At 33.5% G+C, this 230,686-nt stretch carries 222 protein-coding genes, 24 pseudogenes, 5 riboswitches and 2 other annotated features (2 of these 253 running past the window's edge); of the genes and pseudogenes, 181 read left to right on the top strand and 65 right to left on the bottom strand.

Annotated features, from left to right (window positions below):
- On the top strand, positions 1–145 hold the 3' end of the coding sequence (locus tag ACXKY9_RS16200) for a lactonase family protein (RefSeq protein ID WP_000782217.1). It extends 923 nt beyond the left edge of the window; the window shows 145 of its 1,068 coding nt (coding positions 924–1,068); the start codon falls outside the window, past its left edge; it ends in the stop codon at positions 143–145.
- Between the two features lie 66 nt (positions 146–211).
- On the opposite strand, the gene ACXKY9_RS16195 is transcribed toward ACXKY9_RS16200, so the two are convergent.
- Positions 212–388 (bottom strand): DUF1272 domain-containing protein, encoded by a 177-nt coding sequence (locus ACXKY9_RS16195; protein WP_001162798.1) that lies wholly within the window; start codon positions 386–388, stop codon positions 212–214.
- Positions 389–583: 195 nt separating this feature from the next.
- Here ACXKY9_RS16195 and ACXKY9_RS16190 point away from each other — a divergent pair, with 195 nt between their 5' ends.
- Both ACXKY9_RS16190 and ACXKY9_RS16185 read left to right on the top strand, forming a co-directional pair.
- On the top strand, positions 584–1,405 hold the full coding sequence (locus ACXKY9_RS16190) for a pentapeptide repeat-containing protein (protein WP_000181426.1): 822 nt from the start codon (positions 584–586) through the stop codon (positions 1,403–1,405).
- 19 nt (positions 1,406–1,424) lie between these two features.
- Positions 1,425–1,961, top strand: a complete 537-nt coding sequence (locus tag ACXKY9_RS16185; protein ID WP_000350931.1) for a hypothetical protein — start codon at positions 1,425–1,427, stop codon at positions 1,959–1,961.
- Between the two features lie 17 nt (positions 1,962–1,978).
- Here ACXKY9_RS16185 and ACXKY9_RS16180 read toward each other — a convergent pair whose 3' ends face one another.
- Complete coding sequence (locus ACXKY9_RS16180) at positions 1,979–2,863, bottom strand: DMT family transporter (protein ID WP_000814736.1); 885 nt, start codon at positions 2,861–2,863, stop codon at positions 1,979–1,981.
- Positions 2,864–3,067: 204 nt separating this feature from the next.
- Between ACXKY9_RS16180 and ACXKY9_RS16175 the strand changes: the two genes are divergently transcribed.
- Positions 3,068–3,418 (top strand): SH3 domain-containing protein, encoded by a 351-nt coding sequence (locus ACXKY9_RS16175; RefSeq protein WP_000875282.1) that lies wholly within the window; start codon positions 3,068–3,070, stop codon positions 3,416–3,418.
- A gap of 61 nt (positions 3,419–3,479) precedes the next feature.
- Positions 3,480–4,280: a glycosyltransferase family 2 protein gene (locus ACXKY9_RS16170; protein WP_071686365.1), complete on the top strand. Its 801-nt coding sequence runs from the start codon at positions 3,480–3,482 to the stop codon at positions 4,278–4,280.
- Here ACXKY9_RS16170 and ACXKY9_RS16165 read toward each other — a convergent pair.
- The 5 genes from ACXKY9_RS16165 to ACXKY9_RS16145 form a co-directional block, all read right to left on the bottom strand.
- A complete protein-coding gene (locus ACXKY9_RS16165) occupies positions 4,249–5,172 on the bottom strand; it encodes an NAD-dependent epimerase/dehydratase family protein (protein ID WP_000758372.1) in 924 nt (307 codons plus the stop codon). The genes ACXKY9_RS16170 and ACXKY9_RS16165 overlap by 32 nt on opposite strands.
- Positions 5,169–6,392 (bottom strand): class I SAM-dependent methyltransferase, encoded by a 1,224-nt coding sequence (locus tag ACXKY9_RS16160; protein WP_000435771.1) that lies wholly within the window; start codon positions 6,390–6,392, stop codon positions 5,169–5,171. The genes ACXKY9_RS16165 and ACXKY9_RS16160 overlap by 4 nt, the downstream gene beginning before the upstream one ends.
- A 42-nt stretch (positions 6,393–6,434) precedes the next feature.
- Positions 6,435–7,460, bottom strand: coding sequence for a CDP-glucose 4,6-dehydratase (rfbG, locus tag ACXKY9_RS16155; protein ID WP_000168665.1), 1,026 nt, complete (start codon positions 7,458–7,460; stop codon positions 6,435–6,437).
- Between the two features lies 1 nt (position 7,461).
- The gene (gene rfbF / locus ACXKY9_RS16150) at positions 7,462–8,229 is read right to left on the bottom strand and encodes a glucose-1-phosphate cytidylyltransferase (protein ID WP_000648806.1); all 768 of its coding nucleotides are present in this window, start codon (positions 8,227–8,229) and stop codon (positions 7,462–7,464) included.
- 115 nt (positions 8,230–8,344) lie between these two features.
- On the bottom strand, positions 8,345–9,118 hold the full coding sequence (locus tag ACXKY9_RS16145) for a glycosyltransferase family 2 protein (RefSeq protein WP_000750973.1): 774 nt from the start codon (positions 9,116–9,118) through the stop codon (positions 8,345–8,347).
- Positions 9,119–9,379: 261 nt separating this feature from the next.
- On the opposite strand from ACXKY9_RS16145, the gene ACXKY9_RS16140 reads away from it, so the two are divergent.
- The 4 genes from ACXKY9_RS16140 (at position 9,380) to ACXKY9_RS16125 (ending at position 12,448) form a co-directional block, all read left to right on the top strand.
- Positions 9,380–9,787, top strand: coding sequence for a MerR family transcriptional regulator (locus tag ACXKY9_RS16140; protein WP_000285634.1), 408 nt, complete (start codon positions 9,380–9,382; stop codon positions 9,785–9,787).
- Between the two features lie 119 nt (positions 9,788–9,906).
- A complete protein-coding gene (locus ACXKY9_RS16135; RefSeq protein WP_000402256.1) occupies positions 9,907–11,235 on the top strand; it encodes a hemolysin family protein in 1,329 nt (442 codons plus the stop codon).
- 52 nt (positions 11,236–11,287) lie between these two features.
- Positions 11,288–11,701, top strand: coding sequence for an ATP synthase subunit I (locus ACXKY9_RS16130; protein WP_000613876.1), 414 nt, complete (start codon positions 11,288–11,290; stop codon positions 11,699–11,701).
- Between the two features lie 198 nt (positions 11,702–11,899).
- The gene (locus ACXKY9_RS16125) at positions 11,900–12,448 is read left to right on the top strand and encodes a DUF2179 domain-containing protein (RefSeq protein ID WP_000938438.1); all 549 of its coding nucleotides are present in this window, start codon (positions 11,900–11,902) and stop codon (positions 12,446–12,448) included.
- A gap of 121 nt (positions 12,449–12,569) precedes the next feature.
- Here the strand turns inward: ACXKY9_RS16125 and ACXKY9_RS16120 are convergent, their stop codons facing one another.
- Together ACXKY9_RS16120 and ACXKY9_RS16115 are read right to left on the bottom strand one after the other, a co-directional pair.
- Complete coding sequence (locus ACXKY9_RS16120; RefSeq protein WP_000747679.1) at positions 12,570–12,809, bottom strand: DUF3923 family protein; 240 nt, start codon at positions 12,807–12,809, stop codon at positions 12,570–12,572.
- A gap of 76 nt (positions 12,810–12,885) precedes the next feature.
- On the bottom strand, positions 12,886–13,281 hold the full coding sequence (locus ACXKY9_RS16115) for a hypothetical protein (RefSeq protein WP_002024430.1): 396 nt from the start codon (positions 13,279–13,281) through the stop codon (positions 12,886–12,888).
- A 278-nt stretch (positions 13,282–13,559) separates the two neighbouring features.
- Here ACXKY9_RS16115 and ACXKY9_RS16110 point away from each other — a divergent pair, with 278 nt between their 5' ends.
- Positions 13,560–14,474, top strand: coding sequence for a tetratricopeptide repeat protein (locus tag ACXKY9_RS16110; RefSeq protein ID WP_001024464.1), 915 nt, complete (start codon positions 13,560–13,562; stop codon positions 14,472–14,474).
- A 40-nt stretch (positions 14,475–14,514) separates the two neighbouring features.
- Here the strand turns inward: ACXKY9_RS16110 and ACXKY9_RS16105 are convergent, their stop codons facing one another.
- Positions 14,515–15,708: an MDR family MFS transporter gene (locus tag ACXKY9_RS16105; RefSeq protein ID WP_000834855.1), complete on the bottom strand. Its 1,194-nt coding sequence runs from the start codon at positions 15,706–15,708 to the stop codon at positions 14,515–14,517.
- 112 nt (positions 15,709–15,820) lie between these two features.
- On the opposite strand from ACXKY9_RS16105, the gene ACXKY9_RS16100 reads away from it, so the two are divergent.
- The 3 genes and pseudogenes from ACXKY9_RS16100 to ACXKY9_RS16090 form a co-directional block, all read left to right on the top strand.
- The gene (locus ACXKY9_RS16100; protein ID WP_001072942.1) at positions 15,821–16,363 is read left to right on the top strand and encodes a CGNR zinc finger domain-containing protein; all 543 of its coding nucleotides are present in this window, start codon (positions 15,821–15,823) and stop codon (positions 16,361–16,363) included.
- A gap of 41 nt (positions 16,364–16,404) precedes the next feature.
- The gene (locus ACXKY9_RS16095) at positions 16,405–17,160 is read left to right on the top strand and encodes a class I SAM-dependent methyltransferase (protein WP_002101127.1); all 756 of its coding nucleotides are present in this window, start codon (positions 16,405–16,407) and stop codon (positions 17,158–17,160) included.
- Positions 17,161–17,282: 122 nt separating this feature from the next.
- A pseudogene (locus ACXKY9_RS16090) lies at positions 17,283–17,546 on the top strand (collagen-like protein); the annotation flags it as partial.
- Positions 17,547–17,619: 73 nt separating this feature from the next.
- Here ACXKY9_RS16090 and ACXKY9_RS16085 read toward each other — a convergent pair.
- Positions 17,620–17,763, bottom strand: coding sequence for a hypothetical protein (locus ACXKY9_RS16085; protein WP_000945243.1), 144 nt, complete (start codon positions 17,761–17,763; stop codon positions 17,620–17,622).
- Between the two features lie 96 nt (positions 17,764–17,859).
- A riboswitch (cyclic di-AMP (ydaO/yuaA leader) is annotated at positions 17,860–18,002 on the bottom strand.
- Between the two features lie 38 nt (positions 18,003–18,040).
- Positions 18,041–18,502, bottom strand: coding sequence for a GNAT family N-acetyltransferase (locus ACXKY9_RS16080; RefSeq protein ID WP_000601233.1), 462 nt, complete (start codon positions 18,500–18,502; stop codon positions 18,041–18,043).
- 209 nt (positions 18,503–18,711) lie between these two features.
- On the opposite strand from ACXKY9_RS16080, the gene ACXKY9_RS16075 reads away from it, so the two are divergent.
- Positions 18,712–18,960, top strand: a complete 249-nt coding sequence (locus tag ACXKY9_RS16075) for a GlsB/YeaQ/YmgE family stress response membrane protein (RefSeq protein WP_000539730.1) — start codon at positions 18,712–18,714, stop codon at positions 18,958–18,960.
- Between the two features lie 63 nt (positions 18,961–19,023).
- Positions 19,024–20,145 carry an AI-2E family transporter gene (locus ACXKY9_RS16070; RefSeq protein WP_000411484.1) on the top strand — a complete coding sequence of 374 codons (1,122 nt, stop codon included), beginning with the start codon at positions 19,024–19,026 and terminating at the stop codon, positions 20,143–20,145.
- Between the two features lie 29 nt (positions 20,146–20,174).
- Here the strand turns inward: ACXKY9_RS16070 and ACXKY9_RS16065 are convergent, their stop codons facing one another.
- Positions 20,175–21,332 (bottom strand): 1-deoxy-D-xylulose-5-phosphate reductoisomerase, encoded by a 1,158-nt coding sequence (locus ACXKY9_RS16065; RefSeq protein WP_000241795.1) that lies wholly within the window; start codon positions 21,330–21,332, stop codon positions 20,175–20,177.
- Between the two features lie 138 nt (positions 21,333–21,470).
- Positions 21,471–21,678 (top strand) — a binding site (T-box leader).
- 43 nt (positions 21,679–21,721) lie between these two features.
- Here ACXKY9_RS16065 and ACXKY9_RS16060 point away from each other — a divergent pair.
- Positions 21,722–22,720: a tryptophan--tRNA ligase gene (locus ACXKY9_RS16060; protein WP_001290893.1), complete on the top strand. Its 999-nt coding sequence runs from the start codon at positions 21,722–21,724 to the stop codon at positions 22,718–22,720.
- An 8-nt stretch (positions 22,721–22,728) separates the two neighbouring features.
- Here the strand turns inward: ACXKY9_RS16060 and ACXKY9_RS16055 are convergent, their stop codons facing one another.
- Positions 22,729–23,175: an NUDIX hydrolase gene (locus ACXKY9_RS16055; RefSeq protein ID WP_000540456.1), complete on the bottom strand. Its 447-nt coding sequence runs from the start codon at positions 23,173–23,175 to the stop codon at positions 22,729–22,731.
- 17 nt (positions 23,176–23,192) lie between these two features.
- Positions 23,193–24,032, bottom strand: a complete 840-nt coding sequence (locus tag ACXKY9_RS16050; protein ID WP_000355449.1) for a DUF2785 domain-containing protein — start codon at positions 24,030–24,032, stop codon at positions 23,193–23,195.
- Positions 24,033–24,155: 123 nt separating this feature from the next.
- Here ACXKY9_RS16050 and ACXKY9_RS16045 point away from each other — a divergent pair, with 123 nt between their 5' ends.
- The 6 genes from ACXKY9_RS16045 to ACXKY9_RS16020 all read left to right on the top strand — a co-directional run bounded on the left by ACXKY9_RS16045 (position 24,156) and on the right by ACXKY9_RS16020 (position 29,881).
- On the top strand, positions 24,156–24,878 hold the full coding sequence (locus ACXKY9_RS16045) for a GNAT family N-acetyltransferase (protein WP_000207425.1): 723 nt from the start codon (positions 24,156–24,158) through the stop codon (positions 24,876–24,878).
- A gap of 51 nt (positions 24,879–24,929) precedes the next feature.
- Entirely contained in the window at positions 24,930–25,769 is an 840-nt protein-coding gene (locus ACXKY9_RS16040; RefSeq protein ID WP_000917825.1) for a hypothetical protein, read from the top strand.
- An 89-nt stretch (positions 25,770–25,858) separates the two neighbouring features.
- Entirely contained in the window at positions 25,859–26,878 is a 1,020-nt protein-coding gene (locus tag ACXKY9_RS16035) for a tyrosine-protein phosphatase (protein WP_000531496.1), read from the top strand.
- 121 nt (positions 26,879–26,999) lie between these two features.
- Positions 27,000–27,914 carry a phosphotransferase family protein gene (locus ACXKY9_RS16030; protein WP_000582025.1) on the top strand — a complete coding sequence of 305 codons (915 nt, stop codon included), beginning with the start codon at positions 27,000–27,002 and terminating at the stop codon, positions 27,912–27,914.
- 44 nt (positions 27,915–27,958) lie between these two features.
- Positions 27,959–28,669 (top strand): YjjG family noncanonical pyrimidine nucleotidase, encoded by a 711-nt coding sequence (locus ACXKY9_RS16025; RefSeq protein WP_000875418.1) that lies wholly within the window; start codon positions 27,959–27,961, stop codon positions 28,667–28,669.
- A 246-nt stretch (positions 28,670–28,915) separates the two neighbouring features.
- Positions 28,916–29,881: a tubby C-terminal domain-like protein gene (locus tag ACXKY9_RS16020; protein WP_000955119.1), complete on the top strand. Its 966-nt coding sequence runs from the start codon at positions 28,916–28,918 to the stop codon at positions 29,879–29,881.
- Between the two features lie 79 nt (positions 29,882–29,960).
- On the opposite strand, the gene ACXKY9_RS16015 is transcribed toward ACXKY9_RS16020, so the two are convergent.
- Together ACXKY9_RS16015 and ACXKY9_RS16010 are read right to left on the bottom strand one after the other, a co-directional pair.
- Positions 29,961–30,161, bottom strand: a complete 201-nt coding sequence (locus tag ACXKY9_RS16015) for a helix-turn-helix transcriptional regulator (RefSeq protein WP_000896323.1) — start codon at positions 30,159–30,161, stop codon at positions 29,961–29,963.
- The gene (locus ACXKY9_RS16010) at positions 30,149–30,499 is read right to left on the bottom strand and encodes a DUF3796 domain-containing protein (protein ID WP_000859202.1); all 351 of its coding nucleotides are present in this window, start codon (positions 30,497–30,499) and stop codon (positions 30,149–30,151) included. Before ACXKY9_RS16010 ends, ACXKY9_RS16015 begins: the two co-directional genes overlap by 13 nt.
- A 179-nt stretch (positions 30,500–30,678) precedes the next feature.
- Between ACXKY9_RS16010 and ACXKY9_RS16005 the strand changes: the two genes are divergently transcribed.
- The 5 genes from ACXKY9_RS16005 to ACXKY9_RS15985 all read left to right on the top strand — a co-directional run bounded on the left by ACXKY9_RS16005 (position 30,679) and on the right by ACXKY9_RS15985 (position 35,209).
- Positions 30,679–30,873 (top strand): hypothetical protein, encoded by a 195-nt coding sequence (locus tag ACXKY9_RS16005; RefSeq protein ID WP_000958863.1) that lies wholly within the window; start codon positions 30,679–30,681, stop codon positions 30,871–30,873.
- Between the two features lie 88 nt (positions 30,874–30,961).
- On the top strand, positions 30,962–31,687 hold the full coding sequence (locus ACXKY9_RS16000; protein ID WP_000570204.1) for an ABC transporter ATP-binding protein: 726 nt from the start codon (positions 30,962–30,964) through the stop codon (positions 31,685–31,687).
- Positions 31,680–33,338 (top strand): putative ABC transporter permease subunit, encoded by a 1,659-nt coding sequence (locus tag ACXKY9_RS15995; RefSeq protein WP_000036884.1) that lies wholly within the window; start codon positions 31,680–31,682, stop codon positions 33,336–33,338. The genes ACXKY9_RS16000 and ACXKY9_RS15995 overlap by 8 nt, the downstream gene beginning before the upstream one ends.
- Before the next feature lie 57 nt (positions 33,339–33,395).
- Complete coding sequence (locus ACXKY9_RS15990; RefSeq protein ID WP_002101122.1) at positions 33,396–34,154, top strand: SDR family oxidoreductase; 759 nt, start codon at positions 33,396–33,398, stop codon at positions 34,152–34,154.
- A 338-nt stretch (positions 34,155–34,492) separates the two neighbouring features.
- Complete coding sequence (locus ACXKY9_RS15985) at positions 34,493–35,209, top strand: hypothetical protein (protein ID WP_000782538.1); 717 nt, start codon at positions 34,493–34,495, stop codon at positions 35,207–35,209.
- 62 nt (positions 35,210–35,271) lie between these two features.
- Here the strand turns inward: ACXKY9_RS15985 and ACXKY9_RS15980 are convergent, their stop codons facing one another.
- Both ACXKY9_RS15980 and ACXKY9_RS15975 read right to left on the bottom strand, forming a co-directional pair.
- Complete coding sequence (locus ACXKY9_RS15980) at positions 35,272–36,210, bottom strand: hypothetical protein (protein WP_000810170.1); 939 nt, start codon at positions 36,208–36,210, stop codon at positions 35,272–35,274.
- Between the two features lie 71 nt (positions 36,211–36,281).
- The gene (locus tag ACXKY9_RS15975) at positions 36,282–36,758 is read right to left on the bottom strand and encodes a hypothetical protein (protein ID WP_001056347.1); all 477 of its coding nucleotides are present in this window, start codon (positions 36,756–36,758) and stop codon (positions 36,282–36,284) included.
- 282 nt (positions 36,759–37,040) lie between these two features.
- On the opposite strand from ACXKY9_RS15975, the gene ACXKY9_RS15970 reads away from it, so the two are divergent.
- On the top strand, positions 37,041–38,099 hold the full coding sequence (locus ACXKY9_RS15970; protein WP_000151069.1) for a pyruvate kinase: 1,059 nt from the start codon (positions 37,041–37,043) through the stop codon (positions 38,097–38,099).
- Between the two features lie 46 nt (positions 38,100–38,145).
- On the opposite strand, the gene ACXKY9_RS15965 is transcribed toward ACXKY9_RS15970, so the two are convergent.
- Together ACXKY9_RS15965 and ACXKY9_RS15960 are read right to left on the bottom strand one after the other, a co-directional pair.
- Positions 38,146–38,427 carry a DUF1292 domain-containing protein gene (locus ACXKY9_RS15965; RefSeq protein WP_002005464.1) on the bottom strand — a complete coding sequence of 94 codons (282 nt, stop codon included), beginning with the start codon at positions 38,425–38,427 and terminating at the stop codon, positions 38,146–38,148.
- Between the two features lie 155 nt (positions 38,428–38,582).
- Complete coding sequence (locus ACXKY9_RS15960; RefSeq protein WP_000185717.1) at positions 38,583–39,266, bottom strand: NAD(P)H-dependent oxidoreductase; 684 nt, start codon at positions 39,264–39,266, stop codon at positions 38,583–38,585.
- 128 nt (positions 39,267–39,394) lie between these two features.
- Between ACXKY9_RS15960 and ACXKY9_RS15955 the strand changes: the two genes are divergently transcribed.
- On the top strand, positions 39,395–39,775 hold the full coding sequence (locus tag ACXKY9_RS15955) for a winged helix-turn-helix transcriptional regulator (RefSeq protein ID WP_000340650.1): 381 nt from the start codon (positions 39,395–39,397) through the stop codon (positions 39,773–39,775).
- Positions 39,776–40,106: 331 nt separating this feature from the next.
- On the opposite strand, the gene ACXKY9_RS15950 is transcribed toward ACXKY9_RS15955, so the two are convergent.
- A complete protein-coding gene (locus ACXKY9_RS15950) occupies positions 40,107–41,420 on the bottom strand; it encodes a histidine--tRNA ligase (RefSeq protein ID WP_100240250.1) in 1,314 nt (437 codons plus the stop codon).
- Between the two features lie 337 nt (positions 41,421–41,757).
- Between ACXKY9_RS15950 and ybaK the strand changes: the two genes are divergently transcribed.
- Positions 41,758–42,234 carry a Cys-tRNA(Pro) deacylase gene (gene ybaK / locus ACXKY9_RS15945; protein ID WP_000710861.1) on the top strand — a complete coding sequence of 159 codons (477 nt, stop codon included), beginning with the start codon at positions 41,758–41,760 and terminating at the stop codon, positions 42,232–42,234.
- A gap of 103 nt (positions 42,235–42,337) precedes the next feature.
- Here ybaK and ACXKY9_RS15940 read toward each other — a convergent pair whose 3' ends face one another.
- The gene (locus ACXKY9_RS15940; protein ID WP_000566273.1) at positions 42,338–42,667 is read right to left on the bottom strand and encodes a hypothetical protein; all 330 of its coding nucleotides are present in this window, start codon (positions 42,665–42,667) and stop codon (positions 42,338–42,340) included.
- A 513-nt stretch (positions 42,668–43,180) separates the two neighbouring features.
- Between ACXKY9_RS15940 and ACXKY9_RS15935 the strand changes: the two genes are divergently transcribed.
- Both ACXKY9_RS15935 and ACXKY9_RS15930 read left to right on the top strand, forming a co-directional pair.
- Positions 43,181–43,537: a hypothetical protein gene (locus ACXKY9_RS15935; RefSeq protein ID WP_001229426.1), complete on the top strand. Its 357-nt coding sequence runs from the start codon at positions 43,181–43,183 to the stop codon at positions 43,535–43,537.
- A gap of 151 nt (positions 43,538–43,688) precedes the next feature.
- A pseudogene (locus ACXKY9_RS15930) lies at positions 43,689–43,829 on the top strand (endonuclease); the annotation flags it as partial.
- A gap of 157 nt (positions 43,830–43,986) precedes the next feature.
- On the opposite strand, the gene ACXKY9_RS15925 reads toward ACXKY9_RS15930, so the two are convergent.
- Positions 43,987–45,417: a YfcC family protein gene (locus ACXKY9_RS15925; RefSeq protein ID WP_001166970.1), complete on the bottom strand. Its 1,431-nt coding sequence runs from the start codon at positions 45,415–45,417 to the stop codon at positions 43,987–43,989.
- Between the two features lie 199 nt (positions 45,418–45,616).
- Between ACXKY9_RS15925 and rraA the strand changes: the two genes are divergently transcribed.
- The 7 genes from rraA to ACXKY9_RS15890 all read left to right on the top strand — a co-directional run bounded on the left by rraA (position 45,617) and on the right by ACXKY9_RS15890 (position 53,372).
- Positions 45,617–46,096, top strand: a complete 480-nt coding sequence (gene rraA / locus ACXKY9_RS15920) for a ribonuclease E activity regulator RraA (RefSeq protein ID WP_000266038.1) — start codon at positions 45,617–45,619, stop codon at positions 46,094–46,096.
- A gap of 339 nt (positions 46,097–46,435) precedes the next feature.
- Entirely contained in the window at positions 46,436–48,361 is a 1,926-nt protein-coding gene (locus ACXKY9_RS15915; RefSeq protein ID WP_033700225.1) for a DUF4430 domain-containing protein, read from the top strand.
- 57 nt (positions 48,362–48,418) lie between these two features.
- On the top strand, positions 48,419–49,258 hold the full coding sequence (locus ACXKY9_RS15910; protein WP_000048903.1) for a DUF4430 domain-containing protein: 840 nt from the start codon (positions 48,419–48,421) through the stop codon (positions 49,256–49,258).
- 22 nt (positions 49,259–49,280) lie between these two features.
- Positions 49,281–50,159 carry an energy-coupling factor transporter transmembrane component T gene (locus ACXKY9_RS15905; protein ID WP_002101120.1) on the top strand — a complete coding sequence of 293 codons (879 nt, stop codon included), beginning with the start codon at positions 49,281–49,283 and terminating at the stop codon, positions 50,157–50,159.
- Entirely contained in the window at positions 50,132–51,793 is a 1,662-nt protein-coding gene (locus ACXKY9_RS15900) for an ABC transporter ATP-binding protein (protein ID WP_023901390.1), read from the top strand. Before ACXKY9_RS15905 ends, ACXKY9_RS15900 begins: the two co-directional genes overlap by 28 nt.
- Positions 51,766–52,467, top strand: coding sequence for an ECF transporter S component (locus ACXKY9_RS15895; protein WP_000044907.1), 702 nt, complete (start codon positions 51,766–51,768; stop codon positions 52,465–52,467). Before ACXKY9_RS15900 ends, ACXKY9_RS15895 begins: the two co-directional genes overlap by 28 nt.
- A 182-nt stretch (positions 52,468–52,649) precedes the next feature.
- Positions 52,650–53,372, top strand: coding sequence for a YwiC-like family protein (locus ACXKY9_RS15890; protein WP_000779981.1), 723 nt, complete (start codon positions 52,650–52,652; stop codon positions 53,370–53,372).
- Positions 53,373–53,402: 30 nt separating this feature from the next.
- On the opposite strand, the gene ACXKY9_RS15885 is transcribed toward ACXKY9_RS15890, so the two are convergent.
- Positions 53,403–53,594 carry a hypothetical protein gene (locus ACXKY9_RS15885; RefSeq protein WP_000554032.1) on the bottom strand — a complete coding sequence of 64 codons (192 nt, stop codon included), beginning with the start codon at positions 53,592–53,594 and terminating at the stop codon, positions 53,403–53,405.
- Between the two features lie 122 nt (positions 53,595–53,716).
- Positions 53,717–53,815, top strand: a riboswitch (SAM riboswitch).
- 100 nt (positions 53,816–53,915) lie between these two features.
- Between ACXKY9_RS15885 and ACXKY9_RS15880 the strand changes: the two genes are divergently transcribed.
- From ACXKY9_RS15880 to ACXKY9_RS15865, 4 genes are all read left to right on the top strand, one after another.
- Entirely contained in the window at positions 53,916–54,173 is a 258-nt protein-coding gene (locus ACXKY9_RS15880) for a hypothetical protein (protein ID WP_000171476.1), read from the top strand.
- 262 nt (positions 54,174–54,435) lie between these two features.
- Positions 54,436–54,825 (top strand): SWIM zinc finger family protein, encoded by a 390-nt coding sequence (locus tag ACXKY9_RS15875; protein WP_000271525.1) that lies wholly within the window; start codon positions 54,436–54,438, stop codon positions 54,823–54,825.
- Positions 54,826–54,848: 23 nt separating this feature from the next.
- Complete coding sequence (locus ACXKY9_RS15870; RefSeq protein ID WP_001101651.1) at positions 54,849–55,424, top strand: NAD(P)H-dependent oxidoreductase; 576 nt, start codon at positions 54,849–54,851, stop codon at positions 55,422–55,424.
- Positions 55,421–55,774: a hypothetical protein gene (locus tag ACXKY9_RS15865; RefSeq protein WP_001006460.1), complete on the top strand. Its 354-nt coding sequence runs from the start codon at positions 55,421–55,423 to the stop codon at positions 55,772–55,774. The genes ACXKY9_RS15870 and ACXKY9_RS15865 overlap by 4 nt, the downstream gene beginning before the upstream one ends.
- A 40-nt stretch (positions 55,775–55,814) precedes the next feature.
- Here the strand turns inward: ACXKY9_RS15865 and ACXKY9_RS15860 are convergent, their stop codons facing one another.
- Positions 55,815–57,161, bottom strand: coding sequence for a short-chain fatty acid transporter (locus ACXKY9_RS15860; RefSeq protein WP_000490013.1), 1,347 nt, complete (start codon positions 57,159–57,161; stop codon positions 55,815–55,817).
- 347 nt (positions 57,162–57,508) lie between these two features.
- On the opposite strand from ACXKY9_RS15860, the gene ACXKY9_RS15855 reads away from it, so the two are divergent.
- Positions 57,509–57,991: a hypothetical protein gene (locus ACXKY9_RS15855; protein WP_000597313.1), complete on the top strand. Its 483-nt coding sequence runs from the start codon at positions 57,509–57,511 to the stop codon at positions 57,989–57,991.
- Positions 57,992–58,150: 159 nt separating this feature from the next.
- Here the strand turns inward: ACXKY9_RS15855 and ACXKY9_RS15850 are convergent, their stop codons facing one another.
- From ACXKY9_RS15850 to ACXKY9_RS15840, 3 genes are all read right to left on the bottom strand, one after another.
- Positions 58,151–59,410 carry a serine hydrolase domain-containing protein gene (locus ACXKY9_RS15850; RefSeq protein ID WP_000768752.1) on the bottom strand — a complete coding sequence of 420 codons (1,260 nt, stop codon included), beginning with the start codon at positions 59,408–59,410 and terminating at the stop codon, positions 58,151–58,153.
- A gap of 100 nt (positions 59,411–59,510) precedes the next feature.
- A complete protein-coding gene (locus tag ACXKY9_RS15845; protein ID WP_001190318.1) occupies positions 59,511–60,710 on the bottom strand; it encodes an MFS transporter in 1,200 nt (399 codons plus the stop codon).
- 15 nt (positions 60,711–60,725) lie between these two features.
- Positions 60,726–61,142 (bottom strand): MarR family winged helix-turn-helix transcriptional regulator, encoded by a 417-nt coding sequence (locus ACXKY9_RS15840; RefSeq protein ID WP_000343675.1) that lies wholly within the window; start codon positions 61,140–61,142, stop codon positions 60,726–60,728.
- A 189-nt stretch (positions 61,143–61,331) separates the two neighbouring features.
- Here ACXKY9_RS15840 and phaZ point away from each other — a divergent pair, with 189 nt between their 5' ends.
- The 21 genes and pseudogenes from phaZ to ACXKY9_RS15735 all read left to right on the top strand — a co-directional run bounded on the left by phaZ (position 61,332) and on the right by ACXKY9_RS15735 (position 77,872).
- Positions 61,332–62,234 carry an intracellular short-chain-length polyhydroxyalkanoate depolymerase gene (phaZ, locus tag ACXKY9_RS15835; protein WP_000594883.1) on the top strand — a complete coding sequence of 301 codons (903 nt, stop codon included), beginning with the start codon at positions 61,332–61,334 and terminating at the stop codon, positions 62,232–62,234.
- Between the two features lie 61 nt (positions 62,235–62,295).
- Positions 62,296–62,529 (top strand): hypothetical protein, encoded by a 234-nt coding sequence (locus tag ACXKY9_RS15830; RefSeq protein ID WP_000554159.1) that lies wholly within the window; start codon positions 62,296–62,298, stop codon positions 62,527–62,529.
- A 117-nt stretch (positions 62,530–62,646) separates the two neighbouring features.
- A complete protein-coding gene (locus ACXKY9_RS15825; protein ID WP_000062802.1) occupies positions 62,647–63,843 on the top strand; it encodes an MFS transporter in 1,197 nt (398 codons plus the stop codon).
- Complete coding sequence (locus ACXKY9_RS15820) at positions 63,827–64,027, top strand: NETI motif-containing protein (protein ID WP_000166303.1); 201 nt, start codon at positions 63,827–63,829, stop codon at positions 64,025–64,027. The genes ACXKY9_RS15825 and ACXKY9_RS15820 overlap by 17 nt, the downstream gene beginning before the upstream one ends.
- Positions 64,028–64,625: 598 nt before the next feature.
- Positions 64,626–65,861 carry a CapA family protein gene (locus tag ACXKY9_RS15815; protein ID WP_000887606.1) on the top strand — a complete coding sequence of 412 codons (1,236 nt, stop codon included), beginning with the start codon at positions 64,626–64,628 and terminating at the stop codon, positions 65,859–65,861.
- A gap of 48 nt (positions 65,862–65,909) precedes the next feature.
- Positions 65,910–66,641, top strand: coding sequence for a M15 family metallopeptidase (locus tag ACXKY9_RS15810; protein WP_000241986.1), 732 nt, complete (start codon positions 65,910–65,912; stop codon positions 66,639–66,641).
- A gap of 645 nt (positions 66,642–67,286) precedes the next feature.
- Complete coding sequence (locus ACXKY9_RS15805) at positions 67,287–67,709, top strand: hypothetical protein (protein ID WP_000883455.1); 423 nt, start codon at positions 67,287–67,289, stop codon at positions 67,707–67,709.
- Between the two features lie 26 nt (positions 67,710–67,735).
- Positions 67,736–68,041 carry a WXG100 family type VII secretion target gene (locus ACXKY9_RS15800; protein WP_000014537.1) on the top strand — a complete coding sequence of 102 codons (306 nt, stop codon included), beginning with the start codon at positions 67,736–67,738 and terminating at the stop codon, positions 68,039–68,041.
- A 22-nt stretch (positions 68,042–68,063) separates the two neighbouring features.
- Positions 68,064–68,783 (top strand): DUF5081 family protein, encoded by a 720-nt coding sequence (locus ACXKY9_RS15795; protein ID WP_000514121.1) that lies wholly within the window; start codon positions 68,064–68,066, stop codon positions 68,781–68,783.
- Positions 68,783–69,109 (top strand): hypothetical protein, encoded by a 327-nt coding sequence (locus tag ACXKY9_RS15790; protein WP_001198203.1) that lies wholly within the window; start codon positions 68,783–68,785, stop codon positions 69,107–69,109. The genes ACXKY9_RS15795 and ACXKY9_RS15790 overlap by 1 nt, the downstream gene beginning before the upstream one ends.
- A 33-nt stretch (positions 69,110–69,142) precedes the next feature.
- Entirely contained in the window at positions 69,143–70,846 is a 1,704-nt protein-coding gene (locus ACXKY9_RS15785) for a YwqJ-related putative deaminase (RefSeq protein WP_000382723.1), read from the top strand.
- Complete coding sequence (locus ACXKY9_RS15780) at positions 70,836–71,294, top strand: toxin-antitoxin system YwqK family antitoxin (protein WP_000930862.1); 459 nt, start codon at positions 70,836–70,838, stop codon at positions 71,292–71,294. The genes ACXKY9_RS15785 and ACXKY9_RS15780 overlap by 11 nt, the downstream gene beginning before the upstream one ends.
- Positions 71,295–71,413: 119 nt before the next feature.
- A complete protein-coding gene (locus ACXKY9_RS15775; RefSeq protein ID WP_000828061.1) occupies positions 71,414–71,557 on the top strand; it encodes a hypothetical protein in 144 nt (47 codons plus the stop codon).
- A complete protein-coding gene (locus tag ACXKY9_RS15770; protein ID WP_015382421.1) occupies positions 71,550–72,257 on the top strand; it encodes an endonuclease V in 708 nt (235 codons plus the stop codon). The genes ACXKY9_RS15775 and ACXKY9_RS15770 overlap by 8 nt, the downstream gene beginning before the upstream one ends.
- Positions 72,258–72,889: 632 nt before the next feature.
- Positions 72,890–73,636, top strand: a pseudogene (locus ACXKY9_RS15765) (polymorphic toxin type 15 domain-containing protein); the annotation flags it as partial.
- Positions 73,637–73,645: 9 nt separating this feature from the next.
- Positions 73,646–74,185: a T6SS immunity protein Tdi1 domain-containing protein gene (locus ACXKY9_RS15760; protein ID WP_000427866.1), complete on the top strand. Its 540-nt coding sequence runs from the start codon at positions 73,646–73,648 to the stop codon at positions 74,183–74,185.
- 203 nt (positions 74,186–74,388) lie between these two features.
- Positions 74,389–75,180 (top strand): annotated as a pseudogene (locus tag ACXKY9_RS15755) (HNH endonuclease).
- Positions 75,177–75,665, top strand: coding sequence for an SMI1/KNR4 family protein (locus ACXKY9_RS15750; RefSeq protein WP_000792753.1), 489 nt, complete (start codon positions 75,177–75,179; stop codon positions 75,663–75,665). The pseudogene ACXKY9_RS15755 and the gene ACXKY9_RS15750 overlap by 4 nt, the downstream one beginning before the upstream one ends.
- A 273-nt stretch (positions 75,666–75,938) precedes the next feature.
- Positions 75,939–76,508 (top strand): hypothetical protein, encoded by a 570-nt coding sequence (locus ACXKY9_RS15745; protein WP_001032811.1) that lies wholly within the window; start codon positions 75,939–75,941, stop codon positions 76,506–76,508.
- Between the two features lie 29 nt (positions 76,509–76,537).
- Entirely contained in the window at positions 76,538–77,053 is a 516-nt protein-coding gene (locus tag ACXKY9_RS15740) for a SecY-interacting protein Syd (protein WP_002101116.1), read from the top strand.
- A gap of 492 nt (positions 77,054–77,545) precedes the next feature.
- Positions 77,546–77,872, top strand: a complete 327-nt coding sequence (locus ACXKY9_RS15735) for a DUF3895 domain-containing protein (protein ID WP_001071907.1) — start codon at positions 77,546–77,548, stop codon at positions 77,870–77,872.
- A 110-nt stretch (positions 77,873–77,982) separates the two neighbouring features.
- On the opposite strand, the gene ACXKY9_RS15730 is transcribed toward ACXKY9_RS15735, so the two are convergent.
- A complete protein-coding gene (locus ACXKY9_RS15730) occupies positions 77,983–78,690 on the bottom strand; it encodes a DNA alkylation repair protein (RefSeq protein WP_000346352.1) in 708 nt (235 codons plus the stop codon).
- A gap of 291 nt (positions 78,691–78,981) precedes the next feature.
- Between ACXKY9_RS15730 and ACXKY9_RS15725 the strand changes: the two genes are divergently transcribed.
- The 3 genes and pseudogenes from ACXKY9_RS15725 to ACXKY9_RS15715 form a co-directional block, all read left to right on the top strand.
- Entirely contained in the window at positions 78,982–79,320 is a 339-nt protein-coding gene (locus ACXKY9_RS15725) for a DUF4064 domain-containing protein (protein WP_000831724.1), read from the top strand.
- A 101-nt stretch (positions 79,321–79,421) separates the two neighbouring features.
- Positions 79,422–79,751, top strand: coding sequence for a hypothetical protein (locus ACXKY9_RS15720; protein ID WP_000587855.1), 330 nt, complete (start codon positions 79,422–79,424; stop codon positions 79,749–79,751).
- A 56-nt stretch (positions 79,752–79,807) separates the two neighbouring features.
- Positions 79,808–80,647, top strand: a pseudogene (locus ACXKY9_RS15715) (DUF3994 domain-containing protein); the annotation flags it as partial.
- 51 nt (positions 80,648–80,698) lie between these two features.
- Here the strand turns inward: ACXKY9_RS15715 and istB (ACXKY9_RS15710) are convergent.
- Together istB (ACXKY9_RS15710) and istA (ACXKY9_RS15705) are read right to left on the bottom strand one after the other, a co-directional pair.
- Positions 80,699–81,451, bottom strand: a complete 753-nt coding sequence (gene istB / locus ACXKY9_RS15710; protein WP_000798699.1) for an IS21-like element IS232 family helper ATPase IstB — start codon at positions 81,449–81,451, stop codon at positions 80,699–80,701.
- Positions 81,441–82,736 carry an IS21-like element IS232 family transposase gene (istA, locus tag ACXKY9_RS15705; RefSeq protein ID WP_000275580.1) on the bottom strand — a complete coding sequence of 432 codons (1,296 nt, stop codon included), beginning with the start codon at positions 82,734–82,736 and terminating at the stop codon, positions 81,441–81,443. The genes istB (ACXKY9_RS15710) and istA (ACXKY9_RS15705) overlap by 11 nt, the downstream gene beginning before the upstream one ends.
- A gap of 238 nt (positions 82,737–82,974) precedes the next feature.
- Between istA (ACXKY9_RS15705) and ACXKY9_RS15700 the strand changes: the two genes are divergently transcribed.
- From ACXKY9_RS15700 to ACXKY9_RS15680, 5 genes and pseudogenes are all read left to right on the top strand, one after another.
- Entirely contained in the window at positions 82,975–83,136 is a 162-nt protein-coding gene (locus ACXKY9_RS15700; protein ID WP_000611668.1) for a hypothetical protein, read from the top strand.
- A 21-nt stretch (positions 83,137–83,157) separates the two neighbouring features.
- Positions 83,158–83,469 (top strand): annotated as a pseudogene (locus tag ACXKY9_RS15695) (zinc ribbon domain-containing protein); the annotation flags it as partial.
- A gap of 351 nt (positions 83,470–83,820) precedes the next feature.
- Positions 83,821–84,045 carry a hypothetical protein gene (locus ACXKY9_RS15690; protein WP_000390477.1) on the top strand — a complete coding sequence of 75 codons (225 nt, stop codon included), beginning with the start codon at positions 83,821–83,823 and terminating at the stop codon, positions 84,043–84,045.
- A gap of 1,330 nt (positions 84,046–85,375) precedes the next feature.
- Positions 85,376–85,781, top strand: a pseudogene (locus tag ACXKY9_RS15685) (glutathione-dependent formaldehyde dehydrogenase); the annotation flags it as partial.
- Between the two features lie 674 nt (positions 85,782–86,455).
- Positions 86,456–87,874: an S-layer homology domain-containing protein gene (locus ACXKY9_RS15680; protein WP_000680988.1), complete on the top strand. Its 1,419-nt coding sequence runs from the start codon at positions 86,456–86,458 to the stop codon at positions 87,872–87,874.
- Between the two features lie 150 nt (positions 87,875–88,024).
- Here ACXKY9_RS15680 and ACXKY9_RS15675 read toward each other — a convergent pair whose 3' ends face one another.
- Positions 88,025–88,579, bottom strand: a complete 555-nt coding sequence (locus ACXKY9_RS15675; RefSeq protein ID WP_000997924.1) for a helix-turn-helix domain-containing protein — start codon at positions 88,577–88,579, stop codon at positions 88,025–88,027.
- A 131-nt stretch (positions 88,580–88,710) separates the two neighbouring features.
- Here ACXKY9_RS15675 and ACXKY9_RS15670 point away from each other — a divergent pair, with 131 nt between their 5' ends.
- The 3 genes from ACXKY9_RS15670 (at position 88,711) to ACXKY9_RS15660 (ending at position 90,575) form a co-directional block, all read left to right on the top strand.
- A complete protein-coding gene (locus ACXKY9_RS15670; protein ID WP_002101019.1) occupies positions 88,711–88,881 on the top strand; it encodes a hypothetical protein in 171 nt (56 codons plus the stop codon).
- A gap of 322 nt (positions 88,882–89,203) precedes the next feature.
- Positions 89,204–89,707, top strand: a complete 504-nt coding sequence (locus ACXKY9_RS15665; RefSeq protein WP_000833544.1) for a DUF3902 family protein — start codon at positions 89,204–89,206, stop codon at positions 89,705–89,707.
- Positions 89,708–89,753: 46 nt separating this feature from the next.
- Positions 89,754–90,575 carry a peptidoglycan-N-acetylglucosamine deacetylase gene (locus ACXKY9_RS15660; RefSeq protein WP_000694606.1) on the top strand — a complete coding sequence of 274 codons (822 nt, stop codon included), beginning with the start codon at positions 89,754–89,756 and terminating at the stop codon, positions 90,573–90,575.
- Between the two features lie 297 nt (positions 90,576–90,872).
- Here ACXKY9_RS15660 and ACXKY9_RS15655 read toward each other — a convergent pair whose 3' ends face one another.
- Positions 90,873–91,442 carry a TetR/AcrR family transcriptional regulator gene (locus ACXKY9_RS15655; protein WP_000593070.1) on the bottom strand — a complete coding sequence of 190 codons (570 nt, stop codon included), beginning with the start codon at positions 91,440–91,442 and terminating at the stop codon, positions 90,873–90,875.
- 375 nt (positions 91,443–91,817) lie between these two features.
- Here ACXKY9_RS15655 and asnB point away from each other — a divergent pair, with 375 nt between their 5' ends.
- The 13 genes and pseudogenes from asnB to splB all read left to right on the top strand — a co-directional run bounded on the left by asnB (position 91,818) and on the right by splB (position 106,116).
- Positions 91,818–93,644, top strand: a complete 1,827-nt coding sequence (gene asnB / locus ACXKY9_RS15650; RefSeq protein ID WP_000334322.1) for an asparagine synthase (glutamine-hydrolyzing) — start codon at positions 91,818–91,820, stop codon at positions 93,642–93,644.
- A gap of 273 nt (positions 93,645–93,917) precedes the next feature.
- Positions 93,918–94,133 (top strand): annotated as a pseudogene (locus ACXKY9_RS15645) (PA domain-containing protein); the annotation flags it as partial.
- 1,532 nt (positions 94,134–95,665) lie between these two features.
- The gene (locus ACXKY9_RS15640; protein ID WP_000650125.1) at positions 95,666–95,863 is read left to right on the top strand and encodes a hypothetical protein; all 198 of its coding nucleotides are present in this window, start codon (positions 95,666–95,668) and stop codon (positions 95,861–95,863) included.
- Between the two features lie 121 nt (positions 95,864–95,984).
- Positions 95,985–97,058, top strand: coding sequence for a patatin-like phospholipase family protein (locus ACXKY9_RS15635; RefSeq protein WP_000331137.1), 1,074 nt, complete (start codon positions 95,985–95,987; stop codon positions 97,056–97,058).
- A gap of 836 nt (positions 97,059–97,894) precedes the next feature.
- Positions 97,895–98,149: a hypothetical protein gene (locus ACXKY9_RS15630; RefSeq protein ID WP_000557536.1), complete on the top strand. Its 255-nt coding sequence runs from the start codon at positions 97,895–97,897 to the stop codon at positions 98,147–98,149.
- Between the two features lie 637 nt (positions 98,150–98,786).
- On the top strand, positions 98,787–99,485 hold the full coding sequence (locus ACXKY9_RS15625; protein WP_001057000.1) for a serine dehydratase beta chain: 699 nt from the start codon (positions 98,787–98,789) through the stop codon (positions 99,483–99,485).
- Positions 99,486–99,506: 21 nt separating this feature from the next.
- Positions 99,507–100,397, top strand: coding sequence for an L-serine ammonia-lyase, iron-sulfur-dependent, subunit alpha (gene sdaAA / locus ACXKY9_RS15620; protein WP_000281776.1), 891 nt, complete (start codon positions 99,507–99,509; stop codon positions 100,395–100,397).
- A 290-nt stretch (positions 100,398–100,687) separates the two neighbouring features.
- A complete protein-coding gene (locus ACXKY9_RS15615) occupies positions 100,688–102,007 on the top strand; it encodes an aromatic amino acid transport family protein (protein ID WP_000348954.1) in 1,320 nt (439 codons plus the stop codon).
- A gap of 262 nt (positions 102,008–102,269) precedes the next feature.
- Positions 102,270–103,706: an IS4-like element IS231C family transposase gene (locus ACXKY9_RS15610; protein WP_001053969.1), complete on the top strand. Its 1,437-nt coding sequence runs from the start codon at positions 102,270–102,272 to the stop codon at positions 103,704–103,706.
- Between the two features lie 259 nt (positions 103,707–103,965).
- The gene (locus ACXKY9_RS15605; RefSeq protein WP_000682214.1) at positions 103,966–104,190 is read left to right on the top strand and encodes a DUF2187 domain-containing protein; all 225 of its coding nucleotides are present in this window, start codon (positions 103,966–103,968) and stop codon (positions 104,188–104,190) included.
- A 288-nt stretch (positions 104,191–104,478) separates the two neighbouring features.
- Entirely contained in the window at positions 104,479–104,652 is a 174-nt protein-coding gene (locus tag ACXKY9_RS15600; protein ID WP_000354585.1) for a hypothetical protein, read from the top strand.
- 175 nt (positions 104,653–104,827) lie between these two features.
- The gene (locus ACXKY9_RS15595; RefSeq protein WP_000396091.1) at positions 104,828–105,091 is read left to right on the top strand and encodes a transcriptional regulator SplA; all 264 of its coding nucleotides are present in this window, start codon (positions 104,828–104,830) and stop codon (positions 105,089–105,091) included.
- A complete protein-coding gene (gene splB, locus ACXKY9_RS15590; RefSeq protein ID WP_001039641.1) occupies positions 105,088–106,116 on the top strand; it encodes a spore photoproduct lyase in 1,029 nt (342 codons plus the stop codon). The genes ACXKY9_RS15595 and splB overlap by 4 nt, the downstream gene beginning before the upstream one ends.
- Before the next feature lie 368 nt (positions 106,117–106,484).
- Here splB and ACXKY9_RS15585 read toward each other — a convergent pair whose 3' ends face one another.
- Positions 106,485–106,748, bottom strand: coding sequence for a lipid II flippase family protein (locus tag ACXKY9_RS15585; protein ID WP_000394421.1), 264 nt, complete (start codon positions 106,746–106,748; stop codon positions 106,485–106,487).
- Positions 106,749–106,969: 221 nt separating this feature from the next.
- On the opposite strand from ACXKY9_RS15585, the gene gad reads away from it, so the two are divergent.
- Positions 106,970–108,439: a glutamate decarboxylase gene (gene gad / locus ACXKY9_RS15580; protein WP_001135435.1), complete on the top strand. Its 1,470-nt coding sequence runs from the start codon at positions 106,970–106,972 to the stop codon at positions 108,437–108,439.
- A gap of 210 nt (positions 108,440–108,649) precedes the next feature.
- Positions 108,650–109,166, top strand: a pseudogene (locus tag ACXKY9_RS15575) (linear amide C-N hydrolase); the annotation flags it as partial.
- 4 nt (positions 109,167–109,170) lie between these two features.
- Here the strand turns inward: ACXKY9_RS15575 and ACXKY9_RS15570 are convergent.
- Positions 109,171–109,590 (bottom strand): DUF1259 domain-containing protein, encoded by a 420-nt coding sequence (locus tag ACXKY9_RS15570; protein ID WP_000067578.1) that lies wholly within the window; start codon positions 109,588–109,590, stop codon positions 109,171–109,173.
- A gap of 734 nt (positions 109,591–110,324) precedes the next feature.
- On the opposite strand from ACXKY9_RS15570, the pseudogene ACXKY9_RS15565 reads away from it, so the two are divergent.
- Together ACXKY9_RS15565 and ACXKY9_RS15560 are read left to right on the top strand one after the other, a co-directional pair.
- Positions 110,325–110,584: pseudogene (locus ACXKY9_RS15565) on the top strand (Ger(x)C family spore germination C-terminal domain-containing protein); the annotation flags it as partial.
- A gap of 181 nt (positions 110,585–110,765) precedes the next feature.
- A pseudogene (locus ACXKY9_RS15560) lies at positions 110,766–110,834 on the top strand (HXXEE domain-containing protein); the annotation flags it as partial.
- Positions 110,835–111,054: 220 nt separating this feature from the next.
- Here the strand turns inward: ACXKY9_RS15560 and ACXKY9_RS15555 are convergent.
- A complete protein-coding gene (locus tag ACXKY9_RS15555) occupies positions 111,055–112,023 on the bottom strand; it encodes an aromatic ring-hydroxylating oxygenase subunit alpha (RefSeq protein WP_000174195.1) in 969 nt (322 codons plus the stop codon).
- A 187-nt stretch (positions 112,024–112,210) separates the two neighbouring features.
- Positions 112,211–113,332 (bottom strand): FtsW/RodA/SpoVE family cell cycle protein, encoded by a 1,122-nt coding sequence (locus ACXKY9_RS15550; protein WP_000722113.1) that lies wholly within the window; start codon positions 113,330–113,332, stop codon positions 112,211–112,213.
- A gap of 184 nt (positions 113,333–113,516) precedes the next feature.
- Positions 113,517–113,693: riboswitch (M-box (ykoK) riboswitch) on the bottom strand.
- Between the two features lie 506 nt (positions 113,694–114,199).
- Positions 114,200–114,365: riboswitch (M-box (ykoK) riboswitch) on the top strand.
- A gap of 281 nt (positions 114,366–114,646) precedes the next feature.
- On the opposite strand from ACXKY9_RS15550, the gene mgtE reads away from it, so the two are divergent.
- From mgtE to ACXKY9_RS15525, 5 genes are all read left to right on the top strand, one after another.
- The gene (gene mgtE / locus ACXKY9_RS15545) at positions 114,647–115,975 is read left to right on the top strand and encodes a magnesium transporter (RefSeq protein ID WP_000734824.1); all 1,329 of its coding nucleotides are present in this window, start codon (positions 114,647–114,649) and stop codon (positions 115,973–115,975) included.
- 157 nt (positions 115,976–116,132) lie between these two features.
- Positions 116,133–117,230 (top strand): phosphodiester glycosidase family protein, encoded by a 1,098-nt coding sequence (locus tag ACXKY9_RS15540; RefSeq protein WP_000681825.1) that lies wholly within the window; start codon positions 116,133–116,135, stop codon positions 117,228–117,230.
- A gap of 279 nt (positions 117,231–117,509) precedes the next feature.
- On the top strand, positions 117,510–119,477 hold the full coding sequence (locus ACXKY9_RS15535) for a penicillin-binding transpeptidase domain-containing protein (protein ID WP_000737767.1): 1,968 nt from the start codon (positions 117,510–117,512) through the stop codon (positions 119,475–119,477).
- Positions 119,478–119,880: 403 nt separating this feature from the next.
- The gene (locus tag ACXKY9_RS15530; protein WP_000438327.1) at positions 119,881–120,414 is read left to right on the top strand and encodes an RNA polymerase sigma factor; all 534 of its coding nucleotides are present in this window, start codon (positions 119,881–119,883) and stop codon (positions 120,412–120,414) included.
- Complete coding sequence (locus ACXKY9_RS15525; protein WP_001060763.1) at positions 120,404–121,231, top strand: SH3 domain-containing protein; 828 nt, start codon at positions 120,404–120,406, stop codon at positions 121,229–121,231. Before ACXKY9_RS15530 ends, ACXKY9_RS15525 begins: the two co-directional genes overlap by 11 nt.
- Positions 121,232–121,242: 11 nt before the next feature.
- On the opposite strand, the gene ACXKY9_RS15520 is transcribed toward ACXKY9_RS15525, so the two are convergent.
- Positions 121,243–123,003, bottom strand: coding sequence for a peptidoglycan D,D-transpeptidase FtsI family protein (locus ACXKY9_RS15520; protein WP_000903340.1), 1,761 nt, complete (start codon positions 123,001–123,003; stop codon positions 121,243–121,245).
- Positions 123,004–123,386: 383 nt separating this feature from the next.
- Between ACXKY9_RS15520 and ACXKY9_RS15515 the strand changes: the two genes are divergently transcribed.
- Positions 123,387–125,519 carry a peptidoglycan D,D-transpeptidase FtsI family protein gene (locus ACXKY9_RS15515; RefSeq protein WP_000662988.1) on the top strand — a complete coding sequence of 711 codons (2,133 nt, stop codon included), beginning with the start codon at positions 123,387–123,389 and terminating at the stop codon, positions 125,517–125,519.
- Positions 125,520–125,737: 218 nt separating this feature from the next.
- Positions 125,738–126,664, top strand: coding sequence for a class A beta-lactamase Bla1 (gene bla / locus ACXKY9_RS15510; RefSeq protein WP_002101021.1), 927 nt, complete (start codon positions 125,738–125,740; stop codon positions 126,662–126,664).
- A 269-nt stretch (positions 126,665–126,933) separates the two neighbouring features.
- On the opposite strand, the gene ACXKY9_RS15505 is transcribed toward bla, so the two are convergent.
- Complete coding sequence (locus ACXKY9_RS15505) at positions 126,934–127,134, bottom strand: DUF2187 family protein (RefSeq protein ID WP_000448567.1); 201 nt, start codon at positions 127,132–127,134, stop codon at positions 126,934–126,936.
- Positions 127,135–127,835: 701 nt separating this feature from the next.
- Here ACXKY9_RS15505 and ACXKY9_RS15500 point away from each other — a divergent pair.
- The 6 genes and pseudogenes from ACXKY9_RS15500 (at position 127,836) to ACXKY9_RS15475 (ending at position 132,097) form a co-directional block, all read left to right on the top strand.
- Positions 127,836–128,708 (top strand): YitT family protein, encoded by an 873-nt coding sequence (locus ACXKY9_RS15500; RefSeq protein ID WP_000534865.1) that lies wholly within the window; start codon positions 127,836–127,838, stop codon positions 128,706–128,708.
- A 223-nt stretch (positions 128,709–128,931) separates the two neighbouring features.
- Positions 128,932–129,024, top strand: a pseudogene (locus ACXKY9_RS15495) (phosphoesterase); the annotation flags it as partial.
- A gap of 214 nt (positions 129,025–129,238) precedes the next feature.
- Complete coding sequence (locus ACXKY9_RS15490; RefSeq protein WP_000548621.1) at positions 129,239–129,490, top strand: hypothetical protein; 252 nt, start codon at positions 129,239–129,241, stop codon at positions 129,488–129,490.
- 187 nt (positions 129,491–129,677) lie between these two features.
- The gene (locus tag ACXKY9_RS15485; RefSeq protein ID WP_001187071.1) at positions 129,678–130,403 is read left to right on the top strand and encodes an ABC transporter ATP-binding protein; all 726 of its coding nucleotides are present in this window, start codon (positions 129,678–129,680) and stop codon (positions 130,401–130,403) included.
- Positions 130,400–131,419 carry an ABC transporter permease gene (locus ACXKY9_RS15480; protein ID WP_001266728.1) on the top strand — a complete coding sequence of 340 codons (1,020 nt, stop codon included), beginning with the start codon at positions 130,400–130,402 and terminating at the stop codon, positions 131,417–131,419. Before ACXKY9_RS15485 ends, ACXKY9_RS15480 begins: the two co-directional genes overlap by 4 nt.
- 24 nt (positions 131,420–131,443) lie before the next feature.
- A complete protein-coding gene (locus ACXKY9_RS15475) occupies positions 131,444–132,097 on the top strand; it encodes a TetR/AcrR family transcriptional regulator (RefSeq protein WP_001168198.1) in 654 nt (217 codons plus the stop codon).
- Between the two features lie 122 nt (positions 132,098–132,219).
- On the opposite strand, the gene ACXKY9_RS15470 is transcribed toward ACXKY9_RS15475, so the two are convergent.
- Positions 132,220–132,519, bottom strand: coding sequence for a WGxxGxxG family protein (locus ACXKY9_RS15470; protein ID WP_000728151.1), 300 nt, complete (start codon positions 132,517–132,519; stop codon positions 132,220–132,222).
- Positions 132,520–132,752: 233 nt separating this feature from the next.
- On the opposite strand from ACXKY9_RS15470, the gene ACXKY9_RS15465 reads away from it, so the two are divergent.
- From ACXKY9_RS15465 to ACXKY9_RS15420, 10 genes are all read left to right on the top strand, one after another.
- Positions 132,753–133,721 carry a YbgA family protein gene (locus ACXKY9_RS15465; RefSeq protein ID WP_001248633.1) on the top strand — a complete coding sequence of 323 codons (969 nt, stop codon included), beginning with the start codon at positions 132,753–132,755 and terminating at the stop codon, positions 133,719–133,721.
- A gap of 216 nt (positions 133,722–133,937) precedes the next feature.
- Complete coding sequence (locus tag ACXKY9_RS15460) at positions 133,938–135,083, top strand: acyl-CoA dehydrogenase (protein WP_000397282.1); 1,146 nt, start codon at positions 133,938–133,940, stop codon at positions 135,081–135,083.
- A gap of 15 nt (positions 135,084–135,098) precedes the next feature.
- Positions 135,099–136,436 carry an acetyl-CoA carboxylase biotin carboxylase subunit gene (locus ACXKY9_RS15455; protein WP_000486742.1) on the top strand — a complete coding sequence of 446 codons (1,338 nt, stop codon included), beginning with the start codon at positions 135,099–135,101 and terminating at the stop codon, positions 136,434–136,436.
- A 26-nt stretch (positions 136,437–136,462) separates the two neighbouring features.
- The gene (locus ACXKY9_RS15450; protein ID WP_001987345.1) at positions 136,463–136,678 is read left to right on the top strand and encodes an acetyl-CoA carboxylase biotin carboxyl carrier protein subunit; all 216 of its coding nucleotides are present in this window, start codon (positions 136,463–136,465) and stop codon (positions 136,676–136,678) included.
- A 21-nt stretch (positions 136,679–136,699) separates the two neighbouring features.
- Positions 136,700–137,611, top strand: coding sequence for a hydroxymethylglutaryl-CoA lyase (mvaB, locus tag ACXKY9_RS15445; RefSeq protein ID WP_000775433.1), 912 nt, complete (start codon positions 136,700–136,702; stop codon positions 137,609–137,611).
- Positions 137,612–137,615: 4 nt separating this feature from the next.
- Positions 137,616–138,404 carry an enoyl-CoA hydratase gene (locus ACXKY9_RS15440; RefSeq protein WP_000939798.1) on the top strand — a complete coding sequence of 263 codons (789 nt, stop codon included), beginning with the start codon at positions 137,616–137,618 and terminating at the stop codon, positions 138,402–138,404.
- Positions 138,405–138,406: 2 nt separating this feature from the next.
- A complete protein-coding gene (locus tag ACXKY9_RS15435; protein ID WP_000886744.1) occupies positions 138,407–139,948 on the top strand; it encodes an acyl-CoA carboxylase subunit beta in 1,542 nt (513 codons plus the stop codon).
- Between the two features lie 49 nt (positions 139,949–139,997).
- On the top strand, positions 139,998–141,938 hold the full coding sequence (locus ACXKY9_RS15430; RefSeq protein ID WP_000806481.1) for an AMP-binding protein: 1,941 nt from the start codon (positions 139,998–140,000) through the stop codon (positions 141,936–141,938).
- Between the two features lie 335 nt (positions 141,939–142,273).
- The gene (locus tag ACXKY9_RS15425) at positions 142,274–142,489 is read left to right on the top strand and encodes a hypothetical protein (RefSeq protein WP_000236250.1); all 216 of its coding nucleotides are present in this window, start codon (positions 142,274–142,276) and stop codon (positions 142,487–142,489) included.
- 45 nt (positions 142,490–142,534) lie between these two features.
- Positions 142,535–142,774 (top strand): hypothetical protein, encoded by a 240-nt coding sequence (locus tag ACXKY9_RS15420; RefSeq protein ID WP_000254002.1) that lies wholly within the window; start codon positions 142,535–142,537, stop codon positions 142,772–142,774.
- Positions 142,775–142,791: 17 nt separating this feature from the next.
- On the opposite strand, the pseudogene ACXKY9_RS15415 reads toward ACXKY9_RS15420, so the two are convergent.
- The 3 genes and pseudogenes from ACXKY9_RS15415 to ACXKY9_RS15405 all read right to left on the bottom strand — a co-directional run.
- Positions 142,792–142,848, bottom strand: a pseudogene (locus ACXKY9_RS15415) (exosporium leader peptide-containing protein); the annotation flags it as partial.
- A gap of 197 nt (positions 142,849–143,045) precedes the next feature.
- Positions 143,046–143,414 (bottom strand): FtsB family cell division protein, encoded by a 369-nt coding sequence (locus ACXKY9_RS15410; protein WP_000526886.1) that lies wholly within the window; start codon positions 143,412–143,414, stop codon positions 143,046–143,048.
- Between the two features lie 392 nt (positions 143,415–143,806).
- Positions 143,807–144,184 carry a hypothetical protein gene (locus tag ACXKY9_RS15405; protein WP_000560137.1) on the bottom strand — a complete coding sequence of 126 codons (378 nt, stop codon included), beginning with the start codon at positions 144,182–144,184 and terminating at the stop codon, positions 143,807–143,809.
- Between the two features lie 596 nt (positions 144,185–144,780).
- Here ACXKY9_RS15405 and ACXKY9_RS15400 point away from each other — a divergent pair.
- The 4 genes and pseudogenes from ACXKY9_RS15400 to ACXKY9_RS15385 form a co-directional block, all read left to right on the top strand.
- Positions 144,781–145,137 carry a hypothetical protein gene (locus ACXKY9_RS15400; protein ID WP_000535577.1) on the top strand — a complete coding sequence of 119 codons (357 nt, stop codon included), beginning with the start codon at positions 144,781–144,783 and terminating at the stop codon, positions 145,135–145,137.
- A gap of 105 nt (positions 145,138–145,242) precedes the next feature.
- A complete protein-coding gene (locus ACXKY9_RS15395; protein WP_000990082.1) occupies positions 145,243–145,776 on the top strand; it encodes a GNAT family N-acetyltransferase in 534 nt (177 codons plus the stop codon).
- Positions 145,777–145,830: 54 nt separating this feature from the next.
- Positions 145,831–146,391, top strand: coding sequence for a nucleoside/nucleotide kinase family protein (locus tag ACXKY9_RS15390; protein WP_000369204.1), 561 nt, complete (start codon positions 145,831–145,833; stop codon positions 146,389–146,391).
- A gap of 51 nt (positions 146,392–146,442) precedes the next feature.
- Positions 146,443–146,702: pseudogene (locus tag ACXKY9_RS15385) on the top strand (DinB family protein); the annotation flags it as partial.
- A 255-nt stretch (positions 146,703–146,957) separates the two neighbouring features.
- Here the strand turns inward: ACXKY9_RS15385 and ACXKY9_RS15380 are convergent.
- On the bottom strand, positions 146,958–147,095 hold the full coding sequence (locus tag ACXKY9_RS15380; protein ID WP_000376554.1) for a DUF3956 domain-containing protein: 138 nt from the start codon (positions 147,093–147,095) through the stop codon (positions 146,958–146,960).
- 165 nt (positions 147,096–147,260) lie between these two features.
- Between ACXKY9_RS15380 and ACXKY9_RS15375 the strand changes: the two are divergent.
- Positions 147,261–147,419: pseudogene (locus ACXKY9_RS15375) on the top strand (DinB family protein); the annotation flags it as partial.
- A gap of 9 nt (positions 147,420–147,428) precedes the next feature.
- On the opposite strand, the pseudogene ACXKY9_RS15370 reads toward ACXKY9_RS15375, so the two are convergent.
- The 4 genes and pseudogenes from ACXKY9_RS15370 to ACXKY9_RS15355 all read right to left on the bottom strand — a co-directional run bounded on the left by ACXKY9_RS15370 (position 147,429) and on the right by ACXKY9_RS15355 (position 152,129).
- A pseudogene (locus tag ACXKY9_RS15370) lies at positions 147,429–148,445 on the bottom strand (D-alanyl-D-alanine carboxypeptidase family protein).
- Between the two features lie 175 nt (positions 148,446–148,620).
- Positions 148,621–149,778 (bottom strand): sensor histidine kinase, encoded by a 1,158-nt coding sequence (locus tag ACXKY9_RS15365; RefSeq protein WP_001243309.1) that lies wholly within the window; start codon positions 149,776–149,778, stop codon positions 148,621–148,623.
- 144 nt (positions 149,779–149,922) lie between these two features.
- Positions 149,923–151,359, bottom strand: coding sequence for an IS4-like element IS231C family transposase (locus ACXKY9_RS15360; protein WP_001053969.1), 1,437 nt, complete (start codon positions 151,357–151,359; stop codon positions 149,923–149,925).
- A 74-nt stretch (positions 151,360–151,433) separates the two neighbouring features.
- Entirely contained in the window at positions 151,434–152,129 is a 696-nt protein-coding gene (locus ACXKY9_RS15355) for a response regulator transcription factor (RefSeq protein WP_001038806.1), read from the bottom strand.
- Between the two features lie 191 nt (positions 152,130–152,320).
- On the opposite strand from ACXKY9_RS15355, the gene yqeK reads away from it, so the two are divergent.
- The 6 genes and pseudogenes from yqeK to ACXKY9_RS15325 all read left to right on the top strand — a co-directional run bounded on the left by yqeK (position 152,321) and on the right by ACXKY9_RS15325 (position 158,612).
- Positions 152,321–152,929: a bis(5'-nucleosyl)-tetraphosphatase (symmetrical) YqeK gene (yqeK, locus tag ACXKY9_RS15350; RefSeq protein ID WP_000882448.1), complete on the top strand. Its 609-nt coding sequence runs from the start codon at positions 152,321–152,323 to the stop codon at positions 152,927–152,929.
- Between the two features lie 13 nt (positions 152,930–152,942).
- Positions 152,943–153,436: pseudogene (locus ACXKY9_RS15345) on the top strand (DUF3885 domain-containing protein).
- A gap of 23 nt (positions 153,437–153,459) precedes the next feature.
- Positions 153,460–154,197 carry a phosphorylase family protein gene (locus tag ACXKY9_RS15340; protein WP_002101023.1) on the top strand — a complete coding sequence of 246 codons (738 nt, stop codon included), beginning with the start codon at positions 153,460–153,462 and terminating at the stop codon, positions 154,195–154,197.
- A 143-nt stretch (positions 154,198–154,340) separates the two neighbouring features.
- Entirely contained in the window at positions 154,341–155,189 is an 849-nt protein-coding gene (locus tag ACXKY9_RS15335; protein ID WP_000617069.1) for a GNAT family N-acetyltransferase, read from the top strand.
- 191 nt (positions 155,190–155,380) lie between these two features.
- Positions 155,381–155,755: a hypothetical protein gene (locus ACXKY9_RS15330; protein WP_001059023.1), complete on the top strand. Its 375-nt coding sequence runs from the start codon at positions 155,381–155,383 to the stop codon at positions 155,753–155,755.
- Between the two features lie 175 nt (positions 155,756–155,930).
- Complete coding sequence (locus ACXKY9_RS15325) at positions 155,931–158,612, top strand: M4 family metallopeptidase (protein WP_001244672.1); 2,682 nt, start codon at positions 155,931–155,933, stop codon at positions 158,610–158,612.
- Between the two features lie 332 nt (positions 158,613–158,944).
- On the opposite strand, the gene ACXKY9_RS15320 is transcribed toward ACXKY9_RS15325, so the two are convergent.
- Positions 158,945–160,171: an AraC family transcriptional regulator gene (locus tag ACXKY9_RS15320; protein WP_000162832.1), complete on the bottom strand. Its 1,227-nt coding sequence runs from the start codon at positions 160,169–160,171 to the stop codon at positions 158,945–158,947.
- A gap of 591 nt (positions 160,172–160,762) precedes the next feature.
- Between ACXKY9_RS15320 and ACXKY9_RS15315 the strand changes: the two genes are divergently transcribed.
- The 8 genes from ACXKY9_RS15315 to ACXKY9_RS15280 all read left to right on the top strand — a co-directional run bounded on the left by ACXKY9_RS15315 (position 160,763) and on the right by ACXKY9_RS15280 (position 170,410).
- A complete protein-coding gene (locus tag ACXKY9_RS15315; protein WP_000719305.1) occupies positions 160,763–162,424 on the top strand; it encodes an LPXTG cell wall anchor domain-containing protein in 1,662 nt (553 codons plus the stop codon).
- Between the two features lie 87 nt (positions 162,425–162,511).
- On the top strand, positions 162,512–163,315 hold the full coding sequence (locus tag ACXKY9_RS15310; RefSeq protein WP_003284325.1) for a class C sortase: 804 nt from the start codon (positions 162,512–162,514) through the stop codon (positions 163,313–163,315).
- 147 nt (positions 163,316–163,462) lie between these two features.
- Positions 163,463–165,700, top strand: a complete 2,238-nt coding sequence (locus ACXKY9_RS15305; protein WP_001239480.1) for an MSCRAMM family protein — start codon at positions 163,463–163,465, stop codon at positions 165,698–165,700.
- A 156-nt stretch (positions 165,701–165,856) separates the two neighbouring features.
- Positions 165,857–166,420 carry a class I SAM-dependent methyltransferase gene (locus ACXKY9_RS15300; RefSeq protein ID WP_000225725.1) on the top strand — a complete coding sequence of 188 codons (564 nt, stop codon included), beginning with the start codon at positions 165,857–165,859 and terminating at the stop codon, positions 166,418–166,420.
- Between the two features lie 281 nt (positions 166,421–166,701).
- Complete coding sequence (gene istA, locus ACXKY9_RS15295; protein WP_000275580.1) at positions 166,702–167,997, top strand: IS21-like element IS232 family transposase; 1,296 nt, start codon at positions 166,702–166,704, stop codon at positions 167,995–167,997.
- Entirely contained in the window at positions 167,987–168,739 is a 753-nt protein-coding gene (gene istB, locus ACXKY9_RS15290) for an IS21-like element IS232 family helper ATPase IstB (protein WP_000798699.1), read from the top strand. Before istA (ACXKY9_RS15295) ends, istB (ACXKY9_RS15290) begins: the two co-directional genes overlap by 11 nt.
- A 110-nt stretch (positions 168,740–168,849) precedes the next feature.
- Entirely contained in the window at positions 168,850–169,329 is a 480-nt protein-coding gene (locus ACXKY9_RS15285) for an SRPBCC family protein (RefSeq protein WP_000559838.1), read from the top strand.
- A gap of 271 nt (positions 169,330–169,600) precedes the next feature.
- Entirely contained in the window at positions 169,601–170,410 is an 810-nt protein-coding gene (locus tag ACXKY9_RS15280) for a MerR family transcriptional regulator (RefSeq protein ID WP_000472633.1), read from the top strand.
- A 47-nt stretch (positions 170,411–170,457) separates the two neighbouring features.
- Here the strand turns inward: ACXKY9_RS15280 and ACXKY9_RS15275 are convergent, their stop codons facing one another.
- Together ACXKY9_RS15275 and ACXKY9_RS15270 are read right to left on the bottom strand one after the other, a co-directional pair.
- Positions 170,458–170,631, bottom strand: coding sequence for a hypothetical protein (locus tag ACXKY9_RS15275; RefSeq protein ID WP_003284328.1), 174 nt, complete (start codon positions 170,629–170,631; stop codon positions 170,458–170,460).
- A gap of 54 nt (positions 170,632–170,685) precedes the next feature.
- Complete coding sequence (locus tag ACXKY9_RS15270) at positions 170,686–171,402, bottom strand: SDR family oxidoreductase (protein WP_000029095.1); 717 nt, start codon at positions 171,400–171,402, stop codon at positions 170,686–170,688.
- Between the two features lie 595 nt (positions 171,403–171,997).
- On the opposite strand from ACXKY9_RS15270, the gene ACXKY9_RS15265 reads away from it, so the two are divergent.
- Positions 171,998–172,792 (top strand): VOC family protein, encoded by a 795-nt coding sequence (locus ACXKY9_RS15265; protein WP_000627926.1) that lies wholly within the window; start codon positions 171,998–172,000, stop codon positions 172,790–172,792.
- 45 nt (positions 172,793–172,837) lie between these two features.
- On the opposite strand, the gene ACXKY9_RS15260 is transcribed toward ACXKY9_RS15265, so the two are convergent.
- Complete coding sequence (locus ACXKY9_RS15260) at positions 172,838–173,245, bottom strand: tautomerase family protein (protein ID WP_001117408.1); 408 nt, start codon at positions 173,243–173,245, stop codon at positions 172,838–172,840.
- Between the two features lie 110 nt (positions 173,246–173,355).
- Here ACXKY9_RS15260 and ACXKY9_RS15255 point away from each other — a divergent pair, with 110 nt between their 5' ends.
- From ACXKY9_RS15255 to ACXKY9_RS15240, 4 genes and pseudogenes are all read left to right on the top strand, one after another.
- A complete protein-coding gene (locus ACXKY9_RS15255) occupies positions 173,356–174,228 on the top strand; it encodes a LysR family transcriptional regulator (RefSeq protein WP_000425263.1) in 873 nt (290 codons plus the stop codon).
- 162 nt (positions 174,229–174,390) lie between these two features.
- A pseudogene (locus ACXKY9_RS15250) lies at positions 174,391–174,618 on the top strand (aminoglycoside phosphotransferase family protein); the annotation flags it as partial.
- Positions 174,619–174,728: 110 nt separating this feature from the next.
- A complete protein-coding gene (locus ACXKY9_RS15245) occupies positions 174,729–175,529 on the top strand; it encodes an ABC transporter ATP-binding protein (RefSeq protein ID WP_000845233.1) in 801 nt (266 codons plus the stop codon).
- Positions 175,514–177,397: a hypothetical protein gene (locus tag ACXKY9_RS15240; RefSeq protein ID WP_000248567.1), complete on the top strand. Its 1,884-nt coding sequence runs from the start codon at positions 175,514–175,516 to the stop codon at positions 177,395–177,397. The genes ACXKY9_RS15245 and ACXKY9_RS15240 overlap by 16 nt, the downstream gene beginning before the upstream one ends.
- 71 nt (positions 177,398–177,468) lie before the next feature.
- Here ACXKY9_RS15240 and ACXKY9_RS15235 read toward each other — a convergent pair whose 3' ends face one another.
- Positions 177,469–177,816 (bottom strand): hypothetical protein, encoded by a 348-nt coding sequence (locus tag ACXKY9_RS15235; protein ID WP_000899730.1) that lies wholly within the window; start codon positions 177,814–177,816, stop codon positions 177,469–177,471.
- A gap of 52 nt (positions 177,817–177,868) precedes the next feature.
- Between ACXKY9_RS15235 and ACXKY9_RS15230 the strand changes: the two genes are divergently transcribed.
- Complete coding sequence (locus ACXKY9_RS15230; protein WP_002101028.1) at positions 177,869–178,597, top strand: hypothetical protein; 729 nt, start codon at positions 177,869–177,871, stop codon at positions 178,595–178,597.
- A gap of 14 nt (positions 178,598–178,611) precedes the next feature.
- Here the strand turns inward: ACXKY9_RS15230 and ACXKY9_RS15225 are convergent, their stop codons facing one another.
- Positions 178,612–180,303, bottom strand: coding sequence for a M3 family oligoendopeptidase (locus tag ACXKY9_RS15225; protein WP_001190034.1), 1,692 nt, complete (start codon positions 180,301–180,303; stop codon positions 178,612–178,614).
- 170 nt (positions 180,304–180,473) lie between these two features.
- Between ACXKY9_RS15225 and ACXKY9_RS15220 the strand changes: the two are divergent.
- A pseudogene (locus tag ACXKY9_RS15220) lies at positions 180,474–181,066 on the top strand (DUF4030 domain-containing protein).
- A gap of 70 nt (positions 181,067–181,136) precedes the next feature.
- A complete protein-coding gene (locus ACXKY9_RS15215; protein WP_000280116.1) occupies positions 181,137–182,504 on the top strand; it encodes an aminotransferase-like domain-containing protein in 1,368 nt (455 codons plus the stop codon).
- A 227-nt stretch (positions 182,505–182,731) separates the two neighbouring features.
- On the opposite strand, the gene ACXKY9_RS15210 is transcribed toward ACXKY9_RS15215, so the two are convergent.
- Together ACXKY9_RS15210 and ACXKY9_RS15205 are read right to left on the bottom strand one after the other, a co-directional pair.
- Positions 182,732–184,165: a 4-hydroxyphenylacetate 3-hydroxylase family protein gene (locus ACXKY9_RS15210; protein ID WP_001180374.1), complete on the bottom strand. Its 1,434-nt coding sequence runs from the start codon at positions 184,163–184,165 to the stop codon at positions 182,732–182,734.
- An 18-nt stretch (positions 184,166–184,183) separates the two neighbouring features.
- Complete coding sequence (locus ACXKY9_RS15205) at positions 184,184–184,627, bottom strand: cysteine dioxygenase (RefSeq protein ID WP_001176004.1); 444 nt, start codon at positions 184,625–184,627, stop codon at positions 184,184–184,186.
- A gap of 290 nt (positions 184,628–184,917) precedes the next feature.
- On the opposite strand from ACXKY9_RS15205, the gene ACXKY9_RS15200 reads away from it, so the two are divergent.
- From ACXKY9_RS15200 to ACXKY9_RS15185, 4 genes and pseudogenes are all read left to right on the top strand, one after another.
- Positions 184,918–185,118, top strand: a complete 201-nt coding sequence (locus tag ACXKY9_RS15200; protein ID WP_000279695.1) for a hypothetical protein — start codon at positions 184,918–184,920, stop codon at positions 185,116–185,118.
- A gap of 325 nt (positions 185,119–185,443) precedes the next feature.
- Positions 185,444–186,493, top strand: a pseudogene (locus tag ACXKY9_RS15195) (IS4-like element IS231C family transposase); the annotation flags it as partial.
- A gap of 513 nt (positions 186,494–187,006) precedes the next feature.
- The gene (gene ltrA / locus ACXKY9_RS15190; protein ID WP_000169371.1) at positions 187,007–188,314 is read left to right on the top strand and encodes a group II intron reverse transcriptase/maturase; all 1,308 of its coding nucleotides are present in this window, start codon (positions 187,007–187,009) and stop codon (positions 188,312–188,314) included.
- A gap of 143 nt (positions 188,315–188,457) precedes the next feature.
- Positions 188,458–188,850, top strand: a pseudogene (locus ACXKY9_RS15185) (IS4 family transposase); the annotation flags it as partial.
- 411 nt (positions 188,851–189,261) lie between these two features.
- Here the strand turns inward: ACXKY9_RS15185 and ACXKY9_RS15180 are convergent.
- Complete coding sequence (locus ACXKY9_RS15180; protein ID WP_000178874.1) at positions 189,262–190,050, bottom strand: sulfotransferase family 2 domain-containing protein; 789 nt, start codon at positions 190,048–190,050, stop codon at positions 189,262–189,264.
- Between the two features lie 369 nt (positions 190,051–190,419).
- Here ACXKY9_RS15180 and ACXKY9_RS15175 point away from each other — a divergent pair, with 369 nt between their 5' ends.
- From ACXKY9_RS15175 to ACXKY9_RS15165, 3 genes are all read left to right on the top strand, one after another.
- Positions 190,420–191,277, top strand: coding sequence for an NAD-dependent epimerase/dehydratase family protein (locus ACXKY9_RS15175; protein WP_000689414.1), 858 nt, complete (start codon positions 190,420–190,422; stop codon positions 191,275–191,277).
- A gap of 55 nt (positions 191,278–191,332) precedes the next feature.
- Positions 191,333–191,830 carry a DUF421 domain-containing protein gene (locus ACXKY9_RS15170; RefSeq protein WP_001021697.1) on the top strand — a complete coding sequence of 166 codons (498 nt, stop codon included), beginning with the start codon at positions 191,333–191,335 and terminating at the stop codon, positions 191,828–191,830.
- Between the two features lie 319 nt (positions 191,831–192,149).
- On the top strand, positions 192,150–192,782 hold the full coding sequence (locus ACXKY9_RS15165; RefSeq protein ID WP_001194775.1) for a type 1 glutamine amidotransferase family protein: 633 nt from the start codon (positions 192,150–192,152) through the stop codon (positions 192,780–192,782).
- A 125-nt stretch (positions 192,783–192,907) separates the two neighbouring features.
- Here ACXKY9_RS15165 and ACXKY9_RS15160 read toward each other — a convergent pair whose 3' ends face one another.
- Positions 192,908–193,609: a class I SAM-dependent methyltransferase gene (locus ACXKY9_RS15160; protein WP_001079477.1), complete on the bottom strand. Its 702-nt coding sequence runs from the start codon at positions 193,607–193,609 to the stop codon at positions 192,908–192,910.
- Positions 193,606–194,508: an SMP-30/gluconolactonase/LRE family protein gene (locus tag ACXKY9_RS15155; protein ID WP_000492427.1), complete on the bottom strand. Its 903-nt coding sequence runs from the start codon at positions 194,506–194,508 to the stop codon at positions 193,606–193,608. The genes ACXKY9_RS15160 and ACXKY9_RS15155 overlap by 4 nt, the downstream gene beginning before the upstream one ends.
- A 144-nt stretch (positions 194,509–194,652) precedes the next feature.
- Here ACXKY9_RS15155 and ACXKY9_RS15150 point away from each other — a divergent pair, with 144 nt between their 5' ends.
- Positions 194,653–194,820: a DUF2197 domain-containing protein gene (locus ACXKY9_RS15150; protein ID WP_000551045.1), complete on the top strand. Its 168-nt coding sequence runs from the start codon at positions 194,653–194,655 to the stop codon at positions 194,818–194,820.
- Positions 194,821–194,896: 76 nt separating this feature from the next.
- Positions 194,897–195,153: a binding site (T-box leader), on the top strand.
- A gap of 82 nt (positions 195,154–195,235) precedes the next feature.
- Complete coding sequence (lysS, locus tag ACXKY9_RS15145) at positions 195,236–196,789, top strand: lysine--tRNA ligase (protein ID WP_000558626.1); 1,554 nt, start codon at positions 195,236–195,238, stop codon at positions 196,787–196,789.
- Positions 196,790–196,848: 59 nt separating this feature from the next.
- Here lysS and ACXKY9_RS15140 read toward each other — a convergent pair whose 3' ends face one another.
- Positions 196,849–197,277 carry a cell wall hydrolase gene (locus tag ACXKY9_RS15140; protein ID WP_001128398.1) on the bottom strand — a complete coding sequence of 143 codons (429 nt, stop codon included), beginning with the start codon at positions 197,275–197,277 and terminating at the stop codon, positions 196,849–196,851.
- Between the two features lie 150 nt (positions 197,278–197,427).
- Between ACXKY9_RS15140 and ACXKY9_RS15135 the strand changes: the two genes are divergently transcribed.
- The 10 genes and pseudogenes from ACXKY9_RS15135 to ACXKY9_RS15090 all read left to right on the top strand — a co-directional run bounded on the left by ACXKY9_RS15135 (position 197,428) and on the right by ACXKY9_RS15090 (position 209,117).
- Positions 197,428–198,342, top strand: coding sequence for an acetamidase/formamidase family protein (locus ACXKY9_RS15135; RefSeq protein WP_000285663.1), 915 nt, complete (start codon positions 197,428–197,430; stop codon positions 198,340–198,342).
- A gap of 126 nt (positions 198,343–198,468) precedes the next feature.
- On the top strand, positions 198,469–199,176 hold the full coding sequence (locus ACXKY9_RS15130; protein WP_000239000.1) for a response regulator transcription factor: 708 nt from the start codon (positions 198,469–198,471) through the stop codon (positions 199,174–199,176).
- A pseudogene (locus tag ACXKY9_RS15125) lies at positions 199,173–199,394 on the top strand (hypothetical protein); the annotation flags it as partial. The gene ACXKY9_RS15130 and the pseudogene ACXKY9_RS15125, both read left to right, overlap by 4 nt.
- A gap of 703 nt (positions 199,395–200,097) precedes the next feature.
- A complete protein-coding gene (ltrA, locus tag ACXKY9_RS15120; protein WP_000108316.1) occupies positions 200,098–201,903 on the top strand; it encodes a group II intron reverse transcriptase/maturase in 1,806 nt (601 codons plus the stop codon).
- 100 nt (positions 201,904–202,003) lie between these two features.
- Positions 202,004–202,762 (top strand): annotated as a pseudogene (locus ACXKY9_RS15115) (sensor histidine kinase); the annotation flags it as partial.
- Positions 202,763–203,213: 451 nt separating this feature from the next.
- Positions 203,214–204,842 carry a ribosomal protection-like ABC-F family protein gene (gene abc-f, locus ACXKY9_RS15110; RefSeq protein ID WP_002101032.1) on the top strand — a complete coding sequence of 543 codons (1,629 nt, stop codon included), beginning with the start codon at positions 203,214–203,216 and terminating at the stop codon, positions 204,840–204,842.
- Positions 204,843–204,862: 20 nt separating this feature from the next.
- Positions 204,863–205,447, top strand: a complete 585-nt coding sequence (locus tag ACXKY9_RS15105; RefSeq protein WP_000503527.1) for a GNAT family N-acetyltransferase — start codon at positions 204,863–204,865, stop codon at positions 205,445–205,447.
- A 256-nt stretch (positions 205,448–205,703) separates the two neighbouring features.
- Positions 205,704–206,474: an ABC transporter ATP-binding protein gene (locus ACXKY9_RS15100; protein WP_000404276.1), complete on the top strand. Its 771-nt coding sequence runs from the start codon at positions 205,704–205,706 to the stop codon at positions 206,472–206,474.
- On the top strand, positions 206,449–208,380 hold the full coding sequence (locus tag ACXKY9_RS15095; protein WP_000144153.1) for an ABC transporter permease: 1,932 nt from the start codon (positions 206,449–206,451) through the stop codon (positions 208,378–208,380). The genes ACXKY9_RS15100 and ACXKY9_RS15095 overlap by 26 nt, the downstream gene beginning before the upstream one ends.
- A 50-nt stretch (positions 208,381–208,430) precedes the next feature.
- Positions 208,431–209,117: a lipoprotein BA_5634 family protein gene (locus tag ACXKY9_RS15090; protein WP_000975419.1), complete on the top strand. Its 687-nt coding sequence runs from the start codon at positions 208,431–208,433 to the stop codon at positions 209,115–209,117.
- Positions 209,118–209,193: 76 nt separating this feature from the next.
- Here ACXKY9_RS15090 and ACXKY9_RS15085 read toward each other — a convergent pair whose 3' ends face one another.
- On the bottom strand, positions 209,194–209,535 hold the full coding sequence (locus ACXKY9_RS15085; protein WP_001165522.1) for a DUF3914 domain-containing protein: 342 nt from the start codon (positions 209,533–209,535) through the stop codon (positions 209,194–209,196).
- Between the two features lie 280 nt (positions 209,536–209,815).
- Between ACXKY9_RS15085 and ACXKY9_RS15080 the strand changes: the two genes are divergently transcribed.
- From ACXKY9_RS15080 to ACXKY9_RS15025, 12 genes and pseudogenes are all read left to right on the top strand, one after another.
- Positions 209,816–211,057, top strand: a complete 1,242-nt coding sequence (locus tag ACXKY9_RS15080; protein ID WP_000517064.1) for an esterase/lipase family protein — start codon at positions 209,816–209,818, stop codon at positions 211,055–211,057.
- A gap of 87 nt (positions 211,058–211,144) precedes the next feature.
- Complete coding sequence (locus tag ACXKY9_RS15075) at positions 211,145–212,170, top strand: homoserine dehydrogenase (protein WP_000701762.1); 1,026 nt, start codon at positions 211,145–211,147, stop codon at positions 212,168–212,170.
- Between the two features lie 89 nt (positions 212,171–212,259).
- Complete coding sequence (gene pdxR / locus ACXKY9_RS15070) at positions 212,260–213,708, top strand: MocR-like pyridoxine biosynthesis transcription factor PdxR (protein WP_000471614.1); 1,449 nt, start codon at positions 212,260–212,262, stop codon at positions 213,706–213,708.
- A 4-nt stretch (positions 213,709–213,712) separates the two neighbouring features.
- Positions 213,713–214,627 carry a D-alanine--D-alanine ligase gene (locus ACXKY9_RS15065; protein WP_002132903.1) on the top strand — a complete coding sequence of 305 codons (915 nt, stop codon included), beginning with the start codon at positions 213,713–213,715 and terminating at the stop codon, positions 214,625–214,627.
- A 72-nt stretch (positions 214,628–214,699) separates the two neighbouring features.
- Positions 214,700–214,805, top strand: a riboswitch (TPP riboswitch).
- Between the two features lie 127 nt (positions 214,806–214,932).
- Positions 214,933–215,622, top strand: a complete 690-nt coding sequence (gene tenA, locus ACXKY9_RS15060) for a thiaminase II (protein WP_000144519.1) — start codon at positions 214,933–214,935, stop codon at positions 215,620–215,622.
- Between the two features lie 397 nt (positions 215,623–216,019).
- Complete coding sequence (locus ACXKY9_RS15055) at positions 216,020–216,283, top strand: DUF3937 family protein (protein WP_002101034.1); 264 nt, start codon at positions 216,020–216,022, stop codon at positions 216,281–216,283.
- A 556-nt stretch (positions 216,284–216,839) separates the two neighbouring features.
- Complete coding sequence (locus tag ACXKY9_RS15050; RefSeq protein ID WP_001071364.1) at positions 216,840–217,160, top strand: heterocycloanthracin/sonorensin family bacteriocin; 321 nt, start codon at positions 216,840–216,842, stop codon at positions 217,158–217,160.
- A gap of 145 nt (positions 217,161–217,305) precedes the next feature.
- Positions 217,306–217,440 (top strand): annotated as a pseudogene (locus ACXKY9_RS15045) (site-specific integrase); the annotation flags it as partial.
- Between the two features lie 209 nt (positions 217,441–217,649).
- The gene (locus ACXKY9_RS15040; RefSeq protein WP_002063155.1) at positions 217,650–218,135 is read left to right on the top strand and encodes a hypothetical protein; all 486 of its coding nucleotides are present in this window, start codon (positions 217,650–217,652) and stop codon (positions 218,133–218,135) included.
- Between the two features lie 309 nt (positions 218,136–218,444).
- On the top strand, positions 218,445–220,832 hold the full coding sequence (locus tag ACXKY9_RS15035; protein ID WP_000736196.1) for an RNaseH domain-containing protein: 2,388 nt from the start codon (positions 218,445–218,447) through the stop codon (positions 220,830–220,832).
- A 207-nt stretch (positions 220,833–221,039) separates the two neighbouring features.
- A complete protein-coding gene (locus ACXKY9_RS15030; RefSeq protein ID WP_000732183.1) occupies positions 221,040–221,807 on the top strand; it encodes a DUF3959 family protein in 768 nt (255 codons plus the stop codon).
- Between the two features lie 139 nt (positions 221,808–221,946).
- Complete coding sequence (locus ACXKY9_RS15025) at positions 221,947–222,363, top strand: DUF3995 domain-containing protein (protein ID WP_000905575.1); 417 nt, start codon at positions 221,947–221,949, stop codon at positions 222,361–222,363.
- 214 nt (positions 222,364–222,577) lie between these two features.
- Here ACXKY9_RS15025 and ACXKY9_RS15020 read toward each other — a convergent pair whose 3' ends face one another.
- Positions 222,578–223,771: an IS110-like element ISBth13 family transposase gene (locus tag ACXKY9_RS15020; protein WP_000499523.1), complete on the bottom strand. Its 1,194-nt coding sequence runs from the start codon at positions 223,769–223,771 to the stop codon at positions 222,578–222,580.
- Between the two features lie 295 nt (positions 223,772–224,066).
- Here ACXKY9_RS15020 and ACXKY9_RS15015 point away from each other — a divergent pair, with 295 nt between their 5' ends.
- Positions 224,067–224,270 carry a hypothetical protein gene (locus ACXKY9_RS15015; protein WP_000878372.1) on the top strand — a complete coding sequence of 68 codons (204 nt, stop codon included), beginning with the start codon at positions 224,067–224,069 and terminating at the stop codon, positions 224,268–224,270.
- A gap of 328 nt (positions 224,271–224,598) precedes the next feature.
- On the opposite strand, the gene ACXKY9_RS15010 is transcribed toward ACXKY9_RS15015, so the two are convergent.
- Positions 224,599–224,811: a hypothetical protein gene (locus ACXKY9_RS15010; RefSeq protein ID WP_000416827.1), complete on the bottom strand. Its 213-nt coding sequence runs from the start codon at positions 224,809–224,811 to the stop codon at positions 224,599–224,601.
- Positions 224,812–225,019: 208 nt separating this feature from the next.
- On the opposite strand from ACXKY9_RS15010, the gene ACXKY9_RS15005 reads away from it, so the two are divergent.
- From ACXKY9_RS15005 to ACXKY9_RS14980, 6 genes are all read left to right on the top strand, one after another.
- A complete protein-coding gene (locus ACXKY9_RS15005; RefSeq protein ID WP_000565679.1) occupies positions 225,020–226,024 on the top strand; it encodes a DUF1835 domain-containing protein in 1,005 nt (334 codons plus the stop codon).
- A 145-nt stretch (positions 226,025–226,169) separates the two neighbouring features.
- A complete protein-coding gene (locus tag ACXKY9_RS15000) occupies positions 226,170–226,574 on the top strand; it encodes a hypothetical protein (protein ID WP_000282680.1) in 405 nt (134 codons plus the stop codon).
- A gap of 160 nt (positions 226,575–226,734) precedes the next feature.
- Positions 226,735–227,970, top strand: coding sequence for a cytochrome P450 family protein (locus ACXKY9_RS14995; protein WP_000062125.1), 1,236 nt, complete (start codon positions 226,735–226,737; stop codon positions 227,968–227,970).
- 267 nt (positions 227,971–228,237) lie between these two features.
- Positions 228,238–229,521 (top strand): MFS transporter, encoded by a 1,284-nt coding sequence (locus tag ACXKY9_RS14990; protein WP_000106395.1) that lies wholly within the window; start codon positions 228,238–228,240, stop codon positions 229,519–229,521.
- Positions 229,511–230,143, top strand: a complete 633-nt coding sequence (locus tag ACXKY9_RS14985; protein WP_001069249.1) for a Vat family streptogramin A O-acetyltransferase — start codon at positions 229,511–229,513, stop codon at positions 230,141–230,143. The genes ACXKY9_RS14990 and ACXKY9_RS14985 overlap by 11 nt, the downstream gene beginning before the upstream one ends.
- Before the next feature lie 70 nt (positions 230,144–230,213).
- On the top strand, positions 230,214–230,369 hold the full coding sequence (locus ACXKY9_RS14980) for a DUF1540 domain-containing protein (RefSeq protein ID WP_000046095.1): 156 nt from the start codon (positions 230,214–230,216) through the stop codon (positions 230,367–230,369).
- Between the two features lie 102 nt (positions 230,370–230,471).
- On the opposite strand, the gene ACXKY9_RS14975 is transcribed toward ACXKY9_RS14980, so the two are convergent.
- On the bottom strand, positions 230,472–230,686 hold the 3' portion of the coding sequence (locus ACXKY9_RS14975) for a PadR family transcriptional regulator (protein ID WP_000289122.1). It continues 283 nt past the right edge of the window; only the last 215 of its 498 coding nucleotides appear in the window; its start codon lies beyond the right edge, outside the window — the gene reads right to left on this strand; its stop codon occupies positions 230,472–230,474.

The following is a 230,686-nucleotide window of genomic DNA, read 5'->3' as shown; positions in this document are numbered from 1 at the left end:
TACTGAAAAGTTTCTTGTTGCTACAAATGAAAAGTCACATAATCTTGTGCTATTTTCAAGAGATGAATCTACAGGAAAGTTAACACTTTTACAATCTGATGTTGCTGTGCCAGAGCCTGTTTGTGTGAAGTTTTTAAATGTTTAAGTTGTGTTCGATATAATTTCATATACTCAGAAAACAATAAAAAGCAAAGCGATATCGCTTTGCTTTTTATTGTTTCTTTTTCGGCCTACGTACTAATTCGCCGCCGCAGTTTGGACAAACGTTTTGTCTTTCTTCTGTACATGGTGCGCAAAATGTACATTCATATACACAAATGTATGCTTCAGAATCTTGTTCGAGCGATTGATTGCAAATTTGACAGTTTGTTTTCATTTCTAGTGCCATAATAAGTCTCCTTTTAGTTAGAAAATTTATAATTTAATTATAATTCATTAAATAGAAATAGTCCTTTTCAATTGAAAGGAAATCGAATGATAAAGTTATGAATTGGAACGAAAGATGCCGGTTTATTTTAAAATTGATTATTTATTACAGTTGGAATATTATGAAATAGTCAAAAGACAACAGGGGGTATAGATTTTGACTAATCATAATGATCATTTAAAAGCAAACTGCGAAAAATGCTTCGGTCTATGTTGCGTTGCATTACCGTTCGCAGCATCGGTAGATTTTGCAGTGAATAAAGATGGTGGTAAACCATGTTCTAACTTACAATCAGATTTTAAATGTAGTATACATAAAAATCTTAGAGGAAAAGGTTATAAAGGTTGTACAGTATTTGAGTGTTTCGGTGCTGGGCAGAAGATTTCTCAGGGTACGTTTAAAGGGATTGATTGGCGGAAAGATGCAAAGCATGCAAGAAAAATGTACGATGCTTTTCCGGTTATACATCAACTTCATGAAATGCTTTGGTATTTAAATGAAGCGATTCTTTTAAAGGCAACACAGCCAATTCATAAAGAGCTGGAGACCGCAATTGAGGAGACAGAGCGACTTTCGAATTTAAATCCAGATGAGTTAATGAAAATAAATGTTCCAATGCATAGGGCAGAGGTGAACATTCTTCTTTTAGAAACGAGCGAATTAGTATGGAAGGAAATGAATACTGCACGTAAGAAACGAATCATTCACCGCGGAGCAGATCTTATGGGAGCAAATTTGAAAAAGAAAAATTTACAAGGTGCAAATTTAAGGGGTGCTTACTTAATTGCGGCTAACTTAAATGGAGCAAATTTAAGAGGAGCAGATCTTATCGGAGCAGATTTAAGAGATGCAGATATTCGCGGGGCTGATTTTACAAATAGTATTTTTCTGACGCAAGTTCAAATTAACGCAGCGAAAGGGGATAAGCATACGAAATTACCGAAAATGTTATCCCGTCCATCGCATTGGAGTGCGTAAAGAGTGAGGAGTGTTTAGTGTGGATATATTTCAGTATTTAGAAGAGATGCAAGAGGATGTCTTTTCGTTAGCAGTAGAGCAAATAGAAGCGAAGTATTTTGAAATTTGTAGCATGTTAGCGTCTGCAGAATATGCAGAACGAATTAAAGCAATTGATTTAGAGTCATATAAGAAAAGTATTCGAGTAGGTTTGGATGCAGCTGTAGAAATGGCTACTAATGAAGAATCAAAAGCGATTTATTTTGAGTATGACCTTGATAACGAATGGGATAGTCAGTTTTATATTTGTGAGGAATATATTCCACTTGAAGAAGAGGACGATGATTGGGCATCTGAATGGACATATAATATTGAGGGGCCGGGGTCTGTAGAATTAGCAGATATGTATAATGGAAATGGCTTTGACACAAGTGAAAAAGCAGTCGGTGTAACTTTATATTTAATTGCTAAAACGCTGTGTAGTTTTATAAGTGTACGTAGTGAAGTGCAAAGTAATATACCGATTTGTATTGGTTTTCACGATCAAGATCCAATAATGCGAACAGGCAGAGACTAAGAATCTCTGCCTGCTTTTTATTTCTTTTCAAAAGTAGTAATTAAAACGCTACATATAATAAGAATACCGCCAATAAAAAAGTTACTATTTAATGTCTCATTTAATAAGAGCCAGCCAAGTAATGATCCAACAATAGGTTGGAAGAAGAAAAATAAGGAACCGATGCTTGCATCTATTAATTCTAATCCTTTATTCCAAAGGAAAAAGGCACCTGCTGTTGAGACAATACCTAAGTATAATACGCCTAATATTACGTACGTATTTACTGTTCCGATAGAGGATGTTTGTAGTTCCCATATCATAAAGGGTGTAATAAAAAAGAGTGAAAAGAATATGGCATACGTTGTAATAACTAAGGATGAGAATTGGATTGAAGCGATCTTTACATAAATAGATAGTAAAGCCCACGTAATAGCGGCTCCAACTAAAATGATTGTTCCAATAAAATAGGAGCCAATTTCAATATCCCACCCGATTACGATAATGACGCCGATTGTCGCTATTATAGTAGATAAAAGTCTACGAGCGGTTAGTTTTTCTTTCAAAATGAGCGCTGCAAATATAACCATAAATGCAGGTGTAGCTGATGTAACTAACGAGCCTGTATGAGCGTCGGATAATTTTGTTCCGATAAATTGGCATGTGATCGAAATGAAATAGCCGATAAATCCAATCCAAGCGAATAGGAGCCAATCTTTTTTGCGAATGGTTACTTTTTTCTTTTGCTTTTTCTCAGCTAGTTTCAAAATGCCATACAAAACAACAAAAGCAATGATAAAGCGTAGCCAAACGAGGGTTAGTGGTGGGATAAAATCGAGTACGTATTTGCTAACAACATACATACCACCCCATATACTTGCTGCTAGTGATAAACATATAGCTCCTAAAATTGTTTGTTTCATGTAAAGTACCTCCGTCTATTTTTAGGGTATTATGAGTTCCCTAAGACGAGGCGTAGTGTATGTGTTATATGATTGCCCGTCTTAGTTTATAGACGGCCTACAGGTTGATCGTTTTCGAATGAAGTGTTGTAGTACATGCGTGCATTCCTCCTCTTTAAGTTATAATGATATTATAACTTAATTTTCTGATTATTGGAGGTTGTTATGAAATATATCGTTATAAAATCACATGTTAGCAATTATCCTAATCCAATTCGCTTAGAAGAGGGGGATGTAGTGAAAATGATAGAGAGTTACGCTGGTCCGGAAAACTGGGAAAACTGGATGTTTTGTCACGAAGAGAAATATGACCGGAAAGGATGGGTTCCGGAGCAAATTATAAAAAAAGATATGAATGGAACAGGAATTATTATAAAACAATATACTGCGAAAGAATTAAATGTGAGTATTGGAGAAAGAGTGATTGGATTAGAAGAATTCAATGGATGGGTTTGGGGCGAAGGAAGAGATGGTGAGAAGGGCTGGGTACCAAAGGAAAACTTACAAAAATATTAATAATAATATTTGATCAATAATTAGGAAACATATTTTTGCTTATGAGTATATTGGTTGTAGGATAAAAAGTAGATTAATAGAGAAAGAGGAGGAGATTATTATAACTACAACCGTTATTTCGCATTTTTACAATGAAGAATATTTATTGCCATGGTGGCTTATGCATCATACGAAACTTTTTGATCATGGTATTTTAATTAATAAAGGTTCAACAGATCGTTCCGTTGAGATTTGTAAAAAATTCGCACCGCATTGGGAAGTGCGAGATTCTGTAAATCCAGAGTTTGATGCATATGCGACAGATCATGAAGTGATGAGGATAGAACAAGAAGTACAAGGATGGAAAATGATTTTAAATACGACTGAGTTTCTTTGCATGCAAGATAAAAATCAGTTTTGGAAATCACTAGATGAATTGGGAGGTAGGATGTATTGGCTAGAAGGGCTTATTATGGTCGATGATCCTAACTATAATTATCCGGAACTTAACTTTGGAATACCTTTAATGAAACAGCGATTTCATGGTTATTTACCAGAGGAGTGGAGACTATGGAGAAGGGGAAGATTTATTCATAATCATGAGCATGGAAGTTATACGGTTGGAAGACATTTATCTGCGCATGAATCGATGATTTATCCACCTCTTGCCTGTATATTATGGTTTGGGTTTAGTCCGTGGAATGATGCGATGAGAAAGAGAAAGTTACAAATTGGTCCGACTCTTTCTGAAGCTAGTAAGCATGGAGGAATGGGTACGCATCATATTGTTACGCCGGAAAGATTAGAAGAATGGTATAAGGAATTAGCGAGAGGAACGAAGGATTTACGTTTTAATGATGCATATCGTTATGTTTTTGTATAAATGATTTCCACCATAAAATTGTTTCTTCTATTCCTGTATTTAGATCGTATGTTGGTTTCCAGTTTACTTCAGTTTTTAAACGTTTTACATTAACCCCGACAAATAAAGGTTCATCTTTAGAGAAAGGGATTGCACCTAGTTTAATTAAATGTTCTTTTCCTATCTTTTTAGCAATGATAGAAGCTAACTCTTTAATTTGTACAGATTGACCAGAAGCGATATTGATGGTGCCTGTAACGCCGTGTTCTAATATTGTTACGAGAGCGTCAGCGACGTCACTCACATGGAGGAAATCTCTCGATTGTTTTCCATGTGTACATAGTGCTTCCTCGTTTTTTAATAAGGAAGTGATAATGTTAGAAACGAGCCGATTACCTTGTTCGTGAGGTCCATACATATGAAAAATGCGGCCCCAACACATGCTGAGGCCTGTTTGTTGTGCATACGTTTCTAGCCAGGAGTGCAGTGCATTTTTACATAAAGAATACGGGGTTTTATAGGAAAGGAGCGGTGAATCTTCAAATAATACGCCGTTAAACCATTCGTATTCTGCGCCAGTACCTGCAACGACAACACGCTTTCCGCCGCATGTTGTAAAGTGTTGAATCAATGAAATACTAGACTTTAGCCAATAGTAATTATTAATAGATACATAGCATGCTGGTGGTACTGCTTCCCAAGCAAGGTGAATGAGATGGCTAGGCTGAACGTCGTAAATGAATTGTTTTACTTCGTCATTGCGGAGCAAGTTTACTTTATGCCAGTGGCAAGGGAGGTGAGAGGGTTTATTTTTATTATACGTGGCGTGCACTTCGTATCCCTTTTGTATAAGTGAATGTACAACATATTTACCTATCCAGCCACTACCACCTGTTACAACAACTTTCTTCATGGCTCAATCACCTCAACTTCTGGAACTGTCACTAAAAATTTACCGCCCCATTCACGAATGAAAGAGCATTCTTTTATAATTTCGTCTTTCAAATTCCAAGGAAGTATGAGAATGTAATCCGGTTTTGTACGTTTAATTTCTGCTGGAGATTTTATTGGAATACGAGTTCCTGGTAAAAGGAGATTTTGTTTGTGAGGATTTTTATCTACTGTATACGCTAAAAATTCTTTACCTATTCCGCAATAATTCAACAGGGTGTTTCCTTTAGCCGGAGCGCCGTAGCCGATGATTTGTTTGTTTAAAGCTTTTGCTTTGATAAAAAACTTTAAAATATTTATTTTCAATTGTTCCACTCGTTTAGAAAAAAGGAGATAGCAATCTAATGTATCGAGTCCGTGATTGACTTCTTTTTGGAGTAAGTTTGTAACGTTGGAATGGATAGTGGATTGGGAACTTAGATGGTTTACAAAAATACGTAATGAACCACCATGTGTTGAAAGCTCTTCTACATCAACAATTTGTAAATGATGATGAGCTAAAATTTTTTGAAGGCTTATAAGTGAGAAGTAGGAGAAGTGTTCATGGTAGATGGTATCAAATTGGTTAAAGGATATAAGGTTTAATAAGTGCGGGAATTCGATTGTTATCGTGCCATCACGTTTTAATAGTGTTTTTAAACCAGCAACAAAATCATGCAAGTTTGGAACATGTGCTAATACGTTATTTGCGACGATTAAATCAGCTTGTGGCAATTTTTTTGCTAAGTCATTACTGAAAAAATTCACATGAGTAGGAATTCCTTTTTTGATAGCAATTTCTGCTACGTTTTTCGCGGGTTCAATTCCCAATGTCTCGATATTTTCTTTTTTAAAGTATTGTAATAAGTACCCATCGTTACTTGCGATTTCAATCACTTTTGAATGTTTCGTTAAGTTGAAACGCTTAATCGCCATTTCTACATATTGTTTAGCGTGTAGTAGCCAACTTGAGGAGTAAGAGCTGAAGTATAAATAGTTATGAAAAATATTTTGCGGGGATTCAAATTCATCTAGCTGTACGAGTAAACAAGAGTGACAAACAAATGTGTGCAGCGGATAAAAAGGTTCCATTTTATATGAGCTTTCAGGAGCTACAAATGAATTAGCGAGAGGGGAAACGCCCAAATCTAAAAAAGTGTTGGTTAGTAATGAGTGGCAAAAACGGCATTTTTTCTGTTCCATTTTATAGCCCCTTTATAAATTTTTGAATGCATCGATTTGTTGTCATGTGAAAGATTCTATATTTTCACCAGATGCATATTTTTTGTACCAATCAACAGTCCAAGCGATAGAATCATCTGTTGATAACTTAGGAGTCCAGCTGAGTTTGTTTACTGCTTTTGTACTATCGAGTGTTAAAACAGGTGATTCATAAGGAGTATTTGTAGAGGAGGAAATGATTGTTAGTGGGTTATTCCATAATTTTATTACAGATTCAATGACATCATGAACGGTTCTGTTAGGTTCATTCATTGGGCCGAAATTCCACGCTTCTGCATATTTAGCATCATTCCAAAGTTTCTCAGCTAAAAGGATATAGCCATGTAGAGGATCTAAAACATGTTGCCACGGACGGACGGCATATTTGTTTCGAATACACAAAGTATGATTGTGCAAATATGCCCGAATGATATCAGGGAATAATCGATCTTCTGCCCAATCACCACCGCCGATGACGTTACCAGCTCTGACTGAGGCGAGTTTCTGGGTATTAGTGCGGAAGAATGATTTTTGATAGGATGTTGCCAATATTTCAGCGCAAGCTTTACTAGCGCTATAAGGGTCGAAACCTCCTAGTCGGTCATTTTCCACGAACGATCGGTCGCCACTACCGTCATTCTCATAACATTTATCGCTTGTCACATTAATAATGGCACGTACGCTTTCGACGGACTTTGCTGCTTCTAGCACGTGAACAGTACCTAAAACATTCGTTTTGAATGTATCGATAGGGTTTTTGTATGAAGCGGTTACGATTGGCTGAGCTGCTAAATGAAATATTATGTCAGGTTTATGCTGCTTCATGGCATGAAATAAAGAATGGTAATCTGTAATATTGCCTTTCATTGTCGTGCACTCTTTTGCTACGTTACCTTGTTCAAAAATGTTAGGAATGGATGGGGGATGAGAAGAAAAGCCTACTACTTCTGCACCTAAAGAACTTAAGAAAAGGGTGAGCCAGGAGCCTTTAAATCCAGTATGTCCCGTAATAAATACTTTTTTCTTATTCCAAAAAGATGATGAAGCCATATTACCAAACCTTCCACGGAGCGTTATTACTTTCCCATAGCTCGACTAATTTATTTTTATCGCGCAATGTATCCATCGGATGCCAAAAACCAGAATGTTGATATGCGGCCAATTCATTTTTATTTACTAACTGAACTAAAGAGTCTGTTTCAAAAACAGACTTATCTCCACTAATGTAATTGAAAACTTCAGGATTTAAAACGAAAAATCCACCATTAACCCATCCGCCATCACCTAATGGTTTTTCTTGAAAAGATGTTACAGACTGTTTATCTAATATGAGAGAACCGAATCTACCAGGAGGTTGTACGGCAGTAACAGTAGCCATTTTTCCATGTTTTTTATGGAATGTAATAAGTTCTTTTATATTTACATTACTTAATCCATCACCATAAGTGAGGCAGAAAGGTTCGTCTCCGACATAATTTTGAATCTTTTTCACTCGGCCACCCGTTTCGGTATTTACACCAGTATCGATTAGTGTAACTTTCCATGGTTCTACACGATGAGAATGGCTAGTAATTGTATTATCGTTTAACTGTATTGTGAAATCAGACATGTGTAAGTTGTAATTTAGAAAGAACTCTTTAATTGCATATCCTTTATAGCCTAAGCAAATAATAAACTCAGTAATTCCGTAATGACTATACAAACTCATAATGTGCCATAGAATGGGTTTTGTTCCAATTTCAATCATAGGTTTCGGTTTTAAATGTGTTTCTTCCCCAATTCTTGTACCGTACCCACCAGCAAGAATAACAGCTTTCATTTTTTCCTCCTAAAATAAAAATTTATTATTTATACAGTATTCATGTTTTATGCAAATGAGATTGTTTTTGATTAAGTGAATGAAAATGTTTGAGGTGATGACGATGCAGAAAATATTACGGTTTGAATTTTGGAAATAATTCTTGATATTCAGGGTTATGACGGAGGTCTTGTGTTAGGTTACTAAGCTCTAAAAAACGTATGTCCAGTACTTCAGGAGATTGACCGTAATGTGTTTGAAGTCCCATTTGAACACCCCTTTTTGAAAGGGTAGGTGTAATTTGTAATTTTCTTGCCTTTGATTGTTCATTCCAAGGGCTAAAATAAAATTTTAAAATAAATGAAGGATAGTCATAAATTATATATCCGTGCCGCGAATGATGTCTACCAGGTAAATATGCACCGTCTAGATGATTGTGAATAAATCTCCAAGCACATCCGAGATTTGGGTTATAAGGGAAGACACCGTGGTATCGCTGTTCTACTAAGGGGATAGAATATCTAGGCTTTGAATAATTATAATTATGATTATCTATCATTAAAATCATTCTAATCGCATACATGTTTTGGCCTAGTGTATGAAGAGATGAAAAAAATTCTTCAGTATTATTACAACAAAAGAATTCAGTAGTATTTAAAACGATTTTCCAACCTGAAACTTCTCTTTCAATTTCCATCACTTCAATATCAGTATTAGTTGGATCAAACTCAAGAAATCTTGAATTTCGTACCTCCCAGTGGGGTGCTAATAGTTTACAAATCTCTACGGAACGATCTGTAGACCCTCTATTAATTAAAATGCCGTGATCGAATATTTTCGTGTGATGCATAAGCCACCATGGAAGTAGGTATTCTTCATTATAAAAATGAGAAATGATTGTCTTTTTCATATTAATTCCCTCCTATACAAGCAATCATTATTAGTAGGATATGCTTTTAAATAAGAAAGGTTAAAAGTGGCAGACAATGTAGTGATTAGGTAGTAGTTTAGTAATTTTATTGTATAAGTGTAGATTACTCGTATTGAATCATCATAGGAGGAGATTGGAATTTTGTATAAATTGTGAATAATAAACCGTCACGTTTGACTGTACAGTTTATGTGTTGTATGATGTATGTAATATAAACAAGGGGGGAAGATCGTTGGGAAGGTGTATCGAATCGGACAGTTGGCTCTCATGGCTCACGTGTCGAAACGAACGATTGATTATTATACGAATCTAGGTATCTTAAAAGCGGAGCGATCTCAATCTAATTATCGCTATTACGACGAAACAGCATTTGAGACATTACAATTTATTGAGAAGTGCAAAGAAATGCATATGCCGCTTTGTGAGATTAAAGAGAAAATCGAGGAGAAGAAGAAGCTGCTCGGTATCAATGAACACGTTTCGAAACAAGTGAATGAAGTGACAGACCATATTCATCAATTAGAAGTGGAGCTTACTGAGTTAAAGCCGCTTTTAGATGAATTGACTGATTCACAACGTGAAAAAATATCGAAATCTTTATCAGGTCAAACGACAGCTTTAATACAGACACTTGCTCTATTATTATAGAATAAGTGAAATCCGACCTCTTTAATTTTTGTATCGGGCTATGTTTTCTAACAAACAAATAAGAAAACATTATAGTATACAGGAGGTGGACACCTTAGTTTTTTAACTAAGGGGATTCATTGGAAATATTTAATTTAGTCATGGTTGCGATTTTAATCGCATTTACTGGATTTTTCGTAGCAGCAGAGTTTGCGATTGTAAAGATACGTTCAAGTCGTATCGATCAGCTTGTTGCGGAAGGAAAACGCGGTGCTTTAGCAGCGAAAAAGGTAACAACAAATTTAGATGAATATTTATCTGCTTGTCAATTAGGTATTACAGTTACAGCTATGGGATTAGGTTGGTTAGGTGAACCGACAATTGAAAAGTTATTACACCCGTTATTTGAGAAATGGAACTTAAATCCTTCTATTTCATCAGTATTAACATTTGGTCTTGCTTTTATGATTATGACGTATTTACACGTTGTAGTAGGGGAATTAGCTCCGAAAACGATGGCAATTCAAAAGGCTGAAAGGGTAACGTTATTATTGGCAGGTCCATTAATGATGTTCTATAAAGTAATGTATCCATTTATTTGGGTATTGAACGGTTCAGCTCGTGTGATAACTGGTTTATTCGGTTTAAAGCCAGCTTCAGAACATGAAGTAGCTCATACAGAAGAAGAATTACGTCTTATCCTTTCAGATAGCTATGAAAGTGGCGAAATTAATCAAGCTGAATACAAGTATGTAAATAACATTTTTGAATTTGATAATCGTATTGCAAAAGAGATTATGGTACCGCGAACAGAAATCGTTGGTTTCTACCTGGAAGATTCAGTAGAAGAACACATGAAAGTAATCCAAAATGAGCGATACACACGTTATCCGATTTTTGGAGAAGATAAAGATGATATTATCGGTATGGTCAACGTAAAAGATTTCTTTATTCGATATATGACCGAGGATCAAAAAGATTTATCATCTATTCGCTCGTATATGCGTCCGATTATTGAAGTGATGGAAACGACTCCAATTCACGATTTATTACTTCAAATGCAGAAGAAGCGAATTCCGATGGCTGTTTTATATGATGAGTACGGAGGAACAGCCGGAATTGTAACGCTTGAAGATATCTTGGAGGAAATCGTCGGCGAAATTCGTGACGAATATGATGAAGATGAGGCACCGCCAATTCAACATGTGAACGAGCAACATATCATTGTTGATGGAAAAGTGCTTATTTCAGAAGTGAAAGATTTATTTGGATTACACATCGAAGAAGATGATGTGGATACAATCGGTGGATGGATTATGATGCAAAATCATGAAATCGAAGAAGGACAACATGTTGACGCGGAAGGTTATGAATTTAAAGTGTTAGAAAAAGACGCTTACCAAATTAAACGTGTTGAAATTCGTAAGATGGAACAAGAACAAGAAGAAGAGAAAGCAGCAACTGTGTAAGTTGCTGCTTTTCTTCTAAAGTACAAAAAATGAGAACTTAGGAGCGGATATTTTGATTCAAGAAGCCTTACGTGTATATCGATTACAATTGTATGTGATCTTTAGTGGTTTACTACTTATGTGGACGATTACTCCGTTTGGAAAACAAGTGACAGGGTTCGGTATTGGATTAGCAGTAAGCGCCTATTGTCTTTGGTTATTAGCTCGCAGAGTGGAGAAACTCGGAAAAAGTATCGTAATGAAGGAAAAGGCTCCTGGATTAGGAGTTTTAAACCGATTTGCAGCTGCTATTTTAGGGGCTATCATCATGTATGAAATTGAGCATGAGATGGAAATGTGGGCATTCGGTACAGGTATTTTAGGTGGCCACTTTTTAATGATTGCAAATTTAGCGTATGCAAATATGCAGTTAGTGAAAGAAGAAGAGAAGCAAAGGGAACATGCTTCGAAAAACATAGAGCTATGATGAAAGGGACCTAATCGGGTTCCTTTTTTATTTTAGTGATTTGATACAAGTAAACAAATTAACGACAAATATAATACGCTTCTTTTTTACGTTTTTCAATAGTATGAAAAATAATAAAAAAATTTTAAAAAACCCATCGATTTCTAAAGGTTATGTATGTTATTATGACAAAAGACTTTTTGAAAGAGGTGGATACCAATGTTACAAGCGCTACTTATTTTTGTGCTACAAATTATTTACGTTCCAATTTTAACAATCCGTACGATTTTGCTTGTAAAGAATCAAACAAGATCCGCTGCTGGTGTTGGATTGTTAGAAGGAGCTATTTACATTGTCAGTTTAGGTATTGTGTTTCAAGATTTATCAAATTGGATGAACATCGTTGCCTATGTCATTGGCTTTAGTGCGGGACTGTTATTAGGCGGTTATATAGAGAATAAATTAGCAATTGGTTATATTACGTATCAAGTTAGTTTACTAGACCGTTGTAATGAATTAGTAGATGAGTTACGTCACTCTGGATTTGGCGTTACAGTATTTGAAGGCGAAGGTATTAATTCTATACGTTATCGCTTAGATATCGTCGCAAAGCGTTCTAGAGAGAAAGAGCTTTTAGAAATCATTAATGAAATTGCACCGAAAGCGTTTATGTCTTCGTATGAAATTCGCTCGTTTAAGGGTGGATATTTAACGAAGGCGATGAAGAAAAGAGCGTTAATGAAGAAGAAAGATGAACATGCATCGTAAAAAAGAGGAGTAGTGCTGCAGTAAAAGTGCAGTATAAGTCCAAATGTAAAAGGAGGAATCTATTTTGATGTAGATTCCTCTCTTTTTTTATGAAAAATATTGATCTGTTAATTCAAAAAAACTAAATCGTATAATTATTTTTTTTACTCATTCTCAAATTAATGATTAGCCATATAATTTGAAAAAATACCGGTATGATAAACGCAATTAATAAAACGATAAGTGATATTGATTTAATTTCAGGTGTTTGAATAACACCAGCACCATCAACATCTCGTAGCCAAATAATAGCGGCCCATATTCCAAAAACGATAATCCAAAATATGTTACCAATCCACCAAGAAATCCATCGTTTTTTCATGTTAGCACCCCCTACATTTATCTACTGTTAAAAGTATATTTTCGTTCGTTACATTTATAATGAAACAACTTTAAAATCAGTTTTTAACTGTATATCTAACTTGTTTGAAGGTTACCATTTCTCCATCATCATTATCATCTTTCGTTTGGAAAAGTTGAACTTTTGGTTTGTAGTCTGTCCTATGAGCGTGTTCGATATCTTTAATATTAAGCTTGTAGGATTCACCATTTTTTAGTTTTTGTTCCAATACTTTTTTATTAGCAACATAAATAAAAGTTACTTTATTTTCATCAATGCCTTTAGTTTTAATTTCTAATTCATTATCTTTTGCTGTGATCGTTGGTGTTAATAATTCCATACTGCCTTTCCCGCTTTCTAAAGAATTCTCTGCTATAGTTGAACATCCTGATAATATGATTCCAGTGAATAGAAGAACAGCTAATTTCTGTTTCATAACATCCCTCAATTCCATGTGAATTTTGATTTTGGTATTGCTAGATTACTAGTGTGGAGCGTAAATGTTTAGTTAGTACCCTTTTGATTGTACCATAATATGTAAAATAAAACAGGATGTATATCCAATTTAAGGGAGATTGAAAAATTTACTCATTGTTGTAAATTCGTGTGTTTTAGCTTCTATTTCAATCGAAATGTAGACAGGATAAAGAAATTTTTTATAGAAATTTCAATTTTTACATCTTAAAATAATGATAAAGCGTAGATGAATTTATTCACTTCGGAGGTAGTTATTTGAACATTAACGAGAAGGCAATTGAAATGTTTGAACAAAATAAATATGAGGAAGCAATGGAACTGTTTCAACAAGCAGTACATGAATCTAGAGACGTACAATCTCTCAATAATCTTGCTTGGATGTACTTCTATGAGGAAGAGAATGATGATAAAGCTCTTGAATTAATAAGAGAAGTTGTTAAGTTGAATCCTTCTTCATACTTTCCTTATAACATCTTAGGGGACATTTACATGAAACAAGAAAAATGGACAGAAGCGAAAGAAGTATTACAAAAATCTATTTCGATTCAACCATCCGATGAAGCATATCACAATCTAGCTGTAGCTCATTATAATCTTGGAGAGCTGGAAAAAGCTTCGGAATTTTTTTTACGAGTTGCAGGGGATTCGGACTATATCATGTATAGCTATGTAAAATGTTTAATTGATTTAGAACGAACGACAGAAGCAAAAGAGAAGTTAGATACTTTTAACAGGGAATCTGATAATTTTTTAGGGGAAATTAATGTAGCAGATTTATATGTTGAATTGAATTGCTATAAAGAAGCAATTGAATGGTTCGAAAAGGGATATAAAGAATGCTGGAAAAGTCCTAATTGGATTGGTAGATTTGTGTATGCTCTATATAAAACGAATAATTTCTCCCGTATAAATGAAGTTATACGGGAATCTATCGAAGCGAAAACAGCAGAAATAGAAGATGTTCAGAGTGAAGAAGTAGAAGAAAACTGGACAGAAAATGATAAGAAAGAGTTAATTAAGGAATATACAGAAGAGAATAATTGTTATAAAACAATGGTAGAACGTATCAAATCTGGATACGTTCCAGGATTAGAGTTTGAAACTGATTATATAGGGGCTTGCTATTTATTTCGTTGTAAAAGACATAATCACCTTGAATATGAAAAATAAAAAGATTCGACTGTCACATATGATGGTCGAATCTTTTTCGTTATAGGTCGCTTGTATTACATAGGTGTATATCCTCTTTAGAGGCCACTTTTTTTATATTCAAAATATGTAGTGAAATAAAACCAATAAGTCCTATTCCGCCAAAAATAAGCCATGGTGTATACATTCCGCTTAAGTTGGATGTAAAAGATGTACCGGTATAATTACCAATGATAAAACCAAATGCGAGTGATAGTTGATAAAATCCGAAGAAAGTGGCTGTATATGATTCATTACTGTAATTTGCAATAGCGATATCAGCGTTAGGTAATACGAGTGTTTCACCGATTGTAAATAAAATTACACAAATAAAGAACCAATATGGGTGTTGAAATAAAGGAATGAGTAAAAAGGAAATACTCATTAATAAAACACCGTATTTAATAATCGAAAGTGTGTTGTATTTGTGGAATAATTTTCGGAATAATACCATAAATATGACGCCTGTTATCGCATTTATCGTAATAACGAGTGTAGCAAGTTGATTGCTATTACTAATGTTTTTCATATGAAGTGGAAGTGCGACAGTAAGCTGAGTAAACATAATATAGAAGAAAATCATGATAAAGGAAAACAGAAGGAAAGATTTGTTTTGTAAGATGACCTGTATTCCTAATGTAATAGACGTGTTTTCAGTAGTGACTTGGAAGTGATTTTTAAGTAAGTAAAAAATAAAAGCAAATAACAGCATAAGAGATCCTGTTAGAGAGAAAGCGTAGAGTGGATCGAGTAAGAGTAAGAATCCTCCTGCAATTGGTCCGATTATTGCACCGCAATTAAAGCTAAGGTTTAAATATGTAAATAAATTTTTTCTCAAATGAGCTGGCTGTGAGCCAAATATAGCGCGAGCGGCAGGTTCGTAAAATGCAGTTCCGAAGCCAATAAGTGCAGAAAAAATAGAAATTGTATAGAAATCAGAGCATATTCCTAAAGCGATAAATCCGACTCCTCTTAAAAATAATCCGGCTATCATCATAATGATATAGCCTATTTTGTCAGCAATTAACCCTGAGAATAATGGGATAACTCGTGATGTAATTGTCATAATCGTCAACACTGTTCCTACTTGGACAGCAGAAAAATGAAGAAAGGTTAATAGATAAATAGCTAAAAATGCGTATACTGCAAAATACCCAAAAGACATAAAAAATGAAGAAATAAGCATGAAACGTATCGGTGTTGAGAAACTTTTCATAGAAATCCTCCTAATTATGTAACCAGTAAAATTATTTGATGGTTAACTACTTTATATTATAATTATACATAAAGTCAGAAAAAAGTAAATTTTAAGAAGAAGGTGGATTGAATTGAATCAAAACGCTCCAAATGAACTAGAATATATTCGGGAATTTTTAAATACATGGAGAATACCAAACGATACGAGAGAGCCAATTGATTTGCTGCAAACAAAAGAAGATATAAAGCTCTTTATGAAAGAATATTTTGATGAAGAGTTTCCATTTCATACGATAGAGGAATTAAGAGGTTTTCGAGAAGATATTCGGATGACAATTGAAGGCGAAGAATCATTGCAAAAATGGTTAGAGAAATACCCATTTCATGTACATATAAAGGATGATATGAAAGGTATTACATATGAACCAGTATATGAAGAGAATGTGTATACAAAAGTGTTAAGCATTGTGTTAATGTCAATTCAAGAAAATGTGTGGGGAAGGTTAAAAGCATGTCCAGATTGTCGCTGGGTATTTTATGATCATTCGCGAAATGGAAGTAAAAGATGGTGCGGTATGTATGCTGGAGAAGAAGGAGGAAGAGCATGCGGTACGATTGCGAAAGTGAAAAACTACAGGGCGAAGAGAAAAGGGCGATCTGGTTATGATATGTAAGTAATATTAGAGAAAGAAAAATGGATGGGGGAATGAATAATATGAAAGGCACACAAATGCTAGCTACAAATAAAAAGTGTTGGGATACAGTTGCACCTTATTTCTTTCAAGTGGATTGTTTACCTAAATATGGTCCGTATACGGCGTCTGAAGATGAGATTCGTTTGTTCGATTCAATCAGAAAGAAAAAGGTTCTTGATATTGGCTGTGGAAGTGGGCATTCGTTGCAATATATGGCGGAACAAGGGGCAGAGGAATTATGGGGGCTTGATCTTTCGAGTACACAAATTGAAATAGCGAATAAGACGTTAAAGGATTGGAATCCAAAGTTAGTATGCGGAGCAATGGAAGAAGAAGGAGATATTCCGAAAGGATATTTTGATATTGTATATTCCATTTATGCATTAGGTTGGACTTCAGATTTAAGAAAAACGTTGGAACTGATTTATTCATATGTAAAGCCAGGGGGAAGTTTTATTTTTAGTTGGGAGCACCCAGTATATTCAAACTTACAGTATGGTACGGAAGAAGTTGCTATAAAGTCTTCTTATCATGAGGAAACGCCCATTACGTTTGAAACTTTTAAAGGAGAAAATGTACAAGCGACATTACATAAGAGAAAAATAAGTACATACATAAATGAGTTAAATAGAGCGGGATTTAAAATTGAGAGAATAGAAGAGCCTGAACCATCGAGCTCGCTTGATGGAGAACTAGCTGAGCCGTCTACGAAATATTATTCTTTATATAAAGCTAGGATGGTGCCAACTACTTTTATTATTAAGGCGAGGAAGTAAATTGTTTTATAAAAAGAAGCCTATCATTTCAAATAGATGAAATGATAGGCTTCTTTATTTTAAAAAAATGAGGTCAAAGGTGTACTTTTCTTATAAAAATGCATTTCATATAAAAGGTGTAATATTTTCAAGGGGATGCCAATGGTAGGAATGAGACAGTATCTGTTAGATTGCTATTAAATGGAACGCAACTAACAGGGAGTTTTATACAAAACGTAACGACATCAACTGTAGTAATCGAACCAGCCATTTCAAATACACTTCTTGTGAATGTGACGAGTGCCAATTCAACATTAATATTACAAAATGGCCCGTTAGGTGTAGGGCATGTGACTACTATAGCAGGTGCGATTACAGCAAGCTTAAATATAGTGAGAATTTTATAAAGAATATAAAAAACACAAGGAAAGTCTTTGTAAGACACACCTTGTGTTTTTTAATATTAAATAAACATTTTCTTCATCTTTTCGGTTGGAAAATATGCTGAAAGAAGTATTTGTGATGTAAGTTATCTACAACTTTATTTGCTTGATATGTGCGTTGTTTTTCAATTCGGAGTCTTTGCTCCATCATTTTTATTGCGTGATCAGATAAACGTAACATAATACATTCTCCTTTTCTATAAATATAGGTGACTATTTGATATCGATCCCATATTTATAATTAAGGAGGCAAAATGTGTAACATAGGCAAAAAGCACCTTCCTCTCCCATTACGCTTACGAGGTTAGCTGTCGGACTCGGGAAGTGAGAGTTTCCCTACTTAAAAAAGATTCGCCCCAAGTAGCATAGCTACAAAAATGGTTCCCCCGCTCCAAAATTTGGACTCAGCAAAAGGTTTTATAAAGTAAAAAATAACATAAAGGAGCGAACAAGTCAAATTATTTTGTGTATTCTGTCTTTTTTAATTGCGTAAGAATCATACCGTCAGGAAGTATTGTATCTGATACTGTAATGAATCCGTGTTTTTTATATAAAGTAATAGCAGGGGTATTCGCTTTACCTGTTTGTACAATGTATGTCATTGAAGAGGGAAACATGTTAAATATATAAATTAGGAGTTTCGTTGCGATTCCTTTTTGAAAAAAATCGGGCGATACAACTAGCCTGTGGATATCGATTAGTTTTTCTTCTTGTACAAAAGAAATAAAACCGACAAGTTTATTTTCAGAAAAATATCCATAGAATGTTTCAACGCAATTTTGAATATCGTTTACAGTATCATATAAACGAGGTATGGCAGTACTATTTAAGTAGCCTGCTTCAACTTTATAAGCTGGAATTTGAACCTGTAAAATGGATGTTGCTACTTCAAAAGAAGTGGAATTTAACTTAAGAATCATAGATAATGAAGCCTCCTTTAAATATGGTATATGAATATAATTGCTTTATGGGTGAGTTTGACAATATTTTTCTTTTTTGCATATAATATATGTATCTCCATATGTAAAATAGTAGTAAATATATTTCTATAGTGAAATATGGTTAGCAATGATAAATACATATGTTTGTATTAAATCATACAAACTATAATAGAAATGGAGGACTAAAAATGGGGTGGATTATCACATTAATAGTTGGTGCTATTATAGGTGCAATTGCTAGTTCTATAACAGGTAAAAATTTCCCAGGTGGTATGTTCGGAAATATTATCGCAGGTTTATTAGGTGCTTCGTTAGGTGGTAGATTATTTGGCTCCTTTGGGCCATCATTTGGTGGGATTCACGTCGTGCCAGCATTATTAGGTGCAATCGTGTTAATTTTTATTGTATCATTTGTAGTGAAAGCTGCAAAGAAATAGATATATAGATTATGATGAAGAGCCCTGAATAAGGGCTTTTCATCATTCGAAGAGGTGGTTTCATTGGAGAAAATAAATATAAGAAAAAGAGATAAGTTAAGAAAGTTTTTTAGAGAACAAAATTATTTGGCGGTATTACTTGGATTTGCGTTATTGTTCATTAATATTTTATTGCTAACAAAAATATCATTTGTTTTTACACCGTTTATCGTATTTTTAAAAACAATTTTCTTCCCAGTACTATTAGCAGGCGTACTATTCTATATTTTACATCCATTCGTTTCGCTTTTAGAAAAGAAAGGTGTTTCAAGAATCGTATCGATAGCTTCCATATATTTAATCGTACTAGGATTATTTGTATTTTTAGTTGTAACGGTTATCCCTATTATTAAAGATCAAATTGATGCATTAATTGATAACTTACCGTATTTTGGCCATGAGATTGAACAAGCAGCACGTAGATTCGGGGAAAGTAATTTACTCGGTAAAATTCAAGAGAATTTAAATATTAATGTTGCGAATATGGTAAAAGAATACACAGTTGATTTTACAAAGTCATTATCATCAGTAACTGGGAATGTAACTGGATTTTTGAGTACTGTTACAGAGGTTGTTTTAACATTTGTAATGGTTCCATTTATATTGTTCTATCTTTTAAAAGATGGTGAGCAATTGCCGAATCACTTTTTAAAGTTTATTTCAGAGCAAAGACAACCAGCAGCAATGAGAATACTAGATGATATGCATTATGCGATTAGCTCGTATATTAGAGGTCAAATTATCGTGAGCTTATTTATCGGTATTATGTTATTAATCGGTTACCTTATTATCGGTATTAAATATGCTGTACTGCTTGCTATTTTAGCGATGATTGTAAATATCGTTCCGTACGTAGGACCAATTATCGCCATTACACCAGCGTTAATTATCGCATTTATCGACTCGCCAGCAATGGTGTTAAAAGTAATCATCGTTATGATGGTTGTACAATTAGCAGAAGGTAAATTTATTTCTCCGCAAGTCATGGGTAAAAAGTTAGATATTCACCCGATTACTATCATTTTTATCATTTTAACTGCCGGAAACTTATTCGGGATTATGGGGATTATTTTAGCGATTCCAGGGTATGCGATATTAAAAGTGTTAGTTACACACGGTTATAGATTTGTTAAGTTGAATACGTGAAAAAAAGCGCTAAAACAGTGGGAACTGTTTTAGCGCTTTTTTATTAACAATTCATTTGCATATTGGCGCGCCCATTGATCCGCTTCTAATATAGCATCTAGTGAAGGATCTTTTACGTTATGATGAGCTTCAACTGTTTTGTAAATTGTTTTTTCAATATCGAAAAAGGCAATTTCATTTTTTAAGAATAGTGCATTCGCAAGTTCATTTGCTGCATTTAATACAGCGGGAGTAGTACCACCGATTTTGCCACATTCATATGCGTATTGTAGACAAGGGAACTTCTCTAAATCTGGTTTTTCAAAATGTAAACTACCGATTTCTAATAAATTTAATTTTTCATAGGAAGAAGGTAGCCGAGTAGGATAGTGAAACGCATATTGAATCGGCATTCTCATATCAGGAGCACCGAGCTGTGCCATAACTGATCCATCAATAAATTCTACTAAAGAATGAATGATACTTTCTTTATGAATCATTACATCAATTTTTTCATATGGAATATCAAATAGCCATCTCGCTTCCATTACTTCGAACCCTTTATTCATTAATGTGGCAGAATCAATCGTTAGTTTTGCGCCCATTAACCAGTTTGGGTGCTTTAAAGCATCTTTTGCTTGTAATGTTTGCATTTCATCACGTGTTTTATCACGGAATGCACCGCCAGAAGCTGTAACGATTAATTTCTCAATTTCTTTATTATTTTCTCCGTTTAAACATTGGAAAATAGCTGAATGTTCGCTATCTACTGGAATTAAGCGACATCCGTTTTGTTTCGCTAGTTCAGTTACGATATGTCCAGCTGCAACTAACGTTTCTTTATTAGCGATGGCAATATCTTTCTTCGCCTTTAATGCTTCAATCGTTGGAAGTAGTCCGGAAACTCCGACAACAGAACTTAATACAAGATTTGAATCAGGGTGAGTAGCTACCGCAATTAAGCCATCAGTTCCGTATGTGATTTTTGTATTCGCTGAAATACGCGTACGAAGCGTGTCTGCTAAGTCTTTTGTTGCAACGCTTACAATACGAGGTTGAAACGTTTTGATTTGTTGCTCAAGAAGATCGATATTATAATTTGCGGTTAAACCGACGATTTTGAAATGTTCAGGATGAGCTGAAACGACATCTAATGCAGATGTGCCGATGGATCCTGTGGAACCTAAAATGGATATATATTTTACCATGAAAAAACCTCCAAAGTTGTTTCGAATATTTCTGCAAACCTATATAATATTAGACAATTGAAGTGGAAATTCCTGCTATATAAAATAGAAAATTCGGGTTTGTTTGGAAGTGAAATGTGATAAACTGTAAAAAATAACGAAAAAGCAATGAAAGAGAAGAGTACATATTCGAAACTTTTCAGAGAGCTGATATGTGGTGAGAATCAGTAAGGGATGAATATGGAATGGACTCTGGAGCTTCTAACTGAAATGAGTAGGTAAAGACGGTTACTTCACGTTATTGAAGTATGAAGTGAGCTAATGATAGCTAATTAAGGTGGTACCGCGGGAGTCTCTCGTCCTTTTTAAGGATGAGGGGCTCTTTTTATTTTGCGAAAGGAGGAGTTAGTGTGAGTGAAAAAATAATGTTAACAGGAATTAAGCCGACAGGTTATCCGCATTTAGGGAATTATATTGGTGCGATTAAACCTGCATTACAAATGTCAAAGAATAATGAAGGAAAAGCATTGTACTTTATAGCTGATTATCATGCATTAAATGCTGTGCATGATTCAGAAAAGTTCAGCAGTTATACGAAAGAGGTAGCAGCTACTTGGTTATCGCTTGGACTTGGGGAAGATGTTGTTTTTTATCGGCAAACAGAAGTACCAGAAATTCTAGAATTAGCTTGGATTTTAGCTTGCCTAACTCCGAAAGGTCTTATGAACCGTGCTCATGCGTATAAAGCGAAGGTGGAGCAAAATAAAGAAGCGGGGTTAGAGGTCGATGCAGGAGTGAATATGGGGTTATATACGTATCCGATTTTAATGGCAGCTGACATATTATTATTTCAAGCTACCCATGTACCAGTTGGAAAAGACCAAATTCAGCATATTGAAATCGCGCGTGATATTGCGACGTATTTTAATCATACATTTGGCACGACATTTACACTTCCGGAGTATGTCATACAAGAAGAAGGAGCTATTTTACCTGGTCTTGACGGAAGGAAGATGAGTAAAAGTTACGGAAATGTAATCCCATTATTTGCAGAGCAAGAAAAACTACGAAAGTTAATATTTAAAATCAAAACAGATTCTTCACTTCCAAATGAACCGAAAGAACTAGAAACCTTATTTACAATTTATAAAGAATTTGCGACAGAAGACGAAATACAGTCATTACGTGAAAAATATGAGACTGGAATCGGATGGGGCGATGTAAAAAAAGAGTTGTTTCGCGTTGTAGATCGAGAGTTAGCTGGACCTCGTGAAAAGTACGCAATGTATATGAATGAGCCGGATTTATTATATGAAGCATTAGAAAACGGTGCTGAGAAGGCACGCGCTATTGCAAAGGTAAATTTAGCGGAAATTAAAAAACGGATTGGATTTGAGAGGGAACGTTAAGCGTTCCCTTATTTTTTTTGATAATCTGTAATAATCCTCTCAATAACAGGGGGAAGATTATTAGGTAATTCATCAAGTGAAAAGAAGCGTAGTTCTTTTGATTCACTTTGATCGCATACAAATTCACCATAAAATTCTCGGCAAATATAAACAACGAGTACACCGTGTACTTGATCGCCGTTTGGATAGATTTGAAAGAAATCAGGCCCTGAGTATGTACGGAATAGTTCTGGATTTTTAATGATAAGTCCAGTTTCTTCATATACTTCTCGTTTTAAAGCTTCTTCTAACGTTTCGTTATATTCTAATGCGCCTCCAATAATGCCCCAGCGTTTAAAATCTGTACGGAGCTGCAGCAATACTTCATCTTTTTCATTTAATATAATGGCGTGTGATCCTATTAAAATAAGTGGATGATTTCCTACTAGATTTCTCATATCTTCAATATAACCCATGTCATTGCTCCTTGTATTTAATAATAGTTAGGAAGTTCTTTTAACATTCTTTCTGTTTTACGTGCTGTAAAGGCTAAGTTATGGTCATCTTTCGTTCTGAAAAATAATGTGCGTAAAAAGGTTTTAATATTGGCACATAAAATACAATACTCATTAAGCGAAAGGCGTTTTCTAATTTGAGGAAGCCTTTTTATTTTTTTATGAATAATAGAAATTAACTCGTTTTGAGGAAAATCATGATACAGCATTGCTAGTAATGGAGTAACAATGCGTTCATCTTCGTTATTATGAAAAAGGTCAGATGGAATAAAGATTTTATTTAATAAACAATGAATTAATTCTTCGTACCATTCAAAAGTTGTATACGTATTATGAACAATTTCAGTAAAGGCATCAGATACGTGAGCAAGACAATGAGCCCATCCTTTATTTTCGATATAGCCCCGAAAATCCGTTTCTAAGTTTGTGTATGTAATGAGTTTGTTTTTTATTTCTTCGATATCCTCCTCTGTACAAAAGTAGTGCGAATTAGCAAATTGGAGTATTAACGCAATTAACGAAATAGTGTAAGAACGTGTGAAAACCCCATCTGAATGTGGGGAGTAAATGTCACAATATAAATACTCATCACTTAAACAAGTTTGCAGAAGTAATTTCAGCTGATCATCCATAAGGAATTCATGATGAATGAAATGCGCAAAACATTTATATATAAGTTGGTAACGAACGTAGCTATCAGTCGTTCCGATATACTGAAGCATGTTCAAAGTTAACTCATTTACGTCTATATGCTGTAGTTGCGTATAGTCATTTTGTTGTATAAGCTCTAACTGTTGTTGCAATGCTGTAATATCCACTGGAGAACCTCCTCCGCACTTTAAAGATGCGATCTTTTCTAGTATTCTATATATTCAAGGACAATCCTGCTCATGCAAGGAGAACGATTAGAAATTCGAGTATGATATAGATGAGGGAAGAATATGACGACGATAGAACAGTTAGAAAAATATTTTAAAATAAGAAGAAATGCTTCTTCTATTATGATAAAAGAAAATAATGCAGAGATTTTTACAGAAGAGCAATTAGAGGAAATGATGCAATATTGCGTTGCTGAAGCTAAAAAAGATGGATTAGAAAAACTACATTTTGAAATCTCTTCAAAAAGTCCAAATTATGATGTGTATAAAAAATGTTTTGAAACGTATTCATTTGAATATGTTACGGAAAACATGATTGTATTTAAAGATATATATGAAGTAGAAGATGCAGAAAGTGAAATTGATTTTAAGCTTATTGAAGAAGTTGGAGAAGAGGCTTTTTATTCACTGTGGAATGAAGCGACGGGAGAACCAGTCGCTCATGATCAATTTGTGCATATGATGCTACAAGAAATTGGTGAGCAATGGAAAGAACATTGCTTAACAGCGAGTGTCGATGAAGAGCCGATAGGAATTGTAATCCCGCATATTGAAAGAGGTACGTTAGAAGAAGGGAAACTTATGTACTTCGCAGTTACTCCAAATATGCGTAATAAGGGATATGAAGCGGCATTATTTGCAGCTGCGATGTTTGTCTTAAAGGAAATAGGTGCATCTTATTATATTGGTGAGACAAATATACAAAATGAATGGATGAAGGATGTTTTTGAAAAGAATGGATGTCAGCTGCTTAGTTCAACTGAGAGATATGTGAGAAAGTTTTAGGAGGATGAATGATGTATACTCTCGAACTCGTATAGCGGGAGGGGACTATATATGTTAAAGCAATCCATGCATTCATTCGTGTTATTGTATCCAAATGTATTGTTAGAAGGCTGGAATGTTGAAAAAGTTTCAGAACGTTATGAAGGTGAAAAGTGGGGAACTTTTTGGTTTCAGGTTGTTACTCCAACTGGGATGTTTCGAGTAAAGGAATTTTTTCTCGATATAATGGAACCAGTATTTCCGGATAGCTGTATTTCTCAAGCAAAAGGAGATTGTTTTCAATATAAAGGGCTTGTGTATTGGAAAGGTATAAATTATAAAGGAAAAGAAAGTTACGTTACATCTATATGGAAAACACAAGTTGAAATTTCTATTGATCGTGGGTATGTAAACAAAGATGAAATGGAAAGATTTCTATTCGGGTTACAACCAGTAAATATGGAGTTTGCGAAAATGATATTACATACACCATTTCACCTATTGAGCTTTCAAGCAAAAAGAGATGGAATTGGTGAGATAGGAAGATGTAGAGAGTGGAATGCTCCAGATGACGTATCCTATGTAAATTTGTTAATTCATGAAAAACTAAATTGGAAACTTGAATCGGTCGGTTTCGGAAATGACGAAACGCAGTATGTATACTGGGACGAAGTTAATAAACTATATGCACTTTGGGTTTGTAGACATAAAAACAAAGCGTATTATCCTATTTCTTCATGGACAATGAACTATGGCCCAAAACAAATTATAAACGGGTTAGAGTTTTATCCGCACCCTAATCGCGGAACAGTTGTATACGAAGATTTAGGTAATGAACAAATCGCATACGTATTTCGCGGTAATCCTTGTACAAATTTTGAACAAGTAAAAGAACTTTTCGCCTGTTTGTAAGATAAAAAGAAAAATGAGAACGACAAAGTAGATATTTGTATAATACAATAGAGTGAGATTCGATTATATGAGAAAGCGTTGGTGAAAGAATGGGACAGCAAAGAAATTGGTTACAAGCAACTGTAGAAAGAAATAAAGATAATACGTTACAAATAAAGTGGGAAAATAATATAGAAGAAGTTCGTATTTATTGGAGTACTTCACCAGATCATATTGAAGAAAATGGAGAATTACTTGCAACAGTAAATGGGGAATTATCATATACAATTGAAAACCCCAGTGAAAATGAACGTCCATATTTTAGATTAGTAGGAAGTAATGGACAAGCAGTAACAGTAGCCGAGCGTAGATTGCCATTACAAGGTGCGTTTAACTTCCGTGATATGGGAGGATATGAAACGACTGAAGGCCGTAAAGTAAAATGGGGCAAATTATACCGCTCTGAAGAATTAGCAGGGCTAACTGAATGGGATATTGCCTATTTACAAAAGTCTGGTTTAAAGTTAATTTGCGATTACCGTACAGACTTTGAAGTGAAGCATAAGCCGAATCCAGAAATTACAGGTGCTCGTCAAGTGTGCTTACCAGTTATGCAAGACTTAGCGAAAGACTTAAATATAAATGAGTTTTTCCAAGTTGGTGACCTTTCTATGTTAGGAAAACCAGGTGAGTATCTTGTGAAAATGAATCAAGATTTCGTAAGTGGTAATGAAGCATTCGTGAGCTTCTTAAACTTAGCGCAAAACCCGGAAAACTTACCGTTAGTAAACCACTGTACAGCTGGAAAAGATCGTACTGGATTTGGTTCAGCATTATTACTACTTTTACTAGGTGTACCAGAAAAAACAGTAATGGAAGACTACTTACTAAGTAACGGATTCCGTGAAAAGCTAAATGAAAAAATGATGGCCTTTTTAGGTGCGAAATTACAAAACGATGAGAGCAGAGCGATATTAGGTGCAATGTTTGAAGCACGTGCTGAATACTTGCAAGCTGCGATTGGTGAAATTCAAAAGCAATACGGATCAGTTGAAGCATACGCTGAAAAAGCTCTTGGCTTTACGAAAGAGTCGTTAGAGGAAATGAAAGAGTTATTGCTAGAAGATTAATAATGAGAAGGAGGCTGAGCGGATTAGCCTCCTTTTACTATTGTTGCTATAATTTTGTTAATGAGGATGTTGTGCACCGAGGAGAAAATGGATGAAAAGAGCTTAAGAATCGGGGAATAAAATGATTCATACACGTGTAAAAGCAGAGGGGATAAGAGAAAAGCTGGCAACAATACTAAGTCAAGAGTATAAGGAACTAGCTATTCAAGATTTAAAGGTGATTGGAACGGGAGTGCAAAATATTGTTTTTCAAGGAGATTCAGAAAAGGGGTCTTTGGCATTTCGAGTACCGTGGGAAAGAGAAGTGGAAAATATAAATGAAGACTTATTTAACAGTCGGATTTCGTTGCAAAAGGAAGCGGAGCTGTCTAAGTATTGTCATTCAAAAGGTATTCCAGTACCAAGGATACACGGATTGCATCTTTCAACCGAACTTGATTTTTTAATTTCGGATTGTGTGTATGCTGATCATATGCCAATTTCCGCATGCAAAATAGGGGAGTTAGTGAGCAATCTTCATAGTATGCCAATTGATGGTTTGTATTACAAACAAAATATTAGAGAGCCCATTAGTAAGTATATAGCAGAACGAATTGTGAAACGGATAGAAGGGTTTAATACAATCACGAACTGCAAAATTAATCTTCCGGATACAAAAACAATTGAATATATTCTTAGTACAGCAGATCATGTAAAATGTTTATTACATATGGACATTCGACCAGCCAATTTAATCGGATATAATGGAGAAGTTAAAGCAATAGTTGATTGGGATAATGCTTTAATTGGTCATCCATTGCTGGAGCTTATGAGAATAGCTGAAACAAATGAGGTTAGTTGGGATGAATTTAAAGATGGATATAAGAATGATAGTATCTTTAATGTTACTCCTCATATTGTTAGTTTATTTTATAGACTAGATACAGCAGTCATGCTAGCAAACTTATTTATAGCACATTTGAAAATAAAAGATAAAGGTGTATTCTATAAAGAGCGGGTTAAAGCGCTTCATCACGACATATATAAAAACTTATAAGCAATGAGAACGAAGCTTTTAAAATAGGAATTGAGGAGAACATCATGAAATACAAATTTATATTATTCGACGTAGACGATACATTATTAGATTTCCCTGAAACAGAAAGACACGCATTACATAATGCGTTTGTACAGTTTGGTATGCCTACAGGGTATAATGATTATCTTGCAAGTTATAAAGAGATTAGTAATGGATTATGGAGAGATCTAGAAAATAAAATGATTACGCTAAGTGAATTAGCAGTAGATCGATTTAGACAATTATTTGCCCTTCATAATATAAAAGTAGATGCACAGCAATTTAGTGATGTATATCTTGAAAACTTAGGAAAAGAGGTACATCTTATAGAAGGCGCAGTACAATTATGTGAAAATCTTCAAGATTGCAAGTTAGGTATTATTACGAATGGATATACGAAGGTGCAACAATCAAGAATCGGAAATTCGCCTTTATGTAATTTCTTTGATCACATTATTATTTCTGAAGAAGTTGGTCATCAAAAACCAGCGCGTGAGATTTTTGATTATGCATTTGAGAAATTTGGAATTACGGATAAATCAAGTGTACTAATGGTCGGAGATTCGCTAACTTCTGATATGAAAGGCGGAGAAGACTTCGGCATTGATACGTGTTGGTATAATCCGAGTTTGAAAGAGAATAAGACGAGTGTTAATCCGACTTATGAAGTGGAGAGTCTGCTACAAATTTTAGAAATTGTAGAAGTGGCTGAAGAAAAGGTAGTTTCATTTTAATTGTGCTGATATTTGTCGAAAAATCGATATATTTGAAAAATCGTTGATATATTGTAAGTTGTGATAGATATATTTGAAAAATCGCTCATATAAATTCATATACTAAGATATAGAACAAAAAATAGCGCTACTATACAAGATCATTCACGTGTTATAATGCGTGAATTAAATATGCGTATATAAATAGTCTCTCAGAGTGATGCGATGTCATGTATGATTAGTGTAACAACTAGAGGTGAATAAAGGATGTTAACGTTTTTATTTGAGTTAGATAAGAGTATCCCGCAGAAGGATGAGCCACGGTATGATGCTTATTCAAAGGGCTTTATCGAAGGAGATGTAACGATTTGCGCGAGTGACAGCGTATTTTTTCAAAAATCATGTATGAAGGTTGCAGAGCTGGGCATTTATTTAGGTCAGTGGATGGAACAAGTTCAACATGGGCAGAACGTGCCTATGAAATATGAAACGGCTGACCGTGAAGAGGTAATTCTTGGTTTCTTCTATGAAGAGGATCATAATCAATGGAATGTTTTTTCCAGCTGGCAAGAATTTGAACTTCAAGAGCGTATAGCTACTACAACATTAATAGAGAGTGTTCAACGCTATTTGTATGAGCTAAATAAAGAACTGCGCATGATAGAATATCCTGTGACGTTTGATCAGTACTTAAGAGGAGAGCGAATGATGCAGCTCTCTTACAAACGACCGTGTGATAGCAAAGCAGATACGACACCGATAGAGGTTTATAATGGAAGTGAGCAAGTAGGCGTAGTAAGGGGCTATTATAAAAATACGCTGATGAGAGTGCTGGATTTCATTCCAAAAATTGGTGGTAATATTATTTATGAAATAAAGGATAGTAAGGACAATATTCGCGTCATTGCAAAGGATGTAAGTAGGCAGCGCCAAAGAAGGATTTTAGTAACGTACAAAGATAATCATGATGCAGAGCATGAAATACTTGTATGTGACGGAAAGTTATTGGATGCAAATTTCTTATTTACCTTTACATATAAGGCAGAAGAATATGTTGTTCATAAAACTTCATTTGGAATGGGAAAGTTATTACGAAAGGGCTATGTAATTGCAGATTGGAATATTCGTCTTGAGGAAGATATGTATTACATTGAGATGAATGTATATGATGAAGATTACATGCAGGATCAATACTTGCTATTAGGCGTATTTCATGCGGTTTTATATGGATAATCAATGAGAAATACCGTCATTCTTCTTGGAAAGAATGACGGTATTTTTTTATGTGATTCTTGTGACTGGACGTCTTTAATCAATCCTCAAAAATAAAAATCTCATCAATCGTACTATGTAATGCCTTCGCTATATCGTGAGCAAGTTGTAAGGAAGGGTTGTATTTACCTTTTTCGAGATGACTAATTGTTTCACGTCGCACACCAACGCTCTTCGCTAAATCTTCTTGTGTCATGTTCAATTTGGCACGGTATTCTTTTATTCTCGTTACGAACGCCATGGTGCATCTTCCATTTCATCAATTGGTTTATCGAAAAAGAACATAGAAAAGCCGAATGTAAGAATGAGTGTGCCGAAAATAAGAGCGATATCAATCTCTTGTAGCGTAGGGTTTGGAAATAACATTTCAATAAACATAATGATTGTGGTAGTTAGTAACGTAACGATAAATGCATTGCGACACGATTTATTGACAATTTGTTCAAACAGTTCATCGTGTTGAACTGTTCTATACGATGTGAAAAAGGAGAAGAAACAGAACATAGTAAACAATCCTTTTTCATAAAAAAATCCGAAGAAACCGAGAAATCCTAAATATTTTATCCAAGTTGTTTTCATGATAGGTCCTCCTTATGTTGTTAGAAATAAGTCACGTTATGTTATAAATATATCGCAATTGGATAGGAATGGTAATAATAGTTTTCCAGTTTGCTTCATAATAATAGTAAAAAGAGGAAATATGCTGCGAAATAAAGAGGATAATATTGTAAAATGGTTGTAAGGAGGGGGAGGAAGAAATGCTAACTTGGATCATGATCGTTGTATTACTTGTAGTGATTACTGTCATTGCGACGGTGTTAATTGGGCGGAATGGTGATGCAAATTATAGCAAAGCGACAAAGGGGAATATTAAACGCTTAACAATGATTTATATTATACTAGCTGTCGTTTTAGTTGTTGGATTAGGGGTGTATATTTATTTTAAAGGTTAAATAAACTGAAAAATGTAAAAATATTAAAATAGAACTATGCTATAATATCAATATAGTTATTTGGTAATTAAGGAAAGGATTGGATGGAATGATTGAAATTACGAATGTGTCAAAAAGTTATAATGGGTCTACCTATGCAGTAAAAGACTTAAGTTTATCTGTACCTAGCGGCGAAATCTTTGGATTTTTAGGACCGAATGGTGCGGGTAAATCAACGACAATTAAGATGATTACTGGCATTCACGGGGTGGACAAAGGGACTATTACGATTAACGGAAAAAATATTATGGAAGAGCCGATGGAAGCGAAGAAGACGTTTGGTTATGTACCAGATAGTCCAGATATGTTTTTACGATTAAAAGGAATTGAATATTTAAACTTTATGGCCGATATGTATGAAGTGCCGAAAGAAGTACGACAAGAACGAATAGAGTCTTTAGCGAAGAAGTTTGATCTTTATAATGCTTTATCTGATCAAATTCAAAGTTATTCGCACGGTATGAGACAAAAAATCGTTATTATTGGTGTGCTCGTACATGAGCCAGATGTATGGATTTTAGATGAACCATTAACTGGGCTTGATCCGAAATCTGCATATATTTTAAAAGAAATGATGAGAGAGCATGCGGATAAAGGAAAGATTGTATTTTTCTCTACACACGTATTAGAAGTAGCGGAAAAAATATGTGACCGGGTTGCTATTATTAATAAGGGGAATTTACAGTTTAAAGGAAATTTAGATGAAATGAGAGATCATTTTAAATCCAATGAATCACTTGAAAAAATGTTCTTGGAGATGACGGGCAATGAGTAAAATTTGGACGTTAACGAAGGTATTATTGAAATTAAATTATGCAGATTTTATAACAGATAAGAAGAAGCGATGGGCGTATGTATTTTCATTTGCAGCTATTTTATTTGTCGGCTTTTTACTGTTTGGTTCTATCACGCATGCAATGTATGAGGGAATGATACATTTAGGGCAAGATCCAGGAATGATTATCGCAATGGGACTTGCGATTGCGAGTATATGGGTATTTTTAATGAGTATTACGAACATTTTAACTGTATTTTACTACAGCAATGACATTGAAATGTTATTACCATTACCATTAAAACCAGCGCAAATTATTTCAGCCAAATTTTTAACAGTATTAATTACACAATACGTAATGAGTTCATTTATTTTATTACCGATCTTTATTACGTACGGTTTAAAAAGTGGCGCATTTATTACATATTACATATATATGATTTTCATTTACTTACTCTTCCCAATTGTGCCGTTAGTACTAGCTTCGTTACTGATGACAGTTATTATGAGGTATACAAATATAGCGAAAAATAAAGACCGAGGAAATATATTTATTGGAATCGTAAGTATACTATTTATTGTAGGAATTAACGTATTTTTGCAGTGGAAAAATAAAAGTTCGTTTTCTGAAGATGCAATTGCGGATTACCTTGCAAACAACCAGTCTTCTCTTTTAGTACAAATGACAAACTATTTTCCAACTACATATTTTGGAGCAGTGGCATTAGTAGAAAATGCAAATTGGAAGGGACCTTTATATGTAATAATCTTTGCAGTTATTTCATTTGTCTTCTTTGTGTTGTTTTATTACATAGCAGAGCGTACATATTTAAAAGGGGTTATTGGACTTTCGACGAGTACAGCAAAGAAACAAGTTATTTCGGCGGAAGGTTTACAGAAATCAACAGTACAAAGTTCGCATTTAAAAGCGTATGTGAAAAAAGAATTTAAAACGTTATTCCGTACACCACAATTTTTCTTAAATTGCATTGTACAAACTTTCGTTATGCCAATTATGTTGTTCTTTATTTTATTTGTGCAAGATGGAAATTTAAAGTTTATTACAGAGTATATTAACAATCCAGAGACAACGGGATTTGCAATTGGTGTTGGCCTTTGTGCATCGTTATTTTTAATGGGTAGTAACGTCATTGCAACAACGTCATTTTCGCGAGATGGAAGCTCTTGGTTTGTGAATCGTTATTTACCAGTAAAGGCTTCGGATATCTTTTTTGCGAAAGCAATCACTGCTTGGTTAATTAATGTGATCATTTTAGCAGTATTCGGTATTACGATGGCAGTTGTAGCTGGGATTTCTCCAGTCTTTATGATACTGTGGTTTTTACTAAGTGCGAACGGGTTGTTATTAATTAATTTAATCGGAACACGCTGGGACGCACAAACTGCAGATATTCATTGGGATACAGAGCAGAAATTATTTAAAAGTCGATATACAACTTTGTGGAATTTTTTAGCTAATATTTTAATAGCTTTAATTATTGTGGGGGGAGTAAGTGTATTATACTTCTTCCTTCATGTCGGACTGTGGGTTATGTTTATCGTTTTATTTGTAATGTTTACGATTGTAAATTATATCTTTATTAAAATGTTAAAATTAGGTGCTGAACGTATACTGTCAAATATTCAATAAGAAGATAGATCCTCTGTATTCATGCAGGGGATCTGTGTATAGATGGAGGAGAAAAAGGTGAAGAAAATAGCAATTGTAACAGGGGCAACTCGTCTGAATGGAATTGGTGCAGCTGTATGCAAGGTGCTTGCTCAAAAGGGGATAGACATTTTTTTCACGTACTGGCCAAAGTATGATAAAGCGATGCCATGGGGAATGAGTGATCAAGAACCCTTTTTGCTGAAAAAGGAAATTGAAAGTTACGATGTTCGATGTGAAATGGCAGAAATCAATTTATCGCAGTCTTATTCGCCAAATCGTTTGTTTTATATGGTATCAGAACGGTTAGGTGATCCATCTATTCTAGTTAATAATGCAGTGTATTCTAATCATACGAGGATTGAGGAATTAGATGTAGAGCAGTTGGATAAACATTATACAGTTAATGTTCGGGCTACTATGCTATTAAGTTCAATGTTTATAAAACATTATTCACTTAAAACGGGCGGGAGTATTATTAATCTTACTTCAGGACAGTCAGTAGGCCCAATGCCAGATGAACTAGCATATGCAGCAACGAAAGGGGCAATTGAAGCATTTACAAAGTCAGTAGCACCAGTTGCAATGGAGAAGGGGATTACAGTGAATGCTGTAGATCCAGGACCGACGAATACAGGATGGATTACAGAGGAGCTGAAGCATCATTTAGTATGGAAATTCCCGCAAGGTAAAGTAGGAGAACCGGTGGATGCTGCGCGCTTAATTTCTTTTTTAGTAAGTGAAGAAGCGAAATGGGTTACTGGGCAAGTCATTCACTCGAATGGTGGTTATTCATAAAAATATTATGTTAACAAATGTTGAGAAACAAAAAACGAAAGAAAATTTTATTTTTTTGTATAAATAAAATGTCAAGAAAGATAAAAATTTGATAGAAGAGTATATTGTCATATGAAGATAGTAATTCTTAATGTGACAATATACTCTTTTTCTTTTACTTGTGAGCAGAAAAATGAAGTAGAAGAAACTCGAATATTAAAATGAGTTTATCAGTTTTTGTACGTATTATTATGAAGATTACTGTCGGAAAGATGATAATTCGTATGAAAAGGGATTTTTTAAGGGGGAATCGAATCGTAAAGGGGAGGATAAATTATGTAAAACATAGGGGGATTTATATGAAAATGAAAAAGGTCGCTATCGCATCGATTACAATTGGTACAATGCTTACTATGGCAGCTTGTAGTCCTTCAGCAGATAAAGAAACGGAAAAGAAAGAGCAAGTAACTGCGCAAAAGGATGGAGAAGCAAAAACGACAAGTGCAGATGAAGCTTCAAAAACAACGAAAGATACTGAAAAAGAAACAAATACTTCTTCAAATGAAAAAACAGATAAGGATGCAAAAAATACGAAAGAATCATCAGGAACAGAAAGTAACGGCAAAACGTCAACTCAAAACGAAAATGTAAAAACAAAAGAAAAAGAAACGACAGGAAAAACGAATGATCAAACGACTAGCGGGAAAACAGCAGATCAAAGCACAAGTACAAGCACAAACAATAACGGAAAGGCAACGAAAGATCCGAAGAAAAGTGTTGCTGTGAAAACGAATGTTAAAGAAGTTGTAGCATTAATTGATAGCTTGGACAAGCAGTTAGCTGCTAATCCGAAATTGGAAACAGTGAATAAGCTTGGCAAACAAATTAACGAAAAGTGGGATGTGATTGAAAAAGAGCTAGAAGCATCACATCCGACGGATTCTAAAACAATCGGTCAAAGTATGTATCCGTTAATTGTAGGGGCGGAGAAGGAAAAGATTGATGTTAATAAAATGAAATCATTAACGACGAAAACGAAAAAAGATTTAAATCAGTTATTGACGAAACTTTCATAGTTTCAAAAGCCTACTCGTGTGAGTAGGCCTTTTTTAGGTTGTTGTAATGTGCACAGTATAACTTATTTATTTTCATTTTCAATTACGATGCGAAAGGAACTGAATGCTTGTTGACTGACATAATCTTCTTCGCTAACTTTATAAGGAAATGGAAAAGCGACGAGTTGAAAATTACTTTCTTGATCCACTGAAGGCAATGTGAAATTAAAGATTTGTCTTGTTTCAGGTGCAACCTTAGTATAAACGACTTTTCTATTGCTAAATATTTCAACTTGTTTCCAATCTTTAAAAGCCACGATTGCGTAAGTCATTTCATCATTTGTTTCATTACCGTTTGATAAAATTAATTGCTTGCCTTCCTTTTCAAAGAAGACAGTTTGTAAGTTCTCTTCACGGTTCGTAACAAATACTGGTTCGTAAAGACCATCTTTTAAAATAGCATCTGGATCTATAAGGGGGAGTTTTATTTTTTCGTTTTCTTTCTGAAGAGGATGCATTGAATATCGCATACTTAGAATATCTTCTAAAATAGCTGCTTTATTTAAGTTATTATCTTTTAATTTGTATTCAGGTTTTTTTATTATTAAAAAGGTTAATGCACTTGCATTAGGAGAAGTGTGTAAAGAGATTTTCGTAGTCATTGAACTGTTTGGTTTCATATCAAAAAAATAGTGTGATATTTCATTAGTAGTATCTTCTATTTTAAAAGGTTTTTGTTCGTAATCTTCTAGAACAATTAATCCATATTTTCGGTTTTCATTAATAGTATGTACGAATGATAATGTTACATTAATTTTATTATCCTCACTAGTAATTGTACTGCCATTGTTAATATGTTGGCCTTGATTATCCTTCAATCCGTAAGAAATAGTATTGGTTTGTTGCTCGCGTTTATTTTCTATGGAAGGTGGATGAGGTTGTATGATTGAAGTATTGAACAAAATATAAATTGTAAGTAATGAAATAAGTAAAACACCGCTAATAATATATATTTGTTTCATAAATAGCACCTCAATATATGTAAAATATTAGAGAAAAAAGATATGCAAGATGCATATCTTTTTTCTCTTTCTTACCAGAAAGCTTTTGTTTCGTGATTCACATCATTATAACCACTTAATTTATAGGTATGATTACCGATAGCGTAATCATCTCCATAATAAATGCTTGTGTTGGTCGCTGTAGCACTTACAAAGGATGATTTTTTTGCACTATTACTTTTCGTATTTACTAATGAGCTATCGCCATTGAAAGTTCTTGCTTTTGCATAAACATAGTCTTCGGTCGTAGTTGATGTCGATTTAGCAACTGCATATGGGTTACCAAAAAAGGGAGTATATACGCTAATGTTAGAGTCATTCTTAGGTGCAGCTGCAATAGTCAAACTAGGAACACTAGATGTTTTTGTTGATTGAATTGTATCAAAGTCAACTAAAACGGGCTGCTTGTCTACAGTATCGATCTCTGAAGCACTTGCGTTATTAGTAAAACCAAAACCTAAAACCGCTAACCCTAAAGTTGTCACCGATAAAGATTTTTTCATATTCACTAATTTTCCCACCTTTTTAAATTTTTGAGTTCGAACTCAATTCATACAATATATGAAAATTTCGAAACTCTCAATGGTTTATCCCATACTTAACTTTTCTTTTACTTTCGATTCAACATGTCTTCATTTGCAAAAAAGCGAATATATCTTCTAATGCTTAGCCAGCAAGGGATACAGGTTTAATTTTATGAAATTCATGTAAATTTAAATCTATTCATGTCAGAATCTCTGTTATTTTTAAGTTCATATGGGAAACTTATTAAAAAAAGGATGGTGACAAAAATGACAATCGATCGAATTTGTACAATTGGACCCGCAAGTAATAATAAAGAAACATTAGCACAGTTAATAAAGAATGGTATGAAAATTATTCGACTGAATTTATCGCATGGCACGCATGAAAGTCATAAAGACATCATTCGTTTAGTGAAATCATTAGATGACTCTATTAAATTTTTGGGTGATGTACAAGGACCTAAAATAAGATTAGGTGAAGTGAAGGGAGAGCAAATTACACTTCAGGCAGGAGATTCTTTTATTTTACATACACAACCAGTTACAGGGAGTAATACAGAAGCGAGTGTTGATTATGAAGGAATACCGAATGATGTGAAAGTAGGCAGTAGAATTTTAATTAATGATGGAGAAGTTGAATTAATTGTTGAAAAGATAAGTACGGACAAAATAGAAACGAAGGTAAAAACAGGTGGCAATATCTCATCTCATAAAGGAGTTAATTTACCAGGTGCGGCTGTTCGTTTACCAGCTATTACAGAGAAAGATAAAAAAGATATTCAGTTTCTTTTAGAGGAGAATGTTGATTTTATCGCATGTTCTTTCGTAAGAAAACCTAGTCATATAAAAGAAATACGAGATTTTATACAACAGTATAAAGAAACGTCACCTAATATAATTGCAAAAATAGAAACGATGGAAGCAATCGAGAATTTTCAGGATATATGTAAAGAAGCAGATGGAATTATGATTGCAAGGGGCGATTTAGGAGTAGAGTTACCGTATCAATGCATTCCGCTTTTACAGAAAATGATGATTCAGGAATGTAATCGAACGAATACATATGTCATTACAGCAACACAAATGCTTCAATCTATGGTAGATCATTCTATTCCAACAAGGGCTGAGGTGACTGATGTGTTTCAAGCTGTACTGGACGGGACGAATGCAGTTATGCTTTCAGCTGAAAGTGCATCAGGAGAACATCCAATCGAAAGTGTGAGAACATTACGTCTCGTTTCAGAATTTGCGGAGCATGTTAAAAAAGATGGACCTTTTGCGATGAAAGATGTACTGCAATTACTGCGTGAGTCTCTGGATGAGTAATAAAAAGAGGGCGGATATGCATCCGCCCTCGTGTTTTTCATTCATACTATTCTTGCTCTTGCTCATCCAAAATCTTTTCAAACGCAGCAGATACTTTATCAAACTCTTCATCATTTTCAATGTATGAAAACTCATTATCTTCTTCTACTTTTAAAAAGAAAATATCAATGTCTTCCTCAGTTTCTGTTTGGATATCTTCAACAAAGGCAACTGCAATATATTCTGCGCCTTCGACATCCATCGCTCCAAGTACTTCTACTTCTTGCTCTTCGTTATTCTCATCACTAAGAGTAAACACTTCGCCAACTTCAATATCAGACATATTCATTCTCCTCCTGTTCGACTCTAAAAAATAGAGTGCTCAAACTGCATACATACTAATATATCTTTCCATGAAAAACCAAATTCATACATAAGAAAAACGACTAATAGTTCTTTAGTATAAGTATCCAGCTATTAGGAGCATTATTTGTGTGTGCTACATTACTTAATCCATTCAACAATTGTATCTATAGTCTGTCTTGTTTTATCACGTTTTGGATCTTCTTTACGGTAACCAAAGGCAACCATAACAGATACTTCAAAGTTATCGCCCTGTATAATGCCTTCTTGACGAAGTAAAGAGTCTACTTTCTCTTTATCGAATCCTTCTATCGGACAAGAATCAATACCGATTTGAGCTGCGCTCGTCATCATATTACCTAAAGCAATATAAGTTTGTTTAGATGCCCAATCAAATACAGTACGATCGGATTGTAATAAGTTAAAATCTGTTTCCTGGAACTTTTTGAAGAATTCATATCTAATTTTTTGAGTGTCTTCAGGCAATCCAATAATATCGTTCATCATATATTTAATATACTCTGCATCATAATGCATATCTTTAATGTTTCTTGAAAGAACAATGACGAAATGGCTTGCTGTTGCAAGTTGCCCACCAGCGCCCCATGAATACGGTTGTAGTTTTTCTCTTAATTCTTTATTTTGTACGACAATAAATTTCCAAGGTTCATATCCAAAAGAAGAAGGAGATAATCTGCCTGTTTCTAAAATGAATTTAAAATCCTCTTCTGAAATTTTGTGCATAGGATCGAACTCTTTACATGCATGTCTGAAATGAAAAGCCTCCATAATTTTCTCTTTTGTAATTTCGTTTGTATTTGTCATAAAAGTTCCTCTTTTCTTTAATTTATTTTGTAAGTAAATTATATTTTTAAAGTAACATAGATACAAGTACGCACATTTATGTGGTATAGTATCAAAAAAGATACTAATGTTAAGGGAAGGGATTTATTATGGATTGTTCAAATGAAAATAATATAAATTACCCATTTTTAAATAAATATTCTTGTCCAGTTGAAGCTATGGTTGAGGTGATTGGTGGAAAATGGAAAGGTGTTATTTTGTATCATTTATTAGATGGGAAAAAGAGGTTTAATGAATTAAAAAGATTAAAACCTAATATCACACAAAGAATGTTAACACTGCAGCTTAGAGAACTTGAAGCAGATGGCATCATACATCGTGAAGTATACCGTGAAGTGCCACCTAAAGTAGAATATTCGTTAACCGAGCTTGGTGAATCACTTCGTCCAATGATTCTATTAATGATGGAATGGGCAACTCATAATATGGAGAAAGTTTTGGAGAGTAGGAATGCACAAAATAAAAGTTAATAGATGAAAGTGGTATAGTAGAGAAGGATATGAATTTTTCTTAAATTGGTAGTGAAATTAGAAAACCATATATTATTAAAATAGGTAATTGGATGTTAAAGTTTTGTAAGATTAAATTGAGTATAATTATTTTATGTAAACTAATTGCCCGGTTATCTATCAAATGAAAAATCTATGTATCGTTGATATAGTGTAAATTATGATAGATATATTCGGAAAATCGTTAATATAATTTCACTTATGAAGGTGTTGTTCATTAAGGGAAAAGGGCTGTCATGCGCGGACAGCCCTTTTTTGTTTACCTGATTTACATTTTGAGAATACTTCACAGTCATAACGTAGTAGGCGTAGTAAAATATTTATTCAATGTATTATTTTTCAAAGAAGTAAGCGGAACCTTCATCTCACTACCTTCCTTCATATTCCGCAGCACAACAGTGTTTGTACTAAGTTCTTCTTCACCAATAATAAGCACATAAGGGATATTCTCTTTATTGGCATAATTAAGGGCACGTTTTAATTTGCGTCCTGCTAGTTCGAGTTCGATTTTTAAGGAAGTGGTAGAACGTAATTGCTGGGCAATTTGTAAGCATTGTAATTCTGTCCCGAGCGGGATGATAAATAGATCCGCTGTAGATGAGATTGTTTCTTTCTGCGATAGTGCTGCATAAATAACGTCTAAACCGAATGAAATACCGACTGTTGGATAGTTCATACTATCACCACGGAATGCTCCGATAATGTTATCGTAACGGCCGCCGCTACCTATGCTAGATGTAATTGAGCCATCTTTTAGGAAGATTTCATATACAGTACCTGTGTACATTGTCAGTCCTCTTGCTAAAAACGGATTGAATATCGTATTTTCATTTATTCCGAGAGCGATTAAATATTGCTGTAATTGTTGCAATTCGTTTACGCCATCGGCAACGAGTTGGTTATTGAAAGCTTCTTTAAAGTCAACAATTGTAAGCTTTAGACAAGATAATACAGTATTACATATTGTATCAGCCATTTCTTCAGAAATTCCGCGCTCTAATACATCTTTTCGTACACCATCAATCCCAATCTTTTCGATTTTGTCTAATGATAAAATGACGTCATTTGTTAATTCAGTAGGGATGTTAATGGCCTGAAGAATACCATTTAACAATTTTCGGTTATTATATTGGATCGATATCTCTAAGTTTAATGTTCGGAACAGCTCAAACGCCATGCTCATGAGTTCCGCTTCAGCCATGACTGATTCTACACCGACAATATCAACGTCGCATTGTATAAATTCACGAAATCTTCCTTGTTTAATTGGCCCATCTCGAAATACTTTCCCAATTTCATAACGTTTAAAAGGGAGGCGGAGGTTCGGGTTCATTGCCACAACTTTTGCGAATGGAATAGTTAAATCGTATCGTAAGGCAATATCACGTTTTCCTTGATCTTGAAGTGTATATATTTCTTTTAATATTTCATCACCACCGCCGTACTTGTAAGACATAAGCTCATACATATTTAACGTCGGCGTTTCTAAAGGTTTGCATCCGTATCGTCCAAACGTATCTTCACAAGCTCTTTTAATTTTATTTCGCAGCACTTGCTCCTCTGGTAAATAGTCTTTCGTTCCTTTTACATTTCTCATTTCCATCATAATCACTCCTTTTTTAAATTAAAAAAAGCTATGCAGGTATAAAAATACCCACATAGCTTTATGAACGCTTCGTGGGTCAACAGGAAAAGCCCTGTACCCACGAAGAAAAATTTTTCTTCGGATACACGGCGTTACGTATGATGATGAAGTTGGAAAGAAGTATTAACATTTCGCATGACAAATCTCTCCTTAACATAAGTTTTTCCAAATTATATCAGATGATTTTTGAATTATCAATATTTTTAGTTTTGAAATATACGTGAAGTTATGTAGGAGAAATGGAAAAGGGTGTATAATAAAACTTAATAATATGAAATAACCTTTTAAGGAGAACGTTATGAAAAAAGATAAAACAAATGCGATGCGAATATTAGATAAAGAAAAAATTGAATATTCGATGATGTCATATGATCCAGACGATGGAAAAATTGATGGCGTATCAGTAGCTGAGAAAATTGGACGAGAAGTGAGAGAAGTATATAAAACGTTAATTGCTCAAGGGAATAGTAAAAATTATCATGTGTTTATCATTCCGGTAGATGAGGAACTAAATTTAAAAGCTGCCGCAAAAGCAGTAAGTGAAAAGAAAATTGAAATGATTCCTGTTAAAGATATTACGAAAGTGTCAGGATACATTCGCGGCGGTTGTTCACCAGTTGGAATGAAAAAGCTATTTTCTACATGTATTGATGAAAGTGCCCAATCACTTGAAACGATGATAGTGAGTGGCGGGAAAATTGGTATACAAATTGAGCTTAAAGTAGAGGACTTGGCGAAAGTGACGAGAGCGCAGTTTGGTGAAGTAACGAAATAATGATACATAGGAAAAGAAGTTCTAGTTTTATCCCGCTATTCGCCGGGAAGTAAGACCCTCACCTCAAAATTCAGCGGAAGCAAAGAAATTAGATGGGGATCAACTATTTGTACTCCTGTCTATATAATTTAAACGAATAAATAGCTCCAATAAAGAATACAAAAGCTTCAAATAATATAAAGATTTGACGGAAATTCTCAATATCTTTACCAACTAAAGAAATAAATATAGCATTCATTAGAATTTGAGTAGTAAACATACGAGAAGTAATTTTTAAATAAATAGTATTTGTTCTTTCAACCGATTTACCAATTTTTTTGTAAATAATAATAAGTGCAATTACTGAACCCAAAAATAGAAGTGCTGTAAGTCCTACAACGATATTAAAATTGGCTGTACTTTCTAACATCCATTTATTTAATAGATCAATCATTATTATCTTCCTTTCCTACATAAGAGAATATTTTGTTCTTCTTTTTCACTATAATAAAAAAAGGAAAAAGAAAACATCGAACTTTCTTACAAACATTCGTGTATTCTTACAGTTTTGTCATTTTGTAAATGTATTCATCGCCCTGTTTTTCACTATTTTCTTTGGAAAACATAGTGAATTACGAGAAAGGGCGCTACAAAATCAACTTCCGAGAACAAAAATTATGTAAATAAGCTGTTCACTGGATTCTCGTAGAAAACTGTGGTGAGATAAAATTTTTGATTTTGTAGCACTTTAAAATCTTAGCTAGAGGGCTATTTATCGGTATCCCACAATAAAAAGGCAGGAACATATCAAATATGCTCCTGCCTTTGATTTTATTAAGTTTAATATCTATGACCTAAATATAATAGAATTTGGAGCTTCTTTTTATTTTAAGTAGATTGGGTAATTAGACTATAACATTAATGTTTATCGTTGAATATCATAATAATATAATGGAGGTGATGTTATATGGCTCTTACTACAGGACCAATTGAAAACGTAGGAAATCAACCTGCTAATGCAAATAGAGTTAGGGTGAAAATCCTTAACCGTACTGCGGGCCCACTTACTGGAGTAGCTAGAGTTTTTAGACTTGACGGTTCATTAGTATTAATTGAACAGGTAAACTTCAATGTGAATTCTAATGCTTCTACTTTTGTAACTCTAAGTTTAGTTCATCCTGCTTTTGGACAAGCATTTGAATATGAAGTTCAAATTGTTCCTAATCAACCTGGTGGACTATATAGTGTTTATGGACTAACAGCTGACAGTGTTATCATTACTGCACAACGTATTGTGAACTCAGAATTGACACAGTTTCTTTAATTAAAATAGATTGGTGCCTACATGGTATCCAATCTATTTTTGTACGTATTATTCAGAGAAAAAAAGGTTTTACACAAAAATAAAGACAGTTATGGAAAAGGGAAAAGTCGAGCTATCATCTTGATTTTTATTATTTCTGTCTTAGACTGTATCTGTTTTATTAAAATGGAATGAACAAGACCCGGTCGATGATTTAGAGCGAAAGCGTAATGAAGTGATTTTTACAAAATATCAACATAACCGCAATCCTTTTATTGATCATCCTGAATGGGTAAATAAAATCTGGAACTAAGATCTTTAAAGGTATTATATTTTGATAAAAGGGATTGATCATTATGATCAATCCCTTCTTATATTTTTACTAGAATAAATGATTTTTATAGGACTAGTGAGGGAAATAGAATAGATATTTATATGGAACGATAGTACTTATTTATCTAGTTAAGTATTTAGTAAGGTCCCCACTCAATATTCACCCCAACAATAAGAAAAACAAGTCCAATGATAAACCAAATGAGTGCAAGTGGAGCCATGAAACGAATCCATTTTCCATAAGAAATGCCGCTCGCTGCGAGAACGCCCATTAAAACACCGGAAGTTGGATTAAGGCAGTTTACTACACCCTCGCCGAGCATAACAGCCTGTACTGTAACTTGGCGTGTAATGTGCATGAAATCAGCTAATGGAGCTAATATCGGAATAAAAATAACCGATTCTCCTGTTCCGGATGAAATAAGGAAATGTAATGCGGCACTACTTACGTACATACCGATAACACCAAATACAGGGCTTTGTCCTTCAAGAGACTGTGCGAGCTGGTTAACGATAGTATCAAGTAATTTGCCTTGTTCTAAAATGACTGAAATACAGCGAGCCATTCCGACAATTAAAGCACCATAGATAAGGTTTTGGCAGCCATTTAGAAAAGTAGAAGCGATATCGTTTGCTTTCATGCCACCTATTATTCCGGCTGTAATTGCTATGAAAATAAAAGTAGCGGTCATTTCTGCGTCCGTCCAATGTAGACGAAAAGCGCCTATTAAAAATGCAATTAATGATAAAGCTGAAACGAGTAAAATTAATTTATGACGTATCGTCCAAGGAACTTCTTTTTTCTCTGCTTCCTTTTCGCTTGAAAGAGCGTTACTTGGAAACCAGTTGTCGCCAAGAATGCTTCCTTTATTCAATTTTTTCAAGCGCTTTACATACCAATTAATATAAAGGATAGTGGCAAGTAAAAAAGATATATAGATAGCTGTGCGTAAACCAATTCCCGAAAACATCGGAAGTTCTGCGATCTTTTGTGAAATGCCTAAAGGTGAGGGGGATAAAATAGTAGCGTTAAAACCAGCATAAGTGCCTAAATAAATAATTGCTACACCGACGATAGCGTCCCATTTTAATGTGCGTGCAACGATGATACCGATGGGGATAAAACCGATAACTGAATTAACGATAATGCCAGTCGTTCCGAGAATAGAAAAAAGTGCGGCAACGATACAAATGAAAAGTAATTGCTGATTACGAAATTTGTTTATAACATGATAGATTAAACCGTCAAGAGCACCTGTTTTTTCAAGAATGGCAATGGCACCGCCTGTAAATAAAATTAAAAAGATGATCGGAGCAGCAAGTGTCATTCCTTTTTCAATAGCGGTAAAAAAAGAAACAAATCCTACAGGTGATTGCGGAACAGAATGATAGCTACCTGGTATTGTCGTTGTAACGGTCCCGTTTGTAACTCTTTTAAATTCTCCAGCAGGAACGAAATACGTAGCAATAGCGCAAAGTAAGGCAATAAAAAATAGTAGTACGTACGCATCAGGCATTTTAAACTTTTGTTTACTAGGTTGTTTTTTTGCCTCAGTTTGTATTTGCATAAAATTCCTCCTTCTTCACTTTATTAATTTTAATATTCTGAATTCAATCCGTGAAATAGATTATAATAAAGGTAGCTTCTTAAGGCAATAGTTTTTGTATCCTTTTCCCGTACATACAAATTATTGCAATATTAGACAGGGAAACGATAATAAGCCAAGAATATGTTATGTAGAAAGAAAAAGGAAAAGAGGGAACAAGATGTGGAAAACTACAGATCTATGTGATGAGTTTGAAAAGGAATTACAAATATGTCGCCAGTCTTTTCGGTCTTTTGGGAAGAAAGAACAATTCCACGGGAAAATTGCAACTGTAAAAGTGAAAGATGATAATGTACTAGTGAAGGAAGGATTGCAAACATTACCAGAAGGAACAGTATTAGTTGTTGATGGCGGAGCGTCTACTAATTGTGCGTTACTTGGTGATAATTTGGCAGCTATTGCGGAAGAAAGAAAGCTAGCAGGAATTATTGTGAATGGGTATGTTCGTGATTCTAGTGAACTAAAGAATATTAATATTGGTATTTTAGCGTTAGGAACGATGCCAAATAGAAGTGTGAAAGAAGGAAAAGGAGAACGAAATATTTCATTGCACTTTGGACAAGTGGATTGGAATCCAAATGAATATGTCTATGCGGATGAAGATGGCGTCATTATTAGTGAAAAGAGTTTACATAGTTAAGAGTTAATAAGTTATTATTCTTAGAAAATAAATCCGATAAAGCATGGACAAAATTCTTTGTCAATAGTAAAATAATACAGAAATTTAAAATTTACAGAATGTATAGGTTTATCGTTTTACGATAACTTAAATGGAAGTAAGTTGTGCCAAGAAAAGTGAATGTTATCACAATGATACGTTCATAAACAAAATTATTTTTCCTATACAAATATAGCCGCGAATAATGCGGGTAGGAGGTGTTGTACATTTTTGTTCGACACTTACAAAAAGAGAGTGTCAATCGCACGCCCTTGAAGGGCCTTTTTTTGTGTAAATGGTAGTAAGGGAGGAAATTTTGGGATGGCAATGTTGAAAAAGTGGCTGCTTACGTCGTTAATGGCAGTGACACTTGTATTTGTTTCTTTTGCGAATACAGTACATATTACGTTTGCTGAAGAAAATACAGCAAAACTTGCAATTATTGGGGAATCACAAAAAGGCATTATGTTATGTCCGAAAGAAGAGCAAATTAAAGATGGGGAAACAGCTTTAAGTTTGCTGCAAAAGGTCATGGGGGACAAGGTAGAATCTGAAACGATGTCGTTTGGAACATATGTAAAAGGCATCGATGGTTTAATGGCCGGGGCTACAAGTGCTTGGCTGTATGATGTAAATGATAAGTCTGCAGAAGTCGGAGCAGATAGTTATAAATTAAAATCTGGAGATGTTGTTGTCTTTCGCTTTGTTTCAGACTGGAGCAATATAAGCCAGGAAACATTGAAAGAAACGTTAGATAAGTTCGGGACGTGTAAAACAGAAGAACCTAACGGTGGCAAAACAGAAGAACCAAAATCAAAAGGTCAAGACGGTAAAACGCCAGATGAGAAAAACCAAGGTGACCAAGACGGTAAAACGCCAGATGAGAAAAACCAAGGTGATCAAGATGGTAAAACGCTAGATGGGAAAAACCAAGGTGACCAAGACGATAAAACGCTAGATGGGAAAAACCAAGGTGACCAAGACGATAAAACGCTAGATGGGAAAAACCAAGGTGACCAAGACGATAAAACGCTAGATGGGAAAAATCAAGGTGACCAAGATGGTAAAAAACCAGAACAACCACAGCAAGAGAACATTCAAGTTCCAAGTGCACAATTAAACGAAGCCATTTCTAAAACATCAGATAAGATGTTACAAGATGGAATTGAAAGTGACTGGGTAGCTGTAGCGCTTTCTCGTTCTGGAAAGAATGTGCCAATTGAGGCAAAATTAAATTATGTTAAGTCAGTAACTGAAAAAGTAGAAAAGCGTATTAACCGTTTTTCAGCGACAGATTTAGCTAGAACAATTATTATGATGAATGCAATGAGTGCAGACCCTAAAAATGTAGGTGGACATAATTTAGTTCAAAAATTGTATGAGTCAGATAAAGTGAATTCTGTTACAGGTTATGCATTTGCTTTACTTGCATTTGATACGAAGAAGTATGAGATTCCAGTTGAATCAAAATGGAACAGAGTTGCTCTAGTGGAAGCACTGTTAAATAATCAGCATACAGACGGTGGATGGACTTATAATAGTTCAGGTAGTAAAGATAGTGCTAGTAGCGTTGATGTAACAGGTATGGTTTTATCAGCATTAGCTCCTTATCAAGAGCGATCAGATGTGAAACCAGCTATACAAAAAGCTGTTGCGTATTTATATAACGAACAACTGCAAAATGGCGGTTTTTCAGCTGATGGACAAGAAAATTCAAATAGTACTGCGCAAGCAATTATTGGATTATCGCTTGTTAAAGATGTAGATCAAAATCGTCTTCATAAGGCAATGCAAAACCTATTATCATATCAACTTTCAAATGGTGAATTTAAATGGTTACCAAGTGATCAAAATGGTAACGGAATGGCTACAGAACAGGCTCTTTTAGCATTACTTCAATTTAAGGAAATGGGAAAATCTATTTATGATTGGTCTAATGTAGACGCTGGTGATGTAATTAAGCCAAAACCGATTGAAGAGCCAGAAAAGGTCGTTGAACCAGAAAATAATGTAGTAGAAAAAGAAGTTACTGAAGAACCGAAAGAACAAAAACAAGTACAACAAGAAACAAAAGATGAAAATCTAAAAGTAGTTGTAGATAACGAACCGGTTAAGAATAAAAAAATCGGAAACGGTAACAGTCTACCAAAAACAGGAGCATCTTCTCATAGTCCAGCAACAGAAGTAGGTATGGGTGTATTATGTATTGCTTCTGCATATGTATTATGGAGACGTAAAGCAGCTTAACAAAAAATTAGGAGCAATTATTTGCTCCTAATTTTCGTATGAAAGGTGAGAGATAGGATGAGTAAGGTGAAATGGTTTATTTCTTTACTGCTTTCGCTCGGGCTACTTGCCGGATGTGAAGAGGCAGCTGTAAAGCCTGAGAAGAAGGTAGAACCGAAGCAAGAAGAGGTAGCGAAACAAAAAGAACAAAAAGATGAAGCGAAGCCGGAAGAAAAAACAAAAGAAAAGCAAGCTGAATCAGAGCAAAAGCAGCAAGAAGAACAGAAAGAGAAACAAGAACAAAAAGTAGAAGAGAAGCCGAAAGAGGAAAAGCCGCAGGCACAACCAGAGGTAAAGAAAGAAGAGAAACAACAGGAACAACCGAAAGAGCAACCTGCTGTAAATAAGCAACCAGAGCAGCAACAAGTACAAGAAGAGAAACAACAACCGAAAGCACCAGAAGTAAAAGAAGAAGCAAAGGTTGTGAATCAGCCGAAAGAAACACCGAAGCAGGAGCAAAAAGAAGATCCGAATAAAGCGGAGAAAACGATACCGACTCCGGCAGTACCAAAACCTGAACCACCAAAACCAGATCCAGTACCAGTACCGAAACCGCAAGCAAAACAAGTAACAATCTCAGTAAAAGGAAATAACGGATATATAATGGGTGCGAAAAAGATGGATGTACAAGATGGCGATACTGTGTATAAAGTATTGCAACGTACAGGATTAGATGTTGATGCAAGCGGATCTAGAGATAGTATTTATGTAAAAGGTATTAATGATTTATATGAAAAAGATATTGCGGATACTAGTGGATGGAAATATCGTGTGAACGGTGCTTTTCCAAACCATAGTGCTGGTGTAGCTACGGTAAAACCAGGAGATACAATTGAGTGGGTATACGTATTACAATAAGAAAGGCATTCGGTAAAGGGCTATGAAAATAAGTTTTTCTTCTTTACATCCTTTTGTGAATTTTTTCTATTATATCGGGGTGATGATACTATGTATGATGTGTCTTCATCCTCTTTTTTTAATTGGAGCAATAGTATTAATTATTATGTTAAATGTGATGCAAGGAAATAGCGAAAAGATAAGAAAGATGCTACCGAGCACAATTGTTTTCTTCTTTATGGTAATTTTATTTAATTCGTTATTAACGCATAGAGGTCGAACTACGTTATTTTGGTTAGGTGATAGCCGTATTAAGCTTGAGGCGATTATGTTTGGCATAGTAATGGGGTTATTACTAGTTGCAGTTATGTTTACGTTTGCGTCATACAATGATATTATTTCCAGTCATAAATTTTTATATTTGTTTTCAAGAATTTCACCGAAAGTTGCATTGTTAACGATGATTACAGTGAGATTTGTTCCTTTGTTTATAAGGCGATTAAAGAAAATCACACTCGTTCAAAAGACGAAAGGTGTGCAGGTAGATTCAGGTTCGATAATTGAACGCGTCAAAAATGGTATGCAATTGCTGCAAGTATTATTAATTTGTTCATTAGAAGATGCACTGCAAACGGCAGATTCTATGCAAGCTCGTGGATTTGGTGTAACGAAGCGTACGACGTATATTCGCTATAGAATGGAAAGGCGCGATTGGTATACGCTCAGTTATTTAATCATTTTATTTATAGCTGCTATTATATGTAGTAATTATGGCGGGGGGAAATTGATTATTTATCCGAAAGTCGAATCGATTCTATTTCAGCAATACGATGGGATGATGTTTGTCGTATTTACGATGTTTATTAGTTTACCAATCATAATGGAAGGGAGAGAATGGATATGGTGGCGCATGCAGAAATAAACAATTTATCATTTGTATATGCTGATGAAAATGAAAAAGCGTTACAGCATATTTCTCTTTCTGTTCAAAAAGGTGAGTTTATTGCACTTGCTGGAGGATCGGGATCTGGGAAGACGACTTTATTAAAACATTTTAAAAAGGAGTTACTTCCAATTGGTACGCGTTCTGGAGAGATATTTTATGAGGGTGTTTTAATAGAGGAAGTAGCTGATTTGTTATCTGCCCAAGAAATTGGGATGGTATTTCAAAACCCAGAAAATCAGATCGTTATGGATACAGTAATTCAAGAATTAGCATTTTCTTTAGAAAATATCGGATTATCATCACATATTATTCAAAAAAGAATAGCAGAGCTTATTAGCTTTTTAGGATTTCAAGATTTATTGCATCAATCTGTTCACACGTTATCTGGTGGGCAAAAGCAACTTGTTAATTTAGCTGCGGTATTAGTTATGCAGCCGAAATTGCTATTATTAGATGAACCGACAGCGCAGTTAGATCCAATCGCTGCAAAAGAGTTTTTAGGATTATTAAAACGGATTAATGAAGAACTTGGAATTACGATTATTTTAAGTGAACATCGTTTAGATGAAGTTATCCCGCTTGCAACACGCGTTGTTTGTATGGATAATGGCCGTATTATGTATGATGGTAGTCCTAAAATTGTTATTACGGATATGTGGGGAGTAGAAACATTCCGTCCATTTATTCCGCAAATTCCAAGGCTATTTTTAGAGTGGAATGTGAGAGATATTCCGTTTACAGTGCGAGAGGCGCAAATGAAAATGAATGATTTTGCAGCGATATCATATGTAAATGAGCCAATAGCACAAAGTGAAAAGCAAGAGGTAATTTTAAGCGCAGAGCATATTTCGTTCCAATATGAAAAAAATAGTCCGCTTATTTTACGTGATTTATCAGTTTCGATTGAAAAAGGAAAATGGGTAGCACTCGTTGGGAAGAATGGTACAGGTAAGTCTACACTGTTAACGATTTTAGCAGGATTACAAAAAGCGAGAAGAGGGAAAGTAAAGTGGAACGGAAAAGTAATACATAAAATTGATTCGAAAGAACGTTTTAAAAGTATTGGGTATGTATCGCAGCATCCGTATTACCATTTTACATTTGATACAGTATGGGACGAGGTTTATGAACGTGCGCGTGAATTATATGGAGAACAAGGAAAAGAAATAGCAGAAGATACGCTAAAACAGTTTTGGTTGTACTCGCTTAAAGAACGCCATCCGCACGATTGTAGCGGGGGAGAGCAACAACTTCTTGCATTATGTACAACGTTATTATCAAAGCCGACTTTATTATTACTTGATGAACCGACAAAGGGATTAGATCCATGGAAGAAAGAAAGAGTAGGAGAGCTATTTAGGAAGCTACAAAAAGAAGGTACAACAATTGTAATGGCAACGCATGATATTGAGTTTGCAGCGAAATACGTTGATCAATGTATGATGTTATTTGATGGAACAGTCATTATGAATGATGCACCGAAAGAATTTTTTAGCGGCAACTTCTTTTATACAACATCTATTAACCGATTCATTCGAAAAGAATTGCCATATGCATTAACGTGGGAGGATGTGTACGAAGCTTGTCCAAAAGATATGTTGCATTCATAATATGTATCTTTGCAGTAATAATCGGCACATTACTCCTTACGACACTTGTCATGGACGGTTATTACATGTTAAGTAGTTTGTTTATATTAGCGGTTATTATGTTACCTTTCTATATCCGTTTTGAAAGAAAGGCGTTTGTTTCACGTGAAATTGTTCTCGTTGCTGTATTAGCGGCAATTGCAGCAGTAAGCCGGGTGCCATTTTCTATTTTACCAAGTGTACAACCAACTTCTTTTGTCATTATCGTTTCTGCAATTGTATTTGGTAGTGAAACTGGTTTTATGATTGGTGCTACAGCAGCAATCGTATCTAATATTTTTTTAGGACAAGGTCCATGGACACCGTGGCAAATGTTTTCATGGGGCATGATTGGTTTTATAGCAGGTTTACTTCGTAATACATTTTTTATGAAAAAGCTATGGGGAAGACTTCTTTACGGAGTAATTGTTGGCTTTTTATTTGGCTGGATTATGAATTTCTGGGGTCTTCTCGGTTTTATACGAGAAGCAACATGGGAAACTGTCATTTCGTATTATATCGCAAGTTTTTACTTTGATTTGAGCCATGCGATTTCGAATGTTATTTTCTTATTACTATTTAGTACTTCATGGATTACGATTCTTACAAGATTTAAAAAGAAATACGGTATATTAGATGAGCATAACGTGACATAGAAAAGCATACTCATATAAGGTAGGGTCGCGACTTACATATTCGTTTGCCTCTTTCATGCTTCTTACATACTGTAAGGAGCATTTTTTTGTCAAAAAATCGATTTAATATACATCCGTTATTATATAAAATTATTTGTATAATGGTAGGTGAGAACTTTTTTCAAAAGGGAGGTGTATAGTTAATGAAGTTAGTTATTCCGAAGCAACATGGTGCATGGGCTATGCTTGTTATTCCTTTTTTATTAAGTGTCATACTTGGGAAACCTACTATTTATCATATTCCATTGTTTTTAGCGTGGTTTTTTATCTATTTAGCCACGTATCCATTTCTTACGTACATAAAGCAAAGACGAAAAAAAGAGTTTTTACAAGCTGCCATTGTTTATTTCAGTATTGCGTTCCTATTTGGGATGATTTCTTTATTATATGAGTGGCGAATTCTTTTATTCGTAATAGTAATGATTCCATTATTTATAGTGAATATGTATTACGCTCGTCAAAAAAATGAAAGAGCACTATTAAATGATATTTGTGCGATTATTGTGTTTTGTATCGGTGGATTAATTAGTTATTACTTTTCAATGAAGCAAATCGGTCATACAGCTATATTCATTGCACTTATTTCATTTTTATACTTTTTAGGTAGTACGTTCTATGTGAAAACGATGATTCGTGAAAAAAATAACCCGAAGTATCGTCTTATATCTTGGGGATATCATATCGTATTAACGATAATCATATTTGTGATTAATCCCTGGTGTTCTCTTATTTTTATACCAAGTGCCATTCGAGCAATTGTGTTGTATGGCAAAAAAATTTCTATTATAAAAGTAGGAATTTTAGAAATTGCTAATTCTGTATATTTTTTAATTATAACGGCAATAATTATGAAGTATGCCATTTGAAAAAACTTCCCATCAATTGATGGGAAGTTTTTAATCTTTTTCTAAAATGTGAACGGTGTACTCGCAACGTTGAATAGCTTGTTCAACAGCATAAAGTGATTGTTCAATACGAGCGCGATTAAAATCTTTTTCAACTGTTTCGAGCGCTTCTTCTAAACAATTTTTAGCTTCTTGTAATGATTGAAAAGAATCTTGTACATATCCGCGAGCATTTTGATGCATTTCATAATCCTCCTTGCGTGTTCGTATATGGGTAGTATGAACAGTAAGGAAGAAAATATAATTTGTTATATTTATTTGACAATTAAAGTGGAATTACGTATAGTAAGAATTAAGTGAATATTTTCTTATCCAGAGAGGTGGAGGGACTGGCCCGATGAAACCCAGCAACCGCGATGCAGGTGCTAATTCCAGCAGAACATATTTGTTCTGGGAGATAAGACGAAGATATATACGTAACTTCTTCTTATCGGAGAGGTTTTTTTATTGCAAAAAAACCGATTACGAAAATTTATATTAAGAAGAAAGGGGTTGCGCATTACTGTGACACTCGAAAAATACGTAAAACTGCGTAGTACAGTTTATGAATATATGATAGAGCAAGATAAGCCGATATCATTGTTAGATATTCAAGAACATATCGTTTCGCATCATGAAGGAAAATTCACGAAAAAGATGTTGCATCAATTTTATTTATCAAGATTATTAGACGAACTAAAACTGGATGGGAAAATTACATTAGCTGATGAATATCTCTATGCTGAAAAAGGGGTATTGTATAAGGCGAGAAAAGGGAGCTAAGCTCTCTTTTTTTCTTAAAATAACGGAGTATGTAGAGTAAAAGACTGCTAAAGCAGCCTGATACAGGGAATGGTGTTGAGTGTGTAGTGTCAAAAATTGAATGTGCCTGAAAGAGGCAATTCATATCGGCTGCAAATGAAAAGAGACACCTTCGCCGAATAGGTGTCAGTCGTTTTGTCATATAGACTTGCTATTTGACAGTTATTAGAATAACATACAGGATTTTTGAAGTCAAAAGGGAATTAAAGGAAGGGGTACAATTATGTACGCTTACTTATTAAAAGATATAACGAAATGGATCCCAAAGTACATTGTAGATAAGGGATATGAATATTATGAAGATGGACATGTAGAAGATGTTGAAATACATGATAAAAAAGTGTTTGCTTTCGTTACTGGAAATGCAGGAAATTATGAAGTAGTTATCGATCTCGAAGATTTTTCAGAAAGTAGCTGCAAATGTCCATATGAGAATCTTTGTAAGCATATGGCGGCAGTTGTTTATGATATTCAAGGTGCTGGTGAGAGTGCAGTTAAAGAGAAACTGAGAGATTTAGAAAAAGAAGAATTACTTATATTATTGAATCGATTATTGCAAAGTTCGAAAAACGTACAGATTGTAGAGAAGATGTTAAAGAAGGGGAAACTTTAACGTATAGAGGGAGTTGTTATGTAGTGAACGTACTAATTGTATACGCTCATCCTAATCCTTCAAGTTTTAACGCGGCGATTTTAAATCATGTGCAAAAAGGACTACCGGAAACAAATCATTCAGTTACGCTGCTTGATTTATACAAAGAACAATTTGATCTAGTCCTCGTATTTAATGAAGAGAAGAAAAGACGTGATTTAGTAAATGAAGAAGAAACAGCTCGGTACAGAACGTTAGTAGAAGAAGTAGATACACTTTTATTCATCTATCCAATATGGTGGTGGGGGATGCCAGCAATTTTAAAAGGATTTATCGATCGTATTTTCGTAGCTGGATTTGCTTATAAATATGAAGGGGCTCTGCCGAAAGGATTATTGCAAGGGAAAAAAGCATGGGTTATTAATAAGTTAGACTCGCCCCTATGGTACGTCGCATTGTTATATCGATCAGCAGATTGGATTATGATGAAGAGAGGTGTTTTACGTTTTTGTGGCATTCGCAATATAAAACGGTCAGTGTTTCAATCTGTGAAAAAGAGTAAAGTATCAAAGCGTGAAAAATGGTTATTACAAATAGAAGAAAAGGCTCGTACATTATGAATGAAGTTGACTGTATTATAAACTGTGTTCAGTATGATGGCGAACTTTTTCGGAAGTATGTTACGCGTTTACTTCAATTGAAAAAATGTAGCGAAACATTTCAGCAAATTCAAATAGAGTTAAGAAATGATTATTTAATAAGAGGAATTTGTGAAAGAGAAGTAGATGAGATAGTACGGGGAAGTAAAGAATATGAAACATATTTTCTTCCTAAAGCGTTACAGTGGAATTTTTTGAGTGAACATCCACACTTAATCGGAAAAATTTGCGAAGATTTTTTTGCATTTGAGTCATTACATCTTACGGAGATAGAGTGGGAGAAGATTATAAATTGCATGGGAAATAAGTGATTTATTATGTAAAAAAGCTAGTATAAAACTAGCTTTTCGTTTAAATAAATAAGAAGCATAGACTAATGATAAAACCCGCATATAGTAAGTTCACAACACAAAATCCCATAATGTCACGAGCACCTAAACCAGCTATCGCTAATGCTGGTAATGCCCAGAAAGGTTGAATTAAATTCGTCCAAGCATCGCCCCATGCAATTGCCATTGCTGTTTTTGCAGCAGGTACACCAAGTTCAGCGCCAGCTGGAATCATAATTGGTGCTTGCACAGCCCATTGACCGCCGCCAGATGGAACGAAAATGTTAACAATGCCAGCACTTAAAAATGTAAAGAGCGGAAAAGTCGTTTCATTTGAAATGCTAATAAAGAAATTAGAAATAGCTCCTCCAAGTGAAAGTCCTTCACTATTTGCTCCAATCATCATGCCCATAATTCCTGCGTAAAACGGAAATTGAAGTAAAATGCCAGAAGCACTTTTCGTAGAGTCTGAAAAAGCGCGAATATACTGAATCGGAGTACGGTGGAAAATAAGACCTGCAATTAATAACATAAAAATCACGATATCGAGAGTAAGGTTAAAACCTTTCGTATAAAAGTAATTGAAAATATAAATGAGACCTAACAATCCAACGCAAAGTGTAATAATAATGCTATTTTCCATCTTTTCAGCGAACGTATTTTTTTCTACTTCTTGAGCAGCAGCTTCTTCATGGAACACGCTAGGATCTACTGTAATCGTATGTTTTTCATCTGGATGCATCGCTTTATTAATGAGAGGCATCGTAACGAGAAAAATAATAACTGGAACGAGAGCGTATGGTGAGAATAACGTTTCTGTTATTGGAATCGCCTCTTTAATACTTCCAGCAGTCGTTTTAATTAACGTTTCACCGCCTGTTGCTAACGTAAGAGGGATAGAGGCAGAAAGACCGGCATGCCAAATGAGAAACCCAGAGTAAGAAGAGGCGATTGCTAGTCTATAATCTAATCCGTCCAGCTGCCTTGCCACTTCTTTTGCGTATAAAACAGATACAACAATTCCAAAGCCCCAGTTTATGTATGCACCAAGTAAACTTACAATTGAAATGGCAATAATGCCTTGTCCATTCGTTTTTGGTAGTCTGGCAGCTTTCGTTAATCCCTTTTTAATAAGAGGAGCATTTGCTAAAGCAGATCCAGTCACGAGTACAAGTGCCATTTGCATAGAAAAGGCGAGGAGTCCCCAAATTCCATTACCCCAGTGATTAATCATTTCTACAGGGGTTTGGTGAGTCGCAAACATACCAAAGAAGATAACAAAAACAGTTAGTAAACATGATAAAATAAACGGTTCTGGCAAGAAGCGTTGCACTAAGGCGACGCAACCATTTGTAAAGGAACGAAACAAAATAGATCACCCTCCTTATGTATATGTAGTACAATTATTCGAGGTTGTTTAGGAGATAACCTCTAATATAAAGAAAATTCAGATATTTATAGGGTGATAATTTATTGATAGGTTGATATAGAGCCTTGTATCAGATTCTGCTTTTAATATACTAGAAGAAAACGGTTGGAAATGGGGTAGCACTTATAGGGATAGTATACAGAAAGGTTACTAGCTGGCTTCAAAGCAACTGTTGCAAAGGGAGAGGAGATTCAATACAATAGTGTTGTATTACATGAGAAATATGTTTTAGCACAAATCTAGCTAAAAATGTTTATACAAATACATTTAAAATTGATGGGGGAATTATGATCAAAAGTTTTTATCTTTTAAAGCCTAAAATGTTTACGGCAGATATGTATTATAAAGTTTTTATTACAGGTGACTGTATATATTTTATAAAGATTGGCGGACAGTTTCATAGTCGATATGCTTATAAAAAACAATTACCTGGTATTTCAGAGCTATTGTTTTTGTTCTGGTTCAAAAAAATTGAGAAAAAACAATTAAACTTAGAAACTGAAATAGATACAAAAATACATACTGGCGATGTACATGAACTCTTGCAATTAAAGAATAACTTTTCAATTGAAATAAATACAATTGAAGAGGTAGTATTAAATAAACGAGGAACGTTTCATACAGGTTTTAATGATAATGGAACAATTTCCTTTATGTTAAAAAATGGTCAAAAAATAAAGTTCATCATCCCGGAAGAAACTTTATTTTCATCTATAGAAGAAATTTTCGACCAATATGAACAGACAATCTTTGTAAGGGAAGTGTTTTAACGAATTCTCCAAAAGGTGTGGATGTATTAGTTAAACACTTAATTAAACATGTAAACTGCTTATATAAATTTTGATAGGCGTGTTTTAAGCAGTTATTCTTTCAGTATCTTCTAATATGTAGGAGTATAAATAAAATGTCCCAACAAGAAAAAGCTTCCACTACTGTGGAAGCTTTTCTAAATAATGTGCAATATCAATATACATATTTGAATAAACCGAATGTATTTCATTACTTGGCGTTGCGTTAGAAGAGAAGTGGGCGATTACCATATTTGCTTTCGGATCGATGTAAAGTGTTTGTCCGTAACTACCTAACACTTCGAAAGCACCTTGTTCATTGTGGGGAATCCACCATTGATTATGATAAGAAATAGAAGCGCCACTACTAATTTCAAGTTCACCTTCTTGTACATTTTTTACACTTTCTGTAATAGAAGAAGGGAGAATTTGTTTTCCGTTATATTCCCCGTTGTTTAATAGTAATTGCCCGAATCTCGCCATATCTCTAGCAGTTGCATTTAATCCAGCACTAGCTTGTTCTACTTTTGTTTCATCTGTAACGTAATACGCGTTTTCTTCCATACCAATTTGAGACCAAATTCGTTCACTTACATTTTCAGCTAGTGATTTACCAGTAATAGTTCTAATAATCCAAGCGAGCGTTTCTGTTGATCCGTTATTGTAAGAAAAGGAAGAACCAGGCGGTGCAGTTTCTTCGGCTTCTCGTAACATATCATAAATTTTCATCGGACCGTCGTAATTTTTGCCGCGGGGTAAAATATTGCTAGCTAAATATAATTGTGCATCTTGATTTTCTAGCCCAGGCTGCTCATATCCATGAGTAGGATATTCAGCTGACACTTGCATGTCCATTAATTGCTGAAGTGTGGCATTACCGAACGGTGTGTTTTTTAATTCTTTTATGTAAGTGTCAGCTGTTTTTTCTAAGTCAATACGTTTTTCTTCAGCGAGAGATTGTATAATCGCCCCGGTAAAGACTTTTGCTAATGATGCCATACCATGAGGTTCATTCTGTTTATACCCATTGAAATATCGTTCATAAACAAGTTGTCCATTATGTACAACGACAAAAGCATCTGTTTTGTTATCGTCTAAAAGTTTTTTTAGAGGAGTTGTATTTCCGAATCTACGCTCCACAGCAAAATCGTCTAAGTTTTGCAATGCGGAAGGGAAGTGAGCAATTTGGTCAGGATTGTTTTTTACGTTATTAACTAAAGTGAATTCTTTCATATGGGTATATGACCAACGTAAGTAAGGGTCATTTAACCAGTTTTCTTTTGTCACATTATGTTTTGATGGGGTCGTTTTATTTTGTTTGAAGTAAGTAAACCCAAGCCCTGTAATTACAAATATGAATGTTAGTATAAGTAAGAGTAGGGGAGATTTTTTTAGTTTCATATATGGCCCTCCTTTTTATTTCTACTATAAGTATACGCTCGTCTTGAAAGAAATACAAAATAAGGAAAGTAAACGGGGAAGTTTACTTTCCTTATTAACGTTAAGCGGAAATTTTTCCGTCTGTAGGTTGTTTCTTGAATTTTTGTTTTCGTCCGTGTAATCCATAATATAAAAGTAAAGTGAACGCAACGATAATAGCTGCGATAAAATACATATTATGATAACTGGATTTCGCTGCGACAATACCTAAAATGAAAGAACCAAAGCCAATACCACTATCAAAGAATGAGAAATACGTAGCTGTCGCAGAACCACGTCTATGGTTTGGAGCGGCAGAAATCGCAATCGTTTGGAAACTCGGAATTAATGTTCCGTAACCTAAACCGATTAGCATACCTGCGCCAAGGAACCAAAATGAAGTTTGTGCTTGGCTTAATATGAACATTCCGATTGTGAAAATAATGATAGCAGGGTAAACGAGTACATTTTCACCGAAGCGATCAAAAATCTTTCCTGTAAATGGACGAGAAATGACAACAACAAGTGCGTATAAAATAAAGAAGTAACTTGCAATTTCACTTAAACCGAGTTCTTTCGCATAAATAGGAATAAAGGATAAAATACCACTATAAGAAAAGGCTAAAACAAATCCTGTAAGTGCAATTGGAATAGAAGATGGTTCGATTAAGTCTTTCCATTTCATTTTTTCACGTTTTTGTTTGCTAACAGGTGCTTCGTGTGGAATATCTACAAGTAGTCCTAATAAAAATGCAAGTAATGAAAATACGGAACAAACGATAAATAACACAGTAAACGAAAAATGAGAAATAATTGTTAAACCTAAAAAAGGACCAATTACCATCGGCAGACTCATAAATACGCCGAAATATGCAAGTGCTTCGCCTCGTCGATGAGCTGGCGCAACATCAGTTACGATCGTACCAGTAGCTGTCGTTGCCATCCCGAACCCAATACCGTGTAAGAAGCGAAGGGCAAGTAATAAGAATAAACTTTGCGCACCGAAATACATAACAGTAGCGGCTAAAAATAATGAAAGTGAAATAAATAATATTTTCTTTCTTCCTAAATCATCGAGCCATTTTCCTGTGAATGGTCTACATAAAACAGAAGAAATAAGAAACACAGTTGCAACTAAACCAATTTCCTCAGGTTTTCCTTTTAGGCCGTCTATTACATAGACAGGTAGAGTAGTCATAAGCATGTAAAATGTTAAGAAGAGAAATAGACTACTAAAACAAGTTCCGAGGAAATCCTTCGTCCAAAGTTTCTCACTTTGCATCGTCATCCCTCCAATTTAATCTAAATTTTTAATAATTTGTTGTAACACTTGAAATGCTTGATGTAAATCATCTTCGTTAATACCTTCTAGCGTTTTTTCTTCGAAAGTATCAACTTCTTCTTGCCATATTGGAATCATCTTTATCGCTGTTTCGGATAAAGAAATGAGCTTCTCACGGCGATCTTTACCTTCTGTACGAATAATCCATCCCATCGTTTCCATACGTGTTAACGTACGAGTCATCGTTGGTGATTCAACATTTAAATACTGGCACAATTCTGTTTGCGTACAAGAACCAGTTTGATTAATGCGGAAAATAACAGCCCATTGCGCACTAAATAACCCTGTTGGAGATACACGTTCATTAAATTTCTTCGTAAACTTTCGAGAAGTCTGGCTGACGATGTGAAAAAAATGTTGTTTTTCGTCCATGTATTTTGATCCTTTCAAATTAGTTACCTAGCTAACTATATACTTTTTTATAATAATTGTCTAGTAATAGACATGTTGATTTATGTAAAAAATTCTTATAGGTTTTATGTTGCGAACGTACATTCTACGTGCTATTCTTTAATTAAGTAAAGAATTTTCTTTCTATTAAATAGAATGGGGGAACTTGTGATGATTAAGCCTGCAACAATGGAGTTTGTTTCACTATCGAACGGAGAAACGATTGCATATCAGGAAGTTGGAAGGCGAAATACAGATATTCTTGTACTCATTCACGGGAACATGACATCGTCACAACATTGGGATTTAGTTATTGAAAAGTTGCAAGATCAATACCATATTTACGCTCTTGATTTAAGAGGGTTTGGACAATCAACGTATAATCAATCGATAGATTCATTACAAGACTTTGCAGAAGATGTAAAATTATTTATCGACGAGTTAAAGCTAGAGAAATTCTCATTAATGGGCTGGTCAATGGGCGGTGGCGTTGCGATGCAATTTACAGCGAACCACCCAACTTTTGTAGAAAAGTTAATTTTAGTAGAATCAGTAGGAATGAAAGGTTACCCAATCTTTAAAAAAGATACGAATGGGCAGCCGATTGTATCAAGTTTAGTAAAGACGAAAGAAGAAATTGCACAAGATCCAGTACAAATCGCTCCAGTATTAGACGCGATAAAAAATATGAACAAACTATATTACCGTACAGTATGGAATCTATTAATATATACGCATAACCAACCTGAACCGGACCGTTATGAAAAGTATTTAGATGATATGTTAACGCAACGTAATTTCGTAGATGTGAATTATGCGCTCATTACATTTAATATTTCAGATGAATATAATGGGGTTGTAGAGGGAAGTAAGCAAATTCATCGTATTAAAGCGCCAACACTCGTCATACAAGGCGATAGAGATTATGTCGTTCCGCAAGTAGTCGGTGAGGAATTAGCGAAACATTTGCAAAATGCAGAGTTGAAGGTATTAGAAGATTGCGGACACTCGCCGTTTATTGATTGTTTAGATGTATTTATAAAACATGTAGAGAATTGGTTAGAACAGAAATAATCCCCGAAATGAACAGTATTGCATATACTATAACATTTGTATGTTAAAGGGGAGATTATCAATGCATCAACCATTTTTCATCGCTTATTCGCCATATAATCATTACGCATATACAAAAATGATGATAAAACCGCTGTATATGCAAGTTTCGCCAGCTGTAGTTCCTTTACAAATGCAATATCCGCAGCCACCAATCGCTAACGCACAGCAATACTTATATGAAACTGCTTTTTATAAACATCCATACTTTAAGCAATTTCATAACAATGTGAAAGCACAAGTTTGGGAAGGATAAGGTAACAAGCTAAAAGATTCATTCTTTTAGCTTGTTTTTTATTGCGAATATTCGTACACGCATTTGCAGAAACAGTTTATAATGAAAAGTGGAAGCGTGAGAAGGAGAGGGAAAGGGATGTCAATGCGTTTTACTTTTTGGATTATGGTTGGGATTGTAGCAATCTCGGGTTTATCACAAGGAATGCTCTTACCGGCCATTGCAATGATTTTTGAACAAGAAGGGGTTAGTTCAAGTATTAATGGTATTCATGCGACGGCATTGTACATTGGGATATTAGTCATTTCGCCGTTTCTTGAAAAACCGATGCAAAGGTTTGGAATGAAGCCGATTATTGTTATAGGTGGGTTTCTCGTTATTATTTCATTATTCTTTTTTACACAAACATTTTCGTTTTGGGTATGGTTTATCCTTAGATTTCTAGTTGGAGTCGGAGATCATATGCTTCATGTCGGAACACAAACGTGGATCACGACAACATCAGACCCAAGTAAAATAGGGAGACAAGTATCGATATACGGTGTATTCTTCGGAATTGGTTTTGCCGTTGGCCCGTATTTAGCAAGCACTGTGCAGTACGGTCTTGCAACGCCATTTATTATATCTACTTTACTTTGTTTAATAGGTTGGCTTTTACTACTTCCAACAAAAAATGCATTCCCAGCGCAAGATGAAAGAGAAGTGAAGAGTGAATCATCATTTTCTCGTTATAAACAAGTTGTTGGATTAGGATGGATTGCACTGCTAGGACCACTTGCATATGGCGTACTTGAAGCAATGTTAAACAGTAACTTACCAGTATACGCACTTCGTAAAGGGTGGTCTGTTTCAGATGTATCCTTCTTATTACCAGCATTTGCAGTTGGGGGTATTATTACACAAATTCCGCTCGGTATATTGAGTGATAAATACGGAAGGGACCGTATATTAACGTGGACGTTTAGCATAAGTACGGGCATTTTTCTACTTGCCGCCGTATTTGATCAATATTACTGGATCGTCTTTGCCTGCATGCTTTTAGCGGGTATGGTTATTGGATCGTGCTTCTCTTTAGGGCTTGGATTTATGACTGATTTATTACCGAGACATTTACTACCGGCAGGTAATATATTATCCGGAATCGCTTTTAGTTTAGGAAGTATTATGGGACCTGTATTAGGCGGCGTATTTATAGAAAAAATACAGTATACAAGCTTTTTTATTGCGGTTATGATTATAATGGGAATTCTCGCAATGTTATATATGGTCTACATGAAAAATCAATTTGCATCAAGAAAAATAGAAAGTAGGTTAGGGCATGACAAAACAACCTAATAAAAAGAAATTTGAAGTACTTGAAAATGAAACAATTACAGACTGCTTAGCACGTATGGAACAAGAAGGCTACGCTCCGTCTCGTCGTATGGAAGAGCCAATCTTTCATGAAGTAAAAAAAGACGGCAAAACAGTAGTTGAACCGTGCGGTAGGAAGATTGTTTTTGAAGGGAAATTGAAGTAATCCAATAACAAATTCTCTTTATAGTATAGAGCCATCCAATAGTTGGGTGGCTTGTTTTTTTATTAATCAATGCAGGAATTGAATAGAATGAATCTCTCGTTCATTTCTCCTAATGGGCTTCTTTATATGGGACAAAAGATTGCTACTTTTTTCGTATATTGGTAAAATAAGTTCTTGGGTCTTACTTATTGTTATCGGTATAATGTTTGTCGCTTGAATGAAAGAAATTAGTTACAAAAATTTCGTACTATGTAAAGGGGTACAGCAACGATCCCTTTTTTGGAGGCACTTTAAACATAAAGCGAGAGAAGAGGCTATATGAACGATTCTCCTATCTTGTTTAAATATTAAACGAGTTATTGCAATTGGAATAGGTATATCAAACTAGTCGACATCCTGATGGATCATCTTTTTCTAGTAACCTATCACTTCTGATGGAATCGATAGATTGCTAGAAAGCGGAAAACAATTATTAGTATATTCCGAAGCAGGTGTAACAGAGTGTCCTTCCATAATTAAGGGTAAAACCAAAATACGTTGTTTTAAAGAATGATTTGTTAGAACTGGTTATAAGGAATAAAACAGAAAAGAGGATCACATGTTAGATACTTTACAGAGAAGTAAAAAGTTTTTTTTAGTATGTCTTATTTTTTTAGTGCTTTTAACCGCTTGTGGTAATACAGATGTTAAGACGTCTAAAGCTTCATTACCACCGGCTGAATCCAATATAGATACATCATTAAAAGCACCAAATTGGGTAGAGAAAAGTCCTATCCAACAGTCTCCTAATTTTACGGAAGATAAAAAAGTACAATCGGTTGTGAATTTAATAGCTACGGGTGATAATTTATATCATGACGCAGTAATTAAAGATGGCAAACAAAAAGACGGTTCATATGATTATAATTATATTTATGAAAATATCAAAAAAGCTGTTAAATCAAGTGATCTTGCTATAGTGAACCAGGAGACTCCGATTGCCGGAAATAATTTAAAAGTACAGGGATATCCGACTTTCAATACACCTGAAGAAGTAGGCCAATCTTTAGTGGACACTGGATTCAATATAGTGACGCAAGCGACAAATCACGCTATGGATATGGGTATTAAAGGTGTTGCGAATACAAGAGAATACTGGAAGAAATATCCGGATGTTATCCCGGTAGGTATTAATGAGAGTAAAAACGAGCGTAATGAAATAAAAACGATTACAAAAAATGGTATTCGTTTTGCGTTACTAAATTATACATATGGTACGAATGGAATTAAAATTCCAGCTGATAAGTCTTGGGCTTTAAATTTAATTGATAAAAAAGCGATACAAAATGATGTGGAAAAGGCAAAGAGTAGCTCTGATATGGTGATTGTTATGGTGCATTGGGGAGTAGAATATACCTCAACACCTTCAAAGCAACAAAAAGAAGTTGCTCAATATTTAACAGATTTAGGTGTAGATGTAGTAATTGGAAATCATCCACATGTAATTCAACCAATTGAGTGGAAACAAAATAAAGATGGACATGAAACGCTAATCTATTATTCTCTTGGAAATCTTATTTCTGCGCAAGAAAAATTAGAAACATTAGTTGGAGGATTATCTTATGTACAATTTGTTAAGTATGAAGATAAAACTTTTGGTATACGACAAGCGGCAATCGTACCGACAGTAACCGACTATGCCGATGGTAAGAAACAATTTAAAATTCAATTTTTAAAAGATTATTCGGATGAAAATTCTAAAAAACATGGAATTAAAAAATTTGTCGGTCCCGTTTCTTTGAAGGATTTCAAGGAGATTCCTAGAGACGTGTTGGGAAATTGGTATAAAGACTAATAAACAAAAAGGGAATGAGATACAATTAAAAAATTTATAATTTTAGCATTGGTATTAGCAATGGGGTGGAGTCTTGCTGCTTGTAGTGGAAAGCAAACATCTCAGGCAACTACTAATAATAACGATAAAAATAAAAATGAAATACATGCGAAGAAAAAAGATGTTTTACCTATCTCTGATGTTAATGATTGGAGAATTATCCTTGTAAATAGAGAGCATATGTTATCAAAGGAACTAGGAATTGAATTAACAAGTATCACTCAAAATGCGAAGCCAAATATGAAAATAGATAGTAGAATTGCAACTTCCTATCAGGATATGGTAGCAGCTGCAAAAAAAGAGGGAATCAATCTTTATTTAAGATCAGGTTATCGAGCTATAAAATTACAACAAACTTATTATGATGCTTCAGTTAAAAGCTATAAATCTCAAGGCTTGTCGGATAAAGAGGCTAGTGCTAAGGCATTGGAATATCTTCAGTATCCTGGTGCAAGTGAACATCATACTGGATTAGCGTTAGACATTATTTCAGTTGAATGGCAAAATACTGTAGAAGATTTAAATGCAAAATTTGAAACTACCGATGCATTCAAATGGTTAGATAAGAACGCTGCAGAATATGGATTTACTCTCCGCTATCCAAAAGATAAAGAGAATATTACTGGCATTAAGTATGAGCCATGGCACTATCGTTATGTAGGGAAAGAAGTTGCTGTTTATCTAAAAGAAAAAGGGTTAACTTTAGAAGAATATAACGAAAAAATTAAGTCTGGTAAGTAAAAATATGCTTTAATTTTATTAAACATTATGCACTGCTACAAGAAAAGGTGAATCTGAGGATGTGTTAACCTTCCGCCTAGTATTGTAAAAACTGAGTATGATAATTTGAGCACGTATGAACCAGTTATCGTGTAAAAAGATGTATGTATTAAGAAATTAAAGTTAAGGATCTGATATTCATATCAGATCCTTTTTCTATTGTTCTTTTAAGAGCGACTGAGCCAAAATATTGGAATGAATATAGAAATAAAACAGCCCAAGGAATAGTAAAACGAGTCCGGGAGCCTACTCGTACGCTTCATTGGGATTATCCAGAAATAGTTGTTTATGAAATAAGAAAGAACTGGTCTTACTCTCAAGCAAGGATTTAATACGAATGAATTGGATAAAAGGTAATAATAAAAAACACTGCGCTTGGCAGTGTTTTTTATTATTTCTGCACATAAATACATAGTCATATTGATTAAAGTTTCACTTTATTGAAGAAAAATGCGAAAGCCATTCATAAAATATGGAAATGTTAAAATCCCTTTGATAAAATAGCAATATGTAAAAATAATTATTTGTTAATTCTTAATGTAATGAATATTCATGTTTAAATATACGAATTTAACTACATAGTTATTGTGCTAAAGGGGGAGAAAGATGTTAGATGAATTGTACAATGCTTTTTTAAATGCGTCTGGTTTTACAGAAAGTGCGAGGAAACGAGATCGGTATGATGATTTACATGATTATTTAAAAGATAAAGAAAGAGAGTTAAAGCAATTCATTCAAGATGCTGAATCAGCGAAGAGAGATTATGAGAGTAAAAGTAATGGTTTAGAAGCTAATAAAATTCCGGCAGTTGAATTTGAACAAAAACGTCATGAAAAGGATGAAGAATTACATACATTAGTATCCTATTTTAAAAGTGCATTAAGCGATGTTGGATCTGCAAAAAGTACAGCTTATGCAAAGTATTTGGAATATAAAGCGAAAGCAGAATCGGAGAAAGCGTCAGCATACGCTGCAGCGACCAAGGCTTTTGAAGAAAAGAAAAAGGAATTTGAAAAACTTATCCATTAACCATACAAAGAATGGAGGGAACCAACATGAGTGGTAAAGAGGTTGAAATTATAGGAAGTAACACTGCAAGTGCCATTTCTTACGCACAAAACATTGAAAATGGTATGAAGGATTCTTTAAACCAAGCGAAAGACTTAAAAGCATATGTCACAGGTGCGAAATGGAATGGAAAAACGAGAGATGCATTTTTAAGTTATCTTGATTTGATCATTCAATATAATTCAGAAATGGTAGAGGCATTTGAAGGACATACGAAAGCTTTGAAAGAGTTAGATAAAAGCATTCAAACGTACGGAGATAAATCGGAAGTAAGGGAGATAAAACAACTGTGATGGAGAAACGAGGGATAAAAGAATGGGGAAAGAAATGAGTTTTGCACCTGCTGAATTATATGTTCTCGCAGGTGCAGCTGGGGTTACCGATATATTTGGATTGCCAAACCGTGACGCAATTATTTTACTTGATGCAGAATGTGTCACGAAAGCAACTACGAGTTTAAAAGAAAAAGGCCTACTTACAAGTGAAAATGGAATTACCCCTGCAGCTTTTCAAATAATTGAACTATTAAAGGAATATGAAAATTGTCATGAATACACGAGAATGAATAATGTATTAATTGGCTTTTTAAAAGAGGATAAAGACCGAGTGGCTGTATTAACAGAAATAGAACCAAATAAAAAATACGAGATCGACTACATACCAAAACCGGACGTATATTTTTCATTATTAACACGCATTCCTTTCTTATTGAGAGAACCGAGGGAAATAGAAGATACATTTTTCTCAAAGAGAATGACAGAGGCAGAACAACAAACATTTGAGGAAAAAGATTTATCAAATAAAGACGTTATAGCGATAGAAACGTATACGAGGCCTCGAAGTAATAGAGGAGGAAAATGGGAATGTTTCTTATATTTTACTGAAGGAGAAGATTTCGTTCAAATAGATGTAGATCGTAATCGATATGACTGGGTGAGCCTCTATGCGGTTAATAAGAAATTGTATGACGTGTTAAAAATGCCATATAAAAAGTTAATTGACCCGAGACAATTCTCGTTAGGAGGTATTCAATAATGCAAGTATCAATGGGAGATAGTGGTTCTGGTGGTGGAGAAGAAGTATTAGTTAATTTTCAAGAACTACTTGATATAGTAATGAAGTTAGAAAATATATATAAAATCCATGTAGACGTCATTGGAACGAATATTGAGAGTTTATTAAGCTGTAATTTTTATCAAAAAGGTGAAGCGATGAGAGTAATTGAAAAATATCCTGATATATTACACAAAACACTAGAATTGGCTGAACACTATTCTAGGTCAGCGACAGTTGTAGGAAATGTATGTGTAGAAATGCTTGAAAAGGACGAACAATTACGTGAAATATTAAGTAAGTTGTAGAAATCACCATACGGCTGGGGGGATGAAAACGAGATGGATGTGAAATATAGACCTGAACCATGGCAAAACATGGGGGATGGTATGAATCGAATTACAAAAGATGCACTCATAAAATTACGGGAAGCAAATGAATCATTAAAAAGAATTGATGGAAGAATACGAGATTTAGACTCGGATGGTAGTATACATTTTAATCCTAAAGATCAATCGCAAAAAATCGGGGAATTACTTGATAGCTATTCGACATTACAAAAATATTGCGGAGAAGCAGGGCGATTAGTATCTGAACATATAGATAAACCTTTTTTAGTAGAAATGGATAAATTCGCTCAAAAAATGAGAGATACATCTATTCTCAGTTTTGAAACAAATAACCGAATTGGCTCTACAACAACGACAGTATTACCAGGTGCGCATGCAGGCTACGGAAGTGTACCACAAACAATACAGAAGAAGAAAGATAAAATAACAGTAGAAGATATTTTTAGAGATTCACCTGCATTTGATAACGTACTTAGGGCAGAATACAAAGAACTAAAAAAACAAAATCCAGATGCAAAATTAAATTATGAAGAATACAAGAAAGTAGTCCCATCCACACGAGGATTTGAATACAAATCGATAGAAGATGAACAGAAAAAACTAGAAATGGTGCGAGACATAGGAATAGGAGTAGGAATCATCATCACAACAATCCTTTGTCCACCACTCGGGGCCGCTGCCGCAGTAGTATACGGAGGTGTACAAATAAAAAGCGGTATCGACGGAGAAGACTGGGGAACACATAGGAAATTGAGCCAAGAAGAGCGGGTAGGAAACATCATTTTTGGCGGATTAGATGCAATCCCAGTTGTTGGAGCAGTAGGAAAAGGAGTAAAAGCATTCAAAGGGACGAGTGAATTAGCTGATTTAGCCAAATTATTAAAATTCAAAGAAGGAATGCCTGGTTTTAATCCAAATTTGGGTGGAAATGTGGTACAATCGCTTAAGGAAAATAAGACTTTAAAAAATGCACTAGATGCTATGAAAAATACTCCTATTCCAGTAGCAGTTAGGATGGTGGATACTGGAATAGGAATGAGGCTTCCTTATATAGAATCTTCAACTGTTGGAGAAGTAGCTGGAAAGTTTTCAAAGGTAAGTACGGCAGCTAAGGATGACGCTTATCAACTTGCTAAGGGTAGTGGTGGTTCAGGAGTTAGTAAGGAAGGTAGTGTAGCTAAGGGTACGGGTAATAGTCGAATAGATTATTTACGTAATAAATATGGAAAATTTACTTCGAAAGAATTGAATTATAGGATTAACTTACGCGGCGAAACACTTAAGGAATTGCAAAAGTTAAAGGATACGGGGATAAGTAAGAAAAAAATTGGTCCAGCCTTTGCTGGAGTGTATGATAAAACAACTGGTAAAATTTATTATGCGATAAATGACTACGATGGAATATTGCCCGATTTCCATCCTTTAATAAAGTCAAGATATGATTCTATGCCACAAGAAGTTATTGATTCATATACATTTACAAAAGGTGCAGGTTCACACGCTGAAGTAATTGCCTTGAATAAAGCATTAAAGGCTAATCCAAGTGCTGGTTTGGATAATTTTGTTATCAATGTAATTCGTACGGGTCAAAATAGAACAAAACCAGCTGGAATGATGTTTCTAAGGTGTCCTCATTGTGCTTATCTTACAGATGAATTTGAAATAATCACGGAGGTTTCAAAAAATGTTAAATGATATATTAACGAAGGAATATATAATACAGAACGGCCTAGAGTTTGAGGAGTACTTAGAATACGGAGGGCCTTATGATTTAGGAATAGTAGAGTATACTGATGATGGAAAAGAAAAATTATTTACTGGATTAGCTTACGATATTTATGAAAATGGGAATATAGAAAGTTATTTCTACGTAGAAAATGGTGTTAAACAAGGAAAATATGTGGAATTTTATCCGAGTGGTAATATAAAAAGGATAGGAAATATGAATAAAAACTCGGCAGAAGGCTACCAGGTTGAATTCTTTGAAAACAGGGCTAAAAAGTATGAGTCTGAATGTATTGCCGGACGTGAGATGACTTTTAAAAAGTATGATGAACAAGGGAATATTATAGAACAAAAAACAGAACCAAGTGAATCAGATTTATTATATGCTAAAAAATTCAGTAGGGAGCCAAAAGTATAATAAAGTAAATACTATACAAAATCAGTTGAAATGTTGAGTTGTAATTCATTAAATGAAGTATGGTTAGAAGACATACAGGAGGTATGCACTAAATTTGGTATGAAAGTGGAGAGGGAAATATGAAGAGAAATTTAAATGCGGCGATATGTTTATGTTGCGCTGAGTGGGATCAACAAGAATATATAAAAAAACAAAATCTTGAATCAGCCAAAGAGAATTTACTATTTATTGAAAAAAATTTACGCTGTGATTGCAATGGATAATTCTAAATTAAAACCTTTAATAGAGGAATTTAAAAATGAGCAGCGTGCATTCTTACCAAAAGTACAACTTAGAAATACCTTTGAATTAGAAGAAATACGATTTGTTGCAGGAGTAGATTTAGCGTATTGGGAATTAAATGGTAAAACGTATGGTACATGCTGTATTGTAGTCATTGATTTTAGTACACATGAAGTTGTTGAAAAAGTGTACAGTTATGGAGAAATAACAATTCCGTATATTTCAGGTTTTCTTGCTTTTCGTGAGTTGCCTTTAATTAAAGCTGCAGCAAAAAAACTAACTAAGCAACCAGATATCTATATGTTTGATGGGAATGGTTATTTGCATTATCGACACATGGGTATTGCAACACATGCTTCTTTCTATTTAAATAAACCAACAATTGGTGTAGCGAAAAGTTATTTAAAGATTAAAGGTGTAGATTTTACTATGCCTGAAAATCAAGAGGGATCGTATACGGATATTATCATTAATAATGAAATATATGGTCGAGCTTTAAGAACAACCAAAAGTGTAAAACCCATTTTTATTTCATGTGGTAACTGGATTGATTTAGAGACAAGTACTGAAATTGTCATGAGGCTTATTAATAAAGAAAGTCGGTTACCCATACCTGTTAGATTAGCAGATTTAGAGACACATATAATGAGAAAAAAACTATGGGAAAATTATAAGTTATAGAGCTAAAACCTTGATAAGTTGAATACTTATCAAGGTTTTTATGTAACTGCTTTAAATAGAGTATTACGTGCAAGGATAGAATAGAAAAAGAAGTACGAGCTTAGGCGAGATGACATTTTACTGTGGGATGAATATAAACGCATGGAATGTATATTAAATTAACGAACTCGTACAAACTCGTAAGTTTTTAGAGAGTATTTGTTATGAAGTATAAAAAGTTTCATACTGTTACTACAAAACTTACAAATTTATGCTGCTTAAAAACAGATGAAACTTAAAGCACTTGATTGTCTACGAAAGACAACAAGCGCTTTTTTATTTCTATTAAAAACTTTTTATTTGAATTCAAGGATCAGATGATAAAAAGGTATTTACAATTGATTACAGTTCGAGAATGTAGTTTTATTGAAAATAGAAATTTTCTTTTAGTAGTTCAACGAAAGAAAGTAGTTAAACTAACGAACTCGTACAAACTCGTAAGTTTTAACTTAGTACTTGTTACCACATATAAACGGTGTCATACTGTTACTACAAAACTTACAAATTTATGCTGCTTAAAAACAGATGAAACTTAAAGCACTTGATTGTCTATTTGAGGCAACAAGTGCTTTTTTGTGTTTTAGCGTAGAAATAATGTGGTACAATCGCCTAGGGAAAATAAGACTTTAAAGAATGCACTAGATGCTATGAAAAATACTCCTATTCCAGTAACGGTTAGGATGGTGGATACTGGAATAGGAGTGAAGCTTCCTTCAACTGTTGGAGAAGTAACTGGAAAGTTTTCAAAGGCAAGTACGGTAACTAAGGATGACGCTTATCAACTTGCTCATGGGCATAGTAAATTAGAAGGAAGTAATAAAACTAGCGGAGTGGGTAATAATAGCTCGCGTACTGACGAAATTGGAATCGAATTTAAACGTAATCGGAAACATAATGAAGATGAGTTTATACGACAATTAAAAAACCAAGAAGATGGACTGGGAAAATTGACAGTTTATGAGTTTATTTAGAATCGGAACCAATTTTTAAAATATGGGAGATCAAAACAAGCAAATTCAGCTCAAAGATTAACACGAAAACAAGCTGTGCAAGATAAAATTGATGAATTTATGGAAGAAGGTTTTTCATTTAGGGAAGCAGAAGAGCAAGCTTTAAAGCGGATAAAGGATAAAGCTGCATTACATGACCCAGATCAAATTGCGGGTGGAAATCCATTAAAAATAACTGGCATGGGTGATTCTAGAATTAATTCATCAATAGGTTCGCAGTGGAAAAGCAGGATTGGTAATGTGGATAAGGAAATTAGACGAGTTGCTGACACCTTATCAGAGGAAGAAAAAAAATTGACATATCTTAATGTTAGATTGAAATCGGAGTAGGGGGATACTATGGAAAATATAAATGATTTTATATCTTTCGAAAAACCATCAACAGAGGTTATTGAAAAGTATACAGGGAAAGTTCCAGATCAAATAATAGATTTATGGAAATGCTATGGGTTTGGGAGTATGTTAAATGGATACTTAAGAGCAATAAACCCAGAAAAATATTTAGATATATTAAAGGAAAGTTATATCCGTTATGAAGAAGCTATCCCAATTTTTACAACAGGTATGGGAGATATTCTTGTGTGGGAAAATAACTATTTATTATTACTTAAGTATCGAAAAGGTACGGTAGATGTAGTAGCTGGAAAATTCAAGTTTTTCTTTAAAAATACGAAAGATGATTATTTTTTAGAGAAAGTATTGGATTGGAAGCATTATCAGCAGGCATTAAATAAATACGGAAAGCTTGAAATAGATGAATGTTTTGGTTACACACCTTTACTTGCACTAGGTGGACCAGAAAAAGTAGAAAACTTACAAAAAGTCAAACTTATCGAGCATGTTTATTTAATTACTCAATTTATGGGGCCGATAGAATAATGAAAGAAGAAACTGGAAGGTGGATTAATCCTCTTTCAGTTTTTTTATTTAAAAGGCTATTAATGTAAATGAAGCTTTAAAAGATACGATTGAGTTAATGTTATAATATAGAAATGTGGTAACGAGAAACTTGGATTAAATTTATAAGAAGTAATTTTTTATGAATTAAGGCTAACATAAATTCCTAGTATTATATAATTGAAATTAAACTAGCAAAAGGTGCGGACTCCGTAACCCCATTCGTTAAAGGTGTAGAAATACTGCCAGATGGAAGTGTCGTTAGAACTGGAACGAACTATAGCGGGAAATTCCAAGAAGCCCATGATGCCTAAAAAGCGAGTATTCAGAGTAGGATCTCGAATTTGGAGAGTGGTGGGGTTAAGGGTACGGGTAACGCTGTTCATAGATCTGAAATTGACGAAGTAATTAAAAATAATTACGATAAAGACGGAAACTTGATTAATAGATCAATTGTTCCTAAGGGATATGATAGTGTTGAAGATTTCTTAAAACAAGTAGATGATACTACCATCAAAGAATTTGGGTATGATAGTGTTGAAGAGTTTAAAGAAGTTGTAGAACTAACAGAAACATATTTGAATACTAAAACGAAAAATAATATATTAAATAAGCCTTTAGCAGGAGGAACACATGTGAAAAAAGGAGTAGATTTTGATATTTTAGGATTCCCAATATTTAAAGGGGATGATGTTAAGTTTTCTTTAAAGTTAGAGAAAGATTTCTATGTTATGAAAGATACAGATCAATTTAGGGAATGTACTAAATTGGTAAAAGAAGCAATTGAGAAAGGCGAAATCTCAAAAGAATTATTCACTAAAAAGCAGTTAGCTCAAATAAATGATGGTTTGCCTAGAATAGATGGATTAATATGGCATCATCATCAAATACCGGGGAAAATGCAATTAGTAATAAAAGAAGTTCATAGTGTGAATCATTTAGGTGGAAATAGATTATGGGGAGGCGGAATTAGATGAAGAATTTAGAATGGAAGTATGCGGATGATTCGGTTACGGAAGAATTTGTGGAGAAAATAGGTCAATCACTGGGAGTTGAGTTTCCAAAAGATTATATCGAGTGTGCAAAGGTAAATCATGGGGCTAATGTAATACCATATTGTTTTGATGTTGAAGGAATAGAAAGAGTTTTTGGTGCATTACTTTCTTTTGATGAGGAGAGTAGTGATTATATTGTAAGAGATTATAATAACTACCGTGCTACCTTACCTAGAGATGTAATTCCTTTTGGAATTGATCCAGCAGGAAATTTAATTTGCTTTGATTATAAAAATCATGAAGAAAATCCAATTGTTGTTTTTTGGGAACATGAAGATGCATGGGAAAAGGAAGCGCTGATGGAAAGTGAAGGGATTACGGCAGAAGAAGCAGAGAAAATCGCAAGAGAAAATGTATTTTTTGTTGCTAATACATTCACAGAGTTCTTAAGTAAATTACATGATTAATAGAGCGTTAAAATTAAAGGGCTATCTTATAAGTGGCGGGTTTCACTTGCTTATGAGATACCCCTTTTTATTTTAGAATAGAACGGTTATTTAACAGAGAGGTTCAATAAACTACTACCTATGCTATTGCAAATTTGCTAAGTATAGAGAAATCCAGAATTCATAAGGGGATAAGATTGGAAAAAAACAGCAAAAAGCATAGATGATATGACAGCCAAATCGAAAAGTTTTGAAAGTGGCGACTAAGGTTTAATAACGTCTAAACAAAGCTGGGTGAATAAGCATCATACAGCAAGTAATAAGATTATAGATGATGAGATTAAGGGTGTAGAGGCTTCTCTTGCTAGTAAGGGTACGGGTGAAACGGTTAAGAAGATAGGTGATATTAATGATCCTATTAGAACATATCGTGGTGCTGATTTAGGTAAGCTAGAGGCTAAATATACTGCGGATCCTCGCTTAACTGTTGAGATGCCCTATGTTGGTAAAGGGCAAAAAAACACCAATGCAGAGGGTTGGTTACGCGATAAAGATTTTTATTGGAAAGAGATGTTAGAGAAGTACCCAGAAGCGTTTAATAGGTCAAATAGACAAAAAATAGAATTAGGATTCGCACCTATAAACAATCCAACGTTTAGAAAACATTTTCCCCAATATGATTTAAAAGAATTATATAATGACACTTTAATACATCATCACATTGGTGGTGGAGGTCAAGCTGTGGCTGTACCCTCAAAGCTACATCCAGGTTTAGGAGGGATTCATAATGCTGAGAAAAGCGCAGGAGTTTGGGGAAATGACCAAAAATATGCTGAACTATTAGAAAAATTCTTAGAAAAGTAAGGGTGATTATTTTGGTAATGAAGGATGCTATGAGCAAATATTTTAATTTAAGAAAAGAATATTTTGATAAAGGGTTAGATTTTTTATTTAAAACGCCATATAACGAAGAAGTTGATTCATTTATATATCAGGGTGAAATGGATGATGAAGAAGAAATTTCATGGAAACCTATTGAAAAAAATAATAAGAATGATTTAACGAAGATTGAGGAAAGATTTGAAATTAAACTGCACACTTCAATTGATGATTATTTTAATTCTTATTGGTTTGCTGATTTAGATGGATTTATTGGTAATCATTATATTAGGCTAGAACCTGTATTACCAAATATTGAATTGGATTCCTTCGAAAGTAATTTAGAAGGGTATAAAAACAATCATAATAAGGTTGATAAGACTCCAATAGGTGTAGAGGGGAACGGTTTGATAGTTGTTTTAGATAATGTAAGTGGTAAGGTTGAATTGGAGGATTTTGAACGAGGTTCATTTGAAGAGATTTCGGATAGTTTAGATGAGTTAATTGCTAGTTTAAAGTTACAAAAATAATATACTAAGAACATTTATATGAAAAAATGTCTGATATGAAGTGTAGCCCAAGTGTTAGATATAATTGGACTGCAGTTTTTTATAGAAAGATGTAATATAAAATCAAGCGAAGACCTACAAAATTTATGCTACTAAAAAAACATATGAACTGAAAGCACTTGATTGTCAATTAAAGGCAACAAGTGCTTTTTTGCGTAGAAATTTAACAGATCACTATAATTTTATTATGTAAACTTTTTACATAGTTTTCTATACAACTAAAGAGAAGAAAAATGTTCACTATTACTTTCATTTCTGTTATAAAAATTCTACAATAGAAGACAGAACGTATATTTGGTATAATCAAAATATACTATATGAAATGATGTACATGAGTTTGAAATTCATGTAACGAGGTAAGCACTACATAACAATGACTAATATTTAAAGTTTTCGTACCTATAGAATTCAATTCATGTTATATAAATCAATTGTTAGAAAGGAACAGGTGTAATGAATCAAATTTCATTTGAAGATTTATTTGAAGAAGAAAAAGAAAAGGTGGAGGTAGCTGAGGTATGTAAGGTACCAGCCCCTTTATCACCATTACAAAAAGATATTTTAGAATTAATTGATTCTGAAGAAATAAGTGCGCTTGAGCTATGTGAACGATTAATACGATCTGGTAAAATAGCCGATGAAAGATTCACTACGAATAAGCCTAAAGCATATGGACAAGTATGTTTACTATTAGAAGGTTTTGTTACAGAAGGAAAACTTATTTTTATCAAAGATGATGAGAAAAGAGATAGGGTATATAAATTGAAAGAAGAAGTTTGAGATGTATAGTGGGAGATGAATGATTGGTTCCCTTTAACTTGCAGCTCCGTTAGTCTAGTAATGTCCACAAAAAAGGTGTCAATCTCTCCTACATTGACACCTTCATACTTTTAACACCTTACATACTTACGCTTGAAACCAAGTCTTCCTCTATCAAGTTCTTTCTGAATACTTTCAGAAGCATTTAACAAACTGCTTTTTTTATTATCACGTTTGACTTCAACTATACCAACTTCTTTTGCAATCTCGACTGCTTTTTCATGTAGTGGTACATATGATATTGCCACGGTGTTTAGGAAATTATTCATAGCGGATTTTGTTCGTTCTGGAGAATGATGAATTGTATCTTTCACCATTTCAAGCATATCGGAAATTTTACTTTCGGAAAATTCATTGTCTTTGCGATTTCCTAAAAGCCAACAGTAGCAACTCCATCCGGCAGACATTTTAAGCTCGTCCCCACTTGCAATCCATTTATCAGCAACATCTTGTGCAATATTTGACTCCGATAAAGTTACTGCCACTACATAATCAGATAGCATATAAAAATATGCCCCGTCTATCCAGCGATCAAAATCAGACTTACTCATAGCTTTTGGATCGGCAATAATACCTGCAAAGTACATAGCATCGTAGTTACCTGTGGCATAAAGCTCTTCAGCTAACTCTTGATTTAATTTTATTTTTTTAGCGATTGGTTTCATAGCACCTGTAGCTACTCCGAATACTGGCTCATGCGCACCGTTAGATATGTATATTTTTTTCGTTCGTTCCTTACCTAGAGATTCAAGTTCTTGCATAACTGTTTTAAAATCCATAGTTGTGCAACTTCCTTTCTTCATGTGAAAGCCTTTTTAAGCCTTTCGTATTTCATGTGTTAATACTAATTGTATTCAAGGGGTATGTCTACTTTCTAAAAGTATCGAAACCGGTTAGTAATTTTGAAGGTTTTGATTTTGTGACTGCTACAAGCTATCTATAATGGTAAGAAGGTCACTGTAAGGTAAGGAAGAATGAAAAGTATGTATAGTTTTTCCAGTGAATATTTGGTATGATGGTGAATGGGAAAAATATACAAGTTGTTAGTGGTTCATAAAAGGGGGATTGAATTGAAAAGAACACCTGAATTCGTATTAGGTTTAATTGGTGGCATTTTGGGAATTATTATTTCCATAATATTAATAGTTGTAGCGTTTAATATTATGGAAGGGGTTGATTACGAACTTTTAGCTTATTACTCTATTATTTTAACGGTTCAAATAGGGTTGTTCATTTTATCGTGTTTAGTAAACAAGGTTAATAATAAAGTTTATGGAGTTTGTATGATTGTGATTCCTATAGTTATGTTGTTTATGTCATTATTCTTTTTACTTATTCCGACAATTTTACAAATTATATCTGGTTCATTTGCATTTAGGACATTAAAGTTAGAATCGAATGTAAGCTAAATATAATTATTAACGTCTGAATATTCGGTTTTTTAAACATTTTCGTTTGCAGTTCAAATTAACATAAAGTACAAAGTTGTACGCTTTAGGAGGAGAAATAGATGATTATTTGGTCTGGTTGGGGTTTTTTAGTCGCAATTATTGTAATTATTAATACTCTTTTGGGTAAGGCTATCTTTGGATCTATAACGGGGGACGCTACATATTTTCAAGACCATAGTTGGCCAATGGCGGTAATGTTTATTATATCAGGGGTTATGTCTTGGTATTTAGGTAAATATATTAATAAGCCAGATGGGAAAGTTTATATAGATACCGAAACTGGTGAAAAAGTTATGTTTAACAAAAAACACTCGCTATTTTTTATAAAAATGGAATATTGGGGACCAATTTTAGGAGTTATTGCGATTGTAACTTTAATTACAAGATAAAAAAAGAGGATGGGTATAGTAAGAGTAATCTATTCAAGTAGAAGGAGAAATTAGTCATGAATGCAAAGAAACTACTAGGGGTAGCAGTTCCGGTCATGTTGTTATTTGGTTGTGGAGTTTCTGAGAAAACGAACACTTCTAAACAGGAGAAAACGGAAGAGTCTAAAGTAAAAGAATCGAAGTCTAATAGTAAGAAAGAAAACGTTTCAAAGGAAGACTATCCTAATAAAGTGTATAAATTAGGAGTAGAGTTTGATAAGTTGTTTGCGGAGCATAACAATATTACAAGAGAGGTTTTTGACGGTAAGAAAAAGAAATCAGATATAGTAGATAGTGTGAAAGAATTAAATAAAGTGTTAGATAAATTTGAGTCAATAGATCCCCCTACAGAGTATGTAAACCAACAAAAAGATTTTGAAAAAGCAATTAGTTATTTTAGAGAGTCTTTTTCTTTAATAAATGAAGTATTCACCAGAAAAGAAAAAAGAGAAAAAGGTGATAAGACTGATAAAGAGTTAATAGAGAAATCTGAAAAGCTAGTGAAAGAAGGAGATATTTACTGGCTTAAGGCATTCAAAGATCTTGAAGGGGATATTAAAATCGGTGACGGTACAGTATCAATGAAAGATTTGAAAGAGTTAGATAAGAAAGCTGGAATTAATACAGATAACGTTATGAAGAATGTGAAGGATGGTACGGAATTAATCGGTAATTGGGGATTCCAAGGAACAGACGGTTTCAATATGTCACTCATTTTAAAAGGTGATAAGACATTTGAAACGTATGGTAAAGGTGAGTATCCAAATAAAAAGAATTATATTGAAGGAACTTGGGAATATGATAAGGAAGCTTTTACAATCTATTTACATCTCAATAAACGTTTAGTAGACGGTGTGTAAATGTCAAGATAAACATGTACATTTTCGCTTGTTTAAGCATGTACAAAATCAATCATTTTCTTTGCTAAAATGATCTTTAATTCGATAGGATTGTCCTACAATACTGACCACCGTGGCATGATGTAAGACACGATCTAGTATGGCATTGGCGAGTTTAGGGTCCTGGAATACTTCGTCCCAAGACTTGAAGTTGATATTGGTCGTTAGGATGGTACTACGCTTTTCATAACGCATATCGATTAATTGAAAGAATAATTTTGCATCCTCCGGATCAATAGGCAAGTACCCAATTTCATCAATAATAAGTAATTTGTATTTTGTATAGTGCTTTAAACGAGATTCTAGGCGATTCTCAATCTTGGCACGTTTTAAATTTTGAAGTAAATCATGACATTTAATAAAATAAGTACTTGTTCGCTTTTTAGCTGCTGCTATACCAATAGACGTGGCCAAATGGGTCTTACCAACACCACTAGGTCCTAAAAATACTATGTTTTCTTGTTGCTCTAAGAAACGTAGAGAAATAAAATCTAAGATTTGTTGTTTATTAATACTCGGCTGGAATTCGAAATCAAACTCATCAACCTCCTTTCTATGAGGAAATGCGCCCATTTTCACCATAGAATGAATCATATTTTGTTCTCGTACATCAATCTCATAGTTTGTCAGTTTAACAAGTGTCTCTACGAAGGATAATTCATTATTAATGCTAAAATCGACTACGTCACCTAAATGTTGTGCCATTTGTTTTAATTTTAAATACTCTAGGTTTGTTGTTAATTGTTGATAGCTATTCTTCATTTCTATATACCTCACCAATTACTGATAAATTTTGTTTCGCCAAATTGTCAATGTTCGGATATTTAGGTAGTGACTTAGCCAATGCTTTTTTATAATGTTCTTCTTTATAATTGAGCTTAGATTGGCTGATTTTATGTTGTACAATTAACTTCATGTTATGATAAACATATATTTGATTATCATATACTTGTAAACCGACGGTTTTACCTTGATATTCAGCTGGAACTGAGTATTGATTCGATTTGTAAGATATCATGCCTGATGTATTAACTTTTACAAGTTTATGCTTAATCATATAGGAATCTCTTATCGCGCTCTTCGGGAGTGGTTGTAGGAGATTCTTTTCCTGTTTTAGGGCAAACACTGGAATCTTACCAGTCCCTTGATGAAATGTTTGATTAATTCTTGCACATAATTTTTGCACAAATTCATGTAATTCTTCAAAAGTGAATCTTCCTTGATAAGCATGAATTTCGTCTAGAAGTTTCATTGGCGCTTCTACTTTCCCTTTGGTATTTGGTCGCCCTGCGATACAAGGTTGTACCTTAAATCCAAAATCTTGAGCGAATTGGGCAAACTTATTGTTAATCGTTCCTGTAAAGTGTTCTGTTCGAGCTTCATCCATTACCGTCTTCATATTATCCGTGACAATTACCTTCGGTACACCACCAAACATTTCAAATGCCTCTGTCATAAATGACATTAAAACACTTTGTGATTTTGAAATATTCAAATGAAAAACTTTAAATCTCGAGTAGGACAATAAAAGTACAGCTACATTCACATATACGATTTCGCCACTTTTGGTTTCAAATCGTATGCTTTCTTTCCAATCTAATTGAGCTTGTTCTCCTGGAGGTGTCTCATAACGGACACCCACTGAATGACCTGATAAAATACGCTTCCCCTCATCAAAATATGTTCTAAATTCAGGCTTTCTATTAATATAAGCACGAAATGCAGACTGTGAACATTTTAAACCGTGATTGTCTGTTAGATACTGCCATAACACTCGTTTGTAGTAGAAGATTTGTTTAGAATCACTAGATAAAAGAGCTGCAATCACTTCATAATATGTATCGATTTTCGATGTTTTATTTTTTGTCCCTTTTGGTGTAAAACCATTCAAATACTTATCTATGGTACGCCGATCCACATTCAATTCTCTGGCTAATTGACTTTTATTTATCTTCATTTTTAAGTTCCCCATTAGTTTTTTAAAATTTGGTAAGTCTGAAAGACTTTTAACCTCAAATTCTGTTTGAATATCTAGCTTAATATACATACTAACCACCTCAGAGTCAGTATGGAGAATCCAATTGAAAATGTACATATTTATTCAAGCGTTAATGTACATATTTAAGTTAGCATTTATAGATAAATTATATGTTATGATAAAAAGCAATAAAGTACATCATCCTGACTTTATTGTGTATGTTTAGCCTATGTATGTCGTTTGTATTAAAAAATAAGAAGTCTCTTAAAATGAGACTTCTTATTTTTGTATCGAGGGGGTATTACAGATGATTAATTACTATCAAATATTTTTAATTACCATGGCAGGTATTGCCTTGTTTTTTTATATACAACAAGCTGGAAAACCAACGAAAAGAAACAAATGGAAGTTTTTAATTGTAGTATTTTTATTTTACTTTTTGAATTATTTATTACTTAAATTTTCATAGATAAATATAGAGGATTTATAAATATCGAATATATTAAAGAATTATAAGTTAGCAAAAGCAATTAGTAAAGTATCATGGTCACAGTTTTGAGCCATGTTAGAATACAAAGCAAAATGGTATGGAAAACAAGTCATTGTCGTATCTAAAACATTTTCTTCCAGACAATTATGTTCTTGTTGTGGGTCTCAAAATAAAGACGTTAAAAATCTCAACCTACGTAAATGTGTTTGCCCTTCATGTCAAACACATCATGATAAGGATATTAACGCAAGTATCAATCTAAAGAATGAAGCGATCAAGCTGCTAACCATAAGGACTGCGGAGATAGTCTAATCAATTAGAGTTCGATAGAACTCTTTACTTGAAGCCTGTAGATGTAGATGCTTACGGGATATATATGAAGGAAAACGCCACCTTACTGCAAGTCCTGTATATTGACGATAAGGTCATGTGGACACAACTAAAAGGATATGAGATGGATAAACATGAACATTAACTGTCAGATGGTGATACTTAAGACGATTAGTAAGCTATAGTTTGTAACAAGAAGACATTTAATGAGTATTTATTTTCAACAAAATACGGGTTTTGTATGGAATTTCCTGCAATGAATTCACCATGGATAAGGTTGTCTCATATCATGTAAAGATTGCTTTATTAAGATTATAAAAGGGTGTGAATGCATTGGAAGATGTTTATGTGAAAATTGACAGTTTAAAAGCAGAACAAAAAGAAATTATGCGAGATATTCGTAATTTAGAAACTCGTACAACAATTAATGAGAAAGACATAGCTACAATTAATAAGCAATTAGAAAAGATTAGCATAAATACAACTTGGATTTTACGAATTATTATTAGTGCAATCACTATGTCGGTTTTGGGGTTAATATTAAAGGGTATGATTTAAAAATAACAGTACTTATTGAGAGATGGACGAGTATCTCTCTTTATTTTTATCATTTTAGCCAAGATAGTTTTTAAAACATGTTATAGGTAATTAGTACAATTAAATGGAAGACATTAATAATTGTTTAGCAATGGTAAAGTAGACGTATATAATTTAAAAGAGAACCTATGCAGCAATACAAATAATAATTTGTATGTGAACGTAAAAAATACCAAGACCGTCCTAGAAAGGAGGGGGCTTGATATTTTTTAGTTAAAATTACGATTTTTTAAGTGAATTTCATATTCTGTTAACCATACTAATATCAAGCACTTTAATTCAATCGTTTCAATTTCGCAAGTGTTTTCTTCATCTCCCACATATCGGTGGGTGGTCTTTGTATAATCGAATCTTATCTCTAAATCGCAATTGTTACCCCATTACTATCAAGTTAAAGTTTTATAATGCCCTTAAAATGAAAAACACATTATTCTACTATAACAATACAATTTTGTATGCAATATTGCATATTTATACGTTATGCCTCTATTAGACATTTTTTAATGGTACCATAGCAAGGTGAGAGTCTATAAGGGTTCTCCTTAATAGGAGGAAATATGGAAAGAGTGCAAAAAGTTTACAGTAATCCAAAACTTAAAAGTTGGATTAAACAGGTATTAGCTGTAGGAGGAATAATAGGGTGCTGCTATTTGGTGTTATATGTTTTCTGTTTCTTAGTTATCATGTAAATATTATACAATTAAACTAGTAGAGTCTTGCCTAGAGAGGTAAGGCTCTTTTATTGTATCTGGAGATGAGCAAACAATATAAAATACATCTTAGGTTTGTCAGATTACTTTGTACGGTGCCTTGTTTCTCTATGTTCTAGACCACTAACTCCTATCATCGAGAGTTAATAAACTTCTATTTAAAGTTTCCATTTATATTGAAAACAGAATTCTATTGATAAAAAATGTGTTTTTACTAGATATATATTAAAAAGATAAGCATAAGTTATATTACGTTGTGATAGAATCTTTTTATCTTTGAAAAGGATTTAAATTTTAATAATAGATTTGAGTCCTTTTTGTATATTATAATCCCTATGTTTGTATATAATTATAATATATTGAAAATGATTTAAAAGCAAGAATATTAGTAGGGGTACCGCTACATTGCCATCAACTTAAGAAATTAAATGTTCCTCAAAACGAAAATAGTAGCCGTCGGCTACTATTTTCGCTTTTATTTAAGCTAGCGTAATGTCTCTGAAATTTTGAATGAACGTGGTGTGTCAGTTCATCCAAAAACTATTATGTGCTGGGTTCATGAATATGGCATCTGATTCAGCAAATTTGGTAATCACCCAGGTGGGCAAGCTGAGTATTTAAAAGTTCCATTTGGAAACTTTACTCTATTTGTTATACCGTAATTTTGTGAACTGGAGGATGAGTCCCTCTTTTTTATCCGATGTTTTACAGAACCCCTATTGGAGTGTCATAAATGCAAATGTAAAGTCAGGGGATACTGTTATCGTGCTTAATTGTGGACCTGTTGGATTGATGCCACAAAAATTTGCTTGGATGAAAAATGCTAAGCGTGTAATTGCTGTTGATTACTTAGATTATCGAATCACTTATGCAAAAAAAGATTAGCAATGCTGGAGTATTTGAGTTTAGAAATTATCCCAATATGGGGGAACGGATGTGGGCATGGATGGAAAGAAATCACCTTTGGAGTTTTTTGAACAAAAATTAATGAGTTTTAAAGAAACAAATTTTTGCTCCTTGGGGGTATTAAAACCTCTTAAGTTGATGGTGACGTGGTGCTACTCCTGTAAAGATAGTAGGAGGACTACAATTAAAAAGATAGGCAATTCTCTGTATAGAGGAATTGCCTAATGAAACGGATTAAAAGAAATAACAGACGAACCAATTATATTAAAAACTATAATATATGCATATATTTATAAAAATATTTTATTATTAAGAATACATTAACATGTTTTTAGTATATCTGTGTTTTCTACTGATTCTGCACTGAAAATTATAGTAATAGCATTTAATAATTAAGCTTAAGGAAAATAAAAAATTTATTTAATAATTGCCTGTGACAAAAATCTAAACTATTAAGAGTAGATAGGTTAAGTATTCACTGCATTAAATTCAAGAAACTTAAACTACCAAAAGGGAATTTCACTATTAAATCTACCATATACATAAGTCAATTATAAGATCACGGAAACTTGATTATATGTAAATATTATTCAATTTTGTAAAAGACATTCATTGACACTTATGTATATAAGTAACTATACTCGTTACATCGAATTGAATGCGTGATAATACAATTTTATTATTATTACAAACATGTAAATATAAAAATAGAAAATTTCAATTTGATAAATACAATGGTAGAGGTGTTTATTTTAATGAAGCACAAATTAATTGCAACAGGTATCCTTGCAGGAGCTATATTATCCTATTCTTCTAATATTTTAGCGGATACTCATAAATTTCCTGATGTTCCTACATGGGCTGATAAATCCGTTAACTATTTAGTTGATAAACAGGTATTAAATGGTTATCCAGATGGAACTTTTGGTTCAAATGACTCCTTAGACAGAGCTTCGGCTACAAAGATTATGACAAAAGTTTTAGGAATACAAATTGATCCTACTGCAAAACCATCTTTTACAGATTCACAAAATCACTGGGCTACTCCTTATATTGCTGCTGCTGAAAAAGCTGGGATTGTTAAAGGTGAAGGTAATGGAATCTTCAATCCATCCGGAAAAGTAACTCGCGCTGCTATGGCTACGATGCTAGTAAATGCATATAAACTACAAAGCACACCAAATCATAATGATCAGGTTAGATTTGAAGATTTAAAAGGGCATTGGGGAGAAAAATATGCCAATATTTTAATAGATTTAAAAATCTCTAATGGTACCGAGAACGGTTGGCAACCAAATAGATTTATAACACGTGCTGAAGCTGCTCAACTTACTGCAAAAACAGATATGTTACAACAAAATTTAAACGATGAAAAAGAGGTTATTACTGCTACCTCATATGAAGATTTAAATTTAACAGTGGCTTCGAAAATTACAGCTCAAGAGATTGATAGTTTTATTGCGAAATATCACTCGGATAGTCCTTTAGTTGGACATGGGCAAGATTTTATCAATGCGCAAAATCAATATGGCGTGAGTGCTCATTATTTAGCAGCGCATGCGATTTTAGAATCTGGATACGGAAAATCAGAAATCGCATATCAAAAACATAATCTATTCGGTCTACGTGCATATGATGGAGATCCGTTTAAATATGCAAAATATTTACCAAGCTACGGGGATAGCATTGCTTATAACGCTAATTATGTACGAGAAAGATATTTAGAAGAAAGTGGTATGTATTATAACGGCCCAACATTAACTGGCATGAATGTGAAATATGCATCAGATAAAGGCTGGGCTAAGAAAATTGCGGGTATTATGGAACGTATTAAACCGTTTCATGTAGAAGACTATACATATGCAAAAAAATTACCAAAGAATCCTGAAACATTAGATGTCGACGCGTTATCGAATGAAATTCCATATAAAATGTATGCAGACGGTTCAAGCTCAAATGTTGTATCATCAGCTGCTTACTACCAGGTACCTTATCCATTTAATTTAAAAATTAAAAGTAGACCAGATGTAGCTGTCGAGGAGAATAAAGTTGGTACAGTAACCCCTGGAACAACCATCTTTATTTATCGTGAAGATCCAAATGGATGGGTAGAATTCTCTTTTGAAGCTAATGGAGAAAAATATTGGACATTAAAAAATAAATTAAGTATGTAATTAAAAAGATCTATTTCATTAGTTTTAATCGTTTAGATTTTAATCTCATATAATTGGGAGACAAGTTTTTTAATTTCTTAAAATAAAATTAAGTATACAAGAAAAGTTAGAGAATTATTTTCTCTAACTTTTCTTCGCTAGTATTTGAAATTAAAAAGATGGTGGAGTTACCCCAAATATAACAGTGACTTTGTTTAAAGAAGTGTTTTCCCATTTATGCTTTGTATAAGGTGGGATTTTAACACTATCACCTGTATTGAGAAGTAAAACCTCATCATTTAGATATAGTTTTACTTGTCCCTCCATAATAAATGCTATTTCTTCCCCTTTATGTGCCACAGGCTCCATAGATGAAGCAGTTTCAGGGAACAGATTCATTAAAGCCAATTCTAGTGCTCCATCTAAATTAGGAGATAATAACTCATATGAAACATTGCCGCTTTCAGGAAAAGTTATTTTTTTCCTTTGGTTAGCTCTTACAACTAATTCTTCTGTATTGGTATCCTCTAAGAAAAAGTTAAACAATGGAATATTTAGTGCTACAGAAATTAATTTTAGTGTTTGTAATGAAGGATTTGTGATTCCTTTTTCAATCTGACTTAACATGGAAGGTGTTATATCAGCTAACTCTGCTAAACGTTTACTGGTTAATCCGGCCCCTTTTCTAAATGCCCTAATTTTGTGACCAACATTAATATCGTTCATATATGTAATCCCCTTTAAATAAGCAAATAAAATTAAATTATTATTAATTTTATTTACTTATACTTAATATATTGTTAATATATACTTAATTATAATAAATTATTATTAATTTTAAAACATCATATGTACATATGGCAGCAGCTGCGAAAAAATGGGAAAAAGATTTAATTAGAAACAAAGGGGTTACTATTTTTAAATATACAGCGGGCTATAATAAAGCAGTAGAAGAAGGAAGAATACAAGTTAATAAGAATCAAATGTGCTATTTGATTGACGATGAAAAATCAAAGCATTTATTTTAAGGTTATGCAGTAGCTGATACTCGTCTGAATAATTGATATACAAATAAAAGTTGGTGAATGGCATCCTCTATTTGTATATCTACCATGTGGAATAGGATTTGGTGGAGTTTCATTCAGTTTAAAAATTATGGTATGTGATCATGTACATGTAATTTTTGCTGGGCCTACCCATTCTCCGTATATGCTATTAGGTATGATGACCGGATTATATGATGGGATTTCCATAAAAGATTTTTAATGAAAAGGAATCTAATAAGTAAAGGACAACTTAAGAGTAGACTTCAATGCTGTATTGTAAAATTTTTAAGGAAGTGAAAATAGTATGAAATCAGCTTTAAATAGTATTATGATCTCTTCGATTCTTGCAGTAGGAGGGATCATTGCGCTTTTGTTTAATTTAATGGGGGATCAAGATTGGATCTGGAATTGGGTAGGGCTATTACTGGCATATCTATCTTTGGGCATTTTAATCGGTTTATATAATAAAACTGTGGATCACAAAACATTTCCTAAAATACTAAAAAGAACTTTGTTTATTTCCTTTAATGCTACTATATTAGGGATAATAATAGGGGTAACATACCAACTATTAGGAAAGTGGAATCTTACTATAATGATGTATTATTGGTTGATAATTTTATTACTACATTTAATTACTATAATAACATTAGTCATCCTAGTATTTGAAAACCATAATAGTAAAAATTATAGCTTACTATATAGTTTTATTATAATTTTAAACATTGTCCTTACCTTAGGACCAGTATTATTTCCAGTAGTTCTGACTATTATAGGAAATGCCATGAACGCTAGTGCAGGGCACTAATTTTCACCTATACAGATTATTATTAAGATAGAAAGAAGATTATAATATGAAAATTAAGCTTAAGAAAAAGAGAATTATAAGTGTATTGTTGGCTATTACTTTAGTAGCAATAGGGTATTACGTGTTTCAATCTATTACGAATCCTAAGCTGGTAAATGCGGAAGAGGCAAATAGTGTTCAGCAAGTGAGCAGTCTACCTAAAAATGAATTAAAAAAATTGATACCTAATCGTTTTGATGGTAAAGAAAGAAAAGTTGCATATTTAACTTTTGATGATGGACCTGGAAAATATACAGCTAATCTATTAGATGTACTAAAGAAAAATGATGTGAAAGCAACATTCTTTTTAATTGGCGATAATGTGAAAAGGTTCCCAGATTTAGTGAAACGAGAGCATGTAGAAAACAATTATGTGGGCATGCATAGTATGACACATGTTTTTAAAAAGCTATACACCAATCAGGAATATGTGAAGGAAATGAAAGAAGATCAATCTTTAATTAGAAACGTTATTGGATACACACCGAAATTAACACGTCCACCATATGGATCAATGCCTGGCTTAAATGAATCACTTCGAAATGAAGTGGTAGGAAATAATTTGAAAGTATGGGATTGGACAATTGATTCTTTAGATTGGAAATACAATAAATTACCCGTTGATGTAGCAGCTGCAAAGATTGTTCAAAATGTCTTAGCAGGTGCGACGTCTTCAAAGGAAATTGTTTTAATGCACGATATTCATCCACAATCTGTCGCGGCAGTTCCAGTAATTATAAAAGGGTTAAAAGAAAAAGGGTACGAATTTGAAGCTTATGATGAGAACAATCATTTTCCAATAAACTTTTGGCATGATAATCGTATATAAAGAGATATATTAGTTAAAAGAAAATCAGAATGGAATAAGCAATTCATATAGGGTTTAAATATTTGTAAGAGCGTGTTTAGATAGATGAAAACACGCTCTTTTTACTGAACTATTTTATTGTAGATTTAAGTATAGGCTTTCTAATTTTAGAAAAATTTATATGATTTTTTCATTCATTTCTACATAAGCGTTGGATATTTCGTATGTTTGGCCAGAATGAAAAGAGTTTATTAAACCATTCATTATTCACGTTCTTCTTCATATATTTGTACCACAATTATTTTTTTGTTGTTAAAACTAGTTTTTAAGAAGCATATGTTTTAGCAACTGCAGAAATTCTGTATCACTTTTATCATTTTTTATATAATCCTGTTCGTAGTTAAAAATCATTCGTACTAACATAAAAGCTGTAAGCGGTAATGGTACCTTATGCAAAGCTCCTTGCTGATAACCTTTTTCGAGCAAATTACTTATCATGTTAATTGCTTCTTCTTCAGATTGTTTAAAACAAGTTGTAATTTCAGGTGAATGGTACTCTTTATATTCTTGAAAGAGTGTAGAAACAAACGGATCTTGATGATATTCTAGGCTGATATAATGAAGAATTTTTTGTATTCTAAGTAAAACATCTTTTTCTTCTTTATATAAATTAAATAATTGTGAGCGTTTGAGCTGAATATGACGCATATAGCAGTCACATAATATTTCAGTTTTATCTGTATAGTAATAATAAATAGTACCTTTACCAACTTTAGCTGTCTTTGCAATTTCATCAACCGTTGTGTTACGGACACCACGCGTAGAGAACAGTATTGTGGCAGATTGAATGATTTTCATTTTTTTATTTTCTTTTTCTAATTTGATCATTGTCTACACCCTATCCTTGAAATATTTAGCGAAGTTTTCTATCTTTACATTCTGTATTAGTTCATTTGTAATTTTGTAACTCCTAATAGAAAGTCCTCTATTTGCTTCTTATAGAATAACATACACCATTCTTATTTCTAGTATATAACTATAATAGAATGCAACTGTATCACTTAAGATAAAAATGAAAGTTTAAGGTAATAATTTTTTAATCGGACGATGATTTCTTTCTTGATTGAATTATTTGATTTTTTATTCAATTCATTTTATTATATAAACATGACTAAAAGATGTTTTTAGTCGGATTTTTTACGGAAAACCGACTGATATTCGATTTTAGTCGGTTTCTATACTATTTGAGAGAAGGTAGACACTATGTGTGGAATTGTAGGGTGGATAGACTGGTCTAAAGACCTGTCTAATGAACAAGAAACGTTAAAAAAAATGACAGATGCTATCATTCACCGAGGACCTGACGCAGAGGGGCATTGGTTTTCAAAACGAGCGGCATTAGGTCATCGACGTCTCATCGTCATTGATCCTGAAGGTGGCCTTCAACCTATGCTCTATAAAGATGGAAATGATATGATTGGCCTTACGTTCAATGGAGAAATTTATAACTATCAAGAATTACGTAAAGAACTTGAGGAGAAAGGTCATAAATTTCAGACCAAGTCGGATACAGAGGTATTACTACATGCTTACTTAGAATGGCAAGAAGATTGTGTTCAACATCTAAATGGGATTTTTGCTTTTGGTATTTGGGATGAAAGATTTGGGAAATTGATGCTTGGTCGTGATCATCTAGGTGTGAAGCCTTTATTTTTTGCTCAAAGGGGAAGCGCAATTCTCTTTGGTTCAGAGTTAAAAGTTTTACTTTCGCATCCATTTGTAGATGCAGAGGTAGATAAAGAAGGACTTTCTGAAATATTTTGTCTTGGGCCAACACGTACTCCTGGTCATGCTATTTTCAAGGATATACATGAAGTGCGTGCTGGGCATTACATGACGTTTACCTCTAATGGCTCGACTACGACACAGTATTGGAAACTTGAAAGTAAAGAACATGTAGATGATATTGATACAACAGTTGAGACAATCCGTTCCATTTTACAAGATACGGTAAAACGTCAGTTAATTGCTGATAAACCAGTGGTATCTATGCTTTCTGGAGGTTTAGATTCCAGTGGTTTAACAGGTTTAGCAGGAAACGAATTTGGGAATAAGGGGGAACGTCTTCATACATATTCCCTGAATTTCATCAATGATGAAAAAGATTTTGAGCAAGACTTCCTTCGTTTTGATCGTGATGAACCTTGGGTGAAACGTGTGGCTGAATATGTAGGAACAAAGCATCATTCTATAGAGTTAGGATCAGATAGTTTAATAGAGCATTTATTAACTCCAATGCGAGCGCGTGATCTACCTGGAGTTGGAGAATTAGAAACGTCTCTTTATTTGTTATTTAAGGAAATGAAAAAAGATGCAACAGTTGCACTTTCAGGCGAATCCGCAGATGAAGTATTCTCAGGATATCCATGGTTCCATCAAGAGAAGTTTCTAGATGCAGAGATATTCCCTTGGAGTGTTAATTTATGGTATAGTACAGAAATTTTATCAGAGGATTTTAAAGCGAAGATTAGCCCTGAAAAATATCAAAAACAAAAATTTGAAGATGCAGTTGCTGAGGTTCCCTTTTTAGAAGGTGAAAGTGATCTGCAAATGAAGCAACGTCAAATGTCTTACATGTTTATTACACGTTTCTTGCCATTTATGCTAGAACGAAAAGATCGCACAAGTATGATGAATGGCTTTGAAGTACGAGTTCCATTTTGCGATTATCGACTTGTAGAATACCTATGGAATGTCCCATTCGAAATGAAAAGCATAGACAATATTGAAAAAGGTATTTTACGTAGAGCTTTTGAAAATGTACTTCCAGAGGATGTACGTTATCGCAAAAAAAGTGCATATCCAAGCACTAAGGATGCCTCTTATCTACAAGGTATTAGTGATTGGATGTTACATGTGTTGAACAATCCTGAATCACCTATTTTGCCATTAATTAATGTAGAAAGAGTTCGTGCTATTGCAGAAGGAAAAGACGAAGTAATTTCAGGTAATGATGCACGAGGTATAATAGATTATTTACTTCAAGTTAATAGTTGGCTTGAGGAATATAATATTAAATTAATATGGTAGATGTAATTTTCAAATAAAGAGAATAGCTGAAACATCAATGACCTAAGTGAACCGCACCTCCAATGTATTAGATAGTTATCTAATAATTGGAGATGTGGTTTTATTATTTTGATTTGCAATAACCCTAATCAGTTAGTTAATTAGAATCAAATAAGAAACATAGAAATAGGGGGAATAATATGAATTGGAGGTCCCTTCCTGAGAGTAGGGAGTCTCTTTAATCTCGCTACCGATAATTAAATAATATGTTAATTAGATTTGATTATTGTATGCATCACCTTTTCTTCAATAAATATTAAGCATGCTAAGGAAGCAGGCGCAAAGGCAGTAATCGTATATAACAATGTAGATGGTGAAATTACAAGTTATCTTGGGGAAAGTACTGCATCTATTCCATCGTTCCGCTTAACAAAAGTAGATGGTGAGAAATTACAAGCAAAAGCTGTACAAGGAGATGCGTTGAAATTAAATTGGACTTTTAATTCCATGCAAGCAAGCGGTGAAGAAAAGTAAGTGTAATAATTTGTATACTATATGTGTGAGACATATCGTATACAAATGAAAAGAACTGTTTTGAAATGAAGGCGTTTATCCTCAATGGTAAAACTCCTTATAAAAATATGGGTGAAAAACTTGATGATGATTTCCCTTTTAAAACACATCGTAAAAATATTTTGCGATGTGTTTTGTTATAAGTTGGAGAGTATAGAAATATTAAATGAGTATCCAAATTTTGAGATAATTTGAGGGAATTTAGCACCTTACGCTAGCTTAGCAACTTTCCTGTCCCCTTTATCCCCAAGAAGACGTAATCCAGTTATGATGAGCGTACATCCTCATACGCGAAATTGAAAGTAACAACTAGTGCATGCTCACAAAACTTTTCATCCTATGGCAGAGAAGTTCCAGAAAATCAAGAACACCCTTCAGAGAATAAGCTGAGGGACTTATTGGCTCATGTAAAAGAGAAGTATATGAAAGTGAAGGGCTAAATTTTAAAATTCTAAAAAGGGTGAATGGATGATGTTAGGGATAGGGTTGATTGTATTAAGTATTTTACTTGTCAGCATTGTATTTTTACCATGATGCTTTATTCCAAGTGAGACAGAAAACATGTAGTATTTTTATTCGTAATCATCCAAAAAAGAAAGAGGGATATTTGTTACAATCACGGCATTGTAGAAGAAATAGAATAAAAGAGGAAAATATATACTGTTACAAATTAATATTCCATGTGTTTTTTGAACATACATTACTTATCTTTAATGTATATATTGAATATATAAATATATTGTGTTATGATGTGAATTAGAAACTCGCGTGTTTCAAATACAACATTTTTATCTTTTTGATGACCTCTTATCTTTCCGTAAGAGGTCCTTTTTTTATCCCTCCGTATTGCATAGCCGCTAAAATACTATGAAAAGATACTAGAGACTACTACACTGTGATATCCTTTAGTATTTTTTCTTTATCTATATTATCTATTGTTAGGTAAACGACGAATTGGTATTTTTTGTGTAATTTTCACAAAATAACTTTGAATCATTATTTATTTCAATATAAAGTAATGAAAGGACATATTTGACTATCGTCTTTAATTTTTCCGACAGCAAGCAAAGCTAGCATGTTTAATGCATAATCAGACGTCTATAAATGAGCATTACTATTTAAATTTTTACCAGAGAGTAATTTAGTTAATTAGTAGAAAAAGGAAGGGGCCTATTTGGCTCCTTCCTTTTTCTCATACATACATAACGCTTGTTGACAACTTATGAAATAATAGCATTCATCGCTATTAAAATATAACATTAAAAGCAATTAATTAGATATGTAATTTTGCATATATTGTACTATTTGAATAGAAACAAAACTATTTATCACTTTCTGTATGGAGACAAACAGATTTAGGTTTACTTAGGGTAAGAAGACCTGATCATTGATTGCTGGTTAAACCATATTTCTACGTATTTGAAACAAATTATTTCACTGGATTGTATGTTAAAGAGAGTGAGGGATTTATGAAATGTAGATTGTTCCTTGATTTCTTACTCGTGATTTTACTTGGAGAATGCATCGGAAAAGAAGTTACGTTATATACGATTTCAAAAGGGGATATTATTCAGTGCATCCAAAGATGCGCTCCGTTTCCTGTTTCCTATCCAACTAAATTACCATTTCAAGCAAATTTCTTCCCTTTCAAACAATTTATCCATTGAATAAAGATAATTCGGCCATACGTATCGGAGGACATGAAACTTTCTTAATACCATTTGGAATATATTTCAATATACTTCCGATACTATAACAGATCGAAAATTTCTTGATTGGAGGTATATAATGGCATATCCATTTCGTAACTTAGTATTTGAAGGTGGCGGGGTAAAGGGAAGCGCTTATATAGGTGCTATCCGTGCACTAAATGAAGAAGGGATTTTACCAGAAATACAACGATTTGGGGGGACTTCAGCTGGAGCGATTACTGCATTACTTTTAGGTCTTTCCATTCCATTCGCAGATCTTGTGAAAATCCACAAAGACATGAATTTCAAAGCGTTTAAAGATGATGATTTTTCGATTGTACAAGATAACATTCGTTTGTTTTTTGATGGTTTTGGTATCTATAAAGGGGATTTCTTCACTGAGTGGGTAGGAAAGATCGTTGAAAAGTGGACAGGGAGTAAGGACACAACTTTTCAGCAGTTGTATGACAAAACAGGAAAAGACGTGTTTTTTCAAGGAACGAACGTTTCTACACACCAACTTCGTACGTTTTCTCGCGAAACGACACCTGATGTCCCGTTAGTAGTTGCTGTGCGGATTTCGATGTCCATCCCATTCTTTTTTAAATCTGTGGAATGGGATAAAGATTATTATGTAGACGGAGGTGTACTCGATAACTACCCAATTCGTTTATTTGATCGGAAAAGTTTTGTGAATAAAGAAGAACACTTCACGACCACAGATACGATTGACGAGGTTAATAAACTGATAAGCAATATAGAGGATCATTCTACACTAAGAAGCTTACACACGAAATACAATGCATCTTTCTTTGATCCTACAGATGAAATTGTCTACAACAAAGAAACACTTGGTTTCCGTTTAGAATCTCAGGCGGAGGTTGCCATGTTAAAACATATCGCAACTTCAACAGAACATCATATTGGCCATTCTCTTATTCATTTTGCATGGAATTTGTCTCAAACCATGATTAAAGGTCATGAGAGCGGAAAAACCACCAAAGAAGATGCTGCCCGCACTGTATTTATTAATACATTCTTTACGTCGTCGTTTAATTTTGATATCACAGAAGAAGAAAAGAAAACACTCATGAATTCAGGTTATACTTCTACTAAAGACTATCTACATCAGTTTAATACGTCTGAAGTAAAATTGTTTAATCGACCATAAAGCCGAGTGCAATGCACTTGGCTTTTTTTAATCGTCCTGTAAATTTTTTTTTAGTAGCTAATAAAAATTTAGATAGACTATGCATAGAACAAGAGAGAGGAGATAACAGAAAGTAATAAATATAAGTTTTGATGACTTCTTATTTTGTAAAACTAGGGTGTAAAAAGGGTGAAACAGGTGGAAGAAAAACGAATTATGATTTATACAATTTTTCGGCTAACACAGTACAAAAGAGAAGCCTAAAACGGTGGATAGGAATGTATCAAAAAATGAATAGAGTAGCAAGGCGGATTTATTGTGAAAGTAGGGATTTTCCTTTTTCTTTCTACTGATAATAAAGCGTTATGTAGACTGGGAATGTATAAGGTATTCATTGCTATTCCTTCAAAATGCTGATGTTACATCACATTAAAATAACCTCTAATTTAAATATTGAAATTCTCTAAATCTCGATGTATTATATTCTTGTATTTTCTCACTTTGCTAAGCCTAGAAAACATCATCACTTCTGAAAGAACTCGAACTCCAGCGGGTTCTTTGAATTTACTTGAACTTATTTTTGAATCATTGTATTATATTTCCGAGTCTTACTCATATAAATCATTATCAGGAGAATCTGCAAATTTGCAGGTTCTTTTTTATTTTATTGAAAGTAAAATTTTAGCCAGTCGTTTATTTTCATATTGTTGGTTTTTATACGTGTTTGGTAAAAATCAATGAGTTGCAAAAAAATACTATACTGAAATCTAGTTCGGTATAGCAATGTGCATATAAAAGATCCCACTTTGCTATATCCCCTAAAAAGAGTCATAAAAATCTATATTTTTTTAATTCAGTTGCATACTACAAAACTTCTTTTAAAAGAAATGTATGTACATACACATTATATTTTGTTCCATAACTCTCTAACTTTCGTTCACGATAGTCTGTTAAGTACAGGATTATTGGCGGGTGGTGCAATAGGTGCAGAGGATGTGAAAACAAATGAAAAAGTACAAGTTGCTGTTGCAGGTAAAGAGGGAAATATAACGTATAAAGAAATTGATAAAGCAGAATTTCCATTGTTATTTGGAATGTATCCTTTATGTTAAGATCCTAATAAGAAGTTAGTTTTTTTTGATAATTAATATTTATACAAAATGTATAATTAATATACTGAAACGTTTTTAAATTTTATAATGTATTCCTTTTCATATGAATGAATTATTTATTGCAACAGGTTTCCCGTTCAAAATAAGATGTTCAAACAAAAGACAATATAAGTATCTTTATAATGATTTTTCAATATAATCAATGTGTTTATGAAAGGAACTCTGTGTTATTTTTGCTTTTTTACTAACTAATACAGCTTCAAACAAAGGACACAATTGCTACATACTAAGTGTAATTTATTACCTATTCAAAATTCTGTCTATTCAATCTTTCTGAAAATAAAAAAAGATTAAACTTATAAATATACAAGTTATAATGAGGGCGTCGAGACACAATTTATTACCTCTAGAGAAAATATCAAACCTCGTTTTGGATTAAAAATTCTAAAGAACTTGCCAGTAATTTTTTAAAATTGGACATACTGATATGATTACTATACGGAGGATAGCGGATTAGAAGGGAAGTTTATTCAACTCAATAAAGAAAGCGTTATCAAACAAAACTTGTTTTGAATCGATCATTCTAATAACTTAGATTCAACTACAGCTAAAAATAATAAATTATGGGGGTGCTTATATGAACATGAATGTAGCATCTATTAAAGAAAAAAAGATTGTTAAATACAAAAGTTGTTTTGATGTGATTGGGCCCATAATGATAGGCCCTTCAAGTTCACATACTGCAGGTGCTTTGGCTATTGGAACAGTTGCTAATAAATTATTTCAAGGTCTTCCTAAAAAAGTTGTGGTAAAGTATTATGAATCATTTGCTGAAACCCATAAAGGTCACGGAACTGATTTTGCAATTATTGCTGGTATATTAGGCTTAGCTGCTGATGACAGCAAAGTGCCAGATGCTATTAAAATAGCAGAGTCTAAGGGAATTGACATTACCTTTATTGAACAATTGGGTAATAGTCCTGCTGGTCATCCAAATACGGCAGATGTATATGCAGAGGATGAAAGTCGAAGTATTAGAGTAATGGGTGTTTCGGTCGGTGGTGGGTTGATTGAAGTCAAAAATGTTGAAATTGATGGATTTAGCTTAAATCTGCAGGGGCCATTGCCAGTTGTTATTGCGATTTCAGAAAGAGCTGACTTTGAATTTGTTTTACGCAGGATCTTTAAACAATATGATGTGGAAATTAACAACTTTCATAGTTTGGAAGATAAAACAAAATATTTATATGCATTCGCTTTGGATTCGATATTGCCAGGTAATGCTCAGAAGGAATTAGGAGATTTAAGCAATATAGCTAATCTTATTATTCTTTAGTCACATTAAGGAGTGAAAAATATGTATATGGCCATAAAAGAAATTGTGGATGCAGCTAATAAAAGCCAAAAGCAAATTTATGAATTAGCAATCGAACAGGAAATCAAACAAACTAAAACTTCTTATGAAGAAGTATGGAGTAAAATGGAACGAAATTTAGCGACTATGCAACATGCAATAAATAAAAGTATCGAGGGCGACGGTGTATTTTCTCCAACAGGTTTGACCGGAGGGGATGCTGTAAAAATTAAAAACTATCGAGAAAATAGGAAAACTCTTTCTGGAGATTTGATGGTGTTAGGGATTCAAAGTGCTATCGGTGTTAATGAAGTAAATGCTGCATTAGGAGCTATTTGTGCAACTCCAACAGCAGGTGCGAGTGGGACGATTCCGGGAGTCCTATTTAGTATTAAAGATACGTTGCAGTTAAGTCATGAAGATATGATTCATTTTCTATTCACTTCAGCGTTATTTGGAACGATAGTCGCAAACAACGCTTGTATTTCAGGAGCGTATGGAGGATGTCAAGCTGAAGTAGGAAGTGCCTCAGCGATGGCGGCTGCAGCTGCGGCAGAAGCTGCGGGTGGAACGCCACAGCAATCTTCTGAAGCTTTTTCGATTGCATTACAAAATTTACTCGGTTTAGTTTGTGATCCGGTCGCTGGTTTGGTAGAAATTCCTTGTGTAAAGAGAAACGCCATTGGAACGGCAAATGCTTTAGCAGCAGCGGACATCGCATTAGCTGGCGTAAACAATCTCATCAATGCTGACGAAGTGATTGAAGCCATGTATAGAGTTGGAAGACAGATGCCTCGCGAATTAAGAGAGACAGGTTTAGGTGGTATTGCAGCTACACCTACAGGAATTTCCATTAAAAATAAAATCTTTGGGGAGAAACAATCAAATCAATAAGTTATCGAATATATTGTGAAGTTTTTAACAATCTTTACTCTATTGTTCGCCTAAGGATGTCTGTATATTGGGGAAGTTATCAATAAAATATACTACTATATAATTAAAATATTTTATAAGTGGTAACAAACCCTTCAGGTTGATGCTTCGCTAATTTTTTGATTTTTATTAACCTAGAAGGGGGATATTCGTTGTGGGGCACTATATAAGCTATTCATTTTTCAAGAACGGTCTATATTCCTATATCTTAAAAAGAGAATTAAGAATAGGACACAAGGAGGAATTATTATATGGATGGGAATACTGCAAAAAACATAGAATTTCAAGCTGATAACACTGCAGTAAAAAATGAGAAATATCTAGACCCTAAAAAGTGGCATAAACAGGATACTACCTGGGCATTGAGCCTTTTTGGAACAGCAATTGGAGCAGGAGTACTCTTTTTACCGATTAATGCAGGTTCAGGTGGTTTATTATCATTGCTGTTAATTACCATACTTGCATATCCTGTTATGTATTATTCACATAGGGCGCTTGCTAAAATGATTTACGCTTCGAACTCTGCCGATGAGGGGATTACAGGTACAATAAGAGAGTATTTTGGAAATAAGGCAAGTATCATTTTTAATATTGTATATTTTGTCTCCATTTATACGATCGTGCTGATGTACTCGGTCGCACTTACAAATACCGCTAGTAGCTTTATCGTGCATCAATTGCACATGTCGGAGCCTCCAAGGTCCATTTTATCGCTTGTTTTAGTACTCGGTCTTATCGCTATACTAAATTTTGGTCAAGATATAACTGTAAAGATCATGAGCATGCTAGTGTATCCTTTTATAGCTTCTCTACTTTTTATCGCAATATCTTTGATTCCACAGTGGAATACGTCAATGCTTAGTTTTTCAGCTGTTTCTACTGCTTCAACAGGAACGGGATATTTAGGAACGATATGGATGATACTTCCAATCATAGTATTCTCGTTTAATCATTCGCCTATGATTTCGTCATTTGTTATGAAACAGAGAGCTACGTATGGAATAGATGCTACTGATGCTAAATGTGCTCAAATACAAAAAGTTTGTTATATTATGACATTCGTAGTTGTTATGTTCTTTGTTTGGAGCAGTACCTTAAGTTTGACTCCAAATGATCTTAAGGTGGCAAAAGAACAGAACTTGTCAATCCTATCATATCTTGCTAATGAGCTTAATTCGCCAGTAATCACTATTGCAGCTCCTATCATTGCATTTGTGGCTATTACAAAGTCTTTCCTTGGTCATTATATAGGAGCGTATGAGGTAATGCGTGACATGATTATCAAGTCCAGTAAAAAACGTGGGAAAGATATAGGAGAAAAAACAGTTAAGACAATGATTCTTACTTTTGTCGTATTAACATGCTGGTATGTTGCTTATACAAATCCAAGTATTCTTGGAATCATTGATGCCCTTAGCGGTCCGCTAGTTGCTGCTATCTTATGTATACTACCAATGTATGCAATCCATAAAGTATCAGTACTTGCTAAATACAAAGGGAAATCTAGCAATGTATTTGTCATTATTATAGGTATTCTTACTGTCCTAGCAAGTATTAAGTCATTATTCTAATCCACTATTGTTAGTATCGATGCAAAAACCGTGGGATATGGAAAAAAGAAAGATTCTTATCGGAACTGAATTCTATATTGTTAAACTAAAGAAATCATGGTTTTGGACAAACTCCTCACATTGGAGAGTTTGTCTTTTTTTATCATTTTAGCCAAGAAGACCCCTTCCTCACATGCCCATCAACTTAAGAATTTGCACTACCCCCAAGTGTCAAAAAACGTTATTCTTTCTAAAAAGCTAGCTAGAAAGGATGACATTTTTTATGAATCTTTCAATTCAAGATGAATTACAACTATTTTCTGAAGAGCTGTATCGTCATTTAACCCCTTCTCTTTTGGAAGAACTCGCTAAAGAATTAGGTTTTGTAAAAAGAAAACGAAAGTTTTCAGGAAATGAATTAGCTACCATATGTATCTGGGTCAGTCAACGTACAGCGAGTGATTCTCTCGTTCGACTATGCAGTCAATTACACGCCGCCACAGGCACTCTTATGAGTCCAGAAGGACTCAATAAACGCTTTGATAAAAAAGCGGTTGAATTTTTGAAATATATTTTTTCTGCATTATGGAAAAGTAAACTTTGTAAAACATCAGCCATTTCAAGTGCAGCACTCACGTATTTTCAACGAATCCGTATTTTAGATGCGACGATTTTCCAAGTACCGAAACATTTAGCACATGTATATCCTGGGTCAGGTGGTTGTGCACAAACTGCAGGTATCAAGATTCAATTAGAATATGACTTACACAGCGGACAGTTTTTAAACTTCCAGGTAGGTCCTGGAAAAAATAATGATAAAACATTTGGAACAGATTGCTTAGATACCTTACGGCCGGGTGATCTGTGTATTCGTGATTTAGGATATTTTTCATTGGAAGACTTAGATCAAATGGATCAACGTGGCGTGTGCTATATATCAAGACTTAAGTTAAACCATACCGTCTATACGAAAAATCCATTTCCAGAATACTTTCGAAATGGGACAATCAAAAAACAGTCACAGTATATCCAAGTTGATTTAGAGAACATTATGCACACGTTAAAACCAGGACAAACGTATGAAATAAAAGAGTCGTATATTGGCAAGAATCAAAGATTATTTACAAGAGTAATTATCTACCGATTAACAGAGGAACAAATACTGGAACGTAGAAAAAAACAAAGCTATACCGAAAGTAAAAAGGGGATTACATTTTCAGAAAAGAGTAAACGATTAACGGGTATCAACATATATGTTACGAATACGCCTTGGGAAGTGGTTCCGATGGAACAAATCCATGATTTTTACTCCCTCCGCTGGCAGATCGAAATCATATTTAAAACGTGGAAATCTCTATTTCAAATTCATCATTGGCAAACTATCAAACAAGAGCGATTAGAATGCCATGTGTATGGAAAACTCATTGCCATTTTTATATGTTCTTCCACGATGTTTAAGATGCGCCAACTTCTGTTGCAAAAGCACAAAAGAGAACTAAGCGAATATAAAGCAATTGGGATGATTCAAGATCATCTATCCCTGTTATATCAAGCGATACAGAGAAACACCCGTATAATAACAAAGGTTTTAATCCGCCTGTTTACCCTACTAAAGAAAAATGGCCGGAAATCCCATCGATATGAGAAGAAAACTATCTTTGATATTATGGGTGTTGTCTATGAGTATAATGGATTGAGAAAACAAAAGAAAGCTGCATAAGAAAAAAATGAAACCCGTTAGGGTTTATTTCGTATGCTCATTTTTAAGAGGATTATACTGTTTAAAAGTTTGTTCATTTCAATTAATGGAAAACCGTAGAGTTTCTATCCTTAAGTTGATGGGCATGCCCCTTCCTCAAGGAACGTAAAATAAGTAGGTGGGAGATGAATTGGCTAAAATGATAAACTGGTGACCCCGTATGTAGAAGTAAAAAAGGGGGAAACTATTGTATAATTATCGATAATTTAGGGGGCGCCAAATGAAACATAATAAAGAAGTAACACTTGGGGATTACGTTCAATTTTCATATCGTAAAAATCATAATTTGAAATTAATGGGATTTGTGGTGAATGTTTTACAAAATACAATTGTTGTAGATATTGCGGAAAGAATGGATATCGAGGTAGATGATTTTAGGCAAGTTGTAAAGCATGGTTATTATAATAAAGTGGTTCATAAGCAAATAAAGAATAGTGTTTCATAAAAAGTGCTCCTATATATATAAATTTAGGAGCACTTTTTATGGAGAGAATTTTCGCAAAGATTTTTTTGTCTGAGGTATAAAATTTTCATAAGAAAATACGTTTTGAAGATATTTTCTTATTTGTTAATTAATAATTTTTTCAATCTTTATAGCTGTTATGGATTTAAAATATTATTCATAAAAATTTCACATAATTTTATTAAAAAGAAAAATACTAATACTTGTTTTAATACTTTACTTCGAGTCATTAAAACAAATTTACTAACTACGAAACAAGGAGGCATCACTGTGGACATTCGTGAAGGATTAATTCCAACAGCTTTAGGTACAGCAGTGACAGCAGCAGGTTATGCTCTTAAACAAACTCGTGGAACTAATAAAATGATTGCAAATACAGTATTTGGTTTTGGTTTAGCACACGTCGTTTTAGGTGTAATCGATCTTGTTGAACATCGTCGTTAGAACGAAAGGCAAGCATTGATATATGCTTGCCTTTTTGGGAGTACATTTATTATTCATTTTTCAAAATATGTTTGTATGACGTAATCATTATCAATGTAATTAAATAGTTACACTACAAGGAAATTAGAAAGTAAAACTGTGAGCATTGAATTTTATGAAATGAGATGGTGATGGAATGGAATTTTCTTCTGAAAGTAATACGTATCATGCTGGTGACATTGTTTATATTTTTTACCGAAATCCTCATACTCAAGACGTAGCTAACATACAAGCTGCAGCAGTTGTAAATAATCCTGAAAGACCTAATGAATTAGCACTATTTCTTTACGAAACGTATTATCCACTAACAAATGAGATGGCTATATATGCTACCGAAGATGAGGCAAACCAAGCTTACACTTACTATTATGGTGATATTTCAGAGGGGATGTTAGAATGAATAAGCCATTTATGCCTAAGCTCGTATATTTTGAACCGAAAGCATTGGATTATCCTTTGGGGAAAGAGCTGTTTGAGAAGTTTTCAAAGATGGATGTTGAAATTCGACATACTACTTCCCATAATCAAGTAAGAGATTTGCCAGGGGATAACGATTTTCAAAGGTATCGAGTAGCAAAATCCACGCTGGTTGTTGGTGTTAGAAAAACACTGAAATTCGATACTTCCAAGCCTTCAGCAGAGTATGCAATTCCTTTTGCGACGGGATGTATGGGACATTGTCATTATTGTTATTTACAAACAACGATGGGAAGTAAGCCTTATATACGAACGTATGTAAATGTTGAAGAAATTTTAGATGCTGCTGATAAATACATGAAAGAGCGTGCACCTGAAGTAACAAGATTTGAAGCGTCGTGTACTTCAGATATTGTAGGAATCGATTATTTAACGCATACCCTTAAACGGGCCATTGAGCATTTTGGAGAATCTGAATATGGGAAATTGAGATTTGTTACGAAATTCCACCATGTAGATCATTTACTTGATGCTAAACATAACGGAAAAACAAGATTTCGCTTTAGTGTAAACGCTGATTATGTGATTAAAAACTTTGAACCAGGAACTTCTCCCTTAGCTAAACGAATTGAGGCAGCAGGAAAAGTAGCTAGAGCTGGATATCCTCTTGGTTTCATTGTAGCTCCTATTTACCTGCATGAAGGCTGGAAGGAAGGATACTATCATATGTTTGAACGCCTAAATGCTGAATTACCTCTTGATGCACGGGATGATATTACATTTGAATTTATTCAACATCGTTTTACAAAGCCAGCTAAGAGAGTAATTGAAAAAAACTACCCGATGACAAAACTAGAATTAGATGAAGAGAAAAGAAGGTATAAATGGGGGAAATATGGAATCGGAAAATACATTTATCAAAAAGAAGAAGAAGAGGATATAAAAAACTATCTGTATTCCTATATGAAACAGTTCTTTCCTAATGCAAAACTAGAATATTTTACATAAAAGAAACGAACAAAATTCATTATATCATCAATCTAAAAAATTACTCACTCAAAAAAGTGATATTGGTCAACAATTCGCTAATAAATCATTTGAAAAATTTATATACGAAAGTCTTTTATGTAAAAATATGTTTCATTATGAACTGAATCCCAACAGTTAAACAGAAAAATACAGCGGTTGTATGAATATAAGTCCGGTATTGTACCGGGCTCATTCTTTTTAACGTTGCATCAATTCTTTTGTGAACATATTAATTTGAACATGTTTAAAAACGAATCATCTTTTGACAATGGTATTAGCGCTTTAGAAAGAACTTTCATAAAAAATGGTACTAATAATCCCTCCAAGTATTACTCCCATAGTAGAATCTAATAACAAAAATCTAATTGTTTAATTAGTAATTCTAATCTACCATTTTTTGCTGTACTATCAACTAAAGAAACAGTAAATGGTTGTTGAAACATATTAGAAAATCGAGCAATTAAAGACATAATATTATATTTAGCAAAAGCCGATGCAACTAAAGCTAATTTCGCCCCAACAAGTTGAACTCCATATCCTAAAACTTCTATAGAAGTCATAAGCATTAAAAATAAAAAGATACAAATTACTTTAAAAGTAATAAACTCCATAATCATACCTCTTAAGTTTCTATAAATACATAACTCAATAATTATATTAAAAACATTCAATATTTTCATTAAAATATAAATCAATTTCTATTTTATAATCAAAAACTATACTCCTTTATTTTGAATGATGGCATCACCTTTTATTAGAATTGTCCCTTGGTTTAGCAAATGTTTTTTTGTAAATAATATATTTGTTAAACCATTAATTAAGGGGGACTAGTATGCCGCAGGATCGAAAAGAAGAAGTGCAAAACGATACATATGAAGGAAAAGAGGTTATGCCAGATAATCCACAATATCTACCGCGTCACGTGCAAATGGAGCTGCCTCCCGAATTTTCTATAAATCCTCTTTTTGCCCGCAAAGGAGAATCAGTCGTTCCGCGCTTTCACATGCCTGATGAAGGCATGTTACCAGAAACAGCGTATCAAATCGTCCATGATGAAATGACTCTTGATGGCAATGCACGTTTGAATCTTGCAACATTCGTTAGTACATGGATGGAACCTACCGCAGAGCACTTATATGCTAAATCATTTGATAAGAACATGATTGATAAGGACGAATATCCACAGACAGCTGAAATTGAGGAGCGGTGTGTCCGCATTTTAGCCAACCTCTGGCATTCCCCCAGCCCCCTTACAACTATGGGCGTTTCAACAACTGGATCGTCGGAAGCCTGTATGCTCGGGGGGCTTGCGTTAAAGAGACGCTGGCAAAATGCACGAAAAAGAGAGGGTAAGCCGGTGGATCGGCCTAATATTGTGTTTAGTTCTGCTGTTCAAGTCGTTTGGGAAAAATTTGCGAACTATTGGGAGGTTGAACCACGCTATGTGAAGGTTAGCCCTGAGCATCCCCGATTAAATCCTCAAGGGGTCCTTGCAGCCGTGGATGAAAATACGATTGGTGTGGTACCGATTCTCGGTGAGACTTATACCGGACTTTACGAACCGGTTGCCGCCATTGCAAAAGCGTTGGACGATTTACAGGAGAGAACGGGACTGGACATTCCTATGCATGTAGATGCGGCTTCGGGCGGATTTATAGCACCGTTTCTTCAACCAGATTTAGTCTGGGATTTTCAGTTGCCGAGGGTGAAGTCCATCAATGTATCCGGACATAAATATGGATTAGTCTACCCTGGCTTGGGTTGGATAATTTGGCGGGAAGCTGATGATCTCCCTGATGATTTAATCTTCCGCGTCTCCTATTTAGGCGGGAACATGCCGACTTTTGCCTTGAATTTTTCACGTCCTGGCGCACAAGTGCTTCTACAATATTACAATTACCTGCGTTTGGGGAAAAGTGGGTACTATGATGTCCAAAGGGCTTCTCAAAAGGTCGCTCTTTTTCTTAGCAAGGCAATTCAGGAGATGGAACCATTCGAACTTTTGTCCGATGGTTCGGATATTCCGGTTTTCGCTTGGCAACTGAAAAAAGGTTACACATTAAACTGGAACCTTTATGATTTATCTCGACAATTGCGTGTGTTCGGCTGGCAAGTACCCGCATATCCATTGCCTCCAGACCTAGAAGCAGTGACAATTATGCGCGTTGTGGTTCGAAACGGGTTTTCTATGGATCTCGCGCATTTATTTTTGAGGAACCTCAAACAGGCCGTTGCCTTTCTGGATTCCTTGGATGGACCTATGCCACATGATACGAAATGTGATAATGGGTTTCATCACTAATTGGGGAGCAGCTCTCGTCGTCGTTAAGTTGAGCTCAACACCCATAACTTTTCGAGCTATCGACTGGGAAGAGGTACAGAAAAGCTGATGGTTTCAACCAAGGGATACATGATGATAGGTGATGAACAAATTGATGCCTGAGGGCTTTACAATATCAAATCATACGCCCAGTTTTCAGAAATCTATTGGCTTTTCTTCTGGTTTCGAAAGACACAATTCAAATCTGTTGAAGAGTTAAAGAAATTTGTAGCTAGTATTTCCTTTTTGGGGGTACCATTACCTGCTTTAGGAGTTACTCCACCATTACATTGGATTTTAGCGGATAAATGGGGTGAATCTATTGTATTAGAATCGACAAGGAGTAGTGACTAATAGTCCTGAGTTTAATTGGCATTTACAAAATGTAAGACAATATATAGGTCTTAAATCGCAGCCATGCGAGGGGGATATACCATTAAGTGCTTTTGGACAAGGTTCAGGTTCAATGGGACTTAATGGAGATTTCACCCTACTATCAAGGTTTATACGGGCAGCGTATGGTAAATAAAATATTCAGGGTATAGATAACGAAGAAGAGGGTATATCGGTCATTTTTCGTATTTTGTAAAATTGTGAGGTTCCAAAAGGAGGAGTAATAACGGAAGAAGATACATTAGATAATACTATTTATACAAGCGCAACGTGCATGGAGTCTGGTACATATTATTACTATATCTATGATTGTAGATAAATTATTGCCCTTCGTTATTAGTAACCGGATAGCTGCTTAACGATAAAAATGAATTTGCCAATTTTCTTGCAAAATGTAACGGGTGCTCTACCGATTGGATATGAATATACATAATTAAGGGATTCATGTATAACCAGTGATTATGTAAAGCACTGACAATAATTCCTTGTTGTACAATTGATTTCATAAATGCAGGGATCTCTTCTTGTAGAACCGCGATTTCTCCTAAATTTAATGCATTGCCATTTTGATCCAACGATTCAAAACTTACTCCGACGGGAACTACATAGGCACTTGGTTTTCCTTGAACCAGGACCTTAAAATTGCGGTGAAAAGACACCGAACAACCACCTTGATTTATTTTACTCTTTCCTTTAAGAATTGCAGCAAATTGATCAGAAATGAAATTTAAATTAGACATAAGTTCAATTCCTTTCTCGTGCTAAATTTATTCATTTAGAAATTTAATTTAAAAAATGTAGTTCCTTCTTTTAAAGAAAAGAACTACTTATAAACAACTTTTCTCTAAAATAAACAGGCCGATATGTGCAATTTGTACCCTGTTTATTTTAGAAGAAATATAAATGCTATTTCCCAACAAACATAACTTAATGAATCCTTTCTATATATCATTATAAAAAATTCATAAAGTAGGCAATTGTACATCTTTATTTTATGTAGGTTAGATAAATATGTGCCTTAATAAGTCTGTGCTTTCTTTATGAAATTCTTATTGGTAATTAAACAATAAATTTAATATATTTTAATGATTGTATAGGGTAAAACTTAATTTGTTTTTTCATTTTCTCTTTTACAATTGCTTGTGGTCCTTTGTTAAAATTGTAGTAATATATTGAACTGTATATAAAGATAGATATTTTAAATTTTTCATCCTAAAATAACTTACTATATCTAGCTAAAAATGTTGTTTTTTCAATGAAGAAGTAAATTTTGGGTGTATGGTTTATTGGTTATATTAAGTGTTTTGTTAATGTTAAACATAACTCTTATTGCACATACATTTTTTTAGATCGCAAAGAAGAATTTATTCGTCTGTCAAATTCTATGTTAACTGGTAAAACAGACTAATTTTAGATGAAAGATTCTATAATAAATCTGGAGAAACAAAAATAATTGAAAACATTTGAGCATGGAGATAAAAAACGCTTAACGAAGGATATTTCAAAAGAGATGGAGCAAAGGATTCAAAAATCAATACAGCTTGTTCAAAAAAATATAAGGTGGATGTATTAGCATTAGGAGAAGTATATAAGCGGAATAATTATAAAGAATGGAAGAAAATAAGTAAGAATTGGGATCAAGGTGAAAATTATTTTAGTAATGCTGACATTAATGTTTATGTTCATCTAGTAATTGAACATTCAGGCTCAGCTTTACCGAAGAGAGTGAAATAAGGTGATTTAAGTCGTTAGCGGATTAGAAATACGCTAAACGATATTAATGCTGGTTCTGCATTTTCAATCAGTGCAGACTTATGTACTTTAAACGTGATTAATAAATTATATTTGGCTTATTATGATCCTTTGGTTAGCACTAGTTAGAGTTATAGTAAAAATATTAAGCAGAAACGACTTATTTTTAATAATAAGAGGAAATATGTTACTGAAAAGTAAGGAGACAAATTATTACTTTTTTAAAGAGTAATTAGGTCCGTACAATGACGCATTAAAGTGATTCATAAGGGATTCTGAATGCTAAGAGAGTGAGAATGAATTACAAAAGAAAGGTGCATAGGCGCCTTTCTTTTTTTGAAGGGATTTTTTGTTACGAGTTAGTACAAAATTGGGTTCAGGGGGTACTATAAAATTTTAGCTTGATGGCGATGGGGTAGCATCCACGTCTATCAACATCACTACACCTATATTTAATACTGCGTTACGTGCCTTGAATCAAGTGAAAAACAAGACCCATTTTGTAAAAACTGAAACCAACGTTTTCTAAACTGAACTTGAGCCATATCTGCATGAACATGGGCCTCCATTTTTAAAGCTTCTGGTATAGGTCTAGGATGTTGACTTTCTACAATAATTTGATCCTCTTTTAGTACTCTTAAACTAAATTTAGCTAAAATTTGGTCTAGTAAAGGGAAGTACTTTAAAAATGTCCTTCCGGTATATCCCATAATTAATGTCTCTTCTTCATCAATTGGTGTAAACGTAATGTACTGAATAAATGACTCATTCTCCTGTTTGCCACTGTGAAGCATCCACTGATGTGGGAATTTGTATTCAAGGTAAGCATCACCATTTGAGAATATAAACTGATCCAGTGTTCCCTCCAGCTTATAATTGGTTGATTCGGCTTTTGTTTTTCTACCAATCGTTTTTTTATGTACATAAGCAAGATGAGCAATATCCAGCACAGATTCGATTGATCGAGTAAGGTGTGCATTCCAAGTGGCGTGGAAGAAAGAGAGTTTAAAAGGAGTGTTCTCCATTACATGAAAAGTTTGCCATTCAGGTGGAGTTTCCTCATTATCAGGATATATCCAAATCAACCCAATCTTTTCTTTTACAGGGTATGAGAGGGTATGAGCAAATTTCGGGATAGGTTTATTGGGTTGGGATGGAATTCTTACACAAGTACCACAACTATCGAACTCCCAACCATGGTAGGGACAGACTAGTTTACCATTTACTACTTGTCCCAGTGATAAGTCAGCGCCACGATGAGGGCAGTAAGGTGATAGGGCCTGAACTTCGTCTTTTTCATCCCGATATAATACAAAATCTTTGCCAGCAACTCTTTTTTTTACTGGAATCTTTTTTATATCTTTTGCATAACTCACAGCATACCAATTACGTGGGAATACTCTATTTATATTTAGAGTCATTTATTTTCTCCTTCTTTTTTATTCACCTAGTAGATATTAGTGGTGTCTACTGTATACTGTCTATTCTATGCTATAAAATATTTTAAATGTTCGTCTAAAATTAAGAAATCTACAGTTTGATCAAATCATTATGAAAGCCTGTATAATCTCTCTAAATGTAACAAAAATGACTATAGTACAATAGATTTTAAAAAGGAGAATGTCTTATTTTATTGAAAATTGAGATATTAAGCAATATTCCTATTGCTATTAAATTGACCATTAAAGAACTTCCACCAAAACTTACAAATGGAAATGGAGTACCTGTAAGAGGAAATAGTCCCGTAATACCACCTAAATTTACAACTGATTGCATACCAATCATACATCCTATACCAATTGCTATAAAACTGCCGAATGGATCTACACATAATTGTGCAATTTTTAAGGAGCGAAGTACCATAGTCAAAACTCCCACCAATAGAATAAATACACCAATAAATCCTAGTTCTTCAGAAACTATTGCCATTATAAAATCAGTATGTGGTTCCGGAAGATACCCTGTTTTTTGTATGCTATTTCCAAATCCACGACCAGTGATTCCTCCAGAGCCAATGGCAATAAAAGAGTTTACAAGCTGATATCCATTTCCTTGCGCATCAAGAAAGGGATTGAAAATCGTAGTAATACGTGTCTTTTGAACTGCTGATAAACTATATTGAATCAAATAATATAAAATAGGTAACCATAAAATAGAACCGATGGTAGTTCTTTTGATTAGTAGATTTATATTTATTCCTGAACAAAGAAATATGCTAAAACCTATACCTAATATTAAAAGTGCAGATCCTAAATTTGGTTGTTTAAAGATAAGAAAAAAAATTGTAGCTAAAAAAAATAAAAGTTTTCCGATACCACTCCAGTTATTTTTAGCTTGTTCTTGTCGCAATGCAAAAAAACGGGCTGTTACAAGTATTGTTCCTAATTTAAGAAATTCAGCTGGCTGTATTCCAAAGATCCATGATTGAGCATTATTTACCACTTTTCCTTTCCATAAAACCATAATTAATAAAAAAATCCCCCCAATCATAATACAGATTGAGACTATTCGTTTTTTCCATATTTCATATGGGAGTAAAGCACAAATTATTAATCCTATTGTTCCTAAAAGTAGCTTTGTTAATTGAGAATCAACAAAATGTCTACTGTTATAACCGTAATGTTGGACAGCGACAATGGAGCTTGCACTATACATCATGATAATGCCTAAAGTACATGTTATGAATAGAGGAAGGAGCAATAGATAATCGAGTTTTAATATTTTTTTCATTTTAATATCCTCCTGATTTAAAACAAAACATAATATTACATTTGTTAATGAATAGAATCTTGTTCTCGTCAATTACTAAATATGACTTTTGTTTAGAAAGATTCTATCACTTATTCCCTGTTTTTTACGCAAAAATCCCCCTAGTATGTAACTAGAGGGATTCAAAATGGCATGACTAAATAAGGCTTTTCCCCCCTAGTAGAGCTTTGGCACTATACAACGTAAAGTAATGAAAATTCATTACTTAGCTATCTTAAGAAGAGCCTTAATCCGACAATTCCTGTTCTACCCATTGGCGTCTTTCGACATTTTTGGGCAATAGCCTGTGTTTGCATAGGAGCCTCACCTAACAGGTTAAGCAATATAAATTTTATGTGTTTGTTTCGTGTAGCAAGCATAAATATATTTTTTTTGCTTGTCAAGCAACCATATTGCTAATTTTATTTGTTTTATTGCTTTATAGTCCTTTGAGAAATGATATAAAAAAATGTCTGTAATCATTCTGTATAAGTACATATTTTTGACTTGTAGTGTATCGTTTGATTAAGTAGTTTAACCATATAAATTTGATAAACAGTAAAGAAGATTTTAATCATAAAAGAAGATTTTTTGTGAATGTTCTTTTTGTATACAGAATGACTAATTATTCATCTTTTGTTATAAAGTTGGAATTTGATTAAAAATAATAAGTTTCATATGTTTTATTACGTTTCTTCGAATTAAATCTATTTGAATTCTATGTTTTTTAAGGGGAATTTTAAATTTATAATAAAATATAATTTCATTTTCTATAAAAGATTTTTTTATAAATGGAATTGAAAGTCAGTTGACAAATATTAAATTCTGGTTTAAATTTTGAAGTAATTCAATAAACTTTGTTAGGTGAGGCTCCTGTATAGAGAAACGCTGCTGCCCAAAAATGTCGAGAGACGCCAATGGGTCAACAGGAACGGTCGGATTAAGGCCCTTCTTAATGTAGCTGGTTATAAAAACCTATGCTATACAGTGCTAAAACTCAACGAGGGAGTGGTATACGATTTGATAGAAAGGCACCTCTGTGATTTCGGCAGAGCTGTCTTAATAATCATTTGTTTGTATTGTGAAAAAACCTTTACTCCTTTTTGAGTAAAGGTTTTTCTGTTTAATGTTATTTATTTTTATCTTGTCTATATTCAAAAAGGAGGTAATTCTAACTAATGAATTGATTGCAATGTAACTATTATTGCTCTAATAAAAAATTTAAGACAGATAAAATAAAACAAAACCACTCATGAAACTCTAGAGTCTCCCTTAGCAATATGAGGAGGAGTTAACATGAAGAAATTATTAAAGGAATTACTTATAACCCAAAATAACTTGGATGCAGAGAAAGTTTTACGTCTTCCGTCGTATGATATTGCGCAAGAAGTAAAACAGTTTTCAATTGAAGATCAAGTCATATTACTAAATACGATTCCTGTATTAAAAAGCTCTAAAGTTCTTCAATATATGAGTGCAGAAGAAAAATATAATATCTTAATTCACTTATCTGAAAATAAAGCTAAAAAGTTACTGAATTTACAACCGATTGATGAATTAGTAGATTTACTTCTAGCGGTTCATCCGGAAGAACAGGCTAAATTAATGGCGTATCTAGATAAAATTACAAAACATAACGTAAAAAAATTAATGACTTTCAAACCTGAAACGGCAGGAAGTCTTGTTACAAGTGATTTTGTTGCAGTTAGAGGAAATTGGTCAGTAAAAATGACATTGAAGTACATTAGGGAACATTCTGAAAATGTAGAATCAATATCTTATAGTTATGTTCTTAATAGTCATGGTTATCTTGAGGGAATCGTTTCCATACATGAGTTATTACTAGCAGCAGATGAAGAGATATTATCTACTATCATGATGCCAGAGGTAATTTCAGTACACGCTGAAGTTGACCAGCAAGAAGTTGTAAAAAAGCTACTGAATTATAATTTAGCAGCAATACCTGTCACAACAGCAAATAATAAAATGATTGGTATTATAACATTTGATGACGTAATGAATGTTATGGAAGCAGAAGCTACAGAAGATATTCAAAAGTTAGGCGGAAGTGAACCATTGAATCAATCTTACTTTGAAGCTAGTATTTGGAGCATTTTCCTAAAACGTCTACCATGGTTATTACTTCTTTTTGTTGCTGAGGCATATACAGGTACAGTATTAAAGTATTTTGAAGACGAAATTGAAACTGTAGTTGCCCTTGCTTTCTTTGTTCCATTATTAGTAGGTACTGGAGGGAATACAGGAACACAGGTTGTAGCAACAATTACTCGTGCAATTGGTATTGGAGAGTTAAAATTTAAAGACATTTTCCGTGTAATGAAAAAAGAATTTGCAATTGGTATGCTTCTTGGACTTGCACTTGGGATAGCTGGGCTCATTCGTGCTTATATGTTAGGAGTTGGAGCAGAAGTTGCGCAAGTTGTAGCAATTACTTTATTATTTATTGTTATTTGGGCTTCTCTTGTAGCAGCTGTTTTACCTTTAATTCTAAGAAAATTAAAACTAGATCCTGCAGTTGTTTCAGGTCCATTTATTACAACATTTGTTGACGGAACAGGATTAATAATTTACTTCATGGTTGCAAAAACGTTATTAAATTTATAAATATACACTAAAAAAACGAAATCCGGAATAAGTATGTTGCCTTAATTGCTAAAACATAGTGGGGAATTCAGGCATGAGGAAATCAAACACTTTTGTCTTTAGATAAATAATATTTTAATGGATTTATTGAATGTAATGAATGCTGGAGGATAAAACTATGAAACATCTAAGAAAAATCTTCAAACGAATTTTGCTTCTATTTTCTATTTTAATGATTATTGGCGTAGGAATACTATTTGGTACTAGCTATGGCCGAGAGCTTCGTATAACAATCGCTGGGAGTATATTAACTTCTCAGCATCCACAATATGCGAAATATACATTCCTATCCCAAAAGGAACTAGATAAACTGCAAGATAGAATTAATCATCCAAAATGGTCAAACAGTGATGAGCATATTTATAAAAAAATAGTAGGAAAAAGATTAGAAGAATTAAAAAATCAGCCATTAGAAATTGATGTAGAAACAATTAAAAGTAATAAAGATAGTCGCTTTCTTTTCGAAGGAAAGTTAGTAACAATTAGTAATCCTTTCAATGTTAAACTTGTTAGCCATCAAGGAACACAGGGTGCTAACAGGGGAGAAAAAATTAGTGTAATGGCAAAACGTAATCATGCACTTGTTGCTGTGAATGCAAGTGGATTTGCTGACGAAACAGGAAGGGGTGGAGGAAATGTTGCTACTGGAATTGTGATAGAAAATGGGAAAGCTATTGATACAAATATGGATAGAAATGCCCCTACAATTATTACGGGATTAACAAAGTTTGGTCAAATGATAACAGGAAATTATTCTACCCAACAACTGTTGGATAAACAAGTCGTTTCCGCAGCTGGATTTATGCCACAGTTAATTGTAAATGGAGAAAAAATGATTACAGAAGGAGACGGCGGTTGGGGGTCGGCTCCAAGAAGTATTATGGCCCAAAAAGAAGATGGTACAATTATGTTTCTAGTTATTGACGGTAGACAGACACATAGTATAGGAGCTACGTTGAAAGAGTGTCAAGATATTCTATATGAAAAAGGAGCTATAAATGCAATGGCAATGGATGGAGGTTCTTCTGCTACGCTATATTTAGGAGGAAAGGTTATAAATTCACCGTCTACATTATCCCATGAAGATCGTTATTTACCGAACGCTTGGGTGGTAACAGCAAACCAAAAACAAAAAATAAAGATGACAATTGATGGGAGAAAAATAGATACCAAAACATCAGATGAATTTGATGCGAACATTTCAACGAATTTATGAATTATTAAAAATAGAACAAATACATGATTTTTATCTCGTTAGTTGGAAAATTAAAATTATTTTTTAAAATTAGAAATTATTATTTCATATTCATGATTTGCACAATATCAAACGAGAGTGATGAGGATTCCAAATTTACGGAATTCTTATCACTCTTTTTTAGTTTTTGGTAAATATGGAACAATATCCTTACTTTCACTGTCTATTAAGCGTTAAAACATTTTTTATTAAATAAATTAAGAAAGGAATCATCATTTTTAACTAAGGGAGAAGATTGAATTGAAAAAATTATGGATGCTGCTTTTCGTTTGTTTCGCGGTTATGTTGGTAGGATGTAATAAAAACGAACCGCCAAAACAAGCATTTGAAGAATATATCAATTTATGGAATGATAGAAAATTTACAAATATGTATGATCATTTATCAGATCATGCAAAAAAATCAATTTCTAAAAAAGAATTCACAGAAAAATATCAAAAAATCTATGAGGGGATTGGAGCTAAGGATTTAAAAGTTAAAATGAAAGGAGAGAATACGAAAGATAAAGAGCTTTTTCTTTTTGAAGTTAAGATGGATACCGATGTAGGATCAGTTTCATTCATCCATGAAGCAAAACTTGTGAAAGATAAAGAGTCTTGGAAAATAGATTGGACGCCAGACTTCATTTTTCCAGGAATGAAAAAAGATTACAAAGTACGTATGCAAATAGAGCAAGGAAAACGCGGAGAAATATATGATCGAAATGGAAAAGGGCTTGCAACGAATGGTAAAGCGACTGAGGTTGGAATTATTCCAGAGAAACTAGGCGAAACAGCAGCGCAAACGAAAGAAATAGTAGCACAATTACTTGATATGTCTATAGAAGAGGTCGAACAAAAGCTCACAGCAAAATGGATAAAACCAGACTCCTTTGTACCAATTGGTATTTTAAAAGAGGGAACCAGACAGAATGATTATATTGAATTAGAAGGAGTTTCATCTCACCCAGTAAATATTCGTACGTATCCATTAGGTGAAGCAGCGGCACACTTAACTGGATACATAGGAAAGGTGAATGCGGAGGAGTTAAAATCACTTCAAAAACAAGGTTATCAAGCAGATGATTTAGTAGGTAAGACCGGTTTAGAGAAAGTGTTAGAAAATAAATTGCGTGGTGAAAAGGGTGGACGCGTATTTATAGAAGATGAGAAGGGGAAAGAGATTAAAAACGTAGCAAAAAAAGAAGCAAAAGAAGGAGAAAATGTTACGTTAACAATTGATGCTGCAATTCAAGAAAAAATCTTTAATGAGATGAAAACTGAAGCAGGGTCTAGTGCAGCGGTCAATCCTAAAACAGGTGAAACAATCGCACTTGTAAGTAGCCCTGCTTATAATCCAAATATAATAGTTAGAGGAGCATCGAAAGCCCAACGAGAAGCATGGAGTAACGACTCGAAACTACCAATGACGAATCGCTTTACACAAGCATTTGTACCAGGTTCCGTATTTAAAACGATCACAGGTGCAATTGGTTTGGAAACAAACACAATAAATCCGAAGGAAGAATTTAAAATTCAAGGATCGAAGTGGACAAAAGATTCGTCTTGGGGAAATTACTATGTAACGCGTGTAAAGGATGCAAGTCCAATTGATTTTGATAAGGCAATGAAGTACTCTGATAATATTTATTTTGCTCAACAAGCTTTGAAAATGGGAAAAGATCAGTATGTAAATGAATTTAAAAAGTACGGATTTCATGAAAAATTACCAATCGAATACGAACTTCCTATTTCAATCATTGCAAAAGATGGGATAAAAAACGATATTCAACTAGCAGACACGGGCTATGGACAAGGACAAGTACTAATGACACCACTTCATTTAGCATTAACATATGCACCGATTGTGAATGAAGGGAATATTCCGTCGCCACATCTTTTAAAAGAAGCAAAAGTAGCAGGGAATTGGAAAGAAAATGTGGTTTCTAAAAAGAATCAAGAGATATTAAAGAGCGCATTAATTAAAGTCATTAATGACCCTGATGGCGCAGGAAGAATTGCAAAGGTTGATGGTGTAACGCTTGCTGGTAAAACTGGTACAGCAGAACTGAAAGAGTCGAAAGAAGCAGACGGAAAAGAACTGGGATGGTTCGCAGCTTTCGATGCAAATGCGCCAGACATGATTGTTACAATGATGATTGAAGATGTAAAAGGAAGAGGAGGAAGTAACGTTCCAGGTGAAAAAGTAAAACATGTATTTCAGAAATAATACTTAATTATATGGTGAATTTTTTGACTAAATTTATTACAGGTTTGCTTAACTCAAAGATATAAATTGGGGAAAATATAGAACAATTAAATTTCAAAAAAGCATTCTCGATTAGAAAGAATGCTTTTTTGCTGTGATTCTAGAAAAGTTGACATTGTTAATGGCAAATAGAAGGAGATAGCAAATTGAAATGGACAAGTGGAGTGTTACGTTAAATTCAAAAAACAGATTTTCATGAGTAGAATTTTATCATTGTATGCTTTACTTGTTTTTTAGTAGTATTATTCTGCTTGAAAAAGATAAACAATGGAACAAATGAAACTTGTATCTTGTCTATATATTGAAACCATAATAAAAGTGAGGGCAGTTTTTATGTTTATTCAAATAAGTTTGAGGTGTGGAAATGGAACAGACGTTTATTGAAAAGTGTAATCATGATGAGCTGGACTATGTTATAAAAGACTATTGGCAAGATGTATGGAATTATTCATTTATTATTACGAAAGATCCACACTTATCAGATGATATCACGCAAGATGTATTTATAAAGGTGTTTAAAAATTGGAATTCATTTCGAAAGGAGTCATCTATTAAAACGTGGATATTAAAAATCACAAGAAATACGGCAATAAACTATTTGAAATCCTCTTATTTTAAAAGGATATCTTTAATAGGATTTTTTAGTGACGATAAGCAATCCCTGTCAGCAGAACAAGAATTTTTTAAGCAAGAAGAAATGAATGATGTGTGGAAGGTTGTATTAGAACTACCTAAAAAGCACCGTGAAATAATTATATTGGACGCAAAATATGAATTATCTTATGAAGAAATGGCTGAAACATTAGGAGTATCCATTGGAACTGTAAAATCGAGATTAAGTAGAGCGAGAAGTAAGGTTTCAAAATTAATAGGGGAGGGTAGTAGTGATGAACAATAAACAAAATCCTGACTGGTATAGAAAAATAAAAAAAGGGCCAATGGAGAATCGTAAAGATGAAGAAGAATTTATTTCTAAAATAAAGCAGTCTATATATGAAAATAATGAAGTGGATTTTGTAAAACATAAAAGACCATTTCGTAAAAAAGCATTACCTATTGTAGTTGTTTTGGTTTGTACAATGTTATTTTTCATTGTTCAACAACCTTGGCTTGATGATAATAAATCGCCGGTACAAAGTAGTACTCAAATTAAGCCTAAAACAAAAGATGAGTCTGCTCAAGATCCATCATTAAAACAATTTATGAATGAACTATATCAAAGTACGAACTCAAAAAATGAAAATAACTTGTACAAAGCGTTAAATGATGAAGTTCTATTTAAAGGAAAGAGTTATAGGAAGGATGAACTGAAGTTTGATGAAGATATCTTTCATGAGTTGCAAGTCGCCCTTACAATGGGAGGAGAGTTTGCAAAAGATACAAAGCAAGTATATAAAGTACCAAGTGGATTGACAGAAAGTAACCAACCAAACCAAGCGCATTTTATATATGCAACTGTTACTGGAAATAAAACGAAAATTTTAGCTGAACCAAAGAGAGAATCACAAGTTTTATATGAAATATCTAATGAAATGGTAAAAGCTTGGATTCCAGAAAAAGTGCAAAATGATGGATATATAAAAATTTCGACAATTAACGGTAATACTGGATATGTACAGAAAGAGTACGTTTTAACTGATATTAAATATTCATTTATGTTCGAAAAGAATAATGAAGGAACATGGAAAATAATAAATATAGATTCTATATGGTAAAAGAGGAAGGTTCACTTTAATGAACCTTCCTCTTTGTTTTTATTCTCTTTTTGAAGAGTATTCCAGTACTCTAAAATTTCTGATGTAACGAGAGCGGCAATGTTTTTTTCTGAATTACTACCAGGAATAACGACAGAAACGGCAATTTGTGGATCTTCAGTAGGAGCATATGCAATGAAAAGAGAATGATTTATCATTCTTTCTTGCTCATTCGGAAAACCTGTAATACCTGTTTTACCTGCGACGTCAAAGGGCAACTTTTTAATTTCCTCTATATTTTGACTCATTCCACCTTGCACGACACTCCAAAAGTTCATCGGGTAACGATTTGAACTTTCTAAAATTGGTTTAAACTTTTTTGTTTCCTTACCGTCCGGACTAATAATTGCACTTACAGTTTGAGGTTTATATTTATCACCTTTACTTGCCAAAGTTGCTGCATATTGAGCGAGTTGAAGAGGGGTATGCACTTCATTTCCTCCCCAAGAGGCGTTTAATAAAGCGGAGATTCCATTTTCAAACTTATTAGATGGATGGAATTCATATTGTCCGTCTTCTTCAAAGGGTAAATCAATCCCGGTTTTAGAACGTAGGCCGAATTGCATTAAATAATCTGTCCATATATGTGCCACTTTTTCTATATTCCCATTATTTTGGTTGAATAGGGGCAGAGCTACTTTTGCTGTCATAAATGTGTTAGATGAATTAATGATAGCCTGCCTCGGTGTAATCTCCCCTGTTGGTGTTCCAGGCGCATTCGTAATGTTATTTTGATTATCATACTGAAAAGTACCTTTATCTAAATAAGTATCTTCGGGTTGGAAAAGCTTTTCGTTTAATCCAATTAAAATAGTGAGTGGTTTTATAGTAGAAGCCATATTTACATAAGATTCACCATACTTTAATTTTTGAATTGCTTTATTTTGCGAAAGAGAGTTAATGTTTTCTTTTCTAGAAGATACACGTGTATTTAATATATTTGGATCAAAAACTGCCGTGTTGGCCATAGTTAAAATTGCGCCAGTTTTTGCATCGCTTACTACAGCATAACCAGCTTTAGCATCAGGTATTTTCTTAATTTGAGATCTTAATGCTTCTTCTGCTTTTTGCTGCAACTCAGAGTCTAAAGCTAGCCGTACATCTTTACCTATTTGTACTTTTTGAATGTCCCATAAGAACTTTTTATTATTCAATTTAAAAATAAGAGTTTTACCTGGTTTTCCTTTTAAATCATTTTCATATTGCAGCTCAATCCCGCTTTTTCCAACAGCCATATGCTTTGAATTAAGGTCATTTTCTACATACCCAATTACTTGTGAACCAATTTCGTGTTTAGGATAATATCGAATCCATTCATCTTTAATTATTACATTATTGGGTTTGTTTTTGTTTATGAATGCAAGTTCATTCTCAGTTATATGAGAGTATAACGGTATATCATTCATAGTCTGCTTTTTACAAGATTGTTGTAATTGAGATTTTATGTTCTCTGTAGAAATATCATGTTGAAACTCGCTTGAAAATTGATTAAAAAAAGCTAATGTGTTCGATGTATCTTGTTTCGATAGCTTTTCATCATTAGAAGTGCAATATAGAGACTTAACTTTCTTATTTGTAGCTAGTATTACACCATTTTGATCAAAAATCTTTCCTCTTTCAGCTGAAGAAGTTGCGATAGTAATTGAAATGAAGTTGATTTTTAATAAAATTAGTAAAATCAAACCTACAATAGAAAGAACCGCAAAAAATCTCCATCTTTTTGTATGTAACATATAACCCTCCCTTATGTAGCCTATTTCATCTTATATTTAATTATTTTTTTTGTAAATGTGGAACAACTTTATTGTTTAGGTTGTCTATTAAGTATTAAAGCATGAAGAAAGGAATAATTAGCATGAAAATTTACTAGCAAGTCTATATGTAAGTTTAATAAGAGTCATTATACAGTTTAGCACTTCTAATGCAAGCGGCAAAAAAATAGAGAGAAAACAAGAAGGGAGAGTTATTAATGCCGTAGCTAAACGAAAAAGAATGGATGCTTACAAGGATTAAGCAAAAAATTGAGGCGATATTTATAACCGATTAGCGGTATCTAATATATAAGAAATGCTTTTAGTATTTGTAGCAATTTCTGAAAGGATTAAATGGAGGATTTATGAAAGAACAAAAAGGCAAGAAGCAGAAGACATATATATCTATTCGATTAAATATAATGTTCCTTTGCATATTTGTACTATTCTCAGCTATTATTATGCAGCTAGGAAAGGTACAAATCGTTGAGGGAGAGGCTTATAAGAACCAAGTGGAAAGTAGTCAAAATGCAATAACTAGTATTCCAGTTCCACGTGGACAAATTTTAGATCGAGAAGGGAAAACAGTTGTTAATAATAAATCTCTTCGCACAATTACGTATACAAGGGTGAAGGGAATTACGAGTGAAGATATTTTAAAAACAGCAAAAGACTTGGCGAAAGTACTTGAAATGCCTGAACAAGATATAAATAAATTAACAGATATCGATAAAAAAGATTTTTGGATGCAGTTGAATTCGAAACGTGCGGAGACAAAGATTACTAAGAAAGATATAGAAAAGTTTAAAGAAAAGGGTATAGAGGGAAAAGAGTTAGATAAAAAAATAGAAGACTTAAGACGAGGTCGGGTTACAGAGGTAGAATTAGCAGAATTAACAGCACAAGATTTAAAGGTGTTAGCTATTAAAAGTAAAATGAGTTCAGGTTATCAACTAACACCACAAATCATTAAAAAAGATGTAACAGATGAAGAGTATGCGCGGATAAGCGAAAATCTTGCGAATTTTCCAGGAGTAGATGCAACTGTTGATTGGGAACGTAATTATGTAAACGATAATTTATTTCGTTCTGTATTAGGAAATATTACGAGTAGTGAAGAAGGATTACCGAAAGAAAATTTAGATTCTTATTTAGTACGTGGATATAACCGTAATGATCGTGTTGGAAAAAGTTATATTGAACAACGATATGAAGATGTATTACACGGCACAAAAGAAGAAGTAAAAAATATTACTGATAAATCAGGAAACATTGTTAGCACAGAAATAATCTCTAAAGGAAAAAGTGGTAATAGTTTAACATTAACGATTGATATGGAATTACAAAAGAAAGTGGAAGAAAGTATAGAAAAAAACTTGAGAGCTTTTAAGAGTTCAGAGCCACTGCTCGATCGAGCTTTTGTTGTCATGACGAATCCAAATAACGGACAAATTTTATCAATGGCAGGCAAAAAGATTGTAGAAAAAGAAGGGAAAATAGAGGTTGAGGATTTGGCATTAGGAAACATGACAACTTCGTATGAGCTAGGGTCAGCTGTAAAAGGTGCTACTTTATTAACTGGATATGAGACAGGGGCAATACATCCAGGAGATCAATTTTATGACGCGCCGATGAAATTTAAAGGTACACAAGCTAAGAAATCGTGGAATGTATCCGGATTTGGTAATATTAATGATTTACGGGCTTTACAAGTATCTTCGAATGTATACATGTTCCAGACAGCTTTAAAAATTGCGGGGGTCAATTACGTACCAAATGGCTCATTGGATATTAAACAAGGAGCATTTGATACGATGCGCTATTATTTCAAGCAATTTGGTTTAGGTGTCCCAACAGGTATTGATTTACCGAATGAAATAATTGGACAAACGAGAAAAGTAGATAGTCAACCTGGGTTTTTACTAGATTTTTCTATCGGTCAGTATGATACGTATACGCCGTTGCAATTAGCGCAATATATTTCAACGATTGCGAATGGTGGTTATAGAATGCAACCTCAAATTGTACAAGAAATACGAGAACAATCAATAAAAGAAGAGGTTGGCAAAGTTATACGTTCCATAGAACCTGTCGTATTAAATCGAATTGATATGAAGAAAGAACATATTGATCGGATAAAAGAAGGGTTTAGATGGGTATTCCAAGAAGGTGATGGAACTGGCGTGAAATATTTCAAAAACGCGCCATATAAACCAGCAGGAAAGACAGGAACAGCCCAAACTGTATATGGTGGAGATGACCCGATTGGTAGAAATGCAAAAGGAGAACGTATGGAATGTTACAACTTAACGTTAGTTGGATATGCTCCATATGATAATCCAGAAGTAGCATTTTCCGTAGTAGTTCCATGGCTTCATGATGATAAAAATGGAATTAATTCTATAATTGGAAAGGAAGTATTAGATGTATACTTTGATTTGAAACAGCAACGTATACATGGTGAAGCTACTAGTACAGGTAGTTCTAAGCAAAATTAGAGTACTTTTCTCAGGGAAGAGACCCTGTTCATATAAAGCCATTTATAAGTAAAAAAATGAAATATGAAATAAGAGATAGAGGCGTCGTAGCTACTATCTCTTATTTTGTTAATAACTCTCATACTAGCTATAATTTTTTTAGTTTGTGGAACAAATTTGGTTCGGTGATTGTCTATTATGTGTACGTATAAAAAGGTGCTAAAAATTTGGAAGGAATGATGATTTTGAAAAATAAGAGGATGCTAAAAATAGGAATATGCGTTGGTATATTAGGTTTAAGTATTACAAGCCTAGAAGCTTTTACAGGAGGGGCACTGCAAGTTGAAGCGAAAGAAAAGACTGGACAAGTGAAACATAAAAATCAGGCGACGCATAAAGAGTTCTCACAACTTGAGAAAAAATTTGATGCTCGAGTAGGTGTATATGCGATTGATACTGGTACAAATCAAACAATCTCTTATCGATCTAACGAAAGATTTGCCTTCGCATCAACCTACAAGGCTTTAGCAGCAGGAGTATTACTACAGCAAAACTCAATTGATACATTAAATGAAGTAATCACATTTACGAAAGAAGACTTAGTGGATTATTCACCTGTTACAGAGAAACATGTAGATACTGGAATGAAACTAGGAGAAATTGCTGAGGCTGCTGTTCGTTCAAGTGATAATACTGCAGGGAACATTTTATTTAATAAAATAGGCGGACCTAAAGGATATGAAAAAGCGCTTAGGCATATGGGGGATCGGATTACTATGTCTGATCGCTTTGAAACAGAATTAAACGAAGCTATTCCAGGAGACATTCGTGACACTAGTACAGCGAAAGCTATTGCTATGAATCTTAAAGCTTTTACGGTCGGAAATGCACTTCCAGCTGAAAAACGTAAAATTCTTACAGAGTGGATGAAAGGAAATGCTACAGGGGACAAACTTATTCGTGCAGGCGTACCAACTGACTGGGTAGTTGGAGATAAATCAGGTGCTGGTAGTTACGGGACAAGAAATGATATTGCTATCGTTTGGCCTCCAAATAGAGCACCAATTATCATCGTAATTTTATCTAGTAAAGATGAGAAAGAGGCAACCTATGATAATCAACTCATTGCAGAGGCAACTAAAGTTATAGTTAAGGCTCTTAGATAATAATCTCTCAATTCTTTATGTAATATCATTAAAAATAAGAACTTGGAAAGCGATTCTTTTTAGTATGATGGCTGTAAATTAAAATACTATAAAAACAACGCTATAAAAAAGATCCTAGTGTGTACTAGTGTCTTTTTTATGTTACCGATTTACTTCATCTTTTAATCTTGCTATTTGCCATGCAGTAAGACCCCACCTCAAAATTCAACGAAAGAAAAGAAGTTAGGTGGGGCCCTGCTGCCCGTAAAAGCCCGATTGGTGAGGGCTGATTAAAGTTTCACTTTATAATAACCATGTTTTACAACTTGCCTAGTTTCTTCAATAGCATGTGTTTCAGCAATTTCAGCAATATCAACTACAATCGTATTTTGTAAGATATTAACTACACAACCTGTTAATTGTAAGGTGGAGTTATTACGATAGGGAAATTGTACGTAGGAACCAATTGTAACATTATTTTTTGTCTCCATATGATACACCTCGTTGTTAAAAGTTTTCTTCTATGTGAAGATTCTTGCATCATATAATACACGAATGAAGATAAAATACAAGAGTGAAAAGAAAGAATATATTGAATAAATTACTCTCGATTAAGCGTAATTTAAATAGTTTTCACATCATAAAAACATTGAAAACTAGAGTGTTTATAAAACTTACTTATTTTATAAAAAACTTAAACAATCCTACATTATGTATCTTGTTTTAATAAAGAGAAAGAATATTAATTAATGGAATTTCACTTTAGTTTTAGGTATATTATAATTGACTGAATGAGTATATTGGTCAGTTAGTGCTATTTTGAGACTTGTAAAGTAGCACTCAGTATGTTTATGGAATTGATTTCATGAACTACGGTTTTGATACTGTGTGATAGGTAAGTGGACGGAAATAATTTAAACTCTTGGGAGGTGGAACAGCCAGTAGTTTCTGTGTGCGGTCTATTAACAATAATTTCATGGTGTTTAAATGGCAAAGTGGATAACGTATTTAATAGGGTAACGCATGATTAGTAGTTATAAGAATCCATACATATACCGTATACCCTTCGGATTAAGTATAGGAAGTTATAGTTTGAGAGAAGTTACATAGTAGGGTGTAACACTAAGATTAAAGAAGCTGATGTAATTATAAAATGACAAAAAGAGAAAAATGTGAGAAATGAGGAATTGAGATGGGAAGTATAAGGACTAAAAATGTTAATAAATTAAAAAGAATCTCGCAAGCAATTTTAATTGTTATTGGAGCATTTATAACCGCGTATGGATTAGAGGCTGTACTTATTCCTAATAATGTCTCAGATGGTGGTGTAACAGGTATAAGTATCGTTAGTTCTCAGTTATTTGGGTTGCCATTAGGTCTTTTAATTGGATTTATTAATATTCCATTTGTTTGGTTAGGTTATAAACAAATCGGTAGAGGATTTGCAATTTATTCAGTTATTGGTATTGTATCACTTGCAATAGGTACTGTGATTATGCATAATGTGCCTACAATTATTGAAGGAGATACATTGCTAGTTACTGTTGTTGGTGGTGTGATTATTGGCTTTGGTATGGGATTGGCACTTCGTAATGGTGGGGCGTTAGATGGAATTGATATGTTAGCGGTATTGTTGTCTAGAAGATTACCGTTTGGCACAAGTGATCTTATCTTGTTTTTAAATATGTTCGTATTTATTTTTGTGTCAACAGTATTCGGTCTTCAGGGTGGAATTTTATCAGCGATTGCGTACTTTATTGCTTCTAAAGTAATTCATATTATTGAAGTAGGATTAAGTGGCTCTAAAACATTTAAAATTGTTACAAAAGAACCTAAATTAATGATAGATACAATTTGGGAACGTCTTGGGAGAAATGCAATCTATAATGAAATGTATGGTGGCTTTTCGAAAGAAGCTTATAAAGAAGTTAGCTGTGTTATCAGTCGTTTAGAAGAGAATAAAATGAAGGAACTTATTCATGAAATTGATGAAAATGCCTTTGTCACTGTATATGATGTTGCGGAAGTACAAGGCGGTAACTTTAAAAAGCATGATATCCATTAAGGGGATTAATTAAGTTAAATATTTTATACATAGTTGATTATTGAAAAAGATAAAAAACTCATCACATATAGATAGACAACTGGTATGTACTAAGATCTACAACTGCAAGGTACATAGAACTAAAACTAAGATATTCATGCGAACTCAAAAAGCCGAATTTCCTTAACTTAGGAATTTCGGCTTTAATGTTATATGATACTATTAGAACAGAACCGGGCATGTTACATCAATGGTAGTGAGTAGAGGATTAGGAAATAGTATCATTCCGCAAAGAATTTTGAATAGGCCAGAGATTGTAGTCGTGCAGTTAAATTAAGCTGTACGATTTTTTTATACAAAAGTGAGTAAAGAGATTTTATGTATTTTGCAGGAGTTAACATTACAATTTTGTTAAAAATTTTCTACGTTACATAAAGTAACAAAATTTGACCCTGATTGTTTGTTATAGTGTAAATAATCAAAAAACTTAAAATTTGTCGAGTGAAAATTGTGATAAGTAATTCATGTAAAAAACTTAAAGGGGTGTACACATGCATAAAGAATATGAAATTGAAGAATACACGGCGATTGAGGAACAAATACATTATTATTGTAAATGTTTATTAGTAAGTCATCCTGATCAAATAATAAAGTATTTAGAAAAAAGGTTAGAAAAATATGCAGAAACATTACAATATGCACATTTATATCCTGACACAGTTATTTTACCGTTACAGCAATTAGTTATTGAATATTCTTTAGATGTTGCTAGAATTCGGAAGTATATGAATTTAAAAACGTAAAGTGAAATTTATAGTTTAAATGAAACAGAGTCGACTTTAGGAAATGAAATTCTAATGTCGACTCTGTTTCATTGTTTAATATCGTTGATTAAACATACATACTAATCAATGAAGTTTGACATATAATTAAGCAAGGGTAAAATAAAAGTGAGTACTCACTCATTTTATTGGAAAAGGAGGATGAAATGTGCAACAACCTTCCATTATTTTACGGACTGTATCAAAAAGTTTTGGAAAAAAAGAAGTGTTACACAATCTTTCATTGCAAGTTGAAAAAGCAGAAATTTTTGGTTTTGTTGGACCTTCTGGATCGGGGAAAACAACGCTCATTAAAATGATTGCAGGTATTAATGAGGCAACGAAAGGTGAAGTGCTTGTTAATAATACTAATATGCCTAATTTAAATGAAATGAAAAGAATTGGTTATATGGCCCAGGCGGATGCATTATACGAAGAATTGTCAGCATATGAAAATGCAGATTTTATAGCAACGATGTATGGACTAAAGGGAAAACGTAAAAAGACAAGAATTGCAGAGGTTTTTGAACTTGTACAATTGTCACAGTATATGAAAAAGCAAGTACAACAATTTTCAGGCGGAATGAAAAAACGCTTATCATTAGCAATAGCGCTCCTTCACGAACCAGAAATATTAATTTTAGATGAGCCTACAGTGGGGATAGATCCGCTTCTTAGAAAAACGATTTGGGAAAAATTTTATGATCTTAAAAAGAAAGGCACAACGATTATTGTAACGACGCACATTATGGATGAAGCTGAATTTTGTGAGCGTCTAGGGTTAATTAGAGAAGGGAAACTAGTTGCGGTTGGAACAACTGAAGAATTGAAAAAACGCGTTTCATCTGGACGGATTGAAGATGTCTTTTTGCTAGAAGAGGTGGTGCCATCATGAGAGTTACTGGTGTAATTATACGTATTATTCGTCAATTTTTTCGAGATAAGCGTTCGTTAGCAATGATGTTTGGAGCGCCGATGTTATTACTTTGGCTTTTGTCACTAGTGTTTACACAGAAAGACTATATACCGCAAATTGCTGTTGTTGATATGCCCGCTCAAATAGTAAAAGTGATGAAAAATCAAGAAGCGTCAATTTATGAATACAGTAAGGAAAAGGCGATTTCTGAGTTGGAAAAACAAAAGGTAGATGCAGTATTTCGAATAGAGAATGGAAAAATGAAACTTCTGTTGGAAGGTAGTGATTCGTCAAAAAATCGTGCTGTACTTCAAGTATTGCAAAAAAGCACAGAGAAGAATGATGTATCGATTATGAAACCTGAAGTAAATTATTTACATGGCTCTAAAGACTTTACGATGTTTGATGGGCTTGGTCCTGTATTAATTGGTTTCTTTACATTTTTCTTTGTATTTATATTATCAGGTGTATCTTTCGTAAGAGAACGTTTAAGTGGTACGCTAGAAAGGTTATTATCCACCCCAGTAAGAAGATGGGAAATAGTCGCAGGTTATATTATTGGTTTTGGAATCTTTGCCTTTATACAATCCATTATTATCGTAAGCTTTTCCGTTTATATTTTAGATTTATACGTAGCTGGCTCCATATGGCTAACGCTACTTATTACATGTATGCTCTCTTTAACTGCACTAACATTAGGTACGTTTTTATCGGCATACGCAAATAATGAATTTCAAATGATTCAATTTATACCGCTTGTTATTGTGCCACAAATCTTCTTTTCTGGATTGTTTCCAATGGAATCTATGAATAAGTGGCTACAAATGTTAGGGAAAGTATTTCCACTCACATACGGCGCTGACGCAATGAGACAAGTGATGATTCGGAATCAAGGGTTTACAGAGATTGCATTAGATCTTACTGTATTATTACTTTTTTCACTATTATTTGCAGTAGGAAATGTATTTGCTTTAAAGAAACATCGCAAAATATAATAATGACAAAAAGGAGCTTTATAAATGCAGAAGGATTGGCTGGAGGAATTAATAGCTGCAACTAATACGGATAAACGAAATGAACGTCAAATGCGAATATTAGAGGCGGCTGTTGATATGTTTGGAGAAAAAGGATACGCTTCAACTTCAACAAGTGAAATTGCAAAGCGTGCTGGTGTAGCGGAAGGAACCATCTTCCGCTACTATAAGACGAAAAAAGATTTATTACTAGCGGTCGTAATGCCAACTTTAACTAAGTTCGTTGCACCATTTTTCGTACAAACCTTTGCAAAAGAAATATTTAAATCAGAGTATGAATCGTATGAAGGACTTTTAAGAGTTGTAATTCATAATAGATTTAAATTTGCTCAAAAACACTTTCCTATGATAAAAATATTAATTCAAGAAGTACCATTTCAACCAGAACTAAAAAATGAAATACAGCAATTAGTAGAAACAGAACTGTTTTCACATTTCAAAAAGTTGATTGTGAAATTTCAAGAAGAAGGAGAGATTATTGAGATACCACCATCTTCCGTACTACGTCTTACTTTATCAGCTGTATTAGGTTTATTATTAACACGATTTTTATTATTACCTGAAGAAAAATGGAATGATGAAGCAGAAATTGAAAATACGATTCAATTTATATTGTATGGATTAACTCCACGAATTTAATCGTCGAAGTGTGAATTACATATATTACTTTTTAAGTAAAAATAAATCGCCTTTAAAAAGGCGATTTATTTTCGTTATATATTTTTGATAAATAAGTACTTGTTTATTAAAAACATTCTAAATCAGCGTGTTTCTTTGTCTCTTCTTCTAAGACCTAATAATCCTGCTAGTCCTAATAAACCAAGCCAAGCCCAATTATTATTTCTATCACGATTATCATTTAAATCATTTGTTGTATTTACATTTCGAGTTCTTACATCATTATTAACTCTGTCTAAATTATTGTCATTTACTCGAGTTGAAATATCAGTGTTATTCACTCTATTCATATTATTTCCATCGTATTCAGCTTGCGCAGATGTACCTAAAAACATAATAGAGAGTGCTAAAACACTTAAAATAGATGATAATTTCTTTTTCATAACAATTCCCTCCTTTCTTAATCATTAATTTCTCCGGAGCATCTGTGTATTATTCATTTCACAATATCTAAACCAGTATAATAGGGCGCACATTTATTGAAAATAGAGTTGAATGATTGTTAATATATTATTGGATATATATTTCTCATAAAAATAAATGAATCAAACTTTGCTTAAAATGTTAATCCTAGTACAATTTATAGTATACGGACTAGCACTAAGGAGGTAATGAGATGCGGCAATTTGCAAAACCTACAATCGTCGTAAGTAAATGTTTAGAATTTGATGCTTGTCGATATAATGGAGAGATGATTCCAGATGTAACAATACGAAATTTGCAGCCATTTGTTACATTTATACCTGTTTGTCCAGAAGTGGAGATTGGATTGGGAACTCCTCGTGAAACGATACGAATTGTAGAAGAAAATGGTGAGAACAGACTTGTGCAACTGTCGACACGAGAAGATGTAACTGAAAAAATGGAGCAGTTTTCAAATGACTTTTTACAAACGATATCGGATGTGGATGGTTTTATTTTAAAGAATCGTTCACCAAGTTGTGGTACGCGTGATGTGAAAATTTATTCTGGTTTTGAAAAAGCGCCAGCAAAGGGAAAAGGATCGGGCTTATTTGGCGGAGCAGTAGTAAAAAAATTTTCGCATCTTCCTATTGAAGAGGAAGGCAGATTGTCGAATTTTATTATTAGAGAGCATTTCTTTACAAGACTATTTACAATCGCATATTACAAAATGATTAAACATAATAAAAATATGAAAGACCTTGTATCGTTTCAGTCGGACAATAAATATTTATTTATGGCATATAATCAAGTGAAACAAAAGGAATTAGGGCGTATAATTGCAAATCACAAAAATGAAAAGATTGAAGTTGTATTTGAAAACTATGAGAAGACTTTATATGAATTATTTATGCGCACCCCCCGCTATACATCGAATGTAAATGTATGCGAGCACATTTTTGGATACTTTAAAACAAAGCTAAAAAAACAAGAAAAAGATCATTTTATAGAACTGTTACAAAAGTATGCAGAAAAGAAAATACCACTTAGTAGTTTACTTACAATTCTAAAATCATGGGCCATTCGATTTGATGAAAAGTATTTATTAAGACAAACGTATTTCGAACCATACCCTGAAGCATTAGTAGAAATTTCTGATTCGGGAAAAGGTAGAGATTATTAAACAATAAATTACATAATTCGACACAAAATCTCCTATGTTGTTGTAGAACAATGTAGGAATTTTTTTGTGCATTAGTACAGAATCTGTTTTAAAATTAAGTTATGACAGAATTATAGCAATTGTCTAACTAATATTCTTGTCTTTTAAGTTGTTATGTTTGTAGTAGAAACTCGCACGCTGTCGAAACTCAATATTCGATAAGGGGTGTGTAGCGGAATGGAATTTACTCTAACTCGCGAAAAACAAATGATTAAAGAAATGGTACGTGACTTTGCTGAAAAGGAAATCGCACCGAAAGCTGTATATTATGACAAAACTGCAGAGTTTCCATATGAAACATTTCAAAAAATGGGCGAACTAGGATTATTAGGCATCCCATTCCCAGAAGAGTATGGAGGTTCAGGTGGCGATACTGTATCGTATGCGTTAGCAGTTGAAGAAATTGGTCGCGCTTGTGGTGGCACTGGTTTAAGCTATGCTGCAACAATTTCATTAGGTGCTTCTCCAATTTATTATTTCGGTACAGAAGAACAAAAACAAAAGTATTTAGTTCCAATGGCGTCAGGTAAAACATTAGGTGCCTTCGGATTAACGGAGCCGAATGCTGGATCAGATGCAGGTGGTACTCAAACGAAAGCGGTACTAGATGGCGATGAGTATGTAATCAGTGGTGAGAAGTGTTGGATTACAAACGCAGAGTATGCAAATACCATTATTGTAACCGCTGTCAACGGTGTTGAAGAGAATGGTAGAAAACGCATTTCAGCATTTATCGTACCTACTACTAGTGAAGGATTAACGATTTCTAGTCCTTACGATAAAATGGGCGTTCGCGCTTCTAATACTTGTGAAATCGTACTTGATGGTGTTCGTGTACCGAAAGAAAATATTCTTGGTGATGTAAATAAAGGTTTTAAACAATTTTTATATACACTTGATGGAGGACGTATTTCAATCGCAGCATTGGCAGTTGGTATTGCGCAATCAGCCTTTGAACGTGCATTGCAATATGCGAAAGAACGTCAACAATTTGGAAAGTCAATCTCTAATTTCCAAGCGATTCAATTTAAATTAGCTGATATGGCGACTGAAGTAGAGCTAGCACGCAATTTAGTACATAAAGCAGCTTGGTTAAAAGATAATGATAAACCTTTCGGCAAAGAAGCGGCAATGGCAAAACTATTTGCATCGGAAGCAGCAAGCCGTATTGCGAATCAAGCAGTACAGATTCATGGTGGATATGGTTATATGCGTGAATATGAAGTTGAACGACATATTCGTGATGCGAAACTATTAGAAATTGGTGAAGGAACTTCTGAAATTCAACGTCTCGTAATTGCTAGACATTTAGGATGTAGATAAAAGGGAGGAATCACTATGTTTCAAAAAATATTAATTGCGAATCGCGGGGAAATTGCTGTTCGTATTATGAAAACTTGTCAAAAACTTGGCATACGCACTGTTGCTATTTATTCTGAAGCAGATGAAAATGCCCTTCATGTGAAGATGGCAAATGAAGCTTACTTAGTAGGTGGACCGCGTGTTCAAGAAAGTTATTTAAACCTTGAAAAAATTATTGAAATAGCTAAGAAGACAAATGCAGAAGCGATTCATCCGGGTTATGGTTTATTATCAGAGAATCCGTCTTTTCCGGTTCGTTGCAAAGAAGAAGGTATCGTATTTATCGGTCCTTCAGAAGAAATCATTACGAAGATGGGAAGTAAAATCGAATCACGTATCGCAATGCAAGCAGCAGATGTCCCAGTAGTCCCAGGTATTACTACAAATATTGAAACTGCTGAAGAAGCAATTGAAATTGCAAAACAAATTGGTTATCCATTAATGCTTAAGGCATCCGCAGGCGGCGGAGGCATTGGTATGCAGTTGATGGAAACTGAGCAAACGCTCACCAAAGCGTTTGAAAGTAATAAAACAAGAGCGCAAAACTTCTTCGGTAACGGAGAAATGTATTTAGAGCGATATATAGCAGACGCGCATCATATTGAAATTCAGCTTTTAGCAGATACACATGGTAACACAGTGTATTTATGGGAGCGTGAATGTTCGGTACAGCGCCGAAATCAAAAAGTAATCGAAGAAGCACCTTCACCATTTTTAGATGAAGGTACACGAAAGGCGATGGGAGAAGTTGCTGTACAAGCTGCCAAAGCACTTGGCTATACAAATGCAGGTACAGTTGAGTTTCTTGTAGATGATCAGAAGAACTTCTATTTCTTAGAGATGAATACGAGATTACAAGTAGAGCATCCAGTGACAGAAGAAATTACGGGATTAGACCTTGTAGAACAACAACTTCTGATTGCAAGTGGAGAGAAACTATCATTTACTCAGGATGATGTAAAACGTAGTGGTCATGCCATTGAAGCTCGTATTTATGCAGAGGATCCGAAAACATTCTTCCCATCACCTGGGAAAATTACAGATTTAACATTACCGTCAAATGTACGGATTGATCACTTCTTAGAAAATCATGTAACGATTACACCTTTCTATGATCCAATGATTGCGAAAGTCATTGCACATGGGGAGACTCGTGAAGAAGCAATTTCGAAATTACATGATGCTCTAGAAGAATTAAAAGTAGAAGGTATTAAAACGAACACGCCAATGCTACTGCAAGTTTTGGAAGACGAAGTGTTCAAAGAGGGTATTTATACAACAGGCTTTGTAACGAAACAACTCGTTAAAAAATAAGATTTAACAATATTAAGGGGGAAAAAATGATGACGAAAGTATACGCATCGATGGCAGGAAACGTTTGGAAGATTGTTGTAGGAGTAGGAGATACAGTAGAGGAAGAGCAGGATGTCGTCATTTTGGAATCTATGAAAATGGAAATTCCAATCATTTCAGAAGAAGCTGGCACAGTTATGAAAATTAATGTGCAAGAAGGCGATTTTGTAAATGAAGGAGATGTATTATTAGAAATTGAATAGGGAGATATAGGGGGAAGCGAATTGAAACTACCTAATTTTGCTGTCATTAAAGAAGTCGGGCCACGTGATGGCTTACAAAATGAAAAAAAGATTGTTGGCACAAAAGATAAAGTAAAATGGATTCAACTACTTACAGAAGCAGGATTGTCGTATGTTGAAGTTTCCTCATTCGTTCACCCAAAATGGGTCCCTGCATTAGCGGATGCAAATGATGTATTTTCTGAGCTAAAAAGGGATCCAAATGTTACATATGCTGCGCTTGTTCCGAATCAAAATGGTTTGGAACGAGCTTTTTTGCAAAATGTAGATGAGGTGAATGTTTTTTTATCAGCAAGTGAATCTCATAATAAAAGTAATATTAATAAATCGATTAAAGAAGCATTAGTTGTAATTGAAGATATAACAAAACAGGCATTATTCGAAGGGAAAAAGGTAAGAGGCTATGTTTCTACTGTATTTGGATGTCCTTATGAAGGGGATATAAGTGTCGCAGCAGTTGACGAATTATGTAATCAACTATTTTCATACGGCATTTATGAAGTTTCTCTTGGGGATACAATCGGTGTAGCGAATCCATTACAAGTAGAACAAGTATTAGAACATCTATTAAAGAAGTATGATGCTTCGCAGTTTGCCATGCATTTTCATAATACGTATGGAATGGCTCTAGCGAATGTAGTTAAATCATTAGAATACGGTATTACAACGTTTGATAGTTCTTGTGGTGGACTCGGGGGCTGCCCTTATGCACCAGGAGCATCAGGTAATGTTGCCACTGATGACCTAGTACATATGCTCCATAAATTAGGAGTCCAAACGAATATAGACGAAGAAAAGTTATTGAGAGCTAGTCAATTTATTCAAAGTAAGTTGAATATCCAATTACCGAGTCATGTGTATAGAGCGCTTCAACATAAAACGATAAGTAGGTGAGAAGATGCTACAATTACAAAACATTTCAGTTGATTATGTAACACCTCACGTAGTAAAGATTTCGTTAAATCGTGCAAGACAAGCAAACTCATTATCTTTGGCATTATTAGATGAACTACAAACGATATTAACTCAAATAAGTGAAGATTCAAACGTACGTGTAGTTATTTTGACTGGTGCTGGTGAAAAAGCATTTTGTGCTGGTGCAGATTTAAAAGAGCGTGCCGGTATGAATGAAGAACAAGTTCGCCATGCTGTTAGTATGATTCGCACTACTATGGAGATGGTTGAACAATTACCACAGCCAGTTATTGCTGCTATAAATGGAATTGCACTTGGTGGTGGTACGGAATTAAGTTTAGCTTGTGATTTTAGAATTGCTGCTGAATCTGCAAGTCTTGGTCTTACTGAAACGACACTTGCAATTATACCAGGAGCAGGTGGTACACAGCGCTTACCGAGATTAATTGGTGTTGGTAGAGCGAAAGAATTAATTTATACAGGTAGACGTATTTCAGCGCAAGAAGCAAAAGAATACGGTTTAGTAGAATTTGTTGTACCAGCTAATTTACTTGAAGAGAAAGCGATTGAAATAGCAGAGAAAATTGCTAGTAATGGACCTATTGCTGTTCGATTAGCAAAAGAGGCAATTTCAAATGGTATTCAAGTTGATTTACATACCGGATTACAAATGGAAAAACAAGCGTATGAAGGTGTAATCCATACGAAAGATCGAATAGAAGGATTACAGGCATTCAAAGAAAAACGCAAACCGATGTATAAGGGGGAGTAAATATGTTAGACCAAAAACAACAATCTAATTCATTTGAAGAACGAGTTGAAACAATTAAACAAGGCGGGGCACCGAAATATCATGAGCAAAATAAAGCAAAAGGAAAATTATTCGTTCGAGACCGTTTAGCGCTTCTATTTGATAATGGCGAATATGTAGAAGATGCATTATTTGCTAACTGTGAACAAACAGGCTTACCTGCGGATGGCGTTGTAACGGCAACGGGTAAAATACATGGTCGTACTGCGTGTGTAATGGCCAATGATTCTACTGTAAAAGCTGGATCATGGGGATCACGCACAGTTGAAAAGATTTTACGTATTCAAGAAACAGCTGAAAAACTACGTGTTCCGTTATTTTATTTAGTCGACTCTGCTGGAGCGCGTATTACAGATCAAGTAGAAATGTTCCCAGGGCGCCGCGGTGCAGGAAGAATCTTCTATAATCAAGTGAAGTTATCAGGTAAAGTTCCTCAAGTATGCTTGTTATTTGGACCTTCTGCAGCTGGTGGTGCGTATATTCCAGCCTTTTGTGACGTTGTAATGATGGTAGAGGGAAATGCATCTATGTATTTAGGATCTCCTCGTATGGCTGAGATGGTTATCGGTGAGAAGGTAACTTTAGAAGAGATGGGCGGAGCTCGTATGCATTGCTCTGTATCAGGATGCGGAGATGTTTTATGTAAGACAGAAGAAGATGCGATTACACAAGCAAGACAATACATTTCATATTTTCCAAACAACTATTTAGAAAAGACTCCATTGGTTACACCTCAAGAACCGAAACAATTCGATAAAACGTTAGAACAAATCATTCCAGAAAATCAAAATGCTCCTTTCAATATGAAAGATCTCATTAATAGAGTTATTGATGAGGGTTCATTCTATGAAGTAAAAAAATTATTTGCTCAAGAGCTAATTACAGGCTTAGCACGTATTGATGGTAAGCCAGTTGGTATTATTGCAAATCAGCCGCGTATGAAGGGTGGCGTATTATTCCACGATTCAGCTGATAAAGCTGCTAAGTTTATTAATTTATGCGATGCATATCATATTCCATTATTATTCCTTGCGGATGTACCAGGATTTATGATCGGTACAAAAGTAGAGCGTGCCGGTATTATTCGCCACGGTGCAAAAATGATTTCTGCAATGAGTGAAGCAACTGTACCGAAGATTTCTATCGTTGTTCGTAAAGCATATGGCGCTGGTTTATATGCGATGGCAGGTCCGGCATTTGAACCAGATTGCTGTCTGGCATTACCGACAGCCTCTATTGCGGTAATGGGTCCAGAAGCTGCGGTTAATGCTGTATATGCAAATAAAATTGCAGCTTTACCAGAAGAAGAGCGTGCTAGCTTCATTGCTGAAAAACGTGAAGAGTATAAGAAAGATATTGATATTTATCATTTAGCATCAGAGATGGTGATTGATGGTATTGTTCATCCAAACAATTTACGTGAAGAGTTAAAAGGACGTTTCGAAATGTATATGAGTAAATATCAAGTATTCACGGATCGTAAACATCCTGTATATCCAGTTTAAAAGCCCTATTTAGGGCTTTCTTGCTCAAAAAGTTAAGGAGGGGAAAACATTGAAACAAGCAGTTTGGTTTCCAACAGAAGAGTACAAGGAAAAAACACGTTTATATGGTTGGATGAAATCATTGGGATATGAAGATTATGAAACTTTTTATAATAAATCTATTGAGGAAACAGCTTGGTTTTGGGGAGAGGCAGAAAAAGCAGTTGGCTATCAATGGATGAAACCTTATACAGAAGTATTAGATTTAGAAAATGGTACACCGTTTGCACAGTGGTATAATGGTGGAACATGTAACGTTGTAGAATCAGCTTTATCCCGCTGGCTTGCGGATGAAGAGACGAGAATACAGCCAGCACTTCAGTATGAAGGGGAAAATGGAACTTCAAAATCATTTACATATGAAGAGCTTGATAACTGGGTAAGCCGTGTTGCCAATGGTTTGAAACACGCGGGTATTGAAAAAGGTGACCGTGTAACAATTTATATGCCAATGATTCCAGAAACAGTTGTTGCGATGCTAGCTGTAATGAAAATTGGAGCAATTATTTCACCAATATTCTCAGGCTTTGCGTCTGATGCAGTTATGACACGTGTGCAAGCGGCAGGTTCAAAAATGATTATTACCGCAGATGGATTTTCACGCCGAGGTAAAATTGTTTCTTTAAAAGATGAAGTAGATAAAGCTTGTGAACATTGCCCAACTGTTGAAAAAGTGGTAATCGTTCGTCATGCAGGAAATGATTTTACACCACATAACTATGACTTTTCGTGGAGTACGCTAGAAAAAGAAAAACCATTCATACATGCCGAAGAAATGCAAAGCGATGATCCATTAATGCTCATTTATACATCAGGAACGACTGGTAAGCCGAAAGGAACAGTACACACGCATGCAGGATTTCCTTTGAAAGCAGCCTTTGATGCAGGATTTGGAATGAATATTAAACAAGGTGATCGTGTATTATGGGTAACTGATATGGGCTGGATGATGGGGCCATTTCTATTATTCGGTTCACTCATTAATGGAGCAACGATGGTTATGTACGAAGGTGTTCCAGACTTCCCAGAAGCAGACCGGTTATGGGAGACAGTTGATAAATATGAAATTACTCATCTAGGTATTTCGCCAACGTTAATCCGAGCATTAATGGCAAAAGGTGATGAGTATGTCAATAAACATTCTTTAAAGAGTTTGGAAGTATTCGCATCAACAGGAGAACCTTGGAATCCTGATCCATGGATGTGGCTGTTTGAAACAGTTGGAAAAGGAAATGTTCCAATCTGTAACTACTCAGGTGGAACTGAAATCTCTGGTGGGATTTTCGGTAATGTTCTTATTAAGCCAATCGCACCGATTAGTTTTAACGCATCTTTACCAGGAATGGCAGCTGTCGTACTGGATGATCAAGGTAAACCAATTCGAGATGAAGTCGGAGAATTATGCTTAGAGAAACCTTGGGTAGGTATGACGAAAAGCTTCTGGGAAGATGATGAACGTTACGTGAACACATATTGGTCACGTTTTGAAAATAAATGGGTCCACGGTGACTGGGTCATTTACGATGGTGAACAATATATCATCACAGGGCGTTCAGACGATACGTTAAATATTGCAGGTAAACGTATTGGACCTGCTGAATATGAATCTATTCTTGTGAAACATAACGATGTAATTGAAGCTGCTGCAATTGGTGTACCTGACGAAGTAAAAGGTGAAGTTTGTCATTGTTTTGTAGTATTAAGAGATCATGTAACATTCACAGGAGAATTAAAGAAAGAATTAATGAGTTTAGTAAACTCTCATATTGGAAAAGCGTTGTGTCCTAAAGATATCCACGTTGTAGAAGATTTACCGAAAACACGTAACTCTAAAGTAATGCGCCGTGTTATTAAAGCAGCTTACTTAGGAAAAGAGTTAGGTGATTTATCATCGCTTGTAAATCCTGAAGTAGTTCCGTTTATTCAGGGGTTACAGTCTAGTAAATTATAAAGTTAGAAAGGATCTCTGTATAAATAGAGATCCTTTTTTATGTTTATAAAAAGAAAAGAAGTGAATTTGATGAAGAAGAAAAATTCTACTATTAGTGTTAAGTATGTCTGTTTTATAGTTTTTATTAAAATACGATACTGTGGCATGTTTATTCATTGGAGTAATTAAATTTTGTTAAGGATGAAATTCAATAAAAGCGTTATTTTAATAGGCTGTTACGAAATTTAATTTGAAAGGCACATCCAAATGATAAAAAAAGAGCACTATAAAATCAGTGCTCTTTTTATTAGAAATTGCTTAGTTCTTAAAAATAAAATCATTACGGACAATTCACAATGGTAATAATGACGCTAGCCATTGTTCCAGGAGAATCAAGAAGTGAAGCAGTAACGGTTACTGTTCCAGGCCCATTAGCGGCTAGAAATACAGCGGTAAAGTTACCTGAGGCATTGGTAATGACAGCAAGAGGAACCATGAAAGCAAGAGATGGGTTACTAAACGAAAAACTGACCACTACCCCTGGAGTAGGAATACCGTTTACTAATACTTGACCCGAAAAAAATAAAGTATTATTTCCTTGAGTGGATACACATGCTGTGGTTTCGTTAGAAGTCAAGGTAATAGATGCAGGTCCAGCAGGAAGATTAAATCCAGTTGGTCCAGTTGGTCCAGTTGATCCAGTTGATCCGGTTGGTCCAGTTGATCCAGTTGATCCAGTTGATCCAGTTGATCCAGTTGGTCCGGTTGATCCGGTTGATCCGGTTGGCCCAGTCGGTCCAGTTGATCCGGTTAATCCAGTAGCTCCTGTAGAACCGGTGGGACCGGTAGGGAATTGAAAAGGTTGAACAGTTGGAAGTGTAGGTCCAATAGAACCGGGATTAAGTGCAGCAAAAGATAAAAACTCGTCCATTATTTATCACCTCTAAAAATCGTATTACTAATAGTAAATGTAATGATAGAGCAAAGTGAAACGGACAAGCGGTTTTATTTTAACAAATTAAACAAAGTAGTTATATGATAGAAAGAGAGATTAGTATGATTCCTTTAGAAATTAAATATAAAAAGGCGATTATCTTCAAATCGCCTTTTAGGTAATGCCGTGTAATTTTATTCAGTTATTTGAAATATAGTTTCATTCGGTTTGGAAAATCCATACAGTTTCCTTGCGAATTTTAAAATTTCTTCTTCACTACTTGTTAAAGCCTTGACATCCTTGTTAAGGGAATGACCATCCTTCTTTACAGAAGATAATTTTTGTTGTTCCGTATTAAGTGTGATTTGTTTTTCTTTAATCATTTCTTGTTGGTTATTCAGAGAATATTGAAGGACAAAAATTATAGGTAATATAAAAGCCAAAGTAGTTATAATACGGCGTCTTGTTTTTTTTATACTACCTTGTTGGGTATTAGGATTCACTTGCTGTGAGGGTATATTAGGATTTGATTGGTGTGATGATACTTTTGGGATGTTTCCCATTAAAATGCCTCCATTACTGATTGTCGAATTTAAACCGTTTAATAGTATTATAAATGTTCAATAAGGATTTTAGAAGATATTTTAATATAGGTGAGTTTTGTAAAGTTTAAACAAAATCTTTATTTAAATAAAAGAAACCCCGCTTGTCTCTGGGGTTTCTGAAGGCAATGAAAGTACTCGACTAATTAAAGATTCCATGAATTTTTTGCTGAAAATACTGGTGAATTCGTCTGAAGTAATGAGGGCATCTAAAGCTTTATACGTACGTGAAGTAATTAAAAATCGATTTATAAGAGTTAGCTTGTTTTTTCTTAATAGCCCACCTAATCAGTAAAGACATATGTCTGTTGAAATCTTTACGTGTTCATTGATAAAAAGCTGATTATATTCAGTCAGCTTTTTGTATAATACATTCTAGTATTTATCGGTTCCAAAAGACATATTCTTTCCTTTAAGTTGGCATCGAAAATATTACCAATTTTTCCTTTTACAATGGCAACAAATAAAGAAACATTTACAACGACACTTATTTCGTTTAGAACTCCAATCATCATCACGATGACACTTTTCTTTAGATTTCCACCAATCATCATTACAATGTTTTTCCTGAGAACTCCAATCGTCATCACAATGACACTTTTCTTTAGATTTCCACCAATCATCATTACAATGCTTTTTCTGAGAACTCCAATTATCATCACAATGATGCTTTTCTTTAGATTTCCACCAATCATCACAACAATGCTTTTTCTGAGAACTCCAGCAATCATTTTTCCAGGACATTTATTTCTACCTCCTTTCAATAGTGTTCATATTATTCTATGTTTTAATAAAAAAATGGCTTGTTTATTAACCTACTATTTTATCTTTATATGATAGAGTGTCTTCTACTCGATATAGAATTCATACAAACTATGCTAATTTTTAAGAGAAAGTGGAGAGAACTACTACTAGTTATGGTATTTTTCAATAAACACTTGTTGAAGAAAATGTTCTAATTACAAATAATATCTTATTTTCGAGTACGCTTTTTAAATGTATATTTCACAATGAAAAATGGGAAATCCACAAATAAAGTCTATGTATATGTGAGTTAATGGGAAAATCTAGTGTGTTTTTAAGGGGCGTCTTATTTAAAAGAAAAAAGGTTTGTTTTAGAAAGTGGTGTCTAAACATTAAATGGAGTAGGACTAAATTCACGGCCGCTCATTAAAAAGCTTTTAATTAGGAGAAGTCTGTTTTTATAATGAATAATGAAAAGAAAGTTTGGTACAATTGTTTGTTTTTTTCTTTTTATGTGTTTGCCTCGTACCCTTTTAAGCTAGTGGACATACTTTACTAATAGAAAGGATTAGGGGGTGAGGTATTGGGTTCTCGATTTAATAATTGTAAAAAGAAGTGTACATGTAAACAAGATGATTGTTGGGAAGTATTCGAAGAGTGTAAAAAAGAACAGCATGAGAAATGTGATAATTCTTGTGTACAAGGAATTAGAGATGAACTTAAGAAATTAATTAATCGAACAGTTCAAATTAATACAGAGGGACGTACTTATGTAGGTACTGTTTCGTCTGTAAGTTGTGATGTAGTTAGGCTTGCGGCTATTCCTGGATCGGTTGGAGTAATTATTTCCATTTGCAAAATTGAAGCAATTTTCCCACCGGTTACAACGGTTACTGCTGACTTTGATTTTAATGGTATTGATGTAGCAAACAAAGCATAATTATGCTGCTTTTTTGTAAAGCCATTCACATGAATGGCTTTATTTTAATTTTATATAAAAGGAGAATATATTCTTTATATAGAAATAAGTTTGAGGTTATAAAGCATGATGTACGAAAGGAGCAAGGAAGTGATTAAACTAGAAAGCTTTAAGAAATCTGATTTTAAACAATTAATAAATTGGATTAATTCCGAAGAATTTCTAATACAATGGTCAGGAAATGCATTCACATTTCCTTTAGACGAACAGCAATTAGAGAAGTATATAGAAAGTGCAAATACACTCGCTTTCAAAGTGGTAGATGAAGAGACTTCAGACGTTATTGGACATATTTCGCTTGGGCAAATAGATAATATTAATAAGTCCGCTAGAATTGGAAAAGTATTAGTTGGTAATACGAAGATGAGAGGACGTTCTATAGGAAAACATATGATGAAAGCAGTACTTCATATTGCTTTTGACGAATTAAAACTACATAGAGTAACTCTTGGTGTGTATGATTTTAATACATCGGCCATTTCATGTTACGAAAAAATAGGGTTTGTAAAAGAAGGCTTATTAAGAGAGTCAAAAAGAGTAGGAGAAACGTATTGGAATTTATGGGAAATGAGTATGTTAGAATATGAATGGAAGAAGTAGCAACGATAGTGATTTATAATTATATTATGTTAACAAAGGGGTTTGGTGAGTATAGTGGATAATAAAACAAAAATAATTTCAATTGCAGCTGTTTCGGGGGGAGGTAAAACTACAATTACAGAAAGATTAAAGCATAAGTTTAAAAACTCAAAAGCTCTATATTTTGATAGTTACACATTTGATAAATCTCCTGCTGATATTTGTAAATGGATTGATGATGGGGCGAATTACGACGAGTGGGTATTAACACCATTAATTCATGATATTGAGCAACTTATACAAAATAATACCTTAGACTATATTATTGTAGATTATCCTTTTGCATACTTAAATAGTGAGATGCAAAAATTCATTGATGTAACTATATTTATTGATACGCCTTTAGATATTGCGATGGCTAGAAGGATTTTGCGAGATTTTAAGGAAGGTACAATAGATGAAATACATAATGATTTGGAACATTACATGACATATGCGAGAAAAGCTTATTTAGAGGCAATTCATACTGTTAAGCCGAATTCAGATATCATATTGGATGGTTCTTTATCTGTAAGTGAAATAATTAATCACGCTGTAGAGGAACTTGGCCGAAGAGAAGTGATTGTCAATGGTTAAATGTATAACAGATGCTGTTAGGTGGATAATTGAAGTAAGGGAGAGATAAATGTGTACACTTTATTTCAATATAATTGGCAAGTAAGAGATGATTGGTTTAAGTGGTGTGAACAACTTTCAGAGGAAGATTTACTTTGCAAACTGGGGGCATGTTAGAAACATTATTTCATATTGTAGATGTAGAGTATAGTTGGATTAGTGCTCTTCAAGGATAAGAAGATAGAGAACAGCAATTTAAAGATTATCAATCGATTCAAAAAGTGAAAGCGTTATTTAATTTATATAAACGAGAACTTGAAGTTTTTTTGCAGTCATAATTATCTAGCCTAGAATGCTAGCACACTTAAAATAAGCCGTATAAAAAGTTAATCATTGTGTGCTTTGATTATATAATGTCGGCGAAATAAATAGTGTGAAGGACAGCTATCTTAACAAGTGTTTCATGTAACGTTCATATACTTTAATTTTTATAATTAATTAAATTTGAATTTTGTTTGTTGTTAAGAAAAGGTGAGAAGAAAATAAAAAAAGAGGGCTAATGCCCTCTTTTTCTTTTAATTTGGTAATTAATCACAGATTGGTATCCCAAGCACTCTTAGAGCTAATGCTACTTGAAGGGAAATCTCTAATCTAGCAATTTCAATACCAGCTACTGAAAGAACTAGAAAAGGTTGTCCGTTTACAAATACAACGCAACTATCCATAGTTAAACCTCCTTTCTAGTAATTTACTATAGTATATGAGTAGAACTTTAAAATGTAATAGTTCAATTGTTGGATTTAATAGAATTAATAGATTAACCCATTTAAACTAAACAAACGAACACAACGAAAGGAAACAGAGATGGATGTATGCCTCAAAAAACATAGGTTTTAAGACATGTAATGGGATATGAAATTCATCATATTGGTCAGCTGTCTGTATGGGCGAGGAAGTTAAACTTGCAACCAGTTTCAGCAAATTTGAAGAGGATGATAGAATTAAAAACCGACTTGCATCTTAAGCGCAAGTCGGTTTTATATATATAAGAAGATTTCTTAATTGAAATCCTCGGATTTTTTCTGACGTATATGTAAAAACATTAAGGTGGTAATGATTAAAAAAATCATTATAGTTTGTATAATTAAATTTTAAAACTGAAGCAATATTGTCCAAGATGTAAGGGCGTCTTTAAAAGCTTGGAGTGCAGAGTACGAGGAAGGATCAAAACCATACTGTAGCAACTTTTTTGTTTCAATAAATGAAATGTTTTCTTCATCTGCATCTAATATTACTGAAATTAGTCTAGTATCTCCAAGTTTTGCTGTACTGACAAAACTATAATTACCGTTAGTTGAAAAACTAGTTTGTAAGCCATCAACACCTTGAAGTTTAATGTTTTCATTAAGGGAATATATCATTTTATTCGTATTGAAAACCTGGGAATCTTTGAAGGTAAATTGGTAAGAGGTTAGTTTCGTAATATTCAATACATCTGGAAAATCTTTTACTAATTTTGCTGCTAGTTTAGCTGCGTCTATCGCTGTTGTAGTTGATTGTTTATCTGTATCATTATTAATTCCAGTAGAGTTTAGAAATGGAGATGGTTGTAATAACTTTAGTTCTTTTGCTTTTTTATTCATTAATACTGTAAAGTTATCTTCATTTCCAGCAATGTGTTCTGCTAGAGCGAGTGCAGAACGATTATTCCCTGCCAGTAGCAATGCATGAAGTAAATCACGAACCGTTGTTTTATCATTCGATGTTACTTGTATAGGGCTTGTTTCTACTCGGAAAACTTCGTTACTTATTTGTACTAAGTCATCTAACTGTATCTTTCTATCATTTAGTTGCTCCAATACGATATATTCTGTCATTAATTTAGATAAAGCAGCTGATTGTACTGGAGTTTCTTCATTTTTTTTATAAACAATTTCACCTGAATTAGCATTTATTAAAATAGCTGATTTAGCTTGAATAATCGGACCATTTACATAAAGGTAAAAATATAAAACGATAAGTGCAGTAATGAAAAAAGATAATAATAAAATAGCGAATTTTTTTAAGAATTGCATAAGCGATCCTCCTATTATGACATCAATACTAGTATTGTAAAAAGGAATGCTTAATTAGGAAGAAAGAAAAGGTAAAGAATTTCTAAAGAATTATAAAGGATTATTAAATTTTGGGCATTAATGGAAAAAGTTCAATTTCTTATATGATAAGAAATTGAACTTTTTATTTATAATATTAACATTTGTATGGGAGTAGTTTTACAGTGAATGTTGTTTTTTCATCATCACTATATACTTCAATTGTTCCTTTATGCAATTCGACTATACTTTTTGCAATAGCTAATCCAAGTCCAGATCCACCAGTGTTTGTAGAGCGAGATTTCTCAACGCGATAAAAACGTTCAAAAATATGAGGTAAATCCGTACTAGGAATAGGTTGTCCGTAATTTGTTATATCAATTGTAATCATATTATTGCTTTCATAAGCAGTAAGGTCAATATAGCGACCTTCGCTTCCATAAGCGATAGCGTTTATAATAAGATTTTCAAACACACGCACTAATTTTTCACCATCAGCTAATACCATGAGCTTTTGAGATGGGAAAGAAGGTCGACATTCTATATTTGCTTCTTGAAATTGTATACGGAATTGAACAGTTAATTGTCCAAGTAACTCTACTATGTCAATAGGAACAGAATACAAGCTTAACTCTTTATTTTGAACACGTGTATATTCGAACAAGTCATTCATTAATGCATTAAGACGAGTTACTTTATCGTAAATGACTTGAATATAGTATCGCAATTCTACTTCATCTCTATAATTATCATGATGGATTAAATTTACGTATCCAACTATAGAAGTAAGGGGAGTGCGTAAGTCATGTGATACATTTGTAATAAGTTCACTTTTTGCTTGTTCCGCTTGTCTTTCTTCATCAATGGAGACTTTTAATTGTTCAACAATTTCATTGACCCCGATTGCTAATTCTTCTAGATAATTATGATTTACAATAGAAACTTTATGATTGAAGTTTCCATTTGCAATATAACGAATTTCTTCTATCATTTTTTTAATACAAGTTTCATAGTAAAGTTTTTTCTCGTGGCGATAAAAAATGTAAAGATAGGATGAAAAAATAGAAAATAAAAACAAATAAGATACAATCATCATCCATAACGATTCTTTAATCCCTTTATACTTTTCATAACCAAAAATTCGAATGAATTCTTTACCGAGTTCAGTTAGAGTAAGTGAACTCTCAATTACACTCGTAACGAGGCGATAAATAATTAATTCAGTAATAGGCGTGAGTGTGATAGCTAATAAGAGCCAAAAAATAAGTTTCCATTTAGGGATATCTTTTAATATATCAAATGCTTCATTTCTCAATTTTATAGCCAACTCCCCATGCCCATCAACTTAAGGATAGAAACTCTACGGTTTTCCATTAATTGAAATGAACAAACTTTTAAACAGTATAATCCTCTTAAAAATGAGCATACGAAATAAACCCTAACGGGTTTCATTTTTTTCTTATGCAGCTTTCTTTTGTTTTCTCAATCCATTATACTCATAGACAACACCCATAATATCAAAGATAGTTTTCTTCTCATATCGATGGGATTTCCGGCCATTTTTCTTTAGTAGGGTAAACAGGCGGATTAAAACCTTTGTTATTATACGGGTGTTTCTCTGTATCGCTTGATATAACAGGGATAGATGATCTTGAATCATCCCAATTGCTTTATATTCGCTTAGTTCTCTTTTGTGCTTTTGCAACAGAAGTTGGCGCATCTTAAACATCGTGGAAGAACATATAAAAATGGCAATGAGTTTTCCATACACATGGCATTCTAATCGCTCTTGTTTGATAGTTTGCCAATGATGAATTTGAAATAGAGATTTCCACGTTTTAAATATGATTTCGATCTGCCAGCGGAGGGAGTAAAAATCATGGATTTGTTCCATCGGAACCACTTCCCAAGGCGTATTCGTAACATATATGTTGATACCCGTTAATCGTTTACTCTTTTCTGAAAATGTAATCCCCTTTTTACTTTCGGTATAGCTTTGTTTTTTTCTACGTTCCAGTATTTGTTCCTCTGTTAATCGGTAGATAATTACTCTTGTAAATAATCTTTGATTCTTGCCAATATACGACTCTTTTATTTCATACGTTTGTCCTGGTTTTAACGTGTGCATAATGTTCTCTAAATCAACTTGGATATACTGTGACTGTTTTTTGATTGTCCCATTTCGAAAGTATTCTGGAAATGGATTTTTCGTATAGACGGTATGGTTTAACTTAAGTCTTGATATATAGCACACGCCACGTTGATCCATTTGATCTAAGTCTTCCAATGAAAAATATCCTAAATCACGAATACACAGATCACCCGGCCGTAAGGTATCTAAGCAATCTGTTCCAAATGTTTTATCATTATTTTTTCCAGGACCTACCTGGAAGTTTAAAAACTGTCCGCTGTGTAAGTCATATTCTAATTGAATCTTGATACCTGCAGTTTGTGCACAACCACCTGACCCAGGATATACATGTGCTAAATGTTTCGGTACTTGGAAAATCGTCGCATCTAAAATACGGATTCGTTGAAAATACGTGAGTGCTGCACTTGAAATGGCTGATGTTTTACAAAGTTTACTTTTCCATAATGCAGAAAAAATATATTTCAAAAATTCAACCGCTTTTTTATCAAAGCGTTTATTGAGTCCTTCTGGACTCATAAGAGTGCCTGTGGCGGCGTGTAATTGACTGCATAGTCGAACGAGAGAATCACTCGCTGTACGTTGACTGACCCAGATACATATGGTAGCTAATTCATTTCCTGAAAACTTTCGTTTTCTTTTTACAAAACCTAATTCTTTAGCGAGTTCTTCCAAAAGAGAAGGGGTTAAATGACGATACAGCTCTTCAGAAAATAGTTGTAATTCATCTTGAATTGAAAGATTCATAAAAAATGTCATCCTTTCTAGCTAGCTTTTTAGAAAGAATAACGTTTTTTGACACTTGGGGGTAGTGCAAATTCTTAAGTTGATGGGCATGAGCCAACTCCCCAAACAGTGTGAATAAATTTTTCTCCATTTATTACTGTTTCAAGTTTATCCCGTAAGTTGCTAATATGGACCATTACAGTCTTATTTGAACCGTAACCATCTTCATTCCAAACGCGTTCAAAAATTTCTTCTGAACTAAATACTCTTCCTGTATTACTTGCAAGCAAATATAAAATATCGAATTCAATAGAGGTTAGTTTAATATACTCTCCATTTACTTTAACAGTATGATTATGTTTGTGTATTTCAACAGAGCGAATACGAATAATACCATCTTCATTCTTTTGCGAAGTAGCGTTTTGGAAAGATGATCTTCGTAATAAAGCTTTCACTCTTGCTACTAATTCTAATGGATTGAATGGCTTGATCATATAATCATCGGCACCTGTCATAAGACCTAATATTTTATCCATATCTTCTGCTTTTGCACTAAGCATTAGAATTGGTACAGTATTATTTTCACGCACTTCCTGACAAACTTCTAATCCGTTTCGCTTTGGCATCATAATATCCAAAATCATAAGGTCAACTTCATATGTAGAAACCTTTTGCAATGCTTCATCGCCATCATAAGCTTTATAAATGTTATAGCCTTCATTTCGCAAATAAACAGCAAGTAATTCAACAATTTCTTTATCATCATCAATAATTAATATGTTTTTATTCATTGTGTAGTTCCTTTCCTTACAAATCATCAACATTACTATAATATCAAACATTTATGTACTTGTAGCGATGATTCTGTATAAAATTTCATGTAACGTATTAAAAAGGAGTAAAAAGATTAATAACGAATATAAAATAACAAGGATATTTAGATTCTACATTATAATGAAAGGTAGTTATAAGGGGATTTTCTATGTTATGTAATGATATATATTCATTTACTCAAACTGGAAAAATAGAAAATGATATTAAAGCTTTTCTACTAAAATATAATAAAGAGTTTACATATAAACATTCAATTCGTGTAGCAAATGAGGCAAAAAAGATTGCAGAAAAGTTTCACGTAGATAAAGAAAAAGCAGCACTTGCAGGATATTTACATGATATTAGTGGCATTTTTCCGAACGAGGAGCGGATTGCAGTTGCTGAAGAATTTGGGATAGAAATAGTGGAAGCAGAAAGAAAGTTTCCTATGATTATTCATCAAAAACTATCGAGAGTAATCGCAAAAGAAATATTTAAAGTAGAAGATGAAGAAATTTTAAATGCAATTTGTTGCCATACAACGTTGCGTAAACATGCAACGAAGATGGATTTAGTATTATTTGTTGCAGATAAAATAGAATGGGATCAAAACGGGACACCACCATATTTAATAGAAATAAAAAAAGGATTGGCAAAATTTTTGGAAAAAGCAGCTTTTGTATATATTTCATATTTGTGGGAAAGGAAAGATACATTTAAAGTTATACATCCGTGGCTAGAAGAAGCATACTGGGATTTAAAAGGAATTGTACAGTAGAAAGGACAAGGAAATGCAATTAAAAGAATATATGAATCAAACATTTCCAGGAGTTACATTAGTACCCTACTTATATTCTTAGTGACAAATGTTTATAGATTTAAAAAGGAAAATATAAAAACTCCACAGAAAATAAATGTATACAATAAATATATTAAGAAAAGAGATTTAAGATTTCATATAAGATAAGAAACGTTACCGTTTTTATTTGAAGATGAAGAAGCAGATTTATATTGTACATATCATTTTTCTTTAAAATGCCTTGCGGAACATATTAAATATGAATCGCTTATACAAGTTGCTAATCATGAGGATTTCTTTGATTTATATCCTCGATTTGGACGAAAAAAAGAAATTTCTTATCCAAATGTATTTCTCATAAATGCAACGAAAGATATTGTCATGTTTATGTATGATGATAGAGGATGTGAAGTAATTGCGAAGAATAAAGAAATAATACGAGATTTATATAAGAAATACAAAGAATGGATTCCAGATTATGAATGAGAAAGTATAGATAACTCATTTAAATGACAATAGGGGAAGTGAAGCGTGTAATGAAACGTATTGCAATTGTATCTGCATGGGAACCAGAACTGACGTATTTGCATCAACATTATCCAAGTGAACGTGTTGAAAAAAGAGCAGCTTGGGAATTTCATTTTCATACTATTAATGAGCTGGAAATTATATCAGTTGTTACTGGTGTCGGTAAAGTAAGCTGCGCTAGTTGTGTACAATTGTTAATTAGTGAGTTTCAGCCAGATGAGTTGTTTATGACAGGAATATGCGGAAGTTTATCAAACAAGGTGCAAAACGGTCATATTGTAGTGGCACTAAGCGCAATACAACACGATGTTACTGCTGCTGGTTCAGGGGAAGATGTTTTTAATTTATATAACGGTAGAACAGCACCTATTGAAACAACAAAATCACTTGTAAGAAGAATAAAAAAAATACGATCGTATGATCCGATACATTTCGGCACATTTTTATCAGGAGATCAACGTATTCGTAGTTCGGAAATGAGATATTTACTCCATACCGTATATGGAGCATTGGCAGTTGATCAAGAAGTAGCAGCTTTCGCCTATGTGTGTCAAATAAATAAAAAACCATTTCTCTGTTTAAAAGCTGCTTCAGATCAGGCTAATGATAAAACGAAAGAAGAACAAAAAATCTTTAAAATGCTAGCATGCGAAAGAGCATGTGAGCATTTAATTGCTTTTTTGCGTGTTTATGAGATTAATGTAGTAAATAATAGATAGTTTGTTATAAAACAAATTAAAAGTGAGTTATATGTAGGGAAATGTCCGTTCATTTCAAATTAAGAGCTGAAATTTATAATAGATGGAATATATTATATGGGTACACGTTGAGGTTAATACAAGCAATTGGAGGGCAATTTTATATGATTCAATATAAAAGGTGTAGTGAAGTAAATATTGATTTAGTATATGAAGCTTTTAAAGATGGATTTTCCGATTATATTATTAAGATGGAAGTTTCAAAAGGGGATTTTATACACCGTTTTTTGGGACCAGAAGGTAATTTGCTAGAACATTCTTTTCTTGCTTTAGAAGAAGGCAAATCTGTTGGCGTAATACTAGGTGGCATAAAGGATTATGAAAGTATAAAGACTATGCGCTGCGGAACATTAGCGGTTCATCCTAATTACCGCGGTATTGGTGTGAGTCAAAAATTATTTGAACTGCATAAAGAAGAGGCGATTCAACATGGATGTAAGCAACTTTTTCTCGAAGTCATTGTAGGAAACGACCGAGCGATTCATTTTTATAATAAGTTGGGCTATGAAAAAGTGTACGATCTTTCTTATTATAATTTAAATGATTTGACTAAAATAAAGAATAAAGTTTGTAAGGATATTGAAGTAAAACAATTAGAATTTCCAACTTTTAAAGATGAAATTCAGAAATGGTTAAACTTCCATATAAATTGGCAAAATGATATTGATTATATCAAAAAAACAAATAATGTATTTTATGGTGCATATGTTGATAATGACTTAAAAGGCTCTCTATGCGTAACTGAACAAGGTAAAATTAGTTTTATTTTCGTAGACAAAGGTTATAGAAATATTGGTGTTGGGATGAAATTATTACAAGTAGCAAGAGAAGAATTAAATTTATCAAGTTTATCAATTGGGTTTCCTAACAATAATTTATTAGAGGGTTTTTTTAAGAAATGTGGATTTGAAAAGAATTCTTTAGCGCAATATGAAATGTATTTATTACTCTAAGAGCGGAAAGATTTATTCTTTTCGTTTTTTATTTTGCTGTTATGTTGGTAAATGCTCCGCAATTATAATTTATAATGAGAGGGATTTTGTTTATCCTTAAGTTATTTTTTTAATTGTCAATTTCTTGCTAATAATTTTCTTTGTATAATATTCTAATTTTATGTAGAATAGATACGATGGGAGGGGATGAAATGAATAATGGATTAAAGTTTAAGATTTTTGAATTGCATTGTCTCGTTCAAAAGACTTATTCTGATATTAAAATAGCATGTGATATTGCTATTTATCAAGAAAACACTTCTAAATATTTAATTTCATTAGGATTTTTAAATAAATCATATATGACTTATATAGAAGCAAAAAGATTCTATCGCGAAAATGAAGAGCTTGTAAGTGTAGAATTTGATAATTTTTTTGATATGTATGATAAATTAGAAAATGAATTAAAACAAGTTATTTCAACTGAAGATAAAAATCCTTCATCGCTTCATAACAGATTTGATCAGTTTCAGCAGAAAGTTGAAAATATAAATGACCTAATAAAAGTATTGCAAAATGCTCGTTAATGAATGCTTTTTTCTTTTTTGTATAGAAATTATGTATTAAAAACATTTTAGGGATATTATATATTGAAGAGGTGGCTTTTGTAGATTACAAAAGTCATCTTTTTATGTTAGGAATAGATTGTATACATTTTAGCAGTTTCATATAAATAATAGAAATTTATACGAGGTAAATACCATGAGAAATAAAAAAGAAATAGCTATAGTTGCATTAACAACAGGATTTGTTTTAACAAGTGTAACACCATATAGAGTAGGTCATGCAGAGGAACCTGGTCAAATGCAAGTTGAAATTCAAGAGGATTCGTTCCGTACAGGTGATCTTACACAACCATCAAAAAAGGCGCCAGAGAATGTAGTGAAAGATGCACTTAAGGAAAATACGGAGCATGCTTTGTCTCCAAAACAAGTTAGTGCAGAAACAGGAGTAGATTACAAGGTTCTTCAAAAACGTGGTTCTTATGATGGAACTACACTTGTGCGCATGCAACAAATATATGAAGGAAAAGAAGTGTATGGCCACCAGTTAACTGCTCACGTAGATAAAAAAGGTATTATTAAAAGCATTTCAGGAGCTAGCGCACAAAATTTAACACAAGAAGATTTAAAGAAACCTATTAATTTATCAAAAGAAGAAGCGAAACAATATATTTATAAAAAGTACGGAAACGACATTAAATTTATTTCTGAACCAGAAGTTAAGGCGGTTATTTTTGTTGATGAAAATCATGGGCAGGCTAGCAATGCATATCAAGTTACATTTGCTGCTACAACACCAAATTATGTATCTGGAACTTATTTAGTGAATGCTCATAATGGCGATATGTTAAAAGATATGGTACAAGAATCAAGTTTGAAAATAAGTGAAGAGTATGTTGAATCCGTTAAGGAAAATAAAACTAGCAATTTCACATCATTAACTGGAACAGGAAAAGATGATTTAGGCGTAACTCGTACATTTGGTATTTCTAAACAGACCAGTGGGAATTATGCGCTTGCTGATTACACAAGAGGGCAAGGAATTGAGACATATGATGTAAATTATAGAGATATTACAAATGAAGAAAGTTATTATCCTGGCATACTAGCAACTAGCGCTTCAACAACATTTAATGATCCAAAGGCGGTAAGCGCTCATTTCTTAGCAACAAAGGTATATGATTTTTATAAAGAAAAATATAATCGTAATAGTTTTGATAATAAAGGAAAAAAAGTAGTTTCAGTTGTACATGCATGGGATTCTGGAGGAACAAATGATCCTGAAAATTGGGAGAATGCATTTAGTACTAATATTAATAACATCAGTATGCTTTTATATGGAGATCCTATGGTAAAAGCGTTCGATATAGCCGGTCATGAATTTACACACGCAGTTACATCAAGTGAATCTAACCTTGAATTCTCAGGAGAATCTGGGGCAATTAACGAGGCATTATCGGATATTATGGGAACGGCTATAGAGAAATACATAAATAATGGGGAATTTAACTGGACAATAGGAGAGCAAACTGGATCGACTTTTCGTAATATGAAAAATCCAACTGCAATTAATTTTTCAGAAGGACTACCGTATCCCGATGATTATAGTAAATATAATGATTTAAATGGAGAGGATTATGGAGGCGTACATTTTAATTCAAGTATTATTAATAAAGTTGCGTATTTAATTGCACAAGGTGGTACTCATAACGGTGTAAATGTAAATGGTATTGGTGAAGATAAAATGTTTGATATTTTCTATTATGCAAATACTGATGAATTAAACATGACTTCTGATTTCTCTGAATTGAAATTGGCATGCCTTAAAGTCGCAGCTAATAAATATGGAACGAACTCAATTGAAGTTCAAGCAGTCCAAAATGCTTTTGATGCGGCAAAAATTACAGGAACGGTGAAAGAAAACGAAAAAACAGCAGAAAACCAAGCTCCAGAGTTAACTGTACCGTTTACGATTACACTACGTGTAGGTGATACGTTTGATCCAATGAGAAATGTAAAAGCTGTTGATAAAGAAGATGGTGATTTAACAAATAAAGTAAAGCATAAAGGCGATGTAGATACTTCAAAACCAGGTACATACATTGTGGAATACTTGGTTGTTGATTCTCAAGGGGGGAATGCAACGGCTACACAGACTGTAATTGTAGAGGGAAATGGCGAAACATCAGATTTAGAACCTAAATTAACAGTGCCTGTTGGAGCGACAATTCATGTAGGAGATTCATTTGTTCCAATGGCAGAAGTATTAGCTATCGATAAAGAAGACGGTGATCTTACTTCTAAAATCAAAGTTGATGGTGAAGTAGATACAAATAAAGCCGGTACTTACGTATTAAAATACACAGTTACAGATTCAAAAGGCCATGAAGTAACGGCGAAGCAAACTGTAACGGTCAAAGTTAGAGAAGAAGTTAAAAATGATAAACCAATACTAAAAGTACCTGCTACAACTTCAATTACTGAGGGTGATCAATTTGATCCGTTGATAGGAGTATCAGCTACTGACAAAGAAGACGGTGACCTTACTTCTAAAGTAGCGTATGAAGGAACTATAGATACAAATAAAGCCGGTATTTATGAAATAATATATAGTGTAAGAGATTCCGTGGGTAATGAGGTAAATACGATACAAAAAGTATTAGTGAAAGATAAAGAAACTAGCAAACCTAATGGTCTTGCTAATAAGACAAATAACAATAATATCTCAAATAACAGTAATACCGATAAAAAAGAATATACATATAAGGAGCTGCCAAAGACGGGTGTAAGTACAACTAACAGTGCAGCAATCGGCATATTGATGATTATTGCAGGTACAGTACTCACTTTGATTCGCAAATTTAGAAAGATACAAAAATAATAGTAGGGATCATTCGTTTGAAGAAAAGAGTTCAGTATTCAAAAGAAATAAAGTAGAAAGTAAATAAAACGAAATATGGATTTTTTACTTATTAAGATTTTAATAGTTAAGCGGTACATTTGGCTTTTATAAAAATTTGCAGTTGGATACTATTCTGTCTACAGAACTATATTACATAAAAAACACGTTACTATTCTCATTAAAATAAAAGAATAGTAACGTGTTTTTTAATTTGAAAATAGTATAAATCCTATAGCTCATGAATATAGGAGTACTTCTAATTTGCCATTGATAAGTTACTGAAAACACTTTGTTTTAATGGAAGTGTCACTCTAAATGACAACATGAGATTTCCGGTATTTACCAGGTGTTTCATTGGTGAATTTTTTAAAAATTTTAGTGAAATAACTTTGATCGCTAAAATTAAGCGAAGCGCATATATCTGATAAGGGATAGGTGGTGAAAGTTAATAATTTCTTTGCTTCTTCGACTCGTTCACGTTGAATGTACTCAATTAATGAAATACCGACTTCTTTTTTAAATAATATAGATAAATAATCTGAATTCACATTTGCAAATTTAGCAAGTTGTTTAACAGATATTGGATTGTAAATATTTTTAAAAATGTAGTTTTTACAAATAGCAATAGTCTGTGAATGTTGCTGTGTTTTTTGTGCCTTTACACGGTCTGCAAAGGTACAAAAAGCATTTTTTAATAAATCCCAAACAGATTCTTTGTCTTTTAAATCTTCTGTTCTTTGAATATGTAAATCATAAATTTTGTAAGCAATCCCAGATGGAAGTCCCCCTTTTATCGCATATCTAGTAGCGAGCGTGATGGATGAAATACAAATGTTTTTATGACGTCTTAATTGATGGAATGAAGATAAAGATGAAAGAGTCTCTTGTTGGAATTCGTAATAATATTTGAGTACGGTTTCTTTATCCCCGTCTTCTATAGAACTAAGTAGTTGCTGCTCTATATATAAATTATGATAAATGGATTCGTCTTTTTGCATTGAAATATATACATCTTCGTTTAAGATGCTGCTATGACTTATATGAAGTGAGTCACTGTTATTTGAAAAGGTGCTTACATCTGAATTTTTTTTATAGAGAATGTTATAGAACAATATCGCTATATTTACAAAGAAATTTTGATCTTTGACTGACAATGAAAAATAATGGTCTCTTGTTCTTTTATAATTTGGAATAAAATTAAGGTTACTATCCGCTTTACTTGTAGAAAAATTTACATGTGTCAAGGGCCCAATAATAACAGTACCGTTCACCATATAATCGCTCTTTATGTGAATTAAAATAAAGTGCCCTAGATATTCGTGAGTTCTGAAGATGGGGGAATTATATGTATCATTTCTCTGAAAAAGCATATGTAACTGTTCTATTTTTGATGTATATAACGAATGTGAATCATTTTTGGATTTAAATTCTAAAAGAATATTTTTGTTACAATCTAAAAAACAAACTGGAATTTCGAAAGATTGAAAAAACATATTGCAAATGTACTCTATCTCAACTAGACTGAGTTTTTTAGTCATATTCTTCCTCCTTACAGTTATGCGTAATAGTTAAATAAACATATATTCCTTTTTCATAAGTAGATACGGAAAACCTTTATCAATAAAAAATATAAATAAAAGTTATAAACTTCTAAGAATAATACCATAATTTAACATGAATAGCACATATTATTTGAATATACAGGTAATAGTTTTGGACAGTAACGTAAAATATGAATCGTCACACTTATTTGTTGGTTATTACTTATATGTATTAAAAAATGATTAAGATTGGATTTTAAATAGGGATAGGAAGTGAGATATGAATAGATTGACAGTAAGTGACTAGTCGAAATTAGCAGTGAAAGCTATTATGTAACAAATGTAATGATTCTTGAAATAGGGATATACGTGTAATTTAGGGGAGAAAATTACATATATCATGTGGAGAGACAACGTAATAATAGAAGATAAGAAAAGTGAATAAGTGATTGTAAACAATGGATTGTTGGACGACTATGTTTTATGTTATTCGTTTAAATCTGATACTTGGCACACTATTGCTTTTAAGAAGGTAATAGTAATAAAGAAATTTTTAAAATGATAGAAGTAGTAAAGGGGATAAGAGAAATGAAAAAAATATTTAGTGTGCTTTTAGTGTTATTCTTAACATTTTCTACATGGTCTAGTGTATTAGTAAAGGCAGATTCACCATCTAAAGGTACTTTAACGATTCATAAGTATGAACAAGAAAAAGATGGAGCGCAGGGACTAGAAGGTGACGGTTCTGCAAATCAAGAGGTGCCAAAAGATGTGAAACCATTAAAAGGTGTAACGTTTGAAGTGAAAAGGGTTGCTTCTTTTGAAAAAATTTCAAACGATGGGAAAATCGTAAAAGAAGACGTGAAACCTGTAATGGGAGCCACTCCAAATCAAGTAGTAACAGATGATAACGGACAAGCTGTATTAAAAGATCTTCCGCTAGGACGTTATGAGGTGAAAGAAGTGGCAGGACCTCCACATGTTAATCTAAATCCCAATACGTATACAGTGGATATCCCATTAACGAATAAAGAGGGTAAGGTGCTAAACTATGATGTTCACATGTATCCCAAAAATGAGATTAAACGTGGTGCAGTGGATTTAATAAAAACTGGTGTAAATGAAAAAGCATTAGCAGGTGCAGTATTCTCTTTATTTAAAAAAGATGGTACAGAAGTGAAAAAAGAGTTAGTAACAGATGCTAATGGTCATATTCGCGTGCAAGGATTGGAGTATGGTGAATACTATTTCCAAGAAACAAAAGCTCCGAAAGGCTACGTAATAGATCCAACTAAACGTGAGTTTTTTGTTAAGAACTCCGGAACAATTAATGAAGATGGAACTATTACTTCTGGTACAGTAGTTAAAATAGAAGTGAAAAACAATGAAGAACCAACAATTGATAAAAAAATTAACGGAAAATTGGAAGCGTTACCGATAAATCCGTTAACTAATTATAATTATGATATTAAAACATTAATTCCAGAAGACATTAAGGAATACAAAAAATATGTGGTAACAGATACTTTGGATAATCGTTTAGTGATTCAAGGAAAGCCAATCGTGAAAATTGATGGAGCAGAAGTAAATGCAAACGTTGTTGAGGTAGCTATAGAAGGTCAAAAAGTAACAGCTACAGTAAAAGATTTCACAAAATTAGATGGTAAAAAAGAATTTCATTTGCAAATTAAATCCCAAGTAAAAGAAGGAGTACCATCTGGTTCGGAAATTTTAAATACAGCAAAAATACATTTTACAAATAAAAATGATGTAATTGGAGAAAAGGAATCTAAACCTGTAGTTGTTATTCCGACAACTGGAATAATTGAGTTAACAAAAATTGATAGTGCTAATAAGAATAAATTAAAAGGTGCAGAGTTTGTACTTAAAGATAATAATGGAAAAATAGTTGTCGTAGCAGGAAAAGAAGTAACAGGTGTATCAGATGAAAATGGTGTTATTAAATGGTCTAACATTCCATATGGAGACTATCAAATTTTTGAAACGAAAGCACCAACATATACAAAAGAAGATGGTACAAAAGCATCTTATCAATTATTAAAAGACCCCATTGATGTAAAGATTAGTGAAAATAATCAAACGGTTAAATTGACGATTGAAAATAATAAAAGTGGATGGATTCTTCCGGTAACGGGTGGCATAGGAACGACTCTTTTTACTGTAATAGGCCTTACGTTAATGCTTACAGCGGCATTTGTTTTCTTTAGAAAAAAGTTTGCTAGAAATTAAGATTTTAGGAACATGTAACTATGGGAAAAGGGGAGAAGCAAAATGCTTCCCTCTTTTCGATATTTAAGCATATACAGAGGTGGAAATATGAAACGAAATCTTGTTTTGGGGGGTATTTTTTTATTTGGATTAGGTATTTTTTTATATCCTACTATTAGTAATTGGTTGGCGACTCGTGCACATTATTCTGAGATTAGCTCTTACGATAAGAAGATTAAAGCATTACAAAAGAAAGAAGTCGAACGTAGGGAAAAAGAAGCAGCCGAATATAATAAACAAGTTCAAACTTCTGCGAAAACATTTACAGATCCATTTTCTGAAAAAAAAAGTAATCATCAAGCGTATGCTGATGTGTTAAATTTAGGAGATGTAATGGGGTATATTGAAATATCGAAAATTAATATAAAACTGCCAATCTATCAAGGGACCTCTGAGGAAGTATTGGGTCGCGGGATAGGTCATTTAGATTTTTCTTCGCTCCCGGTAGGTGGAGAAAGTACGCATACTATTTTAACAGGGCATCGTGGTTTACCATCAGCAAAATTATTTACAGATTTAGATAAGTTGAGCAAAGGAGATCTTTTTTATATTCATTCTTTAGACAAAGTTCTTGCTTATAAAGTAGATCAAATTAAAGTAGTGTTACCACATGAAACGGACGATCTACAAATTGTAGAAAATAAAGATTATACAACTTTAATTACGTGTACGCCTTATGGAGTAAACACCAATAGATTGCTAGTTCGAGGTGAGCGCGTGGAGTTAAACAAGAAAGAAAAACAAAAAGTGAGTACAGAGATATTTATATTTAATAAGTGGACTGTAATAGTTACAATCCTATTGTTATGTGTGCTTCTAGTCGTAATTTATAAGAAAAAGTTAACTCGATAGAATGTATTTATCCTGCATTAATGGGAAGTGGGACCGGAAATTCAAAGATAAGTAAAGACGGTATATAGGGGATGAAGTAAATCATCATTAATAAAAATTCATTTTATTCGATTATAAAAAAATACGGTAAAGGTGGGAACAAAGGAATTGAGGCTACGATTAAAGCTGGTAAGTATTCATTTTATTGTTTTGTTAATGTTAAGTGTAAGTTTTGTCGTATATGTACCAAAAGAAGCATATGGTTCCACGACTACCTTAGAAGGTCTAGGAGATATATCGCGTTATAATGCTGTTGTCTTTGGTAACCATAAAGCAATAGGTGGCGACATTGAAGGAGCAATTGCAGTTCAAGGTGATATGGATGCATCGGGGTATACGATTGTAGGTGCAGCAGCAGGAACATCTAATATAGTAGGTGAAAAATGGGTTGATGAGGGATATCCGTCCTTGTTATTGTCTGGAAAACTAAAAAAATCAAGAGAAGAATCTTTTATCATTCAAAACGGAATAGTCGTAATGACAAAAGAGAGTGATCCAGATCGCATCATACAATCTTCTTATGATCGTATCGTTTATAAAGAAAAACTAGAAATTGACGCGAAATTTAATGAATTTCGCAATATAGTGAACCAAGTTAGTAAAAATGCAGGTCAATATAAAACGAATACCCCAATTCCAAATATGAGTCATGGAATCGGAAAAGATATAAACAATCCTAATATTTATGTTTCATCAGAATTGACAGGGAAAATCAGTGTAGATATAAGAGATGTATTTTTGCCCAATGCTAAGGACAAAGATTTTATTGTAATGTATTCAGATGCAATAGAGGTTACATTTAAAAATGGGTCTATTCTATATGACACGAACAATATTGGAAAGGCTACAGATATAGTTCCTACATCACAACCATATTCGCCTAATTCCCCGTTTACTGAGCTATATGGGAAAATGATTTGGGTTTTTCCAAATGCGAAAAAAATTACAACAGAGGGATATGGTGTAGTTGGGAGTGTGTTTGCTCCCAATGCTGTATTAGAAACAAAAGGCGGTTCGATTAATGGACAAGCATTTGTTGGTGCGGTACAACAAACTGGTGGATTTGAGTTTCACAATTTCAAATTTAACTGGAAACATTGGAACAAGCCTAGTACAGGAAAAGTAAAAATAAAAAAGGTTGATAGTAATAATGATAATAAAAAATTGGTGGGAGCAAAGTTTAAAATTGAAGATTTAAATGGGAAAATAGTTGGAGAACTAGTAACAAATGAAGAAGGAGAAGCGATATCAAAAGACTTACCAATAGGAAACTATACTTTAGTGGAAAAAGAAGCACCTAAAGGTTACGAATTATCAAAAGATAAAATAGCTGTAAAAGTAGAGAAAGATGCAGAAGTAGAAATTAAAATAGGAAATAAGAAATTGCCAGATCCAATGGGAAAAATGAAGCTTGTGAAAGTAGACATAAGTGATAAAAATAAAAAGCTAGCAGGAGCAAAGTTTAAAATTGAAGATTTAAATGGGAAAATAGTTGGAGAACTAGTAACAAATGAAGAAGGAGAAGTAATATCAAAAGACTTACCAATAGGAAACTATACCTTAGTGGAAGTAGAAGCACCTAAAGGTTACGAATTATTAAAAGATAAAATAACTGTAAAAATAGAAAAAGATGCAGAAGTAGAAATTGAAATAGGAAATAAGAAATTGCCAGATCCAATGGGAAAAATGAAGCTTGTGAAAGTAGACATAAGTGATAAAAATAAAAAACTAGCAGGGGCAAAGTTTCATATAGAAGATGCAAAAGGAAAAGTAGTTGGAGAGTTAATAACAGATGAAAAAGGAGAAATAATATCAAAGGACTTACCAATAGGAAACTATACCCTAGTGGAAATAGAGGCACCTAAAGGTTATGAATTATTAAAAGATAAAATAGCTGTAAAAATAGAAAAAGATACAGTAGTAGAAATTAAAATAGAAAATAAGAAATTGCCAGATCCGACTGGGCAATTTGAAATTGAAAAAGTTGATGATAAGGATAGTGAATTAAAGCTAAAAGGCGCTGTATTTCAAGTGTTAGATAAAGAAGGGAAAGAACTTAGTAGATTAATAACGGATGAAAAAGGAAAGGTAATTTCCAACCAATTAGCAATTGGTAAGTATACGATTAAAGAAATAAAAGCACCGAACGGATACATGTTACTTAGAGATCCAATAGAAATAGAAATTACAGAAGCAGTAAAGAAACAAAAAATAACAGTGAAAAATGCGAAGAATAATTGGGTAATTCCTAATACTGGTGGGAGCGGAACAACAATTTTTTACGTAATTGGTATTATGCTAATGTTTGGTGTGCTATATTTCTGTAAGAAAAATCGTATATTATGAACTGATTTTATAGAGTTAGACAGATTGTTGCGTTAGAGAGTTTTTAGGGCATGAGTTCGGTATTGTACTGGACTCATGTTACTACATTTGTTGAAGGAGGAAGGATAATAGTAAACATAGAATATATTAATGAATTAAAATGTTTAAGAGGTGAACATGGTGGCAATAAAACAAGACGAAATTAAAGTAGTTGTCGGAGCTGGAGTGTTTAATAATAATCCAGGCTGGATTCAAACGCAAGAAGATGAACTTAACTTACTAGATAAAGCTACGTGGGAAGAAAGATTTGAATACAACTCTATTTCAGCTATTTTAGCTGAGCATGTATGGGAACACCTTACTTTTGAAGAAGGTGTAAGAGCAGCTGAAATCTGTTATGAATTTTTAAAACCATCTGGTCATATTCGGTGCGGAGTCCCTGATGCATTCTTTCAGGATGAGGTATATCAAAATATAGTTCAAATAGGGGGACCCGGTCCGAAAGATCATCCAGCAGCAAGTCATAAAATCGTTCATAATTATAAAACATTAACGAAAATGTTTGAAACTGCTGGATTCGAGGTAGTTTTACTTGAATATTGTGATGAAAATGGTCAGTTTTATTACAACGAATGGGATGCAAACGACGGTGTTATTTTCCGTTCGAAAAGGTATGATTCTAGAAATAAAGGCGATAAACTTGGTTTTCCATCGCTAATTGTTGATGCGATTAAGCGCTAATCATTCAACCAAAAAAGGAGTTAATCCTATGATTTCATAAGTCGCAAATGCGGCTTTTTTATTTGTACGTAAATCTATATTTAATTTTCAATACTATATAACTCGATTTAGAAAATATTTAAGTTTTTCTCAGCGTCATTCACTTTAAATTAACACTTCGTTGACATAAATATTTATTTTATATTTATATTATAAATGCTAACTTAAATATGTACATTAACGCTTGAATAAATATGTACATTTTCAATTGGATTCTCCATACTGACTCTGAGGTGGTTAGTATGTATATTAAGCTAGATATTCAAACAGAATTTGAGGTTAAAAGTCTTTCAGACTTACCAAATTTTAAAAAACTAATGGGGAACTTAAAAATGAAGATAAATAAAAGTCAATTAGCCAGAGAATTGAATGTGGATCGGCGTACCATAGATAAGTATTTGAATGGTTTTACACCAAAAGGGACAAAAAATAAAACATCGAAAATCGATACATATTATGAAGTGATTGCAGCTCTTTTATCTAGTGATTCTAAACAAATCTTCTACTACAAACGAGTGTTATGGCAGTATCTAACAGACAATCACGGTTTAAAATGTTCACAGTCTGCATTTCGTGCTTATATTAATAGAAAGCCTGAATTTAGAACATATTTTGATGAGGGGAAGCGTATTTTATCAGGTCATTCAGTGGGTGTCCGTTATGAGACACCTCCAGGAGAACAAGCTCAATTAGATTGGAAAGAAAGCATACGATTTGAAACCAAAAGTGGCGAAATCGTATATGTGAATGTAGCTGTACTTTTATTGTCCTACTCGAGATTTAAAGTTTTTCATTTGAATATTTCAAAATCACAAAGTGTTTTAATGTCATTTATGACAGAGGCATTTGAAATGTTTGGTGGTGTACCGAAGGTAATTGTCACGGATAATATGAAGACGGTAATGGATGAAGCTCGAACAGAACACTTTACAGGAACGATTAACAATAAGTTTGCCCAATTCGCTCAAGATTTTGGATTTAAGGTACAACCTTGTATCGCAGGGCGACCAAATACCAAAGGGAAAGTAGAAGCGCCAATGAAACTTCTAGACGAAATTCATGCTTATCAAGGAAGATTCACTTTTGAAGAATTACATGAATTTGTGCAAAAATTATGTGCAAGAATTAATCAAACATTTCATCAAGGGACTGGTAAGATTCCAGTGTTTGCCCTAAAACAGGAAAAGAATCTCCTACAACCACTCCCGAAGAGCGCGATAAGAGATTCCTATATGATTAAGCATAAACTTGTAAAAGTTAATACATCAGGCATGATATCTTACAAATCGAATCAATACTCAGTTCCAGCTGAATATCAAGGTAAAACCGTCGGTTTACAAGTATATGATAATCAAATATATGTTTATCATAACATGAAGTTAATTGTACAACATAAAATCAGCCAATCTAAGCTCAATTATAAAGAAGAACATTATAAAAAAGCATTGGCTAAGTCACTACCTAAATATCCGAACATTGACAATTTGGCGAAACAAAATTTATCAGTAATTGGTGAGGTATATAGAAATGAAGAATAGCTATCAACAATTAACAACAAACCTAGAGTATTTAAAATTAAAACAAATGGCACAACATTTAGGTGACGTAGTCGATTTTAGCATTAATAATGAATTATCCTTCGTAGAGACACTTGTTAAACTGACAAACTATGAGATTGATGTACGAGAACAAAATATGATTCATTCTATGGTGAAAATGGGCGCATTTCCTCATAGAAAGGAGGTTGATGAGTTTGATTTCGAATTCCAGCCGAGTATTAATAAACAACAAATCTTAGATTTTATTTCTCTACGTTTCTTAGAGCAACAAGAAAACATAGTATTTTTAGGACCTAGTGGTGTTGGTAAGACCCATTTGGCCACGTCTATTGGTATAGCAGCAGCTAAAAAGCGAACAAGTACTTATTTTATTAAATGTCATGATTTACTTCAAAATTTAAAACGTGCCAAGATTGAGAATCGCCTAGAATCTCGTTTAAAGCACTATACAAAATACAAATTACTTATTATTGATGAAATTGGGTACTTGCCTATTGATCCGGAGGATGCAAAATTATTCTTTCAATTAATCGATATGCGTTATGAAAAGCGTAGTACCATCCTAACGACCAATATCAACTTCAAGTCTTGGGACGAAGTATTCCAGGACCCTAAACTCGCCAATGCCATACTAGATCGTGTCTTACATCATGCCACGGTGGTCAGTATTGTAGGACAATCCTATCGAATTAAAGATCATTTTAGCAAAGAAAATGATTGATTTTGTACATGCTTAAACAAGCGAAAATGTACATGTTTATCTTGACATTTACATTTATATTCGTGTAAAATAAAATGAGAACATATATTCTATATAAGGAGGCAATCAAAATGATAGCTGAAATTGGGAAACTAAATGATGGATATATTGTGAAATTTGAACGCCAATTTCCATATACGGCAGAAGAAGTTTGGTCTGTATTAACAGAAAACAGTAAGCTGAAAAAATGGATGTCCAATTTACAGATTGAAAGCCTTAAAACGGGTGGAATAATAAAGTTCGACATGATGAACGGTTCATTCATAAACATTGATATTTTAGAGTGTCAAGTAAACTCAGTACTTGAATTTACTTGGGATAAAGATCGTGTCCGATTTGAAATACATAAAGAGGAAAATGGTACTCTTTTATTCCTTAAAGAGTACATTCATGAATTAACAGATCATACACCGAGAGATATAGCTGGTTGGCATATTTGTTTAAATCTTTTTTCTTACGTTTTAGAAGGAGAAGAGAAAGAATTTTCTAAAGATGAATGGCAACAGTGGTTTGAAATATACAAGGATAAGATTCATGAAGTGAGAGGATAATTGCATAATAGGTAATATTCATTATGTAATTATTATATTGCAAATATGTTTTTAATGAGAAATAAGAATAGAGGTTCATATGAAGGTAAATCAATTGATTGCTAGTCGCGATCGAATCAATTAGTGAATTTTTATAACCTAAAGAAGGAAGAGGATATAAAAGTAAATAAAGAAATATAATTCAAACGTTATAAACAGTTGACTCTCACACAATGTCATTGTTTAAGATAAAGTTGAGCTTCAAAGTAGATGTAACTTATAGGAGGAAATCATGTTTAAAATAGGGGATTTTTCAAAACTATCTTCCATTAGTATACGAATGTTGAGACACTACGATAAAGTGGAATTACTACAACCAGTAAAAGTCGATGAGCAGAGTGGATATCGATTTTATTCAGCAGACCAATTAAAAAAAGTAAATCAAATTCAAACGTTAAAAGCTATGGGGTTTAATATTGCTACCATCAAAGAAATAATAGAATGCGATAATATAGATACCATAAAAGAGCAATTTTTAAATCGTAGTGCTCAAATTAAAGAAGACATGAATAACCTCCAAAAACAATTACGTCTCCTCGAAGACTCAATGAAAACGATGAGAGAGGATGTTGTTGAGATGAATTATCATGTTTCAATAAAAGAAATTCCAGAAAGAACTGTAGCTAGTGTTAGAAAGATTATTCCATCGTATAATTGCGAAGGTGATTTATGGAGTGTATTAATGCAAGAAATTCAAATGGAAAATATTAGCATTGCCCAACCGAGTTATAGTATTGCGGTTTTCCATGATCGTGAATACAAAGAAAATGATGTAGATATAGAAATACAGCTAAGTATTCTAGGTAAGCACGAAAATACAAAAGACGTTACATTTAAAAATATGGAATCGACTAATGTAGCTTCTATAACAGTTAATGGAAGTTATGAACAGATGACAGCTGTAAATGAGGCTGCGGCAAAATGGATTGAGACAGAGGGTTACAAATTAGCAGGCCCGATGTTTAATATTTATCATGTGAGCCCAGCGATGGAATCCGATCCTAATAAGTGGGTTACAGAAGTTTGTTATCCAGTTAAATGAAGATAAAGAAAAAAGGCATTATTTATATGCCTTTTTTCTTTATAAACTTATCCATAAATATCAAGATAAATTACTTCTTGATTTGATTCGTCAACTACTAGCACAATTTTATTTGCAAATGTACAAAATGAGCGGATTATAATGGATTCCTTTAATGAATCTTCTAAAAACCAACCTGTTGGTAATAAAGAAATGCAACCATTTTTTGGAAATTTCAGCAATGTTTACATTAGCAACAAAAGCCACCGTAATAAGGGGCTTTTGTCTTAAATAATTTAATGATATGTGTACCCTCCATCTGGAAATAATACATTACCCGTAGTAAAACTATTTTGCATTAAATATAGAACAGTATGTGCAATTTCATTATTATGGCCAGGCCTTTTTACAAGAGAAAGAGATTTATAAGATTCATAAGCAGCTAGTCTATTTTCGTTTTGTTCATTCTCTCTTTGTATCGTTCCAGGAGAAACAACATTAACTCTTATAGGAGCTAATTCAACAGCTAAAGCTTTCCCTAAGCTTTCAATAGCCCTATTACAAGCTCCGTAAGCAGGCGCACCTTTAATTGGTCTTTGACTAAAGGCACCGGACATTAACACGATCGATCCAGAGTTTGAAAGAAAAGGGATGGCATATTTTACGGCATAATATTGAGGCCAAAACTTTCCGATGAAGCTACTTTCAGCAATTTCCTCTGTAGAGGTAATTGGTCCAAGTGTGTAAGAGGCTCCGGGTGTGAATAAATGATCAAAGTTCCCAACTGTCTTGAAAAAATTTTGTAATTGCTCTTTATTTTGATTATCCAATACGTAAGTGTGGAGATGATTGCTATTTATTAATTTTTTAGCAATCTTTAATTTTTCTTCCGAACGCCCTGCAATAATAATATGTGCACCTTGTTTAATTGCTTGTGTTGCCGTTGCTAATCCAATACCAGAACTCCCGCCAATGATAACAATACGCTTATCTTTTAATGTAGTAATAGACATATTTTAGCCACTCCTTTAATAAAAAACTTTAGAATATAACTTATGCTTTTATTATTCGCTAAAAGGGATCAAGTGAAAAGTACGCACTTTGTATGTACATAGTCGCAAATTTCGTACTAATCGCTATTTACGCGGATAAGTAATAAGAAAAATTGCTAAATATGGTTTATCCCGCATTAACGGGCAGTAAAACTCTCACCTCAAAGTTAGGAAAATGCGAGGAAGTTAGGTGAGAGATCAACTGCCCGTAAACGCCCGATTGGTTCAACTAATAAAAAGATTTATGATTATTGCTGTAAAATCTTAATGTATTTTATTGTAAAAGCTGCTTTTCGTTTAAGGAAAGGCAGCTTTTTTATATGGAAATAATGCAGGGGAAACTTAAAAAAATAAAAATAAGTAAAGTGTTAATCAAAAAAATGAAATATGGAGCATAATTGTTTTGAAACATTACTGTACTAGCAATGAAAGAAGCTAACATATTCATACTAAAGTTGTAGTTTCTATATAAAAAATCCATCCTTCCGTTTGATTTTATCTATTTATAAGTGTAATACAATACGAATAGATAATAAGAAATGAGGGAGAATGTAAAGTGATTACACATATATCAGATATAAAACTACAAACGGTTTCCATAGAAGGGGTAAAACAAGTGTATAAGGACATATTATCTTTTCCAATAAAAAAAGAAACAGCATCCTTCATTCAATTTGAAGTAACACCTTATACAACAATTAGTTTTCAAGAAGTGTATGAACCAATTGCACCTGCACATTTTGCTTTTGAAATCCCATATTCAAAATTTCATGAAACAGCAAGATGGCTTGAGGAGTCTGGATTACTCATTGCGAAATGGAAAGATGGTCATACAATTGATGAAGAGGATGGTCGATTCAATTTATACTTTAAAGACGGAGATGGAAATCTACTCGAAATTATCGCGCATAGTTATGTTAAAGAAGATGTATTAGTACCGCAGTCACCTTTAAACATTTTATATGTAAGGGAAATTGGTCTTCCTGTTAAAAGTGTACCTATTTTTAGGGAATGGCTGAAATCAAATCTAAATATGAAAACGATGGAAGACGGGGATATTTTTAACTTTGTAGTTGGTGGCACTGCTTATGTCGTCGCAACTTGGTGGCAGCGACCTTGGATTCCAATCGCGATGAAAGCTTTACCACCGAAAGTTCATGTTTCTTTCGGAACAGCGGATCTCGCATTTTTACAGCGAATCCAAATTAACTTTAAGAAAAATAATGTGCCATTTGAATGTAAACATAATGAAGTGTCATTTATTGTGCAGGGATATTCATTTTCTATTGTGTATACACCAGAGTTTCATTCCAATATTCCTAGCAAAATAAACTTACCGCTTTCTATATAGTTATAGAAAGCGGTAAGTTTATTTTGTTTTAAGGAAAATTAAAGTCTAGTTATTATGTTGATTTAACATTTGGGCTATTCCTTGACCAAATGACCAATTCTCCATAGGTGTCTCGTGTAGTGTAATGAAAACATCAGCAGTAGAGATTTGTAAAGTATTAGCTGTACTAGTGGCTATAGCTTTATATAAATCTTTTTTTTGATTAATTGTTCTCCCAGGTCCACATGTAATAGAAATATAAATCATATTATTGGATCGTTTTAATGAACCTTCTAAAAGATAAGATGAATTATAAAAAAGTTGATGAGAAGGATAAGGTAAAAACATTTGAAAATAATCATTTTCGGGAATATTGAAATGTTCAATTAACGAATGGTGAATTTGATTGCTTACATTTTTTAATAACTTATTATCGGATAATTTTTCAGGATGATAAACAGTGACAAATGGCATAATAGAGGACTCCTTTCCTTTTGATTTTATTTTACTTCCAATATTTCCATTTGTATAATTGAAAATATATTAACGAATTATCAATAAAATCGATGAAGATGGTGTATGAAATGGAAATGAAAGAGTTACTTACATTTAAAAAAATTATTGAAGAAGGAACGTTTTCACAAGCTGCTAAACAATTAAACTATGCACAATCAACAGTAACAACACATATAAAAAAGCTGGAAAATGAAATTGGTTTTCTGTTATTTGAAAGAGGATGGGATGCAAGATTAACAGAAGAAGGAAAACTTTTTGCAGAGGAAGTAGAAAACTTAGTAACACATTGGGAATATTCTATAACTCAAGCACAACGTATTAGTAATGAAGAAAAAGGGAGTTTGAGAATAGGCCTATTAGAATCCGTTGCTAAAAGGTTAATACCAATAATATTAAAGTTTTTAAATGCTGAAAAACCATATATACATTGTGATTTTGTAGTGGGAAATACAGCACTTTTATCAGAAATGATAGAACATAATAAGATTGATTTTGCGGTGTGCGGAAATAATGAAAATAAATCAAAGGTACAATTCACCCCAATATGTGATGAACAGATTGAATTTATAGTGAATAATCCCGAGCATCCTTTGTTACAAAAAGAATCCGTTGAAGCATTTGATATTATAGATTATCCAGTTATTGTAGGAGAAAGTAATTGTTATTCGTATCAATCTGTAAGTTCTCTCCTAGCGAAAAATAATTTATTTTTTAAAAGAGTTTATAATTGTAGTGCTTTAAACCTCATTCCAGAAATGCTTTTTGAAAATGTGATAGGAATTATCCCGAAAGGTACAATTTTGAATGAAGAAATACTATCTTTTAAGATTAAGGACTTTAATTCTAAAATCCCGATTGGTATATTAATTTCTACTAAAAATAACAATTATTTAAGTCAAACGAAACAAAAAATTATCAACATCATTAAAGTCGCCCTATAATTATGCTGAAAAATTATATGGCTGTTTTCGATACGTACTTTTCTTTTAGCATTTCAGAGATTTTTGTAATAATAGGATTTATGTGAGTAGAAGGATTTCCTAACATTGCAGTGAATTTAAAATAGGGGTGTAGAATACTATATGGTTTAAGGAGGGTGAAACTTGAACTTAGGTGAGCCAATGGCTAAAGGAAATACAGCGGAAATTTATCTGTATGATAATAAGATTGTGAAGTTATTTAAAGAATATCTTCCAGGTACAGAGTCTATGAATGAAGCAAAAAAACAAAAATATGCTTATTCATGCGGGCTGCCAGTTCCAAACGTATTTGAAGTGACAAAGATACACGATAGACAGGCAATTATTATGGAATACGTAAAAGGTGTCAGCTAATAACAATGAATTGCTAAATAAATTAATGCTTCAGTATTGTAATTAAATGAGTAAAATTATTGGATTTTGTTTACAAAGAATATAGTAGTAAAAAAGGAGTCTGTTTTATGAAAACTGATGAATCGATTTCATTGAATACCGAATTTGAGAAATCCGCTCCTGCGCTACAACTTTCGAAATTACATAAGCGATTCGGTGAATTTATTGCAGTAAATTGTATTGATTTAACTATTCCAAGTGGTTCTTTTTATGGAGTTGTTGGACCTAACGGAGCAGGAAAAACTACATCTTTATCAATGGCTGTTGGTTTGTTACGACCGGATGGCGGAAACGTTAAAGTTTTTGGGATTGATGTTTGGAGTAATCCAAAACAAGCTAAAACGTTGATTGGAGTATTACCAGATGGATTGGCTTTACCAGAAAGACTTACTGGTCGCGAATTATTAACATATATGGGGTTGTTAAGAGGAATAGATGCCAATGAAGTTGCTCAGCGGGCAGAAGAATTACTTGCAGTATTAGAGTTGAATAATACTGAGGGGACTTTAGTTATTAATTATTCTACTGGTATGCGTAAAAAACTCGGCCTTGCACTTGCACTTCTTCATGCGCCAAAATTACTCGTTCTCGATGAACCGTTTGAGGCGGTAGATCCTATTTCTGCAACTACTATTAAAAAGATTTTACAGAAATTTGTTAGTTCAGGTGGTTCTGTAGTATTTTCTAGTCACGTCATGGCATTAGTTGAACAACTTTGTGACCACGTTGCAATTATTTCGAAAGGGGGAGTACTTTCATCTGGAAAGATGGAAGATGTTTGTGGTGAAGAAAAACTAGAGGATATTTTCATTCGATTAGTAGGTAAACCCGCCGCTAAAGGAGGGGAATTGTCTTGGTTAATGTTTTAATTCAAATGAAGTTATCAATACTTAAACATTCAATGAATCGTGGCAGGGCAGTTCTATTTATTATGACAGGATTAGTTGGTTTGTTGCTAGCAATTGGAACTATTCTACTTTTTTCTTTTTATCCAACAGAACAAAATATATCAAAAAGCATTCTATATGTAACATTCGCCATTTGGACAGTAGGATGGATTATAGGTCCGATGCTTACTGGAGGAGACGAAATATTACGCCCTGAATATTTTGTGTTGCTTCCGCTCAATTCTTATAAACTAGCTAGGATGCTTCTCGGTGTAACTTTTATAGGAGTAGGACCACTGGTTAGTTTTTTAGCTTTTATAGGATTATTAATTTATGCAGCTAGAATTAGCATATATGCGATTATAGTAGCAGTTCCAGCAATTATTTTGCAGTTAGTTTTTGTAGTATTGTTATCCAAAGTAATAGTTAGTATTATGGGTGAGGCGATGAAATCAAGAGTCGGTATGGAAATGGGAGCGATGTTCATTGGTTTCATCATTGCATTTCTAAATGTCGGCTGGTATGCACTTCCTGTAATCAATAGAATCATATTTAGTGATACTACGCTATTTTACATGATTCCATCTAGTTGGACGATACTTGCTGTAGAGTACGCTAGTCAATCTAATTGGTTATTAGCTTTTATTTTCTTAGGTACAATAACAATATTTTGTGGGTTTCTTTTATTTATATGGACTATATTATTGACTAGACGTAAAGAGATAGATTCAAAAAAAGTTCAAGTGAAGATTATTAATAAGCATTATAGAAAGGCTTTTAAAATCTTTTTTGAAACTAAAATAGGAGCTGTTATAACTAAGGAACTTAAAAGTTGGAGAAGAGATCCACAACGAGGCCGTTTCCTGCGAATGGGCATATGGATAGGTGTATTTTATGGGATTTTAGTTACGATTGCTAATATACCTTACTTAATGCCTTGGGCGGGGGGAATTATGGTTGTATTTACAGGTATGTTTGCTTGTAATTTATATGGTTTCGATGGAAGCGCGTTATGGTTAACGTTGGTGACACCTGGCGCAGAAAGGATTGACGTGCGTGGCCGCCAATTAGCTTGGTTGATAGCTATTGGTCCTGTGGCAATTTTAACTACAATAATTTTCACTTTTTCTAGCGGACTTACTTTCGTTTATCCATGGGTATTTGCAGTAGTCCCAGCTTTACTTGGTGGGGCAGTCGGCCTTATTGTCTTATTTTCTGTAGTTAATTTAATTCCAATTACTGATCCACATTGCCGTGGAAGAGGAACGATAATATCTGGTGACGATATGAATGCGAGTAAAATGTTTATAACCACGTGGCTCATGCTGTTGATGGTGCTAGTAACAACGATACCTTCGTTACTAGTTATATGGTTGGGGACATCATTACATATACAATTCATACAATGGTTAGGTGTACCGACTGGGGCTTGTACGGGAGTGTTTTTAGCATGGCTATTTGGGCGTATCGCTTACAAAAAACTTGAAAGAAATGGCCCTGAGTTGCTATTTGAAATGAAAAGTGGGATGAAAATTAACAGTGATAATTACAAAAAGAAAATTCGTAATAAAGAAATGGAATTACCGAAGAAAAAACTTGCCGTTGTTATTCTTCTTGTGTTTATGGGAATCTTTTTCTTGGTGCACCAAAGTATAGTGCCGATTGTCTTTGAAATATTTGATGTGGATGAAAGAGTCCGTCTATTTTTTCTTCCGCGCTACCTTCCTCATATTGCCCGCATTCCTGTAAGTATCATTTTCGCTGTACTAGGTATAGTGTTTTTGTATAAAGCCATATTAATTAAGAAACAGCACGTAAAAGAATCACAACTAATAAAAGATGATATGTAAAACATTACCAATCGGTCAAGTTTTTAGCGGATGTTGTTCAACTATAGTTACGTAGTTAAACAACATTCGCTTTACATATTTATTAAAGAATAATTATTTTCAAGTTTTAACCTATAAAGATTTATTATCCGTACTTGTTCCTCCGTTAATTCTTCTTTATCCCAATACATATGCATTAAGCTATATTCAAAAATCTCCTTTAATTTAATAAATAATGGAAACTTGTCTATCATCTCTTTTGGTAGTTCATTTTCCTCTTGGTAGCCTTCAAATAGTGCTTTTGTAATAGAATGTTCATAGTCAATGATATTCCCATTTCCAGCAAATGAATATTCTATCGCACTATAAATAGGAACGGCTAAATTGAATATGTAAAAATATTTTTGGAATGAATCCAAGAGAATACCAACGAACAACATGCCTATTCAATCATTTGTTAAACTCAATATAAATAAAGAAGGGGAGTTCAAAATGAATATTTCTAGAAAATTAGAGGTTGAACAGTTACGTAATAAGAATAGTGAGCTATTTGATAAAGATGTACTTAACATATTGAATGGTCAAATGATGTATGAAGAATTTAAAACGGAGGAGCTAATGGGTGAGTCTGATTATGCCCCATTTAACGAGGCCATGTGTGTAAATAGCGTTACTGCACAAGTTTTTGATGAAGAGTTTATTAAAATAAGAGCAGAAGGTCATAACAGTTCAGTCGAAAATTATGCAAAAAAAGTTATAGATCCGTTAGAAAATCTATTTGCGAAAAAGTATAAATGTATTGTTTTATGGTTCGGTGAAGATATGTTTTGCCAAATGAATCTACTTACTTTACTTTCATACCTTGAGCAGTCGTGCTATGAAGGGAAAGTATACTTAAATAGTTTCAGGGAGGATGAATTTAAAGTAAATCAAATTGAACTTGAATTGGGGGATTATTCTACTATATACAATGAAGTATTAGTAAACCATAAAAAGACTTATCATAAAGTACCACCTGTAATGTATCAAGCTATAGATTTATATTTAGAAATGCTAAAAGAAGATAATATCGTAATGAAATTCATCTCTAAAAATAAAGGTTTATCAAATCAAGAATTATTAACAAAGTTGTTTTATCTTTTTCCAACAATCGGATATGGTGATACTCAGTACATAGAACTGATTAATAAAATGAAGAAGAAAACTACACCTAAAATATAGGTGTAGTTTTCTTCTTATAATTGCTCAAGTAATTCTAATTCTTTTTCTACAAATAGCATTAGTTCTTTAATGGTTTCACCAGAGAAATCAAAACGAATACCGGCTGCATCATATACTTCTTTTATAGATTGCGAGCTTCCTAGTGATAATGCCTTTTTATAATTTTCTAGTGTTTGCTTAGGATCCTCTTTATATTGTTTATACATTTGTAATGCCCCAAGTTGGGCAATCGCGTATTCAATATAATAAAATGGTACTTCAAAAATATGGAGTACAGGTAACCAACTCGTTGCTATCCAGTTTTCGTAGCCATCAATATGTATGACGCTAGATTGATAATGTTTTTGAAGTTGTAAGTATTTTTCATTTCTTTCTTCAGAAGTATGAATTGGATTTTCATACAGCCAGTGTTGAAATTGATCTACAATAAGCATAATAGGTAAATATGAAATAACATCTTTAAAGAAGTTAATTTTTGCTTGTTTTAAATCTTTTTTGTCTGTATAGAAGGTATCCCAATAATTAAGCGAGAATAACTCCATTGTCATACTGGCTAGTTCAGCTGTTTCAGCTGGAATTTCTATATACTGTCGTAATTCTAATGGCTTTATGAGTTCGTTATGAATACTATGACCCATTTCATGTATAAAAGTGATAATATCATCTTGTGTATAATTTAAGTTCATAAAAATATAAGATAATTGTGAAGCTGGTAAGTACTCACAAAAGCCACCAGCTGCTTTTCCTTTGCGGCTTGTTAAATCAAGACAATTGTGTTTATACATTCGGTTTAAAAGTGCTGAAAATTCAACATCTAGTTTATTAAAGATATGAGTGCTCTTTTCAATTAAATCATTTTCATTTGCAATAGGTTTAAGTACTTTTTGATCTGGAGTTACAGCTGATACATCCCAAGGGCGAAGTGTATCTACTTGCAGTTTTTCTTTTTTCTCTAGCATTATTTTATCTTTAAGAGGCACAACATACTTACGTATGGATTCGGCTAGTTCATAGCAATCTATCGCTGAATAATCAAAACGCTCGTATTTTTTGAACATATAATCGCGATAATTCTCTAGTTGAATATTTTTTGCTTTTTGATGGCGAATTTCAATTAATTGATTTAATATGTTTTGGAGTTCTTTTTCAACAGATAAAAATTGTTCAGAAATAATAGTTTTTGCCTTTTTACGGATGTCACGATTCGAATCTTGTAAATAGGATTGTAATTCTGTTATCGTTTTTTCTTCTCCGTCCCAAATGGCACTTAATCCTCCAGTGATTTCAAAGTACTCTGTGACTAATTTGTCTTCCTGTATTTCTAATTCAATATTTTCCTCACAAAATAACTTTTGAGCATTTTTTATTTTTGTATCTAATAAACCATATACGTTAGAATCTAATTCCATTCGAAAAGGTGACTCTAAATATTTATTATCCAATAAATTTTGGTACCGCTTTAAAAGTGGCTTTACAAATTGTTGATCATGTTCAAATGTATCCTTTATTTCTTCATCATCCGTATTACATTGAAAGGCGATGTAATGTAATCTTAATTGTTCTTCGATTTCCCAAATTACTTTTGACTGCTCTTTTAACCAATTTTCAAGGTCTAGTTTTGAAGAAATCATCTTATTTAATAAAGTCGAAAGAGTTTTTTCCAATTGTAGTACATTACTAATATCAATCGTATTTACACGTTGCATTATATATCCCTCACTTTTTATTTATTCATAGAGATATTCTATTTATTAATTGTAATTCCCTTGTTAAGTGGGGAAAATGTGAAATAATGTTAAATTTAATAATTATAGAAGGTATTTATATGTCAAAGTAAAAAGTTTATCGTAAATGAAAATGTGTGGAGGGGTGCTACATGAGAAAGGGAACAAAGGTACTTGTATTTTTAATTCCATTTGCTTTATTATGTGCCTGTGAGAATGAGATTGAAGATGCTAAAAGTGAAGATTCTATAGTGATGGATATTGCTACAGCAGCGGTAAAGGAGGAATCTTTTTTTAGTGCTGCTATATGGGATGAAAAAGCAAGAATAGTAGATTTAGAAATTGCTGATAGCGAAAATGCTAACGAAATAAAAAAGAAATTAATAAAAGATTGCAAATTCAAGGTATTATGTCCTATAAAGTAAATATATCTCAAAGAAACAAGGAGATTGTAAATGCAGAACATAGATGGGAGTTAGTTTTTGGACAGATATTTGATGACGTATTCAGGAAGAATGGATATGAAGGGTTTGGGATTCAGCAAATAAATTATAAAAAGAATCAACCTGTTACCATTGATATAAAAACTAAGATTAGCGATGATGAAGTAGGGGCGAGAGAACTTGGACAGAAAATAGAAAAAGAAGTTGAAGGGGTACTTAAAACAGAAGCAGTAAAGAAATGGATTGAAAATGATTCATACGCTATTGGGATTTACGATATAGATGATCGGAAAATTAACTAATTGAGGAATGAATGCTATATGAATATAAAATCGATATAATTAAATAGAAAATTGCTGAAGGAGGTGTAATATGTATAAGTATTTACATATTTTAAACGACATAGAAAATATGATTCAAAATGGAGAAATAAATGAAGGAAAGAAATTACCGTCTATACGGTCACTCGTTACGCAATATGAATGTAATAAGGCGACAGTTATACGTGCGCTTCATGAATTAGAAAAGCGTCATATTATATATTCTGTCCCTCAAAGTGGATATTACGTTGTTAAGAAATCTGGGAGTACCATAGAAAATAACGAGATAATTGATTTTGCTTCCTCAGCACCAGATCCAGATGTTTTCCCATATTTAGATTTTCAACATTGTATTAATAAGGCTATTGATACGTATAAAAATGATTTGTTTGTATATGGAACGCCGAAAGGGTTACCATCTTTAATACCAGTTATTCAAAAACAACTAGCAAATTATCAAGTCTTTACAAAAGAAGAAAATATTTTTATAACGTCAGGTGTTCAGCAGGCACTTGCTATATTAACTTCTATACCATTTCCGAATGGAAATGAAACTGTATTAATTGAACAACCAACATATCATCTATATATTGATTATCTAGAAATAAATAAAGTTCCTGTAATCGGTATTAAACGTACGAATGAAGGTATCGATTTGAATGAATTGGAGCAAATATTTCAAACCGGAAAAATAAAATTCTTCTATACGATACCGAGATATCATCATCCGCTTGGAACGTCTTATTCTAAAGATGAGAAAGAAAAAATCACACTATTGGCTAAGAAATACAATGTATTTATAGTGGAAGATGATTATTTAGCAGATTTAGAAACTGATTCAAAAGCAGATCCGTTATATAGCTTGGATAATTGTAGTCATGTCATATATTTGAAAAGTTATTCGAAGATTATTTTTCCAGGTTTACGGGTTGGAGTTGCGGTCATCCCACGATCCATTGCAAATGCTTTCTATACATACAAAAAAATACTAGATATTGATAGTCCGATGATTTCTCAAGCGGCTTTAGAAATTTATATAAAGAGTGGTATGTTTGAACGTCATAAAAGTAAAATTAATTCTTCCTACTACAATAGATCAATAAAACTAGCAGAAACATTAGAAAAAGTGCAAAATAAAAATTCATCATTATTTACATATAATAGACAAAACACACTTGGAATACACACTTGTTTAGAAATGCAGAAAAACATAGTTACAGAAACACTTATACAAAAATTAGGTGACATTCAAATAAGTGTCGATACTATTGATAAGAATTATATGAGGGATTTTCCTAAAGAAAAACTATTAAAATTAAATGTTTCGAATGTAAAAGAAGATAAGATTGAAGAAGGTATTCGTAAAGTAATTGAGGAAATCAAGCAATCAAGACAGTTGGATTTTCAGTTTAGAAAGTAATAATTTGAATTAGGAGGTTTGTTGTGAGATTGTTTTACAATTAGTTACTCCAGATGGAGAAGCCTATATGAGGAAATATGATAGGAAGCATATACCAGAGGTTATAAAGCTGAATAAAATGAAACGATTACGGAGAAAAGTAGCAGTTGTGGCCGGAGCAACTATATATGTAACTGAATAACTATATGTTTTTTAAGAGCACTCTTAGCAAAAAGTGCTCTTTTTCATTAATGTAAATATTTACTTAGCATCTTTTTAAAATGATTTTTATCATAATTTACATATTGCGTAGCTGTATTTCGTATTGAATCTCCCGCGTAAAATCTTTCGTATAATTCGTGTCTTGATCCTAATGGGCTTCCAATAATATCCCAGGCTAACTTAAATAATTTTGTGCGTTGTTCGGCATCTATATTTGTTCCTTTAAAGTGCTTTTTCAATAAATCATCTATTGGACTCTGGAAGTCATTCGAGCTCGAAGGAAGTTGAATGAAACCACCTGCTCCAATTAATTGTAAAATTTCTATTGCACGGGGATAATATTTGGAACCAAGATTCCTTGCAGTTTCGATATATTTAAATTTTGGCAAATAAGTTTTTGTTTCATTTGTAGTACCTTCAACTTCTGCAGCAATTAAAAGTGCGCGAATTGTTTCGATTTGCATAATTAATTCCCCAAGCTTCTCTTGAACATGCAAATAAGTAGTAGCACCGATTGCTTCAGCAATTTCACAAGCAATTGCAGTTATAAATTCTAGCTTTACTACTAATCGTACAATTGCTTGGTGATAAGCTAAACTACTAGAAGCTATATCTGACTTTATTGCCCATAACGCTTCAGGGTTGTTATATAGTAAGACACGTTCCCATGGTACAAATACATTATCAAAGATTAATAGTGCATCCATTTCATCGTACTGTGAGCTAAGAGGGGAATCAACTGTAATTGAATGTGTATTCGCAAATGGTTCTCTACAAACCATATGTAATCCAGGAGAATTGGCTGCCACAATGAGAAAGTGAGCTAAATCTTTTTGAGTATCAGTCAGTTTTGCTAATGGATAGATTAATAAATCATGTGAATAAGGAGAAGCAGTACCGATCATTTTAGCACCACTTAAATAAATTCCGTCAGAAGTTTTCTTCGTAACTCTTAGTAATCCTAAGTCATTTGTATTCAACATTGATTCTGTAGATCGATTTATTTGTGGATCACGTTGAACTACGCTTAAGAACAAGTGATTATCTCTCGCTTCTTCATAATAAGATGTAATTTTATCTGGAAACTGTACATCGAATTTTTTATAAAAATATTTTGATACGTACCAGCCGGTAAGTCTCGATCTTGCGTAATCAGATAGTCTACTCATTACACCGTCTGTAGCATAACTCCACGTTTCAAAAGCGGTTCTCCTCATTAATAATTCGTTATAGGAATTCGGAATTAAAAAGGCCGTATGGACAAATTCTTTCGTTTTTGGGCTAACATATCCAATAGAATCTCTTCGTATTGGATCATCAAACAATGAAAATAAATTAGAAATGGTACTTAATGTTCCTGCAAAATGTTTGTCTGTAGTTACATCTACTTTTTGTCCATAGAGCCAAACGTTACGACCATCTTGTAAGCTCTTTATATAGTAATCTTTCAAATTTTGCATATTTCCTCCTTCTAAAGACTATTCATATATTTGGACATCTTTTAATGGGGGGGAATATACGTGGAAAGTTATTACTGCCGAATCTGTAGCATTATACATTTTATGCACAGTATCTTTTTTTACTGTGAAAATATTTCCCTCTGTAAACTCTTCAATCCGCTCGCTATTATTTTCGTACGTTATATTTTGTAGCGTACCATTGACTATTAGTATACATCCTACAGATATTCCGTGATCGTGCACAAAAGTCTTTGCTTTGCTGGGGAAATTTAATACTAAAATCTCTACAAATTCAGACTGATAGATAACGTTCCGTCCGTATTCAAGATTAACTGGTGAAGTAATAAAAGGAGATATTTTATGAAGTGAAATATTTAATGATTGAATAGCGTGTATTAAATTGACCGTATCGTAGTTACATAGGTTATTAAACGTTTTTTGTATGTTATGAATCAATTGCATGTAAAACTTCCTCCTAAGCATGTACAGTAAAAGAAAACCTAATCTAATATTATATAGAGCGTATTGAATTACATAATATTGTATTGAAACATTTCCAAAAAGTTACTTCTTTTACTTAGGAAGTTCATTTAATTTGAAAATTCCGGTAATTAGTTCCGTTAAAATGATATGCTTGAACTATATATTTTTTATCCCGTTAAATCCCGACTGGTGAGGGCTGATAATCAGTGGAGGATGAACAACCCCCCCACTGATTAAAGTTTCACTTTATTGGAAAGGTGATGAAATAAATGGCAGTTCTTTTAGTGGAAAATCTATATCAAATGTCTATTGTTTTACTGATTTTATGTTCATTTTGTTTTTATAGATATTTAAAGAAAATAAAAAAGGTAAGAAAGCTTACAGGTTTTGAAATTACGATGTATATCGTTACGCAACTTGCGTATTTCATTTGGGCGGCAACAACTTTTCTTAAAATGTTATCAGAATAATAATGCTGTTAAACAATAGTGAAATAGAATAGGTTATCTATATTTTTCTAATAAAGAAAAAAGGGGGAGTATTTACAACTTCTACATTTAAAAGATTGGTTTTTAAGTGTTCTGATTTTGAATATTAAGTTTCCTTCTTTTTAATTAGAAATTATGAGCATCTTCTGATTTTAAAGACATCGATTATATTTGGATGAGATTACACATTCTTAATCTCTTATATTGTCTCTACCCCATGCCCATCAACTTAAGAATTTGCACTACCCCCAAGTGTCAAAAAACGTTATTCTTTCTAAAAAGCTAGCTAGAAAGGATGACATTTTTTATGAATCTTTCAATTCAAGATGAATTACAACTATTTTCTGAAGAGCTGTATCGTCATTTAACCCCTTCTCTTTTGGAAGAACTCGCTAAAGAATTAGGTTTTGTAAAAAGAAAACGAAAGTTTTCAGGAAATGAATTAGCTACCATATGTATCTGGGTCAGTCAACGTACAGCGAGTGATTCTCTCGTTCGACTATGCAGTCAATTACACGCCGCCACAGGCACTCTTATGAGTCCAGAAGGACTCAATAAACGCTTTGATAAAAAAGCGGTTGAATTTTTGAAATATATTTTTTCTGCATTATGGAAAAGTAAACTTTGTAAAACATCAGCCATTTCAAGTGCAGCACTCACGTATTTTCAACGAATCCGTATTTTAGATGCGACGATTTTCCAAGTACCGAAACATTTAGCACATGTATATCCTGGGTCAGGTGGTTGTGCACAAACTGCAGGTATCAAGATTCAATTAGAATATGACTTACACAGCGGACAGTTTTTAAACTTCCAGGTAGGTCCTGGAAAAAATAATGATAAAACATTTGGAACAGATTGCTTAGATACCTTACGGCCGGGTGATCTGTGTATTCGTGATTTAGGATATTTTTCATTGGAAGACTTAGATCAAATGGATCAACGTGGCGTGTGCTATATATCAAGACTTAAGTTAAACCATACCGTCTATACGAAAAATCCATTTCCAGAATACTTTCGAAATGGGACAATCAAAAAACAGTCACAGTATATCCAAGTTGATTTAGAGAACATTATGCACACGTTAAAACCAGGACAAACGTATGAAATAAAAGAGTCGTATATTGGCAAGAATCAAAGATTATTTACAAGAGTAATTATCTACCGATTAACAGAGGAACAAATACTGGAACGTAGAAAAAAACAAAGCTATACCGAAAGTAAAAAGGGGATTACATTTTCAGAAAAGAGTAAACGATTAACGGGTATCAACATATATGTTACGAATACGCCTTGGGAAGTGGTTCCGATGGAACAAATCCATGATTTTTACTCCCTCCGCTGGCAGATCGGCGTGTCCAGATAAGGACACATTATCTAGTTGGTGAAAGTCCAATCGGGAGAATAGACTCCACTCCCGTAGCCTGAGAGGCGCCATGAAGTGAAAGCGACATGGCGAAGCCCTCTGACATCACATGCAAAAGGCATGTGGGCAAATCTCCAGGTTGTAACGTACAGTGAACGTAGATGTAGCCTCGTTACACGCAATTCCGGTGGCTGAGACGGTCGATAACGTGCGAAAGCAACAAGAACTGACCGAAACGAGTCTGGAACGGCAGTTCTCACCGGCGGGGTATCAGCGGCGACATGGAGAGAAAGATAATGTGGAAACTGGAGAAGCCCTCGACACCCGATGAAGAAATCTCATCGAGGAGACCGTCTCTATAACCGCGATCGGGAAGTGAGAACGGTAGGTGTCAGGGTGGCGGAACGGATCGTAGTACCAGAGATCTGCGTGCAGCAAAACACGCGGGGAGGAAAGGATCCGAACCTGTAAACATTTCGTATGACTAAAGGAGGCAAGGGTGCTATGACAAAAACACCCATCACTTTGCAGGAACTAAGGCAACGAATCTATCGAAAGGCGAAGTCTGAACCTACGCACCGGTTTTGGGGGATATTTACCCACATTACCAAAATTACAACCCTTCACGAAGCATATCAACAGGCGAGGAAAAACAATGGTGCCCCAGGCATTGATGGAAAAAGTTTTGCTGATATAGAACTAGAAGGAGTTATCCCATTCTTAACGGGTATTCAAGAAGAATTACAAGCTGGAATATACCAACCACAAGCCAATCGAAAAGTAGAAATCCCAAAGACAAACGGCAAAATGCGAACTCTGCAAATTCCGTGTATACGAGATCGTGTAGTACAAGGAGCGCTAAAACTCATATTAGAAGCAATTTTTGAAGCTGATTTCTGTCCAAACTCGTATGGGTTTCGGCCGAAACGCTCTCCACATCAGGCATTGGCAGAAGTACGACGCAGTATATTGCGCCGTATGACCATAATAATTGATGTTGATTTGTCACGCTACTTTGATACAATCCGACACAACATATTATTGGAGAAAATCGCGAAACGTGTCCAAGACCCACAGGTTATGCATCTTGTAAAACAGGTAATTAAGGCAACAGGAAAGATCGGTGTCCCGCAAGGGGGACCATTTTCTCCACTAGCCGCGAACATTTACCTCAATGAAGTGGATTGGACATTTGATACCATTCGACGTAAAACAGCTGATGGCAATTACGAAGCTGTAAACTATCACCGTTTTGCCGACGATATAGTTATCGCTGTAAGCGGACACTCCAGTAAAAGTGGATGGGCTGAACTGGCATTACGACGACTGTGGGAACAGTTAAAGCCTTTGGGAGTTGAACTGAATCTGGAGAAGACTCAGATGGTCAATGTCCTAAAAGGAGAATCCTTCGGATTTTTAGGATTTGACCTGAGACGAATACCGAACCGAAATAAGAATGGATTCTTCGTTTTCATGATCCCGAAGAAGAAAGCTCGCACGACAGTGAAAGCAAAAATTCGCGAACTCATTCAAAACGCAGGAGCGAAGCCAGCACAAGACTTAATAAAACAAATCAATGCCGTACTGACTGGATGGGTGAACTACTTCCGGGTTGGGAACTCTAGTCAAGCTTTCAGTGAAGTACGTGATTATACGGAGATGAAAATTCGCACACTGTTAACGAGAAGGAAACGACGACGAAAGCGTAGCATCGGATGGCAGAGATGGAGTAACGAATATCTCTATGGTGTACTGGGGCTTTACTGGGACTGGAAAGTCCTTCCCCTGAAAAGTGCAGAGAGTTTCCGATGAAAGTGTCTGCCATTTGATAGGTCTCATAACCCTTTTGATGAAGTTTATGGGGTGAGCTGCTTGAGGGAAAACCTCACGAGCAGTTCTTATGGGGAGAGGCTGGAAACGGATCACAACTGATACCGCGCCAGTCTTTTACCCGACAAATCATATTTAAAACGTGGAAATCTCTATTTCAAATTCATCATTGGCAAACTATCAAACAAGAGCGATTAGAATGCCATGTGTATGGAAAACTCATTGCCATTTTTATATGTTCTTCCACGATGTTTAAGATGCGCCAACTTCTGTTGCAAAAGCACAAAAGAGAACTAAGCGAATATAAAGCAATTGGGATGATTCAAGATCATCTATCCCTGTTATATCAAGCGATACAGAGAAACACCCGTATAATAACAAAGGTTTTAATCCGCCTGTTTACCCTACTAAAGAAAAATGGCCGGAAATCCCATCGATATGAGAAGAAAACTATCTTTGATATTATGGGTGTTGTCTATGAGTATAATGGATTGAGAAAACAAAAGAAAGCTGCATAAGAAAAAAATGAAACCCGTTAGGGTTTATTTCGTATGCTCATTTTTAAGAGGATTATACTGTTTAAAAGTTTGTTCATTTCAATTAATGGAAAACCGTAGAGTTTCTATCCTTAAGTTGATGGGCATGTGTCTCTACCCCAATAATATACTTATTGAGAAGGGCAGAGATAAGTTTGTATTTAAGACTGATGGTTGGCTAGTTAGAATGACCGATTGAGATTCTTTTAGTTTACTCATTATAAGGAAAAGCTTTAAGATTCTGCATTAAATATATAATATTCGGATTCACTATGTTGGTTGTAATATGAGATTTTAATAAATCCTTGATAAAAGAGCACATTTTTATATGTGCTCCATCCCATTTAATTAGCATGTATATTCTGAATATATAAATTCAAGAAATTATATATTTTAAAGTGGCGTAAAGGGGTATTTGTATATGGTAAAATCTGTTTTAAATATGTCTTCAACTAATTGAGTAGTTTCGGCGTCATAAAAACTATCATATGTTGGGAGCCGTGGAAATAAGGGGTCTATTATGTTAGCGTCTGCGTAGTCCCCTTTAAAAATAGCATAGTCGTTCTGATGGTGCCATGATTTTTCCAATAAATCTAAAGGAGATTTTTTTAATCCATATTGATCTTCTAGTTTCGCGATTTCCTTAGAATAGTTTTCTAGGTAGATATAATTAGTTACAAAACGTTCTTCATTTTGTATATATTGTGGAGCATAGTGCGGGTTTATTATGTCTGAATTAGAATCAAAAGATTTTAAATAATATAGATAAAGTTTAAAGGAGATTTTCTTATTACAATTCTCATCCCTGTACAGAAATTGACGAATAGGTCTCCATTCCGGATGTTCTATATGGGGTGGTGAAAGGAGTGATAAGAAAGAACTGACAGCTCGTTTATAAGGGTTTCTAACAAGTTTGTACGCGTGTTTTTGTTTAAGCCTTAATTCTGTAGCTACTTGTATATAGTAAAAAAAAGAATTTTTGTATATATCATACTCGTAGTTATGAATAAACGGATCGTAATTAATCGCTTCTTCATATAATCCAATTTGATAAAAGAACCAATTTGCTAGTGAAGTGCAGCCACTTTTTTGGCTCCAGAATAAAATTAACGGAAATTCATCGTGGAAGTGTGGCATACGTCCATGTTTAATCATAAAGTTATAAATATCCGTCATTGTCATATACAACCACCCTCTGTTTTCTTTTATCATTATTTATTACTGTATGAAGTAGGCATTTAATATATGAAAATTGGCAATGATGCGGATTATACGTTTTTTTATTTAAACGTTAATTGAAAATAAAAAAAGAGTGTACAAATGAGGAGGTTCTGAGAAAAAAATAGGTTTTATTAGTGTTTAATTAATATATAGTGTAGCTCTGTATTGCGTAAGTGTATAAATATGAATATTCATAAATCCTTGTCACCTCCAGGGATATTGGGATTTTAATTCACATTTACATGAAAATGAATACACAGATTAAATAATTGTCACATACCTCACAAATGTTTCGTCACATTTATGATTACTAAATGAGGAGGAACATATATGAAAATATTTGTAGCAGGTGCAACTGGTGTAATAGGACGTTCTTTATTACCACTGTTAATAAAAAATGGGCACACGGTGTTTGCGATGATCCGTAATACTTCGCAAGTAGAAGCAATGAAAAAGGTTGGTGCCATACCAGTAATAGCTGATGTATTTAATAGAGAGGCTGTATTTTCTGTATTAGAAGAAACAAATCCCGATGTAGTTATTCATCAATTAACGTCATTGTCATCATGGAATTTTGAGGATAATGCAAAAATTAGAACAAAAGGCACTCGTAACCTTGTCGATGCAGCTAAAAATGTAGGGGTACAGAAAATAATCGCTCAAAGTATTTCATGGGCGTATGAACCAGGGGATACATTTACGACTGAAAAAGATTCACTACATATTACTGCTTCCGCGCCTCGGCAAGTCACTGTTAATGGCATATTAAAATTAGAAGAAGCTGTTACTGAGTTACCTGAATCGGTTATACTTCGTTATGGCACATTATATGGACCAGGAACATGGTATGCGGAAAACGGATTAATAGCAAATCAAGTTCGTAATAATGAGATTATCGCATCAGACGGGATAAGCTCGTTTATACATGTCGAAGATGCTGCAAGAGCTACTATGCTAGCCCTTAATTGGCCTTCAGGAATCGTAAATATTGTAGATAATTATCCAGCAACTAGTAAAGAATGGTTACCAATATATGCAGCAGCGATAGGGGCACCTAAGCCTAAAGTTCAAGATGGGAAAAATAGTTGGGAAAGAGGAGCTTCCAATAATAAGGCACGTAAAGAGTATGGTTGGATACCTTTATTTCCATCATGGTCTGAAGGATTTAACAACTTAATAGGTAAGTAAAACACAACTTTAATGGGAATGATAGTAAAATACACCATTAAAGGATTGGGTTATTATGAATATAATTTGGGAAAGTATTATATTAACTTTTACTGGAATAATTGTCTTGAAAATGACAGGTAGTGCATCTGTCAGCCAAATGACAAGAGCTGAAATCATTATAGTTGTATCAATCGGCCGTATTATTGTAGAACCTGTATTAAGTAGAAAAGTAGTCCCATCTATATTTGCGGCCATCATATTTGCAAGCATACTACTTATTATTCATTTCTTTGAATTGAAATCAAAGAAGGTGGAACAATTTCTAAATGGAAGTAGCATTATAATTGTTGAAAACGGAGAGATTGTAAAAGAGAATTTGATGCAGGCAAAAATGTCGGAGCAACAACTATATATGCAATTAAGAGAAAAAGGGATCCATGATGTAAAGAGTTTACAGCAAGTTACAGCGGAACCGAATGGGCGTATTGGTTATCGATTAATAAAAGAAGCAGAACCAATAACTTTAGAAATGTTAGAAAAAGTATTAGATAGGTACAATATAAAAAGATAATTTCTCGTGAGAAAAAGCCAATTTTTTAACGATAAAATGTAAGAGAGAACTATAATTAAAAGTTATTAAGAATTATTAAAGATATTTATATATTGATTATGCACAAATAAAAAGGACAAGCATATAATAGAAGTACCTATTAACTTTAAGTAACCTTAACTTTCTTTAATAGGATATCTCAAAATCCCCAAAAAGAGCACTTGCGGAAACAAGTGCTCTTTTATTTGGAATTTTAAACCATAAATATTGAATAAAATGTTAAAATGAAAAGAGCAATTTTTGTAATTAAAACTGTAGTATATGAATGGAGTGTTATTGAATGCAAACAAGAAAAGCCTATCTATATGTATTTGACACGATGTCGGATTGGGAGTACGGACATTTAATTGCTGAACTTAATACAGGGAGATATTTTAAAAAAGATGTAGCGCCTTTTAAAGTAGTCACAGTTGGAATAAATAAAGAAATGGTTATTTCAATGGGGGGCTTGAATATACAGCCGGATATTTCCCTAGATGAATGTATCCTTGAGAGTAACGATCTATTAATTTTACCTGGAGGGAATACTTGGAGTGAAGAAATACATAAACCTATTTTGCAAAAAGTTGATGAGGCTTTAAAACTTGGTACAATTGTGGCTGCCATTTGCGGTGCAACTATAGGTCTTGCAAATTACGGTTACTTGGATTCTATAAATCACACAAGCAATAGTTTAGAGTATATGAAAATGGTTTGTCCTACTTATAAAGGAGAAAATTTTTATAAAGAGGGACCTGTATCATCCAGTGAAAACTTTATTACCGCATCGGGTGTAGCTCCTCTAGAATTTGCCATGGAGGTATTGAGAAAATTAGATGTATTTGCGCCGGATACACTTCATTCATGGTATAAACTGAATGAGACTCATGAAGCGGAATATTTCTTCCAGTTAATGAATTCAATTAATAGCTGATTAGTATTTCGAATGAAAATTATATTTTAGATGATACGAAAACTAATAACGAAATAATATTATGAAGATAAAAGGTAAGGGTGTTCCTATGAATATATGAGAAAATATCCTTACCTTTTATAGTATTATTTCTGAAAGGCAAAAGTAATAGCATTTGTTTTTAATTGAATGTGTCTTTCATTACGAACTATATTATAAGCTAATTCTTTTATTTCAACTTTTACTTCTTTCCATCCTTTATAAATGTTTTTTAATAGACGTATCAGTTCTTCGGTTGAGAGATTAATTTCAATTAAAGCTTCTAATTCTTCATTCGTTTTTAAATCAATTTCTTGTATGTTAGAGTTAATAATCAAACAATTAATACCGCCGTTTTTTGTCACTTTTTTCATAGAATGAAGTACGTTTTTAAAATCTTCTTCTGATTTGATATGTTCTAAACTGGATACTGCAACGATATAATCATAAGCGTTAGAGTCAATATGATAGTTTTCAATTGCTGCTTGTTCTGTTTTTATAACCTCGAATACATCATGTTCTTTGCTATAAGTTTGTAGCTTTGTTAAAGCGGAATTAAGTAACTCAACACATGTAACAGTGCTGCTAGTATTTCTTATCTTTTGTGCAATTGGAATGCTATTTCTACCGATGCCAGAGCCAAGATCAAGTACTTGCAAGTTGTTTTGTCCTTCAAAGTGACCCATCAAGTCCATAACTGTTTTAACCGGTTTGTACAGCCAAGAGCCAATTTCAAATAGTTTATATTGTTCATAGCAAAGGCCGTGATATTTCTTTTCTTCTTGTCTTATGTAATCGATACGGTTCACATTGTTTCAGCTCCAATATTTTTATTGCAAAATGAATAGGTGGGACAGCCTTTAACATTTGTTTGAATTCGAAAAATACCACCAGCATGTGGATACTCTTTTAATTCGTCATCAGTCATTCTTGTTCTGGCTGTTGTGATATATAAATCTGTTAAATTAGGTCCTCCAAATGTACATGATGTTACATATAAAGCTGGAATTGGAATGCTTAATATTTTTTCTCCAGTAGAGGGATTCCATCTAGTTATTTTTGAACCTCCCCAATGTGCAATCCATAAACAGCCGTCTTCGTCAATTGTCATACCATCAGGTAGACCATCATTTTCAGAGAAAATGATTACATCAATTGGATTATGAATGTCTCCAGTACGTATATTATATTGATAGCGAACCACTTTTTTAGTAGGTGTATCTATAAAGTAAAAGTATGTATGATCAGGTGACCAAGCAATTCCATTTGATGTATTTACATGTGAAACTTTTTTCTCTACACTTAAATTATGATGTAAACAATACAAGGAACCTGCAGTATTCATACCGTATGTATCTGTAGAACCTGCCCAGAAACGACCAGCTGGATCACATTTTCCATCATTGAAACGATTTTCTATTAAATGTGGTTCAGGGTCAAAAATATGTGTCAGTTTTTCGGTATTTATATTAATAGAATAAAAGCCTTTTTCCATAGCTAAGAGTAGTACATCCTCTAAATATGGAACAACACAGCCGATTTGTTGATTGAGTGAAATTACTCGGTTCGTATTAGCGGTAGGATTGTATATGCATAATTTTCTCTCCATAATATCAACCCAATATAAAAGTTGCTTTTTTTCATTCCAACATGGTCCTTCAGCTAAACTTGCTTTAGCATCTAAAACTAATTCTATATTACTGAACAAGATGTTCACCTCGCGTTATAAGATATTAATATAATTCGATAAGAATAGAGGTAAACCTTTTAGTCAAAGGATATTAAAATTTATGCTGTAGAAAAATGACCTTCTCACAAGTGATTAAAAAAGTGTATAAACAAGGAGAGGAAAATGCATATGATGTTTTATGAGATTGTTTGCTTTTCTTGTAAGAATATATTTCGTGTTTACGAAGGCAGTGAAAAATATAAGCGATTTAAAGAAAAACCAAAAGGGGTATATTGTTGTGATGAGTGTAGTCACAAAATTCAATTAGAAGCGATAAAGAATTTTTTTTAGGTAATTATATGTTTTTGATTCGGAAAAGTTTGACAATAAAAGTGTTATAAATTATCATATTAAAAAACTAATATTTAAAATGGCATGGAAGAGAAGAGTAGTTAAGAAAGAATACGTACAGAGAGCTCTGGTAGCTGAGAAAGAGCGGTATACATCTTAACGAAAAAAGACTTGGAGCTGCGCAAGGAACTAATTTATTTAGGGATGGTGCGACGGGTTCTCCCGTTATAGAGATAGGGTATAAGCATATTTTGCCGTACCTGAAGAGGTTAATATGGTGACATATTAACAAACTGAGGTGGTACCGCGAAGCTAACAACTCTCGTCCTCAAGATGAATAATCTTGGGGGTGGGAGTTTTTTTATTGCATAAAACTGAGAATACGAAAACAAAAAATAATTGAGGTGAGCAATAAATGCATTGGGCGTATGAAGTAGCACATGAATTAATTAGGAAACATCCAAATAAAGAAACGTTTGTTTGTGCATCTGGAATTAGTCCTTCAGGTTCTGTTCATATTGGGAACTTTCGTGAAATCGTAACGACTTATTTCGTAGTAAGAGCACTTCAAGGTTTAGGGAAAAAGACTCGTTTTATATTTTCGTGGGATGATTATGATCGATTTAGAAAAGTTCCAAAAAATATTGATCCATCTTTTGCAAAGTATATTGGTATGCCATACTGTGATATTCCAGATCCGTATGGATGTCATAACTCGTATGCGGAGCATTTTGAAAAAGAGTTTGAAACATCGCTTCAAGCATTTGGAATTGAAGTAGAATTTATTTATCAACATGATGAATATAGAAGTGGAAGGTATAACAAAAATATTTTAGAGGCTTTGTATAAACGAAAAGAAATATATGATATTTTAATGGATTTTAAAACTGGAGAGTGTAGTGAAGAAGAGCGAAACAATTTTTATCCAGCTACATTATATTGTGAGAGGTGTGGAAAAGATACAACAACTATTACACATTTTGATGAAGTATTAAAAACAGTCCGGTATGAATGTGAATGCGGAAATGAAAAAGAATTATCCGTATTAAATACAAATAAAATGAAACTAAACTGGAAAATCGATTGGCCGATGAGATGGATGATAGAGGATGTTATTTTTGAACCGGGTGGAAGAGATCACTCATCAGAAACGGGTAGTTATAATGTATCAAAAGAAATTGCAAGGAAAATATTCAATCGTGAAGCGCCTCATTACGTTGCTTACGATTTCATTGGTATTAAAGGGAATCATGAAAAAATGTCTAGTTCTTCAGGGAATAGCATTACACCAAGCGATTTATTGAAAGTGTATATACCAGAAGTAATTCTCTTTATGTTTGCCAAATACAAACCAGGCGCTGCTTTTCATATTGGGTTGGATGAAGATGTGATTCGTAATTATACAGAGTATGAACGATTGAAAGATAGCTATGAAAATAAAACGCTCAAAAATGAAGATTTATTTGATGCAATTAAACTCTCTAAAGTTGATAGGCAGTTTAAAGAATATCCGAGATTTAATCAAGTAGCAGGAACGTTACCGCTATTAAATTTTGATTCATCTATTTTACAAGATACATTAGAAAAAATAGATAGAAGTTATACATTAGATGCTATGATAGCGATATGTAACCGCGCAGAGTATTGGATAAAAAACTTTCAATCTGAAAAATTAATTGCGGTAAATCGAGAGAGAAATACAGAGTTTTACAACACATTAGATGAAAGACAGAAAGAATGGTTAGTAAAAGTTTGCAATATACTTCGTTCTAACAAAGATTACTCTAACTTAATGGAGCAATTGTATTCGATTTGCCATCATGACAATAAAAAAATAATGAAAGAAAATCAAAAACAATTATTTATTATTATTTATAAGCTCATTATGAATCAGTCTAGTGGCCCACGTATATCGTTATTAATACATGTGGTGGGCATCGAAAAATTCATCTCATTACTAGATTTCTAAAATAAAGCTAAAAGAAACGCAAGTACTTAGACCTCTAAGTACTTGCGTTTCAAATTTTGCTAGCGTGAATACATTTTTGGACATTCATCACCACTCGGTTCATAAAAACAATGGCTTTTAAACTGTCCTACAAATGGCTGATTATACCATTCAGGTGGACAAGCTCCAACTGGACGGAAATACCAAAGAGCCCATCGTGCAGGCCAGCGCCATTCACCTTGTAAAACTTTTCGTGCAATTTCTTTTTCTGATTCACGAGCGCGTTGATAAAAATATCCATATTGTACTGCTTCAAATCCGCCGGGGCTTTGATATACAGCGTCGCGTACGGTACGGAGTTGTTTAAAATCTAAGCAATCACAAAATACACGGTTTACTACAACGCATCCAACTAACTCCTCACCTTGGCGACCTTCGCCTTCAGCTTCAGCACGAATTAAACGAGCTAGTAAATCAACATCACTTTCGTTGTATGGAATAAGGGGCATAGTGATACCACCTTTCTGTTATAGTAAAGAGTGTATGTTATAAAACAATCTGCGTGCTTTTTTACATAAAAATAACATTTAATTTTAAGAGGAGCTTGTATAAAAAGAGCTAATTAGTAATAGTAGATAAATATAAAAGGGAGAGGTATTATGTATCGAATTCATAAAGACCATATCATTTACTCAATGTCACCAGAAAATAAACCTTGTATGGAAGTGGAAATTGGGAGCAGTCTTGTATTTGAAACATATGATTGCTTTGAAAATCAAATCGATTCTGAAGATGTTGTGTTTCAAGAATTAGATTGGAACCGAATTAATCCAGCGACTGGACCTGTATATGTTAAAGGAGCAGAACCTGGCGATATATTAGCCGTAACGATTGAAAAGATTAAAATTGCAGAGCAGGGCGTTTTAACTACAGGTGCAAACCTTGGTGTAATAGGGAATGAGTTAAATGAAAATACAGTGAAAATTGTCCCAATACATAATGAACATGTTTTGTTTTCAAGTGAACTACAAATCCCGATTAATCCAATGATTGGGGTAATTGGTATTGCACCGAAAGAAGAGAGCATTTCATGTGGCACACCGCATGATCACGGCGGGAATATGGACTGTAAAGAAATTAAAGAAGGAACAACATTACTACTACCAGTTAATGTCCCAGGAGCACTATTAGCGTTAGGTGATTTACACGCAGCAATGGGGGATGGTGAAATTGGGGTTAGTGGAGTAGAGGTTGCTGGTGAGGTAACTGTAACAGTTCAAATTATAAAAGGGAAAAAATGGCCACTACCAATGGCTATTCAAAAAGAAAAAGTAATGACGATTGCTTCAGAAAAATTGCTAGATGATGCAGCAAATCGTGCTGTACGTAATATGGTGACATTTTTACATGAAGAATTAGCAATGTCTAAAGCTGATGCAACGCTTTTATTATCGGCAGCAGGTAATTTAAAAGTTTGCCAAGTTGTGGATCCGTTGAAAACGGCGCGTATGGAATTAGGGATGGATTATGTGGAGAAACTAGGATTTACTTTTAGTAAATTTCATATTAAATAGATAAGGGACGAAAAAGGATACTTTTGTATAAAAGCATCCTTTTTTAATTTACGGATTTTGTGAAAAGAGGTAGTATTTATTTTATATAAGTATATTTGAGATTGTGGATTAAAAAGGAGTTCAATAATGGTCAAAATTATGATTGTAGAAGACGATATGAAAATTGCAGAACTATTATCGACACATGTTGGGAAATATGGTTATCAAGGAGTTATTGTATCGGACTTTCAAAATGTATTAAACATTTTTTTAGAAGAACAACCAGAGTTAGTTTTATTAGATATTAATTTACCGAGTTTTGATGGGTACTTTTGGTGTCGTCAAATTCGCGGAGTTTCTACATGTCCGATACTATTCATTTCGGCCCGTGAAGGCACGATGGATCAAGTTATGGCGTTAGAAAATGGTGGCGATGATTTTATTCCGAAGCCTTTTCATTATGAAGTTGTAGTGGCGAAAATTCGTAGTCATTTAAGACGTGCATATGGAGATTATGCACCGAAACTAGAAGAGCGAATGATTGAGCAACAAGGCCTTTGTTTATATCCTGAAAGACTTGTATTGAAACTTAGAAATGAAGAGATTGATATAACGAGAAACGAAGCTATTTTATTAGAGACATTAATGAAAAATTATCCGCGTGTTGTGAGTAGAGAAGTGTTACTTAATAAATTATGGGATAGTGAATCTTATGTTGATGATAATACATTAAGTGTAAATACAACACGTGTGCGTAAAAAGTTACAAACGTTACATATAGAAGGTGCGATTGAAACGATTCGTAGTGTTGGATATAGATTGCATATTACTTGGGATACTGGTATAGAAAAATGATAAGGTTGTTTATACGTGATCATATACCACTTATTTGCTTTACTATAATTCAACTACTAGCTATATTTCTCGTATATTGGTTTGATGGGCATAATCATATTACAACGGCGTTATATGCAATGTTTCTAGGGGCTTTCTTTATGGGAAGTTATTTAGTGTTTCGTTATTTTACACATCGTTCTTTTTATGAGCGCTTAGCAAACCCGATGCAATCTTTGGGCGCGACACGTTTCTCTATAAGCGTTTAGACGTGAAGTGAGAGTGTTGCTGAAATTTATCTTAAGCAACAATAACTAATATATCGAGAGTTGGAATGAAAATCGTCATGTTGAATTGAAACAACTCCATTAATACTCCTACATGCATGATTTGTTAGTAGACAGATTGTGTATGAAGCTAGGTGAAGTCGGCTGAACGAGCCTAAGTGATTTTTAATCATATGGTGTAGGATAGGTCGGATGGCTGAAAAGATAACTATGGTGAGAATGTCCCTTATGGGTCTGACGAATTTGCGAAGGTACGGGTCTAAAATTGCACTATACCGAAAGGTATAGCACACAAGAGTGTGGTAGGGTACCGAGAAGTACGAATCTGACGGTAGGAAATCGGGATAAGCAACGATGAGCTTATAAACTCTACAGGCTTATAGCAAACACCTACGGTTATCATGAATAGCTAGATATATTGGAACGTGGGAAGCAAAAAACTGCTAAATGAAAACAGCTACTACTGGGCAGGTGGATATAAGGTAATTAGCCGAAATTCCTTTATTTTTGTGAAGGTAGGGGCACAGTACCGTTGAAGCGTCTAATGAACGTGGAGGGATGGCCCCAAGTCTAGTTTGTTTTATGTTTAATTTTAAGAAAATGAAGCTCAATGGTCAGGTAGGAATGTGGGCAAAAACCTAGGAGGTTTCCACAGTTGAGCACAACAATGAGATATTGGGAATATTACAATATGCAAGAAACATTTGATAGGTTATATGAAGAAAGTCAAGGAAATAAATCATTCCATGGTCTATATGAATTGATTACTTCGGAGAACAATATTCTTTTAGCATACCGAACAATAAAATCTAACAAGGGGTCCAAAACCGCTGGCACGGATTTGTTCACGATAGATAATTATAAACCAATGTATAAAAAGGAATTCTTATCATTGGTTTGTAAACAACTAGAGATATACAAACCAAAAGCAGTAAAGAGAGTTTTTATTCCTAAGTCCAATGGAGATAAAAGACCTTTAGGAATTCCAACAATGTTTGATCGGTTAATTCAACAAATGATTAGGCAAATTTTGGAGCCGATTTGCGAGGCGAAATTTTACGAACATAGTTATGGATTTCGTCCGATGAGAGGAACAAAACATGCCATTTCTAGAGTAATGTTTTTGATAAGCAGAAATACTTTTCATTACGCGGTAGATATAGATATAAAAGGATTCTTTGACAATGTTAATCACACATTACTTCTAAAACAATTGTGGAATATGGGTATTAAAGATAAGCGAGTGTTAAAACTTATCTATTTAATTCTAAAAGCACCAATTAAGGGATTTGGAATTCCAAAAAAGGGAACACCACAAGGTGGAATACTCTCGCCATTACTATCCAATATAGTTTTAAATGATTTAGACCAATGGATAGCAAGCCAATGGCACTATTTTGAAACATCATATCCATATACAAATAATGCAAATCAAAAGCGAGCAATGAAAGGTACCAAATTGAAACAAGGATTTATTGTTCGTTATGCAGATGATTTTAAAATTATGGCAAAGGATTTCCGAACGGCACAAAAATGGTTTTTCGCGACAAAAATGTATCTCAAGGAACGATTAAAGTTGGACATTTCACCAGAAAAATCCAGAATAATCAACCTTAGAAAAAACAAATCTGAGTTCTTAGGATATTTATTATATGTAGTACCCAAAAGAAACAAATGGGTTTGTAACTCTAGGATATCAAATAAGAAAAAGAAGCAAATCAAACTTGAGATCAAAAAGCGAATAAAAGCTATTCAGTTGTCATCAACTCGGAAAAATGTGCAATTATATAATGCCTATGTACTTGGACTGCGTAACTATTTTAGGTATGTTACACATGTAAATATTGAAATGAAACAGCTTGCATTTAACCTATCATTAGTAATATTCAATCGATTAAAAAGTGTCGGGAAATATGAAGTTCCAATCAATGCACCTCCGGTGTTTACAAAATTCTTTAAAAATAATTATCGAACATTTAAAGTATGTGGTATTTACTTATTTCCACTAGCGGATATACAAACAGCAACTATATGGAATTACACGCAAACCCAAACACCTTACAATCAAAAAGGCCGAAAGATTGCCAAACATATTGAGTTAAATAAATTGGTATTAGGCGAAATTAAGAAACTACTAACTGCAAATATCCCTAATGAAAGTATAGAGTACTTGGATAATCGAATGGCAAGGTATTCTATGTTGAATGGAAAATGTGAGATACTTAAAGAATTTTTACCAGCAAGTGAGCTACATTGCCACCACTATATTCCGAAGGGATTAGGCGGAACAGATGAGTATGAAAATCTTAGAATCATTCATAAAGAAATTCATAGATTAATTCACATGACAAATAAACAAACGATTGAATCCTACTTTCAAAAACACTCGTTGACTGTGGAACAAGTTAAACGAATAAACCAATATCGAAGAGCTTGTAATTTAGAAAAAATTAAACAATAAACAAATTAGATGGAGCGCCGTATGAGGTGAAAGTCTCACGTACGGTGTGGAGTGGGGGAAAAGGTAGAGATAACTTCAAATCCTTACCTATCACTAACATGAATCTGTTCAAAAATCTGATTTTGCAGCTGTATCGGCTGCTCTTCAAGAACTACTTGAGGTGCAATATCGACATTATCAAAATCAGCTGCAAATGCAAGAGAGAAAAAATAATGACCATTTAACCTTTATGAATCAGTGGATTCATCAAATGAAAACACCTTTATCTGTAATAGAATTAATTACACAGGATGAAGTAGATTCACGTTTTGAAAGTATAAATGAGGAAACTGATCGATTAAAAAAGGGATTAGAAATGGCTCTGTATGTCGCACGTTTAGAAGCATTTACACAAGATTTTTATGTAGAAAGAGTACAACTACATAAAATAGTGAATGATTCGGTACATGAGCATAAACGGTTCTTTATCCGGAATTTTGTATATCCAGAGCTTGAAATTGATAAGGACATTACTGTAGAAAGTGATGCGAAATGGTTACAATTTTTAATTGGGCAAATACTATCGAATGCGATTAAATATTCATCAGGTAGTAGAGAAAAGATTAAAGTGAAAGCTTGTAAGGAAGGTAATACCGTTATACTTGAAATTGCTGATAATGGCGTAGGTATACCGAAGCAAGATTTACCAAGAGTCTTCAAACCTTTCTTTACAGGAGAAAACGGTAGAGATTTTAAAGAATCAACAGGAATGGGGCTATATCTCGTATATGAAATTACGAAGCAATTAGGACATAGTGTAGCAATCCATTCAGAAGTTGATAAAGGTACGGTAGTACGAGTAATGTTTTTTAATGTGTAAAAAGTGATCAAGGCTAAAGAACGTTGGAGATAAGTTTTTTAGCCTTGTTTTGTATTTTTTAAAAAGTTTTCATATGAATAAATGATACAAATTAGTAAAAATTAAAGATATGAGCACATGAAATTGTAAAAATAAACTTGAAGAAAAATAATTGCTTTTGAAGTACAAATAATAATATTTACGCATACAGTATTATCATGGTACAATATGGTTATTAATGACAGAAAGGAATGATGGGTGGACGATGATTAACTAATCTTATTTTTAAATGTTGAAATTCAATAAATTTCAATTTCTAAAAAATAGGATTAGTCTGCCCAATTTCCATAGAACGGTATTGCTATTTATGTTATGTAATAGCTTATTTGGGTGTAAATATTTTAACGACTAATCCTGCCAAATTTATTTGGGAGGATTTTTTTATTCTCCCTTAATGAAAGGGATCGGTATTATGAAAGAACTATTAACATTAAATGATGTTTATGTTGAAATAAAAGAAAATATGTTGTTAGAGAAAATGAATGTGACAGTAAAACAAGGGGATGTTATCGGATTAATTGGTAAAAACGGTGCTGGTAAATCAACGTTACTTCAATTAATAAATGGAAAGATTGAGCCTTCAAAAGGGATTGTTGAATGGCAGCAAATGAATATGACAACCGCATATGTTGAGCAAGAAATAGAATCTTTTATTAGTAATGATGTAATTGCAAAAGAAGCAGAACTTCTTGCGAAATGGGGCGTGCCAACGAACGATTTTCATACTTTAAGTGGTGGTGAAAAGCTGAAAATTCGATTAGCAAAAGGATTTGCTGAAAATCCTAATGTCTTAATATTAGACGAACCGACAAATCATTTAGATGAGATCAGTACGGGATTTCTCATTAAACAAATAAAAAACATGAAAGGTACAGTTATCGTTGTATCGCATGATCGATATTTTTTAGATGTTGTCGCAACAAAAATATGGTCAATTGAGGACAAAAAATTAATTGAGCATAGTGGTAATTATACGAGCTACATGAAAGCACGTGAGCAAAAAAGAAAGTCGCAGCAGCGTGAATATGAAAAACAACAAAAAAAGATAGAACAAGTAGAAACACATATAAAAGAATTGAGTTCATGGTCACAAAAGGCACACGCGCAGTCTACAAAACAAGAAGGTGTGAAAGAATTCTATCGTGTAAAAGCGAAGCGAATGGATGCACAAGTGAAGTCAAAACGAAAACGACTTGAAAAAGAGCTGGAGAAAACGAAAGTAGAACGTGTGAAAGAAGAGTATTCAGTTGAGTTTTCTATTCAAGCGAACAAAAAAGTAGGAAAACGCTTTTTAGAAGTAAAGCAATTAAAAAAAGACTTTCATGGGAAAGTATTATTTGAAAACGTTAATTTTACAATTCAGCACGGTGAGAAAGTTGCGATTGTTGGACCAAACGGTAGTGGGAAAACAACATTACTGAAGATGATTATGGGAACGGAAACTGCTGAAGGAGAAATATGGATTTCACCTTCAGCAAACATCGGCTATTTAACACAAGAAGTTTTTGATTTACCGCTTGATAAAACACCAGAAAATTTATTTTTTAAAGAGACGTTTGAAGAAAGAGGAAAAGTCCAAAATTTAATGAAACATTTAGGATTCCAAGCGTCTCAATGGAAAGAGCCGATTGAGCATATGAGTATGGGAGAAAGAGTAAAGTGTAAGCTAATGGCTTATATTTTAGATGAAAAAGATGTACTCATTTTAGACGAACCGACGAATCACTTGGATCTACCTTCACGTGAACAACTTGAAAATACATTAGCTGAGTATAACGGAACATTAGTAATTGTATCTCACGATCGATATTTTCTGGAGAAAACAACTAACACAAAACTCGTGTTTTCAAACAATACGATACAAAAGCAGCTAGAAGAACCTACTAAAACAAGAGATGATATTGAAGAGCTACGTTTAACGTTAGAAACAGAGAGACAAGAAGTATTAGGAAAATTAAGCTTTTTAACTTCTAAAGACAAAGAATATAAAGCACTGGATGAACGGTTTATGGAACTTACGAAGCAGATTAAGGAGCTATAACGTAAATAAGGGGGATTAACATGGGAGAAGAGAGATTCACTAAGTTATTTAAAATAGATTGTGGAGATATATACTTGCAAGAGTTTACGGTCAAAGATGCAGAGAGTATTTATAAAATAGCAAATCAACCGGAAATAGCAAAATTTTTACCAGACTGGAAATCAACGAAAGAACAAAGGGTGGATTGGATTGCAGATTATGAAATACCAGCAAACAAAGCATTTCTTGATGCAGTGAAAACTACGAATAACATAGATAATCATATGTTAAAGCTAGGAATATTTAAGAAAGCTACAAATGAACTCATTGGATGGTGCTGCACAGGTATGAAAGAAGAACTCCCTTCACCAAACAGAGAGATAATGTATGCTATCTCAAATGAATATCAAAATCATGGCTATGCTACAAAAGCGACTAAAGGTTTAATTGACTATTTGTTTAAAGAAACAAATTTAAATGTCCTTAACGCAATTGCTTTAATTAACAATGTAGCATCAAATAAAGTTATTGAAAAATGCGGGTTTATTTATAAGAGCCAACAGAGGATAGAAAATCAAATATATAATCATTATATATTGAGAAAATCTGAGTGGATAAAAATATAACGTTTGGTAGTAAAAGACCGATAGCAATCGGTCTTTTCTCATTTATATAATAAAGATTTATTATACATTATATTTCCTACTACTATACAATTATTATAAGATAGTTATGCGTTAATTTTAGTTTGAAATAATTATGTTGTCATTTTTTTTAGAAATCTTACAAGCGTGTAAGGTAAATGAAAGATGAATCAATATGAGCTGTAAGACAATTCATTTACACTTTATAGTGAGCAGTGGAAATGAAGGGAGAATATACATGGAAATTTTACATGCAAAAAGTATTAGTAAAGTATATAAAGGGAAAGTACCTTATAAAGCATTAGTAGATATTGATTTATCAATTCAAGAAGGTGAATTTGTAGGAATTATGGGTCCATCAGGTAGCGGAAAAACAACGTTATTGAATATGGTATCTACTATTGATTCTCCATCATCGGGAGAAATATTTATTAATGGCACAAATCCTTTTCAATTATCATCAGAAGAATTAGCGTTATTCCGCAGAAAACAATTAGGATTTGTTTTTCAATCATTTAATCTTCTTAGCACACTTACTGTAAAAGAAAACATCGTATTGCCGATGACTTTAGATGGTGTTTCCGTGCAAGAAATGAACAAGCGATTGGAAGAGATTGCAGAGAAGTTAAATATTACAGATATATTGAATAAAAGAACGTTTGAAATATCAGGGGGACAAGCTCAAAGAACAGCAATCGCTCGTGCAATTGTTCATAAGCCGCAATTATTACTTGCAGATGAACCAACAGGGAACTTGGACTCTAAATCTTCAAATGATGTAATGGAGATGCTGGATACTCTAAATAAAGAAGAAAAAGCAACGATGATGTTAGTTACACATGATCCGTATGCAGCGAGCTTTTGCAGCCGAGTAATCTTTATTAAAGATGGTCAACTATATAACGAAATTTATTGTGGTGAAAGTAGGCAAACTTTTTATCAAAAGATTATGGATGTCCTTTCTTTGTTAGGAGGGAAAAGGCATGACTTTTCGTCAGTTCGCATTTAATAATATTTTTCGCAATAAGCGTACATATGCTGCCCATTTTTTAAGTAGTGCATTTTCTATTATGATTTTCTTTACGTATGCTCTTTTATTATTTCATCCTGATTTACAAGGTGAGTTGAAATCGACAAGTGCAACAATAAGTGCATTTGGTACATTGGGATTTTCAGTTTCGCAAGGATTGATTTTTGTATTTTCATTTTTCTTCATTTTATATTCAGTTAGTTCGTTTTTAAAAACGCGTAAGAAAGAATTTGGCATTTTAATGATGCAAGGTATGTCAATGAGACAGCTTAAGAAATTATTATTAATTGAAAATATGTTGATTGGACTTGGTTCAATTTGTATAGGGATTTTCATTGGACTCATATTTTCTAAACTAGTCTTATTGATAAGTGCAAGTGTATTAATGATTAATAATGGTTTACCTTTTTATATACCAGTGCGGGCTGTATTATTAACTGTTATCACATTTCTTTTCTTGTTTTTAATTGTTTCATTATTTACATTTAAAATGATAAAAGTAACGGAACTTGTGGAACTTATTCGAGCAGAGGAAAAGCCAAAACCTGAACCGAAATCTTCAGTTTTATTATCGCTACTTTCTTTAATTAGTATAGGGTATGGATATTTTTCAGTATTTCGCTTCATACCAAGTACCAATTTTATTACGCTTGGAATAGGTGTGCTCCTAGTAATTATAGGAACGTACTTTTTATATACACAGTGTAGCGTGTATATATTGCGCCTTGCTAAAAGGAGAGAATCTTTCTTTTTAAAGAGAACAAATATATTAACATTTTCTGAATTAATTTACCGTATGAAAGATAATGCAACGATGTTTTTTATAGTATCTATTGTTTCAGCAGTTGCATTTACAGCAATTGGTACAACAGCCGCAATTGGAAATAGGGATTTAGTAAGGATGACAAATCCCTATACATTTTTGTATGGAAGTCTTGAAAATGACAAAGTATTGAATAAAAATCTTTCTATTATAAAAAAGCACCTTTCTGATGCTAATATTCCGTATCGAATGGCTTCATCTTCATATATATACACAGAAAATGGCGTAAATGTAATGAAGTTAAGTGAATACAACGATCTTGCTAAAGCACTAGGCTATCAACAAGAAAAAATTGAAAAAGAAGATGAAATTTTATTAATTCCTGGAGTCGTATCACAAAAACAAGAATTTAAAAATGGCGAGTATAAAAAGAATATAGAAGTCATTCAAGGTGACTGGACAAAGACATTTCATGTGAAAAAAGCTGTAGAAAATTTAGTTTTACCACACGATTCTAGAACTATTTATATCGCTGTTCAAGATCAGGTATATGATGGAATGCCTCTTACTAGTGACCCAGTTAATAAAGAAATTCCATATCGTACTTACGGATTTGTTGTAGATGATTGGATAAAAACGAAAGAGATTTCCAATCAATTAAAGAGTATATTCGATAAAGATCTTAGGGACAGAGATTTCTACTTTGAAGCTTTAACATTAAACTTGTTGGAAGCAAAGCAAAAGAATGGTTTATTACTTATGGTAAGTATTTTAGTCGGAATCGTCTTCTTTACATTCGCTGCTAGTTTTATTTATTTCCGATTATATACAGATTTGGATCGCGATCAGCAGCAATATAAAATGATTTCGAAAATGGGATTAAGTAAAGGTGAGTTAAAAAAAGTTGTAACGAGACAGTTATTATTAATGTTCTTTTTACCAATTGTCGTTGCAGTGATTCATACTGTAGTCGCTTATATAGCATTACAGCAATTAGTCGATTTTTCTATCATAAATAGCTCTATCGTTATTTTAATTTCATTTATATGTATACAAGTTTTATATTTCTTTATAACCCGTTGGCGTTATCTGCAAAAGCTTTATAAGGTTATGGAGCAATAGAATTTATTAGCTTGTAAGACTACAATAAAGTATGTAGAAAAATGAACTGTATGATGAAAGGAAACGAGATGAAAAGAACTTTAACTATTTTTATGTTAACGATACTATTATTAATAAGTTTTAGTGCATGTTCTAAAAAGGAAAATCCATTTCCTGCAAACGGTGTATTAATTATTGGAGATGAAAATAATATTTCACCAATTATTAATCGTTATCAGGAAATTACGGAAGAAAATGAAGTGTTTTCTGTGAAAAAAGGGGAAGTTGGAAATGGAAATGTCTTAATTTTAAATGAATCTACAGCACAAGCATTGATTAAAGAAAAACTTTTTCGAAAACAAGATAATGGCTCCAATTATATTATAGATACGTTACCGAAATTCCCCAAAGAAGGGGCGCTATTATTTACAAGTGAAGACAATAAGACTATGAAAAGTATTAAAATAGGAGAGGAAGAGATTCCTGTTACATACGATAGTGATGCTTGGATAGGTAACAATCGTAAATATTCAACGGAATGGTATATGATTGTAGCAAAAAATAGTGTTTATAAAGAAATAAAGGCAAATGAAATGAAAATGCATCTTCTTCATTTGAAAAAATCACTAGGTGACGAAAAACCTAAAATGTCGACAGATAATACATTGGTTAATGAAAATGTCAAAGTAAAAAAGTTAATTAAAGGTTTGGAAGGAGAAGTATCTTTTCACTTTGTAACGATTGGCGAAAAACCTTAAAAAAGAGTTCGAAGTTGATAAAAATTTCATCAGCTTCGAACTCTTTTTAGTTTATAGACAAATCAATTATTATGCTTTACATTACTTCATTTAATCGAGTCTCACTCGTTTCTTCAATCGCATTTGAATTTTGAACTGAATTATTTTGTGCTTCTTTTTCTTTACGAGCCTTTTGTAGCATTTCAAGTATAATCCATAAAGGAACACCTTTATCCTTTAACATCTTCCATAAATCTAATTCATTAAATTTATGCTCAGGCTGTTTCATTTCTTTTTCAGATGAACGAATATCAAACTTGATAGGATCATTTATTTTCTTACTTTCAAGTTTAGTAGAAGAGATAGTATTATGCTCAAGAGTAGATGAAGTTATTTTAGTAGGTTGAGATAATGTATGAATATTTGATCCGATTTGCATGCTTTTTCCTCCTTTTCAAGCAATGAGATTAGTTTTCTTATGGTTTTTAAATCTTTTTAACATGAGGCAACTATATCTAATTATAAATTCAAATAAACAGATTTACAAGTTGTATTGTAAAAAGTAAATATTTACTTGAATTAATATTTATCAACATTTGTATATGTTTTCTATATATACAACGTATATAAAATACTTTACATTATGTTTAAGTTGTTAAAGTATTCTGTTAATTTTTTTAAAAAAGAAAAATGTAAACGTTTTATTAGGGGGAGAAAGTATGGGGAAGTTATTTTTAAAAATATGTTTTTTCGCATTAGTGACCGTATGTTCATTCGCAGCGAAAATATCATACGCTGAAGAGAGGCAACAAAATAATTATCCAATCATATTGGTGAATGGATTTGCTGGATGGGGTAGAGAAGAAATGCTTGGCGTAAAATATTGGGGTGGTGTTCATGATATACAGGAAGATTTGAAACGCAATGGTTATACGGTACATACCGCAGCTGTTGGACCTGTTTCTAGTAACTGGGATCGTGCATGTGAATTGTATGCACAAATTAGCGGTGGGACAGTAGACTATGGTGCCGTACATGCTGAGAAACATGGACATAATCGTTTTGGCAGAACTTATAGTGGTTTTGCGCCGAATTGGAGTGAAACAAATAAAGTTCATTTAGTTGGACATAGCATGGGTGGACAAACGATTAGAACATTAGTACAGCTATTAAAAGAAGGTAGTTTTGAAGAAAAGAATTATGTGAAAAATCACCCAGACATCAAAATATCACCACTATTTGAAGGCGGAAAATCATATGTTCATAGTGTTACAACATTAGCAACCCCTCACAACGGTACAACACTTGCGGATGGTAGTCTTCTACTGCCGTTCGTTAAAGATTTACTCATTACAGCTGCAAGCTTTGGAGGAAACAATAATTTATCATTATATGATTTTAAATTGGATCAATGGGGTATAAAGAAAAATGCTGGAGAGTCCTTTTTCCAATATAGTAATCGTATTCTAAATAGTTCACTTTGGAAAAATACAAAAGATATAAGTCAATGGGATTTAAGTACAGATGGTGCAAAGGAGTTAAATAATTGGGTAAAGACGCAACCAGATGTGTATTATTTATCCTATAGTGGACATGCATCACAAGCAGCACCTATAACAGGTTTACATTTACCGCATATTACGATGAATAAATTGTTGATGGGGAATGCATTTTTCTTAGGTTCTTATGCGAGATATGAAGAAAACCGTCCGTTAGTTGATACTTCTTGGTGGCAAAATGATGGTGTAGTAAATACGAATTCTATGATTGCACCATCTTCTAATGTTGCTGTAAATAATAATGGGTCATTACAGATTGGAAAATGGAATCATATCGAAACGAAAGCGAATTGGGATCATCTCGATATGGTAGGATTAAGTGTTTCAGACTCATTAGGTTTTTCTAGCATTCAAGAGTTTTATAGAACAATTGCTGAAAAGCTATCACGTTTACCGAAATAGGTAATAATAAAGCGCTCTCGATGGAATTCGAGAGCGCTTTATATTATATTGAAAGAGGGATTTGGTAGAAAAATATGGGGGGATATTATGAAAATTCAAGTTGTATTATCAGGATACGGAACAGTAGGCAGAGAGTTTATAAAATTATTAAATGAAAAATATTCATATATATATGAAACATATGGGATTCAATTAGTTGTAAGTGGCGTATTAGGGAGAAATATTGCAATACATAATGAAGACGGCTTATCACTTCATCATTTATTGATGTATGGTGGCGGTACCGCTGCAATTGAAAAATATTTAGAGTATCATCCGAAGGAACGTGCAACAACTAGCATAAGTGGTACTGTATTGGTAGAATCAACAGTTACAAATCTTAAAGATGGAAATCCAGGGAAACAATATATGAAACAAGCGATTGAGAAACAGATGGATATAGTAGCAATTTCTAAAGGGGCGCTCGTTACAAACTGGAGAGAAATAAATGAAGCAGCAAGAGGCGCAAATGTACGAATTCGATATAGCGGTGCAACAGCCGCTGCATTACCGACCCTAGATATCGGACAATTTAGTTTAGCCGGTTGCAGTATTGAAAAAATAGAAGGAATATTAAATGGAACAACTAATTATATTCTTACGAAAATGTATGAGGAAGATATGACATTTGAAGAAGCATTGAAAGAAGCACAAGATAAAGGAATTGCTGAGACAAACCCTATATTAGATATAAGTGGTTCAGATAGTGCGTGTAAATTGTTACTTTTGACAAACAGCTTAATGGAAACAGAGAAAACACTTACTGATATACATATAAAAGGAATCGAGCACGTTACAAAACAGCAAATTAGAAATGCTAAGGAACAACATAAAATTATTAAATTAATAGCATCAACATATAAGGATGAGGGTGGCAATGTGAATTTAAATGTTGAACCGTGCGAAATAGAAAAAGATCATCCGTTAGCAAAAGTAAATGGGACCGAAAAAGGAATTACGTTCTTTACAGATACGATGGGACAAGTTACTACAATTGGTGGGGCTTCTAATCCACGAGGCGCTGCAGCTGCAGCTTTAAAAGATGTGATTAACTTATATCGAAAAGATTTGTAAGACCGTACCGCCCTTTATAAAAAATACATATGTCGTGGACCTTTTGAGAATGAAATAAATATGAAAAAATGATTGCAGGGGGTAAGGAATTGTTTAAGGATTTTAAAGTTGTTAAAGATCGTCCCGTTTATATTCAATTGAAAGATTATTTGAAGAAGATGATTATGAAAGGGCATTTGCTCGGGGATCAAAAAATCCCATCAACAAGGGAACTAAGTGAATTACTAAGTGTGAGTAGAAACACTGTACTCGCTGCTTATGCAGATTTAGAACAAGAAGGACTCATTTATGCAGTTAAAGGAAAAGGGAACTTTGTTGCGAAGGTGGATATATCTAACACTTCGTCTGTTGAAATAGATTGGAAAAATAAACTTAATACAGTGACCGCATTAGCGGATGAATTAGATTTAATGAAACATGGTGTTCGTTGGGAAAAGGGAATGATTGTCTTTAATAGTATAGCCCCGGATGAGAAGCTATTTGATGTTGAAAATTTCAAAAGAGCTTTTCTTACTCGTATGTCCATTGAAGGAGACATCGTATTGAACTACGGATATGCAAAGGGATATAGACCGTTAATGAATTATTTACTTCATTACATGGAAATGAAAGGTGTAGACATTTCGAATAAAGATATTCTAATTACAAATGGATTTACAGAAGGATTGGATATTGTACTCTCTTCTTTATCAAAAAAATCTGGTCGTGTCATTTGTGAGAATCCAACTCACCACGCTGCACTAAAGCTGTTCCGTTTACATGGACTTGAAGTTCATGGGATTGATATGAATGAGGATGGTATTGATACGAATAAAGTTGAAAAAAGCTTGCGTGAAAAAGATTTTGATTTTGCTTATTTAATTCCTTCTTATCATAATCCAACCGGTATTGTTACGAGTTCAGAGAAAAGAACGGAATTGATGAGGTTATTCTCAAAATACAACGTTCCTATTATAGAGGACGGATTTAATGAAGAATTACGTTATTCAGGTTCACATTTAGCTCCATTATTAACTTTTGCGGGAGCTGGCAATAATGTCATTTATATTAGTAGCTTTTCAAAGGTACTTTTCCCTGGTTTACGTGTAGGCTGGATTATTGCAGATAAAGAGCTGATTCATTATTTAGAAAGCGTAAAAAGAGCAAGAACGATTCACACATCTACGCTAGATCAAGCTGTTCTGTTTCAATATTTACATGAGGGATATTTTGAGAAATATTTAAAAAAGGCAAGATCTGTTTATAAGAAAAAATATGAGTTAGCTGTCGGGGCATGTAACCAGTACATTCATTTCAAAAGAATGACTGGAGATGGTGGACTTCATTTATTTATAGAACTAGAAGAGCATATGAATGCCCGCACACTTTTACAAAAGTGTTATGAGAAAGGCGTTACGTTTTCACCTGGAGATGTTTTTTACTCTGATGGAGAAGGAGCGAACACTTTCCGATTAGGGTTTTCGCGCTTGAAAGAAGAAGAAATAGTTCGGGGAATTAAAATAATTGGTGATACATTAAAAAATGAAATTTGGAGTTGAGAAAATGAAAATCGGTGTTATTATGGGCGGGGTATCGTCTGAAAAACAAGTTTCAATTATGACGGGGAATGAAATGATTGCTCATTTAGATAAAAATAAGTATGAAATAGTTCCAATTACATTAAATGAAAAAGTGGATTTAATTGAAAAAGCGAAAGACATTGACTTTGCGTTGCTCGCGTTACACGGAAAATACGGAGAAGATGGGACAGTTCAAGGAACACTGGAGAGTTTAGGGATTCCTTATAGCGGAAGTAATATGTTATCTAGCAGTATATGTATGGATAAAAATATTTCGAAAAAGATTTTACGTTATGAAGGTGTAGAAACACCAGATTGGATTGAACTTACAAAAATGGAGGATCTAAATCTTGATGAGTTAGATAAGTTAGGATTTCCATTAGTAGTAAAACCAAACTCTGGCGGATCGAGTGTCGGAGTGAAAATCGTTTATAATAAAAATGAATTGATCTCAATGCTAGAAACTGTATTCGAATGGGATTCTGAAGTAGTAATTGAGAAGTATATAAAAGGTGATGAAATTACATGTTCAATTCTGGATGGAAAACAGTTACCTATAGTTTCAATTCGACATGCAGCCGAGTTCTTTGACTACAATGCAAAATATGATGATACTAGTACAGTTGAGGAAGTCATCGAACTTCCAGTAGAAATTAATGAACGTGTAAATAAAGCGTCACTTGCTTGTTATAAAGCATTAAAATGTAGTGTTTATGCAAGAGTTGATATGATGGTGAAGGACGGAATTCCATATGTAATGGAAATTAATACATTACCAGGGATGACACAATCAAGTTTATTGCCAAAAAGTGCAGAAGCGGCGGGAATTAGTTATAGCGAACTATTAGATATGATTATTGAAACATCATTAAAAGTTAGAAAAGAAGAAGGGTTTTAAGGGAATTATATAACTAATTTTTTGACAGTTTCACGAAGTATGCTATGATGAATACATTATAAAAACAAAATATTTATCCACTAGGGGGGCCTTTTATAGGCTGAGATCAAATGTGATTTTGAGACTCTTAGTACCTGATCTGGTTAATGCCAGCGTAGGGAAGTGGGAAAGACGTTGCTATTTAATGAGTAAATAAATACTGTCGATTTCACTTTCTTTACGCCTGTAAAGAAAGTTTTTTTATTTTACAGCTTTAATAATTGTGGATAAATACTTATATTTTATACATTATTGGAGGGATTTAAATGACTTTTTCACAATCGTTACGTAAAGAAGTAGATTCAATTTGGGAAGCGAGTTTTAACCATCCTTTTGTAAAAAAACTTGGTGAAGGAACGTTAGATTTAGCTAGTTTTCGTTATTATGTGCTTCAAGATTCATATTATTTGAGCCATTTTGCTAGAGTACAAACTTTAGGAGCTGCGAAAGCTCTTGAATTAGAGACGACAGCTCGTATGGCACATCATGCTCAAAATACATATGAGGCAGAGTTATCTTTACATGAGAATTTTGCGAAGAAATTAGGGATAACAAAAGAAGAAAAAGATAATTTTATTCCTGCGCCAACTGCATATGCGTATACTTCACATATGTATCGTGCTGGGTATGAAGGGCATTTAGGAGATATCATTGCAGCAATTTTACCTTGCTATTGGTTGTATTATGAAATTGGCGAACGCTTAAAAGAGTGCCAGCCGGAAGAGCCAATTTATAACGAATGGATTTCTGCTTATGGATCTGATTGGTTCCGTACGCTAGTTGAAGAACAAATTACACGTTTAGATACTATCGCTGAAAAAGTAACAGAGGCAGATCGCAAACGTATGAAACAGCATTTTATTATTAGCAGTCAATATGAATATTCATTTTGGGAAATGGCTTATACATTAGAAAAGTGGCCAGTGGATACAGACGTAAAAGACGTAATTGGATAAAGAATAGAAGTAATGTTATAGCTAGGTATGGATCATACCTAGCTATATATTTTTTCTTGTCAAATTTGCGTAAAGTCATTAGTGCTACGGAAATGGCGAAATAGAATATCGATAATTTAGCTCATTTACTTGTCTACGCATTAACTGGATAAACTTCTGTCACATTTATTTTACAATCAAAGAACGTAAATGTTGGTGGTATGAAGTTAAATAAGAAAAGAAACCCGAGCTGTTAGCTGTAACGGAGTTGTTTTTTCTTTGCAGGAATTTCTAAATTATCATGGAGTGTTGTTAATACGATATGCAAATATGCATATCGTATTTTTTTGAGTTCTTTATGTGTTAAAATTAGATATAGAGATATGGAAATATAAAGAAGCAAAAGCAGGAATAACCAATGAATTTTGAGAGGTGTTATATGTTTACAAATAAGAAATTAATTCGATTTGGTTTATCGTTGTTTGTATTTTTAGGGATAATTAATTTTACAATCAGCTATTTCCAAACATATCTTGAAACAGCAGCAGATATTAAATGGGTAATTCCAGAAATTTGGAAAACTATTTTGCTAGATGTTCCTCAAGGGATACTTGTTCTTTTAGGCGCAATTGCTTTATATGATTTCACAAAAGAGGCATCAAAAAAAGACGCATCAATCTAAATGTGTCTTTTTTCAATTAGCAATTTCATATAGAGATTTGCTGGAGAAATAGAATGAAAAGCCCTAATTAGGGCTTTTTTTTGTTGGAATTTCTTAACCGTCATAGAAACCGGTCACTTGGAGGTGTTATAGCGAAAGCCATTTACAGTACAGAAAAATCTAAGCAGCAGACGGAAATATATAGGATATGGCATCATAATTGTTGAGAAATTAATTGAACTTAGTAAGTATGAAGATATGACGCTAGAATTCATATTTTTTAATTTTTATTTATCCCGCTATTTGCCGGGCAGTAAGCCCCCCACCTCAAAATTCAGCGGAAGCAAAGAAGTTAGGTAGGGGATGAACAAAACCCCACTGATTAAAGTTTCACTTTATAAAAATGAGCCCATAGTAAAAATAGGTATATGAACAAGGTGCATCATCTAGTGATAAGTCATACTTTGTTGGTGTACGTATTGAACTTAGTTTATAGCGCTATTTCTACTTAGATGTAACGAACAGGAATATAGGGAAGTATCGATGAGGTTGTATTTTATAAACGGAGGTTATGAAAATGAATCAGTTTCAACAAGAACTACAAGCGTTAAGCCTTAATGATTACCGGTCTGGAAATATTGTCTATTGGGACCAGCAAAACCAATATCCATATTACTATATTGAAGATGCTGCTCGTCGCTGTGGCGGTTGTGGTCGTTGTGGCGGTTGTGGTGGAGGTCGTTGTGGCGGCTTCCGTTGTGGTGGCTTCCGTTGTATTGGTTGCTTCGGTTGTTTTGGTTGCGGAGGCTGTGGCGGTTGTGGCGGCTGTGGTGGTTGCTCTAACTGTTTTGATGGTTTTACTGATACTACCGGTACTATTGTAACGTATGAATATTGATAACATCTATCTTGCTAGTTGCGGGCAGTAACATCCCCAAAAAAATTCAGCGAGAGCAAAGAGAAGTTAGGTGGCGGACTGCCCATAAAAGCCCGATTGGTGAGAGCTGATTAAAGTTTCACTTTATCAATTAAAAAACATTAGTTATATGTACGTGCCGACAAAGAATATAGCCATTATTAATGGATATATTCAATCATTCAAGTGAAAGAGTAACAATAAGATATATAGATGTAATCAAGATGTGATGGATAAAGCAATGACTAGATTTAAAATCTAATCATTGTTTTTTTCTTATGGTTTTATCATTAAATATCTGTCTAGTTTGGGCATTGATTCCTTCTAGCTAATGATTTTATTACAACCGTGTAAGGTTAATGTAATGTTAATCGATAGTAAAATAAGTTGCTTAAGTGTATTTTAAATAAGATTAAAAAGTACTGTTTATCTACAAAATAATAGGGTAAATACTATGTAATTAGGAAGTGTATGAATATGGTTGAACTAAAATCTATTTTCCATTCGTATAAACTAAAGAGAAAAATAGCTAAAGATTTATACGGAAAAAGAGATGAATTATCACTGTTATTAAATGAATTTAATAATATGAAATGTACAGTAACATCTGAAAAGAAGAAAAATAATATATTATCTCGTTTGCAACTAATTTATCAAAATATGAAATCGGATAAGCAGTACCCTCTAGCAGTTGCTTTTGATAGTAAATTATTGGAGCGATTAGAAAAAGAATCTGTACATACTATTGAGGATGGTGTAACATGTCTACATTTAATGTTAGATATGAATTATGAGAAGATAAAACAATATGGTTCGGGTACAAGTAGGTCATTCGTTCCATTATCGCAGTCTTCTATTTGTCTTGCTGATTGTATTTGTTTAACAGGATTTGTAGTAGGTTTACTAGGAACAATTTCATTTGGAGGATTACTGTTATCTATATGTTCAATTACATAACGCTTAATATTTGTAAAGAGAGCGCCGATTTAAGGTGTTCTTTTTTAGTTTTTTGTAAATTTTTTGTAAATGATAAGTACAATACATTATATAAATTGTATAATTTAAATGTATTAAAATATAAATATAATGAGGTGCTGTATATGATAATTACTTTTAATTGTTAAAAGAGTCGATTTGATAATGTTTTATTCAGATAAATAGTTTTTACTTTTCTTTTAAATACTTGATTTAAATGGATTAGATTAAGTAACTATTGTTCTAGCTTTTTGATAATCAAGACAACTGAAGAAAGGAAGGAATCATTTTATGAAAAAATTAAGGCTGCTAACATTTGAAAATATAGTAGAACCCCTTTTAAATGAAAAGGTATCATTTATATACTTTCCTATTGAATGGCTGGACATCGTAGAGATACATTATAAGACATTTTTATTAACGAGTAAGTTGAAACGTTTGAATGAAAGATTGTATGATATGTTTTCAGATATATTGTTTATTCAGCATAATCCGTACGTATTAAATGAAAATACACCATGGATTGTATCAAAAGAACCTATTAAACAAGAGCAGCTCGATTATATTTTTCAAAGTTGGTATGAGATTATTCATGATTGGAAGCCAAATAGATTAGTAGAACCACCAAAATATGAATGGCAATCCGATTTGATTTCTAATTTGCCAGTACTACATGATAATGAAACGTATTCTAAGTGGATACCCGCTTTAATCTCACATATTTTTTGTGAGCGTCCTATATATTTAGAAAATACAAATGAAGAAGAATTCTATTTTTCTCCTCTGAGATCACAAAATATTTGTGAGGCGATGTCAGAGCCGATAAAAGATGAAAAAACACAAGATTTTTTCTCCTATGTATATCGATTTCAATGCATAACCCGCGGTGGTGAGAACGCTCCATTATTAAATATTTCAATAGGGATTCGGAGATTTTATCAAGAATATAATCATCCAGATATTCCTTTACTTTTAAGACGGAAACGAGGCATGATATTGATTTCTACCTCAGAGTTTGCGTCAAATAATAAAAAAATACGGTTTGTAAAACTAAAAATACAACAAGCTACAACCGGTATGAAATGGATTAAAATATTTAGAAATTTAAAAGATGATTTTCAAATAGGGGGAGAGGTGGATTTAGACCATATTCTCCAATATCCGAAAGATTATATTGTAGGGGAAAATAAAAGGGTGTTATTTCCATACAATGAGAGAATTTATAAAGTTCAAGGTACTAAAATAGAACCGGGTATAAAAGTAAAGGAAAGAGAGTATTTATTTAAAGAATTTCAGCGTAAATTCTCTTATTTCACAATACTTCCAGAATGTAAAAAGGTAGCAACAAATAACAAAAATGAATTATTTCCTTTATTTGCACCAAAAGGATTAGAGACATTAACATTAGAGGTTTGGTCTGAAAATATAGTGCTGGAAATAGAACAAGCATTACTTGATAGTGAAATTATTTTGACTAAAGTTGGTGAAAATACTTACGTATTGAATACAGATTTTCCAGTGTTATTAAAGGTTGTGAGATACAATATTGAAAAGGTGTTACAAAATCCATATAAAATGCAATATTGCCAAAAATATAAAACAAATCTTGTAGATGATGTTACGAAAGCTGTCTATGCTACCGCGGGCGAGCGCAGTGATGCGACATTAGCATTAATCGCATTGAAAAATTGTGATGGACGAGAAAAAATTGATCCAAAACAAATCATTAGAGAGGGATTTGCACGAGCAAACCGTATTTCAACATTTATTAATTTATTTATAGGCCAAAGTGTATCGCGTAAAACAATTGTAAATAGTGTTTTTAGTTTATTAGAGCAAAAAGGATTTTTGAAGCGTAGTTGGAATAAGATAAATTTACCTTGTATATATGTTAATTTATCAATTGAACGAATATCGAAATTTGATTTCTTACCTATTCTTTCAAAAATAAAAGGAAAAGAAATTTTATATAAATTATATGGGAATACAGAATGGCAAACGATTGATTACGTATTATTAAATATAAATAAACATAATGCATTTTTACCACAACCATCAAAGAGAAATGATATGGGAGCTCTTTTTAAACAATATGTTTCCGAAACATTAATGGAAATTGTACAATATGCAAAAGAACAAAATGAACAAGTTTACTTCATTGTAGATGCAAATTTGAGAAGGTATTGGATAAAAAAGTTACAAAATAAAGAAATTAATACAGATATTTTACCTGATATTGTTCCAGAGGTGTTAAAGGTTCCAAATTTAAATATTATTAGAATAAATACAGGTTTTGATGTACCAAGTTACGGTGTAATAGAATGTGATGATGCTCTAGATAGCATTGGCTTATATGCAGATCAAAAAGGGATGTATTATAGCACTGGTGAATATTCACTTAATTGTAGTGGGATTTTTCAGCGATATATACTTGAAATTCTACCATTAGGTGTAAAACCTGTAGAAAGGGATTATATCGCTAAAATGATACATTACATGTGCTGTAATTCTAGTATGCTTTCGAAAAAGAATGTACACATGACATATTCCATGCATATGGAAAAGGTAATAAAGAGTTATATTACTGACATAGATGCAAGAGAGTTTAAAGAATTTGATGATGAATTGGATGTAGATGTAGTAAAAGTAGAAAAGAAAGATTCAATTATTCTACTTTAAATACTAGTAAACAAATCCTGCTCGTTATATCGATCAGGATTTGTCATTTTTTCATGTAAATAAGGATATCCTTTGTCAAGTATCTTTTCGTTTACATATTTACTTTATGTGCAGACAGGATTAATATGTTTTTTAGAAATACAAAAACTATTTCATATGGAAAAACGATTTTTATTAATTGAAAAAATTTGAAAGGAATGGGGAATTGTGAAGAAATTAGATGTGCTCTTAATGCTACTGAGCGGCCTCTTTCCAATTGCAGGACTTACAAAGCAAATCCCTCTAGAACAATCTATATATATTGGAGGGCTTTTATTTTTTACTAGTTTCGGTAGTTATTTTGCTAAAAAGATGTATTCACGTATATGCAGTTGGATAGCGTATGCGCCATTTATAACATTACTGTTAGTTATTTGGCATCAAGATATTTCAACAAGCTCAATCATAGCAAATGCGAAAATTGCTGCATGTGTCGCGTTAATTCCATGTTTATTCCGTTTTCGTACATATGGACTTACTTTGGGCTTATTCTCATTATGGGCCGCTTTACTATGGGATATAAAAGAAGTACAGTCGTTAGTCATACTTGAACGCATAACGAGTTTAATGACAAGCCATTATGTATATATATTACTATTAATTGGAGGACTTGTAATAGGAGGATTACTTGCGATGTTCATTCACCGCAAAGAGAAAGATAATAATAAAGAAAATATAAATCTACTTGGACCAAAAAAGAAACGCAAAAGATTATCATTTAAGATTCGTCTTCCAAGATTACCGAAATTAAAGATGAAACTATTTAAGTTTGGTGGGAAAGAATCTAAAAGTAAAATGCCAGAAAAAATCCATGAATATAAGTACGAAGAACCAGTTGCAACGTATGAAATGACAGAGAAAATAGATCCATACAAAGAAAATGCAGTTCAAGGTCAAACAAGGATGGAACGCCGAAGAAATAGGTATAATGCATAATGAAGTTTAATAACCCCGTAATGACTTATCTTAATATTGATAAATCATTACGGTTTTTTTATGTAATAAAATGAAGGTTGCTATTGCGGAGGGGAATAGCATATTTTATAGATAGGAACTAAAATAAGGGGAGGATAAAATGCTTATCATTACATATATATCTGCTTGCATATTATTCTTAGTTAGCTTTTTACATGTATATTGGGCTTTCGGAGGTAATTGGGGGACAAATAGTGTTATTCCAACTAAATCAGGGGAAAAGGCGTTTACACCTCGCGCCCGAATGACATTGTTCATTGCATTATTATTAAGTATGGCAGCAATAATTTTGTTGCAACAAGCAAATATTGTTCATTTTGCAGTTCCTAATGTTATTATTCAAGTCGGTTCCTGGATTTGTATGATTGTCTTTTCTATTAGAGTGATTGGTGAGTTTAACTATTTTGGTATCTTTAAACGACAAAAAGATACGCACTTTGCAAGAATGGATACCGGTTTATATATTCCACTTTGTGCATTTTTATCTTTATCTTTCCTATTAGCGATAATTTTGTGAGTGAATAATAGTAGTTTCTTTTCTCAACATATATGTAAACGTGAGAAATCTAAGAGTAAATAAAAAGGATGTAAGCGCCTTCTTGTCGAAATGTAAATTATTATGAAAGACCAACTATGAGAAGTCAAGGGGAGTTTTTTATATAAATAGGGGGTGTTTTTCTAAAAAAGGGCGTGCCAAATAAACCTAAGGATTTTCAAAAAAAATGAAAAGGTCATGTTTCTGTTGTGTGAGGTGGTACTTCATAAGGCTTATTGCTTTTAAGAATGGCATAGATAATGTAACACAGCTTTCTAGCTACCGCCCCTATACAAACATAGTAGTGCTTTCCTTGCTTTCGTTTCTTTTCATAAAAAGCTTTTAATACAGGGTCATGTTTATGCGCTGTAATAGCCGCTTGGAATAAGGCTCTACGCAAATGAGAAGAACCACGTTTGGATATAGACGTACCTGAGGCTTCAAATTGTCCAGATTGGGACACAGAGGCATCAATGCCTGCGTAAGCGACAAGTTTAGATGGTTTGTCAAAGCGGTGAATATCCCCAATTTCACTTAGTATAGTGGCTCCTAAAATGGGCCCAACACCAGGTATTGTCATGATAGGAGTATCTAAATCAATTAAAAGTTGTGACATTTCTTCTTCACATTCTTTGATTTGATCTTCGATAAAACGAATTTGTTCCATCAACATTTTTAGTTGGAAGGAAAAAGCGTCTTTACAGAAGGTAACACCAAACGAATTAGAGGCTAATTCCATTAGCTTGTTGGCTGTTTTCTTCCCCAGTCGATTACGACTGGTTTGCTCAATTATTTGTGTTAAATCATCAATAGATATCTGTTCATAGTCACTAGGAGAGGCATATTCAAGTAAGATTTGCGAAGAAGTTTTACCAAAAACATCCGAAAAGATGCTTTGGTACTCTGGGAAAGTCTGATCTAATACGACAAGAGCTTTTCGTTTTAAATCACTCATATTACTTACAAGCGCATTACGAAAGCGGCTCATTTGTTTTAGAGCGAACATTTTCTCGTCCACAAGTGGGGTTTCAACAAAACGGCCGAATCGAATGATATCGGCAATCATAGTGGCATCAATGGCGTCTGTTTTTCGCTTTCTAATTTCTGTTCCTTTTCGCCAAGCATTGGTTTGAATTGGATTTAATACAACGACTGAGAAGCCATGATCAAGTAGAAAAGAATAAACGGCTAACCAATAATGTCCTGTTGCCTCCATTCCAATCAGTATTTCTGTAGGAGACTCAATATATTGGTACATCCAATTTAACAGTGCTTGTCCGCCTTCTTTATGATTCTGAAAGGGAAATGGCTTAGTAATAGGTTTTCCAGTTTGGTCGATAATGGACGCATAATGTTTATGTTTAGCGATATCAATACCTAAATAGAACATAGCTTACACCCCTATTTTAATCAGTGTTAGATAGTGTTGTCCTCCTCTGAACTAATAAGCGCTACTACCTCGTAAGAGATACGAAGAATGACCAATGGTCATCAACATCCAACTCATTCGTAAACTACTTATTAGACAGAGGTACCATTCTTTCAACCGAATACAAAGATTCAAGGAGGTGGTCGGCAACACTCTATCTACAAATATAAGTATCTCATATAACTAGATACTCACGGGTTTATAGGTAAATCCCTTTCCTAAAAAACCTAACTTTATCATACGAGGCGGTGACACTATGAAGTATGTAAAAGTTAGTATGAATGGTGGAAGTGAACATAAATTCTCAATGACTTTAGATCGGTTTAAAGAACTTATTACTACAGAGAATGGGATATTAGAAAATAAATTAGTATGTATTGAAAATGTAATGATTAATCCTACTAATATATCTTCTGTAGTTGAAAAAATTGGTGTACCGGCTAAGTTTATGGAAGCTTAAAATGTTAGATAAAAAACATCCATTAGGGATGTTTTTTAATTTATAAATATGATAATCGTACAGTAAATATTTGAGTAGATTTTATAGCAATGACTATGCATATATTAAGTACCTGAACATGGTTCTTAATACATGCACGAAATAATAAGTACAAGCATATATTATATAGTAGGACAAGATCTTCGTGTCCTACTTAATACTCAGAAAAAACCTCTAATCACATAAGAGCATCCAATTGCAGGGTGCTCTTATTTTTTATGAAAATCTACTACGAGTCTTATTTTATAGTAGGATGCAATAATAAAGGGCTATTTTGAAATAGTGTTCTTTAGTCTTTAATGTTAAATTTATCTTTAACGTTAATAAATATTAAAAATAATATGATAGCAGAAATTAAGTTAGATAAGTAGAAATTTTGATGAAACAGTAGTTCGAAGATGACATAGAAAGTAACGAATAAGGCAATAGCAGGTAGTATGCAAATAAATATAAATCTCCAATTTTTTAAGTAATGTTTATAATTAGTAAGTACTTTCTCCATAAATATAGCTCCTATATTTTTGTTTTTATATAATTATACATTTAGATACAAAGATTTTCAAAGTAAAATATTTAGCAATTCAAAAATATAAGGAGAGCTTTTGTTGAAAATCCAGATTGCTGTAGCAATCTGGATTTGACTTTAAAGAACTATACTAAAATGATACACTATAATCTACGTTATTTTTGAAATGAATAGAGGGATTTGTGTGATAGATAAAATTAAAAATGCTGTAGAGGATATGTACGAAGATGAGGCTAAAGATTTACTTCAAAGTATTCTCATACAGTTAAACTTATTAGAAGAAAACTATAGTGAAGATACAATTAAAAATTTGATGGATATTCCGAAACAATTAACGAGTAATCCTACTTATAAAGGGAATGTAAAAGAAAGTACGCACGTACATATTGCTTTTGATGATTCAACGGCTGGTTGCTTAAAATATATGTTAAGTCAAGAAGAATTATTTGAAGAGAGTGTTGTTGCTTTTTCGGAATTCTTTTCAATTGGACCGATATATAGGTTGCATACGAATGAGGGGCAACTAGTAAGACAGAAGTGGTTAATAAATAACTTAACTGCTTATGATAGTTATTTTGAAGAAGAATATTTATCAAGATTTATAGCAACTATAGAAGAACTACATACTATTCCTGTTGAAACGCCTATTACAATTTGGAAGGCTGATAATGCACATGAACATGTAGGCCTAAGTTTTGTAATGGCACAATTAAAGGATAAGAAAAACATTCGAGTTATTAATACGTCTGAAGCAAGTAGAGAAATATTAAAACAAGAGTATGATATTCGTGGAACGGGAGAATTACCACCTGAAAGTTTAGCTCTATTCCAAAAAAGTTTTATAAAGCTACCTTATTTAACTGAAGAGAAGCGCATGAAGTTTGAAAATGAGTGGGATAGATTATCGGAAAGCATAGAATGTTTAAGAGTTTGGAAAGAAAATGAAGTGCATTCTGTACAGGAAGATTATTTTGATCAATTTATAATTGAATGCGCGAAAAGTGTGGGTGCTGATCGAGAGTTCCTTAAAGCTCCTAGAGTAATTGGTGAAGCACTTGGTCTTGTTGAACAGTTAGTTGGAGATACTTTCTTAGAATATCGCTTGAAACAATTAATTAAACAAGAAGTATTTGAATTTGAAGGTTCGTTAGATGAAATGCGTTTTTATAGTGTGAAGTTAAGGAAATAATAAACACATTCTATTTTTGAAAGGCTCGTATTTTTAATAATACGAGCTTTTTAAGTTGAATTTGGGCTATACATAAGCTTCCCAGAGAGGGCATATCACATATGAATGGTAAAGGTAATGAATGAAAAGAAGGTGATTTGTTAATATGTATAACCAACAAAATTATCCATATGATCAAGCGATGTATTATAATCCACATGACTACGGGTATGAACCTACAAATGAAGTGAGAGATATTGAACAAGAAGATTACAGACCAGATGATGCAGAAGATGCTCCAACGTCACCACCTCCGTCACAAGCGCCGTCGTTACCGTCTACATTTGCTTCTCCAGCACAACCAGGTAATATGAAATCATGGATGTGTAACTGTCTAGGAAGATGGGGCTATTTACGCTTACATCGTCCTGGTCCTTTCGGAAGAGATTTATGGTTCTTCCCGACTGAAGTGAGAAGAAATGGAGTGTCAGGTTACACGTGGCAAGGTGGTCGTCGTCGTAAAGTAAGTTATCGCTATCAACAAATTAGTAATTTTATGTGCTTCGCATAAAGAGAAGTGGGAGAGTGAAACGATTTTACTCTCTCACTTTTTTATTTTTCAATATACGAAGTAAGATTTTGATTAAAAATTTACAATTTTCACGTTTTTATTAGAGTATAATGCATATGTTGGGTTGATTTTCAAAAACAAATGAGAGTGAGGGAATACAATGTCAATGAAAAACAAAGTTGGGTTAAGCATAGAGGATGGCATTAATTTAGCTTCAGCTCAGTTTAAAGAAGATGCGTATGAAATTTATAAAGAATCGCGAAAAAAACAACCTATATTATTTGTAAACCAAGTTGAAATCGGTAAAGAATGGCTCATTACTAGATATGAAGATGCTCTGCCACTTTTAAAAGATAATCGTTTAAAAAAAGATTGGACAAATGTGTTTTCTCAAGATATAAAGAACATGTATCTTTCCGTTGATAATAGTGACCACTTAACAACACATATGCTAAATTCAGATCCACCTAACCACAGTCGTTTACGATCTTTAGTTCAAAAAGCTTTTACACCGAAGATGATTGCACAATTAGACAAAAGAATTGAGAAAATAGCAGATGATTTGATAAGTGATATAGAGCGAAAAGGTACATTAAATCTTGTGGATGATTATTCATTTCCATTACCGATTATTGTAATAAGTGAGATGCTCGGTATTCCAAAAGAAGATCAAGCGAAATTTAGAATTTGGTCTCATGCTGTTATTGCATCACCAGAAACACCTGAAGAAATAAAAGAGACCGAAAAACAACTATCTGAGTTTATTACATATCTTCAATATTTAGTTGATATTAAACGAAAAGAGCCAAAAGAAGACTTAGTGAGTGCTTTAATACTTGCAGAGAGTGAAGGGCATAAACTTAGCGCTCGGGAACTATATTCAATGATAATGCTATTAATTGTAGCAGGACACGAGACGACAGTGAATTTAATTACAAATACGGTATTAGCACTTCTTGAAAATCCAAATCAATTACAGTTATTAAAAGATAATCCAAAACTAATTGATTCGGCTATTGAGGAAGGATTGCGTTATTATTCTCCAGTTGAGGTTACAACTGCAAGATGGGCAGCGGAACCTTTTCAAATTCACGACCGAACAATCGAAAAAGGAGATATGGTTGTCATTGCCTTAGCTTCTGCAAATCGTGATGAAACTGTATTTGAAAACCCAGAAGTATTCGATATTACTCGGGAAAATAATCGTCATATTGCCTTTGGTCATGGTAGCCATTTCTGTTTAGGCGCTCCACTTGCGAGGTTAGAAGCAAAGATTGCTATTACTACTTTGTTTAATCGAATGCCTGAACTACAAATAAAAGGGAATCGTGAAGAAATTAAATGGCAAGGTAACTATTTAATGCGTTCTTTAGAGGAATTGCCTTTAACTTTCTAGAATAGTTAAAAGGAGACATGCATACATCGAAAATGATTTACATAGAGTATGTATGTGTTATTTAAATTCGAAACGGAAGGGTGAAAACATCCCAATGATCAACTAATTCTATTTGTAAGAGATCTTCGTTAAAAAACGAAATATTCTTCTGAATAGGGTTAGTCTGTACATTTATAGAAAAGGGATGTATTTCGCTCTGCGAATATATAGTCTTTTTATATGATTTGTGCTGCCTCCTGTTCAGAACATGAAATAGGAGGCTTTTTTATGTCGACAAATGTAGTAACGAAACAAAACAATGGGGTATCACAAGTATTAAAAAATCGGTTTGTTCAAGGGATTTTAGCATCAGCATTATTTTTACAAATAGGAATATGGGTTCGAAACTTTGCGGTATTACTATATGTAATGGAAATGACAAAAGGTGATGCTTTTGCTATTTCGATGATTTCAGTTGCTGAATTCGCTCCAATTTTTATTTTTTCATTTATTGGCGGTACTTTTGCTGATAGGTGGAAGCCAAAGAAGACAATGATATGGTGTGAAACGTTAAGTTCCATTTCAGTATTCGCTGTATTAATTACGCTTATGTTTGGAACGTGGAAAATTGTGTTTTTTGTGACACTCATCTCTGCAATCCTTTCACAGTTTTCACAACCATCTGGAATGAAGTTGTTTAAACAACATTTATCAACGGAACAAATTCAATTAGCAATGTCTATATATCAAACGATATTTGCAATATTTATGGTATTAGGACCAATACTAGGGACATTTATCTTTCATAGTTTTGGAATTTATATTTCAATCATCATAACAGGTATTTCGTTTTTACTTGCGGCAGTTGTATTGTTATTCCTTCCGAAAGATCTTGAAAACGACGTAGAAAAGAAGGATATCACTCTGTTGCAGGAGATGAAGGATGGTATTAAGTATGTCAAAAAGAAAAAAGCATTAACTTTGCTAGGGCTTTGTTTTATGGCTGCAGGACTAGGTATAGGATTAATTCAGCCATTAGGTATATTTATTGTGACTGAGCAGTTAGGATTATCAAAAGAGAGTTTACAGTGGCTACTAACAGTAAATGGTGCGGGAATGATTGTTGGCGGAGCATTAGCAATGGTATTTGCGAAAAACGTTGCTCCGCAAAAGATGTTAATTATCGGTATGCTTGGTCAAGCAATTGGTATTGGCATTATAGGATATTCTACAAATTTATGGGTGACACTTACAGCGCAGCTTTTTAGTGGTTTAGCTCTTCCTTGTATCCAAATTGGTATTAATACGCTTATTATTCAAAATAGCGATACCGATTTTATAGGTCGTGTAAATGGTATTTTAAGTCCGCTTTTTACCGGTTCAATGGTAGTAACGATGAGTATAGCTGGCTCATTAAAAGAGATGTTTTCATTAAGTATGATGTATGAAGGGACGGCTTTACTTTTTATAATTGGATTATTGTTTATTTTACCTATATACAATTTAAAGCCAGTAATAGCGGTAGAAAGTGAAATAAGTGGTAAAGGAAGTGCTATACAAAATGAATCCTAATCCAAATGTTAAATACCCTATTGAAGGCAATCAAAACGTTCAATTTATAAAAAATATAATAACAAAACCTAATATACTTGTTGGTGACTATTCTTATTATGATGCGAAAGATGGAGAAACATTTGAAGATCGAGTATTACATCATTATGAATTTCTTGGAGATCGCCTTACTATTGGAAAGTTTTGTTGTATTGCATCTGGAGTTAACTTTATTATGAACGGAGCCAATCATCGGATGGATGGATTTTCGGCATATCCATTTAATATATTTGGAAATGGGTGGGAGAAGTATACACCTAGTTTGTCTGATTTACCTTATAAAGGTGATACAGTTATAGGAAATGACGTTTGGATTGGTATGGATACAACAATTATGCCCGGAATAAAAATAGGGGATGGTGCAATCATTGCAGCTAAATCTGTTGTGACTAGAGACGTCGCACCATATACAATTGTTGGTGGAAACCCTGCAAATAAAATAAAAGAGAGATTTTCAAATGAAATAATTCAAGAATTATTGCAAATTCAATGGTGGCATTTTGATATTGAAAAAATAACTGGAAATATTGATGCTATTGTACGCGGAGATATTGAACCATTAAGAAAGCTAAAAAGGGAATGAAAAATGGATGACAAATAGTATCATACCTCCGAATTTTGTTAATGATAATAGAACAAGGAGGTGTGATACTATGGCACAAGACGTTTTATGTGAAGTAAACAACTGTAAATTTTGGGCGAACGGTAATAAATGTAGTGCAGAGGCAATTTACGTAGTAAGTCATAAAGGTAAACATGCATCTACAACGGAAGAAACAGATTGCAAAACATTTGATCCAGAAGTGTAAATTCTTTAAGGGTAGCCAAATCGTGGTTGCCCTTTTATTAATGATAGTATTGATAATAAATATCATTTTCATTCATTAATTTTAGCTTTTTTTGTTATTTTTTCATATTTTCTTCATAAGTGATGTAATCCAACTCAATTCATGTTCAATTCGTGATTTACTAAATTCAATGACTTCAGTAATAAAGGCTGAGGTAACCTCTAGAGACTGAATAGCGGTAAGTTGACTATGTAGTACGTTTTGACGTACAGTCAAAATCTCTTTTCTAGCTTCATATTCAAGTTTTTCAAATAGCGCGATACGAACAAGAAATTCTG

The sequence above is a fragment of the Bacillus sp. 2175 genome (assembly GCF_057812155.1).
This window is presented reverse-complemented; position numbering and strand designations above follow the sequence as displayed.

Coding starts and splice junctions, on each gene's coding strand:
- ACXKY9_RS15440 (WP_000939798.1), top strand. CDS start 137,616: ATGCTACAATTACAAAACATTTCAGTTGATTATGTAACACCTCACGTA.
- ACXKY9_RS15260 (WP_001117408.1), bottom strand. CDS start 173,245: ATGCCATTTGTCACTGTTTATCATCCTGAAAAATTATCCGATAATAAG.
- ACXKY9_RS15235 (WP_000899730.1), bottom strand. CDS start 177,816: ATGTTGTTCGTTGGTATTCTCTTGGATTCATTCCAAAAATATTTTTAC.
- ACXKY9_RS14990 (WP_000106395.1), top strand. CDS start 228,238: ATGTCGACAAATGTAGTAACGAAACAAAACAATGGGGTATCACAAGTA.
- ACXKY9_RS15570 (WP_000067578.1), bottom strand. CDS start 109,590: ATGTCTAATTTAAATTTCATTTCTGATCAATTTGCTGCAATTCTTAAA.
- ACXKY9_RS15925 (WP_001166970.1), bottom strand. CDS start 45,417: ATGCAAATACAAACTGAGGCAAAAAAACAACCTAGTAAACAAAAGTTT.
- ACXKY9_RS15140 (WP_001128398.1), bottom strand. CDS start 197,277: ATGCCCCTTATTCCATACAACGAAAGTGATGTTGATTTACTAGCTCGT.
- ACXKY9_RS15210 (WP_001180374.1), bottom strand. CDS start 184,165: ATGCAAAATTTGAAAGATTACTATATAAAGAGCTTACAAGATGGTCGT.
- lysS (WP_000558626.1), top strand. CDS start 195,236: ATGCATTGGGCGTATGAAGTAGCACATGAATTAATTAGGAAACATCCA.
- ACXKY9_RS16075 (WP_000539730.1), top strand. CDS start 18,712: ATGGGGTGGATTATCACATTAATAGTTGGTGCTATTATAGGTGCAATT.
- ACXKY9_RS15935 (WP_001229426.1), top strand. CDS start 43,181: ATGGCTCTTACTACAGGACCAATTGAAAACGTAGGAAATCAACCTGCT.
- ACXKY9_RS14995 (WP_000062125.1), top strand. CDS start 226,735: ATGTCAATGAAAAACAAAGTTGGGTTAAGCATAGAGGATGGCATTAAT.
- ACXKY9_RS15700 (WP_000611668.1), top strand. CDS start 82,975: ATGATTAATTACTATCAAATATTTTTAATTACCATGGCAGGTATTGCC.
- ACXKY9_RS15960 (WP_000185717.1), bottom strand. CDS start 39,266: ATGACAAATACAAACGAAATTACAAAAGAGAAAATTATGGAGGCTTTT.
- ACXKY9_RS15355 (WP_001038806.1), bottom strand. CDS start 152,129: ATGAATAAAAACATATTAATTATTGATGATGATAAAGAAATTGTTGAA.
- ACXKY9_RS14985 (WP_001069249.1), top strand. CDS start 229,511: ATGAATCCTAATCCAAATGTTAAATACCCTATTGAAGGCAATCAAAAC.
- ACXKY9_RS15165 (WP_001194775.1), top strand. CDS start 192,150: ATGCAAACAAGAAAAGCCTATCTATATGTATTTGACACGATGTCGGAT.
- gad (WP_001135435.1), top strand. CDS start 106,970: ATGCCGCAGGATCGAAAAGAAGAAGTGCAAAACGATACATATGAAGGA.
- ACXKY9_RS15855 (WP_000597313.1), top strand. CDS start 57,509: ATGATCAAAAGTTTTTATCTTTTAAAGCCTAAAATGTTTACGGCAGAT.
- ACXKY9_RS15840 (WP_000343675.1), bottom strand. CDS start 61,142: ATGGACGAAAAACAACATTTTTTTCACATCGTCAGCCAGACTTCTCGA.
- ACXKY9_RS15550 (WP_000722113.1), bottom strand. CDS start 113,332: ATGAAAAAAATATTAAAACTCGATTATCTATTGCTCCTTCCTCTATTC.
- ACXKY9_RS15615 (WP_000348954.1), top strand. CDS start 100,688: ATGGATGGGAATACTGCAAAAAACATAGAATTTCAAGCTGATAACACT.
- ACXKY9_RS15780 (WP_000930862.1), top strand. CDS start 70,836: ATGTTAAATGATATATTAACGAAGGAATATATAATACAGAACGGCCTA.
- ACXKY9_RS15850 (WP_000768752.1), bottom strand. CDS start 59,410: ATGAAACTAAAAAAATCTCCCCTACTCTTACTTATACTAACATTCATA.
- ACXKY9_RS15335 (WP_000617069.1), top strand. CDS start 154,341: ATGATTCAATATAAAAGGTGTAGTGAAGTAAATATTGATTTAGTATAT.
- ACXKY9_RS15180 (WP_000178874.1), bottom strand. CDS start 190,050: ATGACAATGACGGATATTTATAACTTTATGATTAAACATGGACGTATG.
- ACXKY9_RS15300 (WP_000225725.1), top strand. CDS start 165,857: ATGGTGGCAATAAAACAAGACGAAATTAAAGTAGTTGTCGGAGCTGGA.
- ACXKY9_RS16165 (WP_000758372.1), bottom strand. CDS start 5,172: ATGAAGAAAGTTGTTGTAACAGGTGGTAGTGGCTGGATAGGTAAATAT.
- rfbG (WP_000168665.1), bottom strand. CDS start 7,460: ATGGCTTCATCATCTTTTTGGAATAAGAAAAAAGTATTTATTACGGGA.
- ACXKY9_RS15270 (WP_000029095.1), bottom strand. CDS start 171,402: ATGTCTATTACTACATTAAAAGATAAGCGTATTGTTATCATTGGCGGG.
- ACXKY9_RS15025 (WP_000905575.1), top strand. CDS start 221,947: ATGCTTATCATTACATATATATCTGCTTGCATATTATTCTTAGTTAGC.
- ACXKY9_RS15475 (WP_001168198.1), top strand. CDS start 131,444: ATGCAGAAGGATTGGCTGGAGGAATTAATAGCTGCAACTAATACGGAT.
- ACXKY9_RS16120 (WP_000747679.1), bottom strand. CDS start 12,809: ATGAAAAAACGATGGATTTCTTGGTGGATTGGTAACATATTTTGGATT.
- ACXKY9_RS15050 (WP_001071364.1), top strand. CDS start 216,840: ATGAATCAGTTTCAACAAGAACTACAAGCGTTAAGCCTTAATGATTAC.
- ACXKY9_RS15660 (WP_000694606.1), top strand. CDS start 89,754: ATGAAAATTAAGCTTAAGAAAAAGAGAATTATAAGTGTATTGTTGGCT.
- ACXKY9_RS15520 (WP_000903340.1), bottom strand. CDS start 123,003: ATGTTACATACAAAAAGATGGAGATTTTTTGCGGTTCTTTCTATTGTA.
- ACXKY9_RS15100 (WP_000404276.1), top strand. CDS start 205,704: ATGGAAATTTTACATGCAAAAAGTATTAGTAAAGTATATAAAGGGAAA.
- ACXKY9_RS15425 (WP_000236250.1), top strand. CDS start 142,274: ATGGTAATAATGACGCTAGCCATTGTTCCAGGAGAATCAAGAAGTGAA.
- ACXKY9_RS15010 (WP_000416827.1), bottom strand. CDS start 224,811: ATGGAGAAAGTACTTACTAATTATAAACATTACTTAAAAAATTGGAGA.
- ACXKY9_RS15605 (WP_000682214.1), top strand. CDS start 103,966: ATGAAACATAATAAAGAAGTAACACTTGGGGATTACGTTCAATTTTCA.
- ACXKY9_RS15405 (WP_000560137.1), bottom strand. CDS start 144,184: ATGATTGCTGGAGTTCTCAGAAAAAGCATTGTTGTGATGATTGGTGGA.
- bla (WP_002101021.1), top strand. CDS start 125,738: ATGATTTTGAAAAATAAGAGGATGCTAAAAATAGGAATATGCGTTGGT.
- abc-f (WP_002101032.1), top strand. CDS start 203,214: ATGAAAGAACTATTAACATTAAATGATGTTTATGTTGAAATAAAAGAA.
- ACXKY9_RS15585 (WP_000394421.1), bottom strand. CDS start 106,748: ATGGAGTTTATTACTTTTAAAGTAATTTGTATCTTTTTATTTTTAATG.
- ACXKY9_RS15150 (WP_000551045.1), top strand. CDS start 194,653: ATGCATATGATGTTTTATGAGATTGTTTGCTTTTCTTGTAAGAATATA.
- mgtE (WP_000734824.1), top strand. CDS start 114,647: ATGAAGAAATTATTAAAGGAATTACTTATAACCCAAAATAACTTGGAT.
- ACXKY9_RS15525 (WP_001060763.1), top strand. CDS start 120,404: ATGAACAATAAACAAAATCCTGACTGGTATAGAAAAATAAAAAAAGGG.
- ACXKY9_RS15625 (WP_001057000.1), top strand. CDS start 98,787: ATGAACATGAATGTAGCATCTATTAAAGAAAAAAAGATTGTTAAATAC.
- ACXKY9_RS15720 (WP_000587855.1), top strand. CDS start 79,422: ATGATTATTTGGTCTGGTTGGGGTTTTTTAGTCGCAATTATTGTAATT.
- ACXKY9_RS15315 (WP_000719305.1), top strand. CDS start 160,763: ATGAAAAAAATATTTAGTGTGCTTTTAGTGTTATTCTTAACATTTTCT.
- ACXKY9_RS15965 (WP_002005464.1), bottom strand. CDS start 38,427: ATGAATATGTCTGATATTGAAGTTGGCGAAGTGTTTACTCTTAGTGAT.
- ACXKY9_RS15905 (WP_002101120.1), top strand. CDS start 49,281: ATGAAAATAAGTTTTTCTTCTTTACATCCTTTTGTGAATTTTTTCTAT.
- ACXKY9_RS16025 (WP_000875418.1), top strand. CDS start 27,959: ATGAAATACAAATTTATATTATTCGACGTAGACGATACATTATTAGAT.
- ACXKY9_RS15310 (WP_003284325.1), top strand. CDS start 162,512: ATGAAACGAAATCTTGTTTTGGGGGGTATTTTTTTATTTGGATTAGGT.
- ACXKY9_RS15770 (WP_015382421.1), top strand. CDS start 71,550: ATGGATAATTCTAAATTAAAACCTTTAATAGAGGAATTTAAAAATGAG.
- ACXKY9_RS15670 (WP_002101019.1), top strand. CDS start 88,711: ATGGCAGCAGCTGCGAAAAAATGGGAAAAAGATTTAATTAGAAACAAA.
- rfbF (WP_000648806.1), bottom strand. CDS start 8,229: ATGAAAGCTGTTATTCTTGCTGGTGGGTACGGTACAAGAATTGGGGAA.
- rraA (WP_000266038.1), top strand. CDS start 45,617: ATGTGGAAAACTACAGATCTATGTGATGAGTTTGAAAAGGAATTACAA.
- ACXKY9_RS16080 (WP_000601233.1), bottom strand. CDS start 18,502: ATGATTCTTAAGTTAAATTCCACTTCTTTTGAAGTAGCAACATCCATT.
- ACXKY9_RS15340 (WP_002101023.1), top strand. CDS start 153,460: ATGACAATAGGGGAAGTGAAGCGTGTAATGAAACGTATTGCAATTGTA.
- ACXKY9_RS15955 (WP_000340650.1), top strand. CDS start 39,395: ATGGATTGTTCAAATGAAAATAATATAAATTACCCATTTTTAAATAAA.
- ACXKY9_RS16065 (WP_000241795.1), bottom strand. CDS start 21,332: ATGGTAAAATATATATCCATTTTAGGTTCCACAGGATCCATCGGCACA.
- ACXKY9_RS15890 (WP_000779981.1), top strand. CDS start 52,650: ATGAAGTTAGTTATTCCGAAGCAACATGGTGCATGGGCTATGCTTGTT.
- ACXKY9_RS15330 (WP_001059023.1), top strand. CDS start 155,381: ATGAATAATGGATTAAAGTTTAAGATTTTTGAATTGCATTGTCTCGTT.
- ACXKY9_RS16180 (WP_000814736.1), bottom strand. CDS start 2,863: ATGAAACAAACAATTTTAGGAGCTATATGTTTATCACTAGCAGCAAGT.
- istB (WP_000798699.1), top strand. CDS start 167,987: ATGAAGAATAGCTATCAACAATTAACAACAAACCTAGAGTATTTAAAA.
- ACXKY9_RS15465 (WP_001248633.1), top strand. CDS start 132,753: ATGCGGCAATTTGCAAAACCTACAATCGTCGTAAGTAAATGTTTAGAA.
- ACXKY9_RS15875 (WP_000271525.1), top strand. CDS start 54,436: ATGTACGCTTACTTATTAAAAGATATAACGAAATGGATCCCAAAGTAC.
- ACXKY9_RS15980 (WP_000810170.1), bottom strand. CDS start 36,210: ATGAAACAAATATATATTATTAGCGGTGTTTTACTTATTTCATTACTT.
- ACXKY9_RS15325 (WP_001244672.1), top strand. CDS start 155,931: ATGAGAAATAAAAAAGAAATAGCTATAGTTGCATTAACAACAGGATTT.
- ACXKY9_RS15085 (WP_001165522.1), bottom strand. CDS start 209,535: ATGCAAATCGGATCAAATATTCATACATTATCTCAACCTACTAAAATA.
- ACXKY9_RS15380 (WP_000376554.1), bottom strand. CDS start 147,095: ATGGATAGTTGCGTTGTATTTGTAAACGGACAACCTTTTCTAGTTCTT.
- ACXKY9_RS16040 (WP_000917825.1), top strand. CDS start 24,930: ATGTTAAAGCAATCCATGCATTCATTCGTGTTATTGTATCCAAATGTA.
- ACXKY9_RS15885 (WP_000554032.1), bottom strand. CDS start 53,594: ATGCATCAAAATGCTCGCGGATATGTACAAGATTCTTTTCAATCATTA.
- ACXKY9_RS16095 (WP_002101127.1), top strand. CDS start 16,405: ATGAAAGGCACACAAATGCTAGCTACAAATAAAAAGTGTTGGGATACA.
- ACXKY9_RS15040 (WP_002063155.1), top strand. CDS start 217,650: ATGAATATGGTTGAACTAAAATCTATTTTCCATTCGTATAAACTAAAG.
- ACXKY9_RS15480 (WP_001266728.1), top strand. CDS start 130,400: ATGAGAGTTACTGGTGTAATTATACGTATTATTCGTCAATTTTTTCGA.
- ACXKY9_RS16000 (WP_000570204.1), top strand. CDS start 30,962: ATGATTGAAATTACGAATGTGTCAAAAAGTTATAATGGGTCTACCTAT.
- ACXKY9_RS15665 (WP_000833544.1), top strand. CDS start 89,204: ATGAAATCAGCTTTAAATAGTATTATGATCTCTTCGATTCTTGCAGTA.
- ACXKY9_RS15805 (WP_000883455.1), top strand. CDS start 67,287: ATGTTAGATGAATTGTACAATGCTTTTTTAAATGCGTCTGGTTTTACA.
- ACXKY9_RS15435 (WP_000886744.1), top strand. CDS start 138,407: ATGTTAGACCAAAAACAACAATCTAATTCATTTGAAGAACGAGTTGAA.
- ACXKY9_RS15680 (WP_000680988.1), top strand. CDS start 86,456: ATGAAGCACAAATTAATTGCAACAGGTATCCTTGCAGGAGCTATATTA.
- ACXKY9_RS15515 (WP_000662988.1), top strand. CDS start 123,387: ATGAAAGAACAAAAAGGCAAGAAGCAGAAGACATATATATCTATTCGA.
- ACXKY9_RS15505 (WP_000448567.1), bottom strand. CDS start 127,134: ATGGAGACAAAAAATAATGTTACAATTGGTTCCTACGTACAATTTCCC.
- ACXKY9_RS15075 (WP_000701762.1), top strand. CDS start 211,145: ATGAAAATTCAAGTTGTATTATCAGGATACGGAACAGTAGGCAGAGAG.
- ACXKY9_RS15995 (WP_000036884.1), top strand. CDS start 31,680: ATGAGTAAAATTTGGACGTTAACGAAGGTATTATTGAAATTAAATTAT.
- ACXKY9_RS15865 (WP_001006460.1), top strand. CDS start 55,421: ATGAATGAAGTTGACTGTATTATAAACTGTGTTCAGTATGATGGCGAA.
- asnB (WP_000334322.1), top strand. CDS start 91,818: ATGTGTGGAATTGTAGGGTGGATAGACTGGTCTAAAGACCTGTCTAAT.
- ACXKY9_RS16055 (WP_000540456.1), bottom strand. CDS start 23,175: ATGGGTTATATTGAAGATATGAGAAATCTAGTAGGAAATCATCCACTT.
- ACXKY9_RS15450 (WP_001987345.1), top strand. CDS start 136,463: ATGATGACGAAAGTATACGCATCGATGGCAGGAAACGTTTGGAAGATT.
- ACXKY9_RS15900 (WP_023901390.1), top strand. CDS start 50,132: ATGGATATGGTGGCGCATGCAGAAATAAACAATTTATCATTTGTATAT.
- ACXKY9_RS15825 (WP_000062802.1), top strand. CDS start 62,647: ATGTCAATGCGTTTTACTTTTTGGATTATGGTTGGGATTGTAGCAATC.
- ACXKY9_RS15280 (WP_000472633.1), top strand. CDS start 169,601: ATGTTTAAAATAGGGGATTTTTCAAAACTATCTTCCATTAGTATACGA.
- splB (WP_001039641.1), top strand. CDS start 105,088: ATGAATAAGCCATTTATGCCTAAGCTCGTATATTTTGAACCGAAAGCA.
- ACXKY9_RS15540 (WP_000681825.1), top strand. CDS start 116,133: ATGAAACATCTAAGAAAAATCTTCAAACGAATTTTGCTTCTATTTTCT.
- ACXKY9_RS15320 (WP_000162832.1), bottom strand. CDS start 160,171: ATGACTAAAAAACTCAGTCTAGTTGAGATAGAGTACATTTGCAATATG.
- ACXKY9_RS16195 (WP_001162798.1), bottom strand. CDS start 388: ATGGCACTAGAAATGAAAACAAACTGTCAAATTTGCAATCAATCGCTC.
- ACXKY9_RS15175 (WP_000689414.1), top strand. CDS start 190,420: ATGAAAATATTTGTAGCAGGTGCAACTGGTGTAATAGGACGTTCTTTA.
- ACXKY9_RS16125 (WP_000938438.1), top strand. CDS start 11,900: ATGTTACAAGCGCTACTTATTTTTGTGCTACAAATTATTTACGTTCCA.
- ACXKY9_RS16085 (WP_000945243.1), bottom strand. CDS start 17,763: ATGTTACGTTTATCTGATCACGCAATAAAAATGATGGAGCAAAGACTC.
- ACXKY9_RS15015 (WP_000878372.1), top strand. CDS start 224,067: ATGAAGTATGTAAAAGTTAGTATGAATGGTGGAAGTGAACATAAATTC.
- ACXKY9_RS15090 (WP_000975419.1), top strand. CDS start 208,431: ATGATGAAAGGAAACGAGATGAAAAGAACTTTAACTATTTTTATGTTA.
- ACXKY9_RS15845 (WP_001190318.1), bottom strand. CDS start 60,710: ATGCAAAGTGAGAAACTTTGGACGAAGGATTTCCTCGGAACTTGTTTT.
- ACXKY9_RS16015 (WP_000896323.1), bottom strand. CDS start 30,161: ATGGCGTTCGTAACGAGAATAAAAGAATACCGTGCCAAATTGAACATG.
- ACXKY9_RS15940 (WP_000566273.1), bottom strand. CDS start 42,667: ATGATTGATCTATTAAATAAATGGATGTTAGAAAGTACAGCCAATTTT.
- ACXKY9_RS15170 (WP_001021697.1), top strand. CDS start 191,333: ATGAATATAATTTGGGAAAGTATTATATTAACTTTTACTGGAATAATT.
- yqeK (WP_000882448.1), top strand. CDS start 152,321: ATGTTATGTAATGATATATATTCATTTACTCAAACTGGAAAAATAGAA.
- sdaAA (WP_000281776.1), top strand. CDS start 99,507: ATGTATATGGCCATAAAAGAAATTGTGGATGCAGCTAATAAAAGCCAA.
- ACXKY9_RS15395 (WP_000990082.1), top strand. CDS start 145,243: ATGATGTACGAAAGGAGCAAGGAAGTGATTAAACTAGAAAGCTTTAAG.
- ACXKY9_RS15470 (WP_000728151.1), bottom strand. CDS start 132,519: ATGAAAAAGAAATTATCATCTATTTTAAGTGTTTTAGCACTCTCTATT.
- ACXKY9_RS15020 (WP_000499523.1), bottom strand. CDS start 223,771: ATGTTCTATTTAGGTATTGATATCGCTAAACATAAACATTATGCGTCC.
- ACXKY9_RS15595 (WP_000396091.1), top strand. CDS start 104,828: ATGGAATTTTCTTCTGAAAGTAATACGTATCATGCTGGTGACATTGTT.
- ACXKY9_RS15640 (WP_000650125.1), top strand. CDS start 95,666: ATGAAATGTAGATTGTTCCTTGATTTCTTACTCGTGATTTTACTTGGA.
- ACXKY9_RS16020 (WP_000955119.1), top strand. CDS start 28,916: ATGTTAACGTTTTTATTTGAGTTAGATAAGAGTATCCCGCAGAAGGAT.
- tenA (WP_000144519.1), top strand. CDS start 214,933: ATGACTTTTTCACAATCGTTACGTAAAGAAGTAGATTCAATTTGGGAA.
- ACXKY9_RS15055 (WP_002101034.1), top strand. CDS start 216,020: ATGAATTTTGAGAGGTGTTATATGTTTACAAATAAGAAATTAATTCGA.
- ybaK (WP_000710861.1), top strand. CDS start 41,758: ATGAAAAAAGATAAAACAAATGCGATGCGAATATTAGATAAAGAAAAA.
- ACXKY9_RS15795 (WP_000514121.1), top strand. CDS start 68,064: ATGGGGAAAGAAATGAGTTTTGCACCTGCTGAATTATATGTTCTCGCA.
- ACXKY9_RS15675 (WP_000997924.1), bottom strand. CDS start 88,579: ATGAACGATATTAATGTTGGTCACAAAATTAGGGCATTTAGAAAAGGG.
- ACXKY9_RS15205 (WP_001176004.1), bottom strand. CDS start 184,627: ATGCAATTGATTCATAACATACAAAAAACGTTTAATAACCTATGTAAC.
- istA (WP_000275580.1), bottom strand. CDS start 82,736: ATGTATATTAAGCTAGATATTCAAACAGAATTTGAGGTTAAAAGTCTT.
- ACXKY9_RS15035 (WP_000736196.1), top strand. CDS start 218,445: ATGAAAAAATTAAGGCTGCTAACATTTGAAAATATAGTAGAACCCCTT.
- ACXKY9_RS16010 (WP_000859202.1), bottom strand. CDS start 30,499: ATGAAAACAACTTGGATAAAATATTTAGGATTTCTCGGTTTCTTCGGA.
- ltrA (WP_000169371.1), top strand. CDS start 187,007: ATGACAAAAACACCCATCACTTTGCAGGAACTAAGGCAACGAATCTAT.
- ACXKY9_RS15800 (WP_000014537.1), top strand. CDS start 67,736: ATGAGTGGTAAAGAGGTTGAAATTATAGGAAGTAACACTGCAAGTGCC.
- ACXKY9_RS15970 (WP_000151069.1), top strand. CDS start 37,041: ATGACAATCGATCGAATTTGTACAATTGGACCCGCAAGTAATAATAAA.
- ACXKY9_RS15760 (WP_000427866.1), top strand. CDS start 73,646: ATGGAAAATATAAATGATTTTATATCTTTCGAAAAACCATCAACAGAG.
- ACXKY9_RS16005 (WP_000958863.1), top strand. CDS start 30,679: ATGCTAACTTGGATCATGATCGTTGTATTACTTGTAGTGATTACTGTC.
- ACXKY9_RS15915 (WP_033700225.1), top strand. CDS start 46,436: ATGGCAATGTTGAAAAAGTGGCTGCTTACGTCGTTAATGGCAGTGACA.
- ACXKY9_RS15730 (WP_000346352.1), bottom strand. CDS start 78,690: ATGGATTTTAAAACAGTTATGCAAGAACTTGAATCTCTAGGTAAGGAA.
- ACXKY9_RS15460 (WP_000397282.1), top strand. CDS start 133,938: ATGGAATTTACTCTAACTCGCGAAAAACAAATGATTAAAGAAATGGTA.
- ACXKY9_RS15815 (WP_000887606.1), top strand. CDS start 64,626: ATGTTAGATACTTTACAGAGAAGTAAAAAGTTTTTTTTAGTATGTCTT.
- ACXKY9_RS15500 (WP_000534865.1), top strand. CDS start 127,836: ATGGGAAGTATAAGGACTAAAAATGTTAATAAATTAAAAAGAATCTCG.
- ACXKY9_RS15245 (WP_000845233.1), top strand. CDS start 174,729: ATGAAAACTGATGAATCGATTTCATTGAATACCGAATTTGAGAAATCC.
- ACXKY9_RS16160 (WP_000435771.1), bottom strand. CDS start 6,392: ATGGAACAGAAAAAATGCCGTTTTTGCCACTCATTACTAACCAACACT.
- ACXKY9_RS15105 (WP_000503527.1), top strand. CDS start 204,863: ATGGGAGAAGAGAGATTCACTAAGTTATTTAAAATAGATTGTGGAGAT.
- ACXKY9_RS15735 (WP_001071907.1), top strand. CDS start 77,546: ATGAATCAAATTTCATTTGAAGATTTATTTGAAGAAGAAAAAGAAAAG.
- ACXKY9_RS16145 (WP_000750973.1), bottom strand. CDS start 9,118: ATGAAAAAGACAATCATTTCTCATTTTTATAATGAAGAATACCTACTT.
- ACXKY9_RS15750 (WP_000792753.1), top strand. CDS start 75,177: ATGAAGAATTTAGAATGGAAGTATGCGGATGATTCGGTTACGGAAGAA.
- ACXKY9_RS15135 (WP_000285663.1), top strand. CDS start 197,428: ATGTATCGAATTCATAAAGACCATATCATTTACTCAATGTCACCAGAA.
- ACXKY9_RS15410 (WP_000526886.1), bottom strand. CDS start 143,414: ATGGGAAACATCCCAAAAGTATCATCACACCAATCAAATCCTAATATA.
- ACXKY9_RS15775 (WP_000828061.1), top strand. CDS start 71,414: ATGAAGAGAAATTTAAATGCGGCGATATGTTTATGTTGCGCTGAGTGG.
- ACXKY9_RS16045 (WP_000207425.1), top strand. CDS start 24,156: ATGACGACGATAGAACAGTTAGAAAAATATTTTAAAATAAGAAGAAAT.
- ACXKY9_RS15790 (WP_001198203.1), top strand. CDS start 68,783: ATGCAAGTATCAATGGGAGATAGTGGTTCTGGTGGTGGAGAAGAAGTA.
- ACXKY9_RS15200 (WP_000279695.1), top strand. CDS start 184,918: ATGGCAGTTCTTTTAGTGGAAAATCTATATCAAATGTCTATTGTTTTA.
- ACXKY9_RS16105 (WP_000834855.1), bottom strand. CDS start 15,708: ATGAAAAGTTTCTCAACACCGATACGTTTCATGCTTATTTCTTCATTT.
- ACXKY9_RS16115 (WP_002024430.1), bottom strand. CDS start 13,281: ATGGAATTGAGGGATGTTATGAAACAGAAATTAGCTGTTCTTCTATTC.
- ACXKY9_RS15285 (WP_000559838.1), top strand. CDS start 168,850: ATGATAGCTGAAATTGGGAAACTAAATGATGGATATATTGTGAAATTT.
- ACXKY9_RS15740 (WP_002101116.1), top strand. CDS start 76,538: ATGAGCAAATATTTTAATTTAAGAAAAGAATATTTTGATAAAGGGTTA.
- ACXKY9_RS15225 (WP_001190034.1), bottom strand. CDS start 180,303: ATGCAACGTGTAAATACGATTGATATTAGTAATGTACTACAATTGGAA.
- ACXKY9_RS15785 (WP_000382723.1), top strand. CDS start 69,143: ATGGATGTGAAATATAGACCTGAACCATGGCAAAACATGGGGGATGGT.
- ACXKY9_RS15655 (WP_000593070.1), bottom strand. CDS start 91,442: ATGATCAAATTAGAAAAAGAAAATAAAAAAATGAAAATCATTCAATCT.
- ACXKY9_RS15230 (WP_002101028.1), top strand. CDS start 177,869: ATGAATATTTCTAGAAAATTAGAGGTTGAACAGTTACGTAATAAGAAT.
- ACXKY9_RS15490 (WP_000548621.1), top strand. CDS start 129,239: ATGCATAAAGAATATGAAATTGAAGAATACACGGCGATTGAGGAACAA.
- ACXKY9_RS15080 (WP_000517064.1), top strand. CDS start 209,816: ATGGGGAAGTTATTTTTAAAAATATGTTTTTTCGCATTAGTGACCGTA.
- ACXKY9_RS15255 (WP_000425263.1), top strand. CDS start 173,356: ATGGAAATGAAAGAGTTACTTACATTTAAAAAAATTATTGAAGAAGGA.
- ACXKY9_RS15360 (WP_001053969.1), bottom strand. CDS start 151,359: ATGAATCTTTCAATTCAAGATGAATTACAACTATTTTCTGAAGAGCTG.
- ACXKY9_RS15065 (WP_002132903.1), top strand. CDS start 213,713: ATGAAAATCGGTGTTATTATGGGCGGGGTATCGTCTGAAAAACAAGTT.
- ACXKY9_RS16035 (WP_000531496.1), top strand. CDS start 25,859: ATGGGACAGCAAAGAAATTGGTTACAAGCAACTGTAGAAAGAAATAAA.
- ACXKY9_RS15610 (WP_001053969.1), top strand. CDS start 102,270: ATGAATCTTTCAATTCAAGATGAATTACAACTATTTTCTGAAGAGCTG.
- ACXKY9_RS15530 (WP_000438327.1), top strand. CDS start 119,881: ATGGAACAGACGTTTATTGAAAAGTGTAATCATGATGAGCTGGACTAT.
- ACXKY9_RS15555 (WP_000174195.1), bottom strand. CDS start 112,023: ATGACTCTAAATATAAATAGAGTATTCCCACGTAATTGGTATGCTGTG.
- ACXKY9_RS14980 (WP_000046095.1), top strand. CDS start 230,214: ATGGCACAAGACGTTTTATGTGAAGTAAACAACTGTAAATTTTGGGCG.
- ACXKY9_RS15000 (WP_000282680.1), top strand. CDS start 226,170: ATGTATAACCAACAAAATTATCCATATGATCAAGCGATGTATTATAAT.
- ACXKY9_RS15820 (WP_000166303.1), top strand. CDS start 63,827: ATGACAAAACAACCTAATAAAAAGAAATTTGAAGTACTTGAAAATGAA.
- istB (WP_000798699.1), bottom strand. CDS start 81,451: ATGAAGAATAGCTATCAACAATTAACAACAAACCTAGAGTATTTAAAA.
- ACXKY9_RS15215 (WP_000280116.1), top strand. CDS start 181,137: ATGTATAAGTATTTACATATTTTAAACGACATAGAAAATATGATTCAA.
- ACXKY9_RS15635 (WP_000331137.1), top strand. CDS start 95,985: ATGGCATATCCATTTCGTAACTTAGTATTTGAAGGTGGCGGGGTAAAG.
- ACXKY9_RS15095 (WP_000144153.1), top strand. CDS start 206,449: ATGACTTTTCGTCAGTTCGCATTTAATAATATTTTTCGCAATAAGCGT.
- ACXKY9_RS15950 (WP_100240250.1), bottom strand. CDS start 41,420: ATGATGGAAATGAGAAATGTAAAAGGAACGAAAGACTATTTACCAGAG.
- ACXKY9_RS15130 (WP_000239000.1), top strand. CDS start 198,469: ATGGTCAAAATTATGATTGTAGAAGACGATATGAAAATTGCAGAACTA.
- ACXKY9_RS15985 (WP_000782538.1), top strand. CDS start 34,493: ATGAAAATGAAAAAGGTCGCTATCGCATCGATTACAATTGGTACAATG.
- istA (WP_000275580.1), top strand. CDS start 166,702: ATGTATATTAAGCTAGATATTCAAACAGAATTTGAGGTTAAAAGTCTT.
- ACXKY9_RS15910 (WP_000048903.1), top strand. CDS start 48,419: ATGAGTAAGGTGAAATGGTTTATTTCTTTACTGCTTTCGCTCGGGCTA.
- ACXKY9_RS16175 (WP_000875282.1), top strand. CDS start 3,068: ATGAAATATATCGTTATAAAATCACATGTTAGCAATTATCCTAATCCA.
- ACXKY9_RS15455 (WP_000486742.1), top strand. CDS start 135,099: ATGTTTCAAAAAATATTAATTGCGAATCGCGGGGAAATTGCTGTTCGT.
- ACXKY9_RS16030 (WP_000582025.1), top strand. CDS start 27,000: ATGATTCATACACGTGTAAAAGCAGAGGGGATAAGAGAAAAGCTGGCA.
- ACXKY9_RS15830 (WP_000554159.1), top strand. CDS start 62,296: ATGCATCAACCATTTTTCATCGCTTATTCGCCATATAATCATTACGCA.
- phaZ (WP_000594883.1), top strand. CDS start 61,332: ATGATTAAGCCTGCAACAATGGAGTTTGTTTCACTATCGAACGGAGAA.